Genomic DNA, 230686 nt, shown 5'->3' on the forward strand with positions numbered 1-230686 from the left:
CCTCACATCGAAGAGACTAGCGCACTTATTATAAATACTATATCATTTCGGATTCATTATGACAAACAAAGAGACAATATCTAAATCTCATTTTCTTCCAAAAATTTGATATCGAAATCACCCTTAATAAACGTAGGATGCTCCAACAATTTCTGATGAAAAGGGATCGTCGTATGAATACCTTCAATCGCAAATTCAGATAAGGCACGTTTCATTTTGGCGATCGCAATCTCGCGTGTAGGACCCCAAACAATCAGTTTGGCAATCATAGAGTCGTAATAAGGAGAGATTGTATATCCTGGATAGGCTGCGCTATCTACACGGACTCCTGGTCCACCCGGTGCAAGATAAAAACCAATTTTCCCAGGAGAAGGCATAAAGTTCCGGAAAGGATCTTCCGCGTTAATCCGACACTCAATTGACCAACCGTTGATCTGTACTTCATCTTGCGTGAATGAGAGTGGATTCCCTTCAGCTACCGAAATCATTTCCTGAATTAGATCGATTCCTGTCACCATTTCTGTAACGGGATGTTCCACCTGAATCCGTGTGTTCATCTCCATGAAGAAGAACTGACCATCTGGACTAAGCAAAAATTCAAGTGTTCCTGCGCCAGAATAATTCACGGCCAATGCTGCTCTAACAGCCGCTTCGCCCATTTCCTTACGTTTCTCAGGTGAGAGAACTGGGCAAGGTGCTTCTTCAACTAGCTTCTGCCGTCTACGCTGAACGGAACAATCGCGTTCACCCAAATAAGCAGCATTACCGTGCTTATCAGCAATAATTTGAATTTCTACATGCTTCATACCGGTCAAATATTTCTCCAGATACACGCCTGCATTACCGAAAGCCTTTTGAGCTTCTTGTTGTGCCGTTGTAATCTGTTGAATGAGCGAAGACTCGTCTTCGGCCAATCGAATTCCCTTCCCACCACCACCAGCAGTTGCCTTGATAATGACAGGATAACCAATATCTCTTGCAATAAGAATGGCTTCTTCGAGATCTTCTACCACGCCGATGGAACCTGGAATAACAGGAACCTTCGCATCTCTCATGGTTTGCTTCGCCACGGCTTTGTCGCCCATTTTTGTAATGGCTTCCGGGGAAGGACCAATAAAAGTAATGTTGCATGAACCGCAGATTTCAGCGAAATCCGCATTCTCTGCAAGAAATCCATAACCCGGATGGATGGCATCACATTCAGTCAATGTTGCCACACTAATCAGGTTTGAAATATTCAAGTAACTGTCCTTAGACAGAGTTGGACCAATGCAATATGCTTCATCCGCAAGCCTGACATGTAGCGAATCCCTGTCCGCTTCCGAGTACACAGCCACGGTAGAAATACCAAGCTCGCGGCAAGCACGAATAATCCGAACTGCAATTTCCCCGCGGTTCGCAATCAATATTTTATGAAATTTCACTGTTTCGCATCCTCCTTGGAAAGCTAGATAAGCGCCATGATTTTGTAGACGCCTTCAGACCGATCACTCCGGCTTCACCAGAAAGAGAGGCTGTCCGTATTCCACTAGTTGTCCGTTTTCTACCAAAACATCAATAATTGTACCCTTTACTTCAGCTTCGAGCTCATTCATTAGCTTCATCGCTTCGATAATGCAGACGGTTGTCTTGTCGCCGACCTTATCCCCAATATTAACAAATGGATTGGCATCCGGGGAAGAAGATCGGTAGAATGTACCGACCATCGGAGAAACAATCGTATGTAAGTTTGCATCCGGTACGCTTGGGCTTTGAGTCGTTGACTCTACAACTTGACCAACGTTGATCGAATCAGCAGATACATGTGCTGGCACACCTGGATGCGAAGCCCCAGATAGAACAGACGGTTGAACGAGTATCCCCTCACTCTTACCAAATTTACGAATACACAAACGAGCACCTTCGTTTTCAATTTCAAGTTCATGGAGAGTCGTTTTATCCATCAATTCAATCAATTCTTTAATTTCGTCTAATTTGAACATATTCTTCATTTCACTCCTTCAGCTTTATCGGAAAGCCTGGGCCATTTATACCATAACTTTATGTATTATATCACAATCATTCAAAATGGAAAGAGCCCAAGATTGCCCTGGACTCTCCCAATATACTACCGTTAATAGCTTTTCAAGTGTATATAAGTTACTCCGTTACGTACTGAACACTTACCTTGTCTTGGGAAACGCCTAGTTCTTTGATCACTAGATCCATAATTCCTACGGCTTCTTTCGCTCCAAGCTTCTCACTAACTACGACTACTTTATATTTATCGTTATCCTCTGTCACCACTGCATTAGCATATTGCTGTTGAAGGCGTTCTTCAATATCAGTGATCTTCGCTTCTTTCTCTTCTAAAGCACCTAATTGCTGCTGAGCCATGGCTGCCTCATCTAAAGTTTTCTTATCGTCGCTAATGGCTTGAAGCAATTCATCTTGTTTCTTAATATTGTTCTCATTACGTTCAAGCTGATAAGCCGTAAGTGTATCGGCACCAGTTAAACCCTCAGACTCCAATTGCTTCAGAACGTCCGCATCTGTTGTCCCTGTCTCTGTCGTTGTCGTTCCTTTTTCTGTTGTTCCCAACTCTGAATCGCTCTTAGTAGTTTCTTCAGCAGGAGTATCTACAGTTGTACCTTCAGGGGTAGCAATATCTTCGGTAACAACTTCATCCGTTGCATCCGTAGTAAGATTGTTAGCATCGTCGCCTGTCAACACTTCTGAGAGAACCACATCATCTCCATTTGAAGTACCCGAATCCATTGTTGTAACCTGAGCTCCATCCGCTGACGGTGGAGTAGTACTGCCTGAATCCTCTGTAAAAAATAAATAGTATGCGGAGAGAACAACCATCAAGCTGAGCATTGATACGAGCCATACCGTCTGTCTTTTGGATTTCATTGTAAAATTCCTCCTAAAAGTATGATAGATTTTATATAAAAATGGACCTGAACATCCGTGTTACTACGATCACTACTGCGATTGTTTCCGGGGAACGACAGAAATACGATATGCCGGAACATTTAACCCTTTTTCGATGGCATCCACAATTAAACTTTTGACTGTTTTATTCTCAGCGCCTCGTGCTACAACGAGTACACCTCGAACCTTTGGCTTTATCTTCTTCGTAATAATGGGTTGTTCATCACCAGAAACCGAATAGGTAACAATTTGCCCATCTCGTGTATATTGTGTAACATGTCGTTTTCCCCCGCCTGCATCAGTCTCTTCTGTCAGTTCTTGGGTATCCTTCACATTACGCTGCACGATGATTTCTTCTGTCGAGTCAATTGTGACAAGCACATCAACCGCGCCAACACCGACAATTTTCTCCAAAATTTCTTTCGTCTTATTTTCTAACGAGAGTTCAATTCCATCAAACGAATTGTCTTCCGTTCCATCATTTACTAATGCAGAGGTTGGTATATCTTGTGTAACCGGAGGTTCTCTTCCCGCTCCATTCGTGTCGATCTGTTTCACGTTTACAAATGAGTTAAATAACATAATGGCGAGCCCAATCAAACCCAAGATAATTAGCAGACGGAAAGTATACGCACTCTTTTTCCCATCAGTACCTTTTCCTAACCAAAGTTCAAATTTCTTCAACCAGTTTGGCAAGGTTCCTCACCCCCTTAGAATCAATTTTCTTGATTTTCTCGCTTCATAACAGTGATCGTTTCCTTTGATACGCCCCATTCTTTGTATAGTAATTCTCTGATACGCTCAACTGTAGCTTCGTCTTTCCCTTGGGTCAGGACGCTAGTCTCATCATCGATTAAAGGAGTGTCCTCTGTGCTTACCATCGCAGTTTTATCTCCTTTTTCGCCTTTATCTTTGATCATGGGTACATCTTGTTGTAAATCAACGTTTATTGTTACTTCTTCTACCGACTGAATGGTAATTTCCGAACCGCTTATTCCTTCTTTACTACTTTTCGGGTCTTGCACCGTCATCGATTGTCCAATGAAAACCTCAACAGATGAGATCAACAGCTCGGTCTGTTTGGAACCAAAATTCCCCTGCGTTTTTCCTTCATCTGTAGACTTGGTAACCAACTTCACGGCAACTCTTTCAATCGGCTGCCCGATCTCTCTTTGGATCTGTTCCTTCATTTGTCTTGCCGCTTCCTCACCAGCCCACTGCAGGGACTCAACTTCCTGTTTTTTCTTAAGTTCTTCACCTTGCTTTAAAATGAGTGCAGTACTCTCATTGGTGGAGTAACCTTCCAGGCCGTTAATATTGTCCGCTAGTGCCGTCGCAAGCTTCTGTTCCGTATCACCTGAGAACAACCGTATGATCGGCGAGAGTATCGTTAGAAGAATGAGCAAGCTGACGACGAATCTCACATATCGTTCCATGGAACGATTCGGGAGAAGAAGTTCAATAAAAACGGCGATCAAGACTACGAAAATTATTTCCTTCAGCCACTCACTAATCCAAGTCATAGGGATTCACCGCCTTATTAACGCTGCTATTCACCTCATCATTACCGTGATGTTGCCTGCTGTTAACATAATCGTGATGGCAAGGAAGAACATCAACCCCACTGCGGCAAGCGCAGCGAACACGTACAACATGCTCTTACCGATGGTAGCTAGACAGGTAACTATCGGCGAATCTCCTAGAGGTTGCATGACGGCGGCCGACAGATTAAAGATCAGCGCGAGCGTCAGTATTTTTATTGCAGGAAAAGCACAAAGGAACAACAGGATAATGACACCTACTAGACCAATTGAGTTTTTCACTAGCATGGAAGCAGAAATGACTGTATCCGTAGCATCAGCGAACATCTTACCCACAACCGGCACAAAATTCCCAGTTAAATATTTAGCAGCACGGAGGGTGACTCCATCCGCCACAGACCCCGTAAACCCTTTGACAGAAATGACACCGAGGAACACAGTGAGCAGTAAACCAAGAAGTGCCATACTTACGGTCCGCAAGAGATTAGCCAATTGAGTCAATTTGTATTTATCTGATAGTGAGCTCACGATATGCAGTACGGCTGAGAAGAACAATAAGGGGAACACCACTGTATGAACGACTGTCCCAACCGTATGGACCATGAAGACGACTAGCGGATGTGTCACCGTTACTGTTACCGCGTTCCCCATCGAAGCAAGTAGCATGAACAGTAGCGGAACCATAGCCATCATGAAGTCAATCATTCCTGTGATAGCTGATGTTGCATAGGAGATGGCGACATGAAAGCTATTAATCGCCAGAATAAGAATGACCATGTAGCAAATCGAATAGGCAACTTTACTCACTTGTTTGCGTTCGAATGCCGTCTGTAACGTCTCCAGTATCATGCTGAATATGGAGAGAATTACGATGGTCACCAAAATGTGACCGTTATACAATACTTCATGCCACATATATTTCATCAGACCAGATAAGCCCGTCTTCAAATTGAAGCCGCTATCTTCTTGAACTAGCATATCTATGAAAGAGGGCATATTCTGATCTGGAAAAAATCCTCCATAATCCTTCATTAACTGCTGCCAGTATGACTCAACCTGATCCGTTGGGAGTTCCTGTGCCTGACGCTGTACCCAACCATCGTCAGTACCCTCAGCAAACAACTTAATCGGAAAGAAGAGCAGAAATCCGAGGACAATGAGGACCAATGTTTTTTGTCTCCATGTCAGGTCAAATTGTTTCATCCCTTGTCCCCATTTCTTCTAAGCTGGCAACAGCTTCATTACCGTTTCAATGATAATGCTGATAATTGGAATGGCCAGCACCATGATCAGTACTTTTCCTGCAAGTTCGATTTTGGAAGCAATACTCTCTTGTCCAGCATCTCTGACGATTTGCGCCCCAAATTCGGCGATATAGGCAATCCCAATTATTTTGAGAATGGTCTTTAGGTAGATCATCTGTACCCCAGAAGACTCTGCTAATTGCTCAAGCACTTCGATGATTCCACCGATTTTCCCGATAAGAAACATGAAAATGATGATTCCTGTGCTTGCTGCGATCAGAAAAGCGAAGATCGGCTTTTGCTCTTTAATTACTAGAATCAATATCGTTGCTAAGAGACCAAGTCCTACAATCTGGATCATTTCCACCGTTAGTTCACCTACTGGAATAAAAAGATCGATTTAATTTCCTGAAACAGACTGTCAAGCAGCCTAATCACCATAAACAGCACGACGACGAACCCGATCAACGTCACCCAATGTGCCATGTCTTCTTTGCCCATTTGCTTCAGCACCGTGTGAATCATGGCGATAATAATTCCGATGCCTGCAATTTGAAAAATGGCGTTCACTTCTATGTTCATTGATTTGGCACCTCACTATCAATTTCACAGCGACCATCGAATGGAGAGGGGAATGCAATTAGTAGAATAAGATAACGATGAACGCTCCGCTCAGCAATCCCAAGCTCTTACACATTTTCTCGTAGCGGGACTGCTCGTCTCGCGCAGCGGCCTCTTCACTTTCCAATTGCCGAACAGCTGTGACAATATGTCCGATTTGATCCTGCCGATCGCTTGTCCCGAGCGTATAGCTAAGCTGGTTCATTACCTCTTTCTCCGGCTTCTTCATTGACGTCCTTCCCCACCCACTCTCGATCGCATGCTCTAGACTTTTCTGTGCAGTCCAGTTCCTTGGAGGGTTCATATTCTCCGCAGCAACTACAAACAGTGACTTGATGGGTTCCTTATTCTGATCCGCAATCCGCTGTAAAGCATCAGGCAAAGGGGTGAAGCCATACATAATTTCTGTTTCCAATCTCTTCAGAGCCAGGATAAGCCGGCGGATTTGGTTTGGACGGTTTGCAAATTGCTTTGCTTGGTACCATCCAACAAGCGTAGCAGCCAAGATAACTAGCGCAGCTCCTAACATTTTAAGCATGTTCAACCCCGCCTCTCCAGCCTGGCTCATGAGTCTGGATCGCTCTTCCTTTTCCGTCCCACAACCGGAAGGCAAGTCCCTTCTCCGTACGATTCAATACCGCATAAATCTGAAAGAAGGGGGGATTTGACAGTTTACTCAGTGCAGGTCTCGATGTCAGTTCATTAACATTAGAACCGTGCGCCGTGGCAATTACTCGTACTCCAGCATGCAATGCTTCAGCGAGTGCTTCAGCATCCTCAGCACGTCCAATTTCATCGACGATAATAACGTCAGGAGACATCGAACGAATCATCATCATAATGCCCTCTGCTTTGGGACAACCATCCATCACATCTGTCCGAGTTCCAACATCGAAGCTGGGTACACCCCTTTTACTCCCCGCAATTTCGGAACGTTCATCAATCACAGCCACTTTGAGTCCTGGCCACTTGGCATCTGGGTGACCCCAGGTCCCATTACTAATCTGACGAGCCAAATCACGGATCAGAGTCGTTTTTCCCTGTTGTGGTGGAGAGAGTATTAAGGTATGTTGCACACTCTGATGTTTGAAATCTAGAAGTTGAGGTATCATATGATCGGCAATCCCCTGTACTTCGCGAGCGATACGAACATTAAATCCGCTAATATCACGAAGATGCTCGACCCGCCCCCCACTAAGTACAGTCCTTCCAGCAAGTCCTATCCTATGACCACCTGCAATGGTAATAAATCCCCTTCGCAACTCCTCCTCCATCGTATAGAGGGAGTGATTCGTCATCAAATCGAGTAGCGTGTTGCTATCCTGCTTCCCCGTCTTGAAGCCAAGGTTAGGATTACTAGTTAACTCCCCACTGGAAGTCAGAAAATAATGACGACCGACCGCATTGACTTCAAGAGGGCGTCCTTCACGGATACGAATTTCCTCCAGCCCAGCAAAGATAGAGGCAGGTAACTTTAGCAATAATCCCCGGATGTTATCAGGAAATACGGATAACCAACTTGGGTTCATTAGCATCCCCCCAAGACTCTGTCTCTTATTTATCTAAATGGTTTCTGTTATATCTCATGTGTATGCTTGTACTTTGTCTTTATGACGGTAAATCTATCATTTCTTCAAAATACCAATTAAGAGACATGTTATACCGCAACCTATCCACAACATTTTTCCCCAGGAAATCTTATCCGCCATACCTACAAGTCCAATAGTCGTGGTAATGATCAGTACTGTCGGTCCCACAAAAGCAAGCGCTGAGTTGACGACTAATGCCTTATCAACCCGCCCAAGCTTAAGCATGAGTAACGCTGCAGCAATCTCAATTGTCCCAGAGACAATCCGTAACGTTGCCATACTTGTTACAAATTTATCGAGCATAGTTACCTCCTTCTTTGTAGGGTTCGTCTTAGCTCGTCTCTCTTATCGTTATGCATAAAATTCTCTTATTATTAAAAAGAAACAAAAAGACCCGCAAAAAAATCTCGCGGGCCTTCTATTTCTCATCAAGTTTGGAAGTGTTATTACTGAATGAATTATTCCTTCAAAGTATGCTGCTTTTGGCAATGACAAAAGGTTGCTGCGGCGCTCCCATGAGCGTACGATTCTGAGATACTATCACATCTTTATCCATAATTACGTTCTCGATATTTGCATTCATCTCAATGATGGACTTCTGCATTACAATTGAATTTATAATTCTGGCACCCTTTTCAATCCGAACACCTCGAAAAATAATGCTATTCTCTACCCATCCATCGATCACACAACCGTTTGCGACAAGCGAATTACTTATTTTAGCATCCGCTAGATATTTAGTTGGAGCTTCATATTTTATCTTCGTTTGTACCGCTTGTTTACCAAAGAGGCGCAAATAATGCTCCCGTTTCAGGAGATCCATACTATTCTTATAATAGCTTTGAACTGAATTAATCACGGCATGATATCCCTTATATTCATAGGCAGCAACCTTTAGATTTCCGCGACCTTTCTGAATTACGTCCCGAAAGAAGTGGCTACCTCCGTGCGCTATACACAAATCTACCATGTCTAAAAAGAGCTCTTTCTCGATGACAAACATCTCCATGTAAATATTGTGATTATCCTTCTCTTGATGAATACCCGTTACCCTGTTGGAAGAGTCTACATTAAGCCTTATGCATCCTTCATGCTCAGGTTCAAGCTGTTCGACCTGTTTATATACTACTGTAACATCAGCCTCACTCTCACAGTGCTGCTGATAAACTTCTCTAATATCAACCATATTGATATGGCGACTTCCGGAATACACAATATATTTACCTGGTGAGCGGCGAAAGAAATGGAGATTATTATGAAAATGCTGCAATTCGCCACGCGAAGTGTCTGTAGGATCATTCCAATCAGGCGGTAGAATAAATAACCCCCCACGCTTTCTGTCCAAGTCCCAAGGCTTCCCGTCGCCTAAATGATCCAGGAGGGAGCGGTATTTTCGACGAATAAAGAGACCTACGCTTACAATCTCGGCATACATCATATTTGACAGTATGAAATCAATCAGCCGATACCGCCCGGCAAAAGGCACCGATGCACCACAGCGAAAATACGTAAGTTCATTTAACTGGTCCAGTTCGTGATCAAGACTGATTACTCCGAGTAATGGCTTCATTCCGTAATCACCGTCCTCATTTAGCTTTGTTTGGTTCTTGTAAGGTACAACTCAACATCTTCTTCACTATCAATCAATAGAATGTCACCTTCATCCTCCGAACCAATGACAATATTATCTTCTATGACGATGTCCTCATTAATAATCGCTCTATGAATGCGCACATTCTTCCCGATTTTCACTTTAGGCATAATGACTGAGTCGGTAATTTCACTATCTTTCCCCACCTCTACACCATAGAAGAGGACTGAATGTTCTACCTTCCCGTGTATAATACATCCTTCATTAATGATGCAATTTTTAAGAATGGCCTGAGGCGCGATGTATTGTGCCGGCTGATTTGGATTTCGTGTATAAATCCGCCAGGATGAATCATTCAAATCTAGTGGAGGATCATCAGATAACAGGTCCATATTGGCTTCCCATAAACTGCGAACGGTACCCACATCTCTCCAATATCCTTCAAAAGGATAGGCAAACAATTTCTTGTCATTTTGGAGCATCAGCGGAATGATATCCTTACCGAAATCATACGAAGAGAACGGCTTCACAGCATCCTCCAATAGATGTGCACGTAATACGTCCCATTTGAAAATATAAACTCCCATAGACGCCAGCGTACTCTTCGGGTGCTCTGGTTTTTCCTCGAATTCATAGATCTGCAAATCGTCAGTTGTGTTCAGGATTCCAAATCGACTTGCTTCTTCCAATGGAACGTCAATAACCGAGATGGTGCAATCGGAATCCCGTTCCTTGTGATACTGCAACAACGCTTTATAATCCATCTTGTAAATATGATCTCCTGACAAAATGAGTACGTGCTCAGGATCAAACTGTTCGATAAACTTCACGTTGCGGTAAATGGCATCCGCAGTCCCCCGGTACCAGTTGCTCCCGTCCTCCCGTTCATGCGGAGGCAGCACAAACACACCACCGTATTTGCGGTCCATATCCCAATCCGTCCCTACCCCAATATAGGAATGGAGCACTAGCGGCTCGTACTGCGTCAGAACTCCCACTGTGTCGATGCCCGAGTTAGAACAGTTGCTTAGTGGAAAGTCAATTATCCTGTACGTGCCCCCAAAATACACCGCAGGCTTGGCAAGAGTTCTAGTAAGTCCCTTGAGCCGCTTGCCTTGTCCTCCAGCCAGCAGCATGGCTACGATTTCTTTTTTTCTCATGAAAGCACCTCTTTCACAGTGATGTCCCTATTAAAAATTAGTATCTGCTATAAGTTTATGGCCGGTATATCTAAACATACTTCTGTTTTATCGCTCCCATGTCTTAAAATAGCAAATTATTTAAATCTTTTTTTGTATGACGGATTGTAACCCCTCACAAACTTGGATAAACCTTCCGACGCACAAAAAAAGACCCGCAATAAAGCTGCGGATCTTCCTGTGAAAATATATATAATTACAAAATCTCCTAACGTCTATCCTCAGGACCACCAACTGATACCTGTTCTTTCGTATCAAGACCATAAGCAGTGTGGAGTGCCTTCACCACTTCATTCAATTTACTTCCATCAATAACGCAAGAACATTTAATTTCTGAAGTGCTGACCATTTTAATGTTAACATCCTGTTTCGAAATAACGTCAAACATTTGTGCGGCAACGCCTGGATGACTGACCATACCAGCACCAACAATAGATACTTTAACAAGTCCTTCTTCTGAAGTTATATCCTCGAAAGGAACCTCTCCGCGAATACCGTTGATTACGTTTATTGCGTTCTCACGATCCGAAAGGCCAACTGTAAAGGAGAAATCAGCTTTCCCATCTTGTACGCCACTTTGCACAATGATATCTACATCAATTTTGACATCGGCAAGCGAACCAAATACTTTCGCTAATACGCCAGGAATATGAGAAACTCCTAAGATGCTAATTCTGGCTACGTTCTTATCATAGGCTATACCACTGACTACTACACCTTGTTCCATATTGACTTCCTCCTTCACGACAGTACCTTCATTATGATTAAAGCTTGAACGGACAACAAGACGAACTTGATTGTGCTTCGCATATTCTACAGCACGCGGATGCAACACTGCTGCCCCTAAATTAGCCAATTCCAGCATTTCATCGTAAGATATTTCCTTCAGCTTACGTGCATTCTTGACGATCCGCGGGTCGGTGGAATAGATTCCATCAACATCTGTATAAATTTCACAATAGTCTGCAGAAATTGCTGCCGCTAAAGCTACTGCGGTTGTATCAGAACCACCACGACCAAACGTCGTAATTTCTCCATCTTCCGTCATCCCTTGGAAGCCTGCAACGATGACGATATTGTTCTCGTTTAGAGCCTGCTGGACCCGCTCTGGATGAATATCCGTAATTCGCGCTTTACCATGTACAGGTTCAGTACGGAACCCAGCCTGCCATCCCGTATATGAAATTGCGCTGCGTCCGAGCGCGTGAATTGCAATCGATAGTAAAGCAACAGATATTTGCTCACCCGTTGTCATCAACATATCCATTTCACGTAATGGCGGCTGTTCGTTGAGCAATTTCGCCTGATCAATCAAATCATCTGTCGTGTCTCCCATCGCAGAAACAACAACGACAACTTTATGTCCTTCATCTTGTTTCTCTACGACACGTTTTGCGACACGCATCATCCGTTCTGTATCCCCTACGGAGCTTCCTCCGAATTTCATAACATATAAAGCCAAATCAGACCCTCCCCAATGTGATCTTCCTTAATCTATATAAGTTTAACTATCGATTGTGATAAAGCTACGAGTACGAAATGTTCTTACAATCGCTGTTGTCCCCGAATTTCTTTATTTATTTTTTAAATGGTTGAAATTCGGGGACAAAGGCGACCGCTTCGCTTTTTCAGAATCATTTCGCTCTCTCCGCTATATCATTGTTCTTTAATTTAACTTATATAGTACTCATTTCATTCCTACTATCGGTAACGCTTTAAACCAGTATAATACGAATAAAAAAATTCCTCCACCTATTAAAGATGGAGGAGAAAGCTTTTTTGTAGAGATACTGTGACTTATTTCCCCACTACGCGCGGGAAATATATTTACCTTCACGTGTATCGATCAACAATACATCATCCTCATTAATGAATAGAGGTACTTGAACGTTGTGGCCAGTCTCAAGTTTGGCATTCTTAGTTGCACCAGTAGCCGTATTTCCTTTAATTCCTGGTTCGGTTTCTACAACGCGTAGTTCAACGCTGTTTGGCAAATTAATACCCAAGATTTCGCCTTGGTAACTGATGATCTTTACATTCATATTCTCTCTTAGGAAATTAAGTTCCCACTTCAATTGATCAGAAGTCAAAGTAAACTGATCATAAGTTTCATTATCCATGAAAGAATGTTCTTGACCGCTAGCGTACAAGTACTGTACATCGCGGTTTTCAATAATAGCTCGTCCGATGGTTTCACCGGCACGGAACGTCTTCTCAACGGTATTTCCGTTACGAAGATTTTTCAATTTGGAACGGACAAATGCTGCGCCCTTCCCTGGTTTAACGTGCTGAAAGTCAAGCACCGTATAAATATCTCCGTCTACTTCGACGGTCAAGCCTGTTTTAAAATCATTTACTGAAATCAATAAGAGAACCTCCTTGGGTAAAGTTAACACCAGTTTTTTAATTAATAAAATATATCATAACTTCTAGGCAATAACGGTAAAATCCTTTGTCGATTCAGTAAGACGGCGAATACCGTTCTCTGTAATGACAACATCATCTTCAATCCGGACGCCGCCAAATCCCGGCAGGTAAATGCCCGGCTCCACTGTCACGACCATCCCTGGTTGAAGAACCGTATCGCTAAGTTTGGATAACCTAGGTGCTTCGTGTACTTCCATGCCTAGGCCGTGACCCGTACTGTGACCAAATTGATCACCATAGCCATATCGGGTAATAACATCACGAGCTAGAGCATCAGCCTCTCTTCCTGTCATACCAGGACGAAGAAACTCAAGTGTGTGTAGTTGTGCTTCCAACACAATGTCGTAAATTTCGCGGTGCTTGTCATTTGGAGTTCCCAGAACAACCGTACGGGTAATGTCTGAACAATAGCCATTCAAGAGAGCACCGAAATCCATTTTCACAAATTCGTTACCTTTGATAACTCGTTCACTCGCCACCCCGTGAGGAAGGGCAGAGCGTTCCCCAGATGCTATAATCGTCTCAAAAGAACTTGAAGTGGCTCCATTCTTACGCATGAACACTTCCAATTCAAGCGCCATATCCAATTCCGTAACGCCAGGTCTAAGTACTCCCAACATATGATGGAACGTGCGGTCAGCAAGATCTGCCGCCTGCTTCATAATAGCTAACTCTTCCTCATCCTTAAACACTCGCAAATCTTCCACGAGTCCAGCTACAGGAATAAGCTGACAAGGACTTAATGCAGTCTCATAGCTCCGATATGTAGAGTACACAACATTCTCTTCCTCGAAACCAAGCCGACTGATTTGCCCTGCCTGTAACAGTTCCTTTAGTGTATCCGTAACGGAAGCAGCGTGCTCAACAATCTCAAAACCTACAGCCTGTTCGGACGCTTGTACCATATATCGGAAATCTGTTAACAAATAGGCTCTCTGTCCCGTAATCAGAACATATCCTGAACTCCCAGTAAACCCCGTCAAATAGCGGCGGTTAACCTCTCCAGTAATCAATATGGCCTCCAAATTTTGAAGCTCAAGAGCTTCCCGAAGCCGAATAACACGAGTGTTCGCCATTATGTGCGCCCCTTTTCAGTCCGTTCATTGCTTAGCACATCTATGATGTGAATTAACCAAAAGTAATTTTAACATAAAAAAGGGCTAATTGAGAAGCTTTTTTGTCCCTACTGATATGCCTTCTCCGGTTCTCGTTGCCGTTCGTCATTGTATTCCACAGCCACCGTATAGCCGATAAATAATCCCCATAGTAAATAAAGGCAAAACTCACTGATAAAGGTGTTAATTGATAGTTCGCGAAAAGGAATCGTCATATGTGTCATAGGACCAATAACCAGAAATATAATGATCCACCATACGATCCCATAAACGAGCCCTGGAATAGGTCCCTTCAGCTTTCGGAGAAACAACGTATACAAGGTTGTCACGATAATTGAGAACACGATAAAAGATAACCAACCAACATAGTACCCTAGCTGACTATTCAGAAAGTTATGTTTAAAAAATGGCTCCAACAAGTATCCTGGGAGCACAGTAGTAAAGCTCATATAATAAAACAAGCCCTTAATTCCTCCCCATATGAATCCCGCAAAAAAACCAATGTTCAGAGCAAATAACCAGACATTCGTGACCTTCTTTTTGTTTTGATGATGTTGATTCATATTTCGTTTCTCCTTTGGAATTGATCTATATCAAATTCGCAATTAGTATGACCATTTTTAATAAGACTAAACAAACTAGAATTTGCTACGAAAATTCGCTACAATGGATCTATTAACAGTTAGGGAAGGTGAAATTTTTGCCTCAAGAATCTAAACCAGCAATTTACGGTGGTCAAGCCGTCATCGAAGGTGTCATGTTTGGTGGCAAACATGTCAATGTAACAGCAGTCCGCCGAAAATCCGGAGAGATCACCTTTTTAGAAGTACCTAAGCAAGATAAGGCTTGGGTTAAGCGGCTTCGCAAAATTCCGTTACTTCGCGGACTCGTCAGCATTATCGATTCCAGTGCCAAAGGTTCCAAACACTTGAATTATTCCGCTGAAGCCATGGCAGATGATGAAACAGAACCAGAAGAACGCGCCAAACAAAAAGAAAAAGATGAATCGGGATTCTCACTTACGATGATTGTAGGTGTTGCTATCGCCGGTATCCTATCTTTTATTGTAGGTAAGCTTATATTCACGCTTGTCCCTGCGGTTTTGGAACAATATTTGTTCCAGCATGCATTTGATAACCGTGTCTTGCATACGTTGGTGGAAGGTATAATCAAAATTGTGCTTCTACTCGGCTATTTATGGCTTATGACACTTACGCCGGTAATCAAACGCTTGTTTCAATATCATGGTGCTGAACACAAGGTCATTACTGCCTATGAACATGGCGAAGAACTTACACCTAAGAATGTACAGAAATATAGCCGCCTCCATTATCGGTGCGGCAGTAGCTTTATCATCCTGACTGTAATAGTCGGTGTAATCATCTATTCCTTATTTAGCTGGGATAACGTATGGGAACGAATGTATATCCGCGTCCTACTGCTTCCTCTAGTCATTGGTATTTCCTTTGAAATGTTGCGGTTAACTAATGCCGTTAGAGATATTGCTGTACTGCGTTTTCTTGGATATCCAGGATTGTGGTTACAACTCCTAACAACCAAAGAACCTACGGACGACCAAGTGGAAGTGTCCATAGCATCATTTAATCGGATGCGTGAATTAGACGCTCGCTTCGAACGAGAGGGTGTAGTGGAATCACCAGTAGGCCATTCCACTTTGGATCCCGCGAAAGGATGATGGATTCATGAAGAAACAATTCATTATTTTCTGGGTTACCATCGGACTTGCGGTATTCTATCTTGTAGATTTTTTGTTCTTAGGAGGAGGCAAATTGAACCTAGGTTCTTTTCTCCCTCCAGTACTCGTTCTAGGGATCATATTCTGGCTCTATAAGTTTCCGCCTAAAAAGTATCGGAAATCAAAACATCCCAAAGTCAAACCTTCTGCCCGTACGATGGCCAAGGTAGCTGCGGAACGGCGTCAAACCACGACTACAGGCTCAGGACAGAAACGTAAGCATTATCCGTTTCAGGTCATTGAAGGCCAAAAAGGAAAGAACGACGATACACCTAAATATCACTAATTAGTTTTCCATCCCTTTAGCTTGCTGATACTTTATGAACTGCTCTTCGTAATACTGGGTATTCCAGTCCTCGAAGAAGCGATTGCCGGCCATTAACCCGGATTCATAAAGCAGCAAGCTTTCTTTTTTATCAATATCAAACTGAGTTGTACCGACTCCAAGTGTGGGAATCTTTACGGTACGATACCGATTGAATTGTTCGATGTATCTCTCATCATGGGCCGATAGCATTGTTTCCACCATAGCTTGAAGCATGCTGAATGGTCCCTTAATGACATGCGGTTGATTGCTATTTTTACCCACCATTTGAAAACCAACCGTCGGAATTATTTTCCCACCAGGGCTTCTGCAATTTTGATCAAATAACCACAATGGAAAGTTGCTTAGCATCCCCCCATCAACAATGTGTAGAAATTGACCTGCAAATGTTTTCCCTTTGGCCTGTTTAGCTGGTAATCGTAACAGAACGGGATCAAAGAAATAAGGTATACTACAACTCATCCTTACTGCCTTTGCAATCTCGAATGTTTCCGGGTTAATTCCTAGTCTTGCTAAATCATCTGGAAGAATTAAAATTCTTCCGCTAGTTATGTCAGAAGCAATGATCGTTAGCTTCCCTTTCTCCAAATCACCGAAAGTCCTCACTCCCTTGGACTTCAGAACTTTCCGTATCCATTCTTCGAGCGCCTCACCCGAGTAAAGTCCTTTTTTGAGCATTACCCGTAGTGCAGGTCCTACAATGGGAGTGTTAAAAATAGCCGCTCTCTTCAAGAAATGAGTAAAAGATGTAGACATAATAATATCTTTCATTTCTTCTGCTGTGTAACCCGCTGCAATAAGCGAGGCTACAATCGATCCCGACGAGGTTCCAGCAACCCGCTGAAACCTTACTCCATGAATTTCAGCAGCCCGCACAGCTCCAGCTAATGAAATCCCTTTTACGCCTCCACCCTCGAACACGCCATTAATCAGCATAAAGAAACAGCCCCCAATCCCATACATAAGTCTACTCTTATGTATGATGTCGAGGGCTGTCTCTATGCTATTTTTAAGATCCGTAATATGACTGTAATAACGGAATAAGTCCTAATGGATTTTTCTGCAATTCCTTCGCGCTAAAGAAAATACTACCCTTAATCTCTGGAATACCTTCGTTATATTTCAATTGATTGATAATTTCAGAAGCTGAGTTCCATCCAATCTCTTTAGTGCCTAGTTTGTATGGCGCATGGCCAATAAATAATTTCACATTCGTCCCTTTAACTTCATTGGCCCACCAATCAGCCAATATGTCATACCGAACCTCATTACGCGATAAACTCCAGTACAGTTGAGGAGCTACATAATCGATCCAACCGTTCTGTATCCATGTCCGTACATCAGCGTAGTAGTTATCATAGGCAGTTATCCCCGCCTTAGAGTCTGATCCAGTGATATCCGTCGCTTTGTTCCGCCATACTCCAAATGGGCTAATTCCATAAGAAATAGCGGGCTTTACAGCCTCGATACTTTGACCAAGGTCACGAACGAAACTATTAATGTTATCTCGACGCCAATCTCCTTTATTCGTAAATTGCATATAGTTATAGGTTTTATAAGTGCTATCATCATTAAATTTACTAGATGTTGTCTCACCAGTCGGGTAAAAGTAATCGTCTAGATGGACACCATCAATGTCATATCTCTGTACTACTTCCATAATCACGTTGATAATACTCTGCCTTGCTTCCGGAATTCCAGGGTTAATATACAAGGTAGAACCAAATTTAACGATCCATTCAGGATGCTCTTTAGCTACGTGGTTTGCTGGTAACTTGCTAGTATCACTTCCTGTACTTGCCCGGAACGGATTAAACCAAGCGTGAAACTCCATTCCCCTGCGATGAGTCTCCTCAATAAGGAATTGCAATGGATCATATCCTGGATCCTTACCTGCAGTTCCTGTCAGGAAGGAAGTCCAAGGCACCAGATTTGAAGGATAAATCGCATCCGCTGAAGGACGTACTTGAACGAACACCGCATTCATCCCCATACCCTGCAACTCATCTAGTAGTTTGATATATTCATTTTTTTGAACTTCCATTTTTCCATAGGAACCACTGCTTGGCCAATCCAAATTAAACACCGTAGAAACCCACGCTCCACGCAGTTCATCCTGACGGCCTTCAGTAATTGGTGGTTCTACAGTCACTGGCGGTGTAGTATCTGGATGTTCGAATTCCGGAGGCTCTACAACACTATCCTTTGAGGTCAGAGTAATCGTTTTTAATGTCTGATTCCAATCTACATTTAGACCCAATTGTTCGCTTACAAAGCGAAGAGGAACCATCGTGCGGCCCTTAATATTCTCCACTGACACATCCAAGCTAACAGGGCTGCCATTCACTTGCGCAGTTTTATTACCAGTGCGAAGCAATATCGTATTCTCATCTTTTATTATCGTTACACTCTTAGTAGCTTGTGACCAATCTATAGTCGCTCCTAATCCCTCGCTAATAACTCGGAGGGGAACCATCGTAACATTCTCTTTGGGTTTAATATAAGGTGCTGCATCACTAGATAAAGACACACCATCCAAATAAATAGTAATATCGCGGGGAGAAGCTGCCCCCACTTGACCGACGGTGGAAGAAAACATAATCAGAATGAGAAGAGGAATAAGCCATGTGCGTAAAGATTTCATCAGTAACCTCCGAGATTCTATTATTTGTATGGAGAAATTCTCCTACCTTCTTTTAACGTTCTCGATGGTACAAGAGTTGCGGTTAGGTGTAGAACAAATAAAAAAAGCATCTGTCTAATTAAAGACAGATGCTTTTTTTAAGATTCAGTAAGAATCTCCTGATGAACGTTGTTAAGATCTTCAATTCGAGAACTATCACGTTTGAAATATTCAACCAGCGTGGATATTCGGGTGATGGAGTCCCAGCTTAAATGATGCTCAATCCCTTCCACGTCACGATAAATGTTTTCATGTTCAACACCGATCATTCCCAGGAATTCTTCCAGCAGATGGTGACGATCAACGAGTCGTTTACCCACCTTCTTGCCTTTGCTTGTTAGTATTAACCCACGATATTTCTCATAAATCAAATATTCATCTTTATCCAATTTCTGAATCATCTTAGTTACAGAAGATGGATGAACCTCCAAACCTTCTGCAATATCTGAAACTCTAGCATATCCCTTTTCGTCGATCAGTTTATAGATACGCTCCAAATAATCCTCCATACTGGGCGTTGGCATTCGATAATAACCTCTTTTCAATGAGTTAACGGTAACTTAACCTTAATGAAACACTCTCTATTTATGATACATGTTATACTTGTCCCTTGGCAAGTGCGCATGAAGTTTGATCGTTTTTTTTAGAATTTAAGCCATTCTGGCGTTATTTGCTGTAACCAGATTGTAATCTGCGACATCCGATTAGTAAATAGTAGTACACCCATTAGCAACATAAGCGCTCCGCCAACTTTCATGATGATACCGGAATAACGGAGGATCCACTTTGTTGATCCAATAAAAAAGGCCATTGCAAAAAAAGGCAAGGCGAATCCGAGTGTATATGCGGTGATCATGCTTAACCAAACCCCTGGTTCACTTGCAGCAATGGCAATAATTGCAGCCAGGATTGGACCTACACAAGGTGACCAACCAGCAGCGAATCCAATCCCAAAAATAAAAGAGCCGACATATCCTGACGGCTTGAATTTCAAATTCATTTTACGTTCTTTAAGTAGGAACTGTGGCTGAAAAATCCCAAGCAAGAATAATCCCATCACGATAATTAGGATAGCGGAAAGTTGACGAATTAAGCTGCGATTAGCGTTGAAAAAATCACCAAACAATCCTGCTCCCAATCCTAACGTGTAAAACACGACTGAGAAACCAAGAATAAAAGCCAGCGTATGAGTCATCGTACGGAAACGAACTTCCCGCGTACTTTGCTCGTTCTTCAATGTTTGTACCGACATACCAGTAATATAAGATAAATAAGACGGATAAAGTGGCAAACAGCACGGAGAGACAAAGGAAGCAACTCCCGCACCAAAAGCCAGCCAAACATTGAGATCAGCCATAATTACCTCCAAATCTAAATTGAGATAAGCTCTGAAATGATTGCCACATAAGATATTTTTTTTATAATGCCTTGTTATGCAGAAAGCCCCTTTTTACCGAGAAGTGTCAAAATTAACATTGCAATTAATAGTAACACAATCGTCGCACCCGGCGCCAAGTTCCAAATCCCCGCAATCATTAATCCTGCTACAACGGCAATTTCAGCAATGATTACAGAGAAAACTACCGAAGATTTAAAACTTCTAGCAATAATCAGGCTGCAAGCTGCAGGAATTGTAAGAAGCGCAGACACTAGCAGTGCTCCGACAATTTTGATTGCAGTACTAACTACAAGTGCAGTCATGATAGTAATGAGCATGTTTAGTAATTTAACTGGCAATCCACTTACAGCGGCAGCATCCTCTTCAAAACTGAGAAGGAAAAATTCTTTGAAAAATACAGCGATCACAGTAACCACAATTACAGTCACTGCACCAACAACATACAAATCTGTAGTATCTAACGTATATATGCTGCCAAACAAATAACTAACAACATCCGTATTGTAACCCATTCCAAGCGTAAAGAACAACGAAGCTAGCGCTACACCACCCGACATAATGATAGCTATAGATAATTCGGCATAGCCTTTATATGCTTTACGAAGCTTCTCTATCGCGAATGAAGCTATAACAGCAAAGATTAGCCCCATACCCACTGGGTACACCCCAACAAGAAACCCTAAGGCTACACCCGCTATCGTCACATGGGCAAGCGTATCCCCAATCATCGATAGTCGTCTAAGAACTAAAAAGATGCCAATCAGGGGGGCCGTAAGCCCTATCAGCACACCACCAGTTAGCGCCCTTTGAAAGAAATCAACCGTTAATATTTCCAAGTATCACAACTCCTCCAAGTTTTGCGAAGCAAAACTACTTCGTAAGCATAAGCCAAGTTTTGCAAAGCAAAACTAACTCCGTAAGCATTAACTTAAGTTTTGCAAAGCAAAACTGACATCGAAAGCATAAGCTAAGTTTTGCGCAAAACCACTTCATGAAAATTTATATTTTTATAAAAAACTAAGTTAGCGAGTGCTGCAAGTCAGGAATGGCGCAGTCCTGCTCATGCGAATGTCTCACATATAATTTAATTGCTCCACAATGATCACGTGGCTCTTGACCCAAATACCCTTCTATGATGTCGATATCATGCGATACCATCAGGAAAGTCATATGATGATGGGCATGCATATGAAAGATAAGCTCAAAGAAATCACTCTGTGTTTGTGCGTCAATTCCGACAGTTGGCTCATCGAGTATTAATAGATCAGGCTTATTAATAAGCGCTCTTGCCAGAAATACACGTTGTTGTTGTCCACCCGACAATTGTCCAATTCGCTTATCCGCGATATCGGTGATCCGCATAACTTCAAGTGCATCATCACACTTCTGCTGTTCAGCCTTCCCTACTCGGCGAAACATCATCTTGTTACTGTATAAACCGGATAACACTACTTCTCGCACCGTCGCAGGAAACAACGGATTAAATGCGTTCTTCTGTGGCACGTATCCGATTCGATCCCAATCACGGAACCGTCTGATGGGCTGACCAAACATCGAGATCTCTCCCTTAGTAGGTTTCAAAAGTCCCACCATCATGCGTAATAACGTCGTTTTACCGGCCCCATTCGAACCAATCACTCCGACGAAATCTCGCTCCTTTACAACAAAGCTAAAATCGGAAATCACCTTTTGATCATTATAGGAGAAAGAAACATCATTAAGTTCAATAATTTTATCGTGACAATATCCCGCAGACGCGGCGCTATCTGATTTCATTTTATTCATCCTTCCAGTTCAAGCTATTGCTTATTGTAAGACTAGAATTAAATTTTGTAAATTTCTTTCCATTAACGTGAAATAATTGTCGCCTGCTTGCTCTTGTTCTTTCGTCAACCCTTCAACAGGGTTAAGAACCAATGTTTTCACTCCTGTTTCGGATGCAAGAGTTTTTGCTAATTTATCTGATACTAGCTCTTCGAAGAAGATATACTGAATCCCTTCTTCTTTTACTAGTTTAGAAAGCGATATTAAATCTTGTGCTCTCGGTTCCGCTTCTGGAGACAACCCCATAATCGCATGTTGCGTCAACCCATAGTCACGACACAAATAACCAAATGCTTGATGCGATACGACAATCTCCTTATGTGTGGTCTTAGACAGTTGCTCTGTAAATTTAGCATCCAATTCAATTAATTTTTCACTCAAAGCCGCATAGCGGGATTCATATTTATCTTTATTGGTTGGATCTACTTCTACATAACTGTTCTTGATATTCTCTACCATTACTAATGCCGATTTAGGACTAACCCAAGTATGAGGATCAAGATGATGATCAGCTGACTCGTCTTGACCATGATCATGATCGTGATCGTCTTCGCCTTCTGCCGCGATGAGAGAGATGCCTTGGCTAACTTCAATTGCCTTTACATTGGAATCACTGCCAAAACCCTTCATGAAATTAGGTACCCAACCTTCCAATCCCGCACCATTATAAAGGAAAAGCTCAGCCTTGGAAGTATTCAAAATATCTTTACTGCGTGGCGTCCATTCATGCGGTTCCACACCTGTAGGCAATAAGTTAATCACATTCGCTTCCTCTCCTCCTATTTCCTTAGCGAACTCATAGATAGGATAGAAGCTTGTCACCACATTTACTTTCCCTGATACGATTTCGCCGCCCTCACTTTTCCCACAACCTGCGAGTATCAATATCAATATCATCATCATGAACGAGTACTTCCATACTTTATTTAAAGAAGCCACTAGATCTCTCCCTTTCTTATTCGTAATAATTACTATAAGGATTATAGGGTCATTTCCAAGTCATTGTCAACTTTTTTCCCGTCTCTGTCGCTGATCTTCTTAGGATCATAGAGATATTATTCAGGAATTATATAGTTATACCGTAAGTATCTCTGCAAATTACTAAACTCATTCTTAGACTTCTTAAACTATCTCTTAAAAGTAAAAAGAGCCATTCTTAAGGTTATATAAAACCTTTAGAATAGCTCTTTCAGATGATTCTATTTCACAACTGCGCCATTTGGCATACTAACCGGAACTGTAGCTAGTGTCAGGTTATCACCTTCCGAAGCAGCGAGGATCATCCCCTGAGACAACTCACCACGTAGTTTTACAGGCTTCAGATTAGTCACACAAATGACCTTACGGCCAATCAACTCATCCGGTTTATAAAACTTTGCAATACCGGAGACTACTTGACGGCGCTCAAATCCGAGATCCAGCTGCAGTTTAAGTAGTTTGTCTGCCTTTGGTACTGGTTCACAAGCGATTACCTCAGCTACACGAAGCTCTACCTTGGCAAAATCGTCAATTCCGATTTCTTCCTTGGTCTCCGGTTTAACCACTTCAGCGGACGAAGATGGTGCAGCTTCAGCAGCTAGAACAGGCGCTCCAGCATTCATTTCACTCACAATATAAGCAACCTCCTGCTCTGCATCAAGCCGCGGGAAAATCGGTTCCCCAATACCAAGCTTCGTACCTTCAGGGATAAGGCCAAAAGTTTTAGCACTTTCCCATGTAGTTAATTCTCCCTCACTGATCCCTAATTGTTCCCAAATTCTAGCCGGAGCTTTCGTTAAGAAAGGCTGTAGCAGAACAGATGCAATACGCAATGCCTCTACAAGATGAACCATAACAGAAGCAAGTTCTTCCCATTTGGACTCGTCTTTGGCCAAGGTCCATGGCTGTGTTTCATCAATATATTTGTTGGTCCGACTAATAAATGCGCCAATGGCGGTTAGTGCTACAGAGAATTCTAGATTCTCCATGACTTCCTCCACTTTCTGAATGGTTCGTTGCGCCATTTCTTTCAACTCGTTATCAAATGCCGTCACATTTCCCTGATAGGCAGGAACTTTGCCATCAAAATATTTATTAACCATCGCTACTGTACGATTAAGTAAATTCCCCAAATCATTAGCAAGATCTGAGTTCACCCGTTCAACAAAGCTCTCCGGCGTAAATGCTCCATCCGACCCAAATGGAACCTCACGTAGAAAATAATATCTTGCCGCGTCTAGACCATAACGATCAATTAGCATGTTAGGATCTACAACATTACCTTTGGATTTGGACATTTTGCCTTCCTTCGTAAGTAACCAGCCATGTCCAAATACTTTCTTCGGCAATGGTAAATCCAAAGCCATCAACATAATCGGCCAGTAAATGGTGTGAAACCGGACGATTTCCTTACCTACCAAATGAACATCCGCCGGCCAGAATTTCTCATACTTCTCAGCATTATCCGTTCCATATCCAAGCGCAGTAATGTAGTTCGACAAAGCATCGATCCAAACGTATACAACATGTTTAGGATCTCCTTTAACCTTGACACCCCATTCAAAAGTTGTACGAGATACTGCTAAATCCTCTAGTCCAGGTTTAATGAAATTGTTAATCATCTCATTCTTACGGGACTCTGGTTGGATAAAACCTGGATTCTCTTCATAATATTTCAGTAATCGGTCAACATATTTGCTCATCTTGAAGAAATAAGATTCCTCTTTGACAAGTTCCACGGGGTGTCCACTCTCCGGACTTTTACCGCCGATGACTTCTCCCTGATCATTCTTTATCACATCCACTAATTGGGTTTCTGTGTAATAGGTTTCGTCAGGAATACTATACCATCCTTCATATTCCCCTTTATAAATATCACCTTGTTTCAACAACCGATCGAAGATTTCTTCCACGACGATCTTATGTCTAGGTTCAGTCGTACGGATAAAATCATCATATGAAATATCAAGCTTCTTCCATAGTTCTTTGATCCCACCGACAATATCATCAACGAACTGTTGCGGCGTCTTCCCGCTCTCCTCAGCCTTACGTTCGATCTTCTGTCCGTGTTCATCTGTTCCCGTCAAGTATAGTACATCATACCCCCGTAGCCGCTTATAACGTGCCATGGCGTCACCTGCCACCGTTGTGTAGGCATGTCCGATATGTAGCTTACCACTCGGATAATAAATCGGCGTTGTGATATAGAACGTTTTGTTTGCTGACATAAATTGTTCCTCCTCAATAATTATAGGCATACAAAAAACTCCCCCCCCATAATGGGACGAGAGATTACTCACGTGTTACCACCCAAATTCCCCATGTCTTCGCAGACAACGGGCTCTGTCGGTCTTTACGACCCTCCATTAACGCCGGATTCCGCGTCACTCCCTTACTATCAGCAAATGCCGCTAGCTCGAAAGCAATTCCTCCTGGACCATGTTCCAAAGCTGATTCAGACCGGTTTGCAGCTCCCCCGGCTCTCTGTTGCTGAACTCTTCCTTGTACTTCATCCATTCATCAGAAATGTATAAGTCTAATATTATGAAAAGATAGTAACCCTGTCAAGACGTCTATACCTGTTCCTGTTCCTGTTCCTTCTTGCCCCGAGTAGACTTTGGTGGAACAAGATCGATCCCCCCCGGATGAAAGGGATGACATTTTCCAATCCTTCTCGCCGCCAACCAAGAACCCTTAATTGCACCATGAACTTCAATGGCTTCCAACGCATAGGCAGAGCAAGTAGGATAGAACCGACATGTTGGAGGCTTCAAAGGTGAGATAAATTTACGATAGACATGGATAGGACCCTGAACTACTTTGCGCATGACAGCCATGTTAAGAGAGCCCATCCTGCTGTGATGGTGACTGCGACGCCTCTTGACTGACAGGACGACAGTCTTTACAGTAACCAAAAACTTCGAATTTATGTTTCACCACTTGAAACTGATCCGGTGCATCGGTCAATGGCATAGGGCAAAAATGAATCGGATATGTTCTCTCACATTGCAAACAAATCATATGATGGTGGTGTTGATCCTCATTACAACTGGCTCTAAATTTAAGACCGTCCTCGAACATCACTTGCTCCAGAACCCCAAGCTCGTCCATCACTCGCAAATTACGATATACAGTATCGAAACTGAGTCCGCTGTACTGCTTCCCCATATATTCATATACGTCCTTTGGTGTTAAATAACCATTCCGCTCTGCGAACAGTTTGGCTAGACTCTTCCGCTGATCGGTAATCCGTAATCCTCGGGCAGACATGACCCCGATAATTTGGTCTGTTGACAGCATATGACTTTCCTCCCGTCTAAACCTTCAAACATGTAGCTTATTTCTTCTAATAATGCCTTAAAAAGACGACAGCGTCAATGTTCATAGACGCCAAGAAAGATATCCCTAGCATCATATTTGAATAAAAACGAACCGAAAATTTTACTCAAAAATATAACAATAAGGACGCGGCTATGATACTCCGCGTCCTCTACTACTTTACCTAGGAGCCTATCTCCATAGGTAGCATCGATTTGATATTATAACTAATGTTTGATCTCCGGCAATGGTTGCAGAAGAAGGTTAACGGACAAGTTACTACCTGGTGCAGCAGTGAACGTGAACTCAACCGTTTGTTCCCGGTCTCCTGAACGGAACAGTACACTGTTCTCGTTAGGTGCTGACAGACTACCCGAGCTAGATAATTGGACAATCTCCCCATTAACCATCATGGATCCGTAATATCTTCCCCCACGAGGATTAAAGGTGATCAAAGTATTTGGTGCTACACGATACAACTTGATCTTGTAGACAACACCGAAGTTACCTGAGTTCATTTGATATTCGCCTTGAGGACCCGTACCTATTTGGAAAGGATCAGTGGAATTATCAGCAATCATGAGGCGGACTGGTGAATCACCAACTAATTCATTGTATTCAATATTACGATTGGCGTCCATATAGGTGCCGCGGTTATGCACATCCGCCGCCAATAGATCCAACGTAGGCAGTGTTTTAAAAGGATCCTTATTTGCATCAATCATAATAACGTCGTATTGAAGGGTATGATCGCTATACAAATCTGAGTATAGAGAAATAACTTCTCCCGGTTTCATAGGATTAGCATTCAACTCCGTCATGACAATCTTACTTTCACCTTGAGCAATCCACACATCCTTATAATCTTTTCCTGTTTGCAAGGATTCATAATAACGATTAACTGAAGCTCTACCCGCCGCTGTTGCGTAAGGAGATGGTCCACCGAATCCCATAGTGGTTTGTGTCAAACGTGTTGTTTCCGTATTCTTATTGGTAGCAATCACATACATTTTCACATTTTTACCCGTAGAATTCACATGGTGGATCATAAAACGTGTACCACCCGTTGCCGTTTCAGTGTACACACGTCCTTCGGAATATACGGTTTCCGGGCTATTGCTACGAATTAACGTAGTAGGCTCAGAGGTGAAAGAGTAATTCACTTTGGTCCAACTTGGGATCACTGTACCATCAAATGTATATTTTTCCCCTACAGGGGTAAAGATTTTATTAAATTCATCTTTTGTATACAAAACTTCATCCGTAATTGTGATTGTCTTCTCTACCGTTGAGTACAATCCGTATTTATTTACAACTTTCAAGCGAATGGTAGTTGGTCCTGGATTAAAGAAGGCAAGCTCTTTATTCTCCCATACCCGATCCTTAATCGAGTTTTCTTCATCCGTACTAAAGTCCGTATAGTTGATCAATTCACCCATTTTATAAGTATCTTTATCTGTTGTAAAGTTCGCTACAGGCGGTGTATGTGGCTTAACAACATTTAAAGTAAGGGAGAATGGATTACTCCATTGTCCATTAGAATCTTTTACGCGATAAGTAACCAAATAGCTACCCGGGGTGGTAAAGGTGTCTTCACGACCTTCCCATTGTTCTTCAACGATTTCTAAACCCGATGGAGAATAGGAATTAGTTGAGTATTGAACAACAGTCTCACCAGCAACGATCTCTTTGTTTCCTACACTAAAAGAGGCCACTGGATTAGTAGAAAGACTCAGAATAACCCGCTTCCCAGGCTGATCAACTGTATATGGGATATTCAAAGCTCCTGTAATTGCAGTCAGAGGAACCATGAAATTGTTTTTTGCTGAGTAAGACGTACCTTTCATCGGCTTAACTACGCCATTAACTTTATAAGTGCTTTTGTTAAATTGGAAACGTAATTCGTCACTGCCGCGTGTAATTATAGTTTCTTTCGTCTTATTATCAAAGCTTAGTTGTAATCCAGCGCGTTCTACAATTGCCCGGATCGCAACGTAAGATACACCTTTCTTAACCTCCATTGGGTTCCCTGCAATAAACAAACTACCGTTCTGATACATCTTATTGCTGTTCATCATCAAGATTAGTTCGCCTGTTCCGGCCGCAGTCGTCGCACCTGGATCAACTGGATTTGTAACTGGTTCTGTAACTGGTTCCGTCACAGGAGGGGTTACTTCACCTTCTGTTCCCTCTGCTCTATCTTCCACTATGTCCGATTCATTACTTAATTCGGTTCCGTTATTCTCTAGTTGATCCTGATTCTGATTTGTCGAATCAGGTGTATTGACCGATTGTTCTGCTACGTTTGTAGTACTATGGACAGCCTCTTCTGCACTTACAGGAAGGACCATCGCCACTTGCGAAGTAACTAATATCGCGGTGATGAGTATTCTTTTGAAATTCATGCCTAAACCCCTTCTGCTCACAATTTATGACTCTCTGATTATATTCACATAGTATTTAACGCTGTTAACGAGAAAAAGTTGCTATTTATTATTGCAATGTAAAAACCGCATAGAATAACCACAAATGCGGTATCCTACCCGGTTCTTATAAAAAGTTATTATTTAGGTCAATTTTGGAGAATTATTACGAGTGATACTCATTGTAAATAAGTAAATTAGAGGCCATGTCCTACGGGATACTCAGAGTTTAGACTCACTGGAAGTATACCTTTTGGAGCCAGGTTTCCCGTTAATACTTTGGCAAGTGCATCTAGTGAAAATGACCGATTCTCATATAGACACAAGTACGTGCCGATTTGTGGAAATCCTAGTATATCATATGGATTCCGTGTAGAAACAACAATTAACTCTGATCCTTTTTTTGTATGCAAAGCTTCAATCAAACGGCGCTGTCCTTCAGGGATTTCACCTTCCGAAGTATATGTCACAACGATGATTTGAGAAAATTCGCCACTTTGTTCAAGTACGGACTGTATTTCTTCTTCTGTTGGATGCGTACCGATAATACTGAGTACAATATCATCAACATAAGACTCAAGTGCATCTCCAAGACTATATACATGTACGGATGGTTCATCTACCTCTGTCCGATGCCGCAGTTCCGGCCATACGACCAGTACAGGCTGATCTTTATGTAATGGAAGATTACCCGAATTATTGACCAATGTTACACTGTGCTCAGCAACCCGACGTAGCAGTGATTCACTCTCTATAACCGGTGTCAGAGAGATCTTCTCTGGATTAAAAGTAGCTGCCAAATCAATATCGTTGATTCGCTTAGCCTTTAGGGCCAAGACTCGCTCAACTGAAGTGTTAATTTGATCCTCGGTTAAAGCACCTTGAATGACCGCTTCTCGCACTGCTTGAATCGCATTGACTTGATCCTCTAAGGTATGACTTACTAGCACAATATCCGCACCCGCCTGAATAGCTTGAACTGCGCCTGCAGCAATGCCATAATGCTTTGAAATAGCATGCATTTCGAGGCAATCGGTAACGATAACTCCCTCAAAACCCATTTCTTCTCGCAATAGATCATGAAGTACTCGACGAGACAATGTCGCCGGGATATCCTCAGGCTCAAAGGCCGGGAAAATCACGTGTGCTGTCATAATCGCATCAGTCCCTGCCTCAATAGCTTTACGGAAGGGAAGTAACTCTACACGGTTCAATCGATCCTTATCATGTGGAACTACGGCCAATCCAAGATGAGAATCTACCGCGGTATCCCCATGTCCCGGGAAATGTTTAGCTGTTGCACTGACACCTTGGCTCTGATATCCCCGAATTGCGGCAGCACCATGTTCAGCAACCCGCTCCGGGTTTTCACCGAAAGACCGAACCCCAATAACTGGATTGCCAGGATTGTTGTTAACATCAACACAAGGAGCAAAATTTAAATTAATACCTAGACCAAGCATCTCTTTAGCTGCTAAAACAGCTACCTCTTCAGTAAGAGTCAAGTCATTTGCAGCACCCAGCGCCATGTTTCCTTGAATCCGGCTTACACCGTCATGATCCAAACGCGAAACCATTCCGCCCTCTTGATCTATTGAAATAAACAACGGTATTTCAGCCTTACTGCGTGGAAGTGCTTGCAAATCCCGTGACAGCGTAGCTAGTTGTTCTATCGTTTGTACATTGCGGCGGAAATAAACTACACCACCAACATGAAGATCACTAACTAATTTTTTAATTTGATCATCTGGAACAAGACTATGAAAACCGCAAATAAATAATTGACCAATTTTCTGTTCTAATGTCCATGTAGATAAATCCATTAATGGGTCACCTTCTTTGCCTATGATTCGGTTGAATCCTTCAAACGAAACTCCGATGGAGTCATCCCGGTATATTTCTGAAAAACTTTCGTGAAATAACGTCGTTCATGATAGCCAACAGCAGAACCAATTTGAGTAATCGATTTATCGCTGCTAATAATCAAGGTTTTTGCCACTTCCATACGTTGTTTAGTAAGATACTCAACAAAAGTCTCGCCGAATTGGTTCTTAAACAAAAGACAGAAATAACTGCAACTGATTCCAAGATATTCGGAAATATCTTCAATTCCAAAGTCGTTTTCTAAATTATGCTGAATATAATTTTGCGCTGACATCATGAGTAGTTCCGAGGACTTTTTGGTTGAGAGTGAATCTCGTGATCGCTCTATCAATAAAACAATTAAAGATAGCAACTCTTTAAGACTCAACGATTCTTGAAGCCTTTGCCAAATATTCTCCTCTTGCTCCCCCGATAACATTTGCAACTCACGCATTTCACGAAGTAAATGGATCAATAGATAATGTAGCAACTTCTCCGATTGGCCCACACTATTCTCATTTAAATGGCCTACAAACGATTTAAGTTCTTGAGTGATTTGAACAAGAGATTCCTGATTTCCGTTACGAAGCCCAGCACTCAATTTCTCAATCCAGAGCCATTTCGACTCGGTAGCACTTAGTTCCGGTCCGGAATACTCCATATTCGCTGTATCCGTATCCAAAAACCATTCACTCGAAGGATTAAGGATTAATTTTTTCTGCATTCTTTGGTATGCCATCGATAACTCTTTTAATGAGAAAGGATTCTGCTCTAATGACATTCGGATAGACATTCCGGCATTCTCGTCAATAATAGTTTGCAGAATAATCAATCCTGGGTACAATTGTTCCTTTGTAATCCGAGAGTCCCTCTCCGGGGAAGGGAAAATAACACACCATTCTCCCTCCCGGATTTGCAGGACCGTTTTATCTTTAAGTATCGGACTAAAAATATCTTTCAGCATATTCTTGATTTGAAGATTCCATGCTTTCCGCTCGTAAGCGGTCCAGGATATAGACCGGTGGGCATAACCCTCCAGGTCTAATAACAAGACGGCATATCGTTTCTCATTGGCGAGCCCGTCTTCTTCATCCCACAGTACGCCTTCTTCTTCCGTTTCCTGTCCCAACAACGAATGAAGCATATAATTTTCATTGGCCAGGTAAGCAACCCTGTTCAACTTCTGCTCCTTGTTCTGCTTCTTTCTCTTCTCTCTGATCTGACCGGCAATATTCCGAACCGTCTCTTCCAGCTCAAAATAATTGATCGGCTTACAAATATAATCCTTTACACCATGCCTAATAGCCGTCTTTGCATACTCGAATTCCTGATAACCTGTTAGGAGTAGAATCTCGCAAGTTAATCCCCTATTCCGGATTTCCTGTAGCAAAGTCATCCCGTCCATTACTGGCATGCGGATATCACTTAAAATTAAATCGGGTTCATGCTGGATAGCTGCATTTAGTGCATCCACACCATTCTTGGCCAAACTAACAATTTCAATGTCCATATCCTCCCAAGGAAGTACCTTGGATAAATTGTTTAGAATGTGGACCTCATCGTCAACTAGCAAGGCTTTCAGTCTCAATTTTTATCACCCAATTCGTATTTAGGAATCACACATTGAATAATGGTACCCTGTCCCGGCTGCGAGCAAATAAATAACCCAGATTTACTACCATACTTAAATCTCAACCGATCAAACACGCTTCGTAGCCCCAATCCCCGACGCTCATGATTTGGATACGGCTCAATCAAGTCGTATTCTGGATCATCTATATCCGCGTATTGAATGGAAGATAATTGCTCGCTCGTCATACCGATGCCATTATCCTCAATTCTCAGTAAGATCCTGTCTTCTTCCATGATACCCGTAACCTTGATCTTACCTATATAGTCGATGCCTTCAAAACCATGCTGAATACTATTCTCCACTAGCGGTTGAAGCGTGAGTTTGAGAAGAAGACAGTTCATCATCTCATCAGGAATATCAATGTGATATTCAAATAATTCATCAAATCTGAACTTCTGAATTTCCAGATAACTCCGAAGATGTTCTACTTCCAGACTCAGTTTGATTTCTTCTTTGTCTTGAATACTAATACGCAGAATACTGGCAAGACGAAGCACCATCTCACTGACCTTACGTCCTTCATTCTGAACGGCCAGCACATTGATTGATTCTAACGTATTGAACAGAAAATGCGGTTTGATTTGCGCTTGCAGCACCCTCAGTTCGGCATTCGCTTTCTGAAGTTGCTCGCGCTTTACCTGATGAAACAATTCATTGATTTTGTCCATCTGATTGTTAAATCCTTTTTGCAGCAGCAGTAGCTCGTCATCGCCCTTCTCATCCACTCTCGCGTTCAGATCACCGTCCTCGACTTTACGCATAAAGCGCACGATTACGCCGATCGTCCCCGTTATCCGATTCATGAAGACTAGGTTAAAGAGCATCGCTGTCAGTACACAAATACAAATGATAGCAACAAACCATTTCGCAAACGTGGTCAGTTCTTTGGACAAGTAACTCCATGAAGTAACTGATACAAGACTCCAAGGATATTCCTTCAAATTGTAAATCGAAATAATACTTTCTTCCCCGTTAAATTTCCCTTTGAAACTTTGATAGTCAGCACTAAACTTATAATCTGGTTTCATATAAGACTGAATTGACTGCCCGTCCAGCTCGGATTGATAGTCATACAATATGAGCCCTTTGTCATTGACGAGCATAAACCGGGTATCACGCATATTACTTCCCAATTCCAAATTTTGAAATATCTTCTCGAATTCCCAGTCCTTAATCTGAACGACAAGAACTCCTACTCTGTGAAAGTTGCTAAGATCCTTAATTAGACGAATCTCCGTGAATACTTTATCTGATCCTGTCAGTTCCGGATATTCATGTGGAGCAATCCATTTCGGCATTCCTCTGAGGGACATCACCTCATTAAAGAGAGGGTGTTCCTTAAATTTCTCATAAGGTAATGTTTGAAAGTTTTCTTTATTAAAAATTGAAATGACATTTGAATCCCCAACACCACCATTAACATTGTACAAAAATGCATAATCGATGGCTGGATGGTTGTACAGCAAGGAACGGAAATTCTTCTGGTTGGCATTGAGTTCAAGCTGAGTAGTCGCCGTCAGATTTTGCGAATCAGGATCCTTTGCAACAATTGCTGCCTGAAAGACACCCTTAGCAATCCCCGTGTCGGTCAAATTATCCATTTCATGAAATACGTTCTTGATACTGTAACTGATCGCTTTAAGCGAGTATTCAGCTTGTTGACTATGTCTCGACTCGATAGAGTTGAACGTCACGAAGAAGGTAATAATCCCAAGAACAAAGAGCGGGATAATCACGAGTGCGATAAAGGCAGTAAATAATTTGATTCGCAGATTCATAGGCGCAGCTCCCTAATAGAATACTATGCGTATTCGAAAAGTAGAGACCCTATTCAATCTCTATTATCCTTTTACGCTGCCCGCCGTTACCCCTTCGATAATCTTCTCTTGCAGAATCGCATAAATGATCATTACAGGAAGCACGCTGAAAACAATACCAGCTGACATTTGGGCATAGTTGGTGTTATAAGCATCTCTAAAGCCGACCATACCTATTGGGAGTGTCTTTAATTCGTTGCTAGATATGAAATAGTTCGCTAGCAAGAATTCGTTCCAGTTCCCGAGAAAGTTTATAATGAATACGGTCACAATAGCAGGTACTGTAAGCGGTATTATAATTCTAGCAAATAACCCTGCTGGCCTCAACCCATCAATTACCGCCGCTTCCTCTATTTCCCCTGGAAGAGAACGCATAAACGCCGCAAGGATAATAACCGTGAACGGAATCGCATTTGCTATATATGGTAAGAACAGAGCCATACGCGTATCTAAAATGTTTAAGTTTCTCATAATCCCGTAAATCGGAAGGAGGAGAGAGTTATTCGGAATCAACATACCAACCAGAATTAATTGAAATATAATGGCACTCACTTTTTTGTAACGCATCCGTGTCACAGCAAATGCCAGCATCGCTGCTAATAAGATGGAAACACACGCGGCTACCACACCAATATACAAACTGTTAAAGAAATAAGTGCTAATTTTGGCATTCACCCAAGCATTCACATAGTTATCAAACATAATGGAGCTAGGAAGTCCAAACGGATTGGATGCAATGGCTTGGTTATTCGATTTTACCGAAGAGAATAGAACGAACAAGAAAGGATATAGAATAATGAGCAGATAACCCATCAGAAAGATATGCGGTATTAATTTTTTGAGTGATCTCATTAGTATTCAATCCTTTCTGTACGTTTAGCAATCAAGACTTGATATAGTACCGTGATAATCATAGTGAATACAAAGATTAGTATAGCGATTGAGTTACCAAAGCCATGTCTAAAGCTTGTGATTGCATAACGGATCATATAAGTAGCCATAACATCCGTTGAACCAGCAGGTCCACCTTTAGTCATAACGAGGATAATATCCGCCGCTTTCATTGCACCAGCTACTGACAACATGATTACTACAGAAACGATTGGCATAATGAGCGGAAGTGTAATTTTGACGGCTCTTTGGAAGCCAGTCGCACCGTCAATCGCCGCCGCTTCATCCAACTCTTTCGGAATGGCAAGGATTGCTGCAAGTACCATAATGATATAAAATCCTGTCCACTGCCAAGCATTCGTGATTAGGATCGAAATCATGGCCCACTTTTTATCAGATAACCAGTAGATCGGCTCAACTCCGAATACACCGAGCAACTCATTTAGAAGACCGAAATCCGGGTTATAGATAAAGCCCCATAATATACCGATTACTGCTGTTGACATAATGGAAGGCATAAAAACCGCTGTTTTGTAGAGGCCTTTTAGTCTCTTCACATTCGCAATAAGTAAGGAGAAGATTACGATAAGTGGAACCTGAACTAAACAAGAGAAGAAAATGAAATATACATTATTTCGTACAGACTTCCAAAAGGCAATATCATTAAATGCTGTCACATAGTTGTCTAGTCCAATATAAGTCATGGTTTTTGATATACCATTCCAACTCGTCAAACTATTATTAACCGCTGTAAAGATTGGGTAAATGAAGAACCCAAGAAATAAAATGAATGCCGGCAGTATAAATAGAATGTAGGTCAGAGGGCTTTTAAGTGCTTTATTCATGATAACCTCCGTAGTTTGTGCCTTGTAAAAAATGTAAAAGTTCTTTAATTTTAAAAAGGGCGCCCCCCACATGTTACGAGGCGGGCGACACCCTTTCATAAAATAATTTAGATGATTACTTAGTAGCGTTTGCCGCTTCTTGAGCCGCTTGCACATTTTCCAACATCTTAGCTGCATCGAACTCGCCGCCAATTACTTGTTGAATACCCATGCTTAGCGCAGTGTTAACTTCTGCTTGAACTAGAGCATCAAATGCAGGGAATGAAGTTCCGATTTCACTAACTGCTTTGAATATGTCTTGCATTAGAGCATCGTCAGAAGTAGCTTTCATTTGATCCAAGCTAATTTTCATAGCTGGTAGAACGCCGTCTTCTTTCAGACCACGAAGTTGCATTTCATCAGTCCACATGTTCTTGATGAACTCTGTTACAGCTTGCAGTTTACGAGGATCTTCAGCAACTGCACTGGAGAAACCATAACCATTGTTAGCATCTTGCATTACAATTATTGGATCGCCAGCATTTACTGGAGGCATATTGAAGTATCCGATTTTTCCAACCATGTCACCAGCTTGAGCAGGATCTCTGAATACTGAGTTCGCCCATGATCCGTCCATCATCATGATAGCTTCGCCTGTAATAACTTGGTTTCTCATGTCAGCGTACTCAAATCCAAGTTCACCTTTTTTGTAATAACCTTTTTCAACCCATTCTTCATGTTTAGCAACTGCTTTCACTACGTTCGGATCAGTCCATTTAGTAGCGCCTGTTTTGAATCCGTAAGTGATGTCAGCTCCTGCATAGTATGACCACAGGTTGTTCGTAGTCATCAAAGGAATCCAAGCATCTTTAGATGATTGTGCGAAAGGAATTTTGCCGTCCGCTTTGATTGCTTCTGCAACTTGCTCAAGTTCAGCAATTGTTGTAGGAACTTTAAGTCCTTTTTGTTCGAAATATTCTTTATTGTAGAAATATCCTTCAATCGAACCACCGATAGGAAGACCGTAAATTTTATCTTCGTAAGTAAATGGAGCCAAAGTATTGAATTTTTCCTTGATGCCCAGATCATTCAAGATCGAAGTCAGATCCAGCATCAAACCTTCTTTTGCGTATAGAGCAGCATCTGGGCTACCGAATACGTCAAACACTTCTGGTGGTTTACCCGCAGCCATTTCGCCTCTCAGCTTTTCTTTACGGTTAACTTCAGAATCTACAGCATCAAGCTTAATTTTCAGGCCAGGAACTGCTGCTTCTGTTTGCTTAACTACATCTTCTAGCATAGCTAGACGGAATTTCTTAGCTTCCCCTACTTGAGTGTGACGAATTGTGATTTCGAACGGTTCATCGTTCACCTTCACCTCGGCAGCGTTATTTGTCTTAGCTGGTTCCGTAGTGGGAGCGCTTTCTTTTTCTGTGTTATTGTTCTTTCCACAACCTGTGACTACTGCCGATGCTACGAATATCAAAGACATTAATAGCAGCAAACTTTTTTTCTTCATGTTTCTATGACCCTCCTCAAGATTGGTTTGTGTTACATCTTTATTATAGAAAGCGCCTTCAATTTTGGTAAGGAGGACATATTTCTATTATAGGGATAATATCATCTAGTATGTAAAATGAAAACGGTTAAACCCCACAACTCGTGTTAGGTTTAACCGTTTTGGTTAATTTTTTCAGTTATTTCTGTAAACTTTCATGACATGTATATTACTTCGTTGCAGCAACTACCTGCTGCCGCCCCTCTTCAATCAAGCGATTTGCCCGTTCAATTTCGTCAGAAGTAGGTGATGGAACACCCTCCAACTCATATTCCCAACCGAGCTCTTGCCATTTGAATACACCCATTTGATGATATGGAAGAATTTCAAACTTCTCCACTGCATTCAGGCCACCAATGAATCTACCCAATTTCAACAAATCTTGCTCATCGTCATGAATACCAGGGACATAAACGTGGCGGATCCACATATTACGATTATGATCAGATAACCACTTTGCCATATTCAGCATTCGTTCGTTTGATTTACCTGTCAACTTAATATGCTTCTCATCGTCAATATGCTTCAAATCAAGCATAACCAAATCAGTGACATCAAGAAGTTCGCGAATTTTATCCCCTTCATTATAACCGTTGGTATCCAAAGTCGTATGAAGGTTCCAACGTTTCTTCACTTCTCGAAATAACTCCGTAACAAACGGGGCCTGTAGTGTCGCTTCCCCGCCGGATACAGTTAACCCACCGCCTGATGAACGGTAATAGCTCAGATAAGGTTCGATTTCAGATAGAACCTCTTCCAAAGTCATCTCTTTACCGTCCGTCAGACTCCAGGTATCAGGATTATGGCAATACTGACATTTCAGCAGGCAGCCCTGCATAAAGAGCACGAAACGTATACCGGGGCCATCAACCGTTCCGAAAGTTTCCAATGAATGTATTCGACCTTTTAGCATCTTTCGTCACTCTCCATTCGGCTACTCAGTATAAATTGCTACATTTAACTGGTAAAGGAATTACATCGAACCATGGAAGGTCCGGTTAATTACATCAAGCTGTTGCTCACGTGTCAATTTGATAAAGTTAACTGCATAACCCGACACGCGAATTGTAAGCTGTGGATAGTTCTCTGGATGATCCATAGCATCCATCAATTGCTCACGATCAAACACGTTTACGTTCAAGTGATGTGCATCACTACCGAAATAACCATCCAACATTGATACGAGATTAGATTTACGTGTTTCTTCTTCTTTACCCAATGCCTTAGGTACGATTGAGAAGGTATTAGAAATACCATCCAAACTATGTTCATACGGCAGTTTAGCAACAGAACTCAAGGAAGCGAGTGCACCTTTCTTATCGCGACCATGCATCGGATTGGCACCTGGAGCAAATGGTTCGCCTGCTTTACGTCCATCCGGTGTAGTTCCTGTTTTCTTACCGTAAACGACATTAGATGTGATTGTCAACACAGATTGAGTCGGCAATGCGTTACGATATGCTTTATGTTTGCGAATCATGCCCATGAATGACTCTACCAATTCAACGGCAATTTGGTCAACCATATCGTCGTTGTTACCGTAGCAAGGGAAATCTCCTTCAATTTCAAAGTCGATTGCAATGCCATCTTCATTACGGATAGGTTTTACTTTAGCATATTTGATAGCACTTAAGGAGTCAGCCGCTACAGACAAGCCAGCGATTCCGCATGCCATCGTACGGAGAATATCGCGATCATGCAGCGCCATTTCGATCCGTTCGTAGGAATATTTATCGTGCATGTAATGGATAACGTTAAGTGTATTCATATACAGTTTAGCAAGCCATTCCATCATCGGTTTGAAACGTTTCATGACTTCATCGTATGTCAAGTATTCAGAAGTGATAGCCGGAAGTTCAGGACCAACTTGTGCACCAGACTTCTCGTCTTTACCACCGTTAATTGCATACAACAAAGCTTTAGCCAAGTTCGCACGAGCACCAAAGAATTGCATTTGTTTACCGATTTCCATCGCGGATACGCAGCAAGCAATACCGTAGTCATCGCCATAGATCGGACGCATCAAATCATCGTTCTCGTATTGGATCGAACTTGTTTCGATTGATACTTTTGCACAGTATTTCTTGAAGCCCTCAGGTAATTTTTCAGACCAGAGTACAGTCAAGTTTGGTTCCGGTGCAGGTCCCAAGTTATATAAAGTATGCAAGAAACGGAAGCTGTTCTTCGTTACACGAGTCGCGCCAGATACGGACATACCACCTAGTGATTCTGTTACCCAAGTAGGGTCACCACTGAATAGATCATTATAATCAGGAGTACGCAGGAATTTGACGATACGTAGTTTCATAACGAAATGGTCAACTAGCTCTTGAGCTTGTTCTTCTGTCATTGTGCCTTCAGCTAGATCACGTTCAATATAAGCATCAAGGAATGAAGATACGCGTCCTAGTGACATTGCCGCACCGTTTTGTTCTTTGATTGCTGCTAGGTATCCAAAATATACCCATTGGAATGCTTCTTTAGCTGTATTAGCTGGCTTGGAAATATCAAATCCATGTGCTGCTGCCATTTGTTTCAATTCGCCAAATGCGCGAATTTGCTCAGATAATTCTTCGCGAAGACGGATAACATCTTCATCGATTACATCAACCTCAAGATTGTTGAGGTCTTGTTTTTTTTGTGCGATAAGGAAATCCACACCGTAAAGTGCTAAGCGACGATAGTCACCGATAATCCGTCCACGTCCATATGCGTCTGGAAGACCTGTGATAATACCTGCTTTACGAGCGGCTCTCATTTCTGAAGTATATGCATCAAATACGCCTTGGTTATGCGTTTTGCGGATATTCGTAAACATGTCTACGATGTCTTTTGGAAGCTCAAAGCCATAAGCTTTACAAGCATCGATCATCATTTTAATGCCGCCAAATGGTTGAATTGAACGTTTGAAAGGAGCATCCGTTTGAACACCTACAACTTGTTCCTTATCTTTGTCCAAGTAACCTGGAGCATGTGAGACAATCGTTGATGGTGTGTTAACATCTACATCAAGTACCCCACCAGCATCGCGTTCTTTCTTAGTTAGATCGGAAACAATCTCCCACAAAGCTTTAGTATTCTCAGTTGCGCCTTGCAAGAAAGATTCGTCACCAGTATAAGAAGCAATGTTACCCTCGATAAAATCGTGGACATTGACTTCCTTCATCCATTTGCCTTTCTTAAAACCTCTCCAACCCGACTGTACTTCCTTTACTTCTCTTTCAATCACCGACATCTGTATTCCCTCCATTTATATAGTTTGGAGTACGCGGTTTGAAGGATATTTTTCCGCGCCTCATGATTCCTTTAATTTGTGATAAATTTCACATTTCGGACACTGATAAGATAATAATCTTTGATAATAACATCTCAAATGCCCTATCACTTTGTAAGGAATCATTTATGCTATTATCATATAACAATTACCATAAAAGCATTGTGACAAATATCACTCTTCGAGTGATATTTGTCACTTTTTTTGAACTATTTGTTCACTTATTCTTCAAATCTTCCGTAGAATGCATCGCGGTATACATCAGCCAATTCTGTAACTAGTGGCAACTTCGGATTAGCAGTAGTACATTGGTCTTCGAAAGCGCGGTCTGCTAAATAGTCTACGCGTGATTCGAAATCCTTTGCATCGAAGCCAAGTTCTTGGAATGTTTCTGGAATGCCTAGTTTCTTGTTCATTTCACGAATTGCTTTGATCAAGCTCTTAACGCCTTCTTCTGTTGTACGAGCAGGCAATCCAAGAATGCGAGCGATTTCTGCATAACGTTCGTCAGCAACGAAGTGAGTATATTTAGGGAATGCAGCAAATTTAGTTGGTTTCTTAGCATTATAGCGAATAACGTGCGGCATAAGAATCGCATTTGTACGTCCATGAGCAGTATGGTATTGACCGCCCCATTTGTGCGCCAAACTGTGGTTAATGCCTAGGAATGCGTTGGCAAAAGCCATACCAGCCAAAGTCGATGCGTTATGCATTTTTTCACGAGCAAGCTTGTCGCCAGTTAATGCCGATTTTTCTAACCATTGGAACACTAGTTGAATCGCTTTGATTGCAAGACCATCCGTATAGTCACTAGCCATAACCGACACATAAGCTTCAATAGCGTGAGTCAATACGTCCATACCTGTATCAGCAACAGCGAACTTAGGCAAACTGTATACGAATTCTGGATCGATGATAGCTACGTCTGGAGTCAACTCATAATCAGCAAGTGGATACTTCGTGTTACCATTTTCTTTATCTGTGATAACGGCGAACGATGTTACTTCCGAACCTGTACCCGAAGTTGTTGGAATCGCAACGAATTTTGCTTTTTGGCCCAAACGTGGGTATTTGTAAATCCGTTTACGGATATCCATGAATTTTTGTTTCAAGTTGTTAAAGTCTGTATCTGGATATTCATAGAACAACCACATACCTTTAGCAGCATCCATTGGCGATCCGCCACCTAGAGCGATGATACAGTCTGGTTGGAATTTCTCCATCATTTCAGTACCACGTTTAACTGTTGTAGTCGATGGATCTGGCTCTACATCCGAGAATACTTCGATAGCTACTGGCGTTTGGCGTTGACGAAGATAATGTTCTACCTTCTCTACATATCCAAGCTTAACCATCATAGGGTCAGTAACGATCAGTACGCGAGTAATGTCAGGCATTTTGGCAAGATATTGAGTGGATCCTTTTTCAAAGTAAATTTTGTTAGGAATTTTGAACCATTGCATATTCACAGTACGACGATTCACCCTTTTCACGTTGATTAGATTGATAGCAGTTACGTTCGACGAAGTCGAGTTACGTCCGTAAGATCCACATCCAAGTGTTAGCGATGGTAAGTTTGTATTATAGATATCACCGATACCACCTTGCGAAGATGGTTGGTTAACCAAGATCCGGCAAGTCGGCATACGATCGGAGTATTTTTGAATAATTTCTTCGTTATTTGAGTGAATTACCGAAGAGTGACCCATACCACCGAAATGAACAACTTCAAGGGCACGTTCGATACCTTGTTCAGGGTTCTTCACTTTGTAGCAAGCAAGGATCGGGCTTAACTTCTCTGCAGACAGTGGATATTTAGTTCCCACGCCTTCAATTTCAGCAACTAGAATTTTTGTTCCAGCTGGAACACTGATTCCGCACAATTCAGCAATCTTAGTTGCTGGCATACCAACGATAGTTGGATTCACTGCACATTTATCAGCAATAATAGCTCCTGCAGTCAATTTAGTTACTTCTTCTTTATTTACAAAGTAACATCCGTTTGCGATCATTTTCTTCTTCACTTGATCGAATATCGGCTCTTCGATGATAACTGCTTGCTCAGATGCGCAAATCATACCATTATCAAATGTTTTGGAAAGAATAAGGTCATTCACCGCTTGATCAAGATCGGCAGACTTTTCAATGAAGCAAGGTACGTTACCTGGGCCTACACCTAGTGCTGGTTTACCACAGCTATATGCTGCTTTAACCATTGCGGATCCGCCTGTTGCAAGAATACATGCTACATCTTTATGATTCATAAGTGCGTTCGTACGATCCATCGAAGGATTCTCGATCCATTGGATACAATTTTCAGGAGCACCGTGTTTTACTGCAGCTTCCAACAAAATCTTAGCTGCTTCAGTACTACACGCTTGAGCAGATGGATGGAAACCGAAGATGATCGGGTTGCGAGTTTTAATCGCGATCAAGGCTTTGAAGATTGTAGTTGAAGTTGGGTTAGTTGTTGGTGTAATACCCATGATGATTCCCACTGGTTCAGCAATCTTCTGGAAGTTGTCGTAAGGATTATCTTCAATAACGCCTACGGTCTTGTTGTTCTTAATACTGTTCCAGATGTATTCCGTAGCGAACATGTTCTTAATAATCTTGTCTTCATAAACACCACGTCCAGTTTCTTCTACAGCCAACTTTGCCAGATGCATGTGTTTGTCAAGTCCTGCCAATGCCATTGCTTGCACGATCTTGTCAATTTGTTCCTGGTCCATTCCCATAAAAGCTTCAGTTGCTTTATTCGCTTTGTCGATCAGCGATTGGATATATTCCTGTGCATCCGGTTGTGCCTTTGTCGTCACTTCGTTTTTTACGGCCATCTCTCTCGTCCTCCTAGGTATTGGTAATGGATCGAACCTTATTGGTATCGTGAAAAAATTCACTTATTAGTTCGTCCTTGCGAAGCTTTGCGCTTCTCTTTATGAATAAATCATATCACACACTTTCACTCTTGTATAGTGAATTTTTTCACATACTATAAAGAAAATGAAAATATTTCAGTTAATTGAGTGTATTTTCATGTATTGCTTACATAAAAAGTATATTCAGTAAAATGAAGCCCTTTCAAAAAATAAGACTCTTTCTTCTTCCTTCTATAGAGTGGCTAAAAAAGTCCGCAATCTGAAAACCTATTAACTCTTTAGCAAAGTTATCCATAATCAAAAATAAAGTGAAATTAGTCACAATGTTGAAATTTCGACACTTTTTTTTCATTTAACAGTAACTCAAATCACAATAAACAGTATATAATTAATTTAAATTTTCAGAAAAATTTGGAGTACAAAGGGGAACTTAATGATGAATGAAATAATGAATGCTGCCCTGCCCCGTGGGAATACGAGCTGCTTCTCCGAACAAAACTTCAATCGACTCCTCGTTACCATGAAAGAAAAAGCGTATCCCGAGGGAACACACTTATTCTGGGAAGGCGACTTTTCCGATAAACTGTTCTACCTTAAACGCGGACGCGTTAAATTAACTAAATCAACTGATGAAGGCAAAGAGCTTATTCTGTATATGTACGGCCGTGGCGATATGGTCGGTCAGGCAGATCCCTTCTTTAGTAGCAAGCACAGCTTTACAGCTGAAGTAATTGAAGACAGTGAAGTTGGTGTAATTGAGCAAAAAGATCTTGAAATCATGATCTGCCAGCACTGTGACTTTGCTATCGACTTTATGAAATGGATGGGAATTCATCACCGCCTGACACAGACAAAATTCCGTGACTTAATGATGTATGGTAAACCAGGAGCTCTCTGCTCCACGCTCATTCGTCTGAGTAACACATACGGTGAGAAACATGGTGACACCATCCTTATTAACAAAAAGATCACGCATACTGATCTGTCTAACATGATCGGAGCTACTCGCGAGAGTGTCAACCGTATGCTGAGTGATCTCCGCAAGAAGGATGCATTAGAGTATGAGAACGGGATGATCGTAATTAAAGACCTCGTTATGCTACAGGACATTTGTCACTGTGAACTGTGCCCGAACGAAATCTGCCGTATTTAATGGTACTCGTCTTCGGTCGCGCCTGGAATTCTTATTTCATACCATTTGCAAACAAAAACAAGGTTGGGGGGATTTACCCTCAACCTTGTTTATATTTTACTAAGTTATTTCTTTCGTACCGGTGATATAAACCAGTATGCCATTCCAACGAATACCGCTCCACCTAAGATGTTTCCAAGAGTAACCGGGATCATATTATGCATCCAGCCGGCGATCGTAATTGTATCCGGATGATTCGGTAGAATCAAGGACAAACTAAGCAAGGTCATATTAGCCACGCTATGCTCATATCCACTAGCAATAAACGCGTATAAACACCACCAGATCAAGACTAGTTTGGAGATATCATCCTTTGCTCGATTGGCCATCCAAAGCGCAAGGCAGACAAGCCAGTTACACAATATGCCACGGAAGAACAATTCTGAGAACGGAGCAGCCATCTTCTTTGCTGATGCGGCAAAAATGAGGTGTTCCGGTGCGGCAGTCTTGAACAGTCCACTTCCCCAGACAAGCAAGGAAAGCAGCACAGCACCTGCCAAATTCCCTAGAAAAACAATAGTCCAGTTCTTAGCCGTATCCCCCACTGTCGTTCTTTTAGCGAGCGTACTCATCGTAAAAAACATATTGTTACCCGTAAACAGTTCGGATCCCGCAAACACGACAAGTGTGAGTGCAAGTCCAAACGACATCCCCATCAACGTCGTCTGGAACGGCGATTTAACTGCTGCTAGCGGAGCACCAATACTAAATATCAAAATGATACCCAATCCTACATAGGCCCCAGCTAACATTGCCGATACGATATACCGCGGCAGACTCTCATTCATCTTCTCTTTCTTTTTTACTGCCGCTTCAATTATTGCTTCCACACTTTGCGTGAACATCCGGCCTGCCTCCCCAACACTCTTATATGAACTTGATTAATCAAAGGTTAGGTTACACCGTCAAAAACTCAGACGTGGCAACCCAGACCTGGCCATCTTCTATTTTCACTGGATATACTTGAACTTGGCCATGATCTGGGGCTTGAACATTTCCTGTCTCCAGATCGATCTTCCAATCATGCAATGGATCATACAAGTAATGTCCTGATACCATGCCTTCGGCCAGAGGCCCACCTTTCGGATGAGGGCTCTCGTTCTTTATAGCAAACACGTTACCGTCTGAAGTCTGGAATACCGCAATCTCCACCCCATTTAAATCAATAACCCGACCTACTTGTTTCATAAATTGATCCAGTGAACCAACAGGATAGAACGTTTCATTTGGTAAGCTCATATTCATGACTTCTCCCTTCTCTCACACCGCTATAATAATAAGCCTACAACTGATTACTAATCTCCAACCGATGGAACATTCTATTACGGCTCTTATCATCGTTCAGCATTTTTTTCCAAGGGTCTTCAACTTGTTGCAGTGCAAACTCGATTCGATTTACTAGTGCTTTACGTGACTCAGCATTATCCAAAACAACTGCCTTGATAGTATCTAGGCCGATTCGTTCCACCCACTCTGAGGTTCTCTCTAGATAATTTCCTGTCTCCCTGTAATGCTGGATGATAGCTGAGCAAATATCGACCAATTCTTCATCTGTCTTAACCTTACAGAGACTATCCGCGAGACGTGCTTTGATCCCACCATTGCCGCCGATAAAAATTTCCCATCCACCGTCGTTACCGACGATTCCGATATCTTTGGTACACGATTCAGCGCAATTACGCGGGCAGCCGTTAACCGCTATTTTGAATTTAGCGGGGAGATCAAGTCTCTCGAACTTGCGTTCAATCAACGCACCCATACCCATCGAATCTTGCGTACCAAAACGGCAGAACTGGGATCCTACACAGGTCTTCACTGTCCGTAGGGCTTTGGCATAACCATACCCCGACGGCATATCGAGCTCCTCCCATATCTTCGGCAAGTCCGCTTTCATTACTCCGACTAAAACTAATCGCTGACCACCTGTTACTTTCACAACTTTAATATTATATTTCAAGGACACATCAGCAATCTTCTTCAATTCTTCAGGTGTGGTAATACCGCCATACATTCTCGGGATAACAGTATACGTTCCGTCCTTCTGAATATTAGCACTCATCCGCTCATTAACGAAGCGTGATTCCTTCTCATCCTCATGACTATCCGGGTAGATCATACCTAGATAATAGTTAACCGCAGGACGGCACTTCGAGCAGCCTTCTGGTTGGCTCCATCCCAACACATTCATTACCTCTTTGGTTGTTTGAAGACCTTTCGCTTTGATCTCCGCCACAATCTCATCCCGGCTCATGGTTGTACATCCACAGATGCCCTGTTTGTCCGCGGTTTTGAACCCATCACCAAGTACATATTGCAAAATTTGCTCCACAACTGGTTTACAGCCACCGCACGAACGGGTTGCACCTGTGCAAGCTTTAATTTCATCGACTGTAGTTAATCCTTGGTTCGTAATAACATCCACGATGGTTCCTTTGGTGACACCGTTACAACCACAGACAATTTCTTCATTAGACATACTTTCTACCGAAGTGGTTTTCTTACCCCCTCCGCCACAGCACCCTGAACCCATCAGAGATTCATACAATTCATCTGTCATCTCTGTTCTCTGCTTGATGAGCTTTTGCAGTTCTGCTGAATCTGTAATATCACCAAATAGTACTGCTCCAACCATTACTTTATCTCTCAGCAGAATTTTCTTATATGTTTGTTTCCATTCATCCTTATTTGCAATGATCATATGTCCTGGTCCATCAATAAACTCACCGGTTGAGAACACATCAACACCAGATATCTTTAATTTAGTTGACACAACGGATCCTTCGTACGGTGCAGTATCTACGCCACAAATATGTTTGGCCAAAATCATTCCTTGCTCAAACAGCGGAGCTACAAGTCCATAGCAAGTTCCACGATGTTCTGTACATTCTCCAACCGAATACACACCTTCCATCGAGGTTTGCATGTAATCGTTCACGACGATTCCACGGTTCACATCGATCCCGCTCTCTTTTGCTACCACAATATTTGGCTTAATACCTACCGCCATGACAACGAATTCTGCATCCAATACCGAATCATCAGCAAATCTTAGTCCGCTTACTCTTTTATCACCAAGTAACTCAGCTGTTTGCGCACCCATCTTGAACTTAATTCCTTGACGTTCAAGTTCTGCCTGTAGCATTGACGACGCTTGATGATCAAGTTGGCGCTCCATTAAGTCGTCCATCAGATGGACGACCGTTACGTCCATACCCAATTGAACAAGTCCCTTAGCCGCTTCTAACCCAAGCAAACCGCCACCAATTACAGCAGCTTTCCGGTAAACTTGGGCTGCTTGAAGCATCTGATTACAATCCGCGATATCTCTGAATCCTACGACCCCTTCTTTGTCACTCCCAGGAACCGGAAGAATAAACGAATTGGATCCAGTGGCAATAAGTACTTTATCGTACGGAACGCGTACTCCATCCTCGGTTACAACTTCCTTCGTTTGTTCATCAATTTTGGCAACCGTTGTTCCTATGTGCAATGTAATTCCGTTATCTTGATACCAATGGAGATCATTAAGCACGATATCATCGATCGTCTTGCTGCCTTCCAAAACGTAAGAGAGCATAATTCGGTTGTAATTCGGATGTTGTTCACTTCCGAACACCGTAATGTCAAATTTAGTTGTTAGTTTTAAAATTTGTTCAACAGCGCTGATTCCCGCCATTCCGTTGCCAATCACTACAAGTTTCTCTCTATACGTTGTCATTTTGATTGCCTCCTTCAAAGTCCTACGGTTACGACATGACGATCACAACTTATATTTCAGAATCATGCTGAAAGTCTACATTAGATTGATATCAATAGGTTGTGATTAGATTCACATTAATTGTGAAATTTTGCACAATATTTGTCATACTTTTCTAATAATTGCTATTGAAAAATCCGCAAACACCTCTTATTACGAAGTGCTTGCGGCTAAATGAACTGCATTTATGCTTTCGTATACCGTGGGAACAAAATATTATTCTCTAAATGCACATGTGTAAATGTCATACCTTCCAATTCTTCTAAACGCGCATAAGTCATTCTATACGTTGTACATGCGTGTGCTGGAGGCACAAAATCCCCTGTTAACTCCCGTAGTTTCTTCAGAATATCTCCCGCAGCGTCATGCTCTGCCTCCAACTCTTCTATAGAAGAGCGAAGTTTGGATAGCACCTCATCCTCCTGCCCTAATTCCCAATTTATCATTTTAGGAAATACCTCGGCTTCTTCCTTGCCCGTATGCTCTAGCAGTTCAGACATGAGTTGACCAAACAAACGCTCTACCTCTATCAAGTGAGGCCCGGATTCACCATGAACCCGTGATACTTTCATCACACTTTTCTTCAGTTCCGGTAGCTCTTCTCGTAAATAACGATGATGTTTGTTAACAATATGCCCGATCAGATCCGCTGATTCCGCCACTGCCCAAGAGTCTCCTTCTTCCGCATCTGGATGATCAGCTACCAGTTGAGCAAGATCAACAAGAAGCTCTTCCACATCCATATTTCTCTCTGCGGCTGCTTCATGTAGAGGTCGATTCCCACCACAGCAAAAGTCGATTCTCCGGCTACGGAAATAATCCGCCGACTTCGGAAATTGAACAACAATATCCCTAACAAAATCTTCTTTATCAAAATACAGCTGTACTTTATTAGCCATATCAAATTCCTCCTTGTAAAATAAGATGTTGAAATGGTACCCTTCGGGATCATCGTACCCCAAGGATTCCGAGCTCCTTGTGATCCTGATCACTTAGTATTTGCAGAAAATAAAAACGAAAAAAAGCCCCCACCACTGAAACATCGAGTGGGGAGGCTTCTTACGTAAACTATAAAATCATCACTTATTTAATTATTTGAGGACGTCATGATCAACATAGCGTTCACCGTTCAATTCGCTAATTAGCTCAATCGCTACTTTAGCACCGTCCCCCGCCGTAATAATCGTGTGTACACTGACTCCAGCGACCGTTCCCGCAGCCCAAATACGCGGCTTGCTCGTACGACCATTTCCATCAGTAGCAATCACGGTCTTGATGCGTGGCTCTCTTCCATCCCGAAGTTCCAGTCCGATAGCGCTTGCAAGTTCAGTGATAGCACCTGTTGCTAAAATAATGTGGGAAGCTTCGTAGCTGCGACCTGATTCCGTTTTGACGGTAACCTTTTTTCCGCCGTTGGTATCCACGACAGTGACCTTTTCTTCAATAAACTTGGCACCTAATGTTTCGGCCTGTTCCCGCCCGGTTTTGAGTAAATCCGGTCCGGATACATCTTTAGCACCATAGTGGTTTCTTATCCAAGCTCGTTTCGTCATGCTGGCATTGCTATCAAGGACAAGCGTTTCCTTGCCCGCTTTTGCCAGAAATAAAGCTGCGCTAGCTCCCGCTGGCCCCGCTCCGATCACAATCACTTCAGCCACAAATACACCCACTTCCATTTTTTTCCATGCCGCACCATCACTAGTAACGGCATGTCATGTTTACTGAACCCATTGCTCTGCCCAAGATTGAACCTGCTCCATCACCGGACGTAGTGCACGTCCTTTGTCGGTTAGCTCATACTCAATTCGTACAGGGGTCTCTGGATAAACATGCCGAATAAGAATACCCTCGTTCTCTAAATCTTTCATCCGCTCAGATAGCATCTTGTCACTCATCGTAGGAATTCGGTTGGAGATATCCTTGAACCGTTTAGGTCCGCCCATTAGGGATTGAATAATCAAACCGTTCCAGCGTTTTCCCAAAAAAGAAAAAGCTGTTTCAAAGCGCGGACACATTGCACTTTGCTCCTCCATCACATTTCACCTCTTTACATTTAAAACGTAACCATCAAAAAAACTTACATTTAGTTAGTATATATCATTTTAACACATTTTTACACGGGTGCATACTGAGATGATTTTCAATATTGTTATAAATAAACGACCGCCTGAGCGGCGGCCGCTATTGATAGTATATTTCTTCTTTACTTACTTATACCCACCAAGCTTCAGTTGGAGCATCTTCTATAAGAATACTTTGCAAATTGCGAACAGCTTTGGTTAAACCTTCCTCAATAGACATCAATCCATCTTCATGTTCAATGCTGACTGCATAATCGTAACCTATCAATCGTAGAGCACTGATAATATCAGCCCAAGTCTTAAGATCATGACCATATCCAACGGTACGGAATTGCCAAGCCCGATCCAACATGGATGTATAAGGCTGCATATCCGTAATCCCATACTTATTCACATTAATCGGGTCAAGCGAAGTATCTTTGGCGTGGAAATGATGAATTGCTCCTGCCCGTCCAAGAATGTTTATTGCTTGAACAGGATCGATTCCCTGCCACCACATATGGCTTGGGTCTAAGTTGGCCCCAATAACTTCTCCCGCGGCTTCCCGAAGCCGAAGTAGTGTAGCTGGAGTGTGTACAGAAAATCCGCCATGAAGCTCCAATCCTATTTTCACACCATGATCAGCAGCGTATTTGCCCCACTCTGTCCAATAAGGAATAACTTTATTGTCCCATTGCCATGTCAATATTTCTTGGAAATCGTTAGGCCATGGCGCAACAGGCCAGTTCGGATATTTAGCATCTTCATGATCGCCGGGACAACCCGAAAATGTATTAACGACTGGAACCTCCAACAATTCAGCCAATTGAACAGTCTTCACAAAAGTATCGTGAAATTCCTTAGCAATCGCCTTTTGTGGATGTAGCGGATTACCATGGCAACTGAGCGCACTAATGATCATGCCACGTGATTCCACCGCACGCTTAAATTGATCCCGTGCAGCTTTATTCTCTAACAGTTCATCCGGATTACAATGGGCAGTTCCTGGAAATCCTCCCGTTCCAATCTCGACTGCTTTCAATCCTTGTGCAGCAGCTAGATCCAGCGCCTCTTCAAATGGACGCCCCCCAAACAATACTAAAAACACTCCGAGTTTCATGTGTATTTGCTCCTTTTAAAAGTTTTGTTAGCATTCACTTCAATGATTGATCTTCGTCAAAACTTACTTCGTAAGCGTATGCTTAGTTTTGTTAGCATTTACTTCAATGATTGATCTTCGTACGCTTTGTTTTGTTGCTATTAATCAAAATAGACCGTTTTCCCTGTCTTAGCTGACTCGTAGATAGCTTCGAGAATTTCCGTTACAACAAGCGCCTGCTCTGGTTTAACCACCGGTTCTTTATCCTCAAGGATAGCTTCAACCCATGCTCTTGCTTCTCTGTTTGAGTCTGTTTCCTCTTGTCCATCAAAGAAAGCAACTCCACCTGCTCCAAGCTCCACCTTCGTTTCATACAACCGGCTAAGCTTCTCCCCATTAATCCGAAGACCGTTAGTCATATCAGCTCCGCCTTCAGTACCACACAATAACGTTTTCGCTTCACCAGTTTCAACTACGTTCAATGCCCAACTTGCTTCCAGCATAATCGTAGCGCCATTCTTCATCGTAACAAAACCAAACGCTGAGTCTTCTACCTTAAATTGTTCTGGATCCCAAGGACCAAAAGCATTGGCAGCATTAACGCGGTTCCCTAGCTTATGATATACAGATCCTGTTACACTCTTTGGTTCGTAGTTATCCATCAACCATAACGTTAGATCCAATGCGTGCGTGCCGATATCGATTAATGGTCCCCCGCCTTGCTTCTCTTCATCCAGGAATACGCCCCATGTTGGTACCGCACGACGTCTAACCGCCAGCGCTTTCCCGAGATAAATATCTCCCAGTTCTCCATTCTCGCATAGTTCCTTTAGGTATAAACTGTCGCTACGGAATCGATTCTGATAAGCAATGCTTAGCTTCTTACCAGTACGTTTGGCAGCGTCTAGCATCAAGCGTGCTTGTGCTGTCGTCTTCGCCATCGGTTTCTCACACATTACATGTCTACCTGATTCCAAAGCTGCTACGGAAATCTCAGCATGCGAATCATTTGGTGTACAAACGTGAACCACATCAAGCTCACATTCTTCGAGCATTTTACGGAAATCTTCGTATACTTTTGCACCCTCCGTGCCATACTTAGCCGCGGCTCGCTCTGCACGATCTACAACGATATCACAAAAGGCGACTAACTCCACCTGTGGTTGTACTGAAAGACTAGGTAAGTGCTTACCAGTAGCAATACCTCCGCATCCGATAATCGCAACTCTTAACTTTTTAGACATTTAAATTTCCTCCTTGTTTAGCATATCCGTGGATCCAATCCATACTAACCTTAATACTTTCAAGTGCATCTTGTGTACAATAGTCTTGTTCTACAACCAACCACTCAACTCCTGCATCCACAGCAGCATCAGCAATTGCTTTAATAGTAATCTCACCTTTACCAAGTTCCACAGTCTCCGGAGATCCATCTTCCTTGGTAATCATATCTTTCAGATGCAAGATCGGTAGTCGATCACTATATTTAGCAATGTACTGCAACGGATCGTAACCAGCATAGGACACCCAACAAGAATCCAATTCAACTTGCAGCAGCGATGCTGGAACTTCCTCATAGATAGTATCCAGAACGGTCTTATCACCGATCAACTGTGTTAATTCAAATTCATGGTTGTGATAACATAAGACTACACCCACCTCGTGACAGCGCTTACCAATCACTTTCAAATCCTCAATTACTTCATCCCAACGATTACGATCTTCCTCACTCAAATACGGGCAAATGAGATAACGATTACCGATAGCTAGGTTAAAAGTAATTTCTTCCTCAAGTTGATCGCGTAGCTTTTCATATGGCGTATGAGCGCCTAAAGCAATTAGGCCTGTCTCATTTAAAATCTCAGTTACCTGCTGGGCCGAGCGACCGTAAAATCCTGCAAATTCAACACCCTGATAGCCAAGTTCAGCAACCTTACGCAACGTTCCTTCAAAATCATTGTCTAGTGCTTCGCGAACAGTATAGAGCTGTAATCCTACTCTTACCAAATTGATCACCTCATATCGTTAATCTTTACATCTATCATGGTATTTCAATTTGTCTAAATGTAAAATGAATAATATGATTGAAACATGAACAATCTGATCATAATTTTTGGCGAAGTAATGGAGGACGCTTATGAATGAGAATCAAAACCTGCAAATATTAACAGCGGGGTACTCGATGCACCGCAAGCCCTACATAGCGAACCAACCTGACGGATTAGACAACCATTTAATACGTCTGCAAACTACCGGCAAATGCCGTATCCGTTTGAATGGTCGTTTGGAGCTTCTAGAGCCCGGAGATCTAGTCCTATTCTCACCCAATGAACCCTATGAACTTAGAATAGAAGCAGAGTTTACCCAAGTTGGTGAAGCGGCCGTCTCAAGTGGTGATTATCATATCTTTTTGCAAGGAAAATGGATTGAAGACTGGTGGAAATTGCATCAACGCCCAAATAAGATCAAAGTCCCTCTATCCGAAGGCATTATCGGAGCATTCCGGCAGATCATGACCGAGCTACGACGGATTTCAAATCCTTGCCCCGAAATCGCGGAATATTATTTAAAAATATTGTGTATGGATATCGATCGAAATTTGCTCCAACAGCCACTACCGACCTATCGAACCTATCTTGCCCACCGGATCAAGAATTATATTGAAGAAAATGCTTCAACAACGTTTAAACTTGAAGACGTAGCTTCCCATGTTGGGATTAGTGTATCTCGCGCTGTCCACCTGTTCAAGGAAGCTTTTGCCACGAGTATTATCCAATATACGTTAGAGGTTCGGCTCAACATGGCGCGTGAACGCATTGCGTTTAGTCCCTTGTCACTGGAACATGTCGCAGAAAGCTCAGGGTTTCCGAACTACAACTATTTCCACAGAGTATTTCGTAAACGTTACGGCATGTCACCAAAACAATTTCGTCTGGATGCTCACCAGAATCAGTAGGTGTATCCACATAAAGAAGGCCGCTTGACTAGAATCGTCAAGCGGCCTTTTGTGTATGATATGAGTGCTCTCTTAGCTATGTGAGTGATCCACCGCGCTAGGTTGTTTACGGTTTTTCTTAACATAAGTTCCTAATCCCACGATTATCACAATAACAAGTAATTCGAAACCATACTTTATAAATCCATTTGCAAACCAATCATGTACTAGTGGTTCTTCTACAAGCATCTTCGCTGCTGTCCAAGCCAGTACTGCAGCACCAATTGTGATGACTATCGGATAACGTTCTGTAAGCTTCAGAATCATGGTACTGCCCCACACCATAATCGGTACAGAAATCGCCAGCCCAATGACTACTAACAAAAAGTCGCCATGTGCAGCTCCTGCTACGGCAAGAACGTTGTCCAGTCCCATCATAGTATCTGCGATAATAATCGTCCGGATGGCGGCCCACATCTGATTACCTGCTTTAATATCATGGTTCTTCTCATCCACGAGTAACTTGTATGCGATCCACATAAGCGCAAGTCCCCCAGCAAGACGAAGACCTGGGATATTAAGCAATTGAACTACCAGTACGGTCATAATGACACGGACTATTATAGCCCCCACTGTTCCCCACATAATAACTTTCTTCTGATCAGCCTTTGGTACATTCCTTGCAGCAAGCCCAATGACAATTGCATTGTCTCCCGCCAGCACAAGGTCGATCATCACAATAGATAGCAATGCCATCCAAAAATCCACCGACATAAAATCCATTCTCTCTCCCCCTTATTATCTTTTTATGATGCCCTACATTCAAAAAAAATGCGCCGTACCGCAGTACTCGGCACGACGCAAAATTTGCATCAAAAGAGACCTTCACCCAAGTACTATACGCCGGGCAAAGGTCTCGCTAACAACACTAATGTCGCAATAAAGCCGGGGATTTCTCCCGTAATGACGACTTTACTGTTATAAGCTACTCCCCTTTGGGAACCATGCATGTTTAATTAAAATTATTATAGCACGTACTCTTTCTATCCGCCAAGATATTTTCCTACATTAGATGCATGCTCCCATTTTTGATATGATAGACGAATAGATAGGAGGAAAGTAGACATTTATGAAAAGATGGATTGCCATTGCTATATACTTCGTAACATTCACTTTGGCCTTTACATATAAAGAGGATTTAGCCGCCCTAATCAACGATCAACCCTCTATTTGGAGCCTATTTGCTCTCTCGATCCTATTTGCCCTAGTTCCCATCATGCCTTATAGAATCGTAATCGCTGCTGCAGGATACATAGTCGGCACCTGGACCGGTGGAATGATCACGCTAATTGGATCTACGATAGCAGGGGCATTGTTCTATTGGGGTTCTGCATATGGATTTCGTGAACCTGCTCTACGGTGGATTGGATCACTTAAAACTCTCGAACGCGTGACTCAATTCATCAATAAACGGCCGTTTGCAGCCATTATCGTATGTCGTCTTATCCCTGTGTTACCCCAAACGGCTGTTAACATCTATGCCGGAGTTGCTGGTATTCCATTTATGACTTACTTGCTCGCCTCGATCATCGGTAAGTTCCCCAGTATTTTTCTGTATGCGTATCTAGGCAATTCCATTCTATCTGAACCTATAACAGCTTTGGGAGTAACAGCGGTGTACCTCCTATTTCTCGCCATCGTACTTTGGATATACAAACGATTCCGGAGAGATCAAAGTCAGTGATTTTGGGTTTTATCTTAAAATTGATATAATAGAGGATGAAACGGAGGGAAATACATGAATCCAGCGTCAACTACTAATACTAATAGAGAGCTCGCCACTTTTGCTGGCGGATGTTTCTGGTGTATGGTGTCACCATTTGAGGAGCTACCCGGCATCCATAGCATACTTTCGGGTTATACAGGTGGCCACACGGACAATCCAACCTATGAAGAAGTTTGCACCCATAACACCGGTCATTATGAAGCCGTACAAATCACGTTTGATCCAAATATTTTCCCATACCGTAAACTTCTTGAACTGTTCTGGCAACAGATCGATCCGACAGATGCGGGTGGACAATTTCATGATCGGGGCCAATCTTATCAGACAGCGATATTTTATCATAATGAACAGCAACAAAGAGAAGCAGAAGAGTCTAAATTGCAACTTGAACAAAGTGGTCGCTTCGACAAACCGATAGTTACACCGATTCTACCGGCTGCTCGGTTCTATGTAGCTGAGGAATACCATCAAGGTTACCACAAGAAAAACCCAGCACATTACAAGCGGTACCGCAAAGGCTCTGGCCGAGAGGACTTCATCGAGAATCATTGGTCCGGTCCTCTAGATAACGAACAACTTAAACAACGACTTACACCGGTTCAATACGAGGTTACACAGAATCAGGGTACAGAGCGACCATTCACAGGCGAATATTGGGACCATGAAGGTGAAGGTATCTATGTGGATATCGTATCAGGTGAACCTCTCTTTAGTTCCAAAGACAAATACGATGCCGGTTGTGGCTGGCCTAGCTTTACACGTCCCTTGAGAGAATACAACATCAAGGAGAAGACGGATTCAAGCCATTTCATGATCCGAACTGAGGTACGTAGTAAGGAAGCAAACTCACATCTTGGCCATGTGTTTAATGACGGACCAGAGCCAACTGGGCTGCGCTACTGTATCAACTCTGCCGCACTACGTTTTGTGCCGAAAGAGGATTTGGAGAAAGAAGGATACGGAGAATACGTTCATTTATTTAATTAAAACGCAAAAAAACGGCCTGAGCTATTAAGCTCGAGCCGTTTTCTTCTTCATGCCATATGGAACACGGACTGGTGCCAGATCTCTCTTGCCATAATTCACGATCCAAGTAATCACTTTTCCGGATATCAGTACCGCCATAATCGTAAACATTGTTTCTGCAAAAGGTAAGAAGAACAATGAAATCATCAGTACTATTGCATCCATCAGAATAAATACAGTTCCGATCTTAATACCTGACCACTGACTTACGATCAGAGATAAAATATCATCCCCGCCCGTCGCTCCTCCAGCTCTCAGCACCATACCTGCACCAATCCCAATAAGTACACCTGACAACAAAGCCACTAGCGGCAAATTGTGGTGCAAATTCAAGGTAAGTGGTGAGAACCTCTCACATAACTCGTAGAACGCAGAGAACATCATCGAAGCGAACAAACTGCTTACAATGAATTTACGCCCTTTTAGAAACAGAGCTAGAATAAAAATAGGAATATCTAGTACAATCATCGATAACGCAGGTGGCAAATCAAATAAATATTTACCTAGGAGCGCTAGCCCCACAAAACCGCCTTCCGACAGCCCATTTTGAAAATTAATATGGTAATAAGTAAAAGCTAATAAAAAAGACCCAAGCAACATCATCAATAACTGTGAACCTTCAATCTGCCATTTGTGCGCTTTCCTCATCCAGAATCCCTCTAATCGTAGTTTTGTTGACCTTACGGCAACTCCCTACGAAGAGGTTCTTGGAGGACTTTGTCCTTCGCATTGTCACACTCTTCTTTCGTAGGGTTGTTGGCCATAAACCGACACGCCACGAAAGAAGCTAAGTATAAGAGAGATCACAACGTTTCCAAATCGTCCTTTGGGGATTCGTCCTTCGGGAACACATGGTATCCTGATCCTTTCAAGTTTATTTATTTATATTTATTATAACACAGACTCAGTAATGACTAAACAGCTTGAACACAAACAAATAATTTATTTGCAATAATGTGATAAATATCATTGCGAAGCATGACTAATTCACATTTTGTTAAACTCTATTGTGACCAAAATCACTCTTTCGTCTATTACCACTGCCTATACTTGATGAGGTAGTTGATCAATTCCACTAGAAAGAGGGTACCACTATGCTCGATTCCAAAATGATTGAGATTATTAAATCCACTGTTCCTGTGCTTGAAGTTCATGGGCAGACTATAACGAAAACATTCTATCAAACGATGTTTAAAAACCATCCCGAGCTACTGAATATATTCAATCATGCTAACCAACGTCAAGGTAAACAACCTGCAGCTCTGGCCAACGCGGTCTATGCTGCGGCCGTACACATTGACCGTCTCGAAGAGATTTTACCTGTCGTTAAAGGGATCGCACAGAAACACCGGGCATTAGGTATTCAACCAGAGCATTACCCGATCGTAGGAGAAAATCTGCTCGCCGCAATCAAGACCGTACTCGGAGATGCAGCAACCGACGAAATTATAGAGGCATGGCGTCAAGCTTACGGTATTATTGCTGACGTGTTCATCAGTATTGAAGCGCAAATGTACAATGAAGCCACAGAGCAAAAGGGTGGATGGCGTGGTTTCCGTCGCTTCATAGTTGACCGCAAGGTCAAGGAGAGCGATGTTATCACTTCCTTTTATTTGAAACCGGAAGACGGCAACGAGATTGCTTCCTATCAACCGGGACAATACATCACGGTTTCTGTTAAACCCGAGAATCAGGAATTTACCCATCTCCGTCATTACAGTCTATCTACTGCTCCAGTGCATCCTTATTACCGTATCTCCGTTAAGCGGGAAGATGCCATTATGGATAAGCCCGCTGGTATCGTATCTAACTATCTGCATACCCAAGTGGAGGAGGGAGATATTCTAGAGATCAGCGCGCCAGCTGGAGACTTCACTCTGGATCAATCGAAAGACACCCCTGTTGTCCTGCTTAGCGGCGGCGTAGGTCTTACTCCGATGGTCAGCATGCTAGAAACGATTCTTCAAAATGATCCTGAGCGGGAAGTTGTATATATTCATGCTGCACGCAACGGAAGCCAACATGCGATGAACAAACATATCAAAGGCCTCACTAAGCAGCATGCGAAACTCCGTTCCTACTTGATTTATGAGTCACCTGAAATCGGTGATAGCTGTGACAAAAGTGGGTTTATCGATCTTCCTTGGTTAAAGACAGTGGCTGACTCCCAGGCGGATTTCTACTTTTGTGGACCTGTACCATTCATGCGAGCGATCAATCAGGCGCTTCAGGAATGGGGTATACCTGAGGATCGCATTCATTTCGAATTTTTTGGTCCAGCCGATAGCCTTTAGTACTTCTTCTTCAGAAAAGGTGCACCAATAACTCCATCTCTCGATACGCCAAAAGGCAACGAAATCCCAGCTAAGGATCGTTGCCTTTTAAGTTTTGAGCAGTTTTATCCGTTCCTTAAACGTTCTAGTGTCCGCGCAATAATCGGTTAACGGTCTCTCGTCTAACACCAATCAGTTGGCCTATCTCCTCCTGAGTCAAATATTCCGTTAGAGGAATGCCATTTGCATGATTCTTCAGCCATTTCTCAAGTAGCCCCAGTCTTTCGGCAGGGGTACCCACGGTCAGATGATCCAGTCGTTCCTGCATGAATCGAACTTTCTCCTGTAACAGCTTCGCCACTTCAAGCGGCTTTTTTGGATCCTCATTCAGCTCACGATACCAGTCCTGAGCCGGGATAGTCTCCACCTCACTGCGGATGAGTGCTACTGCCGTACCATGGATATCTTTAGGTGAGATAAGTGAATGATGCGGAACCATTTCACCAGGGTATAGAATGTTAAATAGAACCATATTCCCATTCTCATGTAGACGCGTCACCTTGAATAAACCACTCTTGATATGGTATATGAACGCTCCCTCATCGCCCTGCCGAAATAAAATCTCTCCCTTATGTAAAATCATTCATCCCTCTCCATTCCGATAAGCCGCTATTAAAAACTATTATATCAAAAATTAAGACAGACTTCTCTGTTATTCAGAGTCTAGCTTAATTTTTTACTATTCTATATCTTGTTGGATTATTTAGCCTTTGTATTATTGAGCATGATCTGGTATATAATAAAAGGCGAACATACTTTCGTATTTTTCATAAAATGAAGGGTCATGAGGTCAAAGATTATACTTGAATACACCCTATCCCATGATCACGAGCATTTTTAACGGAGGGTTAACCCATGACGAGACAAATTTTTTTAATCGATGGACAGTCCTTTTACGCATCCGTGGAAAAAGCGGCTCATCCCGAATATCGTGATAAGCCAGTTGCCGTCGGAGACCCCGCAAGGCTAAATGGTATTATACTGGCAGCATGTCCTATCGCTAAATCTTACGGTGTAACTACAGCGTCACGAGTCGGAGAGGCATTAGCTAAATGTCCAGAATTGATTGTCATCCGTCCCAGAATGCGGACCTATATTCAAATCTCGCTATTAATCACACAAATCTTCGAATCCTATACAGATCTTGTGGAGCCTTACAGTATCGATGAGCAATTTTTGGATGTTACAGGCTCGCTCAATTACTTTGGATCTCCTCATGAACTAGCCAGAAGAATTCAAGACCATGTACATCTATCAACAGGTGTCCTGACAAGGGTTGGGATAGGTCCTACGAAAGTTCTCGCCAAAATGGCGACCGATAATTATGCCAAAAAGATACCGGAAGGAATATTTGAACTCTCATTTGATAAATTGGAATCTACATTATGGAAGCTCCCTGTGCATCATATGTTCATGGTAGCATCCGCTATGACCCGTCACTTTACCCGGATGGGCCTAACCTGCATCGGTGATATTGCATGCATGGAATTCGGTGAATTCAAACAGCGAATGCGGCGTGAAATGGGAAAACAAAGCGATATCCAGGCGGGGTATTACTGGCAGATTGCACGGGGAATCGATCCAAGCCCCGTTGTAGCTGGAATACGACATCAGTTAAAATCGGTCAGCCATGGCAAAGCGCTTCGCTGGAGTCTATACACCGGGCTCAAAGACATTGAAATCGTCCTGCTTGAGCTAGTCATAGAGGTCTGCCGACGCACCAGGCGACATCATTATATGGGCTCAGTTGTTTCTGTCTCCGCTGCGGAAACGGATGGTAAACGATCTACTTGGTTTAGTCGACAAACGACACTACCACAACCGACTTCCCTAACCCATGAAGTTGCTGCTGCTGCACATAAGCTGTTCATAGAACACTGGAGTGGATTACCTCTCAGTAACCTAAGTGTTTCCTTATCTCAACTGACGGACGATAGCATGATTCAACTTACCCTTTTTGAAGATCGATCCCTCGCTTATCGTAAAGAACGAGCGATCGATGGAATCAAACATCGGTACGGGAGCGATGCCATTGTGCGCGCCTCTTCTCTAATGGAAGCTGGTGTGGCACGAGAAAGAGCCGAACAAATTGGAGGGCATTATAAATGAGTAAGCTTGACGATAACGAACGGTGGAAATCTAAGATGTTATTGACAGAACATGTTGAGGGTTATGAACAACGACAACATTCTCATGAGAACAAGATCATCACTACCGAGGAACGGACAATGATCCGTGACTATATTTTACTACCGTACATGGAAAAGATGGTTCAGAAGAGCCTAGCTGACATCGAATACTCAACCAATATTCTAAAACGCCTATATCTGATGGCCGGCCAAAAGATTCTGGACCAGATCGTAAAAGACTTATATAGACTACGACGTGAGCTTAAGAGACGTAATATCAAAATTTTAACTGAGGAGCAATCCGAGTTGGTTGTCTATCATCGTTATTATTGTCGGGGATATGAGGAACAGTTTGGTATGACTCGTGATGTTATGCGATCAGAGATAAGCTTGCAATTGACAAAGTATATCTCTGGGTTAGCCATGCAGCTCAAAGAATACTCCAAAGAAACAAAATGAAGAAGCACCTTACAACTAACGACAAAGTCTGTTACATTACATTTCAGATATATTCACCCAGCGGCGCTCATCAATCGAGCGTTCAACGGCTTCAAGCACAGCCTGACATTTCACTCCGTCACGGAAATTAGGCTCTGGCTGTCGCCCTTCCTCAATAGCGGAAGACAATTCTAACATTTCGTGAATGAATGTGTGCTCAAAACCAATCGTATGACCCGGCGGCCACCATGCGTCTGCATAGTCATGCGTAGGGTCTGTTGCAAGAATACGGCGAAATCCTTGCACATCCTCATCATCAGAAGTGAAATAAACTTCAAGCTCATTCATCCGTTCAAAATCAAACTTCACACTACCTAAACTTCCGTTAATTTCAAAAGAATTCGTTGAGCGGTGTCCAGCGGCAAATCGTGTTGCTTCAAAACTGCCCATGGCACCGTTTTCAAAACGGGCTAAAAACAACGTCGCGTCATCTACAGTTACCGGACCCTTAGGATCATCCTTGCTTCCTTTGGCACTTAAGCCCGTCATTTCAGTGGCAATCGGACGCTCCTTGATGAAGGTCTCACTCATCCCGATAACTTCGTGTATATCTCCAACTAGAAAATGAGCCAAATCAATGAGATGAGCACCAAGATCACCATGAGAACCGGACCCGGCGATTTCCTTCTGTAATCTCCAAACCAATGGGAATTCGGGATCAATAATCCAATCCTGCAAGAACCACGCTCTAAAGTGATAAATAGTGCCTAATCTTCCACTCTCCACAAGCTTTTTCGCCAGTCTTACCGCCGGAGAAAAACGATAGTTGAATCCGACCATATGGACGATACCCGCATCTTCAGCAGCATATAGCATTTCTCGAGCATCCTCTAATGTTAGCGCAAGCGGCTTTTCGCAGAAGATATGTTTACCCGCATGAGCTGCCGCCAGCGCAATCTCCTTATGCGCATTACTTGGCGCGTTGATATCAATAAGATCAATGTCCTCCCGGGAAATTAGTTCTCTCCAATCCGTGACACTTTCACTCCAGCCTAACTGAACTGCCGCTTGACTCACCGCGCCAGCATTTCGCCCGCAAATAACGGACATCTCCGGCTTTATTGCCTGGGGGAAGAACATCGGCAAGCTTTGATATGCATTACTGTGAGCTTTGCCCATAAATTTATAACCGATCATTCCAATGCGTAATTGCCCCATCAGCTTCGCAACCTCCTTACGAGTTGAGATATAGATCATCCTTTCCACTTATGTACACGCGTACATTCTCTCGCAAAGAATGACCTTGGTCAATCCTTATTTATAGATACCATTTAACTATGGAATAAAAAAAAGACCGTTCACCAGCTACGCTCGCGAACGATCTCCTCGATTGTCTGTCCTATGATCTTATTGGGCCGTTAAGATTTGTGGACCATCGCCCATAATAACAATGGTATGTTCATATTGTGCGGATAGCTTGCCATCAACGGTTCTCGCTGTCCATTCATCATCATCGATCGTGATCCGATACGTTCCTTCGTTGATCATCGGCTCAATAGTCATGGCCATACCTTCCTTCAACCGGATTCCTTTACCAGCAATGCCTACATGCTCATAATTCGGCTCTTCATGCAAACTTCTACCGATTCCATGTGCCAGCAAGTCACGTACGACTGAAAAACCATTGGATTCCGCATGAGCTTGAATGGCTGAAGTCACATCACCCAGACGATTCCCGGGTAACGCCTTCTCAATCCCGATATATAGGCATTCCTTCGTAACCTTCATCAGCTTCTCTGCAACCGGACTCACTTGGCCAATGGCATAAGTCCAACCCGAATCACCGAACCAGCCATTGTATTCGACCACGATATCGATTGTAACAATGTCGCCATCATCTAATTTTCTGCGTGACGGAAAACCATGGGCAACCACATCATTAACAGAAGCACATGTTTCAGCAGGAAAGCCATTATACCCTTTCGTAAACTGCTTCCCGCCTAATTTTACAATATGCCTAGCAACCATATCATTAATTTCGAGCGTGGTGATCCCAGGCTCAATAATCTTAGCAATCTCTCGGTGACAGTCTGCCACAATCTGGCTCGCCGGTTTCATTTCTTCGATTTCTCTTGGTGATTTCAATATAATCATCTTCGTTTCACTCCTTAAATTTGCACTTTCTTACGCTGAATTAGGCCCTCTAACAGAAAATCAGCGATATCTTTGGCATCCTCCTGTAAGCTCCCTACTCTAAGGGAAGGCAAGGCGCATCCAATCAAAGAGGCAAGCAACATTTGAGCCCTCTTTTTCGCATTTAGTAAGGGTAATGAGGTTTCATGTGCGATTAAGCTTGCCAAAGGTATGAACACCTTCTCTTGATAAGCTGTAACAAGTGACTCAGCCTGTTCCCCAGACAATGAACGAAAATCATCGATACTCATTTTACATAACAAATATAAGGCATGATCCTCTGCCCAGCATTCCATAAGTGAAACAACAGTGTCTTTAAACTCACATGGATTAGAGTTACCCTGTTTTGCTACACCATACATCCATTCAGCGGCCCGATCCATAGCCTGCCACAACAGATCATGGAGTAGATCGTTTTTGTTCTTGTAATAGTGATAGACCGTTCCATATCCAAGACCTGCCTCAAGGGCTACATCTCGAATTTCCATGAGCATGCCTTTATCGAGATAAACGTCGGCGGCCGACTTAACAATTTGGGTCATTCGAATTCGCCTTATTTCTTCGTTCTGCTCTCTCGTTCGCGGAGTCATTGGATGTATCAGCCCTTCTTTCTTTTGACCTACTGTCATGTCGATATAAAAAAGTATATACCAAACAAGAAATTTATAACAGCCCTAATATTACGAGCTACCTATTTTTCTCAAACTTGCAGCATTTAAGTGTGATAAAAGGAAAAGGACAGCCAGAGTAACTCTGACCATCCTTTTGGGATGATGTGCTTATAAAATAAGTATCCCTGCCCTTACCGGAACATACCCCATAATTTTATTAGATGGAGTGTATTACGCGGGTCGATTTTCTGATCGATCACAAACTGTACAATTTGCTCCTCCTGCGCCCCAGTTAACTGTTCACTTAACAGCTTTGTCGACGACTTAACAAGTCGACGTACTTTTGCGCGATCCTGCAAATCTGATTTGGTCAATCCGTCTACAAGCTTTTTGACCCGTTCCTTCACTGCTGGATTTTTCATTTTGAGTTTGATTCGCTCTACTAACTGTGGACTGATTCCATATTGTTGATAATTCGCCAAAACTACTCAACACCTCCCGTCACTTGGAGACCTTCTCTAATATATGACGGAAAGACTGTATTTAGTGCCGGGCAGAAAGAAAACTAATCGATTAACTCACCTTGTAAGATTTGCTCCCGCTTTAGAAAACTCCGTAGCGGTCCATATTGTGGTGATGTCCAGAAGGAGGGTTCTCGCACCAACCGAGCGGCATCATCTCTCGCGGTCTCTAACACAGCGAAATCACTAACCATATCCGCGATGCGAAATTCCGGTACACCGCTCTGTTTCGTACCGAAGAAGTCACCAGGACCACGCAGCTCCAGATCCCTCCTAGCCACTTCGAAGCCGTCGTCACTCTCCGTCATGACCTTCATCCTCTCACGCCCTACCTCCGACTTAGGATCGGCGATAAGCACGCAATAGGACTCATGCTCACCCCGGCCAACACGACCCCGCAACTGATGAAGCTGAGAGAGGCCGAAACGATCCGCATCCATGATAATCATCAATGTTGCATTCGGCACGTCTACTCCAACTTCTACAACCGTCGTCGAAACGAGTAACTGCACCTCATTATCGTAGAAGCCACGCATAACTTCTTCCTTCTCAGCTGAGGTCATTCTCCCATGCAGTAGCCCAACCTTGAAATCTGGGAAGGCCTGTCCCATCATCACGTACAGATCAATAGCATTCTGTACATCCAGCTTATCCGATTCTTCAATCAACGGACAGATAAGATAAGTCTGACGCCCTTGCGATACTTCACGCGAGATAAAGCCAAGCACACGATCCATCATGTCTTGCTTAACCCAATAGGTCGAGATCGGCTTGCGCCCCTTCGGACGCTCCGATAGTGTAGAGACATCCATATCACCAAATGCCGTAATCGCTAGTGTCCGTGGGATCGGAGTTGCCGTCATCGTCAGCACATCGGGATTGAAACCTTTACGCCGCAGAATACTCCGTTGGTTCACACCAAAGCGGTGCTGCTCATCTGTCACGACCATACTCAGTGAACGAAAGAATACATCCTCCTGAATCAGTGCATGCGTACCTACCACGATATCCGTCAATCCCATTTGTAGAGATCCCAGTAAATCCTTCCTTCTTCGCCCCGTAACGCTTCCTGTAAGCAGGCCTACAGAAATTCCAAATGGTTCAAAAAGTTTGGACAACGACCGGACATGCTGCTCTGCCAAAATTTCAGTAGGAACCATAAATGCACCCTGATGCCCTGATTTCACCGCAGCAAATAATGCAATTGCCGCAATTACTGTCTTACCAGAGCCTACATCTCCTTGTAACAGTCGGTTCATACAGAACGAGGAACGCATATCTTGCAGGATTTCTAGCTCTACCTTCTTCTGTGCATCCGTCAACTCAAAAGGCAAACTACGAACGAACTCACGTATCGTCGAATTTTCGAATTCATGACACACACCATCCATACGTTCATAATTCATTGCCCTGTAGGCCTGAAGCTTCAATTGGAACAGAAATAATTCCTCGTATACCATCCGCCGCCGTGCAGACTGCCCTTCCTCATTATCTTGAGGCTGATGAATACGCTGAATCGCACGTTTACGAGCCATTAGCTTGTATTCATCCAGAAGTTCCTGCGGCAGTATTTCCGGAATCATCTCTCCATATTGAAGCAAAGCTTGGCCAATACTCTTGCGCATCCAAGCCTGTGTAATATTGCCGCCAACCGAGTAGACAGGCTGAAGACTCCCACTTCTTACCGTTCCTTTATCCGGAAATTCTGATTCTGACACCGTTAATTGGCTACGCCGTTGATCCCATTTTCCTGTCAGAATGATTTCCCGACCTGCCGTTAGCTGGTCTCTCAAGAAATGACGGTTAAACCATGTGGCCGTGAACATCCAGTCCTCCGCCACCATCTTACAGCTTAATCTGGATTTGCCCCCATATCGTTGTAGTACGGGAACACCCATTATTTTTGCCTGTACCGTTATCTTATCTCCATCCTTAACCTCAACTAACGAGCGAAGTCGATAATCTTCATAACGATATGGATAATATTCAATCAAATCATTTACCGTAGAGATGCCAAAGGCGTGAAGCTCTCCGGCTTTCAGAGCGCTCACGCCATTAACTTGTTTAACTGGTATTTCTGTTAAATTCATATCGTTCCCCCGCTTAAGCCGGCCACACGAACACTGCTAACGTGCCCGGTCCGACATGTGTGCCTACAACGGCTCCGATACTCGTACGAACCACTTCGTGTAAGGTAAAGTGCTCTGCCATCAACGCTAGGAACTCTTCCGTTCCTTCCGGATTAACAGCATCACATACCGCTACATTCAGGTCCTTATGATCTCCGAAATCTTTAATAAACAATTCGATAGCACGGGCAACAGCCCGCTTACGACCTCTTGCCTTATCTACCGCATATATAACGCCTTCCCCATCCACTGAAAGAATAGGCTTAATATTAAGAAGTGTACCGACAATCGCCGCTGCTTTCCCAATGCGACCGCCCTTCTGTAGATATTCTAGCGTATCCACTAGAAAATAAAGTCTACGCTGTTTACCTAAATCAATCACCTGAGCGGCAATGTCCTTAGCTGCTAGCCCTTGCTTAGCTAATCTAGCCGCATGAACCACTTGCAAACCAAATCCGTATGTAGCGCACAAGGAATCAATCACGGTAATATCGAGTTCTTCACCCAACTCTTCTTCCAGCATATCTTTGGCCAATAAAGCCGCTTGATATGTTCCGCTCATACCAGATGAGAGATGAATTGAGATGATCGAAGCGCCGGGAGTATCCAGCAAGAACTTCCGATAAACTTCAACATATTGGGATGGAGACGTCTGAGAAGTCGTTGGTAAGTCGCGCGACTTCGTCAGCTTGTCGTAAAAATCCTCCGCAGTAATTTCTATGCCCTCCAGAAAAGATTCCTCTCCAAATGCGACTCTCATTGGAACAATATGAATACCATATTCAGAAAGCATCGCCTGCGGGACATCCGCCGTACTATCGGCTACAATAACGACCTGACTCATTGGATCTCCATCCTTTCAGTATTTCACTGATTTCAAGACCAATCAGGATTCAACAGAAAATAAATAATAATATATAGGTTGACCGCCTGTATGCGTCTCTACTTCCACTTGAGGATAATTTTCTTGAATCCAAGCTGTAAGAGATTCGGTCATCTCGTCAGTGGCTTCTTCGCCAGCCAGCACAGTAACGATCTCATCGCCATCAGCTAGCATGCTTGCGATTAGCTTTTGACTCGTTTCCAATAAACCTGACTCGGTAGCTACGATTTTGGAATCAGCAATCCCGATATAATGTCCAGCCGTAATCTCTAGATCATCAAATACCGTATCCCGAACTGCAGTAGTTACTTGTCCTGTTTTGACATTCTTAACGGCATTCAGCATGTTATCACTGTTACTCTCTACCTGCTCTTCCTCTTGGAAAGCAAATGCCGCAGCTATCCCTTGTGGAATGCTCTTACTCGGAATAACAGTTATACTCCGTTCGCCTTCAAGAAGATCCTTCGCCTGCTGGGCAGCAAGTATAATATTCGAATTGTTAGGCAATACAAATACATGCTCTGCTGAAATAGAATGAATCGCCTTAACGAAATCCTCTGTGCTTGGATTCATCGTCTGGCCTCCAGACAGAACAACATCCACACCCAAACTAGAGAAGATATCTGAAATTCCTTGTCCAGATGCAACGGCGATAAACCCATATGGTGCTAGTTCATGCGCTGGAAGCTCAGCCGATTCTGCAATACGGACTGGCTCCGCAGGGATATCCGCGAATAATTCTGGCATAGAAGCAGCGTCCATACCTGCCGATAATAGATCACGGTGTTGCTCACGCATATTCAGAATATGAATCTGAGTAATTTCTCCATAACGCAGTGCCAGATTCATAACTTCACCAGGCTGTTTAGAATGCACATGTACTTTGATGACTTCGTCATCCGCAATCACAATAATGGAATCCCCATCTTTGGATAACTCTTTACGGAATTGGTCTTCATCGAAGCGTACACCTTTAACATCACCTAGTTGGCGATTAATGAAAAACTCCATATCATATAAAAATTCAATATCCTCCGTCTCAAGGCGCGCTTGAGCCGATAGCGGAACATGTGAAACCACACGCGGCGCTGTCGAAACCGGTGAAGATACTGGAGCTGAGGCTTGTCCTTCAGCCTGTACATGTGTCGGTAGCTTACCGTTAGTCAATACTTCCATGAATCCTTCATAAATATATACAAGTCCCTGTCCACCAGAATCAACGACACCTACTTGCTTCAGTATAGGCAGTAATTCAGGTGTGCCCGCGAGAGCCTCCTGTGCTTTTGCCAACACTTCCGTCATTAGTTCTACAACATCTGTTGTCCGTCTGGCATAGTAAACAGCGTGCTTAGCAGATTCCTTGGCTACGGTAAGAATCGTACCTTCTACGGGCTTCACAACCGCCTTGTAGGCGGTGTCCACTCCACTCTGCAATGCAGCAGCAAATTGAACTGTATTTAACTCTTCGTATGGAGCAGCATATCGGCCGAAACCGCGGAATAACTGAGACAAAATAACGCCAGAGTTCCCCCTTGCGCCCATCAACAACCCTTTGGACAAAGTGCCCGAGCGGCTGCCTATGCCTCCTGATCCATTATTCTTTAGCTCGGCCACGCCAGCTGTCATTGTCAAATTCATATTTGTTCCCGTATCCCCATCAGGAACCGGGAACACATTAAGAGAATTGACATGTTCGGCATGCGCTGCAAGCCGTTCCGCTCCGGCAAGTACCATGGCGGTAAAATCTGTTCCATTTAGAGAACGCTTACTCAATTGAGAATTCCCCTTCCTAGCTTGATACACGTACGCCCTGGACTGAAATGCTAACTTTATCCACATCGAGTCCAACGACTTCATTTAATACGTACTTCACTTTTAGTTGAATGTTGTGTGCAACCTCAGAAATCTTTGTACCATAACTGACTATAATATAAAGATGAATTGATAATCGATTATTGTCTAGGTTAACTTCCACACCCCGGGTCAAATTTTCACGCCCGAGCAATTCGGCGAAACCATCTTTAAATTGCTTTCGGCTTGCCATTCCTACTAGTCCATAACATTCCATGGCGGCCGATCCAGCGATAACCGCTATTGCTTCATCCGATATATTGATTTGTCCATATTCGGTATTCAGTTTTATAGTCACGACTGCATTCACTCCTCCCTTGAAATTATTATGGACTAAACCATATTGTACTATAAGAACAAGGAGAAATAAATAAAAGAACTGCATGAGATCAAAATTAAATTTAATGATCAGTTGACGGCGCTTTTTTTACTATGATATTATATGTTAGTATTGTTTTATGAGGTTTCCTCTGCCTATTTGGCATTGATGAAGGAAATCAACTGGTAGAATGCCGGCTTGAACAATAACTATGCATGAATAAATAACTGTTATTCTCAAGACAGGTGTAATTGAACAGGAGGTGTAATGAATGTCTCGCAAATGTTATGTGACTGGTAAAACTCAAGGTACAGGTAACCATGTATCACACGCAAACAATCGCAATCGTCGCTCTTGGGGCGTGAACGTACAGAAAGTCCGTATTCTAGTAGACGGTAAACCTAAACGCGTATACGTCAGCACTCGGGCTTTGAAATCCGGTAAACTGACCCGCGTGTAATGGTGGGAATAAGCATATAGACAAAAAGCACCTTTTCTAATTAGAGGTGCTTTTTTGATGCTCCCATATCCCCACATCGCATTTCGCGGGCGAGCGCCGCAAACTGTGATGGCAGAGAAGTCCGCGCGCGCCCCTACCGCTTCACCTACCAAACGGTGGTTCTTAGTTTTTGTGAAATGTGTTCAGAACGGCTTTTACAAATCCCCCCAAAAACTTAGGCAGCTTGAATGTGTAAAATTTCATCATTTACCCTCCCCATCATTCTCATGCCTTCAGCCTATTCTATGTCACAAGCCCTATACTCGTGTATTCTCGTCGCAAAAAAAGAAGGCTACATGAGAACCTCTCATGTAACCCATTGTATGCACCGCATGCTTTCCCTATTCCACCCGGACGAGTAGAAGTACTTGTCATACATAGGAAAGCACGCGTTATTCCTGAATAAAAAAATTACCGAGGCAAAGTAACACTATCACGAATTTCAGCCATCGCAGCCCGGCGATCAACTTTACCAAACACCGCACTTCCAGCAACCAACACATCAGCCCCAGCTTCTACAACAAGTGGTGCAGTTGCAGAAGTAACGCCCCCGTCCACTTCAATGTGGAAATCGATGCCGTGCTCTTGCTTCCATTCACGCAACTCTGTGATTTTACGCAGCGTTCCCGGAATAAAAGCTTGTCCTCCAAAGCCAGGATTAACTGTCATGATCAGAACCAGATCTACATCTTCTAATACTTCACGGATTGCAGACACTGGTGTAGCTGGATTGATGGCAACTCCTGCCTTAACACCATGCTCCTTGATCAAATGCAATACACGATGCAGATGCACACAGGCTTCCGCATGAACCGTGATCATGTGCGCCCCGGCTTTAGCAAAAGCAGGAACATATAATTCCGGGTTCTCTACCATTAAATGTACATCCAGCGGCAACTTCGTATGGGGAGCGATCGACTCCATTACTAGCGCACCGAACGTCAGATTAGGTACAAAATGACCATCCATCACATCAACGTGGATCCAATCGGCTCCGCCGCGTTCTACCTCGGCAACTTCCTCGCCCAATTTAGCGAAATCTGCGGATAAAATAGAAGGTGCAATACTAATGTTCGTCATGAAGTTAATACCTCCGTTTTTTTTCTTTCATTTCTTCATGGAACTGCAAATAATGTTCATACCGGCTCGCTGCAATCTCGCCAGCTTCCAGTGCTTGTCGAACCTTACAACCTGGCTCATGTAGATGGCTGCAACCACGAAATTTACAGTTTTCAGCATATGATTGGAATTCTATGAAGCAGCTAGACAATTCATCTGCCTCAATCTCCATAAAATCCAGCTGGCTGAACCCTGGTGTATCGGCAACGTATCCGCCGTTCGTAAGTTCCATTAATTCAACATGTCTGGTTGTATGACGTCCGCGTCCAAGCTTCATACTAATTTCCGCTGTTTCCAGTGATAACTCAGGTAACATCGCATTCAGTAACGAGGATTTACCAACGCCCGATTGGCCTGAGAAGACGCTAATTTCTCCAGCTAATCGGGATTTCACTTCCTCTGTTCCCAGCCCTGTTTTGGAGCTCGTGACGATAACGTCATAACCGATACTTTTATACAAATCAGCCGTTTGTTTCGTTATATCATGGGTCAGATCATTCTCTTCCTGCTGCTTCAGAAGATCCCTCTTCGTGAGGCATATGAGCGTACGAAGTCCCGCATGCTCGATGTGAACAAGGAATTTATCAAGCAACTGAAGATTTAAATCAGGCTCCCGAAGGGAGAAGAGTAGCACTGCCAATCTCGCATTCGCGATTGGTGGACGAATTAACTCCGTAATCCGAGGCAAAACCTCATCGACCATGCCCTCCCCATTCTCCGTTAAAGAATAGCGAACCTGATCTCCTACAAGGGGAGTTACCCCGTTTTTCCGAAGTATACCGCGTCCTCGACATTGAATAGTACCATTTTCAACTGAATCAGCGGGTTTCACATAATAATATCCGCTTAATGCCTTAACTATTAAGCCCTCAGGCATATATGCCGGCCTCACTTTCATGTCTCATAAGCCGTTACCCGAATTACCTTCTTCGTTCCAGTCCATAGGATCTTCCTCCGTTGCGCTTGTAGGCATATCTGGAATAGGTACAGTACCCTGCTTGGCATCAAAATACGAGATCGAATAGGTCGCCAGTGGAATACCATCCCGTTCTACCGAAACGACTCCGTTCTTATTAGGAGCCAAAATTAAATTGATGGAGAGATACTGTTCCTTCCCAATACCTTTGGTGCCCCACTCTTGATTATCTCCCGTTGCATCACTGTATACAACACGAACTGTACTTTTCTTACCTACCTCAGCTGGAGCAACCGGAAGTTGATAAGTGTATTCTAAAGCCTCCGGCGGATAACCGGAACTAATTGTGAGATTTATTTCCGATCTTGGTGTTACTGGTTCGTTCGGAGCATATGGCCATTGAGCGGTAACTTTACCTGCCTCAATTTCAAAGCTTGGTTCATTCTTGACCCCATCTTTTGCAACTTTTAGATCCAGCTTGGCAAGTATAGCCTCAGCTTCCGCTAACGTTTTATTAACCAGATCTGGCATGACCACATCTTCCGGACCTTTGCTGACTGTCAATACAACTTCAACTATAGCAGGGTCAAAGTCAGTATTCGCTTCAGGATTTTGTACCATAACTTTCCCAGCCTCTACGTCCTTACTGAAATCCTCTTTTTTCTCGATGTTATCCCTACCTACACCAAGCGCAACCAGCTTCTCTACAGCCTCTTCAAAAGTATAATCAGTGAGCGGTGGCATTGGAGAGAGTGGCTTAGCGGTGCTGACCGTCAGTTCAATGTTTGATCCTTTTTTAACAAGGGTACCTTCAGGTTTACTTTGATCGTAAACCATACCCTCTTCTATACCTTCTTTGTATATACGATTAACCTTATCAACCTCGATACCCGTCTCGGACAGAAGAGTAGTAGCTGCTGCTTCCTGCATGTTGATTACACTCGGAACCTTAACCTCTGGAATAGTTAATGTTGCTTTGACATACCACGCTACTCCAACCAAAGCTAATAATAATAAGACCGTCAGACTCACCCATAGCACTGGCTTGCGCCACGAAGACTTATTAGGTTCTTTGCTACCACGTTCTTCGGAAAATTGCGAGTCTCGCGAGAGTTTCTGTGAGCTCGCAGAGTTCCTTACCTGAGGCTTAATAGCAGGTATAACACGAGTACTATCTTCATCCTCATCATCTATAAATGCCATTTTTGATTCCAACCGCCGCTCTGGAAGCAGACAAGTTTCTAAGTCACGTAGCATTTCCCGTGCCGATTGGTAACGTTCTTCAGGATTTTTGCGCATCGATTTTAAAATAACGTTCTCCACACTTTGTGGAATCATCGGATTCACCATGCGTGGTTCATCAAAGTGCTCTTGCAAATGTTTCAGAGCAACACTAATGGGACTCTCACCAAGGAATGGGAGGCGTCCCGTTAACATTTGATAGAGTACGATTCCAAGTGAATATAGATCAGACTTCTCCCCCGTCGCCACACCTTTAGCGTGCTCCGGTGAGAAATAATGCACTGAGCCAACCACCGATCCTGTTTGCGTAATCGTTGATGAGGTTGCCGCCCGAGCGATACCAAAATCAGTAACCTTTACTCGGCCATTACGTCCGATAAGTATGTTATGAGGCTTAATATCTCGATGAATGATTCCATTATGATGGGCATGATCCAGTGCGTCAGCAATTTGTGAGGCGATTCGCACCGCTTCTTCAATCTGCAGTGGCGCACGTTCTTTAATAATCTCGTTTAGATTCTGACCGTCAATACACTCCATAACAATATAGTGAACCTCATCTTCCTGCCCCACATCATATACACTTACAATATTAGAATGCGACAAGGAAGCCGCAGACTGTGCTTCACGGCGAAAGCGACGGATAAATTCCTCGTCGTTCACAAATTGTTGGCGCAGAACTTTAATGGCCACATTGCGATTCAGCAGAATGTCACGCGCTTTATATACAAGCGCCATTCCACCTCCACCAATCCGTTCAATAATCTGATAACGACCACCCAATTCGTGCCCGATCATGAATTCAACTCCTTTATGCTTGACCCAGCTTCTTCATGAAATTCTAATAAGGCGACCGAAATGTTATCATCGCCCCCCGCATTCAGTGCAAGCTGAAGCAGACCATTTGCACGCTCATCCAAAGATAGAAAATTCGAGCTGAGCGTCTGGGTCATTTGTACCGTTGTTACGTAATTGCTGAGGCCGTCGCTACATAACAGTAAGATATCCCCTGGCTCCATCGTGAGCGGATCCATATCAACCGTCACTTGTTCATCCGTACCGAGCGCTCTTGTAAGAACGTTTCGACGTGGATGAACACTAGCTTCCTCTTCAGTAATCTGTTTACTCTTCACGAGTTCGTTAACCAACGAGTGATCCTCAGTTAATTTGACTACTTCTCCTTGCCGGAATAAATAAGCCCGGCTATCGCCGATATGGCCAATGACTCCCGCCTGGCCCTTCAGAAGAACAGCAACGACTGTAGTTCCCATGTTGTGATATTCAACATGTTCCTGAGATTTACGGAATACGACTTCATTGGCATGCAGAATAGCCCGCTTCAATGCATTGTCGCAGTCCTCTAGGGTTATACCAACAGGTAGAGAACTTAAGTCCTGTACAATCGTCTGTACCGCAAGCTGACTGGCCGTATCTCCCGCCTGATGTCCACCCATCCCATCAGCAACGATCCCTAGCACATAACCTTGCTCCATATGAACAACCTTGGTACTATCCTCATTTACCGAGCGAACACGTCCTACATCACTTACATAAACCGTTCTAATCAAACTCCATCACCTCGCACTAGACTCGCCAGACTCCATATGCTTCGCACGTAATTGACCACAAGCAGCCGCAATATCATGCCCTTGCTCACGACGGATCGTTACATTGATGCCTTTATCCGCCAATATGCGTTGAAATTGAAAAATATCACTTCTCGAAGTCCTTACATACTTCCGCTCTGGCACATGATTTACTGGAATTAAATTGACGTGACAGAGCATATCCTTCAGCACATTAGCAAGTTCTTCTGCATGCTCTGGACGGTCATTAACACCTCCGATTAGCGCGTACTCAAAGCTAACTCTTCGCCCTGTTTTGGCGATATAATATCTGAGCGATTCCATCACATCGTCAAAAGGAAAACGACGATTAACTGGCATCAACTTGGAACGGAGCGCATCATTTGGTGCGTGAATCGAAATAGCTAGATTAATTTGTGTACCTTCATCCGCAAACTTGTAAATGTTTGGAACGATACCACTTGTAGATACAGTAATATGTCTTTGTCCAATGTTCAAGCCCTTTTCGTGAATCATAATCCGCAAAAACTTCATCGTTGCTTCATAGTTTTCAAATGGCTCGCCTGTTCCCATGATGACAATGCTGCTTACGCGTTCTCCACGGGTATCCAAAATTCTCTGGGCCTGTACAACTTGAGCAACAATCTCACCCGCAGTCAGATCCCGTTTCAAGCCTCCAAGCGTGGAAGCGCAGAAGGTACATCCAACTCTACAACCGACTTGAGTCGTTACACAAATGCTGTTGCCATAGTTATGTTTCATAACAACTGTCTCAATCGCATGATCATCATGAAGGCCGAATAGAAACTTAACCGTTCCGTCCTTCGATTCAAATTTCGTAATTTCATTCAACGTCACGAAGTCAAAATGATCTTCTAGCTTTTGACGTAACTCCTTTGAGAGGTTACTCATTTCCTCAAATGAATTCACTCTCTTAACATATAACCAATCAAAAATCTGACCCCCACGAAAAGCTGACTCTCCTTGTTGAACAGCCCACTCTTGTAGTTCCTCTAAAGTAAAATTGTATATAAAGGGTTTCATTTTCACACACCTATTCTATAGTATATCGTAAGACTTACCTCACTCATTCTACCTATTTTAGCATAAATCGCGATTACACTAAAGTCCAAGCGAAATGAGAAGGTTTTCCGGATACCCACTATAGCAAAGAATTTTATAAAGTAAAAGATAAAAGACCAAATCAACAACTCATGATGAGCGTCAAATTTGGCCTCTCCATATTATCATTCGTAAATAGCATACTCAGTTAGTGTCAGATCATACGGAAAACAGTCGGAAAATGCAATCAATGCGTCACCGTAGAACGGAAATCGTCTCGACTTGATCTATTTGCGTCATACAAGACAACATCCCCATCCATCAGGGTTAGTGTCACTCCATATGGATCCTTAACAATGCGGGAAAATCCCTCCATCTGCGTCCATTGATTCATTAGTTGAGCATCGATATACTGCAGGTACGGAGCGTTCACTTCTCCATCTCTTACAGTCTCGATGTTAAAATTCACGACAATATAACCCTCCTTCAGAAATATCGGAGATTTGTCCGACAAGCCACTATGAGTTCTTCCATATTCCGCCACGTTTACACCCGATTTAACAGCATATAAATCAGCCGGTAAGCTATATTCACCATACCACTTTTGTATAGATGCATTGACTCGGTCCGGTGCCACACTCACAGGAATTCCCTTTTTGGGGCCTATGAAAGTACGGATACTTTCCGTTAACCGCAGTAAACTCAAATTACCAACCGAAGTCTTTAATTTGGTTGTCTTGTTAATATATTTATTTACAAACTGAGGTCGTCCGATTGCCACGATCTGGCTAAACGTATAGTAATGATCGTATTTGTACAACGCCGTATCCGTCAGTTCTTCATTCGATACATTCCGCAGTCGCTCGTTCAAAATGACATATCTCTCAACCTGATCACGTGATGAACCGATCCTAACGTAACTTTTGCTGCTCGTATGATAGTAAAGATCCACACTCGTACGACTTCCATTTTTCGCATCAATGAAATAGAAGCTAGGCTTAATCGTAATCTGATCCTGCTTACCAAACATATTTCCTTTGGTTTTTAGGTCAAACTTGAAATGATAGCCCGTCTTGATCACAGCATTTTTGTAAAGTGGATGGCTGCCAGGCCGAATCGGCAATGTATACCTCTGCGTGTTACCTCGCATCGCACCGTCGATGTCCCCCAATCCAACCCAATAGGACGCCCCCGTCGGGGTCGCTAATCCCTTAGCCGTACGAAATACCGTTTCCCAGTTATAATCAGCGATATCCGTAACTCGGAAATCATATACCCGTCCGATGACATCCACTGGCACCGTATCATAAGCGATATGGTTAGTTAAATTGAGGTTGGCGTTCGTCTGTTGCGATGCCCCAGAAGGAGCATTATGCGCAATCGTCTTGAACTCAACATCATAGAATCCTTCATCCACCCACACCGGAAGGAAATACGTGAAAGTCTCTTGAGATTTCTCCACTTCAATCCAGGTATTCTTGGTATAAAAGATAGTCTTTGTTCCGTCATATACATCAAAAGGGAACCTCACATGTTTACTGCCAATGTACTGGAGATAGTTGCGATTTCCATATCCAAGATAGTTCGTATGCTGACCATTGTTAGGCATATCCACTGTAAATGGACGGTCGAGAATGATTGCGGAGCGTCCCGCGGCTGGCTTTGTCTTCTGGTTATGTGCTGTGTCATCGGACACATCTGGATAACTGACGACTGGTGTATGTACGGTAACCCAATTGATCCCATAGATAGGATAGTTCAAAGTTGAAGAACCATTCACCTGACCATAATATATCGTACCTGTGCTCTGCTGGTCTGCCTTATTCGTCTTACTGATTGGTATAACGTTGTTAGGCTTATACAGCACATTATCTCCAATAATTGAAGCGTTAGGGATGACTGAAGGCGTAGGTGCTGTGTTAGATCTATATCCTCCATCCATTAAAGTGTCATTAAAGAACGTAAATGTATCATTGTTCACGGTAACACTAACGGCATTTTCCGCGGCTTCCTGTGGGTCTTGATCAAAGGGAACTTCCAAATCTTCTGGAATTTCGTCCGGTTCGTATCCACTCGTCGATGTAATGTTATAATACGGCGTGTTGTATCCAACTGGCTGTATTCGTATTCCTCCACTGTCAAACGCATAATTCCACAGAGCAGCTTCATTGATCTTATAGACTTTTACATCTTCAATCGTCCAAAACGAATATTCTTTCTCGACTTCAACAGAGACGGTACTACCTTCAGGTTCAGTCTCCCCTTCACCTCCTGGTTCTGGAGTCGGCGTAGGAGTAGGTAAGGGAGCATTTGGATCTGGAGGTGGTGGGAGAACCAATACATTCACCGTAAATGTACACTTCCCGGTCATCTCTTGATACTCATAATTATGTAAGTAATTTTTAGTCCATACATTTCCATAGATACTGTCTGACGTAGGGATTCCCTGTAAGACATTAAACGCTTCGCTTCCCCGCCTATCCGCTTTGATAGCTGCGCTCACATTGGGGTTCATATCTTGTCCTTGCATTGTGCGTCCAGATGAAGGTTCTGTGCATTCTACCCCGCTGGGATCAGGTGGGTCTGTTTCGCCTGGTCCACCACCTGGATCATCTCCGCCGGTATAATAGACCTTAATCCGATCAGGGTAGCGATAGGTGTAGGTTTTTAGCGTGTATTCATATGACGATAAATAATACATCATTGCTGCGTTTCCAGCAGATAGTGGGTGGTAATAGCCTACGTGGTCATAGTTCTGTGAGAAGTAAATATCAGCATTGTCAACATCTTTAACGACGAGGTCCATTATTTCTGTTGAAACATCTGTTTTTCCCCTACCGAATGGATATTCGATATTGATTCTATCTGTCATTACTGACGCATTAGAGTCAGGGTTTAAAGAGTCCAATATATCGGCATCCTTTTCTAAAACTGCTGTTTTGAAGCTCCCGATGTCCGGGTATGTTTCACTTTTGTAGGGAACCGACCTAGCAAATATACCTAAATGTTTAATTTTTTTGCCTGGATAAGCATCCAAATTAGTACCAGGTGTTTTTTCAGGTGTAATAGATCCTAGAGGCCAATGCAGACTGGATGAGGTACTCATAGTCCATGCTGTATCCGAAGCACCTCGTTGAAACGCAATCGTTGCTCCTGATGGCGATTTATTTTCAAAGGAAACAACTAGTACCTTTTCGCCAACGAATTCAACCGCTTTATTGATTTTTTGCGCGCCTACTGTCTCAGTTTTAACAATCTCCGGTCCTTTCAGAAACTCAATTTTGGTGATTATTTTTCCTTCTCCTACATCTTCTGCTAATTGTGTTGTTAGCTTACTACTACCTGCAAAAACAGATTGATATCCCCTCAATATATTAGCTTCAGTTAGTCCGTAAGATATTTTTTTTTCGGGAAGCGAAAACTCTTGTTCGGCAGTTGCTGAACTAGTAAAATTTGATAAACATGATGAAACTAAAGTACAGACTACAAAAAAAGGAATAGTCTTTGTGATTATTTGCAAATTTATTCACCTCCAAGGGTGAGCCTGTTCGTTTCTATTACTCACCATATTTAGGCCCCTTCACTTCTAACAAGACATTAAGCTTATATCCAGCAGCAACTTTATTGTTAGTAAGAATTTGAATTTTCAATTTCTTTTCCCCTTGAATCCAGCCTGATTTCGGCACGATAGTCACATTTAAATCATTTTCTTTGTGATGATATACAAGAGTTGGCCTATTAAGTATTCCCTTATAAAAATCATCTTTATTGTTCCATTGCATGCCTGATAGCATTGCCGAAGGGCCTAAAATATCTGAACCATACCGATTCGGATCTTTGTTGAAGATCTCTTTTCCTTTAAAATACAGTAGATAACTGTTCATCGATTTGGTAACAGGGGCTTGGTCAATCGGTACACCATCTATAACACCAGAACCATAACTCCACTTCAATTCACTCACCGGAGGAAGCAGTTTCAAATTCGGATCATTCGGATCTTCTAAGTCAATTGCAATCAGAGCTTCTAACACACCTTTGTAATTTCCGTCCTTTGTTTCCAAAACCATGAGATCCTGACGCCACAATTCTTCAATCGTCTTTCCTGCATAATCCTTTTCATCCGTTACATAAATTTCCGGCATCACGGTAAAGATGTTCGTTCCATGCCATGCAATTTCTGCGCTTCCTACTGCGTATTTATCAACTGGTAGTGTACCGCCATCTTTCACAGACAATATGCGTTCGATGATCGTCACAGACTGGGCACGAGTCGTTGTTTTGTCTTTACCTAGTTCTCCCTTACCCAAGCCAGTAATGAGCCCGGTTTTTGTTGCAAGGTACATCCATTTATCATCTTCATTTGTACTAGCGCCTGTTGCACGAACAGCAATACGCGCCAGTTCTTGACGTGTGATGTTGGTATTCCATTCTTTATCGTTATTTGCAAAATCTGAGGTTGCATACAAGGTGTTCTCCTTAGCAACTTTCACATAAGGCTCGTACCATGCGCCTATCCCAGTTTCAATCGGTAAGCCTAACGCTGTCACGACCATTTTTATAAATTCATCCCGCTTAATAGGTTGGTCCGGTTTAAATAAACCTCCTGGATACCCGGCCACATAGCCCTTTCCTATGGCTCGTTCAATATCACCCTTAGCCCAATGATCTATTTTCACATCCGTGAATGAAGTCTGACTATCTACCGCTGCTTCTGTTGTTGTTTCCACCGCTTGTTCAGCACTAGTCCCATTTGTAAATCCAACCAACAGAATAGCAAACAATAACCAACTTACGATTCGCTTTTTCATTTAAATCACTCTCCCATATTTTTTATGAACTCTATTGTCCTATGCTCGTCTATACGCTCTCTTTTGTCGGATAATGTTGAGTGGCTCTTATGTATTCCTACTTATTTCGCTAAAACGAGGTTTGTGACCTCCTTCACAATTACTTATTTGATAAAATAAGGAAAAATAAACATAAAAAAGACACACCTCGTCAATCGAATAACAATTGTGAGGTGTGCTTCACCTGTTTTCCATTTTATAACATTATATCCCCGTTCGTAAATAGCTCGCGAGGAATAAATATTTATTTACTGCTCTCCCGTTTTAACAAGCGAGCAATATAAAAACCATCTGAATGATAATCCTGTGGCAATATTTGCAGACCGACCTTTTCTCTAGCGCCAGCCTCATTTAAACCTTGAAAAACGCTAGAATCATCTTGTGCAATTTCAAATTCAGGATGACGATTCAAAAACTGCTGCACCATTTCACTGTTCTCCTGAGGTTCAATCGTACATGTGCTGTAGACCAATATTCCCCCTGGTTTGAGCAAACCACATACCTCATCTAACAACTCCATCTGAATTCCCCTGATTTCAGAAATATCTTCTGGAGTCTTAGCCCACTTCAGATCAGGTTTGCGGCGAATAACTCCAAGTCCTGAACATGGAGCATCAAGCAGAACACGATCAAAAGATTCCGCCGGAAACCGCTCGGCCAATTTTGCTGCATCCTCCGATAATGTGTCTACATTGCCCAATCCCAGTCGCTTCGCCTGATCTTCAATCAGCTTGGCTTTGTGAGGATGAATGTCGTTCGCGATAACCTTGCCGCTACCATCTAGCTTTTCGGCAATATGACAAGTCTTCCCACCAGGAGCCGCACAACAATCCAATATGGACATACCAGGTTGTGGATTCACAGCATGAGCCACGAGCATTGAACTTTCATCCTGTACGGACAACAAACCGTCCCGGTACCAAGAACTCAAAGCCATATTCCCACCGCTATTAACGATGATACCATCTAGTGATACCCGAGACTCAGACACATTCAAACCTTGATCTTCCATTTGCTTCAGTAGTTCATCTCGGCTAATCCGTGAAGTATTCACTCTTACACTAACCGAAGGAGGCTCATTGTTTCCCTCACAGATGGCTTCAGCAGTTTCTACTCCATATTGTTCAATCCAGCGGGACACAAGCCATTCAGGATGTGAATGTTGGAGTGAAATCCGTGCCACTGGCGATAAATGATCAGGAAGCTTCAATTCATCCTTGCTTCTCAGCACACTACGAAGTACTCCATTGACCATTCCAGAAATTCCTTGATGTCCACGCTTTTTCGCTATATTAACTGCTTCATTAACCGCTGCATGCGGGGGAATCCGGTCCAAATAATACAACTGATAGAAACTTAGGCGCAATAAATTTCGCACCCAGGGTTGCAGCTTGCCAAGTCCCTTTGACACAAACGGCTCAAGCAAATAATCAATCGTATTCAGACGTGAAATCGTGCCGTATACAAGCTCCGTAGCCAGTCCAGCATCCGGACCTGATAATCCAGACTTTTGCAAAGCCCCGTTTAACAATAAGTTACTATATGCACTTTCTTGCTCAACCCCAGTTAATACTTGAAGCGCTGTATCCCGTGCTGATGGTTTCGAGTTCGCTTTTGAATTCGAGTTACCCCGGCTCTGCTGAGGTTTTACCCCGCTACGATCGCGGTTTCCGCCTCCAGAATTAACGCTTTTACCATTACTCATGACAATACCGTGCCTTTCTTCATCACACCACCGCGGATAAATTCAGTTGCTTCCATTGCTTTTTTACCTGCCGGTTGAACCCGGGTTAACAGGACACTGCCGTCCCCTGTCTTGACTTCAATCCCACGCTCCGACAAATCCAAGACCGTACCGGGAGCTTGTCCAGATGCCGCAGAAGCTAACACCTCAGAAGGATTGGCTACCGCCCAAACCTTAAATACTTCATCGTTCCACATCGTAAACCCACCAGCAAAAGGAACTAATCCTCTCACACGATTAAAAATCTCACGCGATGAGGCCGTCCAAACAATTCGCTCGTCATCGCGAGATAAGTTGGACGCATATGTAGATTCCTCATGGTTCTGCGGAATCCGATCTGCCGTTCCAGCAATAATTAATGGTAGTTGTTCCAGCAACAGTTTGGCACCAGCCACGCTTAGCTTTTCAAAAACAGAACCAGACGTGTCCTCGTCCTCAATCGGAACGACAGATTTAGCAATCATATCACCCGTATCCAGACCTTCTGCCATATACATAAGCGTAATCCCCGTTTCCTTCTCTCCATTGATAATGGAGCGTTGAATAGGGGCGCCGCCTCGGTACTTCGGAAGCAATGATCCATGAATGTTAAGGCAACCATACTGTGGCAGATCAAGCACCGCTTTAGGCAAAATCTGACCATATGCTGCCGTTACAATAAGATCCGGTTTCAGTGCAGCCAACTCCTCCACTGCTTCTGGAGAACGCATACGCTGCGGCTGTAATACGGGAAGACCATGTTTTAACGCGGCTTCCTTGACAGGTGTTGGAGTTAGCACTTTTTTACGCCCTTGCGGACGATCCGGTTGAGTCACAACGCCTACCACGTTGTAACCTTCCTTTAGCAAACTTTCTAAAGAAGGAACCGCGAATTCCGGGGTTCCCATAAATACAATATTCATCGAAGAAGTCACTCCTTCTCTTCACCTTCAGATGTAATTTCATAAACTCGTTCAGCAATGTCCGTATAGAGGACACCGTTTAGATGATCGACCTCATGCTGAAAAGCTCTTGCTAGCAATTCACTTCCTGTGTAGGTCACCTCGTTACCATTACGATCCAATCCTTTTACCGTAACTGTCAGCGCCCTGCGCACATCGCCCCGCAAATTCGGAATACTGAGACAACCCTCTGGCCCAAATTGCTCGCCTTCCATCGATACAATCTCTGGATTAACAAGCTCAATCAACCCATTCTCGTCGCCTACATCCACCACAATAACCCGTTTCAAAATACCGATCTGTGGAGCAGCCAATCCCACTCCCTCCGCATCATACATCGTATCCGCCATATCAGTCAGCAGCTTCTGTATATTCGGTGTAACCTTCTTAACTTCCTTCGCAATCTGATGCAATACTTCATCCGGTTCATTTACAATAATCCGTATCGCCATATCGGCCACCCCTTAACACATGTAATTATATAAAATATATGCCAATCCCTCGATCTTTGACTCTATACTAACACACACTCGAAAATCAGTCCCGCGCATCCCCATCCTCACGCTCCAACCTAGCCTATCCCGTAGGGACAGCGCTCTTTATCCGCAGTACCAGCGCATCCCCGAAGGGGACAGCCTTCACCCGAATGCTTAGAAGTAGCAGGAGCACCAGAGGTGGAGCGTGCCCGTCAGGGCGAAAGCGGCTCAACCAGCAATCACCTTCTCGGGTGCATCAACCGTCGAAGCATTCCGGAGCATGTTTCCCATGGTAACTCGGGTGCGCCCAAAGTAAGACGTACCCGAAGGGGAAAAGCGTGCCACACACCAACCAAAAGCGCATCCCCCAAAGGGGACAGCGATGCAGGAGCGCCTCTTACACTCCCACGTTCCTTAAGCGGGAGTCCAGAGGGCGGAGCCCTTGGGGCCCTCCCTTACGATAAGGGAGGGTTTGGGTGGGATGGGATGGGATCCCCCTACATCAACATCTGCGGATCCACATCAATACTGATTTGCAACGAAGCATCTCGTAAATTATCCACAGTGGCAGACGCTGTCTCCCTAACGAGACTAACCGCATCTATATTCCCGCGATATTTCACCATACATTGGAATCGGTAACGGTTCTTGATCCGTGGCATTGGAGATGCCACTGGACCAAGAATGTCCAGCGCCTCCGGCATAAATCTATCCAGACTACCATACCAGCCATGCTTTTGGGCCTTCCCCTTTAGTTCAACAACGAAATTTTCTGCCATCCGTAGGAGTAGAGGCAGCTTCTCATGCGACATTGTCACTAGAATCAAACGGCTGTATGGCGGATAATGTAACGCCTTCCGATGGTTAAGCTCTTCTCGCACAAAAGAATTATAATCGTGGCCACTCGCATGAACAATTGAATAGTGATCTGGTACGTAAGATTGTATAACTACTTCACCAGGAAGCTGATGGCGGCCTGCACGGCCCGCGACCTGAGTGAGGAGTTGAAAGGTTTTCTCCGCTGAACGGAAATCAGGGAAATTCAGCGCTGTATCCGCGGCGATAACACCAACCAGCGTCACATCAGGAAAATCCAAACCTTTGGCAACCATTTGCGTGCCAAGCAAGACATCCCCTTTTTTCTCACGGAAAGCTTGTAGCAATTTCTCGTGGGAACCCTTCTCGCTTGTTGTATCAACGTCCATACGAATCACACGAATACCTGGAAATAGCTTACTTAGTTCTCCTTCGACTCGCTGAGTTCCTGTCCCAAAATAACGGATATGTTCGCTACCACATTCGGGGCAAATAGAAGGAGCTGGAGCCGAATAACCACAATAGTGACAGCGTAAATTATTGGACTTCTGATGATAAGTCAATGAAATATCACATTCAGAACACCCTGCCACATACCCGCAACTCCGGCACATAACAAACGTAGAGTGACCACGGCGGTTAAGCAAAAGCACCGTTTGTTCACCGCGTTCTAGGCGTGAAGCAATACCACTATGTAAAGCTCTGCTAAACATGGAGCGGTTGCCTTCCTTCAGTTCTTCCCGCATATCCACAATATGAACCCCAGGCAGCGAACTACCGGATGCCCGTTGATTCATTTCTAATAAAATAGGCGCGAAATTATCATCCGACTTTGAACGGGCGGCATAATAGCTCTCAAGCGATGGTGTAGCCGATCCAAGAATAACAGCAGCTCCATGCTGCTGCGCACGTCGTACTGCTACATCTCGTGTATGATATTTAGGTGTTTCTTCCTGCTTATAGGATGTCTCATGCTCTTCGTCCATAACAATCAAGCCTAAATCCTTAAATGGAGCAAACACTGCAGATCTGGCACCAATCGCCACCTCTACACGTCCTTCGCGGATCTTGCGCCATTCATCATAACGTTCACCGGTTGAGAGACGACTGTGCATGACTGCAACTTTAGCACCAAAACGACCTTTAAAACGCTCCACCATTTGCGGTGTAAGTGAAATCTCAGGGACTAGAACGATGGCCTGGCGTCCCATAGAAATGCAGCGTTCGATCGTCTGCAGATATACTTCCGTCTTCCCACTCCCTGTTATCCCATGCAGTAAAAACACATCGTTAGTCCGCTTGTTCAACGTATTGATGAGTGCATTATACACATAATCTTGTTCAGGAGTCCGCTCTAGCGGCACGGTTCCTTTGAAATGCCGATCTTGATAAGGATCACGGAATACTTCCACATCCTCTATAACGGCATAACCTTTCTCAACTAGCTTCTTCACCGTACCCGCAGTGACTTGAAGTGTAGAGAGTACTTCTTGAAGCGATAGCGTAACGCCTACTTCTAACAGAAAATTCAGAACTTCCTTTTGACGACGAGCCTGAGCCCCAAAAGAGGCTAGAGCGATCTCCGCTTCCTCTCCACTAACAGTGGCTGCGACAGTTTTTATCGTCTTTTTACGAATTTTATCCTTAATACTTTGACTCTCGGACAAAATACCGTTACCTAGAAGTCCCTTGATCAGCTTAGAATGTGCGGGATAACGCAAGCTCAGATGAGACATCGTCACCGGTCCAGAGGACCTCAAGTAAGAGATAATTTCTTCTTCTTCTCTACTCAGCACTGATGGCAAAGCAAACAAGGCGCCCTCATCAAGCTCCCCTGATACTTCATTGTCTTCATTCAAATGAATATATCTTTCCGCTTTTCCTTTAAGTGCAGCCGGTATCATCAACTGTAGCGTAGAAATCATGCTGCACGCATACTTTTTACTCATCCATGCCGCAAGTTCTACTAGGTCATGCGGAAGCGGTGGAAGCAAATCTAGCAATTCCTGAATCGGCTTCATCCTAGACTTGTCCATTTCTGGCTCTTCATGTAGGGACACCACGAACCCTTGAACAGTCCTACGTCCGAAAGGAACACCTACCCGGCTTCCAACTTCGATCCATTCTGACATCGATTCCGGGATCAAATAGTCAAAAGGCCGGTCGGTTTCCCGGCTCGGCACATCAACTATAACTTTAGCCATTCTGTACATCATTCAGAACTTCCTGCGATTCGATCAACTGCACATTCCAAAATTCTCAGGCCCACTTCCTCCTTGGACAGGACAGGCAGAGATAAGGCAAGGCCGTTTGTATCATAGATGTGAACCACATTCGTATCGGAACCAAACCCAGCGCCCATAGCAGTTACATCATTACCAATCAGCAGATCGCAATTTTTACGACGAAGCTTATCCATCGCGTATTTCTCAAGATTATCCGTCTCAGCAGCAAAGCCGATTAGAAACTGAGATGACTTCTTATGGCCTAAAGTTTCAAGGATATCGATATTTTTAACAAGTTCCAATGTCATGGTATCACCGGACTTCTTCATCTTCTGTGCAGCGCGTTCCTTCGGACGATAATCAGCCACAGCAGCAGCTTTGACCAATATATCGGTATCTTCCCATAAAGCACTTACCGCTTCGAACATATCAATTGCTGATTCCACATGTGTAATCGCAATACCTGGAGGTGGTGAAGCTTGCGTATTGCCAGCAATAATAACTACATCTGCTCCAAGTTGTTGCGCTGCACGAGCAACAGCAAAACCCATCTTGCCTGAGGAATCGTTGGTAATGAATCGAACAGGATCGATGCGCTCTATTGTCCCCCCAGCAGTAACAACTACCTTTTTACCTGCAAGAGGTTTATGGGACACTTTCTCTAGACGATTAAAGTAAGCCGTAACAACCGACACGATGGTCTCAGGCTCCTCCATCCTTCCTTTTCCCGTATAACCACACGCCAGCAACCCTTCCCCCGGCTCGATCATCATCACACCGCGCGATACTAATTCTGCCAGATTCCGGGTTACTGCCGGGTGTACATACATATGTACATTCATAGCTGGAGATAGCATAATTGGTGATTGAGTAGCAAGCAAAGTTGTCGACAACATATCATCGGCTATACCCGCTGTCATTTTCCCAATGATATTAGCCGTGGCTGGGGCTACCAGAACAAGATCGGCCCAATCAGCTAAATCAATATGAGCGATAGCAGCGGGATTCTTCTCATCGAAGATGTCCGTATATACAGGGTTCTTGGATAGCGCCTGCAGCGTTAGCTCTGTAACAAACTTAGTCGCGGATTTAGTCATAATTACCCTGACTTCAGCCCCCTGTTGCACTAGTTTGCTACATAAGGACGCAGCCTTAAAGGCGGCAATCCCTCCGGTGATGCCAAGCAAAATTTTCTTGCCAGTTAACATCGGTATCCCCTCGCTTTTCTTCCAAATGGATATAACCAGAAAAAAATAACAACCTCACGGTTGTCTTGAAGCAGCCCGGAGGCCGCTGATTTATTCCTCTTCGTCTATAAGTGGCTGTCCGTGTGCATCTCTCTTGATCTTAACATGGTCGCCATAAATTTCTTCTAGTGCAATCCCAACTTGCTTATAGGATTTACCTTGTTTCAGTTCGCTCTTCTCGCCTTCTCTAAGCTGTCTTGCTCTACGGGAAGCCGCCACAACTAACGAATATTTACTACCAACTTTATCTAGCATCTTATCAATGGATGGATATAGCATTCATTACACCTCTTCTTATTGGGCTCATTCACCAACAATTATTTTCTTACCTTACAATGTTCGGCGATGATGATGGATTCTATTCTTTTGCAGGCAAGATCAATTTCATCATTCACAACGGCGTAATCATAATTCTCTATCAACCCAATCTCTTGGGCTGCAACCGACATCCGATTATCGATCGTCGCTTGACTCTCTGTTCCACGTCCTTGAATGCGGCCTTTCAACTCATCCAGTGAAGGTGGTAGAAGAAATACGAATATTCCTTCTTTGAACTTCTCTTTGACTTTAAGTGCGCCCTGAACTTCAATTTCTAGAATGATATCCTTGCCCTCTTCGAGCGTCTGCTCCACGAAATCACGAGGCGTGCCGTAATAATTCCCGACATACTCCGCATATTCCAAGAGCTGATCGTTCTCAATCATTTCAAGAAACTGTTCGCGACTCTTAAAGAAATAATTCACCCCATGTTCTTCTCCCAACCGGGGTTGACGCGATGTTGCAGATACGGAATATACGAGGTCCGGCATCCGGGTTCGCAGTTCATTACATACCGTCCCTTTGCCGACACCCGAAGGTCCCGATAGTACAATTAATAATCCTTTTGCCATAGCTCTCTCCATCTTATTCGTCGTTGTCGTCATCTTTGGTGGACAGACGATGAGCGACAGTCTCCGGCTGTACAGCCGAAAGAATGACGTGATCACTGTCTGTAATAATTACAGCACGCGTACGGCGACCGTAAGTAGCATCGATCAGCATGTGCCTGTCTCTAGCTTCCTGTATGATCCGTTTAATCGGAGCCGATTCCGGACTTACAATAGAAATGATGCGGTTGGCCGATACGATATTTCCGAATCCAATGTTAATAAGTTTAATTGCCATGTTCAGGTTGTTCCCCCTAATTTACTTGACTCACCAGCGTCAAAACATAGAAATGAACGTTATTCAATATTCGCCGCCTGCTCACGAATTTTCTCCAGTTCCGCTTTCATTTCGACGACACGGTTGACTAGAGCCAAATGATTGGCTTTAGATCCAATCGTATTGGTTTCCCGATTCATTTCTTGTATCAAAAAATCTAATTTACGTCCAACTGGCTCACGGGACTGAAGAAGTCCGCGGCACTGCTCAAAGTGACTCTTTAATCGAATAAGCTCTTCATCAATATTGGAACGATCCGCAAAAAGCGCCACTTCCATCGCGAATCTCTGCTCGTCGAGGGTAGTCCCCTCTAACAGTTCCGCAAGACGGCCTTTTAGGCGGTTGCGATAATCTTTCACAACCTCTGGGGCCAATTCCAGCAGTTCAGCATGAATTCCTTCAAGATTAGATAAGCGGTTCTCCAAATCAGCAATCAAGTGTAGACCTTCCTGCTCCCGCATTCGCAGCAATCCAGCAAGTGCCTCGTCTACCCCTTCACTCAACACATTCTCCCATTCCTCGCCAGTATCACTACTATCCGATGAAGGATCGGGAACAGACAGAACGTCCGGTAAAGCAAGTAAATCCTTAGCACTCAATTGAGTATTGGCACCATATTTTGCCCCAAGCTCTTCAGCAGCGTGTAAGTAAGCTTCCACTACGGAAGAGTTCAGCACGTATGGTGAGGAGTTCTCACTATCTCGCTCTCTGCTGATATATACATCAATCCGTCCACGTTTAACATGACGCTGAACCAGGCGCCTTAGTCCGTCTTCGTAACAGGTCCATTCCCGAGGCATCCGAAGAACAACTTCGGCGTACCGGTGGTTGACGGATTTTATTTCTATTTGAATGACGAAACCGCCGTAATGTTTGGCGGAACTACCGTATCCAGTCATACTGTGAGTCAAATACATCACATCCGTTATACTATTGTAATTGATAATTATGAGTGAGACAAGTGGGACACGCTGCGTTTTGACTTCTCAGTAATATAATTCATTAAAGCGACATTCATTTCATAGAACATAAACGGTGTCATCAGATAGATCCCATTGAAATGCTCCATTGCCGTATCAAGCAATTCTTTGGCGATTTCCACACCCATTTGACGCCCTTCAGCACCCTGTAAACCCGCTATCCGATTACGGATAACCTCTGGAAGTTGAATACCAGGCACCTCATTATGAAGATACTCCGCGTTCTTACCACTAGCGAGCGGCATGATCCCGATAAAGATCGGAATATCGAGATGAGCGGTTGCTTCTTTGACCGCAACAATTAATTCTGGATCATACACAGGTTGTGTCATAATATAATCCGCACCCGAAGCAATCTTCTTTTCTAGTCGTTCCACCGCTTTGTGTAAATACTTCACATTAGGGTTAAAAGCAGCACCCACCACAAATTTTGCCTTTTGTTTGAGTGGTTTGCCAGAGAATCCTACACCTTCATTCAACTGTTTGATCATCCGAATAATTTCAAATGAAGTCAAGTCGTATACAGAACTAGCCCCTGGTAAATCCCCAAACCGAGCCGGATCTCCCGTTACTGCAAGAACGTGATCAATGCCTAACGCATCAAATCCCATCATATGTGACTGCGTGCCAATTAAATTACGATCGCGACAAGCAATATGAATAAGTGGACGAATGCCAAGCTGGGATTGAACAAGATGCCCTAGCGCCATGTTGCTCATTCTTGTAACTGCTAGTGAATTGTCTGCTAGTGTTAATGCATCAATTCCTGCTTCTTTGAGGGCAGCAGCGCCCTTCATGAACTTAGCGATATCCAGATCCCGGGGTGGATCAAGCTCTACAATAACAGTATGCCGATCTTTTACCATCTCAACAATACTTGGAACATCTGTACTTTGATCAATAGAAGCTTCATTATTGGATATTTGCTCCCGTTCAGCAATCACAATAGATGCTTGAGTCAATGGTAACTCTCTTCCTTCAGATAGAGGACGAGGAACGTATTTCTGTAGTGCCTGTGAAATGGCTGCTATATGTTCTGGCGTCGTTCCACAGCAACCCCCAATAAGACGTGCCCCTAAATCTGCAAATGAAAGGGCACAATCGCCAAAATATTTTGGTGTCGCTCCATATATATACTCGCCATCCACATAATCAGCTAGACCTGCATTCGGAAATACCGAGAGTGGAATATTTAGTGGGCCATCCAACATATTCATCACGTTCATAATACCCTTCGGACCGGAATGACAGTTAAAACCGAAGACGTCTGCTCCTTCCTGACGAAGTGTTCCGAAAGCTTCCGTTATACTGTATCCATCCAATGTCCGACCTACTTGATCTACAGCAAATTGACAAATCGCCGGAATATCCGTTAACTTTCGTGCTTTTTGGAGTGCTATTCTCATTTCTTCAAGATCATAGAAGGTCTCAAATAAAAGCGCGTCTACTCCTTCAGTCAACAGGGCCGAAATCTGCTCTTCAAAGTATCTACTGAGCTCCTGCACAGATACATCCGCACGTTTTCCCCCGCGTATAGAACCCACTGCACCTGCCACATAAGCATTGCTTCCTGCAGCTTTTCTCGCGATTCGTACGGCAGCACGGTTTATTTCCTCAACCTTTGATTCCAGACCAAACTTAGAGAGCTTGTTAAAGTTTGCAGAAAAGGTATTCGTCTCAATAAGTTGAGCGCCAGCCTCTATATAATGGCGGTGTACGTCACCGATTACTTCCGGGCGCACCAAATTAAATTCTTCAAATGAAATGCCGACAGGAAACCCCAGTTGATATAAATAGGTGCCCATAGCTCCATCGCCGACTAGAACATTATTGTCCCATGCTTTACGTAGATCCAGCTTCATTCTAGTACCCCCATAGAGTAGATCAAATCCAACAAAAGAAATGATTACTTTATCATTGTGTTGATAATTTCATTCTAATGTATCATAAATCCCTCGGAATGATAAGAATTGTTCTTGGATTCTATTGAATCTTTGTTATAGGTAAGTGAAAAAAAGAGTAAAACAGTAGGCCTAGGATAATCCTAGGCCTACTGTTTTTAAACATGGATCAGAGATTCTCTTCACACGTTACCCTGGTATACCACTTCTGCGGGACCGGTCATGTAGACGTGGTTGTCATGTTCATCCCATTCGATAAACAAATCCCCGCCCTTCAGTCCAATCCATGCTGCACGATCCGTAAGACCATTTAGCACGGAGGAGACCAAAGTAGCGCAAGCCCCCGTTCCACATGCTAATGTTGGACCAGCTCCACGTTCCCATACACGCATTTCTACCCTATCCCGGGAAGTAACGGTTGCGAATTCAACATTAACTTTACGAGGGAAGTACGAATGTACTTCAATTTGTGGTCCCCATGTTCCCAGATCAAATTCGGGCGCATCATCTACATATATGACACAATGTGGATTTCCCATCGAAACAGCGGTAAACGAAAACTCCGCTCCCCCAGCATCAATGTGATGATTTATCACGGGATTACCTTCTAAGGTAGTCGGAATAGCTAGCCCATCTAGCACTGGCTCTCCCATATCAACCCGTGCAGTTTTTACGGTGCCTTGTTCCACCTGCAAACTTACCTGTTGAACTCCTGCACCAATTGTCTCAATCGTAATCTGCTGTTTGTTAATGTAGCCGTTGTCGTACACAAATTTGGAAACGCAACGAATGGCGTTACCACACTGCTCCGCTTCCGTTCCGTCTGAGTTGATAATCCGCATTCTGAAATCAGCTTCATCCGAAGGCAGTATAAATACCAAACCATCGGCACCAACACCGAAAAATCGGTTACAATATTTAATCGCCAGCTCCGAGACATTCTCCGGCAGCTCTAATTCACCATATATCACAAGAAAATCATTACCTAATCCATGCATTTTCGTGAATTCCATTTACCCCACTCCTTCAAGCTTTGCGAAGCAAAGCTACTTCGAAAGCATACGCTAAGCTTTGCTTATTTAAAGTTTGATGAAATAATCTCCGCTAGCTTTTCACCAAACACTTTAAACAAAGCTTAGCTCCATGAGGTAAGTCTATATTTTAGCGCCTCGAAAGGGTATTGATTTTATGCACGAAAATTTGTACTTTTCGCTGGGACCATGGGACGAGGACCGTTATATTTGCGACGACGATTGCCCGACCAGACGCTTCCTGCGCCAAGTAAGAATGTCGGAATGCCTGCAGCTACCAAGGTAATCGCCCATTCACGAGTCCCGAGTGGTACGGTCTTGAAGATCGGTTGTAGTGGTTCAATGTACATTACGCCAAGAAGCAATAGAACCGATGATAAGACTGCGACAACCAAGTAGCGATTTTGGAAAATATTACGATGAAAGATAGAACGAGAGCTACGGCAATCAAATACATGAATCAACTGCGCCATGACTAGGGTTGCAAAAGCAACCGACTGTGCCTTTATTAATTGGCCCGCATCATTAGGAGCAATTCGATAGGTGAGCCAGAAAGCACCTAGAGTACAGATTCCAATCAAAAAACCGCGACTTAATATTTTCCAGCCCATACGTCTGGCAAAGATATTCTCGTTCGCTCCGCGCGGCTTGTGTTCCATTAGATCTTTCTCCGGTTGGTCTACCCCTAGTGCCATAGCTGGGAGTCCATCAGTAACAAGGTTTACCCATAAGATTTGGATCGGAAGCAATGGCAGAGGCAGTCCGGCTAACATGGCAAAGAGCATCGTTAATATTTCACCTACATTTGAAGCAAGTAGGTATCTAATAAATTTACGAATATTCTCGTAGATATTCCGGCCCTCTTCAATCGCGGCTACAACAGATGAGAAATTATCATCGCTCAGGATGAGTGATGAGGCTTCCTTAGCTACATCCGTTCCCGTAATCCCCATTGAAATCCCTATATCCGCCGCTTTAATCGCTGGCGCATCATTTACTCCGTCACCTGTCATGGCAACGACATGTCCTCTATTCTGTAAAGCCTTGACGATCCGCAGCTTATGTTCTGGTGAGACACGAGAATATAAGTAGATCCCTTCAACCTGACGGTCCAACTCCTCATCAGATAGCACCGCCAATTGTTGCCCTGACATGGAGTGTCCACCTCGTGGCATGATGCCTAATTCGTTTGCAATAGCTTCAGCCGTTAGTCCATGATCCCCAGTGATCATCACCGTCTTGATACCTGCTCGACGACACACAGAGATCGCTTCTCTGGCTTCACGTCGAGGTGGATCAATCATTCCCGTCAATCCAACGAAGATCAATTGAGATTCGACCACATCTTCATTATCCATACTATCTTGGGGACGCAGTTCACGATAAGCCATTCCGAGAACACGCAGAGCACCTCTCGCCATCTCCTCGTTTGAAGCTAAGACCTTTTGTCGGAACGTACCCGTAAGGGGAACAACTTTCCCTCCCCATAAAATGTAGGAGCACTGTTCCAGAAGCATATCTGGTGCACCTTTAACCAATACAATTTTTCCGCCTTGATGGGAGACAACAACTGACATCCGCTTGCGCTTGGAATCGAATGGGAACTCTACCTCTCGCGTGTACATACTTCCAAGTGATGTAGGAGATAGTCCCATCTTTGAAGATAGGACAACGAGCGCTCCCTCTGTCGGATCCCCTTTCAACCTCCACTGGGATTCAGCTGCGTCTTCCTTTCCTTTACGACGTGGACGCCCTTCTTCTCCAATATCCTCTTCAAAAATTACCGCATTACCACACAATGAGCTGATTTGGAGCAAGCGACGTAAAGTTTGATCTCTTTTCAGATCAACTGGTAGCCCTTGATCGAGAATATTCCCCACAGGTTCGTAGCCTTCCCCCGTAACTTCAAGAGAACGCCCCTCGAGCCACAACTTCGTAACCGTCATTTTATTCTGAGTAAGTGTCCCAGTTTTGTCGCTACAAATTACAGAAGCACAACCAAGCGTCTCAACTGAAGGTAGCTTACGAACAATCGCCTTACGCTTGATCATCCGTTGCACACCCAGAGCTAATGCTATCGTAACGATAGCAGGAAGTCCTTCCGGAATTGCGGCAACCGCAAGGCTGACCCCCGCAAGAAACATGCTGCCCGCCGGTTGACCATTAATAATACCTACGAGAACAACAAGCACGGTTAGTGCTAGTGACAAGTAAATCAATATTTTCCCGAGCTGTGCAAGCCGCCGCTGTAATGGTGTATCTTGTGTCTCGGTATTTTGGAGCAAGTCAGCAATTTTACCCATTTCTGTGTCCATACCACTTCTAACAACAATCCCTTTACCAGAGCCACGCGTGATCATGGTACCCATAAAACCCATGTTTTTCTGATCTCCGAGGGGGACTTCCAGCTCATAGAGCGCTTTTGTGTGTTTCCCAACTGGATGTGATTCCCCGGTAAGAGCGGACTCTTCCACATCTAAACTGTTCGTTACAAGCCAACGGATATCTGCCGGAATACGGTCGCCGCTCTCCATTATTACGATATCACCCGGTACGAGTTCCCTAGCAGTCACATGCTGAATCTTTCCCTGTCTCAATACATTAGCGTGAGGCGCCGATAGTTGCTTGAGTGCTCTTAGCGAACGTTCCGCCCGGAATTCCTGCACAAATCCTAGAACCCCATTAAGAATGACGATGGCTATAATGGTAACGGCGTCCAAATACTCGCCGAGAAGTCCAGAGATCAAAGTGGCGCCCATGAGCACTAGCATCATAAAATCTTTGAATTGGTTCAAAAATAATATGAACGGTGATATCCGTGCCCCCTCCAACAGTTCGTTCCATCCACTTTCTTGACGTCTTCGCTCCGTTTCTTCCTCGGTCAGGCCCTGCTCACGCGTGACGCCGAACGATTCCAGAAGTTCATCTCCGCTTAGCTGGTGCCAGTTTTTTTGTTCCATTCTCCGTATTCCCCTTCCGTATTTATTGCGTTTATAGCGTGAAGGCTTTTCCACCTAGGGTAAATGTATTCAAGCCAGTCCCAAATTATCACAGCGAGGCTCTTAAGTTTTTGCCTAAAGTATGGCATCATAAGGATAGTGCTACTAAGTACTAGGTAATTTATAGATAGGAGAATATACGATATGGCATTAGATGGCATTGTTACGCGTTCCATCGTCCACGAACTACAAGTTTGTGTGGGCGGACGCATCAATAAAATACATCAACCTTCAACAAGCGACATCATCATTAACCTGCGCTCCCAGAGCGAGAATCGACGTCTCATACTTTCAGCGAATCCTACTTACCCACGGGTACACTTCACTGAAGAATCATTCCCTAATCCGCAGGAAGCCCCTATGTTCTGTATGCTTCTACGCAAACACTGTGAAGGCAGTGTTATTGAGTCTATCTCGCAAATCGGGATGGAGCGGATCATTCATATCGATGTTCGGCAACGTGATGAACTCGGTGATATGTCACAGAAGCGGATCATTATTGAATTAATGGGACGTCACAGTAACATTATTCTGGTTGATCCAAATACGGGAATCCAGCTTGACGGCATACATCATGTGACTCCCGCCATTAGCACTTTTCGGATCGTTATGCCTGGGTTCGCATACAGTGAGCCTCCACAGCAGCACAAGTTGAATCCTCTGGAATCCAGTAAGGAAGAATTTCTAGCCGCACTTACGGAAGCTGGCAGCAAGGAAGAGAACGTGGGTAAAGCGTGGATAGTGAACGCCTACAGCGGGCTTAGTCCTTTAATCGCCGAAGAGATCTATTTCCGAGCATATGGGGAAAGTTCGCTTGCGGGAAACGATGCAACAGGTAACTTAACAGACCTGAACAATGAGACGTTATGGACTTCCTTCAACGAATTAATGAGTGAGATCCGTGAGCAACGCTATTCCCCGCTTATCGGGAACAATTCCAAAGGAAAAAGTGTATTCTCAGCAATACCTCTGCGTCTTGTGCAAGGGGAGATTCGAACCTTCGACTCCATCAGTCAATGTATGGAAGCCTATTACGGAGATAAAGCGTTGCGCGACACTGTCAAGCAAAGAACAGGCGACCTCTTACGCTTTCTGCAGAACGAACGTAATAAGAACATCAAAAAGTTAACTAATCTGGAAAAGGATCTAGCTGAAGCGGATGACGCTGAGCGCTACCGCATTTCGGGCGAGTTACTATTATCTTCTCTGCATCTGATCAGTAAAGGTGACCGTGAGGTGAAACTTGTCAATTATTATGATGAGGAACAGAACACCTTAACGATCCCACTTGATCATCTGCTTACCCCTTCTGAGAATGCACAGCGTTATTTCAAGAAATATAACAAGTTCAAGAACAGCCTTGCGGCCATAGACGAGCAAATGAGTAAAACAAGAGAGGAAATCACCTACTTAGAAGGACTCCTCCAGCAGCTAACCTATGCCTCGATAACTGATATCGAAGAAATTCGTGAGGAATTAGTCCAGCAAGAATATTTAAGGGAACGTGGAAAAAAGAATAACAAGAAGAAGAAAAAGAAGGATGCTCGTCCGACACTACATGTCTTCACTTCCTCGGAAGGTATTGAAATCTATGTCGGTAAAAATAACCTTCAGAACGAATATGTCACGAATAAACTTGGTAACTCGAATGATACATGGCTACACACTAAAGATATTCCGGGTTCGCATGTACTTATCCGTAGCGCAACCTTCGGTGAGGCGACTTTAAACGAAGCTGCCCAATTGGCAGCATATTTCAGTCAGGCTAAAGAATCTAGTAGTGTTCCGGTAGATTGTACTTTGATTCGGCATGTTCGGAAACCAAGTGGAGCCAAACCTGGTTTTGTCATTTACGATCATCAGAAAACACTGTACGCCACGCCCGATGAGCAAATGATCAAGAAATTACCTAACTCTATCAAATGAAAATAATTGAATTTCGGCAACAATAAAACCAGTATAATGTTATTTAAAAATCAAGGCTCCCCTGCATGATTGAAACTTCCAATCGTGCAGAGGAGCCTTTGTCTTTTGTCAATTCGTGGTCTCTTTGAGTTGTGCAACTGTCTCTATCGGTACATAACGACTGCCTATATCACCATGAAATACGACGCCTTGTCGAACACCGTGATAATCCGATCCCCCCGTAGGGATCAGCCCATACTCTCTTGCTATTTCAAGATAACGCATCTCTTCCTTAGGACCATGATCAGAATGGTATACTTCAATCCCCGAGGGCTTCCCATTCTCCATAATCTTACGAACCAAGTTATCATCTCCATACAGTCCCGGATGGGCAAGTACAGGTGCACCACCTGCATCACGAATCCACATCATCGCTTCCTCTGGAGCAATCCGTGGTACTGAAGCATAAGCCAGTTGACCTTCTCCCAAAAAACGATTAAATGCATCCCGCAGATTGTCGGCATATCCTTTGCGTACCATGGCATCTGCGATATGTGGTCGACCAATACTCTCATCAGGCAAAAGGGGACGACCCAGCCCGTCCTTCACCTCTTGAAGCGTAATGGACATGCCTAGTCCACGCAACTTGGCTAGAATCATCTCGTTTCTCGACTCCCGCGTCGTACGTAATTGATCCAACCTTTCAAGTAGTAGCTGATCCGTGAAATTCAGTCCATATCCTAAAATATGAATATCCTTCCCTTCAGCACTAGTACTAATTTCAATCCCGGGTACGACAAGAATTCCAGCCTCAAGACCAGCTTCCAAGGCCTCTGCGACGCCAGCCACTGTATCGTGATCTGTGATCGCTATACCAGATAACCCTTTATCCTTAGCAAGTAATACGTTCTCAGTAGGTGAATTCATTCCGTCCGAAGCTCTTGTATGGGTATGCAAATCACATTTTCCATTACCCTCGATTGATCTCATATCTACTTCAACTCCTTATATATTACGGTAGCAGTTTGTGTTCCCGCAGAAACGTCAGGAATGTGACTGCAGACACGGGTAGTAGGGTAGATTTTAAATGAATAGAATAAAATTGTCTTTTAAACGATATATCCTTTATGTCCAGTATTTCCACCAGACCCAAAGCAACCTCATGTTTCACCGAAGAGGGAGAAATCAAGGTTAATCCAAAACCCGCTTCAACCGCCGATTTTACCGCACCCGTGCTACCTAGTTCCATCACTGTCTTCATCCGGGTTGGATCGATTCCTCTGCGTTCTAATTCTTCTTCCATCACTTGTCGAGTTCCTGACCCCTTCTCTCGAAGTACAAAAGGATACGACATGACTTCTTCGATTCCGACCTGTCTTCTCCCAGCCAATGGATGTCCAGCTGGTACTATAAGCTTCAGCTCATCTTCCATGACAGCTTCAAATACCAGATCGGGATGATGCACAGGTGCTTCAACTAGTCCGAAATTCAATTGATGATTCACAATCTCTTCGACAATTTGAGTCGTGTTCATGACTTTTAACATAATCGAAATTTGCGGATATTGGCGACCAAACGGACCCAACAAGCGAGGCAATACATATTCCCCAATCGTTAGACTTGCACCCAATTGTAATCTACCCTCTAACATAAAAGTGAAACTAGACATAGCTTGCTCTGTCTCCCGAATCAGCTCCATGCTTTGACGGGCAAAAGGGAGTAATGTTTCACCTGCTTCCGTTAATTCGATTTTTTTGGTTGATCGCACTAACAGTTTGCTGCCAAAGTAATCCTCCAACGACTGAATCTGCATTGTCACTGCTGGTTGGGTCATATGTAACGCCTGTGCTGCAACTGAGAAACTCCCCCGCTGTGCAACGGTATAAAAGATATGTAGTTGGTGATAATTTAGTGCCATTATGATCCACTTCCCTTCCCTCTCCCTACAATAGCATGGAAGAGTGCACAAAAAAAGCATGAGCAAAGGAGCGCATGCTTTATGTTTTATTATGTATCTATTTATATTTTACCTTTGTTTACGACTATTCTTCATCAAAGTCATACGACGGGAATGCCGAAGCCATGAGTAGTAAGATTTCAAATCTCGCAGCTCAATTGTTTCAGACATACGTCCAAGAAAAGTAACAACAATCATTCGGTGCATCGGTCTTCCTGCAGGATCTACTACATCAGGAATTTCAGCAAACTCGGCTACCATTACGAGATCATCGTCAACAAGATAAACGTCTTCTTCATTTCGATAATAAGGCTTAATACGACCTTGCTTCAGGCAATCCCATGCCCAAATCGCTATATTGTCGTAGTCCGTGCTGTCTCGGTTGATCCGATCGTTATACCTTACCTTGGCATGGTTGGTTATTACGATATCGGTAACCCTTTTGTCACCCAAAAGTACAGGGAAAACCTCAGTTGTTCCCCACCGTTCTTTAACCTTTTCTCTCATGCCGCACCTCTCGAACATTAATAGGACTTAATAACTAAGTATATTTACCTATTATACTACAACATTCCACAATGTTCTACAAGAAACGTATTCATTAATAGTTCCTACGTCCTTCAGTAAAACCAGATCATATCTCCACGCAAAAATAGCAGCCCGAGTTGGGCTGCTATTCACGACATCCTATTATAACCCGTAATAACGAGTTTTATCTGGAACATCTTTTGAATACTCTGTCTTGATCTCATTGCGATAAGAACGTTCGATCTTTCGAACATAAGATAGCTTACGAACATTCTTCATGATGTCTTCCGCACGATCAGCATTCACATACATAACAACATAATGCATCCGTCGGGATAAGTAGTGCACACTCCCGTATTTATCTAAATTTCTTGCAGCTTTCAAATCACTAACCCATATAATATAGCCTGTACGCTCCGGAAACATCCATTTACCTCCCGTTCTATCGCCTGTTATTTAACCCGGAATAGACAAGCTTTTTAGTTTTGTCTGCTCCCCACTTTAGCCGCAACTACATTTGCCACCGCTTCCGCATCCGCCACCAGAGGGATTGGGATCATTGCTAGGCACTTTAATACTATCTGAAACGGAATGCGCAATAGTCTCCGACAGTTGATGCAGAATATCATCAAGCTCTTTCTCTGCATTCTTGAAGTTACGAACCGCTTCGAATTGCTCAAGTTCCAGCTCTACTTCTGCCACCTTATCCTTAGCTTCGTGATAGTTGGGATGAAAATGACCAAAACGCTCGGTCTCTTCAAAAAGCTCTCTCTTAGCAGAAAGTTTCTTCACTAGTTTCTGTACTTCAATATCTTCCTCAACACGCCGTTTCCAGTACAAATAGCTGGAGACAGCGGTTGAATTGTTTATCATATCGCCTAATTCATAGGCGCTAGTTAGTAATTCGGCCATATCAACCGTGTTGATTTCCGATACGCTCATGAATTTCAACTCGATTCTGTTGTGTAATGTTCTACTCAGAGTAGACGACATTATCATACCACAATCTTACTTAGAGAAGAAGAGTTTCATTGCAGCATTTTCCGCTTTATGTCAGGAATAATCAGTCGTAAGGCTTCCCACTCTCCTGGTGCCAAGACATGTTCAACCCCTATGCTATCCTTCATAGTGAACATCACGCCTTTCATTTTCCAGCTCTCTTCCCCTATCAAAGTCAAAGGTAGATACTCTACTGTTTCACCCTGTATTTGTAATTCAATTTTTGTGTGCCAAGTTAAGGCTTGTGCAATGATCTTCCGGGCTGTAGAGACGTGATAGTCCCTCATCTCTTTGAACCATATCACAGGGATATCCTCAAGTCCGGGGAACAGTTCGGTGGTCGTGGGAATAACATCATCTCGTTCATACGACTTGTAGTCCCTACCACTAAATATCCATCCTTGCTCTACAGGCAAACCCGTCACACCAGAAATTACTCCGACAAACGTCGTATCTACGGTCTTATGATCCTTGGACCATGACCGTTGTTTCTCGGGTATTATAATTTGTTCTATCTCTCGGCTCCACTGCTCAATCGCTAATCTTACATTATTCGGAACGCCTGAAGACTGCTCATGCAACACAGCTAATATTTCCTTAGATGAAAGGCCTTGCCGAGCAGCTAGTGTCACACTGGATCGGTTGATTTGATAAACTGACATCGTATCCATTGTTATATTATCGGAGAAGGCCTCCAATACCCATCGCACTTCAAATGACACATCCGGTGGTACGAGAATTTCAAAATCCGGTTGGATATGACATCTTCCCGAACGCGGATGACGATTCATCGCTATGGATATATTTATTTCCGACATATCGACAGACAAGGCCTCAGCATCGATTAGTTGCTGCTTTGGGAATTCCATTTCCTTTGTGAATCTAGGCTTAACAAGCCACCTTAGATACAGTTGTTCTTCTTGACCATATCCAAGTTCCAACCAACCAAATCCACATAAGGCAGTTAGCCAACTTCTCATCCATAAATCCTGTTCCTTCGATATACATTCCTTCAATATTCCCTGTCTCCGAAGTGAAGTTAGCACATCTTGTAGACCGTACCACACTCCGCATGACAAATCGGAAGATGCTGTCCTAAATACGAAATGCTGCAGCACTGCGTCTGACGGGACATATCTTAGAAGAAGCTGCCGAAATATGGCGGAATTCATCTCTTGTATGTCCAGTTCCAACCAAGATCTAAGGTTAACCGTGTTTAACCTCCACTCTCTCTGCTCTTTATCAATAAGATCAAATTTCATTAACATATCAAACACAACTGCTATATGCGGAGAATAGACATCTTGATCGGTATAATATAGCGAAAGACCCACAATATCCTCCGCAGTCAAATGAATTTGGCCCTCCATTTTATTCAGTGCCTTTTGATAAGGCGTTCCCTTAACTGTAACTGGCAGACCATTAAATTCAATCCACGCCAGTATACGGAACAAATCATAGGCTAATCCACGTTTCGATTCTTTATATAGATCTATATCCACTTTGTTACTTAGTTCGATAGGATAAACGGTATACCTTTCTTGAAGTGATGAGAGTAAATCAAATGGAATATAAAACAACCGCTCCCCCCATATTTTCTTTACTGAAAACAAGAACCCTTGCTGGATCAGTAGTGGGATTGCTGCACGTAGATCAGCGCCGCTAAGTCTCCCAGTTGTCATCTCATTTAAACCGTCCAGCTTAAACGGTAATCCAGCATATCGTTGAAATATGGCGGCCAATGCTGCCGAATCTACTGGATGTAAGCATCCGATGCTCTCAATCGCTGCAGTAATGCGCTGCTGTTCGGGAAGTTTCATCATAGATGAGTTCCTTCCTGCGCCCCCACTGCAATAGGAAAGTTAGATCCATCCTCAAGATCAAACGTAACGGAATATTCATACCCTTGCTCAATCAAAAATAGTTGTCTGCGCATTGCAAAATCTTGTTCCCGTGTATCTTCAGATACCAAGGTATAAAAATACGCCTGACTTCCGTCCGATTTAGGTCGCAATATGCGTCCCAGTCTCTGTGCCTCTTCCTGACGGGATCCAAAACTACCCGAAATTTGGATTGCAACAGAGGCATCTGGTAAATCAACCGCAAAGTTTGCTACCTTGGATACCACTAGAACATGAATATCCCCCGCCCGAAATGCTGCAAACAGATCTCCACGCTCGTCCTGTGGCATGTTGCCAGTAATAAGCGGGACATTCAGCCGTGAGGCTACACTGCGCAACTGGTCCAAGTATTGTCCAATAATAAGAATTTGACGTCCGGAATGACGTTCAATCAGTGACCTTAGCCATTCAATTTTCCGCGGATTCTCTGCAGCAATTCGGAACTTCGCACGTCCTTCTGCTTTTATGTAATGTTCTCTGAGCGTCATTGGCATCGAAACTCTAACTTCACAGCACTCCACTTGAGCGATAAATCCCGTCTTCTCTAGCTCTCTCCAAGGCACCTCATATCTCTTGGGTCCGATCAAAGAGAATACATCGCATTCACAACCGTCCTCTCGAACTAACGTCGCCGTCAGACCAAGGCGGCGGGTCGCTTGAATATCGGCTGTCGCCCGAAATACGGGTGCTGGTAGTAAATGGACTTCATCATATATAATGAGTCCCCAATCCCGCTGATTAAATAAGCCCATATGTTTAAAGCCTTCTCCCTTACTTGCCCGATGTGTCAAAATTTGATAAGTGGACACGGTCACGGGTCTCACCTGTTTATGACCACCTGAATATTCGCCCACGTCCTCTCCAGACAGCGTCGTCTTCTCTAGAATTTCCGTGATCCACTGATGAACCGAAGTCACGTTCGATGTCAAGATCAAGGTCTCACATTGAAACCTCTCCATCACCGCGATCCCAATAATGGTCTTACCTGCACCGCAAGGGAGAACAAGAACACCATTCTCTCCATTCTTTTCTTGTCCTGCGAATGAAATGACTCCTTCTTTCTGATAAGGTCTTAGCAACAAAGGCTCCCCATTTCCCAAGGAAGATCGCATGTTGAATGAAAGTGGATGTCCGTTATGATATCCCACTTCGTCCGTAACGGGGTACCCTAGTCGGGCCAATTCCTGCTTCAATACCCCTCGAAAATCTGCAGACAGAACCATACGATGTGCTTCCACCCGTTGCAAATGTAACTGTGATAGCGAGGACTCACTCTGCAAGCGGTCCAGCAACTCAACATTCTCTGGTTGACACTCCAACCATAAGGTAGCTGGCTCATGCTCTGGACGCCGAAGCTTCAAAGATCCATAGCGAGAGACCCACTTTTCGATATCCGAAACTACCTTTGCAGGCATATCAAAACGAGAAATAAACCGTAACATTTCGATGATTTCCTTTGCCGTCAAACCTGAGGCAGCAGCATTCCATAATGAAAGAGGGGTAATTCGATAGGTATGGTAAGAAGCGGGACTCTTCACCAACTCAGCGAAATGAGTTAACTGCACTCTAGCTTCTCCAAACCCAGGATGTTCTTTCTCTAACAACACAGTGAAATCACGTTGGACGATACCGGCCCCTGCACCATTCATGAATTAATGCCTCCTCTCAGTCTCATATAGACTTAAAGAAGCCCGCCACAGACCGCGAACTTCTCTTTGACAAATCGTCTCACTTATCATTTGAATCAATGAATCTGCTCTGTTGATATTTGCGTCAATGCTTCTCCAGCTTCATCTGCAAAAATAGTACGGATTGCTAAGTCTCCAATCGACACAATCCCCACCAATCTGTCTCCCTCAGTCACTGGTAGGCGACGGATTTGTTGCTCTGCCATCAGTTCGGCCGCCTCCTCTACTGAGGTATCACGTGAAGCTGTCTTGATTCCTTTGGTCATTACGACCTCGACCGCCGTAGAACCAGGGTGCTTCTCCGCAATTCCGCGCACGACCAAATCACGGTCAGTAATAACGCCAAGAAGTCTGTCCCCATCAACTTCTACAACGGGAATGAACCCGGTATCGTGTTCTTTCATTTTAACAGCAACTTCATATACATTATCCCGCGGGGTAACAGTAACAACATTTGTAGTCATAATTTCACTTACTTTTCTCACTTGTAACCCCTCCTTCGGTATTTATAATTCCAAAGTTAGGTAAACTTTATGCATGTTCAAGCTGATATGATTCTGCCATCTTAATCATCAATCCAGCGGCATGGAGCATGGCATCCTCATCAATATCAAATTTGGGATGATGATGCGGGTATACTATTCCCTTATCCTCATTTCCAGCACCAACCAATATAAAACAACCAGGCACCTCCTGCAAATAATAAGCAAAATCCTCAGCAGGCATGATTTGTGCAGAGAGTTCCCCTTTTAGGTTAGGTACTTCCATCGCAGTAAGGAGAAACCTCTTAAATTCATTCTGATCGTTGATCAAACTTGGATATCCCGTCATGTACTCAACCGATGAATTTGCCCCATATGCTTGAGCCGTATGCTCAGTCAAAGTTTCAATCTTACCCCGGATTATACTTCGCGTTTCCTCGCGGAAACAACGTACCGTGCCGGCCAGACGGCAGCGTTCAGCAATTACATTCTGAGCGGCTCCTCCCTGAATGGATCCGATCGTCACAACAACGGGATCTAATGGATCAATAGAACGACTCACTACACTTTGTAACTGAAGTACTAGTGCAGCGCCAGCTACTACACTATCTACAGCCATGTGAGGCATTCCTCCATGTCCACCCTTGCCATGAACTTCGATGAAAAACTCATCGGTTGAGGCCATCAAAGGACCTGGTGCACTTGCCGCCGTACCGACGGGAATCGGTGTCCATAGATGTATGCCATAAATAACATCGACACCCTCCAGAGCCCCTCCTTCGATCATTGATACTGCACCGCCGGGACAAACCTCCTCCGCTGGTTGGAATATCAAGCGAATGGTTCCCTGCAACTTTTCCTTTTGACGACTGAAATATTCAGCCACAGCTAATAGAATCGCGGTGTGCCCATCATGACCACAAGCATGCATGACACCGGGAACTTGTGAGGCATATTCACACGACTTCTCATCCTGAAGTGGTAGCGCATCCATATCAGCTCGTAAGGCAACCGTCTTTCCTGGTAGTTCACCTATAATCGTTCCAATGACTCCGATATCACCCTTGCCCGAAGATAGTTCCACACCTAATTCTTCGAGAATACGCCTTACAAAAGCTGTAGTTTCTTTCTCCATAAAAGAAAGCTCTGGATGGCGATGCAAATGTCGCCTCCGCTCCACCATAGCTGGTAACAATTCTCTTAATAATTCTTCCTCCATAAATTCACTTCCTTTTTTATGTATAACGATTGTTCCTTATCTTCTTATCAGTATTATTATTCCATTGTATCAGAAATCAGGTTGCCACAGAGTCCGTAAACATTGAAACATCATACATTGGAAGCCTTTGCCTCTCTTGCACAAGTGATGGAAACATAATATCATGAGAGGAGAACTTTTAAGGGGGCATTCTACAAGATGATTGTTGAAAATACCGGATTAGAAGGTTTAAAAGTCGAGTTGGCCTACCTAGATGAAACATCCGAGAAGGTTGGATTTGTTCGCTGGCAATGGGAATACTACCGAGCCACATACGATTACAAGATAACATTTGACAACAACGAGTATTTCCTTCGTATGAACACACGCGCCGTGGAAGGAAAATTGGAGCGGCCAGACGCGGTTCTGGATATTGAAGCGGTCTATATGGGCCGAACCACATTCCCACACGGGCTGGATTACGAGTCAGAAATCCCTCCTCATGTCATACAATCAGCACAGGTTAAGCTGGCTGAGTTGAAGGAACTTCTTGAGGCTTAAGGCTTAAGAAGAACCACATGAGAGATAATAATGAAATGCCCAGACGCGGGGCTCCCGATTTCCAATTGCTCATCCTCACCCTATTATTAGTAGGGTTTGGTGTTGTTATGGTGTTCAGTTCTAGTTCTAGTATCACCCTCGTCAGTGAAAGATTTGAGTATGATCCGATGTATTTCACAAAACGTCAGCTAATTTTCGGAGCTCTCGGTCTATTCGGTATGCTTATCACGATGAATATCCCCTACGAAAAATACAAAAAGTTATTTATCCCTGTTTTTATTTTAGCCATTATTCTTCTAATGTTTGTTCCCTTTGTAGGTGCAATTAACGGGGCCAGCAGTTGGATCACACTAGGTAAGTTTGGTATTCAACCTACGGAACTTGCCAAAGTTACCACGATCTTATATTTATCCGCCCTCATATCTAAGAAGGGTGAACGGTTCCGTGACTTGCGGACTGGCTATATTCCCGTCATGGTTATCGTGGGTTTCGTAGCTGGGCTCATCATGCTCCAGCCCGATTTAGGCTCTTGTTTCATCCTCGTTGCCACCGCCGGATTAGTTATTTTTGCAGGTGGAGCCAACCTGAAGCATATTCTTGGTTCTATTCTCCTGTTAATCGTTGGGGCAAGTATCGTGCTGGGTGCTGGGGCGCTAATTGATAAAATTAACCCTAGCGATGTCGTTGATACTGCATCAGGAGGAACAAACTACAAAATTGGTCGCTTTCAAGCCTATATCAACCCTTGGGATGATCCACAAGGAACGGGATTCAGTCTTATTCAATCACTAACCGCCATTGGTCATGGAGGATTGACTGGAACAGGCTTTGGGCAAGGCATCCAAAAACTACACTATCTCACCAACTCTTATAACGATTTTATCTTCGCTGTCATAGGTGAAGAATTCGGTTTTATCGGTACACTAATATTTTTACTGTTCTATCTATATTTTATTTGGAGGGGGATTCTTGTCTCTCTTCGCAGTTCCACTATATTCGGTACGTTAACCGGAGTCGGTATTATGGGATTGATCGCCATTCAGGCATTCATTAATATTGGCGGTGTTACGAGAACGATCCCCGTTACTGGTGTAACGCTTCCTTTCATTAGTTACGGCGGCTCTTCACTACTCGTCATGATGGTTGCCATGGGGATTGTACTTAGTATTTCGCGTCAATCGTCACTGCCAACGAAGCAAGAGAGAACCAAATCTGTTGTGGTCAAGCAAGCCTCTTATGACTTGAACACCTCTAGACGTCGATAATGAATAAACAACAAATGGGCTGAACAAGGATAATCCCTTGCTCAGCCCATTTTCAATTTATTACCTAAATATCTATGTAACCCAATAAATTTAAATCTCGTCATCCTTAAATGCTACGTTCTCGACTTTCACATTCACTTCTACGATTTTGAGCCCAGTCATACTTTCCACTGCTTCTCGAACATTCTGTTGTAGCATACGGCACACTTCATGGATTGGAGTTTCGTACAGTACGATAATCCGTAAATCGATCGCTGCTTCCAATTGACCGACTTCCACTGTGACACCCTTTTGCACATTTTTACCACTTAAACGTTTGGCCCATCCTTCTGACAGTCCACCAGACATCGCTGCGATACCTGGTGTTTCCAAGGCCGCCATTCCAGCGATTTTGGAAACGACATCATCTGAAATCCGAATAAGCCCCATATCCAACTGCAATTGCTCGGTCATGGTAATTCCTCCTTCAACCTCATTATATTCATTGTAATTCGTAAAACCTAGTAAAGCAACTATAGACCATTTCCTACCTTATCGTTTATAATCTTCACGTTACTTGGATATATTGAAATATCGGGAGGTATACATATGAAAAAATATCTTTTTCCAGGTCTGCTTACACTCTTCTTTGTACTCAGTGCCATCGGACATTTCGCGGAATGGTCCGCCACATTGCAATTCGTCATTTCAGCTATCTCGGTTATTTTCGTAGCCGGGTTTCTAGGGAAAGCGACGGAGAGTGTATCTCACTATGCCGGACAACGTCTGGGTGGGTTCCTAAACGCGACCTTCGGTAACGCTGCAGAACTGATCATCGGTATCTTACTCGTCAAGGAAGGCCTGTTTGACATGGTTAAGGCGAGCATCACCGGTTCGATCATCGGAAACTTACTACTTGTTCTTGGCTTAAGTCTCTTTGCAGGTGGATTGAAACATAAAGTCCAGCACTATAATGTTTCACTCGCTGGAATGAATGGTTCGCTAATGATCGTAGCGATTATTGCACTATTTGTCCCCGCTATATTCTTGCAATCCCACGAGCTTCCAAAAGAGCATATAACATCTTTAAGTATTATAGTAGCTGGAATTCTGATCGTCGCTTACCTACTCTGGCTGCTCTTCTCCATGATCACTCATAAGGATTATCTAGCAGATGTGACAGAAACAAACGCTGAAGAACTCCCGCATGAACATAAGCCTGCATGGTCGAAACGTCAATCTATCCTGTATCTTATTCTGGCGACCGTTATGGTGGCCTTTGTCAGCGAATGGTTAGTAGGTACTCTTGATACCTTCACCGCCAAGTTTGGACTGAGTGAAATTTTCGTCGGCGCCTTCGTCGTGGCTATTGTCGGAAATGCTGCAGAGCATAGTGCAGCGATTCTATTAGCCATGAAGAACAAAATCGGCGCTTCTGTAGAAATTGCTGTAGGGAGTAGCTTACAGATCGCTTTGTTCGTAGCTCCAGTACTTGTCTTTGTCAGCCATCTGTTCGGTAGACCCATGGATATCGTATTTACTGCGATAGAGCTCGCTGCAATCGGTGTATCTGTGTTTATTGCCAAATCAATCACCCAGGACGGACAAACCAACTGGTATGAAGGATTACTACTCATTGCGGTTTACGCCATTCTCGGTGTATCCTTCTATCTGATATAACTGGAATTAACCTCTATGAATCTATGTATTAACATCAAAAAAAGCGTGTGTTCCGGGCAAACCCGGTACATACGCTTTCTTCATTCTGTATGTAGCCTGTTTCTCTCAAAACAGGTCAGTCTTTATTGTTCATCGCTTCGTAAAGTAAAGCCAAGTTCCGTTCGAGCTTGGTCATGATCCCTTTACCTACCGCTTCCTGGATAAGTCCAATACGGACTGCATAATCAACTTGTCTTGAGAAACCATACATTTGGGTGTCCAGCACTTCCTCATAGAGAGGGCAGTAACGTGTGGCCAGGTTCTCCATCTGCACTTCGATCAGCTTCTCTATTTTATCAGCATCTTCCTGCAGAAGATTTAACGCTTTAAGGCCCATTTGCTCCTGCAAATCAGATGAAGTCATGTTGTTTCCTCCCCATGTCCAAAATCGTTACTCATCTACTCTATCCTTAATATTAGTCGAAATTGCAGACCAATACAAGAACCTCTCTAAATAAACTAAACTGAGAGTTCGATGTCAATTAAACTACACCCTAGTATTTCCAAAAAAAAGAACACTCCTGCCTTAAAGGCAAGAGTGTCTCTTTGAAATTCTTATTCCTCGACTACTTTGATCTTCAAGTCGTATTTAGCGAAAACAGCTGTTACTGCTGCTTTTGCTTCTTCTGCATCTGAACCATGAACATGAAGTTCATAACTTTGAGTGTTCACCAAAGTAGTAAACAATCCAAGGATACTTTTTACATCAATATACTTGTTGTCAGCTTGCAATACAATCGAAGACGAAAACTTGCCTGCAGTTTGAGCAATTTCAACTACCGCTTCATTATTAGTTGCCATAGGAATCCCTCCGTATCTTACTTGCAAATATAATAATATGATACATTGAATCCGCTTTCCTAGCAAGTTGTTTTCTGTTTATTTCAGGTTTTCCGGGTTCAAGCCTTCCAGTTCAGGAAGAACAAAAATCCCATCTTTACGTATCAGCACATCGTCGAAGTAAATTTCCCCACCACCGTATTCTGGACGCTGGATCAGTACAAGATCCCAATGAATAGATGAGCGATTTCCATTATCAGCTTCTTCATAAGCTTGACCCGGTGTGAAATGCAAACTACCCGCTATTTTTTCATCAAACAGCGTATCTTTCATCGGGTGTAAAATGTAGGGGTGAAAGCCAATCGCAAATTCTCCGATATGTCTAGCTCCATCATCGCTATCAAGAATTTCGTTAATCCGCTTGGTGTCACTGCTTGTTGCTTCAACGATTTTACCATTCTCAAAACGGAAGACGATATTCTCAAAAGTAATACCATTATACAGTGTAGCTGTATTGTAACTAATTGTTCCATTTATAGAATCCCGTACAGGAGCGCTGTATACTTCCCCATCTGGGATATTTCTCTTACCTGAGCATTTAATTGCGTTGATGTCTTTAATCGAGAATGACAAATCTGTTCCTGGTCCAGTAATACGTACTTTGTCCGTAACTTGCATAAGATCGGCTAGTGCGTCCTGCGCCCGGTCCATCTTAGCATAATCCAGATTACAAACATCAAAGTAGAAATCTTCGAACGCCTCTGTACTGACATTTGCAAGTTGCGCCATGCTAGCATTTGGATAACGAAGCACTACCCACTTTGTATTCTTCACTCGCTCTTCACTATGTACAGTATGTTGATATAGCGAGTTATACAGTTTCATCTTATCTTCAGGCACGTCGGATAAATCATTAACATTTGAGCCCGCACGAATACCAATATAACAGTCCATTTGCTTCATCCGAATCAAATCATAGTCCGCCCAAGTTTTAATTCCTTCTGCCGTTGCATATTTCAACTGCGAACTTTGAACGGCTCTGTCGGTCAGCTCAACAAACGCATTGCCTCCCTTCTTACCAACTTCTTCTACAATTGCAGTTAATAAATCGCGTTCTGTCCCAATCATTTCTATCAGCACATTTTCCCCTGGTTGAACATCTACGGAAAAACCAACCAAGTTCTCGGCTAGTTTCTGTATTCTAGGGTCTCGCATAGTTATAACGCCTCCTTAAATTGCGCAAAAAAACACGCTGTAGAACCTCCCTATCACGAGGGAATTCTTAGTTGAACACTGGTTAATTCTTCTCTATTGTAGCACGGCTTTAAAGGGAAGTCAGCACTTAAGACCAGCTACTGGTATTTCACAAAACGGTTATCTGTTAGCAATAATTCACGTTGCTGCAACCCTGCATGACTTCGATAATTCAATTCCGATTCTGAAGTTAGCCGCTGAGGCAGACCGCTTCTCCGATCAATCGTTAAATGATAAATTACCCTTGCCTCGGCTTGCTCCAACATTTGTACAAGCTGTCCATTGCCGGATGACCAAAGATCCATTACTTCTTTCTCTATTGTACTACGGCGACCGGGTTCTATTTCTGCAAGCTTATTCTGGAGGCCCACCCTTACCTCCTGCATCTCATCTATAAGTTTGCCACCGATCATATCCTTAGCTTCACTAGGATCAAGTTCAATTCGTAGCACTTCTGTTCCTCTCGCCGCTCCACTCTCGGCCGTAATTTTTTTCTTATTCATTCTCCGAATATTTTCAAGTTGATCGAGCGGATTCAGCCTGGTCATCCCCAAACTCAAAGCATCTCCTTGATTCGTTGTCGGTGTCCAGGATCCTCCTTCCCATAACAAATTAGCTGCAAATTGATTTCCTTTTCCTGTTCCCGCCATTTGCCACGTACCGATTTTGTTTCCATGCGGTAGAACCGTTACCATATTCAACTCTCGATGATTCTTTAATTCTCCATAATAAGTCATGCTATCCTCCAAGAATGACTTATCACCTCGCAAAAGAGCTGCATCCCCCTGAAAGGTTAAAGCATCACGTCCTGCTAGTCCGGACCAAGTGAATTCGAACCATTGCTCTGGGGTTTTAGCTGACCTTTGTCCGCAAGCCACCATGGAACAGATACAGCATAGAATCAAAATCATCTTGAATACTCTAATTCTCATCCCATCTCGCGCCCTTCGTTTCCCAATAGAAGCTCAACGGCTATCAGGGAAATGATGTGTTATCTGTAGGTTTACCCCCATTCCAAATTCTATGCGAAAAGCAAAAGAACGCCCTGAATGAGGCGTTCTTTTGCTCTTCAATCTATATACCACCCAAACTAATTCAACCGATTTGAGTCTGATCTCTTCCGTTATTCTTAGCCCTGTATAAGGCCATATCAGCCTGATAGAATAGCGTTTCTACGCTCACCCGATCATCTTCATGCTTCCACTCGGCGATCCCACATGATACGGTAACATGTGGCTCTGTTTCCATCCCCACACGTCTACGGATATTTTCTGCAATCTGATAACCCTTATCCACATCAGCACCAGGTAAATATATGGCCAGTTCTTCGCCGCCCCAACGAGCAGGAACATCGCTTTTTCGAATTGCCCCTCTTACGATAGCGCAGACTTGCTTCAGAATTTTGTCTCCAATTTGATGACCAAATGTATCATTAACCTGCTTGAATTGGTCAATATCAACGATGATCAGCGAACCATTAACATCACTCTTCTGAAAATTCTGAATCGCATCGTCCAAATAATGACGAGCATAGAGTCCAGTAAGCATATCTCGGTTCGCCATTTTGCGGACTTCAGCATGAAGAGACGCGTTAGCGATAGCTAGTCCGATATGCGAGGCTAAGACCTGGAGCAGTTTATAATTCTCATAAGAGAAGAAACGCTGAGAACGATGGGCCAAGATGATAGCTCCATTGACCTCACCCCGTACAATGAGAGGAGCAGCTATCATTGAACGTGAATCCGTCTCATCCATTAGTCTGGACGTTACATTCCCATACGCCTTGTAATCGGATAAGATGATCGGTTCCCGCGTTGAAAAGACTAGACCCGCAAACCCATAATCCTTCGGGAATATTTCCCTAGATAAGGAGGGAACATTACACGATACAATTTCAAAAATATCACTTTCTTCGTCAATCTGTGTTATGCAGCAAAACTCAGCATTGAAGATCGATAGTAGCTCCTCGTTGGCAAACTTGAATACTTCCTTTAATTTCAAACTTTGATTCAAGCGCTTGGTCAGCTCATTTATTAATCTTAACTCACTAATCAATATGTTAGACTGCTCGTACAATTTTGCATTCTCGAAAGCAGTACCGGCAGTATCGGCCAGCATTCCGATCAACTGCAAATCTATCTCTTCAATTCCCTCTTGCAGAATGATCATATGAAACACGCCATACACACTTTGTTTGCCGATCAGTGGAACTGCGATTTCAATCAGAGTCTCACCTGTATCGCTAATATTGTCTTTACGAAGCATCCGCCCCTCCATGAATGCCCTTACACACATATAGTCCTCAGGTTCTTGCCCCTGCAATTGCAGAGACTTTACACGGGGATTTCTGCTTGGGTGGTCCTGGGACATGAGAAGCTCAAGCTTCCCCTCAGGATACATTTCCTCAATTCTCTCAAATACTTCCGTGATAACCGAATCTACATCTATTTTATCATGAAGCTTCTGCACAACTTGAAATAACATAGAACGTCTATGTTCTTCTCGTTTGGCTTGCTTCTGAATGTTTAACAGGTCAGATACAAACAGAGTCTCAAATTTCTTATAAAAGCAACTACGGAAATGTTGTGCCGCTGCCCGCACTAGCATCTGAGCGACAGAGCTAGCTTCAATTCCATTCATATAGCAACCAATCACAGCGAAAGTCTCGCTATGCTCTCGTGTCACGACAGGACTAGCAAGCCATATTCCTTGAGTAGACTTAACAATTACAGAAGATTGTAAATCAAGACATTTATTTATAGCCTCGCGAGAGAGCTGCGCCACTTCCTCCAATGCTAATTCTGGATCGAGATCACTACTCAGCACCTCACCAATGTGATTCGTAATAAACCAGCTGACTCCATCAAGCTCTGACAGATCAGTGGCATGTTTCTTCCAATCATCATAACTGACTTTAAGAAGCGGTTCTGTATACGGAAAATCGTATGCAGTGATATCGAGTTGCTCAAGCCAATTCATTTGAGCTTCGTAATCACCCCACATATGAATCGGTGGCAAAGAAAAATCTGTATGCATTTCACTCTTCAGGTCATCTCGTGATTGTTTTGCCATAGGATAGCTCCTTTTCACCGCGTCCAGCTCGCAGCGATGTTTTTCGATTCTGTCCTGAATTCCCACCAATTATTCAGCATCATTCCGCTCTATATCTGCGACTATATGTTTATATTACTATCTTCTTTCCCGTTTTGCACCAAAAATCCTCAATTTTACAACACTTTTTTAGGACAAAAGCCCTATCGACAAATTACTCCTTTTTTCGTATAAAACTATCCCCGTAATAATCTGAAATTCCACTTGACTCACTCTAGAACTTCATATATAATTTGTTGTTGATAAAGACTGGATAGAGTCTTGATTAGGGAGTAACGCATGCGGCACCCTCTGAGTTTTTTGTTACTGACACGACAGCGGCTGAACTTTCATGTCAGTTGAGCGAGTTTTATCTATCCCCCGCTCAGGCAAACAAAAACTGCGCAAGTAGAACCCTACAACTAAAATTTCATTTTAAAAGGAGTCTACCTATACAATGGCACGTTACACTGGACCTAAATTTAAACTAAGCCGCCGTCTTGGCATTTCCCTAAGCGGTACTGGCAAAGACTTGAAACGCCCGTTCCCACCAGGACAACATGGTGCGAACCAACGGAGAAAAATCAGCAACTACGGTATGCAACTTTTGGAAAAACAAAAACTTCGTCACATGTACGGTTTGGGCGAAAAACAATTCCGCACTTTGTTCAACAAAGCGCAAAAATTGCCAGGTATCGCGGGCGAGAACTTCATGATCTTGCTTGAAAGCCGCTTGGACAACCTAGTATACCGTCTTGGTTTTGCTAATTCCCGTGCAGGAGCACGTCAATTGGTATCCCATGGTCACGTAACTGTAAACGGCAAAAAAGTGGATATCGCTTCTTACCGTTTAGAACTAGGTGATGTTATCGGTCTTCGTGAAAGAAGTCGCGGTCTTTCTTCAATCAAAGAAGCTTTGGAGAACCGCAATCACGTTCCTGCTTACCTTGAGTTCAACGATACTGCTCTGGAAGGCAAATTTATTCGCCTACCTGATCGTTCTGAATTGTCTCAAGAAATCGATGAAAAACAAATCGTCGAGTTCTACAACCGTTAAGATTATTACAAACGGGCCTGGAGTCTTCATGACTTCAGGCTTGTTTTTCTTTTAGCTATAAATTTTTTTTAACAATTACATTTTGTGGATTCTAATTACCCAAGAATAACGTCTCCATCAACGACTCCTACTATCCACGTGAATTCAACCTCTATTCCGCCTTCTACTAAGTCTTTCCAAACCTTATACGTAATCCAAACTTCCAGCTCACAAAATGAAAAGGCTTAAAAAACATCCAACTTTAGCGATTATATGCTATAATGTTGCTGTTAAAAAGGAGGATACCCATGGTTGATACTAACGATAAAAACTCCGGTAAGGAAGATGGCCTGCAAGAAGACAAGCCACCTATTCGTAAGCCTAAGAGGGGGCGCTGGGTCTGGAAAACACTAGGCTGGCTTACTCTCCTCGTATTTGCCGGAGTTCTATTTGCAGGGGGCGCCGTTTTCGGCTATGTCTCCTCCATCGTCAAAGACGATCCGGTACGCTCGCGTGCCGATATTGAAGCAAAAATGAATTATAACGAGATAACCGGATTCGCTTATTTTCGTGACGGTTCGGCAATTGGTCAACTTCGTTCTGAAGAAGATCGTCGGCCCATCAGTTACGAAGAAATACCTTCAACCATCCTAGAAGCACTCATCGCAATCGAAGATAACAATTTCGAGAAACACATTGGGGTTGACTTTAAGGGAACCTTGAGAGCTGTTAAGGAAAGACTATTGAAGGAAGATGTTCAAACTGGTGGTAGCACGCTAACCCAGCAATTGGCACGGCGCGTTTTTCTTAGTTTGGATCGAACAGACAACCGAAAGGTCAAAGAGATGCTACTTGCACTTCGACTGGAGAGATTCCTATCCAAACCGGAAATCATTACCGCTTATTTGAATAAGGTTCCTTTTGGTAACGGCTCTAGTGGATATCAGGTTTACGGTATCAAAGCTGCTGCTAAAGGCATATTCAACGCCAACAATCTGGAGGATTTGAATATTGCCCAATCTGCATATCTAGCAGGTTTGCCACAACTTCCCTCTAGCTACTCAGCTTACAACGGGAAAGGTGAATTTAATCCAGATGCTTTTGATCGCGCGATCAAGCGTCAACGTTTAGTACTCCAACGTATGTTGGAGGAGAACAAAATTACGAATGAGGAATATAACGAAGCTTTAGCCTTTGATCTTCAAGGATCACTTGCCAAGACTACCAAAAAAGCATACGAAACCTTTCCATATCTCATGCTGGAGACGGAGCGTCAGGCAGCCCTGGTTATTGTCATGTTGAACAATCCCGAAATGACCAAGGAGGAAGCCGCTAAGAATCCTCAGTTGATTGAAGAAGCCCGTCAGCAGCTCCTAACTGGCGGATATCGTGTGTACACCACGATTGACAAGAAAGTGTATACTTCGATGCATACGGTATCAGAAAACGAAGCCAACTTCTCCCCATTTAGTGAAACTAAGGGACTTGAGCAAGTGGCCGCAATGATGATCAATAACAAAACCAGTGAAATCCTAGGTATGATTGAAGGTCGCGACTTCTACACGGAGCAAATGAACTACGCTACACAAATGGTGAGGCAACCAGGTTCAACAATGAAGCCGATCGCCGCTTATTTACCAGCGATGGAACTCGGTTTAATTCAACCTGCAAGCATCATTGACGATTCACCGATCATATTGCGCGATTATTCCAAGGGTTATCACATTCCAGTTAACTCTAGTGGCGGCTACAAAGGTCTAGTGACAGCCCGCACAGCACTTAATGAATCTCGCAATGTTCCAGCACTAAAAATCTTCAATCAAGTTCTTGGCATCGAAAAAGCTTGGGATTTCACCAAAAAGCTTGGTATAACTACGTTGGATGAAAAGGATTATTCAGCACAAACCGGCGTACTAGGTGGGCTCAGTTATGGGGTAACGGTCGAGGAATTGACCAATGCTTACAGTTCAATCGCTAACGGCGGAGAATTCAACGACGCTTATATGATCGCCAAGATTACCGATTCAAAAGGTAATCTTGTTTACAAGCATAATACCGATCCGCAGCGGGTATTCTCTAAGCAAACTGCATACCTGATGACCGACATGCTTCGCACTGTTATTACCAGCGGTACGGCTAAGTCGATTCAAAGTGATTTTAAGAGCTACGGAAAAATCCCGGTTGTCGGTAAAACTGGGTCTACGCAAAACTACGCAGATGTCTGGTTCATGGGCTTCACGCCGGATGTTTCACTTGGTGTTTGGGTCGGTTATAAAGAACCAGTTAATACATTATCAACTGCTGGAAAGACTAGAGCCAAATCAATTTGGTCCTTAGTTATGAATGAAGTAACGGCAAATAAACCCGATTTATTTCCGACTACAGAGTTCGTAAAACCTGACGGTATTGTCCGTAAAACCGTGTCCGGGTATAGTGGAAAGCTCCCAACTGCCTTAACTAGTCAGGGTGGTAAGCTCGTCACTGATATTTTCAATTCTAAGTTCGTGCCTACTGAATCGGATGATGTGCTGATTAGAGCAAAGTATATTACTTATGAAGGGGTCAATTACATCCCGCTTGAATCTACACCTTCTGACATGGTTCAGGAAAAGGTAGTCATGAAACGTGAGAAGCCAATCAAAGAACTTATTGACGATCTTCAAAATGCTTTTAAAGTAATGAAGACTCATAAAGACATTAGCTTCTACATGCCTAAAGATGCCGGTGAGGATGCACCTACCAAGCCCGATCCGCGTGTAGATGACGGCTTTGATCCGAGTGCGCCAGTAAACGTTAGACTTTCATCAACAGACAGCTCTGCGACGATTACGTTTAATGCGAATAAGGAAAATGACATCGTTGGGTATCGACTCTATAAATCAATCGATGGAAATTCACCACAATATACGGGAACAGCAGTACTTACCGGAGGGGCCACAACCTTTACCGACTCCATATCATCTGACCACAGCTACAGCTATTACGTAACGGCGGTTGATGTTGCAGGAAGGGAATCAGGGCCAAGCGCAACCGTGGGTTATGAGGGCTGGTTGCCTCCTGACAACTCAGAACAACCATCTGATCTCGGAGAAAGCATATGGCCGGGAGATGACTCAGGAAATGCCGGTGGAGAACTCTCTATCCCTGCCACTCCATCCCAAGTCACGATCACCAGTGGTGATAACGGATTAACAGTAAGTTGGGGAGGAAATGCCTCAAAAGACCAAGTTTCGAGCTATAACGTCTACTTATCGGCTACCTCTGATGGTGCATATTCCAAGATAGGCTCGACTCCTGAAACACAATTTACGTTCAAAACGGATTCAACCAGTGGTTGGGTTCAAGTGACGGCTATGAATAGTATGGGAGAATCCACTACGTCAACGCCTGTACAATTTAATAAATAGCCTTTTAGAAGCACAATTTGCAACATGATATTTAAAAGAGTTCCAAAGGTCAAATGACCTTTGGAACTCTTTTTGAATTTTCTAATTTGTAGTCTATTTAATCATCTATAGTAGACAGATCGCCCACCGGAAGATTCAATTCCCAAGCTTTGAGTACCCTACGCATGATTTTACCAGAACGCGTCTTTGGCAGCTTATCCTTAAATTCGATCTCTCTTGGTGCAGCATGGGCTGACAACCCTTCCTTCACAAACATAGAGATCTCCTTCTTCAGTTCTTCTGAGGGTGTGTATCCATCCATTAGCGAAATGAACGCTTTAATAATTTCACCACGCGTTGGATCCGGTTTGCCGATGACTCCCGCTTCAGCGACGGCTGGATGCTCTAATAGCTTACTCTCGACCTCAAACGGTCCGATACGTTCCCCGGATGAATTGATTACATCATCGATCCGACCTTGGAACCAAAAATACCCGTCCTCATCCATATAAGCCGTATCACCGGAAATATACCATCCTGGAATTCGGAAGTATTCTTCGTATTTTGGAGCATTGTTCCAGATCAGTCGCATCATGGACGGCCAAGGAGTCCGAATTGCTAAATTGCCCATCCGATGAGGCGCAAGCACCTTGCCGTTATCATCGATGATCGCCGCCTGAATACCTGGAACAGGCTTTCCCATCGAACCCGGCTTCAATGGCAACGACGGATAATTACAAATCAGTTGTCCTCCCGTCTCCGTCATCCACCAAGTATCATGAATCCTGTGCCCGTAAACCTTTAGCCCCCAACGCACTACCTCAGGATTTAGCGGTTCACCAACAGATAGGACATGTCTAAGGGACGATAGATCGTAGGCTTCAATAATATCTTGTCCCGCCCCCATCAACATCCGAAAAGCCGTAGGAGCGCTGTACCACACAGTTACCTTATTGTTCTGTATCGTGCTATACCAGTCGCTAGGGCTGAATCTCCCTCCCCTGATCACGTTGGTAACACCAACCAACCATGGAGCAAACATGCCGTAGGAAGTTCCCGTGACCCAACCTGGATCTGCAGTACACCAATACACATCGTCTTCTTGGAGATCTAGAACCATTTTTCCAGTATAATAATGCTGAATCATAGCGTTATGAACATGATAAACACCCTTCGGCTTGCCAGTTGATCCAGAAGTATAGTGAAGAATTAGTCCATCTTCTCGATTCAGCCATTCGATATCTGCGTTAGAAGATGCCTGTTCCATTTCAGCATGAAAATCTATCAATCCCTTATCTGTATTCACTGCATCGCCGACTACAAATATTTTCTTCAGTAAGGGTAGTTCTTCAACCTTTACTCGCCCAAGTAGCGCTGGAGTTGTAACAATTGCAACTGCTCCGCTATCCTCTAGACGGTCTTTTACCGCTGTCTCCATAAAAGCTTCAAAGAGCGGACCTACAACAGCCCCGACTTTGATCGTACCAAATATACTGATATATAACTCAGGGGAACGCGGCATGAACACAAAAACACGATCGCCCTTAGATATACCATGGCTACGAAGCACATTCGCAAAACGATTACTTTGATCCCGCATTTGTTGAAAAGTATATGTTTCCTCTCTTGCTGCATCACTATAGCTAAGAGCAATCTTCGCACCCTTGCCTTGTTCCACATGGCGGTCGATAGCTTCATGGGCCATATTAATAAGCCCTGTTTCATACCAGGAGAAATTCTTCTCCACGTCTTCCCACTTAAAATTTCCGTAGGCTTCATCATAATTGCCCAAGTTGGACACCGAAGCCCTCACCGAAAGAATATCCCCCTGCAGTTGACTCATCATTTCATCCTCCCTTGAAACTATCCCGCTAGGTAATACAAGTTCAAAACCAATGAAAACGGATACACAATAGTTGGTTGAAAGTTTAAGATAAATATCACAATGTCAACTAATAAATGTGAATATTTTATGTCGGAATTAATTATAGCACAGGTTTTAACAATACGGCTATACTTTTCAAATTTTCATTTTTCTGTTATAAGTGAGGGGAACAAGTAACGGAGGTGGCAACATGGAACACCGTAAAACCTACATTCGCCATACCCTACCCTATCAGAACAAAGAGATTGTCATCGAAGGACCTATAACATCCACTGGACTATTAGATTTGCAAATGCATCCGGATCTAGATGCTTTTCGAAGGCCTCGTGAACAACACGAAGCTTTAGTAGAAATTGCTGGACTTCCAGAGGGCCGAATCATTCTAGCCCGAGTCGAGAACATCATTATAGGTTACGTCACCTTCCACTATCCTGATGAAATGGAGCGATGGTCGCAAGCCCACATGCCCGATCTAATTGAACTAGGAGCCATAGAGGTATCGAATGAATATCGTTCTTTAGGCTTAGGCTCCCGCATGATTCAGACGGCTTTTGAAGACAATCAGATGGAACATTATATTGTATTTACAACAGAATATTACTGGCATTGGGATTTGAAAAGCAGCGGACTTAGTGTGTGGGATTACCGTAAAATGATGGAGCGACTGATGCAGACAGTCGACATGTTCTGGTATGCTACCGACGACCCCGAGATCTGCTCTCATCCGGCTAATTGCCTGATGGTCCGAATCGGTAAGAACGTTCCCCTGGAGTCTGAAGAACAGTTTGACCGTTTGCGTTTTCAACAACGATTCATGTATTAATAGTGTCCTTCGGCAGCATATCCAAGAGAAAGGGAGTGTGAGATTATGGATGAAAACGCTTTATTTATCCATCATGATAAGGTTATGAACTATCATTTTCACGACAATCACCCTTTCCATCCCATTCGGTTGCAATTAACTTTAGATCTTCTAACCGAGATTGGTGCATTAGATGACAAACAGAAACTTCAAATCATCCCAGCAACACAAGAGGATCTACTTCGGATTCATCAACCAGCATATATCGATGCAGTCAAAGGACTCAGTCAAACGCCACCCTCCCCGCTCTGGTTAAGCCGTGCAGAACAGTATGGGCTGATGGATGAGGATACCCCATTCTTCCCAGGCATGCATGAGGCGACCTCCTATGTGGCTGGTGGGACTATAACCGCCATAGAGGCTGTCTTGTCAGGCAAATGCAATCACGCCCTACACTTAGGAGGAGGACTCCATCATGCGCTCTCAGCTAAGGCTGCAGGGTTCTGTGTGTATAACGATGTTTCCGTAGCCATCGCTTATGCAAGACATCACTATGGTGCCAGGGTGCTATATGTGGACACTGATGTTCATCACGGAGACGGTGTGCAATGGAGCTTCTATTCCGACCCTGATGTGTGTACATACTCGATTCACGAGACGGGTAAGTATTTATTTCCTGGTACCGGATTTCTGCAAGAGAGAGGCGAACATCAAGGTTACGGAGCGTGTATGAATATTCCGCTGCAACCCTATACCGAAGATGAATCCTGGATGGAGTGTTTCGAACAATCCATAAGTCGACTGGCTATGCATTTCAAACCAGACCTTATTATTAGCCAACATGGTTGTGATGCCCATGCCCTAGATCCTATGTCCCATATGCAATGTAGCATGGCAATTTACAATGAAATGCCTAGCATCCTACATCAATTGGCTCATACCTATTGTGGTGGACGTTGGGTAGCTGTTGGCGGAGGTGGATATGACCTATGGCGTGTCGTCCCTCGGGCCTGGAGCCTTCTTTGGCTTGAAATGAGTGGGCATCCCCTGAAGGCTAGCTTAACCCAGAGTAACCATTCTAGGCTCCCTGAAGCATGGATCACGAAGTGGCAAAGCCAGACGTCAGTAGAACTTCCTTCTGAATGGCTCGATGATCTTTCCTTGTGGGATGGCATACCGAGAAGGAACGAGATCACAACAAAAAACCGCGAGAATCTCGCGGTCGCACTGCAGGACTATCCTTAATTCAGGATGGTATCTAGTTTTGAAACCATTTCATTAACTATTTCATACGAGCGTGTAGCAGCTTCTACTGTAAATTCAGCATAATTTATCTCAGCAGTACCATCAGCTTTATCCGACATGGAACGAATAACGAGATAAGGAGTTCCATTCATATGGCATACTTGAGCCACTGCAGAACCTTCCATCTCTACACATGCACCATCCATCGTTTCATGTAGCATCCGAACGAAATTATAATCTGAAATAAACTGATCACCTGATAGTACTCTACCCACTATAAATTTTCGATCCCTGCACAATTCACTGCAGATCTCTTCTGCCAATCGTAACAATCTAGGATCTGCTGGGAAATCTGATATATCCTGATAAGGAATATCTCCACGTTTATAACCAAGTGGTGTCACATCCATGTCATGCTGCTGGCAGGACGAAGAGATGACGATATCTCCAATATTCAGCGAAGGGTTGACTGCACCAGCCACTCCTGTAAACAAAATGATATCCACTCCAAAGCGGTGAATTAATATTTGCGTAGTCACTGCAGCATTCACTTTACCAACGCCTGATTTACAAACGACAACTTCTTTACCATGGAATATTCCTGTTACGAAGGAGATACCCGCATGGACTACGCTTTGCTGCCGTTCTAATCCTTGTAGTAATAAAACAATTTCTTCATCCATGGCTCCCATAAGCCCAATAGTTCTAGTCATAATACCTCCATTATTAGATGAATATAATCTACACGATCTTCTAAAGATCGCCATCTAATGGCCATAAACCCCAAAAAAAGCTCCTAAGCAGGAGCTTTTTCACGTTATAACCCTTTTTCATATCATTGTTCTCTGTTTATCTGTTTATCTATCTATATCTCTATATCGTGTGAATCAGCTTACACATGACTTACTGACAACCTTAGAATTGTCTCGTGAGGTAGAATCACTCGTGGATTCTCGACAGGTTCCTTCTTCATCAGTTTCGTTAACAAACGCATTGCAACAGCCCCGAGGTCATACATCGGTTGTGCCACAGTAGTTAATTGCGGACGCACCATAGATGCCATACGAATATTGTCAACACTGATAATGGAGAAATCGTCAGGTACTTTCAACCCTTCATCTTGGATACTGTGAATCGCACCAATCGCCATTTCGTCTGTAGCTGCGAATATCGCAGATGGCCGCTTCTTCAATCCCAAGAAATATTTCATTGCCTCAACGCCTGACTCGTAACGATAATTTCCGATACGAACCAAATCTTCTTTGTACTCAATTCCTGCTGTTTCCAGTGCACGTTTGTAACCTTGGAAACGAGCATAACCATTTGCAGGATCCTGCAACGTTCCACTAATCATAGCTACATCACGGTGTCCGTGACGGATCAATGTGCTTACAGCATCAAATGCTGCAGACTCATGATCGATATCCACGGAAGGAATGACACCTTGCTCATCACTTGTAGCACATAACACGATCGGTACCGAAGACGACTGGAATGCTTGTATATGTTCCTCCGTCACAGCACCACCCATGAATAAAAGCCCGTCCACTTGTTTCTCGAGCAGTGTGTTAATTACACGAATTTCCTTTTCTTTCTTCTTATCCGCATTACATAAGATAATATTATAGTGATACATATTCGCTATATCTTCGATGCCCCGAGCAATTTCTGCAAAAATAGAATTCGAAATATCAGGAATAACCACACCAACTGTGGTCGTCTTCTTGCTGGCAAGACCTCTTGCCACCGCATTTGGACGATATCCCAATTGTTCAATTGCTTCGTAAACTTTCTTCCGGGTCTGCGGTTTCACATTAGGGTTGTTATTTACTACCCGAGAAACCGTGGCCATCGAGACGCCTGCTTCACGTGCCACATCGTATATGGTAACCGTCACATTCTTCTCTCCATTGCCAATAGATTTTTATCATTTTACATTTAGATCCCATTAAATTTATGATACGACAAAATATTACTTTGCGCAATGATAACGCTTCACATTAGTTTAGAATTCCTCTCAATGCCTCACTAGTAATTGCAGAATGAGAAGTATTCCATTGTGATTGTCCGTCCTTAACCAGTATAACCTGCGGAGATGCATGCTTTACATTCAATCGCTCAGCTGCCTCGTTAGACACATTTCTATCTTCAACCACGTAAATAAGCCCGTATGTAACCTCTTCATTAGGATTATCATTTAAGTAAGCCTCAACTTCCCGATAAGCCCCTGAACTAATCGGACAACGGGTGCTATGTTTAAATAACAGTAAAGGCTTTTGCCTAGAATTATCCAAAAGACTGTGAAGTTCCTCTATGGAAGTTATTCTTGTCAATGTGAACATGATATATCCAACTCCTTTCACATAAGAGTCTACACAACTTATCTTCTACTATCTTATCAAAAAGGTAAATAAAAAAACAACTTAAACCGTCGAATTAGTAAGTAAATCGTTGATTTTCTTCTGAAAACTGACGATCTTTAACAATATTAGACATTTGAGCAAGACGATTTGAAATATCACCCATCCAACCTGAATCGTTCATCGCTTTAGCACAACCATACAAATCAAGCAGTAAATTAATACGCTCCCCCGACTTCCGTTCCAAAAGCGCTTCAAATGACAGCGATTCGCTTTGTTCCCATGTTCGGTAAATATCGAAAATTAAATGAGCTAATTCATTTACTTCCGTAAAAATAATTCGGCCATTTTTTCCTTGTTGCTTCAAAGAGGACAGTAACGCTTTTAGGTCTGCTTTGATCGCTGGAAAGACTTCATGATAACAATCCAATTCACATTCGTAAATAGGTACTCTATCAATCTCTAGAACCCCTTCAAAAATGACTAACCGAAAACTTAGGTTCATCATTCCTCCACAATGGCATTGCTTATACAAAGTATCACCTCATCTTAATCCTTATCATTATAGATCACATTCGATGAATGTTAGATGTATTCGACCCACCCTTAGTGAACTCCTTCCAGTTACTCAAAAACGCTAGAGATTCCAATGAAAGGAAGGTAAGGGATCGAGTCCGTAGGTATGAAAATTATCATCAATTTGATACAATTAAAGTATCGAAAGTGTTATTCGTCAAGAGCAGTCCAAGACAGGGGGAAACGATTTTGAGACTTACTGGTAAAAAGGTCATTGCATTGGTTGATGATGAGTTCGAGGATTTAGAGCTGTGGTATCCGATTTATCGCGTTCGCGAAGAGGGTGCTGAGGTTCATCTAGTAGGTCTTACGAAAGGCAAAAAATACATTGGAAAATATGGCGTCCCTGCAGAGGCAGAGTTCACTTTTGAGGAAATTGATACCAGTGAATATGACGGTATTCTTGTCCCAGGCGGTTGGGCTCCGGACAAGCTTCGTCGGTATGATAAAGTGCTACAATTCGTCAGAGATATGCATGAGGCTAAGAAACCGATCGGCCAGATTTGTCATGCCGGCTGGGTTCTGATTTCAGCTGGAATTCTTAAAGGAGTAACGGTAACATCGACGCCAGGAATCCGCGATGATATGACCAATGCCGGGGCAATTTGGAAAGACGAACCCGTTGTAGTGGACGGACACATTATTTCCGCCCGTCGTCCGCCAGATCTGCCTCCTTATGGCAAAGCTTTCGTAGATGCGCTTATAGCAGCCTCTAAATAGAATCGCTTTTATGGTTTGAAACCAAAACAAACGCCAGGGAGCTTTGCTTCCTGGCGTTGTTCTATATCAGGCTAAACTATCCGAGCTATAGTTGCCGCTTTCGGTAAATATAGCCAATTCAGATTCAATCTCCGCACTTGTGGAGAGACAATAACAACGAGCTCCGATTTCTTGACTTTCCTTAGCCGTTGTATTCAAGATCCGGTGTTTCACCCGCAGTAATGATTGTGGAGACATACTGAGATCTACCACCCCTAAATAGTTCCAAATAGGAATAGCTTTCTCATCTCCAGCCATCTCTCCACATACGCTAACCGGTATCCCCGCCTCCTTGGCAGCCAGCACTGTTTGCCGTAGTGCCCGTAGCACTGCTGGATGATAAGGATTATACATATGGGCTATCTTCTCGTTCATCCGGTCTACGGCCAGTACATATTGAACAAGATCATTCGTACCTATACTGAAAAAATCGGCTTCAGCGGCAAGTAAATCCGCTATGGCAGCTGCTGCAGGAACCTCGATCATGATTCCAACCTGAATATCGCTGTCATAAGCAATTCCTCGTTCATGTAACCCTCGTTTTGCTTCTTCGAGTAACTGATTCGCCTCACGCACTTCCTCTACTGAGGAAATCATCGGGTACATGATCTTAACCTTCCCATGTGCGCTTGCTCGTAGAATAGCCGTTAGTTGAGTAATAAACATTTCTTTACGATCCAGACTTATCCGAATAGCCCGATAACCCAGAAATGGATTATCTTCCTCTGGTAAAGAGAAGTACTCTAACTGCTTATCCCCACCAATATCGAGTGTACGAATGACAACGGGATGGGCTCCGGCTGTCTCTGCAACCTGCCTATATACTTTATATTGCTCCTCTTCCTCGGGGAAAGTTGAGCGGTCCATATACAAAAATTCAGTTCGGAACAAACCAACACCTTCGGCTCCGTGCTTAAGGGCTAGTTTCAAATCTTTAACCGAACTAATATTGCCCGCTAATCGAAGATGTACTCCGTCCTTCGTGACTGCTTCAACCGAAGCTAGCAGCTGGAGCTGCTCCTTCCTCCGCGAAAGTTTCACAGCCATTTCGGTGTAAGATTCAATAATATCGGGACTCGGGTCTAAATATAGCTTACCCTCATCTCCATCAATAACGAGCATATCCCCTGTTTGAAGGGGCTCAGCCAGCTTATTCTCTAACCCAGATACCAATGGAATCCCCAGCGCTCGTGCCATAATTGCAGAGTGAGAAGTTTTCCCTCCTGCTAATGTGACAATACCAAGCACATTGTTGGGATTTAGATGAACAAGTTGAGAAGGAGAAAGCTCCTTTGCGACCAAGATATAGGGCTGAGTATCCGCCGGCAATGTAATATCCGGAGTACCAAGCAAGTGCTTAAGAAGTCGATTGCCAACATCCTTGATATCGAGCGCTCGCTCTTTCATATATTCATCATCAAGTAGATCAAACATAGTAACGAAATGATCAATGGCCTCTTTCACAGCTACTTCCGCTGCTTTGTATTGCCGCTCAATAATACCCTGGATCTCACTCATAAATACAGGATCTTCCAAAATAGCGATGTGAGCGTCAAAGATACTCGATTCAGCTACTCCTACTGTTTCTTTGATCTCGTTCTTCATCACTTCAATTTCAGTTTTGGATGTTCGAATTCCTTCATACAACCGCTCGAATTCCAATGCCAGATCTACCTTTTCCATTCTTCGATCTGGTACATCCCAATCCCATGAGGGCAGCACAAAAGCCTTGCCGATAGCTACGCCTGCGGCTGCACCAATACCTTGTATCATTTATTGACCCCCTACATCTCACTCTGTTATAGGTTATCTTCTCTATATTTCATTATGGTAAGCCTAGCCTTATAATTTTGTCAAAGGGAAATACCTAGAATGACATATACACGGATGAAAAAAAAACATAAGAAGGGACCCTTTCAACAATATAAAGGGTCCCTCCAAGAGTGTTAGTTTAGCTGCGCTTACCGATTAAGATACTATCCTCTACTTTGATACAACGGTCCATAATTACGGTTAGTCCGGCCTTTGAGGCGATGTCATTCGCTTCATCGCTAGTAATACCTTGCTGTAACCATAACACATTCGCACCGATCTCCACAGCAGCTTTGGCCACCTCGGGTGTTTGTTCACTTCGACGAAACACGTTCACAATATCGACAGGTTCAGGAATGTCCTGAAGAGATGAATATACTTTTTCACCCAGAATTTCGCCTTTAACAGTAGGGTTGACCGGAATAATACGGTAACCATTATTTTGAAGTGCCTGCGCAACCATGTAAGAGGTACGATCCGTTTTGTCTGATAAGCCCACAACGGCGATATTACCGGCATTTTCTAACAATTGTTTGACTTCTTCCCTGTTTGGGTTCTGAAATGTCACATTCATTCCTCCTCTCTATTCTATTGTTATACCCATTCTACGGCTGCACCAAGCGCAGAAATGTGATCAAAAAATTGCGGATATGATTTAGCAACATGGTGTGCATCTTTAATTACCAATGGCTTCTTACAACGTAATCCAACTACAGTAAGTGCCATAATTACACGATGGTCATAATGTGCGTTAATTTCCACACCGCCCTCTAGTCCAGAGGGACGCCCATGTACAATAATTTCTGCCTGTCGTTCCTCCACATTTGCTCCAGCTTTTCGGAGCTCGTTCAAATAATCGGTGATGCGATCGCACTCTTTGTAACGCAAGTTTTCTACATTATAGAACCGTGAGGTTCCGTCCGCAAATACGGCCGCCGCCACCATCGCAAGCACCGCATCAGTTGCTGCATCCCCATCGAATTCTACGGGCCGCAAACGACCATTGCCTTGCACATGTACTGTTCCATCAGTATGCGTTAGCGGCACATCCATCATTTGGAGAACATCAACTACTGCTCGCTCACCTTGCTTACTCTTCTCTGCCAGCCGGAAGATTTTCACGTCCGATTTCGTAACTGCTGCGGCCGCTAGAATAGCCGCCGATCCAGGGTAATCACCCTGTACTGTGTATGTCTTCGCTTGATATGTCTGACCACCAGGAATGCGGAAATTCATGTAGTCATCACTTGCGTGAATAATGATACCCGCCTGCTCAAGCACCTCAAGTGTCTGGCCAACAACTACCTTGGATTTCAGATCTCCTAACACTTCTATTTCGCTATCTTCAACAAGAAGCGGCGTCAAGAAGAGCAAAGCACTCAGATACTGAGAACTAACAGCACCCGATACCTTTATCTTACCACCCTTAGGATTACCACCTCGGATCGTAATCGGCAATTTACCATCTCGATGCTCTATCTCTACTCTCATCCCTCCAAGCGCCTCAATTAAATCATCATGTGGACGCTTACCAAGCGAATCAGGATATGAGTTAACAAATGTCACTTCAGGACACAATGCTGTCACGGCCATAAGAAAACGTAATACTGCACCCGCGTTTCCTACATTCAATTCCTTCACATCTTTAGGATTTCGACCAAAACCAGTAATAACTATCTTCTCGTCATCCTCTTCAAGCACAGCACCAAGATCTTGGATACAACGGCGCATGGCATCGCTATCTTCACTATGTGCGGGATAATGCACCGTGCTCGTCCCCTCTGCCAGAGCTGCGACAAGCAAATAACGGGTCGTGTAATTTTTCGATGAGAGGGCGCCAATCTCACCCTTAAGCTCTGACGTAGGTCTAACGATAACATCCATATACAAATCCCCTTTGTACATTATTATTTGTTTTGTTGTTGGTTAACCGCGGTAATGCGTTAAATTATTTAATTAGTTCATATCATAACACAGGCTGATCCTATGCGAGACATAAAAGTACATAAATACATTCTTATATTTCAAAAAAAGATGCCGGAGTGAGCGGTAGTATACGCCCCCTCCGACATCTCTTTAAGATATTACGGAATTATCTTAGAACCATTGGTGATGGAATACGCCTTCTTTATCCACACGTTTGAATGTATGGGCACCGAAGTAATCGCGCTGCGCTTGCAGCAAATTCGCTGGAAGACGCTCAGTACGATAGCTATCGTAGTAGGAAATAGCACTTGAGAAGCCAGGAACCGGAATTCCATTTTCAACCGCAACCGCAACGACTTTACGCCATGAGTCCTGATAGTTCTCAACAATGTTCTTAAAGTACGGATCAAGCAAGAGATTCTTAAGTTCAGCATCACGATCATATGCTTCTTTTATGTTATGCAGGAACTGCGAACGGATAATGCAACCACCGCGGAATATCATCGAAATCTTACCGTAGTTGAGATCCCAACCATACTCGTCAGAAGCCGCGCGCATTTGTGCGAAACCTTGAGCATAAGAAACGATCTTACTTGCAAATAGCGCTTTGCGCACATTCTCGATAAATTCAGCTTTATCGCCGGTAAATGCTGTTTTCGCAGGACCGCTAAGGATTTTACTAGCAGCAATACGTTCTTCTTTCATTGCGGAAAGGAAACGAGAGAATACTGATTCTGTGATCATGGACAATGGAACACCTAGATCAAGTGCACTTTGGCTTGTCCACTTACCAGTACCTTTCTGTCCTGCAGCGTCAAGAATAACGTCAACCATCGGTTTGCCAGTCTCTTGATCATATTGGGAGAAAATATCCGCTGTGATCTCGATCAAGTAGCTGTCCAGTTCACCCTTATTCCACTCCGAGAAAATTTCATGTAGCTCTTTAGCATCCAAGCCAAGAACATCTTTAAGTAAATGGTAAGCCTCACCGATCAATTGCATATCTCCATATTCAATACCGTTGTGAACCATTTTCACGTAATGGCCAGCTCCGTCAGGTCCGATATATGTACAACATGGGTCCCCGTTTACTTTCGCAGAAATTGCCGTAAGAATTGGTTCTACCAATTGATAAGCACTTTCTTGGCCACCTGGCATGATCGCAGGACCATTAAGTGCGCCTTCTTCTCCGCCCGATACGCCTGTTCCGATGAAACGGAATCCTTTGGCTTCAAGTTCTTTACTACGGCGTTGCGTATCTGGGAAGTACGCGTTACCTCCATCAATAATAATGTCGCCTTGATCCAAATACGGAAGCAATTGCTCAATCGTACCGTCTGTTGCGGCACCAGCTTGTACCATGATCAAAATTTTGCGAGGTATTTCCAAGGAGTTTACAAACTCTTCGATTGTGAATGTACCTACAAGATTCTTGCCTTTAGCTTCATTTTCTAACAGGTCATGAGTTTTTTGCGGTGAGCGGTTGAAAACCGACACTGTGAAGCCCTTGCTTTCGATATTTAGGGCCAAATTTTTGCCCATAACGGCAAGGCCGATAACGCCAATTTGTTGTTTAGACATGGTCTCCATCCTTTGCACACTTTTTATTTTCAATAATATCATTTTAACTCTTTTGAGTACAGAAGTGAACCCCCATACCCCCTCATTCGCAAAACAACCCCCCAAAATAGTGGGGGTTGCAATGATTTTTGATACACACCCTACTTCCCATTTACAATTTGCCCTTTACCATTCAAGTCGAATCAACTCAATACGCAAATTTCGTAATTTCTCTTTACAAGCTTCCACTGCTTCTTCATCCCCGCATTGCAGTGCAGCTGACAGCTTCGCAAGTTCATCATCTAGCTCTTGCTCTAGGCTCTTAAGCTGGCATTCAGCCGCCTCGGAAGCAAATATTTCAGCCAACTTTCGGCGGTCTACCATGGGTCCTTTTTGAAAGATCACGCGATGTTCTACTCCAATGATTTCCACAAGCCGAATAACTTCACCGAACAAAATACTCTCAATTAATACCTGACGATCTTTAAAACGCTTGACCACAGCATGGCCACGCAAATCACCGATCTGCTTCTCTAACCAATCCGCCAGTTTGGCATCCTTTATTACGTAATCACCCACAAGCTTGTATCCTTTAGCGAGCCGTTGAAAGCGCAACTTCGTCAGTTTACGTCCAGTTCGGACGGAAATGATGAAGATATTCTCATTCTCACTCCAATATAAAGAATACCCGTCTTGGATCAAATCGCGGATTAGTTGTTGAATGTGCCGGCGGTCGAATCTGAGCTCCAGGTTGCAATATTCCACCTCGTAACTTTTATTCACGGCACTCCCTCCCCAAATTTTGGTGAACCAAAATCCCGATTATGACTTGCCTTATCTTAATACTCTATCTTATGTAGTGGAACTTGGTTTATTGATTATTTTTACCCGCATCAGACAGGTTCTGACGCAAAAGGGGCACATTTTTGTTCCCATTAATGCTCTTGCATGCTGCTGGCTTAGACAAGCCTTGAATCGAACTATGTTATACTGATAAAATTATATGAACAATATTATCTTTTGGAGGTAACAAGAAATGTCATTTTCCGGTTTTTCCGAACAAGATTTCGATTGTATGACCGTTCCGGGTCTTGAACCTCGGATGGAAGCGATTATAGATCAGGTACGCCCCAAACTAACATCACTAGGAAATATGGTGTCGCCCTACTTGTCAGCACTTTGTGGAGAAGAAATGTACCCTCATGTAGCTAAACATGCTCGGCGCAAGGTGAATCCTCCGAATGACACGTGGATCGCTTGGGCAAGCAATAAACGTGGATACAAAGCATTACCTCACTTTCAAGTGGGTATGTTCTCTACACATCTATTCATCATATTTGCTGTTATTTATGAGAGCCCAAATAAAGTGGTGTTTGCCGATTATTTAGAGAAGCATACTGCCAAAGTAAAGAAGCTAGTCCCTGATGGCTTTTATTGGTCCACAGATCATATGGATCCTAGCGGAACGCTTCACAAAGACTGTGATAACGAATCGTTGAAGACATTAGCAGATAGACTCAAGACGGTGAAGAAATCAGAGATTATGTGTGGACTTCGTCTTGAGCGAGATAACGCTATTCTCCGTGACGGTGATCAACTTCTAACTACTATTGAAGAGACTTTCACTACCCTACTGCCGTTATATAAAGGCTCTTTCTAAAAGAATTCGACTATTTATGCCTGGCTGTGCTGTTGTCTTCGCGAAAGCGCGATATGAATAAAAAACAGCACAGCCATCACAATAGCGCTCCCCAGAAAAGGTGCCGGCGGCCCTAACATATCCCACAGTTTACCCGAGACAATCGGACCGATTACCATCCCAGACCCCTGTATAGTCAGAAACAACCCCCATACTGTACCTTTCTCACCTTCTGGAAGCATATGAGCAATCATCGTATCCCAAGTAGGAAGAATACACGCATAACTAAGCCCAATTAACATAACTAGTAGCCAGATTACCGGAACCGATCGTGAAACCGCAAATAATCCTATCGCTACTGAACTGAGCAAAAAGCCTGTATGCAGAAACCACTTTGTCCCAAAACGGTCTGCCAGTTTACCAACAGGAACAAGACCCAACACTGTAATTCCACCTCCTGCCACAAGTAAAAAGCTGAAAGTCTGAGGTGACATGCCAAGCTCCGTACGAACAAAGAGTGTTATGACAGGCGTTAACAGACCAATTGCAAAGGACTGCAGGAATAATGCCGGGTATAACCATGGGCTAACATCCAGGTTCTCTCTGATATTGGACCATGTTTGACGTAAGTTATTCCAACTAGCCCGCAACCCCTTCTTCTTAATTAAAGGTGCAACTGCTGGATCTATTGTGACCACTTTTGCCTTTCTACCAGGAAGAAACAGTGCCACAATGATAACGAGTGCTAAACAACTAAGTAAAATCCAGAACACCGACTTATACGAATCATTAACAAAAAAATTTATAATGACAGGGCCCGCTCCAGTTCCGCCTAAACAGGAGATTTGGATAACTCCCATCGCTGTCGCAAAATTTTTACTCTCTTTCGTCACGGAGGAGATCCCCATCATGACACAAGGCCACAGCGGTGCCGTTCCTATTCCGAGTAATGCACAGCCTAGAACGATAAATCCCATCGTCTGCGTTAATGCAATGATACTCACAGCTCCAAAAGCAATGATGAGACCCAACATCATCGTGATTCGAAAACCAATCCGCTCAATAAGCCAACCCGCCGGACTACGAAATACATTGTCCCCTATGTACTGAAGTGAAAAGGATAGTCCTATCGCAAACGCACTTAATTTCAGAACTCCTCCCATATAGACTGGTAGAATGGCAACGATTAATGCTCCCTTTACAAACTCCACCAAAAACATGATGATCCATATACAGATGAAGGTCGGAGTTAACAGTTTTTTATTTACAAGCGGGGCAGTCAGTTCCATGAAAGTATCCTCTCCTTCTTTTTTAGATATCAGACTTCTATTAGTCTGTCCCTTTTTACCGGTCAACTTACACAGCTATTTCGTTATTTCTCATTGCACTCTATATTCTTTTCTTGCATTCCAGTCTCTTTTTGCTATACTCAACCTTGTTTGTAAATTTAACGTAGAAAGGCAGGGGACGGTCACTATGGACCATCAACGCACGCCGCTATTTACCGCCCTTAAGCAGCACGCAGCCAGTAATCCCGTTCAATTTCACATTCCCGGGCATAAAAGGGGAGTCGGCGCCGATAAGGAGTTTCAAGAATTTCTGGGTGACAACGCTCTATCTATCGATCTAATCAACATCGCTCCTTTGGATGACCTCCATCAGCCTTCTGGAGTAATTGAAGAGGCCCAAAAACTTGCAGCAGATGCATTTGGCGCTGACTACACTTACTTCTCGGTTCAAGGCACAAGCGGTGCCATCATGACCATGATACTATCCATTTGTTCTCCCGGTGATAAAATTATTATCCCGAGAAATATTCATAAATCAATTATGTCCGCAATTATCTTCGCCGGTGCTAAGCCAGTGTTCGTCTCTCCAACTCAAGATGTGAACCTCGGCATTGATCACGGTATCACAACTTCCTCCGTAAGGCGGGCACTGCAACGTCATCCTGATGCTAAGGCTGTTCTGGTCATAAACCCGACTTATTTCGGTATATGCGCCAACCTGAAAGAAATCGTCGATCTAGCACATAGCTTCCATGTTCCCGTCCTCGTAGACGAAGCCCATGGGGTGCATATCCATTTTCATGAGGATTTACCTATGTCTGCTATGGAAGCTGGCGCCGATATGGCAGCCACCAGTGTACACAAGCTAGGTGGATCTATGACTCAAAGCTCAGTACTAAACCTTAATATTAAGAACGGGTTCGTTAACCCACAACGGGTACAGACTATTATTAGTATGCTGACAACCACGTCTACTTCTTATTTATTGCTAGCTTCACTTGATACTGCACGGAGAAATCTCGCTCTGCATGGCCGAGAACTCGCAGAACAATCCATCGAGCTCGCAAATTATGCACGTCGTGAGATCAACGGAATTGAAGGCTTGGAATGCTTCGGGAGTGAGATTCTGGGTGGAGAAGCTACCTACGCTTTTGATCCCACGAAAGTAACAGTACACGTCCGGCATTTAGCAATTACCGGGTACGAAGTGGAGAATTGGCTCAGAGATCACTACAATATCGAAGTAGAACTTAGTGATATGTACAATATACTCTGTTTAATTACCCCAGGTGATTCCAAAGAAACGGTGGATGTACTTCTTACGGCTCTACGCGAATTATCAACAATCTACTATAAGGAAAATAACGCTAACGAACTCATTGTAAAAGTTCCGGAAATTCCACAACTGTCACTTATTCCACGTGATGCCTTTTATGCAGACACTGAAGTGATTCCATTTAAGCAATCCGCAGGTCGAATTATTGCCGAATTTATTTATGTATACCCACCCGGCATTCCGATTCTACTGCCCGGAGAAGTTATTTCCCAAGATAATATCGATTACATCATAGACCATGTTGAAGTTGGTCTGCCTGTTAAAGGACCAGAGGATCGCTATATTAAGCAGGTTAAGGTAATTGTCGAGACCAATCCGATTTTCTAATTCGACTATCAAGTTAAATAGTGAAACTTCACCAAGGGGCTGTCTTAAAAGTAGATTTTTCTACGAATGAGACAGCTCTTCTTTATTCTAATGAAAAAGCGATAGCGCTCGTTTGGTCTCAGACTGCTAAGCAGTTAAATCGAGAAATTTGGAGACCACAGCGATTGTAGGAACGGTCCGTTCGCGGAGCGTCCACTCAAAAACACCTACCTTACTCCCACATAAAAAGAGAGCATCCCTGGCCATTTTTATGGCTTTTGGGACACCCTCTTCCGAGTTATTCTATTATACTTCGTCTTGCTGGGAGACTAGCTCGTTATAAGCTGCCTCAACTAGACGCCACTCTTCTTCATCTTCGATGTTGTAAAGCATCATTTCTTCGTTCTCTTCTTCCATACGAAGAATAATACCATCTGCATCCGTGTTATTCCGCTCAAGCAGAAGCGCATATACTTTGTCAGCTACGTCAAACGTTTCGACAAGAACCATTTCTACGTCTTTGCCATTCTCGTCTGTTAGCGTTAATACAAATTCTTCATGCTCATGGTCATGTCCACAGCCGCAATCTTCGCCGTGTTCGTGATTGTGATCGCTCATTGAAATACCTCGCTTTGAATTGATTTGTTAAACCTGTCGGTTTACCTCGTATCGTAACACTTTTGCATAGTACAGGTCAATTTGAGAATGCACATAGAATTATTTAAGTACGTTAATACCTTTTTCAGAGACTAGCACGTAATCCCCGCCAGATGAGGCTTTCATATAAAACCCAATCGTGTATTTACCCGCAGTCTTGAAGTCATAGGAATAATCTTCGGTCCGAAACCAAAAGTTATCCCGTTGTTCCTTGATCTCCTCTGTTTGAATAACCTCAGGGATACCATTAGGTGGTGTAATCGTTACACGTACCGAGGAAATATCCGTCTTAAGGTTATCAATTTGTGAGAACACATTAAATGTTAATTTTCCCGTTTTCTTTATATCTCCAAATACCTTTTCATCCGAACTTGTGAACAAAAACATATGGACATTCGGTTTATAGTAACTCACTTTTTTGGATGATTCGTTATATTCGACAAAACCCTGAAGTTCCCGCAAAGCAACATAGGTTTTACCATCGACCATGTACCCGCCGTCCTCTATCTCACTCCCGTTCAGCAGAAACTTGACCTTCTGGGATGCTGAATCAGCGAACAATAACGAACCACCCATCAATGAGAATGCAAATACAAGCAGCCCTACTCTTCTCCATTTCATAATAATAACCCTCCATATATATCATGTTGATGTAAATTTATACTCCGGAAGGTTGTTCAAGTTGCGGTCTCACCTGCCAAAATGCTTTATTTTTTTGCTAATTTATAGAAAACTCTACGGAAAGTCGATCCCGTGATCCTTATTTACTTTTGTTATATAGGGAATTAGTGTACATTATGCTTAGAAAAAGAGGAGGGAACTTATGTCACTTCAACTTCAAATGCTCGGTACTGGCGGTGCATTTGCCAAAAAATACTACAACAATAATGGGCTACTCTACTGTGGTAACTTCACTCTGCTGATCGACTGTGGGATAACAGCCCCCTTATCACTTCATCAACTTGGCAAATCACTTGATGAAATTGATGCTATTCTTATTACACATATTCACGGAGATCATGTTGGCGGGCTAGAAGAACTCGCTTTTCGCATGAAATACGTTGTCGGACGTAAGCCTGTTCTCTATATAGCTGACAAGCTGGTAAGTCCACTCTGGGACAACACACTAAGGGGTGGAATGGAGCAGGATGAGTCCACTTCATTAGAAGATTTCTTCGAAGTTAGATTGTTGACGGAGGGTCAATCTACCCCATTGTGCAATGACCTCACCGTAGAACTAATTCAAACTCCTCACATTCCGGGAAAAGCTAGCTACTCACTATATATTAACGACGAAGTGTTCTACAGTGCGGATATGATATTCCAACCTGACTTGTTGAAACATCTGGTCTATGAACGAGGTTGCCGCAAAATAGCTCATGAAGTGCAACTTACCAGAAAAGGTGAGGTACATACAACGCTTCAAGAGCTACTCTCCTTGCCAACCGAAATCCAAGAGAAGATTTCCCTCATGCATTACGGTGATGAAATGGAAATGTACGCTCGGGAAACTGGGGAAATGAATTTTCTGCAACAACATAAAATTTATACCCTATAGGTAGATTATGTCCTTGCTCTAACGCAAAAAAAAGCAGGCCCAGATTTCAATCTGAGCGCCTGCTTACTACAATACGAGTTATATTTATTGAAAATTGGGTAACGCATCAAGATTGTTACTTGGATCTCCATCGGCGTCACCACGAATATACATTTCCCCATCTCTACCCTTAAACACATTTACACCGGCGATCGCTCCGGCATTTACTTCCTGCAAGGCTTGTTCATAATCCAAGATTCGTCCACTGGAAGTTTTGAATGATGTTAAATCACCATCTCCATTTTTCTGAACCGCGATAAATGTTTCTCTGGTGTTAGGTCCCATTCTATATCACATCTCCTCAGTTCTTGATGTCCCTGTTAGGGATGATTATAGTTTGTCCTATATTCATATTTCTATTTATTATTAAAGCGGTTTTTCCATCCGTACGTGAGGAATACCAGCGTCATCGAATGGCTCAGTAGATATTGTCTCGTAACCGAGCTTCTGGTAGAACGGCTCAGCTTGGCACTGTGCGTCGAGAACGGACTTACTTAATCCTAGTTCACGAGCAAGCTCCTCCAAGGCCAAAAGCAGTATTTTACCGATACCTTGAGAACGAAATGATTTATGAACAGCAATTCTCTGCATTTTAGCTGAATTGTCCTTATAATAGGTCAGTCTTCCTGTAGCAGCATACGTACCATCTTGCTCTATCAACACATGATGCACATCAGGACTGATCACATCATATTCGTCAATCTCCAGATCAATGGGTACCATTTGCTCCTTTACAAACACTTCCTTGCGAATATCCAGGCAATGCTCTAATTGTTCTTCATTTTTTACATGTATAATTATAGCGGCAGTCATTGATATTGATTCCTCCCATGTTGTCTTTTCGTAAGCTCGAATTGCATCATTATACAAAAAAATGGTAGTCATGTATAGTTGAATTAAATTGAATTAAACCAAGTATATTGAAACCGTAAAAAGAGGAGTTGTCCGAACAATGGTCCTTGGAATTACGATCGCTGCCGCTGTATTAATTACTGTTATATTAATCATATTAATGTACTATACAACAAAAAAAGGCTATTCTCGCAAATGGGACGAAGACTAATAAAGCTTAGAGCACGCTATTCTTTAGAGTAAATGTCATCTCTTATACTTGGGCCATATACTCCATTCGAAACCGAGGGACCGGACCACGATGATTTACTTACTTGTCGCTGCAGAGTTTCAGGGTCAGGCGATAAGTTACACCCACCTACTACTAATAGCGAAGTAATTCCTATGATTAGAACTAGTCTTCTAGGAATAGACTCCTGCGTTAACAATCGAAATTGTTTGTCGTTTCGCATCCTTATAACTCAACCCACTTTCCATTTATCGTCGTATGATTCATTGTTGTCTCGTGGGGGTCGCTTTATACGCTTCAAACTATGATAAAAACGCTTAAAATAGTTTGACATTACCCTCCCATCCTGATAATATAAATTTTACATTCGCTATATTCATGATCTGCTAGCTCAGCGGGAGAGCACTATCTTGACAGGGTAGGGGCCAGTGGTTCGATCCCACTGCAGATCATACTAAGAAACCCTTGAGGCTATTGGCTTCAGGGGTTTTTGCTTGTTTACGTGAAATTGACTTTTTTTGAGGATTTCAGAGTGGTTTGGGGACGGAATTTCCAAAGTGACATCATTTAAAAGGCCCCACCGTCCGAAGTCGATAGAGCTCTACGCAAGCCATTAATACAGTTAGTAATTACAGCAAGCAGGCTCTTGAAATGATCACAAGCAATATGAACAAAACTAAAATTACTCCGGTGGATGTCCCTATTCCACAACAAACTGGTTTTGGTCTACCACACTCTCCAAACCCTCCAACTATACCGTTCATGTGTATCCTCCTTATGTTTAACTTAGTGTTTAGCTCACATCTCATCCTATTCTAACGTCTACAATTCGATCTGGTTCATTGTACCGCTGTAGTCTTTTTCACTGCCTAAGTTATCAGCGCTTGTACTAGATTTAATACCCAAATCAAGCTAAAGAACAACGTTATTCACTAGAATCAAACCTTCATTTTTAACCCACGGATAAAAAAGTCCTGTTTAAGCAAAATAACTAAACATGTTGTGGTTCGCAATTTAAAAATGGAGGATAAAGTACTGATGCTCAAACTTAAAACTTTGTTGATAGTATCTGTAACAGTCACATTATATGCGGGTTATGCTGATGCGCATCCAGCTTCACAACTTAGAGACAGGAGCTATTATGAGGAACGCGGTGATATCGTATGGGAAGTTCCGACTGAAAAAAAGACGATCGCCTTTACATTCGATGATGGTCCTGATCAAAGGCAAACACCAAAAATTCTAGAAGTGTTAGAACAATATCAGGCCAAAGCCACCTTCTTCGTCGTTGGAGATCGAGTTGATCGTTTTCCTGAAATTGTTCGAATGGAACTAAGTAAAGGACATGAAATTGGCAACCATTCTTATCATCACCCTTCCTTCCAGAATCTAGGTAGAGACAGCATCCTGTCTGAATTGACGAAGACGCAACAAGCGATTAGCCAGGCGACTGGTCAAACAGCGTTACTATTTCGTCCACCTGGAGGATCCTACAATCAATACATTATTAATATCTCCAAGGAAAATAATCTACAGTTGATCTTATGGTCATGGCATCAGGATACAAAAGATTGGAAGGCTCCTGGGGTACAAAGGATAGTCAATAAAGTGCTAAATAATGTTCGGAATGGTGACATTATTCTTATGCATGATTATGTATACAATAGCTCACAAACCTCAGAAGCTTTAAAGATCATATTACCTGAACTGCAAAAACGGGGTTATTCATTTGTAACCGTGTCACAACTGCTATCCCAAAAAGACGATCAAGATCACCACATCAAAGTAACTCAATAATTTCCATGCCTTAAACTCAATTGCTACTCTTAAAGGTGCGAATATAAAGGGATGATCCTCCATAGTGAGGGTCATCCCTTTTTTCAGATAACATACTTACTATACTTTTATATTGACTAAGTAACAGAAATTCACTACAATTCAGTAGAATCCAATATAGACAGGTGATATATAATGAACAAAACCAAAACATCTTACCGCATATTATTATTTTATAAATTTGTACCCATTGCTGATCCGGCAATATTTACGGCAGAGCATTTGCAATATTGCAAAGATCTTGGAGTTAAAGGACGTATTCTTATCGCCTCCGAGGGGATTAACGGAACCGTATCGGGAACAGTAGAACAAACCGAACGTTACATGAACGATCTTCGCTCCAATCCACTGTTTGCAGACATTGTATTTAAGATAGATGAAGCGGAAGAACACGCATTCAAGAAAATATTTGTAAGACACAAAGAGGAACTGGTTACATTCCGTTATGAACATGAGCTTGATCCCAATAAACTGAGTGGTAAGAAATTATCCCCCAACGAATTCTATGAACAATTGCAAGAAGACGATGTCATAGTCATTGATGGACGCAACGATTATGAATATGAAATTGGCCATTTCCGTGGAGCCATTCGCCCTGATGTGGAATCTTTCCGTGAATTCCCGGATTGGATTCGGCAAAATATGAGCCAATATAAAGACAAAAAAGTATTAACTTATTGTACCGGTGGAATCCGTTGTGAGAAATTGACCGGATTTCTTATGAATGAAGGCTTTTCGGATGTCGCACAGCTTGAGGGTGGAATTGTGACTTATGGTAAAGACCCCGATACTAAGGGACGGCTATTTGACGGAAAATGTTATGTGTTCGACGAACGCATCTCCGTACCAATTAATCAAACCAATGAAGACATCGTTATTGCAAACTGTCACCATTGTGGGGTAACACATGACCGTTATATTAATTGCCCCGTGTGTAACCTTCAGTATGTTAGCTGTGAAGATTGCGAAACGCATCACCATGGCTTTTGTTCCGATGCATGCAAAGAAGCCACAATGCCCGTCTAATATTGGGTAATGATTTCGCGCTAAGTAAGTCAAGGGAGTGTCCAAAATGAACCAAAAAAGTGATTTGTCCACAAGAGACCAAATTCTTCAAATGATGAAAACGTCAGGTCCTCTTAGCGCCAAGGAAATCACGGACCGCCTCCAAATTACTGAGATGGCGGTTCGACGCCATCTTGGTACGATGGAACGTGATGGATTGATTGAATCCAAAATGGTTCGTCAAACATTAGGCCGTCCTACAGCAGTCTACGGGTTAACTGAATTTGCGGAAAATTTATTCCCTAAGAACTACCATACACTCACTCTAGACTTGCTCGGAGAATTAGCAGAAGAAACCGGTGAAGAGAGTGTCAATCGATTATTTGAACGACGTAGAGATAAATTAAAGCATCAGTATGAAGCTGATATGAAAGACAAATCATTTGCTGATAAAGTACGCAGACTCGCTGAAATTCAAAACGATAATGGTTATATGACTGAGCTTGAGTCCCATGGAGAAGATGAATTCATTCTGAAGGAACATAACTGTCCGATTTCCCAAATTGCAGGGCGTTATAATCACGCCTGTAACTGTGAATTAAATCTATTTGAATCGCTTCTAGACGCAGATGTCGAAAGAACGGAATGTCTCGCTCAGAACGATAGAAGATGTCTTTATATTATTCGTAAACACAAATAAACCTTCGAAGCCTATGGCATCGAAGGTCTTTTTTTATATTTCAAAAGCTAGTAGCTCTTCTTCTATTCGTTGTTTAATCAATTTTATGCATTCCTCAGACGTCGTGGCGAATACCCTCTTCGCATTAACCAATGCATAAGGTCTGATTTTACATAAACCACATAAACTAAGACATTCCGTACGAAGTACTGCAACTTCGGGATACTCCTCTTCCAAGTCTTCTAATTCCAGTGCGCTCATAAGGTTGCTGTCGCAGACTTCAACTACTACAATACCTAGTCCCACATCATTTCACTCCAAACCAAACTAATTCATGTACGATCACTCATTATGATGAAAGAGATAGAGTTTGTCAATGTGTATAATGCAATTAACATACTTAACATACATTTATGTTGACTAAGTGGTTAGATAGGGCTATAATAATGATTATCAAGAAAACAATCTACATATATTAGAGAGGATGAATTTAATAATGGCACATCAACTACCTGCTTTACCTTACGCTAACAACGCACTTGAACCACATATCGATGAGCAAACGATGACGATTCACCACGACCGTCACCACAACGCATATGTAACTAACTTGAACGCAGCTTTGGAGTCTGCTCCTGAGCTTCAATCCAAATCTCTTGAAGATTTGATTGCTAACTTGGACAGCGTACCTGAAGCGATTCGTACTGCAGTTCGTAACAATGGTGGCGGTCATGCCAACCACTCTTTATTCTGGGAAACAATCGGACCAAACGGCGGCGGTCAACCTTCCGGTAAATTGGCTGATGCAATTAACAATGAATTAGGTGGCTTTGATAAATTCAAAGAAGATTTCGCTAAAGCAGCAACAACTCGCTTTGGTAGCGGTTGGGCATTCCTTGCTGTTGATGCTGACGGCAAATTGTCCGTATATAGCCTTCCTAATCAAGATTCCCCAATCATGGAAGGTAAAACTCCAGTTCTAGGTCTAGATGTATGGGAGCACGCTTACTACTTGAAATATCAAAACAAACGCCCTGACTATATTGCAGCATTCTTCAACGTAATTAACTGGTCTGAAGTTGAGAAACGTTACGAAGCAGCAACTAAATAATATCGGACTACATTTTACTTTAAAGAAAAAAGACGCTCTCCATGGAGGGCGTCTTTCTTTAATTTCATTACACAAGTCCTGCCTCTTTAAGATCCTTCACCGAACTACGAATCACCAGTGTAGGAGGTACACTATACCGAATAGACTCCCGACAATTATCAGTTAGCATCAATAGCATTGAAGCTGCGGCATCACACATGTTTTCTTTCTCAACACGCATAGTTGTCATGGTTGTCATGGTCGTACCGATCTTGTCCCCGTATTCAGTATCATCATAACCCGCAATAGATACACGCTCAGGAATTATGATTCCACGCTCTTCCAGAAGCCCCGCTAGGATAAAGGCAATACGATCGTTTCCGCAAAAAAAAGCCGTCGGTAATTCCTGTAATCCATCGAGAAACTGCACGATTTCTTTTGCCGTATAATCATATCCTTCTGAGGACGTTAGACAATTCTCACTCTGAAATTCCAGTCCATGATCCTGCATTGCTTTCCAATAACCAAACCATCGCTCTTCATGGCTCGTCGTCATATTTGTTGGACCAATGAACCCTATTCTTTGATGTCCAGCAGCAATAAGAAAGGACACCACCTCATAAGCCCCTTCCATATTAGCCGATGTGACCACAGGGCATGATAAGTCTCGATAATAAGAATCAAGCATAACTAGCTTTATATCCTTCTCCCAAATAAGCCGAGCATAAGCTTTATCGATAATCCCAAACAAAATGACACCACGATAAGATATGTCTGTAAACAAACCAGGAAGCTTTAATCCTGTCTCCATCTCTCGATCAATCGGTGCAATTACGGCGTTAAATCCTTTTTTACGGATACTCTTCTCAAGTCCCCATATCATGTCATGATAAAATTGAAAATGATCGTTATCCTGGTAACTCATGATCCGTTCAGGCACAAGCACCAGTATGTTCGTATTCTCAGTCGTGTCGATCGAAGCATAGGGCCCATAGCCCATATCTCTAGCCGTCTGCAATACAAGTGAACGCATCTCATCGCTCACGCCCTTCTTGTTCATCAGAGCCAGCGATACTGCGTTCTTAGATATTTCCAATCTGTTGGCAATATCCTGCATTGACACTTTCTTTTTGCGGCCCAAACTTTTCATTCCTTTCGAAACATGATAAACTTAGGCTAAATATACTTTACAAATTTAACTTTTGTCAAGTTTGTCAAGTGATTTGACATGAATAACTGGAGGAATGCACTTTGAGTTACGCAGTTGGCATTGATATCGGCGGCACAAAGACAGCCATCGGATTGATAGACTCCGCAGGAGTCGTCCTAGCAAAGACATCCCTACCGACTGACCAATCTGTCCAACCTGATGAGATGGTAGACCGGATTGCTAAAGCGGTTAAGGAACTGATTACAGCACAAAATATGAAAGAATCCGAACTGCTCGGTATTGGCGTTGGTGCACCTGGTCCACTCAACACGAAAACAGGTCATATTGTCAAACCACCCAATTTACCGGGTTGGTGGGATTTCCCTATATTGAAATCGCTAAGCCGGCATTTCGATCTTCCGATTACTTTCGAGAATGACGCTACGGCGGCAGCACTCGCTGAGAAATGGGTAGGTGCCGCACAGGATGCCGAACATTTCGTATTCATTACGATTAGCACAGGAATCGGCGCCGGTATTTATACCCATGGCAAACTACTCACTGGAGCAACCGGCAACGCCGGAGATGTGGGACACTTCGTTATCGATCCCGCTGGAGGCAAATGTGTCTGTGGACAATCTGGATGCTGGGAATACCTTGCGTCGGGTACCGCTATTGCAAGACAAGCCTCAACACTACTAGGCCGTGAAGTATCCTCTAAGGAAGCTTTTGATCTGGCAGCTACAGGAGACGTTGCTATCAAGGAACTTGTAGATGGCGTTTTCCGCTATATCGGAATTGGGTGTGTTACACTCATTAATACTTTTGATCCAGAATTGCTTGTCATTGGAGGCGGTGTGTCCCAAGTTGGTGCGCCGTTGTTTGATGCTATAAGAGATTATGTCTCCGAGCATGCTTTGAATCCTTCAGGCCGAAATACCACTATAGTTCCTGCCGCCTTACAGCAAGATGCAGGATTAATCGGTGCAGCAGCCTTAGTCCATATGACATACTAAAATCTAATACTCAAAGGAGTCCTTAATCATGAATGAACCAATTTTTTTAGCACCTGTTTTCCAAGAACGGATTTGGGGTGGAAGAAAGCTACAGGACCTATTCGGCTACGATATTCCCAATGAACTCACTGGTGAATGCTGGGCTGTCTCCGCACATCCAAACGGACAAAGTATTGTTAAGAACGGAGCTTATCAAGGTAAGACCTTAGGCCAACTATGGAGCTCTCATCAAGAGCTATTCCATTCAGATTCTCCAGTATTCCCATTGCTCACCAAAATATTGGATGCTTCAGACAATTTGTCCGTTCAGGTTCATCCTGATGATGAATATGCCGGCAAGAACGAGAACGGTGAACTAGGCAAGACAGAATGCTGGTACATCGTTGATGCAGAACCAGGTGCAGAAATTATTTATGGACATGAGGCACAATCTAAGGAACAATTGGTACAAATGATGAACGATGCTAAATGGGATGATCTTCTAACCAAGATTAAAGTTAAACGTGGTGATTTCTTCTATGTCCCTAGCGGCACCATTCATGCGCTTGGCAAAGGTATTGTCGTACTAGAAACACAACAAAGTTCAGATACTACTTACCGTGTGTATGACTATGATCGTAAGGATAAGGATGGTAATGGTAGAGAACTTCATCTTCAAAAAGCCATTGATGTTTCTACTGTGCCACAAGCTTATGAACCCGTTTCCTACGAAACCTTTAACCAAAAAGGAATTACGATTACTCAGCTTGTATCCAATGAATTTTTTACAGTTCAGAAGTGGAACATTGACGGAACTGCTGATTTCACTGCTAATCCTAAATATACAATCTGCAGCGTAATTGATGGTAGCGGCCAACTTATTGCTGGTGACAAAGTTTACTCCCTCAGCAAAGGTGAACACTTCATTCTCCCTGTTGATTTCGGACCATATCAAATGAGCGGCACTCTCGAACTGATTATTTCCCGGGAATAGTGTCACAATGAAAAGAGCCATTTTCCCTTTTATACAAAGGAGAAACGGCTCTTTTCTCATTTAAGTATTGGATCTTTAAACGTTCAAATAGCGCTCGCGTATGATTTTCAAATGATGAAGTGTATGTCCATAAATAATATAAGCGATCGCTCGCGTTGAAATCGGCCCCTCGCTTGCTGTACCCAAACGCAGCCAATCAGCATCTTCTAATTGTCGGATCAAGGTAAGTGTAGACTCTCTAACGGCTGAGAAATCTTGAAGCAGTTCTGCAACTGTATGCCCATCAAAATGTGCATTACTTACAAATAGGGTTTCCTCGAATGACGGAAGGGGTGTAGTATCCCCTCTAGCAATCCGTAGCAGCCTATAGCTCATAATCCGCTCTGTATCCGTAATATGGCCCAAAACTTCCTTCAGAGACCATTTCCCTTCGTCATAACGGAACTTACCCTGCTCGTCAGAGATATCTGCTAACTCTAATATCACTTGCTTAGCTTGTTGCTGGAGTAAATCCAGTAAATCTCCCTCTGGCACTTTATCAATATATACTTGATAATAACTCAGAAATTCCCCATCTTGCGGTCTGGTTAACATGAATTCACTCTCCCCATAACTTATTATCAGTCTTCCCATACATCGTTCATCAACGTTTGAATCTCTTTACTTCTCTTATGCGTCATCTGCTGATTAGTTACCCACTTACTGCCGTCCCATTCCACAACGTCTCCTGCTTTTGCCGTGGACTCTACCAGATTACGGAGAATATCTCTTGTATGCCCATCAAATTCAATGATGCAATAATCTTCCTCAAATCGATCGATGATACCAAGCATAATTAGCTCACCTTTCTGTTGTCACCTGATAATCTAATCCATCTGAAGTGATCTCAACAGTTCCTTGCAGATCATTACGATACACTTCAATATTCTTCTTACGCAGACGTTCTAGTATAGTCTCCTTAGGATGACCGTATGAATTATCTCCAACCTGTATCACTGCATACTCAGGGTTAACTTGGTTCAAGAAGCTCAACGTAGTAGATGACTTAGATCCGTGATGCCCGACGAGCAGGACATCCGCCTGAAGATCTACACCCGAACCGATCATCTCCTTCTCACTGGCACTACTCGCATCTCCCGTCAGTAGAAAAGAGGTATCCCCGTAGGTAACCTTGATAACAGCACTCATATTGTTATTATCCAAGCCATTTACAACTGGTGCTATCATAGTGACGTCAACCTGTTCGTCCCAATCTAACTGCAGTCCCGCCTTAGCGGTAGTAACCTTAAGCCCCTTATTCTTTATTGATCTTAGCAACGATTCAAACGTCTTCGTATTGGCTTGGACTTTAGGCATATAAATTTTGCCTACATCTACAGTATTGATGACAGCATCAAGCCCCCCAATGTGATCCGCATCTGGGTGGGTACCGATGACGATATCCAAGCGATCCACACCATATTGTTCTAAGTACTCCACCATCTGCTCTTCCCGATCGTTATTCCCAGCATCGATCAACATCGTTTGTCCCGTTGGACTGATAAGTAGCTGTGAAGCTCCTTGACCCACATCCAGAAATATGACTCTAAGCTTACTCTCTGAATCTACGGAACCAGGAGCAATTGTCGTCTCATTCTGTGATTCCCATTCTAACGAACAACCTGAAATAATGAATGATAATAATAAGCAACCCAATAGTACGATAGACATTTTGCGTTGTCTTTTCATAGAAGCTAACCTTTTCGTGATGTCCAAACTCCCCCGTATGTAATATAATTAGAACATTTGTTCTATCCTAATTATATTTGAATCATCTTCCAGAATCAATCATAACCTACGTTGTGCTCTCGCTTTATATTGCTTAAATTGAAAATATATAGTGCATCCTACACAATATCCACAAATAGCAGCAAATGCGGCCAAACCAAGCATCCAACTGAAACCGTAGCCTAACCAGTTTACCTGGACAAGAAAACCTAATAATGATCCTGTCAGAAATATTACGGCTAGCACATTGTTGAATCGTTGCAGTTCTTTAGCTTGACGAGGTGAAGAATCCACTTTAGGAAATGGCTTAGCTAAAATAACAAATATATTCTTACCAAATATAAGACCTGTGATTTGAATCATCCATAAGAGTAATAGTACATACGGTTCTCTAAATAAAGAAGCAATAATAACGAACAATACAATACCGATTTGATTAGCTTTTACATAGGGTTCTGGAATCTCATTCAATATAACTCACCTACCCTTAAGTTTTATTTGAATATACATCTTAATTCCCTCTAAATCAATATGAATATATGTATTTGGGCATAAATAAAAACCGCCTTGCAACCAAGGCGGCTTAAAGTATGAACCTTAAAATATCATCTTAACTAACTTTTACAGTAATGCTGATTGTTTTTCCATCGAACTTTGCTTTAATTGTTGTGGTACCCTTAGTTAGTGCCTCGATTTTACCGTTAGTAACTTTGGCAACTGAAGGTTTGGAGCTTGTCCAAGCCGCACTACCAGTGACAGCAGAAGTCTTACCAGTATCATACCCAGCAGTCAGCACTACAGTTTTGACTCCGCCTGGGGCTAATACTAACTTCTTCTCATCTACGGTAAGAGTCTTCAGTTTAGGTACTACGCTAACCTTGACGCTAACCTTGATTCCTTGATAAGCACCATTTAAAGTAGCCGTACCTTCACTCACTGCTTTCACAGTAGTGGACGTTATTGAAGCAACCTCAACATTAGAAGATTCCCAGTTCACTTTACTTGCCAGATTTACTGTTTTGCCATTTGTATAATATCCAGTTACTTTGATTGCCTTAGACTTTTTGAGATTAAGCTCAATGTTCTGCGGCTCAACTACAATTTTTGTAATTTTTGGTTCAATAACAACTGGAATACTGATTACTTTGTTCGAATAAGTTCCTTTTAGCGTAGCGGAACCTTTAATCAGACCTTTAATTACTTTTCCTGAAGCCGTGTCTTTAAGAACTGCATTAGAGCCGGTTAAGGTCCATGTCATTTGATCCGTATAATTGGCAACTTCACTGCCGTCTTCCCATACGATCGAAATGGCTGGAAGCGCACTTTCTTCACCAATGATTACATTTACATTCTCAACTTCAGTAATAAGGGCTAAGACTTTCTCTTTAACTACGAGCTTAACAGTTACAGTTGTTCCTCGAACTGCACTCTGTGAAGTTATAGTAGATTCAGGAAGCTTTGCAGTTAGGATCACTTCACCAGCTGCTTTAGTTACAATCTTCCCATCTTCTATTTTTGCAATTTCATCATTTGATGATGACCAAATAACTTCTTTACTAAAATCGAGAGTTTCTTCATCCAGCTTAGTTGCATCCACCTTAGGAACGCTCAATGATTCACCTTTCAAAAGTTCTAACTCCGTCTTCTCCGTTTTCTCCAATGCTAGTTTCGTAATGGTTGGATAGACTGTGATGTTAATACTTTTACTTATACCTAAATAACTAACTTTCACTGAAGCAGTTCCAGCAGCTTTTGCTGTCACTACACCTTTATCTACAGTAAACAGTAACGGATTAGAGGAGGTCCATTCCGCTTTTTCTGTAACGTCGTCTGTATGATTAACAGCATCTCTAACACCTGCTGTCACTTCAAGCTGCTCACCAATGAACATTACTTGTTTCGTTGATGGTGTTACGATGATCGCCTCGTGTTTCGTACGCACGTAAACATCAACTTTAGCTTTCACACCAAGGTATTCTGCAGTAATCGTCGTCTTACCAGTAGTAAGAGCTTTAACTTTGCCTTCCACTACCGTTGCAACACCACTATCAGAAGAGGTCCATGTGGCTTTCACAGACGCATCACTGCTTTTTGTTTTATCAACGGCTAGAGTCGGTATGGCTTGTAAGGTAATTTCATCATCACCAACAAGCAATTCGATATCATTTTCGACAACCGAATTTTGTCCATCAACTATTTTCAACTCAGAATACGGTGAAGATACTGTCGCCTTAAAGGACGCAGTCAACCCAGAATACTTAGCTGTAACAGTTGCCGTTCCCTCACCGACCAAAGTGATTTTACCCTTCTCGATCGTCAGGACTGAAGCATTCGAAGTGCTCCACTCCGCTTTGTCAGAAACATCGGTTTTGTTGGCCTCAGACGTATCAATCGTCGCCTTGGCATAAACCCATAAATTAGTATCACCCAGTTTGAATTTACCTTCTGATCCGTAATCTAGGCTCAACTCTTTATACGTATCTACAACTTTGATTTCGATAGTTGATACAGGGCCTTTATCGTGCTTGGCCGTAATTGTCGCTTGCCCACTTTTAATGGCAGTCACATATCCGTTAGTGACTTTAACAATGGAATCGTCTGTTGAGAACCAGTCTACAAGCCCAGTCAAATCACTCTTCGAAGTTGAACCTTCGAGCGTTCCCCATACCTTCAACTGCTTTGTCTTGCCCACGTTGAGTTCTACTACAGTACCAGAACCCTCGATATCAATCGAACGAACATCTCCTGTTGCTGCAAGCACACTTGTCGGAAATACTGCAGCAAGAAGCAGTGTTAGTGCTAGAAGCCATTTCATCATTTTCTTGTTTGCAATCATCAATTTCTCTCCTTTGGGTTGTCACTTTTGCTAGAATCAGTTTCCAGCCCTATGCGTTTTATATCGACAAATAGGAGGAATTACGTAACCCCTTTACTGAAATTAATCCCTTGGTCCTAGAAAACAATCTAATAATTACCCTATATTTCCCAATCAATCGGTTCTTGGCCTTGTGATTTTAAATGCTCATTAATTTGAGAAAACGGTCGGCTTCCAAAGAACCCCCTTCTTGCGGAAAGAGGGCTAGGATGCACAGAAGTGATCACTGTATGTTTACTCGCATCAATCTTGGCACCCTTCTTCTGTGCATGATTACCCCAAAGCACAAAAACAACGGGCTCCTCCCGTTCATCGAGGGCTTCAATAACTGCATCAGTGAACAATTCCCATCCCTTCCCTTGATGAGAACCCGCTTGACCGTCACGTACAGTTAACACATTGTTAAGCAAAAGCACACCTCGTTCGGCCCATGGCGTCAAATTACCCGTAGCCGGAGGATTGATCCCAAGATCACTGAATAGCTCCTTGTATATATTCCGAAGTGAAGGCGGAATCTTTACCCCTGGTAATACGGAGAAGCTTAATCCGTGTGCTTGTCCCGGGCCGTGGTAGGGGTCTTGTCCCAAGATCACTACTTTTGTATCTCCAAAGCTTGTCAGCCTTAGCGCCTCAAATAAGAGATCCTGTGGTGGATACACAGTAAACTCACGGTATTCTGAATCCAACCATTTCATTAATTCTATAAAATATGGCTTGCTCACTTCTCTATGTAGTTGATCATCCCAATCATTACCAAACATCACTATTTTCCCCTCTCTTTTTCTTAGAGCACGAAATATACAAATCAGCTATCCTACTGTGTAAACAAAACAAAAGGAGTCCTAGGCCAGCTTCTCGCCGACTTAGAACTCCTTCTGTTATTTAAATACTTATCTAACCATTGTATGCCGAGAACCGGAATCGAACCGGTACGGTAGTCACCTACCGCAGGATTTTAAGTCCTGTGCGTCTGCCAGTTCCGCCACCCCGGCATGAAAGGGGAATAAAAGTCCCGTATAAATGATTATATACGGAATTACCTTGAGTTTCAACTTTTTTTATTAAACAATATTTATTTAGGTTATGATGTGCCTCCAATCGGGAACAATACATGTTAATCATCTACGCATTGGAGGAAGTAACTCTTGAATATTATTGCTGAAAATTACAAATTCGCCCCACTTGAGGAAACAGAACAGGCCGTAACAATTATCAAAGACGCCGAAGCAGAGATCGCCAAAATCACAGGTACCCCTATTACCTTAATTGCTTATGAAAAGACCGAGAAAGAATAAACTATAAGCAGTTCCCAACGGTCCTATTTATTAGGGCCGTTTTGGGTTAAGCTCAATCATACGAAAATTTATTATTCAACCAATACAATAATCTCTAAGAATCAACCCTCTACTTTTTACCGGATATAACAAGAAAAAATGTAGCCAATGGACCGCATAACAATGACAACAAAAACCAATTTAAACCACTTCTATTTTTCCCTTGTGCGAGTCCTGCATTAATCAAAGCGAGCGTGCCCCAACCAACGTAAAATTCGTTACCCATCTGTACCCCACCCCTTTCAAATCATATTTTATACTACGCTTCAGCAATATAGTTGTTCCGGCTATCTCTAATACGTGTTATTCTTAGCTTTTATTTATTTGCGATTTTATATCTATGGACAAACGAACAATCATTTGTTGTATACTGCCTTTGAACCCACCATTACAAAGGAGTTGAAGAAAATGCCGGAATTTTGCCCAACGTGTCCAACTCAAACTATTGTTGACCCACCGCAGACAATTTTTGAGGATTATTTCCACCCACAGGTCGTTCAAGTCATCCACCCAATTGAAGTAGTCAGACGTCATCATTGTGTACCAGTACCACAGCATATTTGTACGTATACGGAAAGAGATGAAATGTGCTTCGTCTCCAGTGTTAAGAAGAGAAAAAAAAGAAAATAAACTAGCTTAGGTGAACTACCGGCTGGCTCAACACTGCAGTTACGCAGCCAGCCGGGTGCGTTCCTTCTTGCCTGGTTCATCACCCAATACATATGAGGCAGAAAATTAAGGAAAATGCAAACCATATAATTACACGTAAAAGCGCCTCTTTATTATACATATTAAAGGCCGTCGATACTAAAATCTCTCTCGAGCAAAATCGCCGAAATAAATAGTATATACCAGCAACAACGCAAAAACCCTCCCATGCCTTAGCAAGAGAGGGTTTTGTGCATACATTATGGGCCCTGAGGGACTCGAACCCCCGACCAATCGGTTATGAGCCGACCGCTCTAACCAACTGAGCTAAGGGCCCGAAAAACTGGGTAAAATAGATTGCGGGGGCAGGATTTGAACCTGCGGCCTTCGGGTTATGAGCCCGACGAGCTACCGAGCTGCTCCACCCCGCGTCAATAACAGCGACAAGTAATAATATACCCTATTACGGGGTGGACTGTCAAGCATCGATTTTAATTAAGGAATAAACCGCACCCCAAATTTACCTCTCCGGGAACGAAAAATCTCAACTTCCCTCATTTCATCAAACCCATATATCCATCCATCCTGTTCCAATCTCTTTGCCAAACACCCTGCCTGAAACTTAGTTCTGTACAATTTGTTAAAGTATATCCATTTCATAATTCATCCAGCCCTTCTCCTGTTGTATTGTTGAACCTTCCTCACCTATCCTATAGAATACCCAAGAACGACCAAAAAAAGCCGCCAGAATTAATCTGGCGACTCACAGAACACACTAAACTTTACCCTGCTCTCGCAGCCCCACTGACTTCAGGTACAAACGGTGTACCGTCCTCTTGGAACTGAGTTTTCGGGTTGTTTTTGATCTCTTGCAGCATTTTATTACCTTTGGTTTCCCAGTCCTTAAGCGCTTCTTCAGGCGTTTTCTTATTATCGATTACTTCCTGGAAGGAGCTCCGACCACTGTTTGTTATGCTATACAAGCCTGGTTTTTCCATCATCATTTTATCATCCTTAGGATTGCTTGGCGGAAGTGGCTTCAATAAATAAAACGCTTGGATGTTATACGTCTGACCTTGCTTAGGTTGGATGAATGATTTACGAGCTACCATTTCATAACTTCCACGTGATTTAAGCTTCGCCCATTCTTCGCTATTTATAAACTTCAAGAAATCCCAAGCTGTTTCAGCATTCGGCGCGCTGCTGTTGATTGAGAATGTATTGTTCAGCCAAATGTTACCACCGATATCCGGTTTCTCTGGATGAACAGGAATAGTCACTACATCCCAATCAATCGGCGTATAATTTTTGATCTTTGCGGCGTTATCATTCGCATCGGCAATCTCATTAACATAATAGCTCTCACCAATGGTCATAGCTACTTTTCCTGACAAGAACAAGTCGCTGCTGATGGCATTCCAATTCTCACCACTATCCATTTCCAAACTAGCATTATCCGGAATAATCTTATCTTTAGATAACTTACTCATGGTCTCCCAAATTTTCACCCATTGTGGTGTATTAACTGTCATAGTCTCTGCCTTATCATCAAAAGTTTTCATTTGTAAGGCACTTACATAGGTCTGCATATCCCAATATGGATCGCTCCCTCTATAACGATTGAAGGAGAAGCCATATACACGATCCTTCCCTTCACCTTTAGTCAAACGACGTGCCAAATTGAATACTTCATCCCACGTCATTTTGTCCGTTGGGAAATCAATGTTAGCATCCGTAAACATTTTTTTGTTATAGAAAAGTGCAGAAGAACTGAAGGAAGGAGATAACGCGTATATTTGGTTATCGCCTAAATCTCTAATCCCATCAATAACAGCTGGAACGAAGTCCGTTGTTTCAAACTTATCCTCTTGCATCAAAGGATCTAACTGTTTCAATAGGTTTTCTTGAATCAATTGTTTCAGAGTACTCGTGTCAGAAACCACGATATCAACGGGGTTACTACCAGTCATGATTTTCTTCATGCTTTCTAGATAGTCCGGTTGAACGTACTCTTCTGTCCCATCATTATAACGATATTGACTCTGATCAATAGCTGGAACGATTTCTATCTTAATATTCTGATTAGTGAATTCGTAAATATCGGTATACTGTTGACGAAAATATGAATCGTCATATCCACCGGACAACACGCCGATACGAAGTACCTTCTCCTCTTTACTCGCAGGTGCCTTACCCCCATTACAACCAGCAAGCAGTCCCATCCCAAACGTTGCTATGAGAGAAACAGTCAATACTTTTTGTAACTTCCGGTTCTTTGCCATCATGATTTATCCCCCTCCAATGATTTCGGTGCGGTGATTACAATCTTCTCACCATCAAACTCCATACTGGCTCTGCCACCAATCCCTACTGCTTCCAGATACTCTTTCGGAACCTGAAGTCGGCCCACTCTATCAACAACGACGAACGCTTCATGCACTTCCTGAAGCCCGCCACCTGAGAAGCCTTGTTCCATAGCAGTTGCATTTAAGTTGGGATTTCGTTTTAAAAACTCAGTACTCGTCAAACCGTCTCGAATAGCGACTACTCGGTCTACCTTGCTCGCGAGCGCTAGATCATGGGTAACGATTACAATCGTAATACCAACCTCACGATTAACTTCGCGAAAGATATTCATAATCTGATCCGATGTCGCGGTATCAACTGAACCTGTTGGTTCATCTGCAAGAAGCATCTTCGGGCGATTTGATAATGATATGGCAATAGCTACCCGTTGTTGTTCTCCCCCTGAGAGCTGGTGTAGTTTATTGTGCATACGGTGTTTGAGACCCACCCATTCTAACAACTGTTTAGCATAATCACGGTCTACCTTACCCGTGAGCATCATTGGCATTTCAACGTTCTCCAGTGCCGTCAAATAGGGCAGTAGGTTACGAGCATTGTTCTGCCAGACGAACCCAACGGTCTTGCGTTTGTATTCAACCAATTGGTCATCTTGGATCTTTAGCAGATCCCATCCTCCGACGGACACTTGACCGGCTGTAGGCCGGTCGAGTCCACCAAGAATATTTAACAACGTAGATTTACCGCTACCGCTGTTACCAATAATGGCCATCATTTCGCCTTGCTCAACAGTCAAATTAAGTCCCTGGAGCGCAACAACTTCAATATCCTCGGATTTAAAGATTTTAACTAAACCCTCACAATGGATCATCTTAACGCTCCTCTCCCATTTTGACAGCCTGATGCACACGAAGTCTACGAATCTGCCAGAAGAGTAAGCCTGCGCCGAGCAATAACATCACAAGGACGACTACATATAACTGGAGAGTATCCTGAGAGTTAAATACAATTCGGAACGGAGGCACCTGAGTCGTAACATTATCAGCTGTTTGTAGGAATGGAAGATACAACTTCCCTACTACCTTACCTATGACAATACCAAGTGTAATGGACAGACCTGCTGTCAAGATTTGTTCCGCTAACAACATAAGGGTTAGTTGTTTGCGAGATAATCCCATAGCCCTTAAAATACCAAACTGTACAACCCTACCTGACAAATTAAAGAACCAATACAACACGTAACCGATCAGAGAAACAATGACCGATACGAGGAAGCCTAAGCTTAGAATCCCAAATACTCCACCACGGGTCGGATGCTTGCTCTGAGTCGCTAGTTCACTCCGTACATCCTTCACCGAATACAGATCCACACCCTGTTCACTCAACTTAGTCATGATTGGAGCTACTTTAGCTTCAGGCTTCATCTTCAGCCAAACTTCGTACGGGATCAAAGGACCTTGATCGTAGATATAATCCAAATTAGCAATGACAAATGGGGTTTGATCAGGATATTGACTTGGCCAGTAAGGTATAATACCGTAAACTGCTAAATCAATAGTTGTCTCACCGACTGAGACAGTAAAGATATCTCCCACTTTTAGCTTGTATTTCTCCGCGAGGTTTGATGGTACCAAAGCAGCACTTTCATTCATACCTAGCAAATTTAAGTACTGAAAAGGATGCACCGGGAACAAATCATTACGGAACCAGGCGACTTTAGAAAAATCAACATTATCAATTCCCATTAGAATACCTTGACCGGCCGAACGACCTGACACGATAATATTACTCTTGGTTTGAAGAACTCTTGCGGCAGCTTCAACACCATCTAGCTTACGGAATACTTCAAATGGAGGTTCCGAATAAATAAGCTTGGTAGGCTGCTGGTTGCCTTGACCGTTTCCCTGACCACCACCGCCCGGTTGACCGCCTGAGCCACCACCCTGACCCGAGCCACCTTGATTATTCCCATTCTTCGAAGGTTTCGACATCTCCGCTGTTGATTCCCATACCGTCTGCATTACAACGTCCGCGCCATACTTATAAAGCGTCCGCTCAGTCGAGTTTAGGTCAATCGTCCGCGCAGCTGAAGCATTATATACGCCCAAACCAAGCGTAAGAACAAGCAATATCATAAGTGGATAATATGATGATGCTGAACGTGAGAGCTGGGTTAAGCTTAAATAATAAGGAACGGGTAGCCACTTTTTGCCCAGCCAGCTGATCAATTTCAATATCCAAGGGAAAATACGTAAGAATAACAGTCCTATAGCAAATATAGCTAGTGCCGGTACAAAGAACAGAAATGGTTGAACTTGAAGCTCATCCGTCGTCATACCTGTCTGGAACGTCAGCATTTGCCGTTCAATGAATAAATAATATCCATATCCCGCAACAGCCAATAAGACGATATCAAGGTACCAACGCTGCCATCCAGGAAGACGATCAGAACGTGCTTGCTTCTGCTTCGCGTTCACAATCGATGACCTTGCATAAGAGATTGCAGGTAATAGCGTAGCCAATATTGCAATGACTACAGCTCCCACACCTAATAGAAAAGCATCCAGATTAAACCCAACAGGGATAGACTTCCGGTTAACGAACGTCAGGAAACCGTTGGCCGACCCAATGCTTTTAGACATAAACCAACCCAGTAAGGGACCAATTACCAAAGCAACCGCTCCAAGTAATAATCCTTCTAGCAGGTAAATATAAATAATTTGTTTGGTCGACGCACCACGACTACGAAGGACTGCAATATCGCCTTGTTGCTTATCCAACGATTGGCGTGAATTCATCACAATATAATAGAACACCATTGCAATCATCGGTGCAGCCAGTGTGAAGAGTAGTGTTTGCATTTGCAGACTCTGTTTACGGAAGTCATCCAGAAGGCTACCAAACGAAATATCTACCTTCGTATCTTTCAACTTTTGGTACAGTTCAATATTGAGACGATCCAGCGTACTGGATAAAGGTGATAATTGTCCGGTTTTGATCTCACGGAGATCAAATGCATAATACCAAGATGAGTTATGCAAGGGAACCTTCAATTTACTCAGCAAATGTTCATTAAATACTTTCTCGTTAATGAAGAAGGTATTCATTACTCCTTCGAAGCCCTGATACCAGTAAGAATCGGTTTCATTTTCTGCTTGGAAGGTACCTACAATCTTTACCTTCAAGGTGATATCCAGCCCGCTTGCCACTGGATATTCCATAATGTCACCCACATGCAAATCCTGCCGGTACATCGCCTCCTCCAGCATTAACGCTTCGATATTCTCGCCATCTGCGCTATCAGAGAACAATTGACCTCCTGTGATCGAAATATGATCCTTCAGTCCGCTCATCGAGATCAACGACATGGCTCTAGTTCTACTTGCATCTACTTTGGTAGGATCTTGAGGATACACCTCAGTGCCACGGATGGCCCGAGTATTAACATATGCCTCATGAGGAAAACCGATCTCTTGAGGGATTTCATCCGTGATGTACTGATTGACTGCATCTAAACCAGCAACGTCTGTCTTGGACCCACCAGGGCCTTGATAACTCATAAGCAGGGAACCTGCTGGTAGTCCTTCACTTTCAGCGATTAAGGTACTTGATACAACTCGCTTAAGCGCTCCATCGGAATACATCGGAATACTTACCGTAAACGAAACAGCGACGATAAGTCCAAGTAAAGTGCTCAGTGTCAGCCATTTCGTGTTCCACATTTTACGGAACAAGAAACGTATAAGTGGAGCTCCCATTAACGACCCACTACTTTCTGCCCCGGTGTGAGTCCTTTAAGGATTTCCATATCCGTTGGTGTTTGCATGCCAACCTCCACATCAACCTCACGCTTACTTCCATCTTCCTCAATGACCTGAACATAGGTACGAGATCCGATTGAACGTAGTGCAGAAATCGGGATTAACACTGCATTTTCCTTCCGCTCGGTAATGATTTTAACACCAAGCTGACGTCCGCGTTCCATATCAGCCGGCCATTTATCTAATTGAACAATGAGATATTGATCAATTGTATCCTTCTTCGGCTGGTTATTTCCGCCATTACCGTTATCAGTGCTGCCCGTGTTGCTCGGCATCACTTTCACTTTACCTTCAAAAACACCCGCAGCATTAATATCTACCGTCGCCTTCATCCCAACTGAAAGCTTCTCTAAGTCCTCTTTGGCGAAAGAAGCCGCAACAACGAGTGATGACGTATCTGAAATAATTCCAAGGGAATCGTAACTCTTCACAACTCCTCCCTTTTCAGCACTAAGCGAAACTATAGTTCCCGCAAAAGGAGCCTTAAGAGTTCCATCAGCTATTTTCTTCTCTAGATCAACTAATGCTTGACGTTGCTCTTCAAATACGATGGATGCCTTCTCAAATTCAATATCAGACATTTCTTCCTTAGTACGTAAAGTTTCCTTCATCGTTATTTCCTGCTGACGGAAGTCCAATTGTGCCTTCCGAAGATCTTTCTCCAAAGCTTCCACATCTAATTCAATAAGAACAGCGCCTGCTTTAACTTTATCTCCTGCTTTGACCAGTACGTTCTTGATATGTAATCCATCTTCGGTAAAGTATAATGCTTCCTCTCGCTGACTCATCAGCTTACCAACAGCAGTTACTGACTTCTCTATTGGCCCTAAACGCACCTCATATTCCGGTTTCTTGGATACTGTCGGTGGCGTAATTACCGGTAGATCCTCTTCCTGCTGTTCATTCGGAAGCAAAGAACAACCAGATGCTGTGAGCAGAACTATAGTTAATGATAACAGTCCTAGTGCCCGAGTTAGTCCCCACTTCTTATTCAACAAATTTTCCATCCACCATTTCATAAACATGGTCCGCTACCTCCAAGATTGTAGGATCGTGTGTAGTCATACAAATCGTAACTTGCTCCGTATGTATGATGTTCTTAAATACAGCCATAACTTGAGCTCCCATTTGTGAATCCAGATTGGCTGTCGGCTCATCCGCCAATAGCAGCTTGGGCCGATGTGCGATTGCCTTGGCAATTGCCACCCGCTGCTGCTCCCCACCAGACAATTCATTAGGCCTGTGAAACATCCGTTTACCTAGACCCACAATCTCCAAACAGTGGGTTACTCTTTTCTTCCATTCCTGAGGGGGTACTCCCGCCATTCTAAGTGACAACTCGACGTTCTCCCAAGCGGACAACAGTGGTAACAAAGCGTATGCCTGAAAGATAAATCCGAATTGATCTCGTCTTAGCTCCGTCCGTTTATCGTCACTGAGCTCGTGTAGAGGTTGCCCGGAAAATATTATTTCCCCCGACGTTGGCTGATCGAGCCCACCTAACATATTAAGCAGCGTCGTTTTTCCCGATCCGGATCTGCCTCTTAGCATCACCAATTGACCGGGCAGCACTTCCATATTAATCCCCTTTAATACATGAATATCGCCCCCACCAACGGGAAAAGACCGATGCACTTCTTTCACAGACAAAATAGGACCACTAATTTCCTCTTCTGTCGTGACACGGCCTATATCCAGATCGGACGATTCCACCTCGGAATCTAAATCCAGATCCGACAATTCCACTTCGGAATCAACTGATTCACCTAGCTCTACAGATTTTACAGGTTTGCGAAACCATTGCATCATCGTGTATCGGTCTCCTATGTCTCCTAATTTTTCGTTCTATAAAAAACTATCACGCCTTGCATTATAGACGAAATCACATGCCAAAAAGTTACAATGAATTTTACGATATTGATATTTTTGTTTCCATAATCTTCACCCTGACTTCTGGGAGTCACTCTGTTAATATAGCAAATATTATCATAATTGATTGAAAAGAGGTTCTATTTTGAAAAGAAATAAATTAATTTTCCTACTAACTACTCTTACTCTCTCTTCCCTAATTTCTATAAGTGCACTCTCAGCAACAGTAGAAAAGAAATCTACTGAACCATTTATCGATATACAGAGTAGCTATGCTAAGGAAGCAATTATTAATCTCCATAAGAACAATATAATGAACGGAACAACCTCTGAACTCTTCTCACCAACAAAGAAGATAACACGTGCAGAGTTTATGACTACCCTCATACGTTTACTCCGACTGGAGCCTTCTTCATCCTCAAGAGTTCCGGCATATAAAGATGTACCTACTACCGCTTGGTACTATGGCTATGTTCAAACTGCAACTGAACTTGCCCTAACCGATGGCGTGGGAGAAGGAAGATTTGAGCCCAATAAGCCGCTTACCCGTCAAGAAGCTGCAGCCTGGGTTATTCGGGCATTGAAACAATCGACTTCTTCTACCTCATCCGGATTTAAAGACGCCTCAGCTATTGCTGTTTGGGCGCGTCCCTATGTATCTACCATTTCCAACTTAGGAATAATGCAAGGGAATGAAGGGAGATTTTATCCTAACCAAGCTATAACGCGACAGGAAACTGCCGTAATATTGGACCGTCTGCTGCAAAACAAACGCTGGTCTACTACATTAGAAGCCGAGAATAAAACTACTAAAATACAACTAGGATGGCAATATGGCCAGACTACTAAGGAATATGAACAAAGTATCCAGAATTCAAATGTTAACGTTCTATCACCAAGATGGTTTTTTCTCGATAAAGATGAGACTATTGGTGATTATACCAACTCAGCCCTCTTAACTTGGGCAAAAAACAATGGGAAGAAAGTATGGCCGCTACTAGGTAATCGTTCTTCCCAGGAAATAACGCATCAGTTCCTTAGCTCTCCCCAACGTTCCGCAGCAGGCGTCCAAAAGATCAAGGAATTAGTTGTTAAATATAAACTAGAAGGGATTAACCTAGATTTTGAGAATGTGGCTCCCGCTGATCGGAAGAACTTCTCTGCCTTTGTTACAAACCTAAGTGAACAACTACATTCAATCGGTGCCGTTCTGGCAGTTGACGTTTCACCAGATTTGGGATCAGATTGGACTGAAGTGTTTGATTACCGTTTGTTAGGTCAGAAAGCAGACTATATTGTTCTAATGGGTTATGACGAGCATTGGTCAGGTAGCTCAAGTCCTGGACCTGTTGCCTCTTTGCCGTGGGTACGTAGCGGCTTAGACACCTTGTTGAAAGAAGTCCCTGCTAATAAGGTCATCTTGGCCCTACCGCATTACAATAGGGACTGGACTGTAAACCAAAAAGGAACTGCCCTGTCCTCGGAAGATATATCACTCGTAGAACAAGCAGAATTGTTAAAGCGTATCGGGATCTCTCCGGTATGGGACAGTAAGATTGGACAATATATAGTGGATTATTACAAGAGCGGAATAGCCCATAGACTCTGGTTAGAAGAAGCACGATCTCTTTCTCTCAAGTATCAGATAGCGGTTGATCGACAAATCGCTGGATTCGCATACTGGTCTATAGGTGGGGAGACCCCCGATATTTGGACAAGCCTTAGGAATGCAGAAAGGTACTCATCTTATAATTTTAAATAAAGATTTGATCACTTATTAGTATCAAACTTAAAAAGCCAGACCCCATGTTTAGGGGTCTGGCTTTTACTTTATCTACCTATAATTATTATTTACCAAAGGATGCCGGGTCTTGACGCCATGATTGCAGAAGTGCCAGGTCATCCGCCTTAATTACGCCACGCTCTACAGCCACATCGATCAAAGCCGTGTAATTGGACAGTGTTTGAAGTGGGATGCCTGCCTCAGCAAATGCATTCACCGCTTTGTCTAACTGGTAACTAAATATAGCAAGCACTGCAAGTGGCTCTGCGCCAGCTTCAGCTACTGCCAATGCTGCTTTAAGGGAGCTACCTCCAGTAGAGATCAGGTCCTCGATAACAACCACTTTTTGTCCTGGTTTGATGATCCCTTCGATCTGATTCTCTTTACCGTGGCCTTTCGCTTTATCACGGATATAAGCCATCGGTAACCCAAGCTTCTGGGCAACGAAGGCAGCATGAGGAATCCCCGCCGTTGCTGTACCTGCGATTACTTCTACATCCGGATAAGACTCTCTGATCACTGCTGCAAAAGATTCGGCAATCAAATCACGAATTTCTGGAAAAGACATTGTAAGGCGGTTATCACAATAGATCGGAGATTTAATACCGGATGTCCAAGTAAATGGCTCATGCGGACGTAATGCAACTGCTCCAATTTCTAAAAGGTTTCCTGCGATTTGTGCGGCAATTTCATTATTATTTATCATTTAAGTTTCATCTCCTCTATAATTTGTTCCGCTGCTTCACGAGGGCTTGGAGCTGCAGTAATTGGGCGACCCACAACAATATAATCTGTACCTTGCTGGATCGCTTCTCCTGGCGTCAAAGTCCGAGATTGATCTCCCACTTCGCTACCCCTTGGACGAATGCCTGGGGTAACCGTCAGAAAGTCTAGGCCGCATCTTTCCTTGATGGCACTTACTTCTAAAGGGGAAGCAACCACACCATCAAGGCCAGCCTTCTTAGAAAGCTCTGCATAAGATACGACAGCTTCCTCAACTGTGCCTGGAATACCGATTTCTCCGTTTAGCATTCCTTGATTCGTGCTTGTAAGCTGTGTCACTGCAATTATGAGTGGCATCGTGAGAGAGCTGTTTATTTCAAGTGCCTCTTTAGCCCCTTCTCTCGCCGCTGACATCATCTTTACTCCGCCTGCAGCATGAACGTTGAACATATCCACTCCAAGCTGGGTGATGCTCTTCGCACCACCTTTCACGGTGTTCGGAATATCGTGCATTTTCAAATCAAGAAATACAGAGTAACCAAGACTCTTTAGTTCACGCACAAAATCAGGACCACCCGCATAATAGAGCTGCATGCCGACCTTCATATAACAGGGGATACCTTCCAATAATGAGATTAGCTTTCTAGCTTCATCTACAGCAGGATAATCTAGTGCAACCATCAGACGACCAGCAGTTTGATTAAAAGTACCCATAATTTATTCTCCTCCTGTCATGCTTGCGGCTCCGAAGCATCTGCTTCCGGAGCCGCGCTTTTAGATTTAAATTTAAAGGGAAGGCATGGCTTGGGATGAGAAGTTGATCGTCTCAAGCATCGTCAGCAAGGCAGAAACAGTGTCCAATGAAGTCATGCAGACGATTCCGTTCTCCACCGCTTCGCGGCGAATGCGGAAACCATCACGCTCAGGTTCCTTGCCTTTTGTCAAAGTATTGATTACGAAGTGGGCTTTACCATTGCGGATCAAATCCAGAATGTTCGGCGAACCTTCGCTCAATTTGTTGATCGTGGTCACGTGAATTCCTGCCTCAACAAGCGCAGCAGCCGTTCCACCAGTCGCAACAATCTCGTAACCCATATGGTAAAAGCCTCGTAGCAATCTAACGGCTTCGTCCTTGTCTTTATCCGCTATAGTAGCAATAATGGCACCCGATGTAGGAATCTTCATACCTGCGCCGATAAGACCTTTGTACAACGCTTTTGCATACTGTTTATCGCGCCCCATAACCTCACCCGTCGATTTCATCTCAGGACCGAGTGTAGGTTCAACACGGCGAAGTTTCGCAAAGGAGAATACAGGAACTTTAACAGAGACATAATCGCTCTCTGGCCACAAACCATCTACGTATCCCAAATCTTTCAGCTTCGTACCGAGAATACACTGAGTCGCAACGTTTGCCATCGGGATGTTCGTCACTTTACTCAAGAATGGTACTGTCCGAGATGACCGTGGGTTAACCTCGATAACATAAACTTCATTCTTATAGATAACGAATTGGATGTTTACTAGACCAATCGTTTTTAATTCTTTTGCAATTTTGATCGTGATATCCACGATTTTCTCGCTAAGCTCTGCAGACAAGTGCTGTGGCGGATATACTGCGATGGAATCACCTGAGTGAACCCCAGCCCGCTCTATATGTTCCATGATACCTGGAATAATCACGGTTTCACCATCACAGATTGCATCTACTTCCACTTCTTTACCAAGCATATAACGGTCAATCAATACCGGATGCTCTGGATTGATGTTAACGGCCTCTGTCATGTATTTCAACAATTCTTCATCCGTATATACAATCTCCATTGCGCGTCCACCAAGTACGTAGGACGGTCGTACAAGAACCGGATATCCAAGTGACTGGGCTGTTCCTACTGCCTCATCCACTGAAGTTACCGTCTTCCCTTTCGGCTGGGCAATGTTAAGTTTGGATAAGAGCGCTTCGAATTTCTTGCGATCCTCTGCTTCATCAATGCTCTCCAAGGAAGTCCCCAGAATACGTACTCCTGCCGCTTGTAGTGGTGCCGCCAAATTGATGGCAGTTTGACCACCGAACTGAACAATTACACCAACTGGCTTCTCTTCTTCAATAACGTTCATTACGTCTTCGAAGAACAAAGGCTCAAAGTAAAGGCGATCCGACGTATTGAAATCCGTAGACACTGTCTCCGGGTTATTATTGATGATCACCGCTTCATAACCTGCTTTTTGAATCGCCCAAACCGCATGTACAGTAGAGTAGTCAAATTCGATACCTTGACCAATCCGAATCGGACCGGAACCGAGGACAACGATTTTCTCTTTATCTGTGCGCAAAACTTCGTTCTCTGTCTCATACGTGGAGTAGTAGTAAGGAGTAGATGCCTCAAACTCTGCGGCACAAGTATCAACCATTTTATAAACTGGACGCAGTCCATGCTCTTTACGGAAATTAGTCACGCTCACTTCAGTCAGATGACTTCCGCTTGGTTGAACCTTTGCACGAAGCTCAGCAATAGCCCGGTCTGTGAAACCTAGACGTTTTGCTTCATAAAGAGTTTCATATGACAAAGTAGCTTCAGCTGCGATATCACTCTCAAACTTCACGAGACGCTCGATCTTATCCAAGAACCACCAGTCGATTTGACTCAAATCTTGAATCTTCTGCAACGGATAGCCACGACGGAACGCTTCGGCTACTAAGAACAATCTTTCGTCGTCTGCTTGGATTAGGCGCTGGTCTAACGTTTCAGCATCCAGTTCCTCTGTGCCTTTCAAGTACAGGCGATGAGTACCAATTTCAAGTGAACGAACCGCTTTTTGAATGGATTCCTCAAATGTCCGTCCAATTGCCATTACTTCGCCAGTCGCTTTCATTTGAGTTCCGAGTTTGCGGTTTGCATGCACGAATTTATCAAATGGCCAACGTGGAATTTTGCTGACGATATAATCGAGCGTTGGTTCGAAGCAAGCGTAAGTTTGACCTGTAACTGGGTTCACGATTTCATCCAAAGTGTAGCTTAATGCGATTTTCGCTGCCATTTTGGCGATCGGATATCCCGTTGCCTTGGAAGCGAGAGCCGATGAACGGCTGACACGCGGGTTAACTTCAATTACATAGTATTGGAAGCTCTGTGGATCCAGAGCAAATTGTACGTTACATCCGCCTTCGATATTCAGTGCACGGATGATCTTAAGTGATGCAGAACGGAGCATTTGGTACTCACGGTCAGACAAAGTCTGGCTCGGTGCAACAACGATACTGTCACCAGTATGTACACCCACGGGATCAAAGTTCTCCATGTTACAAACTACGATACAGTTATCATTCGCATCGCGCATAACTTCATATTCTACTTCTTTCATACCGGCGATCGATTTTTCAATTAGACATTGACCAATCGGACTGTAACGGATACCTGAAGCGACTGTCTCCAGCAACTCTTCTTCTGTTGCGCAAATCCCACCGCCTGTACCACCAAGGGTATATGCTGGGCGCACAATGACAGGATAACCAATCTCTTCGGCGAAACGCATGGCTTCATCCACTGTAGTGATGATCGTGCTATCTGGTACAGGTTGTTCCAATTCACGCATCAAGTCACGGAACAAATCACGATCTTCCGCTTTCTCGATGGAAGTAAGCTGTGTGCCTAGGAGTTTCACATTCTCACGTTCCAATACACCGGCGCGTGCAAGTTCTACAGCCATGTTTAATCCGGTTTGTCCACCAAGAGTAGGCAATAGACCATCAGGGCGTTCTTGACGAATGATTTGTGAGACAAACTCCAGAGTAATTGGCTCGATATATACTTTATCCGCCATGTTTGTATCCGTCATAATTGTAGCGGGGTTACTATTAATGAGAACTACTTCAACGCCTTCTTCTTTTAGTGCCTGACAAGCCTGAGTTCCAGCATAGTCAAATTCGGCAGCCTGGCCGATTACAATCGGACCGGAACCAATGACTAGAATTTTTTTGAGTTCTTTATTAATCGGCATATTATAGTTCTCCTTTCGCAGCGGCCATAAGTTCAGCCTGACGAGATCTTTGCGGGTTAAGCCGCTTATGTTCTTGAATCATTTCTAGGAAGCGGTCGAACAAATAGTTGTTATCGTACGGTCCTGGCGCTGCCTCTGGATGGTATTGTACCGAGAAAGCCGGATATTCAGTATGCTTAAGGCCTTCAATCGTTTTATCGTTATTATTGATGTGGGTAACTTCTAATTTTGTACCTGCAATTGAAGAATCCGTTACTGCGTAACCATGATTCTGTGAAGTGATGTAGCAACGTCCTGATTGCAGTTCCTTCACAGGGTGATTCCCACCGCGATGACCAAATTTCAGTTTCTGTGTATCCGCACCGCAAGCCAGTGCAAACAACTGGTGACCTAAGCAAATACCGAAGATTGGATACTCACCAAGTAGCTCTGAGACCATCTTAACTGCGTAAGGCACATCCTTCGGGTCCCCAGGGCCATTGGATAATTGAATTCCATCCGGTTGCAGACGGCGAATTTCTTCAGCAGTTGTATCATGTGGTACCACAATTACATCACAATCGCGTTTATTTAATTCACGTAGAATACCGCTTTTAGCTCCAAAATCAACGAGTACGATCCGTTCTTTTGCACCCGGGCTAGTGTAAATATGTTTCGTTGAAGTTTGTGCTACTTGGTTGCGAAGTTCTTCGATGGACGTTGCCGCCATCATTCCCTTTAACTCTTGATCTGATTTAGAAGAGGTTGTAATAATCCCCTTCATTGTGCCATGTTGGCGGATGATCCGAGTAAGCATACGTGTATCTATATCATGAATCCCCGGAATGTTATATTCCTTCAGCAAATCTCCTAGATTATATTGTGCACGCCAGTTACTTGGCGTTGGTTCATAACGGCGTACAACAAATCCGTGAATGGATGGGGCGATAGATTCGAAATCATCACGGGCAATACCGTAGTTGCCAATCAGTGGATATGTCATCGTTACAATTTGTCCACAGTAAGAAGGATCAGACAATACCTCTTGATAACCTGTAATTCCTGTATTAAAAACGACTTCTCCAGTCATGTCGCCTTCGGCTCCGAATGATTTTCCGGTAAACAGCGTTCCGTCTTCCAATAACAATCTTGCTTTCATTTTTCGAAGCACTCCTTATGATCAATTTTATATTTTATGATTGTTCGGACCAAACCACATTACCGTTCACAATAGTTGCAACCGGCCAGCCTTTAAGTTTCCAGCCGATGAATGGCGTGTTACGTCCTTTAGATGCAAATGTCTCAGGATCAACGGCTTGCTCCTTACTCAAGTCTACAATGGTTAGATCAGCAGGAGCGCCTGGTTCGAGTCTCCCCGCTTGAAGACCGAATACACGAGCTGGATCCTTAGTCATCCGTTCGATCAGAAAGGAAAGACTCCAGCGACCCTTCTCGACAAACTCGCTGTATAGTAGTGGAAACGCCGTTTCGAAACCAACTATTCCGAAAGGTGCAAGTTCCATTCCTTTGGCCTTTTCTTCCTCGCTGTGTGGGGCGTGGTCGGTCACGACGATATCGATCGTACCATCTTCCAGCGCTTCGATGCAGGCTTCAACATCTCTTTTGGAGCGTAGAGGAGGATTCATTTTCCAATTGGCATCCATGCCGGGAATATCCTCTTCGGACAGAATGAGGTGATGCGGACAAACCTCAGCAGTAACATGAATACCTATTGATTTAGCTTGACGAATCAGTCTAATCGATTGTTCTGTGCTGACATGGCACACATGGTAATGAACACCCGTTGCCTCAGCAAGCAGAATGTCCCGACCGACATGAATCGCTTCAGACTCATTTGGAATACCTTTTAACCCATGCCTTCTTGCGAACTCTCCCTCAGCTACAGGGGCCCCTACTACTAATGAGTTATCCTCACAGTGAGCGATAACCGGCATATCCAGGGAGTGTGCCAGTGCCATAGCATCTTTCATCATTTGTGCGTTTTGGACTCCAACACCGTCATCGGTAAAACCGATTGCTCCAGCTTCTTTCAAAGCTGCAAAATCCGTTAACTCGCGTCCCAATTCATTCTTTGTAATTGCCGCATAGGGTAGAACATTTACTAGACCAGCAGCTTCTGCCTTCTCTTTTACCAAGTTCACAGTCTCAGGAGTATCAATTACTGGACGTGTATTTGGCATGCATGCAATCGTTGTGAATCCACCTTTCGCAGCAGATCTTGAGCCTGACTCAATCGTTTCCTTATGTTCAAAACCAGGTTCGCGCAAATGCACATGCATATCGATGAATCCTGGTGTAACTAGCTTGCCAGCAGCATCTATACTTGTAACTTCAGCATTGTCCTCAGGGAACGTAGCGTAATTCTCTTCAATAGCCTCAATTAATCCGTCTTTCAAAAGAATATGTCTTTGAACTAATTCACCATTATTATCCAAAACACTAGCGTTCCGAATGATAAGTTGCATGTATAAACCTCCGCTCTTTAATGTGCAATTGAAGTCATGCTTCAATTTAGATTCCTATTTCATCGCTCTTTCCATAACTGCCATGCGAATGGGTACTCCATTTTCCATTTGCTTGAATATTCGAGATTGCGGATGCTCTACAACTGCATCGTCAATTTCGACATTCCGGTTCACTGGAGCAGGGTGCATGATCATCACGTGTGGAGCAAGCTTCGCAGCTCTGGCCTCTGTCATCCCATATTGCAGCCTATATTCATCAGCCGATTTCAAAACCCCTACTGCATGGCGTTCCAACTGTACTCGCAACATCATCACGACATCAGCACAGAGCGCTTCTTCCATCGATACATAAGGGGCATATGCTGCCAGTTCAGGCGCCTGCATACTTTCCGGTGCAGTAAATTTCACTTCAGCGCCAAGCTTCTGCAGCGCCCAGAGGTTTGAGCGAGCTACCCGGCTGTGTTTGATGTCGCCAATAATCGACACCTTAAGACCTTTCAACTCACCAAACTGTTGTTTCATCGTAAACATATCTAGTAGTGCTTGTGTAGGATGCTCATTGTTACCATCACCCGCGTTGACAAGTGGAACCGACACCTTTGATGCAAGTTGTTCCAACACACCTGCAGGTTTAAGACGAATGACTCCTGCGTCGATCCCCATCGATTCCAACGTGCGAACCGTGTCATAAATCGATTCCCCTTTTTCGACACTAGATACAGCAGATGAGAAGTTCAATACCTCCGCACCTAATCGTTTCTGTGCCATTTCAAAAGAGAAGCGAGTACGGGTACTGTTCTCGAAAAACATATTCGCAACAAACTTGTCCTTCAGAACGGGTGTGACCTTCTCACTTTGTCCTTCCCAGTAAGCTGCTCGATCCAGTATTGAAGTGATCTCAGTCGCACTCAGATCCTTTAGGCCAAGCAAGCTCCGATCTTTCAATGTTGCAGATGTCATCGTCATCATGTCTATTGTCCCCCACGTGATTGCAAAATTCTAACCTGATCCATACCGTCAGTTTCCTGAAGAAGAACTTCAATTTCTTCCACCTTGGAGGTAGGAACATTTTTACCAATATAGTCTGGGCGGATAGGCAGCTCACGATGCCCACGATCCGCCAGTACCGCTAGTTGAATGGACTCTGGCCGTCCACAATCCATGATTGCTTCCATGGCTGCGCGAATTGTCCGGCCTGTATATAGAACATCATCAAGTAAAATCACTTTTTTGTCGTGAATCGGTATTGAGAAGGAAATTCGCTCTGTAGCCACTTCAGCACGATCATCCCGGTATGAAGTAACATCCAGCTCTCCCCAAGGTATTGCCTTTCCTTCGATCTCTTCCAACCGCTCAGCCAGCCTTTTCGCAAGGAATACCCCTCTTGTTTTGATACCAGCAAGCACACATCCCTCGATCCCTTTGTTTCTCTCTAGGATTTCATGTGCAATTCTTGTTAGAGCCCGTCGTATTGCTGTTTCATCCATAATAATGTGACTTTCGGTACTCATAGTCTTTGCCTCCTCAGGACAATGATTTTACCCGGTACCGTGATAGGCGCAAAAAAAGACTCCTTACCTATATTTAGGCAAGGAGTCTTTAGTCACAGTTTACAACCATGACTGTCATGTGGATCCAAGGCAGACCAACGCCATAAGCGCAGTCTCCCTAAGAAACCCATTCACGTTACCTTGCCAGCCTCACGGGACTGAATTAAAGGTTCATATTGATTTACATGAATTATGACAGAATGCGCTAAACCTGTCAAGACAACGAACCTGGTAAAAAATTGTAATCCCATGCAAGACAAATTGTATAATTGATTCTCTATTGTGCATAAGCAATGTCTGTTATCTTATAATTATACATTAAATATAATAATTATACAATAACGTTCTATGTTAACTTTTTCAGAAATGAAACAAAAAAAAGAGAACACGTTCTTTCTTCGTGTCCTCTCCTTGCCATCCCATTCCAGCAAATTTAAAACTGAAACTTAACTTCACCAAGACGAGCCTTGATTTCAGAAATAACTGCCTTTTCCGCTGCTTCATCGTTTGCTTCAAATGTTACCGAGAAACGGACATAATGACCTGCATCATCCCACGGTACTGTCGAAATTAACTTTTCTCGAATCAAATATTGAGCAAAGTCCTCCGCTGTCTCAAAAGTAGGCCCTCCAACAACTGCCTTTGGTGCCGCTACATATAAGAAAAACGATCCCTTTGGTTTCTTTGCCTTAAACCCAAGTTCATTTAATGCTGCAACCAACATCTCATGACGTCTGGAATATTTGGCTGCTATAGATTCAGTGATTTCTGGATGAGCTAATCCATACGCTGCTGCTTTCTGAATAGGGATAAATTGTCCAGAGTCATTGTTATCCTTTACATCACTAAATGCTTTGACGATCAGTGGATTACCAGCTACAAAGCCTATTCTCCATCCAGTCATATTATAAGACTTAGACAACGAATGAAGCTCAACACCAACATCTTTTGCCCCAGGGACAGAGAGGAAACTTAGCGGTTTTTGTCCGTCATAAGTTAATGCGGCATACGGAGCATCGTGAACTATAACAACATTGTATTTTTTAGCCCATGCAATAGCTTCCGCAAAAAATTCTCTCGTTGCACTCGCGCCTGTAGGATTGTTCGGATAGTTCAAATAAAGGAGCTTCGCTTTATAGGCCACTTCTTCTGGAATTGAGTTCAAGTCCGGCAAAAAGTTATTCTCTTCCGTTAACTCTACAGTATAAACTGTGCCACCCAAATACTTCGTGTGTGTTCCCAAAATCGGATAACCTGGAACTGTAATAATCGTAATGTCTCCCGGATTAATGAAACAGGTAGGTAGCATAGCAAGCGCTGGCTTGGAGCCGATACAATGCACGATTTCCGTAACTGGGTCCATTCCATCTACTGCAAACACGTCCTGCAAATAGCGGGCGGCGGCGGTTTTGAACTCTGGAATTCCGTTGTCTGAATATCCTCGATTCTCTAGCTTGGTAGCTTCCTCAGCCAACTTGGCAACAATCCCGGCATCTGCCATATCATCAGGTTCGCCTATTCCCATATCGATCAATTCTACGTTAGGATAATCCCTTTTTGCTGCCGCTTTAGCACGTTTAATCTTCTCAAACTTATATATGGCTGTATCCTTACCGTAATTCTCTCCACCGATACGATCCGCAAATTGCCCTTGAATATAAGTATCTTGATAACTCTCTATCGTCATAACTATCCATCTCCTTCAAGAAAATCTACTTTTATAAATATGAAGGATGGCGGGTTTTTATAGAATGGATTAATTACCACAACGTTTGTACTTTTTTATTTTTCGACTACAATTACGGCTCAATGCCAAAATCAGTGATTGACGCCTCTTAAATGAATCGCTACGGGTTCGGAGGGTTCTTGCGATCGCTGTTAAAGCCTTATTTCTTGAATAGAAAAGGATTAGTGGTTGAAATAGGGCTTTAAAGGCGAACACAGCTTATGCTTCCGATGTAGCTTTCCTAAGGAAAGCTTTTAGTTTCTTCAGAATCCCTCCGACCCTTCGCTCTGTTCGCTCGTCTAGCCAACCACTGATATCTAGATTGAGCCAAAATTACACAACTAAAAAAAACACCCTCGGGCGTCAATTCCGAAATTACACGGAACTGACACTCGGGGTGTTTCAATCAGAGCATACAGATAACAGATACTCCTATCGATTACGAAGTGCAAGAAGCACTTCCTCCATATCGTCAGGAAGCGGTGCAGTAAATTCCAAGTACTGCTCACTTGAAGGATGAACAAAACCGAGAACTGCAGCATGCAATGCTTGTCCATTCATCTTAATACCTTTACTCCGACCATATAACGGATCACCTACAATCGGGTGACCGATAAACTTCATGTGAACACGAATTTGATGTGTTCTGCCTGTCTCGAGCTTCAGTTCTAACAGTGTATAATCTCCAAATCGCTCTACAACCTGAAAATGTGTGACTGCTTCCTTGCTGTTGCGGTCAATTACTGTATACATTTTGCGATCATGTGGATCCCGGCCAATTGGGGCATCAACAGTTCCCTGATCATGACTCAAATTACCGTGAACAAGCGCAAAATACTTTCGAGTTACCGAGTGCTCTTTAAGCTGAGCAGCAAGTGACGCATGTGCTTTATCATTCTTAGCAGCCATGATCAAACCAGAAGTATCCTTATCGATGCGATGAACAATGCCAGGGCGTAATTCTCCATTAATGCCAGAGAGATCTTGACAGTGATACATCAAAGCATTCACAAGCGTGCCCGACGGATGTCCTGGAGCAGGATGGACGACCATACCGCGTTCCTTGTTGATCACAATTACATCTTTATCTTCGAAATAAACATCTAGTGGAATATGCTCAGGAACAATTTCTGTATATTCTGGTGCAGGTATAATCAATGTTACCAAATCACCTTCGGCCACTTTATGGTTCACTTTGACTTGCGCACCATTGACTGTGATATCTCCGTTTTGAATCCATAGCTGGATTTGACTACGTGACATATCTTCGCCTAGCAGCGCCTTAACATATTTATCAATCCGCTCCTTGGCTGATGCAGTCTCTACCTTCCACTCCATCATTCCACTTTCCGTATCAGCAAAGGTTTTGTTATCGTTCATACGTTCTCCTCTTGTTGTTCTTGTCCTGAAAGTGCAGCTTGTTTCTCTCTGCGCATTTCAAGCAATGAATCTAGTACAATCAACACAGCTCCTACAACAATGCCGGAGTCCGCCACGTTAAATATCGGAAACGTATAGCTCCCGAAATTAAGCTGAAGAAAATCAACTACTTCCCCAGTTACTGCGCGATCCAGAAAGTTCCCGAGTGCTCCGCCCAAAACAAGCGAAAGTGCTAAAGGGAGTATTTTGTTTGGAGTGTGCTTCACTTTTTGTAAAAACCAAATAATCCCTACTACAACAACAGTTGTTATTAAAATAAAAAACACCCGACGGCCCTCTAATATGCCAAATGCCGCGCCACTGTTGCGATGAGATGTGATGAGGAAGAAGTCGCCAATAACCGGGATTTGTTCTCCCAAAGTCATTCTAGTTGCGATCAAATACTTCGTTCCTTGGTCAATAAGAAAAACAATCAATGCGATTAGATAGTATACCACGCAGTAAGTCACCTCGTTTTTCGTCTTCCTGCCAACATCTGAGGCAGAATTAACCACATATACGCCTTGTATATTGTAGCACAGCGGGAATTAACCCGTCCATGCACGAAAGGATTTTCCTTAGGTAAAACGTCATGCTTTTGCGCAAAATATCATCATGACGAAATACCCAACATCGTTATTACGAAAGGAGCACCTCATGACCCATCTGACGAAGCAACAGTTAACTGAACTTACGTCAAAGCTCCAAGCCGATCAAGATTCCCTTATCCAGCATCTGGAACACAATGATCATTACGGAATAGGACGATCTATGCGTGACAATACAAGCGAGTTCAGCTCGCTTGACAATCATCCCGCCGATATTGGAACAGAGCTTTTTGAGCGCGAAAAAGATTTAGCACTCTGTGATCATGATGAACTACAATTGACCCGTATTGAGGACGCACTGGAGCGAATCGCCACGGGCGAATATGGAGTATGTGCAAACTGCGGCAAGCCCATTAGCTTTGATCGACTGAGCGCCATTCCAGAGACTGCATATTGTAAAGAGCACAGCCCTCAGCAATATGTCTCACACGATCGACCTGTGGAAGAGGAAGTACTCTCCCCACCTTTCGGTCGAACCAGTTTGGACGAATTCGAGAATCCAGGGTTTGACGGCGAAGATGCATGGCAAATTGTAGAGGGCTTTGGTTCTTCCGATTCGCCTGCATACGCCGAAGACTCCAATGTTGACAGCTATAGCGATATTGGAATCGAAGCAGCCAGCGAGCTGGATGGATTTGTCGAACCTTATGAAAGCTATGTTGCTACAGATATTTATGGGCAAAATGTTTTCTTTTATCGCAATGGACAATACCATGAATTAATGAGTTCTACAGAACGTCAGGACAGTGAAGATTCTTTGGGAACTGGGCCTAATACGTATTAAGATCCAACTGCCTTTGAACTATACGAACGATGTCTGCAATATAGTCACCAATTATAGGAAGATTAAGCGCCCCAAGCAACTGCAGAACATAAATGATGGTCGCCGCAAAAAAAGTAAACCCTATTGCGATCCCCACTCCCTTGGCTACTCCCGAGAGAATATTCAGCCAAATGAGGCGCCATGGACGATTGAGCAGTTCAGTATATTCCGCAATACGTGATCGCTCAAGTTTTTGGATCCATGTCAGGGTCAATTGGTATAGCGCACTCATTTGTTCTTCTGGTGTTCCGGGGATCTTGTCCTTTGCTTGTTCTGGATTGTCAGTTGGGCCCACAGTTTCAGACGTCTTTCCATTACGATGAATCATCCATTAATCCCATCCTCTTTTTATACAGAGCCTTTATACTGCCAAAATACAAACGAGCCTGGCCCCCCTTATTTCCAAGGGAATTACGCCATAGCTCGTTTGTTTTTGGTTTATTCTAGTATGACCTTTAAAAGTTATCGCCATTCAAATTTAAGCTTCGATGTAAACACCGATTTTCTTCGAACCCAGGTCGATTATCTCTCCAGCGCCTTCACATTTGCCAAAGACTAAATCCGTAACCAGAACGTTATCACGCAGAACATTTTCAAAAGCAGTAATAGCTTCTTTTAGCTCATCGTCTACATCCAAGCACAGACGTACTCTCTTTTCGATTGGTAAATCCAGTTTTTTACGTGTATCCTGAACCGCACGAACAACCTCACGAACCCAGCCTTCTTGTTCTAGTTCTGGTGTAATATCGCTGTTAAGTGCAACAGTAATACCATAACCTGAAGCCGATGCGAATCCTGGTTTAGCTTGTTTCTCGATCAAAAGTTCTTCACTCGTAACAACCAACTCTTCACCTTCAGGTGAAGTCACAGTAAACTGTCCATTTTCAACTATTTGAGCGGTTTCCTCAGCTGAGAGTCCCTTCATGTAACCTTGTAAAAAGCCGACATTCTTACCGTATTTTTTACCAGCTACTTTAAGGTTTAACTTCAGTGTGAAATCTACAAATCCACTGTCGCTAGTCTCGATATCAATAGCTTTGACGTTGATCTCATCCTTGATGATCTCTTCATATTCAGCCACGGCGAAATCACGATTCATGGATACAACTAGACTTGATAATGGTTGACGAGTCTTGATCCCAATTTCGTTACGAACGTTACGGGCAAGCTCAACAATTTGACGCGCACTTTCCATATCTCTTTCAAGTTCTAGATCAATCAGCGATTCATCCGCTTTAGGATAATCTTCAAAATGCACACTTTCTCCATTACTTAGGTTCGTATAGATCTCCTCAGACAGCAGTGGTGTATATGGAGCCATCAGCTTGGACAATGTCAGTAACACCGAAGTTAGTGTCCCATAGGCGGACAATTTATCCTCACCAAGACCACTACCCCAGAAACGGTCACGTGACCGACGGATATACCAATTACTTAACTCATCAATGAAACCTTCGATCGCTTTAGCCGCATTGAGGAAATCATTCACTTCAAGGCCTTTATTTACGTTTTGAATTAGGCTATTCAAGCGAGATAGAATCCAGCGATCTAGCTTACTATCAGACGGTTGATAAGCATGCTCTTCAGGTTTGTATCCATCAATCGATGCATACAAAGTTAGGAAAGCATGGGTATTTACAAGCGTGTCCACAACTTTAGATTTAGCCTCAGCTACAATACCTTTGGAGAAACGTTTACTGTTCCATGGTGCGCTGTCCGCTAACAAAGCCCAACGGAATGCATCTGTACCAAATTCGTTAATGATCTCCCACGGACTGATAACATTACCTTTGGATTTGGACATTTTTTGTCCACTTTCATCCAAGATATGCCCCGTAGAAATAACTGCCTTGTAAGGCGCTTTACCATTATACAGTGTGGATACAGCCAGCAAGCTGTAGAACCAGCCACGCGTCTGATCAATCCCTTCACAGATCATATCCGCCGGATACTGATCCTCGAATGCCGCTTCGTTCTCAAAAGGATAATGATGTTGAGCAAAAGGCATGGAGCCGCTGTCGAACCATACATCAATCACTTCAGGTGTCCGCGTCATCACTCCGTCTTCGCAGAATGGTGATTTCAGCTTGATAGCATCAACATATGGCTTGTGAAGTTCAATATCTTCCGGCACATTCCCAATCGCACGTTCGCGCAGATCAGCAATGCTGCTTGGAGCATATTCTTTCCCCGTCTTATCGCAAACCCAGACATTAAGCGGTGTACCCCAATAGCGGTTACGGCTGATGTTCCAATCCACTAGATCCTCAAGGAATTTACCAAAGCGACCTTCACGAATATGTCCAGGATACCAGTCAACTGAATTATTGTTAGCAATTAATTGATCCTTCACGGCTGTTGTCTTAATAAACCAACTCTCAGTTGCATAATATAGCAGTGGAGTTTTACAACGCCAGCAGAACGGATAACTATGCTCGTATTTCTCTTTGCTGTACAGTAGTCCACGGTCAGCCAGCATTTTTACGATATCTATATCACAATCTTTAACGAATTTACCAGCTAGATCACTCACGATATCCTCGTAGCGCCCTTGAAGATTAACAACATTCATAAATTCAATTCCGTTTTCGCGGCAAGTCTTATAGTCATCCTCACCATGAGCTGGTGCTATATGAACAATACCCGTACCGCTTGAATCCGTTACAAAATCAGCAGCCACAATCACAAGTCCATTCTCAGGCTTGATGTAATCAAATGGAGCTGTATAAGTTTTCCCTACTAGTTCGGATCCTTTAAGCTGCGATAGCACCTCATAATCGCCCTTAAGCACACTCTGGGCTAGATTCTCAGCGACAATATAGATGCCATCTTCCTGCTTCACCCGAACATAGGTTAGCGCGGGATTAACTGCCAAAGCACAATGTCCTGGAAGGGTCCAAGGTGTAGTTGTCCAAGCTAACACATAGTCCCCGCTATCGTGAAGCTTGAATTTAGCTGTTGCACTTAGATCCTTAACATCCTCATAGCCCTGAGCAACCTCATGAGAGCTAAGTGTCGTCTCACAACTTGGACAGTAAGGACTAACTCGATGTCCGCGGTAGAGTAAACCCTTGCCATGAATCGTTGATAACAAGTGCCACACAGTCTCAACATAGCTATTCTTCATCGTGATGTATGGATCATCCAGATCTGTCCAATAACCGATGGCTTCAGTCAGCTCTCGCCATTGCTTCTCATATTCAAATACACTAGCCTTACACTTCTCAATAAATTTCTCTACACCGTAAGTCTCAATTTCATGCTTACCCGAAATCCCAAGTTGCTTCTCTACACCCAGTTCAACTGGCAATCCATGTGTATCCCAGCCCGCTTTACGGACGACTCTGTAGCCATTCATCGTTTGATAGCGACCGATAAAGTCCTTGATTACCCGTCCCAGTACGTGTCCGATATGCGGAGCACCATTTGCAGTCGGAGGTCCCTCATAAAAAACATAATTAGGGCGACCCACACGATTTTCAATGCTACGTTTAAACGTATTCTCCGTGTTCCATTTCTCAAGTATACGCATATCGCGTTGTCTTACAGGTTCTTTAACATCGACTTTTTTCATTTCAACCAACTTCCTTCCATTTTAAAAATTTAAATAATCAAAAAACAACAAAAAAAGCCTCATCCCAAAAGGGACGAGACTTTAGCTCGCGTTACCACCCTTGTTTCATATCATCTCTGACCTCTCTTATAGATAGGCAGAGTAATATGACACTCTGATCCCATACGCTTCATATGGGGCCGGTATAACGGCCGGCAGCCGACAAAACTTACGCTTTCCAAAGGAAATTCAGCTTTGTTTCTCCGGGAGGATATTCCGTCTGCGCCTTGAACATTGGCTTTCAGCATCATGCCAACTCTCTGCGGAACAAAATCGCAACGTACTGGTTCCCATCATCAAATACATATACGTATATTTAATCTGGTATTAGTTATAACTTATTATGCATATCATGTCAACCATGAGAGAGATCTAGTAAATTTCTCTTACTTCACGATTCTGATCGGTATCATGAACACGATCACGTTCACGGTCTCTTTCACGATCCCGATCACGTTCTTCAAGCGACTCCCAGCCATCATGGCTTAGCAAATCTAATTGAGCTTCGATTAAAGTCCGGAAGCGGGCCCGATAAATAGACGCCTGTTTCTTAAGCTCTTCCATTTCTATCGAGACTTTACGCGACTTGGAGAGCGATTCATTCACGATCCGGTCAGCATTCTTCTCCGCTTCCTTCACGATCAACTGAGCTTCCTTCTTCGCATTATTCCGTACTTCATCCGCGGCCTCCTGGGCCACGATAATCGTCTTACTGAGTGTTTCCTCAATGTTAGAGAAATGATTCAACTTATCTTGCATGGACATCAACTGGTTTTGAAATTCCTTATTCTCCCGAATTACGATCTCATAATCTTTGATTATTTGATCAAGAAATTCGTTAACTTCATCTTCGTCGTATCCGCGAATACGTCTAGAAAACTCCTTATTATGTATATCCAGCGGCGTTAATGGCATTGACCCGCACCTCCTATAGATTTCGAAACATCCCTTAGGGAAGAGTATGATGTCTTCGGTACATATTTTGTAGTTAAATTCGACAGGAATCCGCGAATTCCTGCCAAACTTTCACACAAATTTACCGATGCTGACACGATGTCTTCCTTTTTTGGTTATTCCGTCTATCTCAATGACTTTGAATCTGCCGAAACCTTGTAGTGCCACGACATCGCCAGCCTTCAGAGATTTAGAAGGATCTTCCTCCGTCTTCCAGTTCACTCTGCACCGTCCTGCCTTAATCGGAACTAGCACTTTACTCCGGCTCAAACGAAATACATCACTTACAATCCCATCCAAACGTAAAGAAGCCACCGTTAAATCCAGCGGCTGGAGCGTAGACTCTGTCGTTCTCAGTGCTTCAAGTTCTAATATATCGGTCATGACACCGATTCGATGTACTTGATGCAGGTTCAAATGCAAAAACGATGTAATCTCTTCCGCCACGACAACATGGCATCCGTCCTCTCGAACATGAATATCACCGATTTTGTCCCGTTTGAGCCCTAAGCCGAGGATAGCGCCCAAATAATCTCCATGCTGAAGGGAAATAAACTTCTGATCCCCTGAAGTTATGCTAAGTACTTTCATGCCCATTGGTTCGCTAGCGATATCCCGATAATCCGGGGCAATCAAAGCACGCCGTCTCTCAGCACCTTCATACCCACCATCTAAGCGAAATACTACATCCAAATGGCGATTCGCCAACGTTTCCAAAATGTAACTTTGCCGCGGATCGAGGAAATCACTCCGCTTAACCTCGTGATATTCCCCGGCATTCCTAACCCATTCCCATGCCTTATCAGCAAATGGACGTTCTTCCGGACGAAAATGCTCATATATATCAAAATTCATACGAAATAAAGGATCAGACTCACCAGACCGTACCGGGCTAAACGAAGTACATAAAGTGCCACGATAGGAGAAATGTCAATCGTCCCCATAATAGGTGGAATAAAACGCCGGAACGGTGCTAAATATGGTTCTACTAGTTTGCCAAGTAATTCGCCAATAAAGCTCTCACGAGCATTAGGAAGCCAAGACATTAAAATATACGCTAAAATCATATAGAAATAAATATTGTACAGCAAATTAACCAAACTAATAATAGTAAATGCCAAGATGTCTTCACCTCATTCTGTTGTAATCTGGATCCTCTGTCAGTATCTCTGTGATGGCTCCTTGGATTTCTACTGTATCTGGCGTACAGAGAAAGATATTTCCACCAATTTTCGAAATACTTCCGCTTAATGCATATATCGTACCACTTAAAAAATCGATTATACGCATAGCTTGATCATTTCGCACCCGCTGTAAATTTACAACAACGGTTCGGTGGGATCGTAAGTGGTCAGCGATTTCCTGTGCTTCATCATAGGAACGTGGTTCATTCAGAATCACTTTAACATTTTTCTGCGAATGAATACTTACCACATTGTTTCCTCTCTGATTCTTACGGGATTCAAAGCTCGGGGTTTCAAAATCTAACTCTTCCTGACCGGAAAATTTCTCGCGCTCCACAATTTCTTCTTCTTCCTGTAGACCCAGAAAGTTCATAAACTTATTCATTACTCCCATTACGTCTCTTCCCCTTTCCCCACTAAAAGAGTCCCGAGGCGCACCCAGGTCGCCCCCTCTTCAATCGCCACTTCAAAATCATCAGACATTCCCATTGATAGTTCCTTCAATGGTTCCTTAGTCAAAGCCTGAGTATTTAGGTCATCCCGAAGTTCCCGTAAGGCTCGAAAAACTGGCCTTGTTAACTCCGGGTCATCTACAATTGGAGCCATAGTCATAAGTCCAATAATCTTTACATGGGATAATTCCGCTGTCTCTTTAAGGAAGGCTGCTGCTTCATGGGGTTGTATCCCTTGTTTGGAAGATTCACCTGATACATTAACTTGAAGAAACGCCAGAACCTTAGTTCCTGTAGCCGCCGCTCTCTTCTCCAGTTCTTTCGCCAGAGAGAGTCGATCAAGCGAATGAATATATTGAACTCTTCCAATGACATCTTTGACTTTGTTACTTTGCAAATGGCCTATATAATGCCATGTTCCTCTGCCGCCAAGTGCCTCCCATTTCGGGACTGCATTCTGTGGACGGTTCTCTCCGATGTGTAAGATCCCTTCATCCAAAACGGATCGCGTTGTATCTAAGGACACATACTTGGTCACAGCAACAATGTTTACCTCTTCCTCGCTGCGCCCACTCCGTTCACATGCTTCTTTGACGCGCTGTCTAATATGCTCTATCCGTTCTTTAAGCGACAAAGAAGGATCACCTCACTTTCATGCCAATCCAGCTCGCCATCCTCCCTGTTATCCCATTCTGTTCACGATATGAGAAGAACTTATCTGGATGACAGCTTGTACACCATGATGTACATTCGATATGAGTCGGCAATATTCCTGCTTCTATCATAATAATTCGATTCAATTCTTTCAAGTTCAACATCGTTCGGTCGTTATTTCGGGAAGCTGTAATCAAATTAGGATTGCTTGTAGCACCTTCAGTTAACGGTATTGCCTCCCCGACCTTGGACATTACAACTTCATCCACCTCATAACAACATTGACCGATAGAAGGACCGATGGCAGTCATAATGTCACTTCTACAACTGTCATATTCAGTTTCCATAGTCTCTATTACAGCTTCAGCTATTCGCCCTACCGTTCCTTTCCACCCAGCATGCGCCAGCCCAACGACATGATGAACCGGATCTAGAAAATAGAGCGGAACGCAATCAGCGTAAAATGAAGTCAACAGAACATCCGGTACATTCGTTACTAAAGCGTCTGTATCCTGAAAAGCACTACTCCGATCTGAGTAGCCCTTACCACGATCACTATCCTTGACAATAGCTACCCTGACACCATGAACTTGTTCTCCACATACCCAAGAATTCGATGAAAAGCCCAGTTCTTCAACAAGCTTTCGTCTGTTCTCCTTAACCATCACTGGGTCATCCCCGACATGATATGCTAAATTCAAACTGTCATAAGGTGAACGACCAATCCCACCACTTCGTCCCGTAAAACCTACGCTTAGGCCAGGCAACATGGAATTCCAAGAGTTGAGATCGAACCGCTCGGGTTGTTCTTGTCTAGGGTTCCATATAAACGGTTCCATCATCCATCTCCTCCATACAGATACTCATCCAAAACTTGTAACCTGTTCCCAGTTTACCACAACATATGCGATAACGCTTAATTTCGACGTTCTGTTCGTTCTGCTCGTTCCGCCCGTCCATCCCTGTCAATATACACGGTATTCTCATATTGCTGCTGGCCAACGCGTGATTCTCTTACCTCATCCATTTTAACTAAGACCACATCCGCACCAATCTTAACAATATTCTTCCATGGGATAATGAGATCACTCCCTCCCCCAAACAGCCCCATGAATTTAGTGTTTACCGGTACAACAATAGCCTCAATCAGACCTTGTCTGAGATCTAACTCCAAATCACTAATTTGTCCTAGTCGTTTCCCATCGACAACATTGATGACGTCTTTCGTTTGAAAATCAGAAATTTTCATACTACTCTCACCACGCTATCCATATTGACGCGCCCCCATCCTGCTAATCATATTGCCTATATACTATATGTATCGTGTCTCCAAAAAAGAAATGTCGGGGCAAACACAACACTTATTTACCCTTAAGAAAAAGGCCCCCGCAGGGACCTTTGCCTTTTCATATTTACGACTTTACATGTTTCTGCATTTGTACAATGGCGGATTTCTCAAGTCGAGAGACTTGGGCTTGGGAGATACCGATCTCATCGGCAACCTCCATCTGCGTCTTACCTTCAAAGAAGCGCATCGAAAGAATCATTTTCTCGCGGCGATTAAGTCGCTGCATCGCTTCACGAAGTGCTATTTCCTCAATCCAAGATACATCTTTGTTTCTCTCGTCACCAATCTGATCCATAACGTAGATCGGGTCGCCACCATCATGATAAATGGGTTCAAACAAGGAAACAGGATCCTGAATCGCATCTAGAGCAAATACAACATCCTCTTTAGGTATACCTAGCGCTTCAGCGATTTCAGAAACTGTTGGTTCTCGCGAATTTCGGTTCGTTAGGCTGTCCCGCATCTGCAGCGCTTTATAGGCGATGTCACGCAAACTACGAGATACCCTAATTGGGTTATTATCACGCAAATAGCGTCGAATTTCTCCAATGATCATCGGTACTGCATAAGTTGAAAATTTGACATTCTGCGATAAGTCGAAATTATCAATAGCTTTCATGAGTCCGATGCAGCCAACTTGAAACAGGTCGTCCACATACTCCCCTCGATTATTGAAGCGCTGGATGACGCTAAGCACTAATCTGAGGTTACCATTCACTAACTTCTCTCTAGCTGATCTCACGTGGTCCTGTTGCAAGGAGTGGAACAATTCCCGCATTTCCGTATTGTTTAGAACGGGTAATTTGGCGGTATCCACGCCACAAATCTCAACTTTATTTCGGGTCATCGTGTCTTACCTCCCAAGGAGAAACATTAATGATCAGTATCTCCCGGGGTTGCTTTTTTATTCCTGAATTCGAAACAAGAGGAATTCATTTAGACCATCTTATTAAATTCTTTGCGGAGGCGTTTGATAATTCTTTTCTCTAAACGTGAGATATAAGATTGAGAAATACCCAATAGATCTGCGACATCTTTCTGTGTTTTCTCATCTCCATCTACCAGTCCGAATCTGAGTTCCATAATCATCCGTTCCCGTTCACTGAGCTTATCAAGTGCTTTGTGTAGTAATTTACGATCAACTTGTTCCTCAATGTTACGATAGATCGTATCGTTCTCCGTACCAAGTACATCGGATAAAAGTAATTCATTACCGTCCCAATCAATATTCAGCGGCTCATCAAACGAAACTTCGGTACGGATTTTACTATTCCGCCGTAAATACATTAGAATCTCATTCTCTATACAACGGGATGCGTACGTGGCAAGTTTGATCTTCTTTTCTGGATCAAACGTATTCACAGCTTTGATAAGCCCGATAGCCCCGATAGATACCAAATCTTCAATATTAATACCTGTATTCTCAAATTTTCGAGCAATATAAACCACTAGACGCAGATTTCTTTCGATCAGCATTGCCCGGATAGCTGAGTCGCCGGAAGGAAGACGTAATAGTAAAACTTCCTCTTCTTCACGAGTCAATGGAGGGGGGAGCGCTTCGCTTCCACCGATATAATAAATTTCTTCGCTTTTAAGCCCAAATAAAAATAACAACCGGTAGTACTGTAACTGGAGCAACAGTTTCCATTTTACATACATCTTCTCTTTCCTCCCATTTTACGATCCTGCTTCATAAATGAAATCAGAACCCCGCTCTAATTCAGGAGCACGCTCCAAATTCATAGTAGCTGTTGGTGAAGTTATTCCACCCTCCACTCCTTCAATCATCACCGGATGGATAATGGCTTGATACGCCCCCTCGGTTGATAATGCCCCCCCGTCTAAACCAACAAGTAACCGGGTGGATTTGATAATTCGACCTTCTAAATTCACTGAGGCTTCATCCGGTTTCAAAGCAATCATAAACTGCGTACTTTTGTTGATCCCACGGTAGGGTACCAATCTTAACCGATCTCGCCATATAAAAGAGTCCTCTTCCATCCATTCCATGATAAGGTTGTCCGCATGCTCTGCATTCAGCTTGCCCTTCCATGAATCTGGGAGAAACTCTTGCCAGAGTGAGGCTTCCATTATCATCACTGGCAAACGGCTGAGCGGGTCTCGAAGTTGGTTACCCGTGTCAATCAATCCCATACAACCTATCTTTGTCTCACCAATCCGGACTTCAACTTCCGCAAGGAAAGAAGCCACCCTTTCTACGTTCCGCCTTGAACCAATTACGACTTTAAACCAAATCAATACAACAAAAAATAAGATAAACGTGAATAAGGTACCAATTTTTAATGAAAACCCCAGTCCGCCAGAAGCTGAATACCATATTCCGCTCCAAACTTGCCCTGAGTTTTGTAGCAAATAATGAACGCCCAGAATCCCTCCGGCCGCTACAAAATTAATGATGTAAAATGCCCCCATATTTCGCAAATAGTTTTGCAGACTCCCAAAACCAAATGCGATCCACAGCATAACAACAGAGAATAGAAACTTCACCAGAAAGGTAAATAGGAAGGAAAGTTCCGGCAAAAACATCATTACCACATATAATGCTCCAACTATTGCCGAAAGTGAGATTCGCCATATTACCATTCTCTGTTTCCTCATCCAGGCTGTAGCAGCCAACAGGATGGCATCGATAAGTAGATTCATTAAGAAAATCAAATCGATATAAACGATCACATGATTCACCTGCCTGCTCCCTATTAAGCTTCTTTTTACCAGGCTATAAATAATGGACATATGGCGGGGAGACTCTTATCAGTATAAATATATCTATATGTAAAGTCTGTCTAAAATTGAATGAAGAACTGCACTAATTTTGTCGAGGAATGCAAAACAACCTCCAGTCCACTAATCGTGGAAAGAAGGTTGTTTGGGAGAGAATTATTATAGTAATTATTCGTTATCGTTACGTGAACGATTGCGGAGAAACGTCGGAATATCCAACTGATCGCCACTAGTCGGACCATTTCCAAATGGCCTAAGACTAGGCGCCGCCGAACGATTATCCTGTGGTTCTGATGCACCAGCAATAGGCTTACGACTTAGCGGTGCTGAAGTCTTTTGCTCAAAGCCAGTCGCAATGACCGTAACTTTAATCTCTTCTTTCAAGCTATCATCAATAATAGCACCAAAGATCATATTAACTTCTGGATCAGATGCAGAAATTACAATCTCTGCTGCCTCATTGACTTCATAGAGTGATAAATTAGAACCACCCGTAATATTCATAATAACTCCACGTGCACCTTCAATAGAAGTTTCAAGAAGTGGGCTCATAATTGCTTTACGAGCTGCTTCAGCAGCACGATTCTCACCGGATGCTACACCAATCCCCATTAGAGCAGAACCGCGTTCAGTCATAATTGTCTTTACATCTGCAAAGTCAAGATTGATTAGACCTGGTACAGCAATCAGGTCAGAAATACCCTGAACAGCTTGTCTCAACACATTATCTGCTTCACGGAAGGCTTCCAACATCGGTGTCTTTTTGTCGACAATCTCTAAGAGCCGATCATTAGGAATAACAATTAGAGTATCAACTTTTTCCTTTAATCCTTCAATCCCTAGCTCAGCTTGAGAAGAACGCTTACGTCCTTCAAATGTAAATGGACGTGTAACAACACCTACGGTAAGTGCTCCGCACTCGCGAGCAATCTCCGCGATGACAGGAGCCGCACCTGTACCTGTTCCTCCACCCATACCCGCTGTAACAAAAACCATATCCGCACCTTTAAGTGTGCTGGCAATCAGATCGCGAGATTCTTCGGCGGCTTTCTTACCTACATCTGGGTTAGCCCCTGCACCCAGACCACGCGTCAATTTATCACCAATTTGCAGTTTGTGCTCGGATTTAGCCAAATGTAAAGCTTGGGCATCCGTGTTCACAGTAATGAACTCTACTCCCTGCACTCCGTTCTCGATCATTCGGTTTACGGCATTACTACCACCGCCACCAACACCAATCACTTTTATTTGAGCCAAACTTTCCATTTCGAAATCAAATTCCAACATACGCTTCCATCTCCCCCTCGTTATGCATGGATGGCTCGTCCATCATCTTTGAACCATTATATGAATTCACTGAATATATTCTTAAGGCGTTCCATAACACCTGATTTCCGGACGGTTTCTTTTGTCCCAGCAGGCTTATTCCGATTCGCGGGCTTCTTCGGAGCAGCGTTACGGACACGGATATTTTTGATTATTTTGTACAATATTCCTACGCCTCCCGTAAATCCGGGATCACGTACACCAATATAATCAGGCACAGCCACCCGGACAGAAGCGTCTAACTCTTGCTGTGCAATCTTCAGCAAACCTGGCATTGAAACAGTACCTCCCGTAAGGATATAACCTCCAGGGAGTTCATTATAACCAAGTCGCTTCATTTCTTGAGAGATCAACTGGAATATTTCTTGAACTCTAGGTTCAGCTATCGCAGCGAGATCCTCCTGTGTAAATTCCTTGTCCACATTGCTTCCGATTCTCGTCACTTTGAAAGTGACATCCGCGGCCGCATCTTGCATTGAAGCACAGCCATATTTAAGCTTGACCTTCTCTGCTTGCTCGGTTAAAGTACGGAGTCCGTAGGCAATGTCATTCGTTATAAATTCTCCTCCTATCGGAAGCGTTGATGTCGCTACAATAGTGCCGCTTTCAAACACTGCGATCGTTGTAGAACCTGCGCCAATATCTACTAACGCAGCTCCCATTGTCTTCTCGTCCTTGGATAATGCAAGTTGACCTGCGCCAAGCGATAGAAGAACTAGATCCGAAACCTTAAGTCCTGATTTCTCCACACAGCGGAGCAAATTATGTATCGCTGTCTTAGCTCCAGTAATAATTGTCGCTTCCACTTCCAGACGTACACCAATCATACCCCGAGGATCTTTAATCCCCTCAAGGCCATCTACCACATATTGTTTAGCTACGATGTCTATAATTTCCCGTTCTGGTGGCAGCGCAATCACTTCCGCTGCTTTTAAGACCCGATCGATATCATCTTCCCCGATCTCGCGGTCTTCGTTCTGTACGGCTACAACTCCGTGGCTCGTTAGGAGTCCAATATGATTTCCTGAAATGCCGACATATACTTCCGATATTTGAATACCCACCATACGCTCTGCATGATCCACAGCACTGCGGATTGACTGAACGGTTTGGTCAATATCTACAATCGCACCTTTGCGAATACCTTCCGAGTCGGCAGATCCAACCCCAATAATATTAAAGGTTCCATTACTAATTTCCCCAATAATAGCACGAACTTTGGATGTACCGATGTCCAAACTAACAATGATGTCATTGTTGCTCAAGCCCCTGGCACCTCCTATTTCTCAGTAAAAATATAATATCAAGCAAAATGTACTCTCTACATATTCAACGTCGTTTAACCTTTCCCTCTTTTTTCTACAAATTTTTTACCTTCCAACATTTACATTAGAGTAGATAGAACTATTACTAGAAAGTGTTGTCCTACCTATAACCTACACGCAAAAATCAAAAGAAAAAAGAGAGAGAAAAGAAACGGGTCCATAAATTGTATTTTATCATTATTTTTCACTGATTAGTAGTATCATTTTCTTCTTCATCCTCGCTTCCGGCGGGATTAAATGGCACATATGAATCAGCATCTAACATTTTGAGTGTACCCGGATCTTGTGCTTCCAAGATCATATTCATATATTCTGCTTTACTAGGTAACAATGAAACCGCTGAGATCACCACAAAACGTGACTTCGTATACATTTTGATCCGATCGGGATACGACAATGTAGGTGATGGGGTTATCTCCGATATATCAGAGATTAGTTCATCTGGAATCTGTGCAAGTGCACTGCACAGCTTGGCCAAATTAGGATCATCCCCTTTCCATCCGGTCAGAATCGGTTTATCTATCGGGATGGAACCCTTGCCCAAATCAATCTTTGTTCCATTCGCTAGCAGCCCATTAAGTTGTCCAGTTGAGGTAAGTTCATAGGCAGAAAGACTATATTCTTGTACTACTATTTCGATAGCCCCAGGAAAAGACTTGTCCACCTCTACATTTTGAATTGAAGGGAGTTCAAGTAATTTACTCTGAATTGAGTTAGCGCTGACCCCGAAGAACGCAGTTCCGACTTTCAATTGGCTAGCTTGAAGCAACTCAGCATTCGTTGTATACGAATTGCCTACAAAACTAATCTTCGTAATCTTGCTCAGAGAAGAACGGAAGAAAAGCACGCACAGCAAAGAAAGAAATAATAGGATGAGTATCCCTAGTATTTTCTTGCTACTTTTCTTTTTGGGTTTTGGCTCTTTTAGGATAGGAACATTTGCTTTTGGCATACCATTTCTCCGATACCATTTAAATATATGACAAAGCCTTTATCCCCTCACTCGGAGGGGACAATCAAGGCATTGATCAGGCTAAATCCAATTATTTCAATATGGGCACTTCCCGATGCACGATGCCACCCAGACATTGGAACATCAATTCAATCCGGTCATATCCGCGGTCAATATGATGAACCTGTTCAACAATCGTTCTTCCCTGTGCGGCCAATCCAGCAATAACAAGTGCAGCCCCTGCTCTCAGATCAGTCGCTTCCACCGTTGCCCCGTATAACCTAGGCACACCGCGAATGAACGCCGAATTCAAGTCCACAGAAATGTCAGCACCCATACGAACTAATTCGTCCACATGCTTGAATCTGCCTTCAAATACTGTCTCCTTCATCAGACTAAATCCGTCAGCCAGAGACAGGAGTACCATGACCTGAGATTGCAAATCGGTAGGAAAAGAAGGATAGGGTGAGGTCACAATAGCCTCTACCGCCTTCGGTCGTCCAACGCTACTTACAGTTATTATATCATTACATGCCCTGATTTGAACACCGACGCGCCGTAGTACATGAAGCAGCGAGATCAAATGCGAGGGATTACAATGGGATAGCGTGACTGTTCCTCTAGTAGCAGCTGCTGCGATTAACGCAGTTCCGGCCACAATTCGATCGGGAATGATTTCGTATTGACAAGAATATAATCGCTTAACTCCCCGGATCGTAATCGTGTCCGTTCCTCCACCCATGATGCTGGCACCCATAGAATTCAAAAAGTTTTGCAAGTCCTGAATTTCTGGTTCACGAGCAGCATTGGTAATTACAGTGTTCCCTTCAGCTAGTGCCGCTGCCATCATAATGTTCTCAGTGGCCCCTACACTTGGGTAATCCAAATGAATGTCGCTACCTATCAGTTTGCTAGCTCTACACCAGATTTGATCATTTCTCTCTTCAACACTCGCACCTAACGCCTGTAACCCTCTTAAATGTAGATCAATCTTTCGTTCTCCAATTGCACAGCCACCCGGTTGGTAGATGCACACCTCACCGAACTTGGCCAGTAGAGGTCCCATAAGAAAGATGGATGATCGCATTTGTTTCATCAAATCTTCCGGCACATGATAGGAATCGGTGGAGCCCGCATCAATTATCACCGTATCGCCATTGTGTGACGCTTTGCAGCCCAAGCGGCTCAGTATGCCCAGCATAACTTCAATATCCAGCAGACGTGGAACATTTCTAAGCTCCACATTGCCTTCGGACAGCAAGCTGGCTGCTAGAATCGGCAGTGCGGCATTTTTCGCTCCATGGATACGAATGGATCCTGATAGGGGTCTCCCACCTTCAATCACCAATTTGTCCAATGTATCACCTCCGAGTTTACCGTTCACCCACGAAGAAGACCTCCGGCACCAGTGCAATTTGAAACTTCGAAGCGATGGTGTCCTTGATTTGCTCCATGAGCGTAAGAACGTCCTCTGCTGTCGCTTGCCCAGTATTGACGATGAAATTAGCATGCAAATTGGAGACTTCAGCTCCGCCGATTCTATGACCTTTAAGACCGGCCGCCTCGATCAGTCTTGCTGCATGATCTCCTTGCGGATTACGGAAGACGCTTCCAGCGCAAGGTTGCTTCAAAGGCTGCGTCTTACGACGTCTATCCTTGAACGCTGCCATAGCTGCCCCAATCTCTAGTCTCTCTCCTTTGTCGAGTGAGAATGAAGCCCTTGTCACAATGCAACGCCTTTCGTGCAGGATAGAATGACGATAAGAAAAGTCCATATCCTCCGCAGTATAAGTTGCCAATTCACCGTTCTCCAGAACAATTTCAGCGGATTTGAATATACGTGACACATCGGACCCATGAGCTCCAGCATTCATATATACGGCACCACCGACGGTGCCAGGAATACCTCCGGCATACTCCAGACCAGTCAATCCTTGTTTTCCCGCCATAATACTTAACCTGACAAATGAAGCACCACCACCAGCCACGACTTCGTTATCGGAGAATCGAATTTCTTCCAATTCTCCACTCAGTCTTATCACAGCTCCGCGGACTCCCTTATCAGATACAAGCATATTTGAGCCTTTTCCGACGATCAACCAAGGAATCTGCCCTTCATAGAGCTGAGTAATAAGACACGCTAGCTGTTGGTTGTTCTCGGGAACGATCATAGCGTCAGCGGGGCCACCTATTTTCCAAGTTGTATACTTAGACATAGGCTCGTTTGGTATTACAGTCCCCACTTCTTGCTCTGATAATTTCGATATCCACTGCTGCATCGCAATATTCCTCCTTGACTAAAGTGCCGGGAAAATCTCTTTGGCATAGCACCCTCTTAATTCCAGTTATACTTGAAATTCCGCCAGGCGTCCGGGTCCACGGAGAGAGGTGTGAAGGAGCAGAACCTTCTTCTTCATCCCCGTATGGATTGTCACGATTTATAGAGTATCTTATGCCCTCCTCACGGAGAGTGTGACAGTCGCCCATTGCGCACTTCACGTTCTAGCGATGCATGAATTATTTTATTAGCCTACCTATCTCTTCAACAATCAAACGAGCCGATTCCGGCTTACCTAGCCGTTTTGAAGCAGCCGACATAGAACTATGCATCGACGGGTTCTTCATAGTTCGCTCGATGGAAGCAAATAAGGTCTTTCCTGATAAAGCTGGTTCCAGAATAACTTCGGCCGCACCAGACTTCTCCAGTGTTCTCGCATTTTTCTCCTGATGATTATTAGTCACATTCGGTGACGGTATCAGAATCGAGGGAATTCCGAGCGAGTTGATTTCAGCTAGAAAAGACGCACCGGCACGATTTACAATAAGCGAGGTACATGCCAGTACCTCCGGCATATTGTGCACATAGGGTAGCACCTGTAGATTATCAGGCAATTGTCCCAGTTCAGAAGTAATTGCCTCTAATGTAGGTTTATAATAATTGTCACCTGTTACATATACAAAACGAATATGCTCCATCGACTTCACAAACGGAGCCATCGCAATCATAGCGTCGTTAATCGCCCTCGCTCCACGGCTACCGCCAACCACCAATACTACAGAACTGCCATTGGGCAAGCCTAGAGAGGCAAAGCCTTTATTCTTATCTGCCTCATGAACCGTTGTTGCCCGAGGATTTCCGGTATAAATAACTTTCTTTGCGCCAGAGAAAGACGCACTCGAGTCCTCAAAGCTCACGGCAACCGTAGATACATATTTACTTAAGAAACGATTGGTTAACCCCGGAACTGCATTCTGCTCGTGTATAATACTCGGAATTCCAAGCTTCGCCGCTGCATAAACAACCGGTCCACATACATATCCACCTGTACCGATTACCACATCCGGCTTGAATTGACGCAGTAACTTTTTGGAAGTTGATACGCCTCTGAGGAACCTAACAACCGTTTTAATATTTTCTAATGACAGCTTCCTACGGAAGCCGGAAATGTCGATCGCTTCAAATGGAATATTTTCTTTAGGCACCAAAGTGCTCTCTAATCCTTTTTGCCCACCGATATATAAAAACTCAGCATCGGGATATTCAGCAGCACATTGACTGGCAACAGCTAGTGCGGGATAAATATGTCCTCCCGTTCCGCCGCCGCTTAGTACTACGCGCATAGTCCTCACCTCGCATAACGGGATAAATTTAATAGAATGCCAAATGCTGTAAGCATTAGCGTTAACGATGAACCACCGTAACTGATCAGCGGTAGAGTAATCCCTGTGACAGGCATCAAACCGATGACAACACCGATATTAATAACAACCTGCACAGCTACCATTCCAACGATTCCGACGGCAAGTAAACTCCCAAAAGTATCATCTATAGTCATGGCAACTCTCATACCACGCCACACCAAAATCAAAAATAATAAGAGGACAAGCATGCCTCCAATAAATCCTAGTTCTTCAGCTAAAATCGAAAAAATAAAGTCAGTCTGGGGTTCAGGTACATAGCTGTATTTTTGACGACTCATTCCAAGCCCTAAACCTGCCAGTCCCCCTGGCCCAATGGCGTATAACGATTGAATAATTTGATATCCTGCTCCTAGTGGATCTGACCAAGGATCAAGAAACGCCGTAATCCGTTGAAGTCGATATGGAGCGGCTAAAATCAAACCTATGAATCCTAAGACACCTATCGATGCAAGTCCCGCCAAATGCTTAATTTTTGCACCGGCAGTGAAAACGATCAATAATGACGCTCCCATCATGACCGTTCCTGTCCCTAAATCCGGTTGGAGCATGATCAAACCGAATGCAGACCCCATGAGAGCGAGCGGAGGTAACAGGCCCTTGTTAAAAGAGGTAATTCTATAATCCTCTTTTCCTAACCAATACGAGAGAAACAAAATCATCCCAAGCTTCATGAACTCAGATGGTTGAATACCAAAAGAACTGATCCCAATCCAACTTCTTGCACCACCACGCACAACACCGACACCTGGAATTAGCACCAGTATAAGCATGCCGAAACAGATAATGAGTATGATCTTAGCATACTTTCGCACGATTCGATAATCCAAGTTCATCATGAAGAACATAGCAACCAAACCAAGTGTAGCGAATAATAGCTGACGCTTCACAAAATAAAAGGAATCGCCATAATCGTGAAAAGCGAGTACAGAACCCGCGCTATAGACCATTACAATTCCAATGGCCAGCAGTCCTAGAATGCTGGCCAACAACCAAAAATCCGGTGCCGTACGGCTCTTTCCCATCGTGGAAGCCACCTCTTAACCAGGAAGTAGGGGCTTATCCACCCCCCTACTTAAAGGGTATGCACCACCTCTTTAAAAATGCGTCCACGCTCTTCATAAGAAGCAAACATATCCCAACTAGCACACGCCGGAGAGAGCAATACAACATCTCCAGCCTTCGCCAATCTAGCAGCTTCTATTATTGCGGAGCGCAGACTTTCGGCAGCGTTATCTCTAGTATCGACAAGCTTAATGTCGGTTAATCCGGCAAGAGTCGCGACATGCCCGATTTTCTCCTTCGTCTCGCCAATCGCTACAACAGCCTTAACTCTGTCTTTAAACACAGGCAGCAACTCCATATAATCCGATCCCCGGTCCAGTCCTCCGGCAATAAGAACAATAGGAGCGCTTATAGCGCCTAATGCCATCGTTGTTGCCTTGGAATTAGTCGCTTTGGAATTATTATAGTAAGTTACACCTTCCTTAACATCCACATATTCCAGTCGATGCTCTACACCGCGAAAACTCCGCAACGGCTCCGCTAGAGCCTCTGGGGCTGCCCCTGCGGCAAGCGACACTGCAATCGCGGCAAGAGCGTTCTCAAGGTTGAAACGGCCAGGAAGAGCGATCTCATCCACCTCTACAATGGTATGTAGTTGACCCAGTGCATTTCTATAGACTAAAGTACGCTTCAGGCCATCTTCCACATCAGGTATAAACGAAGGTTGAACAAATACCCCTTCAGACTGTAATTCCTCTGTCATAGAGAAAGGCATTAGTCTAGCTTTAATATAGGGAACCAACTGTCTACAAACAGGGTCGTCCCAGTTGATCACAGCTGTGTCACTCTCACTTTGACAAGCAAACAGCTTGGCTTTGGAGGAGATATAATCCTCCAACGTGCCGTGATAATCAAGATGTGTCTCCGCAATATTCAGCAGGCAACTGATCTTCGGTGAGAATTCCTGAGTCCCTTTTAACTGAAAGCTGCTCAGTTCAACTACCATCCAATTGTGCGGCTCGGCATGTTCGGCAGCTTCACATAATGGTGTTCCGATGTTCCCCGCTACAATAGGGTTAAGTCCCGCAGCTTCAAATATCTTTCCGACCCATGTCGTCGTTGTTGTCTTCCCATTAGAACCCGTTATACCAATGATTGGAGCACGGCACAAGTGATAAGCCACTTCAACTTCTGTCACTATTTCGATGCCAAGTTCCAATGCTTTAGCCACAGGAGGCGCACTATAAGGAATACCTGGGTTTTTGACTACAAGCTGTACTTCAGGATGAATTAGTCCCTCCGGATGACCTCCGCAAACTACAGAAATTCCCAAAGCCTCAAGTTCAGAAGCTTCGGGACATTGTTGTCTTTCTTTTCTATCATTTACCGTAACGATCGCACCATGCCGATGAAGGGTTTTGGCGACTTGCACTCCACTCTTAGCGAGACCGAGGACAACTACTTGTTGCCCCCGGTATTCTTCTGGATGATTCATCACTACAACCCCTTGTTCAAATAAAGTCCAACTACCGCTAGTATGAGACCAACGGTCCAAAAAGTAACTACAACTCTCCATTCCGACCACCCTGATAGCTCAAAGTGATGGTGGATAGGACTCATCTTAAATACTCGCTTACCTCGCGTCTTAAAGGAAACTACTTGAATCACCACGGACAACATCTCGATTACAAAGATACCACCGATCACAAGAAACAGGAGTTCACTCTTCGTAATAATGGCTATCGCTGATATAGCACCACCGATACCCAATGAGCCCGTATCACCCATAAACACTTTCGCAGGATGCGCATTAAAGACAAGAAATCCTAGCACTGCTCCAATCATCGCTGCAGCGGAGACTGCTGCTGGGATCGATGTAGCCTGCATAGCAATAACTGCGTATGCTCCAAATGCAATCGCACTAACACCGGACAACAGTCCATCTAGACCATCGGTGAAATTAACCGCATTGGTTACTGCTAACATCATTAGTACAATAAAAGGATAGTAGAACCAACCGCCCCAATCAAAGGATACCCCAGTTCCCGGAATACCGATTGCGGTGCTATGTCCTTCTGAAATTAGAAGTGCAACGATGATACCGGCAAAAAGAAGCTGTCCGAACAATTTCTGCTTGGGCGTTAGTCCCAAGGAACGTTTGAATATGATCTTGATGTAATCATCTAAGAAGCCAACAAGCCCAAATCCAAGCGTGGCCACAAGCAAAATATAAAAGTCTGTATTAACGACAGAAAATTTCAAGAAAGCCAAAGTAAACGCCAAAATAATGATAATACCACCCATTGTTGGCGTTCCCGACTTCTTCTGATGAGATTCCGGTCCCTCGCCCCGTATCTGTTGTCCAAATTTCATTCTTCGTAGCAACGGAATAACAAGTGGAGCCGCAATAACCGCCAGAATAAATGAAACGCCGATCGTTATTAGTATAAGTCCAAAATCCATGGGATTACCCCCTTTCGCCGGTATTATTGTTGTAGATTAAAGTCTTTGACTGCATCAACGACTTCCTCCAGTTTCATTCCTCGTGACGCCTTAACAAGCAAGGCATCCTTCGGATGTAACATCGATTTCAACTTATCAATAAGCTCGATTTTATCAGTATATGCATGAATGTTGTTCGTGTCCAAATTTTCAGCAGCCGCTTCCGCTATAAACCCTGCCAAAGGACCGTAAGTGAATAATTGGTCCACCTTATCCACCGTTAGAAACTTGCCTATTTCCTTATGATAATCCTGCTCCAACTCTCCTAGCTCTAGCATATCACCGAGAATCAGAAACTTCCGTCGATATCCTTTCAGCTTCTCCATCACGCTGATTGCCGCTTTCATCGAGGTAGGGCTAGCATTGTATGCATCATTAAGAATCGTAATTCCGCTGATCCCGCTGACAATCTCAATTCTCATTCCTGTAAGTTCAACATGCTGTAGGCCTTCTCGGATCGCTTCCTCTGAAACGCCATAATGCCTAGCCACCGTCAGGGCAGCCAAGCAGTTTACAACATTATGTTCTCCAAGTAGTGGGAGTTGCAATGGCGTGCCCCCCTCTTTGCTCGAAGTAAACACGGTGCTCCCCTCCAAAAACATCATTCCACTTGGATAATCATCATTGGTTGCTTGTAATCCAAAGGTAGCCGTATTGAACTCCGTTGGTTTTATTGTAGCAGGGTCTTGTAGCGTCTTCGTTATCAAAGGTTCGTCTCCATTATAGACTAAGAGACCACCAGGTTTTAGTCCCGCTAAGATTTCCAGCTTGGCCCGAGCAATTTCTAATCTCGAACCGAGCTGCAAAAGATGAGACTCACCAATATTCGTTATAATAGCAGTCTCTGGTTCTGCAAGCATCGACAGCATTTCAATCTCTCCGCGCCCACTCATTCCCATTTCTAATACTACAATATCAGTATCTTCCGGCATCGCCAGAATAGTCAGTGGTAGTCCAATATGATTGTTAAAATTACCCTTCGTTTTATGCACTTTGTAGGTTGCCCTTAACAATGAGAAAACGAGGTCTTTAGTCGTCGTCTTACCATTGCTTCCTGTAATTCCAATCACTTTCGCTTTACATTCGAGTAGGTAATTCTTCGCGAGAAGTTGTAATGCTTGGAGCGTATCATCTACAACTACTGCTGGCCCAGGCGGTTGGCCATTGCTCTTTGACCACAGTAATGCTCCAGCACCAGCCTTTAAAGTATCACCGGCAAAGACATGGCCGTCAAACCGTTCTCCCCGTATAGGGACAAACAGACATCCGGCCGAAATACTACGGGAGTCAGTAGCGACTCCCTTTATGAATATGTCGGAATCGCCGACATTTGCGACATGTCCGCCGCACAACGCGGCAATTTCCGCTAAGCTTCTATTTATCACTTTGCCAAACCCCTTATCGCTTCTTTTGCAACGACACGATCATCAAAATCGTGCACCGCAGTTCCGATCAATTGATAGGTCTCATGACCTTTCCCCGCAATCAATACTACATCTTCATGGCTTGCCATTTCAATAGCCTTTTGAATAGCTTCCCGCCGATCAATAATAAGTTCATATTGTTCTGAGCTTACATTTGCTTCTTCCAGTCCAACCTTGATGTCCTTTAGAATCAACTCTGGATCTTCAGTACGGGGGTTATCAGATGTCACAATGACATGGTCTGCATACTGAGCAGCAATTCTCCCCATAATCGGCCGCTTCGTACGATCTCGATCCCCTCCACAACCAAAGACACAAATCACGCGGCCTTTAGCAAACTCATTCACTGTCTTTAGTACATTCTCCAACCCATCAGGACTGTGTGCATAATCAACAATCACTGCGAAATCCTGACCTTCTTCTACTGCTTCTACCCGGCCTTCTACACCAGGAATGGATTCCAGACTCGCCTTGATATCTTCAAGTGCAATACCCTCAAGTAGGGTTGCTGCAATAGCTGCCAGTGCATTATATACATTAAACTTACCAACCATACGAAGAGAAATATCCGTACTTCCGTAAGGAGAATCCACATGAAAAAAGGTCCCTTTAGAGGTTACTGCAATGTTCGAAGCGGAAACATCCGCCTTATTATCCACGCCATAAGTAAAAATCTCTGCCGCTGTCTGTTTGGCATAATATGCGGAAGCTTCATCGTCCACATTTAATACCGCATAGCTTCGCGATTCAGGGTCCGCTGCATAAGTGTTGCCTAGGCGAGAAAAGAACAGACCTTTTACAGCACGATATTCATCCATCGTCTTATGATAATCCAAATGATCTTGAGTTAAGTTTGTAAATACTGCGGTACGAAAATTTGTTCCTTTTACTCGTCCTTGTTCAAGCGCATGCGAAGATACTTCCATAGCACAATACTGAGTTTGTGCCTGAACCATCTCATGTAAATAGCGCTGTAAATCAAGCGACTCTGGTGTCGTTCCAGACATAGGAAAAGTTTGTCCGTTATATCTCCGCTCGATTGTACCGATCAACCCCGTATTTTTACCCTGCTCCTGCAGAATGCGTTCAATCAAATAAGTAGTTGTCGTCTTTCCATTGGTTCCGGTCACTCCAATTACCTTCAATTGAGAGCTTGGTGTTTGGAAGAACACATTGCCTAGTACCGCCATAGCTAGCCGGCTATCTTTCACTTTAAGCTGAGGAAGCGATACATCTTCCAGCCATCTCTCCACTACTAGTGCGGAAGCACCCTGCTCAGCAGCCCGCTGTGCATAATCGTGACCATCAACTGTATGTCCCGGCAGGCAAAGAAACAAATCGCCCGGCTGAACTTTACGCGAATCAATTACGATTCCATTGCAGTTCGTCTCACCGTCTCCCTGTATTTGGGAAGCTATTAAGTAAGTTGATAAATCTTTTAGCAGCATAGATTACCCCTCCGTCAAATCCTTCAATTTCTGAAAAATACTCTTATATATATTATCACCAAAAAGCTGAAATTTCAGGATTTTTACTCACTGTGATCGTGGCCCTGTTCCGCTTCAGACTCGCTGCCCATATAAATTCGTATTGTCGAACCTTTTTCTACTCTCGCACCTGCCTTTGGTGCTTGATTAATAACCACAGTTCCTACGCCTGATTTAGCTAGATTAAAGTTCATGTTCATATCCTCATAGATCTCTTGCGCTGACTGACCAACCAAACTAGGGACTGTTACAATCGGTGTTTCTCCGTATTTATACTTCTTAACAACTTGATCCTTACGAGGTGGAACTTTCATATACTCCAGTGCATCCGCTAGAATGTTACGGACGATTGGCGCAGCGACAACGCCACCAAACTGAATCCCTTGTGGATTATCTATTGCCGTGTACACGACGATTTGCGGATCATCAGCTGGCGCAAAACCAATAAACGAGACAATGTGTTCATTTGAAGAATATCGTCCGTTTATAACCTTCTGAGCCGTACCTGTCTTCCCACCGACACGATAACCATCGATAAACGCATTCCCTCCAGTTCCATTGGCCACTACGCTTTCCAAAGCGGAACGAACTAACTTTGAAGTCTCCTCGGAAATGACCTGCCGAACTAACTGTGGTTCCACATTCTCGACGACTTCTCCCGTCTCGGTATTAGTCCAAGATTTCGCTACATATGGTTTGTATAACTTTCCACCGTTAATAGCTGCGGAGACGGCCGTGATTTGTTGAATCGGCGTCACCGATACGCCTTGACCAAATGAAGTCGTTGCTAATTCTACAGGTCCAACTTGAGGCAATTTGAACAGAATTCCATTTGACTCACCAGAAAGATCAATACCAGTTTTAGTCCCAAAACCGAAGTCTTTGATATATTTGAACAGTGTTTCCTTACCTAAACGCTGCCCGAGCGCCACAAACCCTGGGTTACAGGAGTTCTCTACGACTTGAAGAAAGGTCTGACTACCATGTCCGCCACGCTTCCAGCATCGTAGTTTGGCACCGCCAACTGAAACATATCCTGGATCAAAAAAATGATCATTGTACAGGTCAACCTTCTTCTCTTCCAATGCTGCAGCAAGTGTAATAATCTTGAAAGTTGATCCCGGTTCGTAGGTCATCCAGATCGGCAAGTTGCGATTATAAACATCAGCTGGATACTCCTGATACTGCGACGGTTCATACCCCGGTCTGGCTGCCATGCCTAATATTTCTCCCGTTTTAGGATTCATCGCAATAGAAAGTGCTGAGTTGGCCTGCAATCTGGTCATGGCATCATCAAGTTCCCGCTCCATGATACTCTGAATAGACTTGTCTATCGTTAACTGCAGACTCAGTCCATCCTTCGGTTCTACATACTTCTCCGATGTGCCAGGCATCAATCTTCCACCAGCATCAGACAAATAGGATACACTACCATTCATACCGCTGAGTTCACTATTATACTTGCTCTCAAGACCTGTTAGTCCTTGGTTATAACTCCCCGTAAACCCGAGAATATGGGCAGCAAGCCCTTCATAAGGATAATACCTTTTGTTATCTTCGGCAACAACAATACCCGGGAGACCCAAATCACGAATTTCTTGACCTTTTTCCATCGTAATTTTGCGTCCGCCGGGTTGTAACCTGACTATAGATTGTTTTTTGGTAATACTTTTCAGTACTGCTTCCTCAGTCATACCTAAGAGTGGTGCTAAACTTCGAGCCGTTAATTCAGGTGACTTAATCTGCACCGGAATAGCCATGACAGTTGGTGTAGTTATATTATAAGCTAACGTAATTCCGTTACGATCACTAATTTCTCCGCGTTTAGCAGAAAAAGGAATATTACGACGCCATAAATCCTCCGCCTGAGCTGACAACTCGGCACCTTTGCCAAATTGCACATAGGCAAGCCGTACAGCAAGTGCCGCAAACAGCAAACATAACAGCATTAGAAGCCATAACAGCCTCCGTCTGACGATAACCTTGGAATTTTTCATAGATTGCCCTCCTTGTTACTTCCTGAGACATGAGTTGTTTCATATCATGATTATTCAGGACAAGGAGGCGTTAGAACAAGCTATGGCGAGTCGCCAGTCTCATCTTCCGGAACAGTAGATGAGTTACTTCCCTCCGCGTTCTCATTCTCTGCGGGCGGTTCCAAGATGAGAGTGACCACTCTTTGGCCATTCTCCTCTGTTAAAGTTTGATCAACCACATACCCTGCTCCCTGTGCTTTAACCGATACTTGAAGTACCGATAATAGTTCCATTGCATCTCGGAGCGATTCACCTTTAAGACTCGGGATTTTCATGTTTTTCCCTTCCTCAGTGAGTAGATACATGTGCTGTCCCGATTTGAGTAGATTTCCGGCTTTAGGAAATTGAGAGACAAGGTCTGAACCTTTACCTAAAGTAACATAGGAAATTCCTTTACTAGCGAGTAGATCTTTGGATTCTCTTACGGAAAGCCCCTTTAAATCTGGTGCTTTGGAAGTATTGCTTTGAGATCCGGTTGTTTTATTTGCAGTATCATCAGCATATTTCTTAGGTACACCCATATATTGCAGCGATTGATTTACAATTTTCTTAAAGATCGGTGCCGCAATTGCCCCACCACCAAGATCTGAATTCTTAGGTTCATCGATTACAACAATTACAGCAATTTTAGGATCATCCACAGGTGCATATCCGATAAATGAAACAACCTGTTTTGTGTAATCATATACTCCCTTAACAGGCTTCACGGCGGTACCTGTCTTACCAGCAACGCGGTAACCATCGATATAAGCATGTCGCCCCGTCCCGATCTTCTGGTCCGATACGACCTGTTCCAAATAACTGCTGACTTCCTTTGCCGTTTCAGGTGTAATGACTTGGCGAACAACCGTGGGTTGTGTCTCTATCGTCTCATCCGTCTGTGGGTCGGTAATTGACTTCACAATGTGTGGCTCCATTAGGTTACCACCATTAGCCACAGCAGACACCCCAACTATTTGTTGTAGTGGTGTTACCACCAAGGTTCCATGACCGTATGACATCGCCGCAAAGTCGGCTGGTTGGACTGGCGCAACAGTACCTTTTGCCTCTCCTGGTAACTCAATCCCCGTCTTTTGTCCAAAACCAAAATTGTCGACATACCCCTTTAACCGCTCAGGGCCGAGCATTTCGTATCCCAATTTAACAAAGGAAACGTTACTTGAGCGCTTGACTCCCTCTAAATAACTAATCGGTCCCCAACCTGACCTTTTAACATCATGGATAGTCTGTCCTGGCACTCGAATACTACCTGACATATACGTAGCCTCAGGATCAAATAGCCCCTCTTGCACTGCACCAGCCAATGTCACGATCTTGAACGTGGAGCCTGGCTCGTATGTTGATTTAATCGCATGATTATAAAAGTTCTTCTGCTCGACATCTTTCCAGTATTCATTTGGATTATACGTAGGCATATTTGCCATTCCGAGAATTTCCATCGTCTTAGGATCAGCTGCAATGACCGTCATACTGATCGGATCTAACTCCTCAAACGCTTCCTTCATAGCTTCTTCAATATAATACTGAATTGTATCGTCTATCGTGAGTTGCAGATTCTTACCATTTTTCGCAGGCGTATATATTTCACTGGCTTTGGGAATTTCAATCCCTCGACCATCACTTTTATATTCAATTGAGCCATTTTGGCCCATAAGTTCCTCATTGTAATAGGCTTCTAGTCCAGACACCGCATTACCTTCACGATCTGCATAACCAAGAATATGAGCTGCAAGAGTCTCCTTAGGGTAATATCGCTTCTGTTCCTTAATCAGCGTAATGCCGACGTCTTCTAAATCATGGCTTTCCATGAGCTCAATTTTGAATTCCTCGACCTTATTTCTTAGCTCCTGATCGATCTTCCATCCTTCTTTGCGTACTTCTCGTTGGGGATAAAATTCACCGTTCTCTCGCTTCGCGTTAACTAGTACTCTTAGTTCGCTCTCTTTCTTATCCAAGATCTTACTTAGGCCCTCTACAATCTCGTCCTGAAGATTGTATTGGTTAATGACCTTCGGATTAACGGCTACGGTATATGCAGGTGCGTCAATAGCCAGCACGTCTCCATTTCTGTCCGTAATCACCCCACGTGAAGCCGGTAAGACTTTTTTCTTAGACCATAGTTCCTCAGCATGTCCCTGCCAAAAATCTGCCTGAACTACCTGAATCACAAACACTTTTCCTACCAATAAAGCAAAAAAGAGGGTGATGCACCCTCCTATCAACAGTGTTCGAAGCTTAATTCTCTTTATCATAATAGGACCTCATCAATTCTTTATTTCTGAACCGTAGTTGTACTGTCACTGTTAGCTATGGTCTGCCGTCGATGTTGGAACCGTTACGTTAAAGCCTTCAACTAGCGGCTCTACATAGCCAAGTTCTGCCGCTTTTTCAGGAATTTGCTGTTCTAATACTTCCTTCTGGATGGATAATTCATTGATTTCTGTATTCATTTTCTGAATTTCCGCATCCATGTTATACATTTGTCGTTTAATATTGTATATCCCCGAATTCTGCAATAACAGACCGCCCATTACAGCTACACAGATTAGAACCGTCAGCAAATAAAGGAGCTTCTCTCCTACCGGAAGTTGTGACCGGCGTGTTACAACTTTCGTCGTCTCGCGGTAACGCTCTGGTTGGTAGCTGCGTTCCGCAGACTTTTGTTTTACTGCCAAATTCCCCCGTGTATACGCCATATCACTTTTCCTCCGCTAAGTAATGCAATTTCTCCGCCACACGCAATTTTGCTGAGCGTGCCCGGGGATTTTGTTCCAGCTCTTCATCTGACGGAACTACTGGCTTCCGGTTGATTAATTTAAGCTGACCTTTATTACCGCATACGCACATTGGAAAATCAGATGGGCATGTACATTTTTCCACGTATCCGACAAATATTTGCTTACAGATTCGATCTTCTAACGAGTGGAACGTAATGACGGAGACTCGTCCTCCAGGTGCTAAACATTTAACCGCCGCATGCAACGCTTCTTCAAATGCGCCTAGCTCATCGTTCACAGCAATACGTAACGCTTGAAAGCTTCGTTTGGCAGGATGTCCACCCGTACGACGTGCTGCTGCAGGTATTCCTTCTTTAATCAGTTCAACAAGTTGGCCTGTCGTCTCTATCGGGCTTTCTTCACGCTTCGTTACGATGACCTTAGCAATCCGTCTAGAAAACTTCTCTTCGCCGTATTGAAACAATATTTTGGCGATATCTCGCTCTGACCATTCATTGATGATCTCTCTTGCCGTGAGTTCAGCGGTTTGGTCCATTCTCATATCAAGAGGTGCATCCGCGTTGTAACTAAACCCACGCTCTCCTTCATCAAATTGTGGAGAAGATACACCAAGGTCAAACAATATCCCATCTACTTGAGGAACGCCTTGAACCTGTGGCACTCCTTCTATCTGAGCCAACTTCTCTTCTAAGTGTCTAAAATTACTTCTAACCAAGGTTAAACGTTCACCTTCTGAGGATAGATGTTCTTTCGCGTTATCTAGCGCCCAATCATCTTGATCGAAAGCGATTAATCTGCCTTCTGCACCAAGCTTGGATAAAATAACTGCACTGTGACCGCCACCCCCAAGGGTGCAATCTACATAAATGCCATCAGGCTTAATGTGCAGCCCTTCTGTCGCTTCTTTCTTAAGCACCGTGATGTGATGAAACAAGCTGCAGCCCTCCAGACAAAAATTTATAAATCAAAATTAAAATCAACCAACTTCTCGGCAATTTCGTTAAAGGTATCTTCTGACTGTTGAAAGTATTGTTCCCATGTATCCCGGCTCCAAATCTCAACACGGTTCGACACACCTAGAACAACGCAATCCTTCTCCAGCTTTGCGTAATCCCTCAAACTCCCCGGTAAATTTACCCTTCCCTGTTTGTCCCACTCACATTCCGTTGCCCCGGAGAAAAAAAAGCGGGTAAACGCACGTGCATCGGATTTCATCAGAGGTAGAGCTTTAAGTTTCTGCTCAAGTACTTCCCATTCTTGCAGTGGGTAGACAAACAGACATTTGTCTAAACCGCGAGTGACAACAAAAGAGGAGCCCAGGAGGTCACGAAATTTAGCCGGTATAATAACCCGACCCTTATCGTCAATGCTATGTTGAAATTCTCCCATGAACATTGGATAACTCACTCCTTACCTCTTTCCCCCACTTTACACCACTTTTCACCACTTATAAATACTTATTATTCAACATCGATGTAAAAACTCCTTCTAAAGTTCACAATTTTTTTATTGGTAAATAAAGGAGATACAAAAAACCCTCTCCTAAAATGCTCGGAAAGGGCCAATTGGATTGCCGTGCTTGTTCAGAATTATGCCAATTTATTACTGTTCCTGCCAGCTGTCTAAATACACCCGTTGCTCTTCTGTGAGCACATCGATACCGAGACCAAGGCTCTCTAATTTATAACGAGCCACTTGCTCATCAAGCTCATACGGCACATTTACTACCGTATTTCCAATACTCTCATAAGATTCGTTCACGTATTTCAATGACAAAGCTTGTAGTGCAAAGGTCATATCCATAATCTCAGCCGGATGACCGTCACCAGCAGCAAGGTTAACCAAGCGACCTTCCGCAAGCACGTATATATTACGACCATCTTTCAATTGATATTCTTCAATATTACGACGTACTGTGCGAACAGAAGTTGATCTTTCCTTCAGTTCCGGTTTATTAAACTCAACATCGAAATGACCCGCGTTAGACAAAATAGCTCCGTCTCTCATCACTTCGTAGTGCTCACCACGAATAACATCACGATTACCTGTTACTGTGACGAAGAACTCACCTACTTTGGCTGCTTCAATCATCGGCATAACTTGGAATCCGTCCATGTAAGCTTCAACTGCTCTAATTGCATCAATCTCAGTTACTATAACGTTCGCACCAAGCCCTTTAGCTCGCATAGCAACGCCTTTACCACACCAGCCATATCCCACAACAACGACATTTTTACCTGCCACTACTAAGTTTGTAGTTCGATTAATTCCATCCCATACCGACTGGCCTGTACCATAACGGTTATCAAATAGATATTTGCAATACGCATCGTTTACAGCCACCATCGGGAACTTGAGGCTACCCTCTTTGTCCATAGCTTTCAAGCGTAGAATCCCCGTTGTGGTCTCTTCAGCTCCGCCGCGGACATTCTCCATCAAGTCTGGACGTTCAGAGTGCATAATAGAGACGAAATCGCCACCATCATCAATGATTAGATCTGGTTTGTTCTCAAGAGCCTTAATCATAAGTTCTTTGTATTCAGCCGGATCCGGATTATATTTCGCAAAAACGGTCACTCCATCTTCTACTAATGCAGCGCACACATCATCTTGAGTAGATAATGGGTTGCTCCCCGTAATCGTCACTTCGGCTCCACCAGCTTGCACGACTTTTGCCAAATAAGCAGTCTTGGCTTCAAGGTGAAGTGAAATAGCTACTTTTAAGCCTTTGAAAGGTTGCTCGGCTTCAAACTGCTTGCGGATTCTTCCAAGTACCGGCATATGGGCCTCTACCCAGTCGATTTTCAAATGTCCTTCAGGGGCCAGCTTCAAATCTGCAACAATACTGTTCTTAATTGATTGTGAATTCATTGTATTTCCCTCCTAAAAGTTAATGTTTAATTTACAAGTAGATAACCCTGTGACTGCCCGCTATGTCATACGGAATTTCCATCAAATCATCGATCCAATTCATCCCGTAACGGTTCAAATAATAGAAAATATTATACACTCGTTCTTGTGGTTTGTTCTGTGGAAATAGTGAGAGCTCAATCCGTTCAAAGTGACGTAAGCCCACTTCATTAACTTTCTCCAAGGCATCCTTGGAGCGACCACGTAAATATTCAATTTGATCAAATATTTTGTCCTTGTTAGCACTCCCCAATTTCAGCAGCCCATTCTGAATACTACCAAGTTGCTCAATCAACGGTTCATACATATCACCAAAGGTTGTTTTGATCTCATCAAACCTTGCATCTAAATGTACTGCATCCTGCAAAGCGAGCCAAGACTCACGTTTCTCACGGAAAACTTCTCGATCCAACACATCTTCCCAGGTCAGATCATACTTGTCCATCTGTTTGTGTAGCGTTCCTTCTATTACGGTAAAGGACATCCGTGGCAACAGTATAGGCATCTTAAGACCAAGTTGATTAAACGCCCGACGTGTTAACGCCCAGTAAGCAATCTCTCCGGCTCCAAGTACCGATCCCAGTACTGGTAGTAAGCTATCCTGCATCAGTGGACGAGTAAGTACGTTATTACTGAAACGCTCAGGATGTGACTGCAGCACAGACAGGAGTTCCTCTTCTGAAAAAGCAACCTTCCCTTTACGATCCGTAAATCTACCATCACGCTTAAATAGCAGAAGTCGATCTCCCTCGTGAATGTAGAATAGATTAGCTCCACCTTTTGCTACATCAGCCTGTGGTGTTCCCCCAAGCGAAGCTATATGATCTGCTGAAGCAAAGTATGCAGATTCTAATTCATCATTACTGGTAATGATAGTTTGGAATACAGGGACTTCAAGTCTACGAAGTGCAGTATCCGCAGAGTCCAACAGAATCAATCCATACTTACCAAACCAAGTACCTAGAAGTTTTGCGAAACTTTCGCTTAGAGTAGAAGATTCAGCGAAAGTTTGTCTCACATTCTCCATAAGTCCTGCCTTAAATTCACTACCAGGTAACAACTGTTCTAATTCATTTGCAACTCTGTCCCACTCTTCTTTACTAACCTCTGTCAAGCTTACAGGAGAACGTTTCTCGTCCTCTCTAGGTACGCGAATCCGACTAATTTGTAGATCCGATGATAACAAATACGTATGATTCACTTCGTCCCAATCATGATCTTCGCCTGCAATCCAGAAGACGGGAACGACCGGGCGGCCCAGTTCAGATGATGCATGTTCAGCGGCCTTAATAATACTTACTGCTTTATATATAACAAGTAGTGGACCTGAGAAAAGACCACTTTGTTGTCCCCCGACTATTACTGCAGTCCCAGGGTTCTCCAACTTATTCAATGATTCTGTGACAGCCTCATTAGGATTATGTAGCAAGTTATATTCCCGCAAAGAAGTTACAAGTGCCTTACGTTCGATTCTTAAATCCTCAGTCTCATCTAACCATTTAATTCGTTTAGACCAATCCCCCTCATCAAGAGGATTACTTTCATATAAATGTCCTACCGAGGCAAAGTCACTGATTAGTGCTTCCGCCAGCGGTTGAGTGGACAGTAATGGTTTATGAACAACTTCCATTTCTTGTTTACCCTCCTATTCTGCCTTAAAGCCTTCCTTGATTGTACCGAATATTCATAGCACACGTCAAAGTAAACCTCATAGAAACCCATGAAAAAAAGTACTCATAACTGAAAAACAGTTATGAGTACTTCTATCACTATAATTTAGCTTTACTTGTTACTTAGGCATTGATACCCAATGCCCTTTGGACACTTCAACAAGCTCAGAGTTGTCCAGATTGAAGTTGTTATTCGTATCATCAAGTACAATACGCTTCTTATTTGCCTCAATTGCCGGATCCGGAATTGGAATAGCCGATAAGAGTGTTTTTGTATAAGGATGAAGCGGATTAGCGTAAAGTTCTTCACTTTCCGCAAGCTCAACGATCCGACCTAAATACATTACCGCTACACGGTCACTAATATGCTTCACCATCGAAAGATCATGCGCGATGAACAAATAGGTTAATCCCAAGCGATTCTGTAAATCTTTAAGCAAGTTAACAACCTGTGCCTGAATGGACACGTCTAGCGCAGAGATCGGCTCGTCACAAATAATGAATTTAGGATTTACCGCGAGTGCCCGAGCAATCCCGATACGTTGCCGCTGACCGCCGGAAAACTCATGTGGATAACGAGTTGCATGGTCCGGATTCAGTCCAACCATATCGAGCAAATCTTCTACTCGTTTTTTCCGTTCTTTTTTGCTTCCTGCCATATTATGAATATCAAGTGCTTCACCGATAATATCCGTTACCGTGAACCGTGGATTAAGTGATGCATATGGATCCTGAAATATCATTTGCATATCACGACGCATAGCCTTCATTTTCTGAGGGGACAGTTTATAAATATCTGTTCCTTCAAAATGAACACTTCCACCTGTTGGTTCATATAGACGTAGTACAGTGCGTCCTGCTGTAGACTTACCGCAACCGGATTCGCCAACAAGACCTAGAGTCTCACCCTTGGCTATCGAGAAGCTGATATCATTTACAGCTTTGAGCATGTTTCCTGAGCCCACGTTGAAATATTTCTTAAGACCTTTTACTTCGATTAAGTTTTCACTCATGATGATTGCGCCTCCTTAGCCATCGGGTGCAAATCCCAGCAACGCGCAGTGTGCGTTTCACTAAATTTAGTAGCTGCCGGATCAATTCTTTCACAAATTGCCATTGCTTGATCACAACGAGCAGCAAATGGGCAACCGATAGGTGGCTTAATCAAATCTGGCGGAGTACCGATAATCGGAATAAGCGGCTCGCCTTTCTTCTGATCCAAACGAGGCATGGACCGTAACAACCCTTTTGTATAAGGATGCTGAGGATTATTGAAAATCTCCCATTTGTCCCCAGTTTCCACTACTTCACCTGCGTACATAACGATGACGCGATCACACATACCAGCAACAACACCCAAATCATGGGTAATCAAAATGATGGATGTACCCAGACGCTTTTGCATGTCCTTCATGACATCCATAATCTGAGCCTGAATCGTTACGTCAAGAGCTGTAGTTGGCTCATCTGCAATAAGAAGTGCAGGACTACAAGCTAGGGCAATTGCAATCATAACACGCTGACGCATACCGCCGGAGAACTCGTGAGGATATTGGTTAAAGCGGGCTTCTGCATTTTTAATGCCGACAAGCTTCAGCATTTCAATGGCCTCTTTCTTCGCCTGGCCCGCTGACATATTCTGATGTTTGATTAAGACTTCAGTAATTTGCTTACCCACTTTGATGGTAGGATTCAAAGATGTCATCGGGTCTTGGAAGATCATACCAATATCTTTACCGCGAATGGCTTCCATTTCTCTCATGCTCTTCTTCAAAATATCCTGTCCCTGGAACAGTATCTCGCCTTGACTGATTTTACAAGGAGGTGACGGAATAAGACGCATAATCGTTTGAGCGGTAACACTCTTACCGCTTCCTGATTCACCAACGATCGCCAAAGTCTCTCCTTTTCCTACTTCAAAGTTCATACCACGGACAGCTTTTACTTCTCCTCCTTGGACTTGAAAGGAAACATGTAAATCTTTGATTTGTAAAATCGGTTCCATCATTTTCACCTCCTATTTCTTCAATTTCGGATCAAGCGCGTCACGTAGACCATCGCCAAATATATTGAATGAAAGCATCGTCAAACTGATTAGTACGGCCGGGAATAACATACGCCAAGGGTAATATAACCAACCAGTAAGTGCATCATTGATCATTGAACCTAGTGAAGCAATCGGAGCTTGAACACCAAGTCCTAGGAAGCTTAAGAACGCTTCTGCAAAAATCGCATTCGGTACTGATAATGTTACTGTAACAATAATCGGTCCCATTGCATTCGGTAACAAGTGACGGAACAATAATCTTCTCCAACCTGCACCCATGGAACGTGAAGCCAGGACGAACTCACGGCTCTTCAGTTGCATGATCTCGCCTCGAACGATCCATGACATGTTAATCCAACCTGTGATGGTTAGAGCTAATATAATGGTCGGTAGGCTTGGTTCCATAACAACAAGCAACAGAATTGTTACAAGCAGATACGGAATTGCATACAAAATTTCCGAAAATTTGTTCATAATGTTATCTACACGACCACCAAAGTACCCCATAATACCGCCGTATATAACGCCGATAAAGAGATCGATCATAGCCGCAGCTAAACCAACGATCAGAGATATCCGGGCACCATACCAAGTACGAACGAACATATCTCTACCTAAATCATCCGTCCCAAACCAGTGTTCTGCGGAGGGCTTCTGATTCGTGTTGAGCAAATCATTGGAATAATAATTATATTTAGAAATCATCGGGCCGACAATGGCAGCAATAACGATTAATCCAAGTACACCAAGTGCTGTCATAGCCATCTTGTTAGCACGTAGCCGTCTCCAAGCGTCACGCCAAGCCGACAAGCTTTCACGTTGAATTACTTCAGCTTGTTTCTCGTCCGAACCAATCTTCCTGAAATCTTCAGGCTTCAAATCTACGGGTGATGACATCACTGTAATATCATTAGTATCCAAAGTTTAGTCCTCCTTTCCACCACTAAGTTTGATTCGCGGATCAACAAATACATAAGCCACGTCTGTCAAGAAACGTGCCACCATCAACAATATTCCATAAAAGATCGTAATCCCCATGATAACCGGATAATCACGAACACCTATGGCTTGTACAAATTGCTTACCGATACCACCAATACCGAATATTTGCTCGATAACGACAGAACCCGTAACAATATTTGCAGTCATTGGACCTAGATAAGTGACTATAGGTAGGATACCGTTCCGAATTACATGTTTGAACAATATCGCGTACCAACGTAAACCTTTAGCTTTTGCTGTCTTGATATAATCAGCATGCAAAACTTCCAGCATACTTGATCGTGTCAAACGAGCAATAAACGCTATAGGCTGTGCCGCTAATGCTGTAACCGGTAGGACATAATACATCGGACCCTTAAAGCCCATCGTTGGAAACATATGCAACTTAGAAGAAAACACAAATTGCAACAAGCTGGCAATTACGAAACTCGGAACCGCAATCCCCAGTACAGCAACCACCATCGCTATATTATCAATTAACCTTCGATGATATAGTGCAGCTAAGAGCCCCAGAGTAACACCTACAATAACAGAAACGACAATCGCTACCAGGCCGAGCTTCAACGAGGCAGTAAAGGTATCTCCGATAATCGTAGACACATCTTGATTAATCTTCTTCATTGAAATACCAAAATCGCCTTGTGCTATATCTCCCAGGTACTTAAAGTACTGCTGATAAACTGGCTTATTCAACCCATACTGCTCGTATAATCTCTCTTGAATTGCAACTGGTACCTTTTTCTCTGACATAAAGGGATTACCAGGTATTGCTTTCATAAGAAAGAAGGTGGCAGAAATCAAGATGAATAGTGAGACCAATGTGTAGAACAGTTTGTTCGCAATGTAACGTGCCATGCCCGTTAGCACCTCCTCTTATTAATTTTTTCGACATAAATCGATTTTAGGATAAACTTTTTCATTTGTCTATTCTATATAATTCCAACAACCAAAAGAGCTGGATCGATTTCCCACACAAAAAAAACGGGATATATATGGAATACCCAATATATATCCCGTCAAGCATTATCTGATTGAATAATTTACCAATTAATTAATGCTCCAACAGGTAAGCACGTGAGTAATCAACCGCGCCACTATAGTCAACAACTACATTTTTCAAATACGGTTTCACAAGTGAAACGTTAGTGTAGTAGTACAAAGGCAGAATAGCCATATTGTCTTTGACAAGGATTGTTTCTGCTTGACTGAACTTCTCGTCACGCACTTTAACATCGTCTGTTGCTTTTGCTTCCTGAATCAACTTATCATACTCTGGGTTCGCGAAACCAACGTCATTGTTACCACCGCCGGTAGTCCACATATCCAGGAATGTCATAGGATCACTGTAATCTGCAGTCCAACCAGCGCGAGCGATTTGGTAATTAAGGCTGTTACGATTTTGTAAGAAAACGCCCCACTCTTGGTTTTCCGTTTTCACATCAACACCAAGGTTGTTCTTCCACATATCAGCTATAGCCAGCGCAATTTTCTTGTGGCCTTCACTAGTATTATAGATCAATGTAACTTCAGGAAGCTTGGTATATCCTTCTTCTTTCATACCCTCTTCAAGGAGTTTTTTCGCTTCATCATAGTTCTCTTGGAAATACTCGGAATCAGCATGTGCAGCACGGAATTCACCCTCTGCTCCTTCGATACCCGGAGGTACGAAACCATAGGCTGGAATTTGACCACCCAAAGATACCTTTTCTACAAGATCTTGACGGCTAAGCGACATTGCAAATGCTTTACGGATTTTCTCATTATCAAAAGGCTTAGCTGTAACGTTAAATTGATAGTAATAAGTACTAGCTATACCTTTAACATGAAATTCATCTTTAAGTTCATTCTTAACAATTGGAATTTGATCCGTTGGAATTTCTCCGTTTGGATGACCCGCACGATCCAATTCACCATTTTTATAGCTGGCAAGTTCAGTAGCACCACTTTCAACCAAAGACATATTGATCGTGTTTAGCTTGATGCTTTCTGCATCCCAGTACTTGTCATTTTTAGTCAACTCAATTGTTTGACCTTTATCCCAAGTTGTTAAAGTGAATTCACCGTTCACAACCATTTTATCTTTGTTAACTGCCCATTTAGGATCTTCTTTAACCGATTGGTGAATCGGGAAAAACGTATAGAAAGAAGTTAGTCCCAAGAAATATGGTGTAGGTGTATTAAGATTAACTTCCAAAGTGTTAGCGTCGATTGCTTTAACGCCTACTTCGTTGAAGTCAGTAAGGGTACCTTCATTATATTCTTTAGCACCTTTGATGTAATACAATTGATATGCATAAGGTGGAGCTGGATCAGTCTTAGGGCTAAGGACGCGTTCCCAAGCGAAAACGAAGTTTTCTGCTGTTACTGGGTCACCATTGCTCCAAGTTGCGCCTTGACGAAGATGGAACGTATATTTAGTACCGTCAACTTCCCATTTCTCTGCTGCTGCAGGAACGGCTTGACCAGAGTCATCAATACGTGTAAGACCTTCATACATTAGATTAAGTACTGTGTTTGCTTGACTGTCTTGAGCTTGGCCTGGGTCAAAAGTAGGTGGTTCAGCAGACAAGTTAATTCTCAGCGTTTGATCTGCAGCCAATTTTTCTGTAGCTTCACCAGTGTTGCCGCCTGTGTTGGTTCCGTTGTTACCTCCGCTTGATGCATTGTCATTAGATCCACAAGCTGAGAGCAGCGTGCCGATAGCAAGAACAAATGTCAGCAGAAGCAATAAACTTTTATTCTTCTTCATCTTGCAAATTCCCCCCTAAAAAAAGTTTTTGGTATATGTTTTAAGATTATACAACCAGCGGTCAAAAAAATCCATTAAATATTCAGGACATAGGGTTGCACATTCTAAAAAAAACAAAATTATTAACAATATTGTCTATTATACATTATTGACATTTCGATATTTTTTAATTATTACCTTAAAAAATAAGGCTCAGATCCAAATCAGAGGTACAGTCCCTAAAGTGGAATGGTGCTATATTTAGGAGGATGTTACCATCACTGTTAAAGGAATAGTGCTTGAATTGAACCACATAAAGTGGAAATCCTCCTTGTAACTGTAAACACTCCGCTTGTCCACATTCCTCCAAACTCCACTGTTGTATTCATACTGTCAATCACTGATTTATAGATTGAGCCTTAAATATTCCCCACTGGAGGAAAGATATTCACTAATTATGTTTAACTATGCAGCCGCTAAATATGTAATAAAACTAATTAAAAACAAGATTATATACGCGATCCCCGTTCCCGCAAAGGCTAATCTCCAAACTGCCCGAAACAACCTCTTCGCGTCAACCTTACCTTTCAGACGATTCTGCGCCCCCCCAATTAATCCGCCAACAATCAGTAATATTAGAACTATAAGGTATAACCCAAAACCTGAATTAAATACATTGTTAAAAAGTGCTGACACCGACAAAATTAGAAATAACGTGGTTACATCCATCGCAAGCTTAATGGCTGCCTTCTTGTCTCTCTGAAAATAGAAATGAATGAAATAGACCAATAAAAAGGGGATAAACGGCACGATAGACAGAACAGCCAACAGACCCATGTTCCACCTCCTAAAAGTTTTGTGAGCAATAACTACTTGGAATTACTTCGTACAAAACTTGCATCGTATGCATACGCTTAGTTTTGTGAGCAATTCAGATCGATATGCGATTAGTGGATGGCAAGCCACGTATAAGTTGCCAAACCATTTCGTGTCCAGGTGCAGAAACTCCAGCAGAACGTCCCATTTCAACCAGATAACCATTGATAAAATCTACCTCAGTAGGAACTCCCTGAAGTACATCATTCAACATTGAAGAGATATTTCCAGCAGTAGAACGACACACTTCAGAAACTTGCTCATACAGAGCGGGATCATATGATATTCCATTTGCCTGATAAATAGCTGCCCCTTCTTGGCAAAGCTGTCTGAGCAAGTTTCTACGCTCCTCTGTCTCCAGCAACTCACCATTGGGAATTCGCCATAATGCTGTCAATGGATTAACAACTGCGTTAATCAATAGTTTCCTAAAAATTTCCCTATCGATGTCTTTCGACAAAAAGGCAGGGAATCCTGCTATATCTAGCGTATTCACCAAACTTTCTCCTCTATCATCCCCATATATTCCCTTTTCAGCTTCTCTTTGATCGGATTTCGGACTCCTTCTCTCAACTATACCTATAGTCGTCTTCCCAACCCCAGATCGAATTACACGTTCTGTTCCAATCCGCTTTCCTCCTTCGGTTGTAACCGCCGTGTAGATCTGTCTACCTTTCAAAAAAGTTAATAATTTTTCTACATGTCCCATTCCATTTTGAAAACATAATGTCCCAGTCCTCTCTCCATGCAGTGACTGAATTATGCTCAACAGCTCTCCATCTATATGTCGCTGTTTAGTCGTTATAAACACCCAATCATTTTCTCTATACTCACCGATCTTAACAGCTTCTTTAATCTGATGAGCTTGGAATTTACTTGCTTCAATCTGATGAAGCGATCCATCAGATTCTTCCAATATGTACCCTTGCTTAGTGAGTAAGTCCGCTTGATGATTAGTTCTTGTCCAAAAGGTAACTTCATGTCCCGCATTTAGCAGTTTCGCTCCAAAAAGCAAGCCTAACGCTCCCGCTCCTATGATCTCAAACTTCATTCCAATCTCTCCTTCTACTTACACATTATAGCTTCTCCGCATTTAACCTATCTTCTTTATACCAAATCCTTACCTACAAACACAAAAAAATTCCGTCAAAGTTGACGGAATTCTCTGTGGTAATTACTCTATTCAATGCGCTCAAGATTACCATTTGCATCCATTTTAAATCTCGTCTTTGACTCATCTTCCTCTTCATTCAGAAATGCAAGACGACGTGCTCGATCCATAATTTGAATCAGTGCTCTATAGTCGTCATTCACGACTCTATAGTCCGTCTGTACTTCATTCACTTGGGCAGAGAGCCTATTATTATGTTTGCGAAGGAGCTCCAGTTCTTCGTCTCTCTCGCGCAATTCCTTCTCCAAGGATTTCATATGGCGACTTGTTTCTTGTACCGTATTTTTCCATCCTCGCAAAAAGCGAATAACAGCATCGATCGAAATCGTCTCTTCCGTTACCCCTTCACTTCTATAATTTCCGTCTTCCAGTTCAACAGAAGCCAAAGAAGCTAAGGAAGCGATTGCTGAATTGCCCACAATTGAGCCTTGTTTCTTCAAATAATTACGTTTCTGTCTTTGTGCCTTAGCAATTCCAATAGCAGCATCGTATTTTTTACGAATACAACTGTTCCACCGGAAGCCACAGGCTGCCGCGGTCCTTCCGATTCTTTCACCCACTTCTTCAAATGCAGTAAGTTGTGTACTACCTTCCCGTATATGCCGCAAGGTAACTTCTGCCAATATCAAATCATCTTCTGTACTCCATGCATCTTGTCTCACAGCTGTCATACTATAAATACCTCCTAACGACATCTAATAACCGCCTTCTTAGCCATCAACCCATTGCGTTATTTCAATTGGTTGATGCTCAAAAGACCTCTTACTCCATTTCTATGCCTCTTAAAGAGTTCATAGAATCTATTTGATACTATTTTGTATGTCCAAAAAAAGTTACTGTCATACATTCATCTATAAAAGACTAATAAAAAGAAAAATATATCATTAAAAACTCCATAACACTTTTGGATAATCTCGCATATAACTATTATATAAATCACAATTCGATGCCTATATTTTGGTTTTTATTGACTTTTTGTTTACACTTTTTGGGGCTACGGGTATAATATTGGATAGAGGTTAATACTGTGTATACATATGAAGGGGGAGTTAATCGTGGCACGCATGTTCCGCGTTCTTGGCTTTTTCACACTCGTCATTGGCCTGATGGCCTTTGCAGGTGATCTAATTGAAATGGCTCTGCTATTTTTCCTGCAAACTGCTTTTTTCGTGGTCTTCGGTTACCTGAAGTTTACAGAGAGAACGTATATCCTGCTTTTCTGGGGATATATGATCGTTGCATTTACTGGATTTAGCTATTGGACGATCTTTCAAATGGGCATGCCCCTCTAATTATTTGACGAATACGATCCTCCCCAAATTTCAAATGTATTTAGAAGACGATTCCGATGTAACATCCGGGTCGTCTTCTTTTCGTACAGAAGGAATAAATCAGACATGCTGATATTTCCTTTCCTAAGATCATATATATATGTACATCAACTTAAGGAGAGGATCGCCCTTGTACAGACGTATCATATCCTTATGTGTCCTGTTCTCTCTTTTAACGTTAGTTTGCTTCCGGGCTCCTTCATTAGCAGCTGCAATAACCGAGGAAGAACAAGCCATACTAGAGAAAAGTTTATCCATAATAGAAATTGACAGGGAGATCGCACGGATCGAAACGAGACAACAAGAAACAGAAACCTCTGTCGCTATGCTAAATCAACAACTTGCTGAAAAGGATGAACAGATTATTACTAGCCGGGAACAGGCAGGTATTAGGATCAAAGCTTATTATATGGGAGAAAGAGAATCTTTACTTGGTGCTCTCTTATCGGTGGACAGCTTGAGAGATTTCTTCTCCGTCCTAGATTATTACCAGATCATCGCCGAGAGGGATCAAGATATTCTAGGCACCTATAAAACTGAATACAGTTCTTTGAAAAAAACGAAGGATACTCTAGATAAGCTTTCTAATGAACTTTCAGATATGAAAGAGAACTTACTTAAGCAACGCGAGCGAGTAGCTACTTTACAGCAAAGTGTTGATAACTCACTCAGTGCAAGTGCTGACCCAGATAAATTGCAAGCTATGATTCAGGAGTTAACCAACTATTGGGAAAGTGTTGGACTTAAAGAAGTACGCAAATATTTTCATGCACTTTCCTTGGCGATGTCAGAGTTTCCTGATTTTTTGAGTAATCATAAAGACAGTCTAATCTCTGTTAAAGGAGGATATACACTTGTCATCCGTGAAGAGGAACTAAACAACTTCCTACATGATAAACAAGATCTATTACGTAATATGTCTTTCAAGTTTGAAGAGTCAAAAATAATCGCACAAGGAAGCAGTGATGAGTTTGATCTAAAGATAGAAGGACACTATTCCGTTGAGAACGCACCTGATAATTCCATTATGTTTCACGTTGATCGTCTTATATTTAATGGTTTTGAACTTCCAGATACGACATCCCGGGAACTCGAGAAAGACTTCGATCTCGGATTCTATCCTAAACAAATAGTCCCTTTCATAGAAGCCACCGAAGCGACAATCACAAAAGGGATTTTAACTGTAAAACTGAAATTATCTATTTAATATAAAAAAGTGCTACTTTTATTTCACTTCGATAATCGTTTCATCGTTAATCTCAGATATTCGGGTCATATAGTCTTCAGCATTTATTGTCCCTCTCAGAAACTCTCTTGAAGCTCTTGAGAATTCATCCATTTGAGCAGGAAGTGTAGCCCCTACAGGCAAGCTTCCTCCTTGTTTATTCACTAATGAAGCTGGCACCCATTCCGGCAATCCATTCTTAGTGGAGTTATAATAAAGTGATTTGAGCACTGGAAGATGCCCTGTCATAGCATACCAATCACGCTGTCCTGCTTGGTTCGTCATCTCAGAAATCCACGATCCAGCAGCTTCGGCATTGTCAGTTTGTGCCGATACTACGTAACTTCGTCCATTAATCCACATCGTTCTTCCAGAATTGGTTGGCTCAGTGAACGAGATCTCCATTCTTGGATATTGGCGAACATCCGCCTCTGATGCTCGGGCCAATATAATAGCTACCTCTCCGTTATAGAACTTCTTCCAGCCGTCCTCAGCTAACTCACTAGAGCCCTCAATTAGGTTCAACAAATGAGGTCGTAGCAATTCAATTTGCCGGATTGCTACCTCCGTCTCCTCCGTAAGTGTAAATGGAGATATAGGGGATATTTCATTAGCTTCTAAGCTCTCTCCTCCCAATTGCCACAGCAATGACATACTCGCAAAAGGATCTTCATAATTTAAGCCCAGAAGATAAGGAATTTCTTGTTGGTTCATAAACTCAGAGATTAGTCCTGTCCATTCTAGGGCAGATGTCGGTAGTTTCTCCAATCCAAGCTGTTTGAGTGCTACAGGATTGTATGCTAATACGTATGGATCCACATCCAGTGGAACCCCCCAAACATAACTGTTCCATTCATTCTGCGCCAACGAAGAACTTAACACTTCCCCGGTCAACGATCCGAAATAATAATTCTCTGTAGGTAATAGATAACCTTCAGCAGCAAATCTACGAATCCAGACATTGTCGAGCAATAATACATCTGGTGATTCACCAAGTTCAAGTTGCAACTCAGTTGAGGAATATGAAGCTTCCGGAGGGATATTCACCAATTCAACTTGTATGGGATGTGTATTCATATACGATTGATTCATTTGCTGAAGAAGAGTGAAGTCTGCCTCATCCATTTGCACCAGAATTTTAAGATGCCCTTCTTCTTGAACCTTCTCCGGACTTGGAGGATGGATCATTTCCGCATTTCCAACATCCTCATTGCTGATGTTGGCCGAATTCTTGCTCGGTGACAAATTTATCAACGCCAACAGAAGGATGGCAAAAAGCAACCAATGGTTTCTACGCTTCACATCCATTCTTCCTCTCCACAAGTTCTAAGCGCTATCATTACCATTCATAATAACAAATTTCCGCACCTTTTGTCCTACTAATCTTGATAATATAATCTTCTTCAGAATCATATCACTCTCTATGCTAGTATCCTGTTATTAGTTCAACAGTTATCTGCAAAATAAAACGCCGAATGGCTACCATTCGGCGTTTTTTTATACCTAAATTTAGAACTCCAATCTCTTTATTACAATAAGTCAGCCGCCAATTGAGCGAGTTTGGATCGTTCTCCTTTTTCTAGTGTGATATGACCACTAATCCCCTGTTCTTTGAAACGCTCCACCAGATAAGTTAACCCATTACTAGCGGAGTCAAGATAAGGGTGATCAATTTGCTCTGGGTCACCCATAACAACAATTTTGCTTCCTTCTCCTACCCGTGAGACTATGGTCTTTATTTCATGACGCGACAAGTTCTGTGCTTCATCCACAATTATGAATTGTCCTGGTATTGAACGCCCACGAATATACGTTAGAGCTTCCACTTGGATACTCCCAAGTCCCATCAATATTTTATCAATATCGCCAGATTTCTTCGTATCAAATAGATACTCCAAATTATCATATATAGGCTGCATCCAAGGTCGAAGTTTCTCTTCCTTCTCACCAGGCAAATATCCTATATCCTTACCCATAGGCACAACAGGACGCGCAATCAACAGCTTTTTATATTTATGTTCGTCCTCTACCTTTAGTAACCCCGCAGCTAATGCAAGTAAAGTTTTTCCTGTTCCCGCCTTACCCGTAATGGTAACTAACGGTATATCATCATTAAGCAGCAATTCCAGTGCCATCCGTTGCTGAGCATTCCGAGCACTAACCCCCCATACCGATTCTGTACTCAAAAATAACGGCTCTAACTTTAAACCATCTTCATTGACTTTGAGTAAAGCAGATTTACCAGTGCCCATTTCATCCTTCAAGATGACAAATTCATGAGGGTATAGGGAATACGAAAGCCCCAGCGGTTTTATCGGTAAAGATCGATAGGTATAAAATTCATCAATGATTGAGGGATGGACTTTAATCGTGGAATAACCTGCATATAATTCACTTGGACCCGCAGTACGATCGGTCATATAATCCTGAGCAGTAATACCGAGTACGTCTGCTTTGATTCGTAAGAGCACATCCTTACTAACTAATACGACTGGACGTGGTACATCCTGATCGCCTTCTTCTAAATGATAATTTAATGCTACTGCCAAAATCCGGTTATCGTTAGTAATCTCACCGAACATTTCCTGAACTTTAACGAAACTTCGATGATTCAATTCCACTTTGAGGATTCCACCATTATTAAGCGGAACACCGTCATGTAAATGCCCTTGCTCACGTAGTGCATCCAATAACCTTGACACACCCCGTGCATTTCGTCCGATTTCGTCGGGATTCCTTTTCTTCGAATCAATTTCCTCAAGTACTACAGCCGGTATGACCACTTCATGTTCATCAAAGGCAAAAATCGCATTGGGATCGTGCAACAATACATTCGTATCTAATACAAATATTTTTTTCATTGATATCCCCTCCACGGTGGTCATTGCAGCCTTTTATTCAAATACATATTTTTCTCCGCCTTGGGAAATCTAAATAACAGAAAATATATCGAGATCAGATCATCTCCGAAAGGACGGATCAACATGCGAATATGGCTGTGTTTGTTATTGATGGCTTCTCTGCTTGCTGGCTGCGGTACTATGTCAAAAAAGGCATCACCCTCTCCTCAGAATCAAACGGAGAATACTCCCCGGGTACAGAGCACCAATCAAAACGGGACTAGCAAAATTACAGGATTAAGTAAAAATGAACAAATTAACAGACAAACTCATCTTGAAGAATTAGTTAAACATGTAGAAGGCGTTAAAGGGGCTCACTGTGTAGTCTTGGGCAATACTGCAGTTGTCGCCATTGATGTAGAAGGAAATTTAGAACGTGCACGTGTTGGTAGTATCAAATACACTGTTGCCGAAGCACTTCGCAAGGATCCCCAAGGTGCGAATGCGATCGTAACAGCCGATCTTGACCTATCGCACCGCATTTCAGAAATTGGTCAAAAGATTAAAGAAGGTCACCCTATATCTGGGTTTGCCACAGAGCTTGCAGATATCATGGGTCGTATCGTTCCGCAGCTTCCAAAAGACACCAAACCAAGAGCGAATACCAATCAACCAGCCAACCCAATAAATAAATTAGAACAAAAAACGACTACACCTAAGAATGATAAGACTAAAGAAATGAAAATAGCACCAGATGGAAAATCTTAAACCGCTCTAAGAGCCTGCAATACAAGAAAAAGCCCAGCGAATAATCGCTAGGCTTTTTTCATTGCGGAGAATACTTGAGCATCCAGCATGTCCGCAGCACGCTGATCATAAACTTTAGCATATTCTGGAGGTGATGCAAGCTGCGCACCATAGAAAAGAGCATTACGTACGGCTTCGATATGCACATCGAAGCAGCACATTTTAAATGGCACGTCAGCAAGCGGGTCTTGCACTACATCAGCCTTACCATTAATAGCATAAATGGTGTTCTTGCCAAACACCGTTACTGTGACACAATGATTGGCCTTAATATTATCAACAAGACGTGAACGATGATCAAGCGCAAGACGAAGCGTGGAGTGATCCACCGCATAGATCCATGAAATCGCACTGGAGGTTGGCCCCCCAGACTCAAGGTCTACTGTATTAAGCAGAACAAAAGTCTCGGACTGAAAGGTGGAAAACAATGATTCCGACAATTGAGTAACGACTTCGGACACGATATCAGCCCTCCTGTGAAGTACAATTGCTCTATCTAGTTCACCTGTATTATATCATGTTGTAAAACTTACATTCAATGCTCATTTACCGTCTAAGGAAGAACTCTCATCCTTTGCAGGTAAATTAGTACCGGCAAGCTCGTCTTTCAAAGCCTGCTTAGCCTGTTCAAATTCAGTTTCGTTCAAATATACATAGGGGCTCTTCCATTCTCCGGTCACCGGCATGAAATCAACGTTCTCCTTAGATATATTCCAGTAGGTAGTAATCATATTCTTCATTTGCGCCGACTCAAAGTCAGTTTCCACATTTTTACCTATAGCCTTAATTACATTTCCAGCACCAAGAACGCCGTTCATTGACTTGGCTTGATCCATCAAAGCATGTAATACTTCATTCTGCCGTCTGTTACGATCAAAATCATCAGAGGCTTTCGTCTTAGGGCTACAATTTGACTTACGGTAGCGAACATACCCAAGCGCCTTATCACCATCTAGATGCTGAGCGCCTTGCTGTAAATTGATGTCAGTACCATCCGCGCGATCGCGGTAACACATATTGGCATCTACATTTACATCAACACCACCAAGAGCATCTACAACATCACGAAAACCTTGAAAATTCATAACGACCACATAATCAATTGTAAGATCAAAATACTTACTCATCATCGTCTTCATTTCCTGTTTAGCAGAGATTCCAGATTTCTTCTCTTTTGCTAGGAAATTCGGATAGAATGCATTGATTTTATTGGTCTTGTAACCATCCATCTGCATACGCGTATCCCGCGGCAGTGAAACAATGGTCGCAGATTTCGTTTCGGGATTTATCGCGATAACCATCATGACATCGGTAAGATGTGTGCCCGTCTCTGGTCGATAATCTGTCCCAAGTAATAACATCGTAATCGGTTTGACCTTTGCTGAGTTCTCAGGAGCAACTGCTTCTGGCGACCCGGTCTCATCAATCACGTCATTTAGCGTAACTACCATAGAACCTAGATATATACCCACACCAATTACCAGTAAAATAATTACCGTAAGTAGCACCTTAAGAAATTTCCTAGCACCACTTGACTGTTTCTTCTTCTTTGTTGAACCCTTTGAGGATCGTCTTTGACTCCGCTCACGAGGAGGTAAGCCGCTGCGGTTAGAACTCATGAATTCAAACACCTTTTTTCATTTATAATATAGTCACATTACTAATCCATACTATTCGACTTTATCTTCAGCGATCGGTGTAGACTTCAGTTTCTTGTTCCGACGGCCTTCCACAAAATAACGTATGCGAACCATAAGCATAAGAATAACGGCAACCAGAAGACACTGAATAATAGGTAGCTTATCAATTTGAAAAATAAGCAGAAGAAAGGAACCTATTGCCATCAACAAGTAGAGCACTACTTCCTTCAAAAGCGACAGCTTTTGACCAGCACGAAACACCTTGTTGTATACGAAGAACACTAGCACCAGAATAATTAGATAAGAAATTACTGGATGGTTAGCAAACCAAGATTGCAACACGGTTCCCTCCTTCTTGGGAATCACAAGTTTATATTAGATATTAGCTTCTGCGTTTTTGCGTTGTTTCTCAAAACGTTCACGTTCGCTCTTATTAAGAATTTTCTTACGAATACGAACGGATTTTGGTGTGATTTCACAAAATTCATCATCGTTGAGGTACTCAAGAGCCTGCTCAAGCGAGAAGAGACGTGGTGTTTTCATTTTGACAGTATCCTCTTTATTGGCTGAACGAATGTTATTGACTTGCTTCTCTTTACAGATGTTAACGATAATATCGTTATCACGAGTGTGCTCACCAACAACCATACCCTCATAGATGTCTGCTCCTGGCTCTAAGAAAAGAATTCCACGATCTTCAATAGACAAGATACCATACAAAGTGGAAACGCCATTCTCACTAGATACCAATACACCTTCATGGCGTCCGCCAACTTGGCCACTTACGACTGGTCCATAGCTGTCAAAAGCATGGTTCATGATACCATATCCACGTGTCAAAGTTAGGAAATGAGTAGAATATCCGATCAATCCACGAGCTGGAATGAGGAATTCAAGACGAACATTACCAGCTCCGTTGTTGATCATGTTCACCATTTCTGCTTTACGTGATCCAAGACTCTCCATTACTGAGCCCATGCTTTCTTCTGGAACGTCGATCATCAAACGTTCAATCGGTTCCATTTTGACTCCATCAACTTCCTTGATGATAACTTCAGGTTTCGAAACTTGCAATTCGTAACCTTCACGGCGCATATTCTCGATCAAGATCCCTAAATGAAGTTCTCCACGGCCCGATACGATAAAGGCATCAGGACTATCTGTATCATCTACACGTAGCGATACATCCGTCT

The 230686-nt window shown here is 43.2% G+C and carries 212 protein-coding genes, 4 tRNA genes and 1 other annotated feature (1 of these 217 cut by a window edge); of the genes, 36 read left to right on the plus strand and 180 right to left on the minus strand.

Annotation, left to right across the window (positions count from 1 at the left end; all coding sequences use genetic code 11):
* Window positions 1–80 precede the first annotated feature (80 nt).
* The 17 genes from accC to EJP82_RS05195 all read right to left on the minus strand — a co-directional run bounded on the left by accC (window position 81) and on the right by EJP82_RS05195 (window position 14806).
* A complete protein-coding gene (gene accC / locus EJP82_RS05115; protein WP_127190960.1) occupies window positions 81–1424 on the minus strand; it encodes an acetyl-CoA carboxylase biotin carboxylase subunit in 1344 nt (447 codons plus the stop codon).
* A 63-nt stretch (window positions 1425–1487) separates the two neighbouring features.
* Window positions 1488–1982 carry an acetyl-CoA carboxylase biotin carboxyl carrier protein gene (gene accB, locus EJP82_RS05120; protein WP_127190961.1) on the minus strand — a complete coding sequence of 165 codons (495 nt, stop codon included), beginning with the start codon at window positions 1980–1982 and terminating at the stop codon, window positions 1488–1490.
* 157 nt (window positions 1983–2139) lie between these two features.
* Entirely contained in the window at window positions 2140–2895 is a 756-nt protein-coding gene (locus EJP82_RS05125; protein ID WP_127190962.1) for a SpoIIIAH-like family protein, read from the minus strand.
* 72 nt (window positions 2896–2967) lie between these two features.
* Window positions 2968–3612 (minus strand): stage III sporulation protein AG, encoded by a 645-nt coding sequence (spoIIIAG, locus tag EJP82_RS05130; RefSeq protein ID WP_127190963.1) that lies wholly within the window; start codon window positions 3610–3612, stop codon window positions 2968–2970.
* 20 nt (window positions 3613–3632) lie between these two features.
* Window positions 3633–4439: a stage III sporulation protein AF gene (gene spoIIIAF, locus EJP82_RS05135; protein WP_127190964.1), complete on the minus strand. Its 807-nt coding sequence runs from the start codon at window positions 4437–4439 to the stop codon at window positions 3633–3635.
* Window positions 4440–4469: 30 nt separating this feature from the next.
* Window positions 4470–5660, minus strand: coding sequence for a stage III sporulation protein AE (gene spoIIIAE, locus EJP82_RS05140; protein ID WP_127190965.1), 1191 nt, complete (start codon window positions 5658–5660; stop codon window positions 4470–4472).
* Window positions 5661–5678: 18 nt separating this feature from the next.
* Window positions 5679–6068: a stage III sporulation protein AD gene (gene spoIIIAD / locus EJP82_RS05145; protein WP_127190966.1), complete on the minus strand. Its 390-nt coding sequence runs from the start codon at window positions 6066–6068 to the stop codon at window positions 5679–5681.
* An 11-nt stretch (window positions 6069–6079) separates the two neighbouring features.
* Window positions 6080–6283: a stage III sporulation protein AC gene (gene spoIIIAC, locus EJP82_RS05150; RefSeq protein ID WP_009225775.1), complete on the minus strand. Its 204-nt coding sequence runs from the start codon at window positions 6281–6283 to the stop codon at window positions 6080–6082.
* A gap of 58 nt (window positions 6284–6341) precedes the next feature.
* A complete protein-coding gene (gene spoIIIAB, locus EJP82_RS05155; RefSeq protein ID WP_127190967.1) occupies window positions 6342–6860 on the minus strand; it encodes a stage III sporulation protein SpoIIIAB in 519 nt (172 codons plus the stop codon).
* Window positions 6853–7851: a stage III sporulation protein AA gene (gene spoIIIAA, locus EJP82_RS05160; protein ID WP_127190968.1), complete on the minus strand. Its 999-nt coding sequence runs from the start codon at window positions 7849–7851 to the stop codon at window positions 6853–6855. Before spoIIIAA ends, spoIIIAB begins: the two co-directional genes overlap by 8 nt.
* Before the next feature lie 96 nt (window positions 7852–7947).
* Window positions 7948–8214 carry a YqhV family protein gene (locus EJP82_RS05165; RefSeq protein WP_127190969.1) on the minus strand — a complete coding sequence of 89 codons (267 nt, stop codon included), beginning with the start codon at window positions 8212–8214 and terminating at the stop codon, window positions 7948–7950.
* 163 nt (window positions 8215–8377) lie between these two features.
* Window positions 8378–9481, minus strand: a complete 1104-nt coding sequence (gene glgD / locus EJP82_RS05170; RefSeq protein WP_127190970.1) for a glucose-1-phosphate adenylyltransferase subunit GlgD — start codon at window positions 9479–9481, stop codon at window positions 8378–8380.
* A gap of 20 nt (window positions 9482–9501) precedes the next feature.
* Window positions 9502–10662 carry a glucose-1-phosphate adenylyltransferase gene (locus tag EJP82_RS05175; RefSeq protein ID WP_127190971.1) on the minus strand — a complete coding sequence of 387 codons (1161 nt, stop codon included), beginning with the start codon at window positions 10660–10662 and terminating at the stop codon, window positions 9502–9504.
* A gap of 247 nt (window positions 10663–10909) precedes the next feature.
* Complete coding sequence (locus tag EJP82_RS05180) at window positions 10910–12163, minus strand: aspartate kinase (RefSeq protein ID WP_127190972.1); 1254 nt, start codon at window positions 12161–12163, stop codon at window positions 10910–10912.
* A gap of 346 nt (window positions 12164–12509) precedes the next feature.
* The gene (gene efp / locus EJP82_RS05185; protein ID WP_127190973.1) at window positions 12510–13067 is read right to left on the minus strand and encodes an elongation factor P; all 558 of its coding nucleotides are present in this window, start codon (window positions 13065–13067) and stop codon (window positions 12510–12512) included.
* Window positions 13068–13130: 63 nt separating this feature from the next.
* Window positions 13131–14204: a M24 family metallopeptidase gene (locus tag EJP82_RS05190; protein ID WP_127190974.1), complete on the minus strand. Its 1074-nt coding sequence runs from the start codon at window positions 14202–14204 to the stop codon at window positions 13131–13133.
* A gap of 107 nt (window positions 14205–14311) precedes the next feature.
* Window positions 14312–14806, minus strand: a complete 495-nt coding sequence (locus EJP82_RS05195) for a YqhR family membrane protein (RefSeq protein ID WP_127190975.1) — start codon at window positions 14804–14806, stop codon at window positions 14312–14314.
* Between the two features lie 137 nt (window positions 14807–14943).
* On the opposite strand from EJP82_RS05195, the gene EJP82_RS05200 reads away from it, so the two are divergent.
* Window positions 14944–15939 (plus strand): DUF1385 domain-containing protein, encoded by a 996-nt coding sequence (locus EJP82_RS05200; protein ID WP_127190976.1) that lies wholly within the window; start codon window positions 14944–14946, stop codon window positions 15937–15939.
* A gap of 7 nt (window positions 15940–15946) precedes the next feature.
* Entirely contained in the window at window positions 15947–16285 is a 339-nt protein-coding gene (locus EJP82_RS05205; RefSeq protein ID WP_127190977.1) for a hypothetical protein, read from the plus strand.
* On the opposite strand, the gene EJP82_RS05210 is transcribed toward EJP82_RS05205, so the two are convergent.
* The 21 genes from EJP82_RS05210 to adhE form a co-directional block, all read right to left on the minus strand.
* Window positions 16286–17260 carry a patatin-like phospholipase family protein gene (locus EJP82_RS05210; protein ID WP_127190978.1) on the minus strand — a complete coding sequence of 325 codons (975 nt, stop codon included), beginning with the start codon at window positions 17258–17260 and terminating at the stop codon, window positions 16286–16288.
* A 73-nt stretch (window positions 17261–17333) separates the two neighbouring features.
* Window positions 17334–18968, minus strand: coding sequence for a family 10 glycosylhydrolase (locus EJP82_RS05215; protein ID WP_127190979.1), 1635 nt, complete (start codon window positions 18966–18968; stop codon window positions 17334–17336).
* Window positions 18969–19105: 137 nt separating this feature from the next.
* Window positions 19106–19531, minus strand: a complete 426-nt coding sequence (mntR, locus tag EJP82_RS05220; protein ID WP_127190980.1) for a transcriptional regulator MntR — start codon at window positions 19529–19531, stop codon at window positions 19106–19108.
* A gap of 119 nt (window positions 19532–19650) precedes the next feature.
* On the minus strand, window positions 19651–20364 hold the full coding sequence (locus tag EJP82_RS05225) for a cytochrome c biogenesis CcdA family protein (RefSeq protein WP_127190981.1): 714 nt from the start codon (window positions 20362–20364) through the stop codon (window positions 19651–19653).
* Window positions 20365–20438: 74 nt separating this feature from the next.
* Entirely contained in the window at window positions 20439–21242 is an 804-nt protein-coding gene (locus EJP82_RS05230) for a metal ABC transporter permease (protein WP_127190982.1), read from the minus strand.
* A 181-nt stretch (window positions 21243–21423) separates the two neighbouring features.
* On the minus strand, window positions 21424–22182 hold the full coding sequence (locus tag EJP82_RS05235; RefSeq protein WP_127190983.1) for a metal ABC transporter ATP-binding protein: 759 nt from the start codon (window positions 22180–22182) through the stop codon (window positions 21424–21426).
* A 30-nt stretch (window positions 22183–22212) separates the two neighbouring features.
* Window positions 22213–23133 carry a metal ABC transporter solute-binding protein, Zn/Mn family gene (locus EJP82_RS05240; protein ID WP_211350048.1) on the minus strand — a complete coding sequence of 307 codons (921 nt, stop codon included), beginning with the start codon at window positions 23131–23133 and terminating at the stop codon, window positions 22213–22215.
* Window positions 23134–23429: 296 nt separating this feature from the next.
* Window positions 23430–25436 carry a methionine--tRNA ligase gene (gene metG, locus EJP82_RS05245; RefSeq protein ID WP_127190984.1) on the minus strand — a complete coding sequence of 669 codons (2007 nt, stop codon included), beginning with the start codon at window positions 25434–25436 and terminating at the stop codon, window positions 23430–23432.
* A gap of 64 nt (window positions 25437–25500) precedes the next feature.
* Complete coding sequence (locus EJP82_RS05250; protein WP_127190985.1) at window positions 25501–25725, minus strand: hypothetical protein; 225 nt, start codon at window positions 25723–25725, stop codon at window positions 25501–25503.
* Window positions 25726–25781: 56 nt separating this feature from the next.
* Window positions 25782–26045 carry a membrane protein insertion efficiency factor YidD gene (gene yidD, locus EJP82_RS05255; protein WP_211350044.1) on the minus strand — a complete coding sequence of 88 codons (264 nt, stop codon included), beginning with the start codon at window positions 26043–26045 and terminating at the stop codon, window positions 25782–25784.
* Window position 26046: 1 nt separating this feature from the next.
* On the minus strand, window positions 26047–26508 hold the full coding sequence (locus EJP82_RS05260; protein ID WP_127190987.1) for a Fur family transcriptional regulator: 462 nt from the start codon (window positions 26506–26508) through the stop codon (window positions 26047–26049).
* A gap of 245 nt (window positions 26509–26753) precedes the next feature.
* Window positions 26754–28931 (minus strand): stalk domain-containing protein, encoded by a 2178-nt coding sequence (locus tag EJP82_RS05265; RefSeq protein ID WP_127190988.1) that lies wholly within the window; start codon window positions 28929–28931, stop codon window positions 26754–26756.
* 215 nt (window positions 28932–29146) lie between these two features.
* Window positions 29147–30772, minus strand: coding sequence for a beta-N-acetylhexosaminidase (gene nagZ, locus EJP82_RS05270; protein WP_127190989.1), 1626 nt, complete (start codon window positions 30770–30772; stop codon window positions 29147–29149).
* A gap of 20 nt (window positions 30773–30792) precedes the next feature.
* Window positions 30793–32400: a response regulator transcription factor gene (locus EJP82_RS05275; RefSeq protein WP_127190990.1), complete on the minus strand. Its 1608-nt coding sequence runs from the start codon at window positions 32398–32400 to the stop codon at window positions 30793–30795.
* On the minus strand, window positions 32397–34223 hold the full coding sequence (locus tag EJP82_RS05280; protein WP_127190991.1) for a cache domain-containing sensor histidine kinase: 1827 nt from the start codon (window positions 34221–34223) through the stop codon (window positions 32397–32399). The genes EJP82_RS05275 and EJP82_RS05280 overlap by 4 nt, the downstream gene beginning before the upstream one ends.
* A 63-nt stretch (window positions 34224–34286) precedes the next feature.
* Window positions 34287–35114 (minus strand): carbohydrate ABC transporter permease, encoded by an 828-nt coding sequence (locus EJP82_RS05285; protein WP_127190992.1) that lies wholly within the window; start codon window positions 35112–35114, stop codon window positions 34287–34289.
* Window positions 35114–35998, minus strand: a complete 885-nt coding sequence (locus tag EJP82_RS05290; RefSeq protein WP_127190993.1) for a carbohydrate ABC transporter permease — start codon at window positions 35996–35998, stop codon at window positions 35114–35116. Before EJP82_RS05290 ends, EJP82_RS05285 begins: the two co-directional genes overlap by 1 nt.
* Window positions 35999–36113: 115 nt before the next feature.
* Entirely contained in the window at window positions 36114–37496 is a 1383-nt protein-coding gene (locus EJP82_RS05295) for an ABC transporter substrate-binding protein (protein ID WP_127190994.1), read from the minus strand.
* 208 nt (window positions 37497–37704) lie between these two features.
* On the minus strand, window positions 37705–38448 hold the full coding sequence (gene pflA, locus EJP82_RS05300) for a pyruvate formate-lyase-activating protein (RefSeq protein ID WP_127190995.1): 744 nt from the start codon (window positions 38446–38448) through the stop codon (window positions 37705–37707).
* 60 nt (window positions 38449–38508) lie between these two features.
* A complete protein-coding gene (gene pflB, locus EJP82_RS05305; protein WP_127190996.1) occupies window positions 38509–40770 on the minus strand; it encodes a formate C-acetyltransferase in 2262 nt (753 codons plus the stop codon).
* Window positions 40771–41030: 260 nt separating this feature from the next.
* Window positions 41031–43646, minus strand: coding sequence for a bifunctional acetaldehyde-CoA/alcohol dehydrogenase (gene adhE / locus EJP82_RS05310; protein WP_127190997.1), 2616 nt, complete (start codon window positions 43644–43646; stop codon window positions 41031–41033).
* A 478-nt stretch (window positions 43647–44124) separates the two neighbouring features.
* On the opposite strand from adhE, the gene EJP82_RS05315 reads away from it, so the two are divergent.
* Entirely contained in the window at window positions 44125–44841 is a 717-nt protein-coding gene (locus tag EJP82_RS05315; RefSeq protein WP_127191175.1) for a Crp/Fnr family transcriptional regulator, read from the plus strand.
* Between the two features lie 104 nt (window positions 44842–44945).
* Here EJP82_RS05315 and EJP82_RS05320 read toward each other — a convergent pair whose 3' ends face one another.
* The 9 genes from EJP82_RS05320 to EJP82_RS05360 all read right to left on the minus strand — a co-directional run bounded on the left by EJP82_RS05320 (window position 44946) and on the right by EJP82_RS05360 (window position 53803).
* Window positions 44946–45725 carry a formate/nitrite transporter family protein gene (locus EJP82_RS05320; RefSeq protein ID WP_127190998.1) on the minus strand — a complete coding sequence of 260 codons (780 nt, stop codon included), beginning with the start codon at window positions 45723–45725 and terminating at the stop codon, window positions 44946–44948.
* 52 nt (window positions 45726–45777) lie between these two features.
* The gene (nirD, locus tag EJP82_RS05325) at window positions 45778–46125 is read right to left on the minus strand and encodes a nitrite reductase small subunit NirD (protein ID WP_425464320.1); all 348 of its coding nucleotides are present in this window, start codon (window positions 46123–46125) and stop codon (window positions 45778–45780) included.
* Between the two features lie 37 nt (window positions 46126–46162).
* Window positions 46163–48598, minus strand: coding sequence for a nitrite reductase large subunit NirB (gene nirB, locus EJP82_RS05330; RefSeq protein ID WP_127190999.1), 2436 nt, complete (start codon window positions 48596–48598; stop codon window positions 46163–46165).
* 224 nt (window positions 48599–48822) lie between these two features.
* The gene (gene ric, locus EJP82_RS05335) at window positions 48823–49536 is read right to left on the minus strand and encodes an iron-sulfur cluster repair di-iron protein (RefSeq protein WP_127191000.1); all 714 of its coding nucleotides are present in this window, start codon (window positions 49534–49536) and stop codon (window positions 48823–48825) included.
* 192 nt (window positions 49537–49728) lie between these two features.
* Complete coding sequence (locus EJP82_RS05340; RefSeq protein WP_127191001.1) at window positions 49729–50295, minus strand: FAD-dependent oxidoreductase; 567 nt, start codon at window positions 50293–50295, stop codon at window positions 49729–49731.
* A 60-nt stretch (window positions 50296–50355) separates the two neighbouring features.
* Window positions 50356–50670, minus strand: coding sequence for a winged helix-turn-helix transcriptional regulator (locus EJP82_RS05345; protein WP_127191002.1), 315 nt, complete (start codon window positions 50668–50670; stop codon window positions 50356–50358).
* Window positions 50671–50848: 178 nt separating this feature from the next.
* On the minus strand, window positions 50849–51817 hold the full coding sequence (locus EJP82_RS05350) for a sugar phosphate isomerase/epimerase family protein (protein ID WP_127191003.1): 969 nt from the start codon (window positions 51815–51817) through the stop codon (window positions 50849–50851).
* 140 nt (window positions 51818–51957) lie between these two features.
* Window positions 51958–53040 (minus strand): Gfo/Idh/MocA family protein, encoded by a 1083-nt coding sequence (locus EJP82_RS05355; RefSeq protein ID WP_127191004.1) that lies wholly within the window; start codon window positions 53038–53040, stop codon window positions 51958–51960.
* Window positions 53033–53803, minus strand: a complete 771-nt coding sequence (locus EJP82_RS05360; protein WP_127191005.1) for a sugar phosphate isomerase/epimerase family protein — start codon at window positions 53801–53803, stop codon at window positions 53033–53035. The genes EJP82_RS05355 and EJP82_RS05360 overlap by 8 nt, the downstream gene beginning before the upstream one ends.
* Window positions 53804–53933: 130 nt before the next feature.
* Between EJP82_RS05360 and EJP82_RS05365 the strand changes: the two genes are divergently transcribed.
* Window positions 53934–54752 carry an AraC family transcriptional regulator gene (locus EJP82_RS05365; RefSeq protein ID WP_127191006.1) on the plus strand — a complete coding sequence of 273 codons (819 nt, stop codon included), beginning with the start codon at window positions 53934–53936 and terminating at the stop codon, window positions 54750–54752.
* 72 nt (window positions 54753–54824) lie between these two features.
* Here the strand turns inward: EJP82_RS05365 and EJP82_RS05370 are convergent, their stop codons facing one another.
* Window positions 54825–55514, minus strand: a complete 690-nt coding sequence (locus EJP82_RS05370) for a TerC family protein (RefSeq protein ID WP_127191007.1) — start codon at window positions 55512–55514, stop codon at window positions 54825–54827.
* Window positions 55515–55860: 346 nt separating this feature from the next.
* Between EJP82_RS05370 and EJP82_RS05375 the strand changes: the two genes are divergently transcribed.
* Together EJP82_RS05375 and msrB are read left to right on the plus strand one after the other, a co-directional pair.
* Window positions 55861–56475 carry a TVP38/TMEM64 family protein gene (locus EJP82_RS05375; RefSeq protein WP_127191008.1) on the plus strand — a complete coding sequence of 205 codons (615 nt, stop codon included), beginning with the start codon at window positions 55861–55863 and terminating at the stop codon, window positions 56473–56475.
* A gap of 54 nt (window positions 56476–56529) precedes the next feature.
* Entirely contained in the window at window positions 56530–57504 is a 975-nt protein-coding gene (gene msrB / locus EJP82_RS05380; RefSeq protein WP_127191009.1) for a peptide-methionine (R)-S-oxide reductase MsrB, read from the plus strand.
* Window positions 57505–57528: 24 nt separating this feature from the next.
* Here the strand turns inward: msrB and EJP82_RS05385 are convergent, their stop codons facing one another.
* Window positions 57529–58191, minus strand: a complete 663-nt coding sequence (locus tag EJP82_RS05385) for a YitT family protein (RefSeq protein WP_127191010.1) — start codon at window positions 58189–58191, stop codon at window positions 57529–57531.
* A 446-nt stretch (window positions 58192–58637) separates the two neighbouring features.
* Between EJP82_RS05385 and hmpA the strand changes: the two genes are divergently transcribed.
* Window positions 58638–59837: an NO-inducible flavohemoprotein gene (gene hmpA / locus EJP82_RS05390; protein ID WP_127191011.1), complete on the plus strand. Its 1200-nt coding sequence runs from the start codon at window positions 58638–58640 to the stop codon at window positions 59835–59837.
* A gap of 124 nt (window positions 59838–59961) precedes the next feature.
* On the opposite strand, the gene EJP82_RS05395 is transcribed toward hmpA, so the two are convergent.
* On the minus strand, window positions 59962–60459 hold the full coding sequence (locus EJP82_RS05395) for a Crp/Fnr family transcriptional regulator (protein WP_127191012.1): 498 nt from the start codon (window positions 60457–60459) through the stop codon (window positions 59962–59964).
* Window positions 60460–60731: 272 nt separating this feature from the next.
* Here EJP82_RS05395 and EJP82_RS05400 point away from each other — a divergent pair, with 272 nt between their 5' ends.
* Window positions 60732–61985, plus strand: coding sequence for a DNA polymerase IV (locus EJP82_RS05400; protein ID WP_127191013.1), 1254 nt, complete (start codon window positions 60732–60734; stop codon window positions 61983–61985).
* Window positions 61982–62464 (plus strand): YhjD family protein, encoded by a 483-nt coding sequence (locus tag EJP82_RS05405; RefSeq protein ID WP_127191014.1) that lies wholly within the window; start codon window positions 61982–61984, stop codon window positions 62462–62464. The genes EJP82_RS05400 and EJP82_RS05405 overlap by 4 nt, the downstream gene beginning before the upstream one ends.
* Before the next feature lie 36 nt (window positions 62465–62500).
* On the opposite strand, the gene EJP82_RS05410 is transcribed toward EJP82_RS05405, so the two are convergent.
* From EJP82_RS05410 to EJP82_RS05445, 8 genes are all read right to left on the minus strand, one after another.
* A complete protein-coding gene (locus EJP82_RS05410; RefSeq protein WP_127191015.1) occupies window positions 62501–63661 on the minus strand; it encodes a Gfo/Idh/MocA family protein in 1161 nt (386 codons plus the stop codon).
* A 189-nt stretch (window positions 63662–63850) separates the two neighbouring features.
* A complete protein-coding gene (gene map, locus EJP82_RS05415) occupies window positions 63851–64597 on the minus strand; it encodes a type I methionyl aminopeptidase (RefSeq protein ID WP_127191016.1) in 747 nt (248 codons plus the stop codon).
* A gap of 14 nt (window positions 64598–64611) precedes the next feature.
* Window positions 64612–65226: a TetR/AcrR family transcriptional regulator gene (locus tag EJP82_RS05420; protein WP_127191017.1), complete on the minus strand. Its 615-nt coding sequence runs from the start codon at window positions 65224–65226 to the stop codon at window positions 64612–64614.
* Between the two features lie 212 nt (window positions 65227–65438).
* Complete coding sequence (locus tag EJP82_RS05425; RefSeq protein WP_127191018.1) at window positions 65439–65729, minus strand: stage VI sporulation protein F; 291 nt, start codon at window positions 65727–65729, stop codon at window positions 65439–65441.
* Window positions 65730–65812: 83 nt separating this feature from the next.
* Window positions 65813–67858, minus strand: coding sequence for an ATP-dependent DNA helicase RecG (recG, locus tag EJP82_RS05430; protein ID WP_127191019.1), 2046 nt, complete (start codon window positions 67856–67858; stop codon window positions 65813–65815).
* Between the two features lie 13 nt (window positions 67859–67871).
* Window positions 67872–68741 (minus strand): DegV family protein, encoded by an 870-nt coding sequence (locus EJP82_RS05435; protein ID WP_127191020.1) that lies wholly within the window; start codon window positions 68739–68741, stop codon window positions 67872–67874.
* A 42-nt stretch (window positions 68742–68783) separates the two neighbouring features.
* A complete protein-coding gene (locus EJP82_RS05440) occupies window positions 68784–70553 on the minus strand; it encodes a DAK2 domain-containing protein (protein WP_127191021.1) in 1770 nt (589 codons plus the stop codon).
* A 16-nt stretch (window positions 70554–70569) separates the two neighbouring features.
* Complete coding sequence (locus EJP82_RS05445; protein WP_127191022.1) at window positions 70570–70929, minus strand: Asp23/Gls24 family envelope stress response protein; 360 nt, start codon at window positions 70927–70929, stop codon at window positions 70570–70572.
* A 292-nt stretch (window positions 70930–71221) separates the two neighbouring features.
* On the opposite strand from EJP82_RS05445, the gene rpmB reads away from it, so the two are divergent.
* Complete coding sequence (gene rpmB / locus EJP82_RS05450) at window positions 71222–71410, plus strand: 50S ribosomal protein L28 (RefSeq protein WP_127191023.1); 189 nt, start codon at window positions 71222–71224, stop codon at window positions 71408–71410.
* 162 nt (window positions 71411–71572) lie between these two features.
* On the opposite strand, the gene spoVM is transcribed toward rpmB, so the two are convergent.
* The 20 genes from spoVM to EJP82_RS05550 form a co-directional block, all read right to left on the minus strand.
* Complete coding sequence (gene spoVM, locus EJP82_RS05455; RefSeq protein ID WP_036621610.1) at window positions 71573–71653, minus strand: stage V sporulation protein SpoVM; 81 nt, start codon at window positions 71651–71653, stop codon at window positions 71573–71575.
* 207 nt (window positions 71654–71860) lie between these two features.
* Complete coding sequence (rpe, locus tag EJP82_RS05460; RefSeq protein ID WP_127191024.1) at window positions 71861–72529, minus strand: ribulose-phosphate 3-epimerase; 669 nt, start codon at window positions 72527–72529, stop codon at window positions 71861–71863.
* Between the two features lie 4 nt (window positions 72530–72533).
* A complete protein-coding gene (gene rsgA, locus EJP82_RS05465) occupies window positions 72534–73445 on the minus strand; it encodes a ribosome small subunit-dependent GTPase A (protein WP_127191025.1) in 912 nt (303 codons plus the stop codon).
* 24 nt (window positions 73446–73469) lie between these two features.
* Window positions 73470–75524, minus strand: coding sequence for a Stk1 family PASTA domain-containing Ser/Thr kinase (gene pknB / locus EJP82_RS05470; protein ID WP_127191026.1), 2055 nt, complete (start codon window positions 75522–75524; stop codon window positions 73470–73472).
* Window positions 75521–76294, minus strand: coding sequence for a Stp1/IreP family PP2C-type Ser/Thr phosphatase (locus EJP82_RS05475; protein ID WP_127191027.1), 774 nt, complete (start codon window positions 76292–76294; stop codon window positions 75521–75523). The genes pknB and EJP82_RS05475 overlap by 4 nt, the downstream gene beginning before the upstream one ends.
* A gap of 6 nt (window positions 76295–76300) precedes the next feature.
* Window positions 76301–77356, minus strand: a complete 1056-nt coding sequence (rlmN, locus tag EJP82_RS05480; protein WP_127191028.1) for a dual-specificity RNA methyltransferase RlmN — start codon at window positions 77354–77356, stop codon at window positions 76301–76303.
* Window positions 77357–77621: 265 nt separating this feature from the next.
* Window positions 77622–80894 carry a DUF5704 domain-containing protein gene (locus tag EJP82_RS05485; protein WP_127191029.1) on the minus strand — a complete coding sequence of 1091 codons (3273 nt, stop codon included), beginning with the start codon at window positions 80892–80894 and terminating at the stop codon, window positions 77622–77624.
* 37 nt (window positions 80895–80931) lie between these two features.
* Window positions 80932–82182 (minus strand): S-layer homology domain-containing protein, encoded by a 1251-nt coding sequence (locus EJP82_RS05490; RefSeq protein WP_127191030.1) that lies wholly within the window; start codon window positions 82180–82182, stop codon window positions 80932–80934.
* Between the two features lie 283 nt (window positions 82183–82465).
* Window positions 82466–83926: a 16S rRNA (cytosine(967)-C(5))-methyltransferase RsmB gene (rsmB, locus tag EJP82_RS05495; protein WP_127191031.1), complete on the minus strand. Its 1461-nt coding sequence runs from the start codon at window positions 83924–83926 to the stop codon at window positions 82466–82468.
* Window positions 83923–84867: a methionyl-tRNA formyltransferase gene (gene fmt / locus EJP82_RS05500; protein WP_211350045.1), complete on the minus strand. Its 945-nt coding sequence runs from the start codon at window positions 84865–84867 to the stop codon at window positions 83923–83925. Before fmt ends, rsmB begins: the two co-directional genes overlap by 4 nt.
* An 8-nt stretch (window positions 84868–84875) precedes the next feature.
* Window positions 84876–85358, minus strand: coding sequence for a peptide deformylase (gene def, locus EJP82_RS05505; RefSeq protein WP_127191033.1), 483 nt, complete (start codon window positions 85356–85358; stop codon window positions 84876–84878).
* A gap of 521 nt (window positions 85359–85879) precedes the next feature.
* Entirely contained in the window at window positions 85880–88414 is a 2535-nt protein-coding gene (gene priA, locus EJP82_RS05510; RefSeq protein ID WP_127191034.1) for a primosomal protein N', read from the minus strand.
* A complete protein-coding gene (gene coaBC, locus EJP82_RS05515) occupies window positions 88411–89631 on the minus strand; it encodes a bifunctional phosphopantothenoylcysteine decarboxylase/phosphopantothenate--cysteine ligase CoaBC (protein ID WP_127191035.1) in 1221 nt (406 codons plus the stop codon). The genes priA and coaBC overlap by 4 nt, the downstream gene beginning before the upstream one ends.
* 90 nt (window positions 89632–89721) lie before the next feature.
* Window positions 89722–89949 (minus strand): DNA-directed RNA polymerase subunit omega, encoded by a 228-nt coding sequence (gene rpoZ, locus EJP82_RS05520; RefSeq protein WP_127191036.1) that lies wholly within the window; start codon window positions 89947–89949, stop codon window positions 89722–89724.
* Window positions 89950–89987: 38 nt separating this feature from the next.
* Window positions 89988–90560: a guanylate kinase gene (gmk, locus tag EJP82_RS05525; RefSeq protein WP_127191037.1), complete on the minus strand. Its 573-nt coding sequence runs from the start codon at window positions 90558–90560 to the stop codon at window positions 89988–89990.
* A gap of 13 nt (window positions 90561–90573) precedes the next feature.
* On the minus strand, window positions 90574–90834 hold the full coding sequence (gene remA, locus EJP82_RS05530) for an extracellular matrix/biofilm regulator RemA (RefSeq protein ID WP_005548256.1): 261 nt from the start codon (window positions 90832–90834) through the stop codon (window positions 90574–90576).
* A gap of 59 nt (window positions 90835–90893) precedes the next feature.
* Window positions 90894–91784 carry a YicC/YloC family endoribonuclease gene (locus EJP82_RS05535; RefSeq protein WP_127191038.1) on the minus strand — a complete coding sequence of 297 codons (891 nt, stop codon included), beginning with the start codon at window positions 91782–91784 and terminating at the stop codon, window positions 90894–90896.
* A 35-nt stretch (window positions 91785–91819) separates the two neighbouring features.
* Complete coding sequence (locus EJP82_RS05540; protein WP_127191039.1) at window positions 91820–93715, minus strand: bifunctional homocysteine S-methyltransferase/methylenetetrahydrofolate reductase; 1896 nt, start codon at window positions 93713–93715, stop codon at window positions 91820–91822.
* Window positions 93716–93936: 221 nt separating this feature from the next.
* Window positions 93937–94767 (minus strand): diaminopimelate epimerase, encoded by an 831-nt coding sequence (dapF, locus tag EJP82_RS05545; RefSeq protein ID WP_127191040.1) that lies wholly within the window; start codon window positions 94765–94767, stop codon window positions 93937–93939.
* Window positions 94768–94940: 173 nt separating this feature from the next.
* On the minus strand, window positions 94941–97745 hold the full coding sequence (locus tag EJP82_RS05550; protein WP_127191041.1) for a calcium-translocating P-type ATPase, SERCA-type: 2805 nt from the start codon (window positions 97743–97745) through the stop codon (window positions 94941–94943).
* Between the two features lie 183 nt (window positions 97746–97928).
* On the opposite strand from EJP82_RS05550, the gene EJP82_RS05555 reads away from it, so the two are divergent.
* On the plus strand, window positions 97929–99710 hold the full coding sequence (locus EJP82_RS05555; protein ID WP_127191042.1) for an Rqc2 family fibronectin-binding protein: 1782 nt from the start codon (window positions 97929–97931) through the stop codon (window positions 99708–99710).
* Window positions 99711–99818: 108 nt separating this feature from the next.
* Here the strand turns inward: EJP82_RS05555 and EJP82_RS05560 are convergent, their stop codons facing one another.
* The 9 genes from EJP82_RS05560 to EJP82_RS05600 all read right to left on the minus strand — a co-directional run bounded on the left by EJP82_RS05560 (window position 99819) and on the right by EJP82_RS05600 (window position 108463).
* On the minus strand, window positions 99819–100679 hold the full coding sequence (locus tag EJP82_RS05560) for a PHP domain-containing protein (RefSeq protein WP_127191043.1): 861 nt from the start codon (window positions 100677–100679) through the stop codon (window positions 99819–99821).
* A gap of 22 nt (window positions 100680–100701) precedes the next feature.
* Window positions 100702–101607 (minus strand): selenium metabolism-associated LysR family transcriptional regulator, encoded by a 906-nt coding sequence (locus EJP82_RS05565; protein WP_127191044.1) that lies wholly within the window; start codon window positions 101605–101607, stop codon window positions 100702–100704.
* Window positions 101608–101715: 108 nt separating this feature from the next.
* Window positions 101716–102153, minus strand: coding sequence for a P-loop NTPase family protein (locus EJP82_RS05570; RefSeq protein ID WP_127191045.1), 438 nt, complete (start codon window positions 102151–102153; stop codon window positions 101716–101718).
* A 183-nt stretch (window positions 102154–102336) separates the two neighbouring features.
* Window positions 102337–102600 carry a YlbG family protein gene (locus EJP82_RS05575; RefSeq protein ID WP_127191046.1) on the minus strand — a complete coding sequence of 88 codons (264 nt, stop codon included), beginning with the start codon at window positions 102598–102600 and terminating at the stop codon, window positions 102337–102339.
* 75 nt (window positions 102601–102675) lie between these two features.
* Window positions 102676–103116 (minus strand): YlbF/YmcA family competence regulator, encoded by a 441-nt coding sequence (locus tag EJP82_RS05580; RefSeq protein WP_127191047.1) that lies wholly within the window; start codon window positions 103114–103116, stop codon window positions 102676–102678.
* A gap of 86 nt (window positions 103117–103202) precedes the next feature.
* Complete coding sequence (locus EJP82_RS05585; RefSeq protein ID WP_127191048.1) at window positions 103203–104996, minus strand: helicase-associated domain-containing protein; 1794 nt, start codon at window positions 104994–104996, stop codon at window positions 103203–103205.
* A complete protein-coding gene (locus EJP82_RS05590; protein ID WP_127191049.1) occupies window positions 104993–106723 on the minus strand; it encodes a DNA repair helicase XPB in 1731 nt (576 codons plus the stop codon). Before EJP82_RS05590 ends, EJP82_RS05585 begins: the two co-directional genes overlap by 4 nt.
* A gap of 95 nt (window positions 106724–106818) precedes the next feature.
* Window positions 106819–107247, minus strand: coding sequence for a CBS domain-containing protein (locus EJP82_RS05595; protein ID WP_127191050.1), 429 nt, complete (start codon window positions 107245–107247; stop codon window positions 106819–106821).
* 46 nt (window positions 107248–107293) lie between these two features.
* Window positions 107294–108463: an amidohydrolase gene (locus tag EJP82_RS05600; protein ID WP_127191051.1), complete on the minus strand. Its 1170-nt coding sequence runs from the start codon at window positions 108461–108463 to the stop codon at window positions 107294–107296.
* Between the two features lie 198 nt (window positions 108464–108661).
* Here EJP82_RS05600 and EJP82_RS05605 point away from each other — a divergent pair, with 198 nt between their 5' ends.
* Both EJP82_RS05605 and ftsW read left to right on the plus strand, forming a co-directional pair.
* Window positions 108662–109003 (plus strand): YugN family protein, encoded by a 342-nt coding sequence (locus EJP82_RS05605; RefSeq protein ID WP_127191052.1) that lies wholly within the window; start codon window positions 108662–108664, stop codon window positions 109001–109003.
* Window positions 109004–109020: 17 nt separating this feature from the next.
* Window positions 109021–110268: a putative lipid II flippase FtsW gene (gene ftsW, locus EJP82_RS05610; protein WP_127191053.1), complete on the plus strand. Its 1248-nt coding sequence runs from the start codon at window positions 109021–109023 to the stop codon at window positions 110266–110268.
* 90 nt (window positions 110269–110358) lie between these two features.
* On the opposite strand, the gene EJP82_RS05615 is transcribed toward ftsW, so the two are convergent.
* Window positions 110359–110721, minus strand: coding sequence for an Asp23/Gls24 family envelope stress response protein (locus tag EJP82_RS05615; protein WP_127191054.1), 363 nt, complete (start codon window positions 110719–110721; stop codon window positions 110359–110361).
* 135 nt (window positions 110722–110856) lie between these two features.
* Between EJP82_RS05615 and cax the strand changes: the two genes are divergently transcribed.
* The gene (gene cax / locus EJP82_RS05620) at window positions 110857–111927 is read left to right on the plus strand and encodes a calcium/proton exchanger (protein ID WP_127191055.1); all 1071 of its coding nucleotides are present in this window, start codon (window positions 110857–110859) and stop codon (window positions 111925–111927) included.
* Window positions 111928–112042: 115 nt separating this feature from the next.
* On the opposite strand, the gene EJP82_RS05625 is transcribed toward cax, so the two are convergent.
* The 5 genes from EJP82_RS05625 to EJP82_RS05645 form a co-directional block, all read right to left on the minus strand.
* Complete coding sequence (locus EJP82_RS05625) at window positions 112043–112330, minus strand: Fpa/YlaN family protein (RefSeq protein ID WP_127191056.1); 288 nt, start codon at window positions 112328–112330, stop codon at window positions 112043–112045.
* A gap of 191 nt (window positions 112331–112521) precedes the next feature.
* Window positions 112522–112767 carry an HPr family phosphocarrier protein gene (locus EJP82_RS05630; RefSeq protein ID WP_127191057.1) on the minus strand — a complete coding sequence of 82 codons (246 nt, stop codon included), beginning with the start codon at window positions 112765–112767 and terminating at the stop codon, window positions 112522–112524.
* A gap of 78 nt (window positions 112768–112845) precedes the next feature.
* Window positions 112846–113961, minus strand: coding sequence for an aminopeptidase (locus EJP82_RS05635; protein WP_127191058.1), 1116 nt, complete (start codon window positions 113959–113961; stop codon window positions 112846–112848).
* A gap of 137 nt (window positions 113962–114098) precedes the next feature.
* On the minus strand, window positions 114099–114932 hold the full coding sequence (locus EJP82_RS05640) for a hypothetical protein (protein WP_127191059.1): 834 nt from the start codon (window positions 114930–114932) through the stop codon (window positions 114099–114101).
* A gap of 163 nt (window positions 114933–115095) precedes the next feature.
* Window positions 115096–117072, minus strand: a complete 1977-nt coding sequence (locus EJP82_RS05645; protein WP_127191060.1) for a sensor domain-containing diguanylate cyclase — start codon at window positions 117070–117072, stop codon at window positions 115096–115098.
* A gap of 475 nt (window positions 117073–117547) precedes the next feature.
* Between EJP82_RS05645 and rpsD the strand changes: the two genes are divergently transcribed.
* The gene (gene rpsD, locus EJP82_RS05650; RefSeq protein WP_127191061.1) at window positions 117548–118147 is read left to right on the plus strand and encodes a 30S ribosomal protein S4; all 600 of its coding nucleotides are present in this window, start codon (window positions 117548–117550) and stop codon (window positions 118145–118147) included.
* 287 nt (window positions 118148–118434) lie between these two features.
* Window positions 118435–121533 carry a transglycosylase domain-containing protein gene (locus tag EJP82_RS05655; RefSeq protein ID WP_127191062.1) on the plus strand — a complete coding sequence of 1033 codons (3099 nt, stop codon included), beginning with the start codon at window positions 118435–118437 and terminating at the stop codon, window positions 121531–121533.
* A gap of 97 nt (window positions 121534–121630) precedes the next feature.
* Here EJP82_RS05655 and acsA read toward each other — a convergent pair whose 3' ends face one another.
* Entirely contained in the window at window positions 121631–123355 is a 1725-nt protein-coding gene (gene acsA, locus EJP82_RS05660) for an acetate--CoA ligase (RefSeq protein WP_127191177.1), read from the minus strand.
* Between the two features lie 232 nt (window positions 123356–123587).
* Here acsA and EJP82_RS05665 point away from each other — a divergent pair, with 232 nt between their 5' ends.
* A complete protein-coding gene (locus EJP82_RS05665; RefSeq protein ID WP_127191063.1) occupies window positions 123588–124220 on the plus strand; it encodes a GNAT family N-acetyltransferase in 633 nt (210 codons plus the stop codon).
* Window positions 124221–124265: 45 nt separating this feature from the next.
* Entirely contained in the window at window positions 124266–125444 is a 1179-nt protein-coding gene (locus EJP82_RS05670; protein WP_127191064.1) for an acetoin utilization protein AcuC, read from the plus strand.
* Here the strand turns inward: EJP82_RS05670 and EJP82_RS05675 are convergent.
* From EJP82_RS05675 to EJP82_RS05690, 4 genes are all read right to left on the minus strand, one after another.
* Window positions 125441–126157, minus strand: a complete 717-nt coding sequence (locus tag EJP82_RS05675; protein WP_127191065.1) for a 5'-methylthioadenosine/adenosylhomocysteine nucleosidase — start codon at window positions 126155–126157, stop codon at window positions 125441–125443. The genes EJP82_RS05670 and EJP82_RS05675 overlap by 4 nt on opposite strands.
* Window positions 126158–126336: 179 nt before the next feature.
* The gene (ccpA, locus tag EJP82_RS05680) at window positions 126337–127341 is read right to left on the minus strand and encodes a catabolite control protein A (RefSeq protein WP_127191066.1); all 1005 of its coding nucleotides are present in this window, start codon (window positions 127339–127341) and stop codon (window positions 126337–126339) included.
* A gap of 103 nt (window positions 127342–127444) precedes the next feature.
* Window positions 127445–127786 carry a bacillithiol system redox-active protein YtxJ gene (gene ytxJ / locus EJP82_RS05685; protein ID WP_127191067.1) on the minus strand — a complete coding sequence of 114 codons (342 nt, stop codon included), beginning with the start codon at window positions 127784–127786 and terminating at the stop codon, window positions 127445–127447.
* Window positions 127787–127880: 94 nt separating this feature from the next.
* Window positions 127881–128312: a hypothetical protein gene (locus tag EJP82_RS05690; protein WP_246053986.1), complete on the minus strand. Its 432-nt coding sequence runs from the start codon at window positions 128310–128312 to the stop codon at window positions 127881–127883.
* Window positions 128313–128566: 254 nt separating this feature from the next.
* On the opposite strand from EJP82_RS05690, the gene EJP82_RS05695 reads away from it, so the two are divergent.
* A complete protein-coding gene (locus EJP82_RS05695) occupies window positions 128567–129100 on the plus strand; it encodes a type 1 glutamine amidotransferase domain-containing protein (RefSeq protein ID WP_127191178.1) in 534 nt (177 codons plus the stop codon).
* Between the two features lie 66 nt (window positions 129101–129166).
* Here EJP82_RS05695 and ptsP read toward each other — a convergent pair whose 3' ends face one another.
* The 5 genes from ptsP to EJP82_RS05720 all read right to left on the minus strand — a co-directional run bounded on the left by ptsP (window position 129167) and on the right by EJP82_RS05720 (window position 135220).
* Entirely contained in the window at window positions 129167–130912 is a 1746-nt protein-coding gene (gene ptsP / locus EJP82_RS05700) for a phosphoenolpyruvate--protein phosphotransferase (RefSeq protein WP_127191069.1), read from the minus strand.
* A 178-nt stretch (window positions 130913–131090) separates the two neighbouring features.
* Window positions 131091–131519 carry a CoA-binding protein gene (locus EJP82_RS05705; RefSeq protein ID WP_127191070.1) on the minus strand — a complete coding sequence of 143 codons (429 nt, stop codon included), beginning with the start codon at window positions 131517–131519 and terminating at the stop codon, window positions 131091–131093.
* A 26-nt stretch (window positions 131520–131545) separates the two neighbouring features.
* The gene (gene aroA / locus EJP82_RS05710; protein ID WP_127191071.1) at window positions 131546–132835 is read right to left on the minus strand and encodes a 3-phosphoshikimate 1-carboxyvinyltransferase; all 1290 of its coding nucleotides are present in this window, start codon (window positions 132833–132835) and stop codon (window positions 131546–131548) included.
* 213 nt (window positions 132836–133048) lie between these two features.
* On the minus strand, window positions 133049–134458 hold the full coding sequence (gene gndA / locus EJP82_RS05715) for an NADP-dependent phosphogluconate dehydrogenase (protein WP_127191072.1): 1410 nt from the start codon (window positions 134456–134458) through the stop codon (window positions 133049–133051).
* Window positions 134459–134623: 165 nt separating this feature from the next.
* Window positions 134624–135220: a hypothetical protein gene (locus EJP82_RS05720; protein ID WP_127191073.1), complete on the minus strand. Its 597-nt coding sequence runs from the start codon at window positions 135218–135220 to the stop codon at window positions 134624–134626.
* 253 nt (window positions 135221–135473) lie between these two features.
* Between EJP82_RS05720 and EJP82_RS05725 the strand changes: the two genes are divergently transcribed.
* Window positions 135474–136097, plus strand: coding sequence for a YktB family protein (locus EJP82_RS05725; protein WP_127191074.1), 624 nt, complete (start codon window positions 135474–135476; stop codon window positions 136095–136097).
* Between the two features lie 14 nt (window positions 136098–136111).
* Here the strand turns inward: EJP82_RS05725 and EJP82_RS05730 are convergent, their stop codons facing one another.
* The gene (locus tag EJP82_RS05730; protein WP_127191075.1) at window positions 136112–137365 is read right to left on the minus strand and encodes an MFS transporter; all 1254 of its coding nucleotides are present in this window, start codon (window positions 137363–137365) and stop codon (window positions 136112–136114) included.
* Between the two features lie 187 nt (window positions 137366–137552).
* Between EJP82_RS05730 and EJP82_RS05735 the strand changes: the two genes are divergently transcribed.
* Window positions 137553–139028, plus strand: coding sequence for an aminotransferase class I/II-fold pyridoxal phosphate-dependent enzyme (locus EJP82_RS05735; RefSeq protein ID WP_127191076.1), 1476 nt, complete (start codon window positions 137553–137555; stop codon window positions 139026–139028).
* 285 nt (window positions 139029–139313) lie between these two features.
* Here the strand turns inward: EJP82_RS05735 and EJP82_RS05740 are convergent, their stop codons facing one another.
* Both EJP82_RS05740 and EJP82_RS05745 read right to left on the minus strand, forming a co-directional pair.
* Entirely contained in the window at window positions 139314–139625 is a 312-nt protein-coding gene (locus EJP82_RS05740) for a DUF1292 domain-containing protein (protein WP_127191077.1), read from the minus strand.
* Between the two features lie 99 nt (window positions 139626–139724).
* Window positions 139725–140285 (minus strand): copper amine oxidase, encoded by a 561-nt coding sequence (locus EJP82_RS05745; RefSeq protein ID WP_127191078.1) that lies wholly within the window; start codon window positions 140283–140285, stop codon window positions 139725–139727.
* A 202-nt stretch (window positions 140286–140487) separates the two neighbouring features.
* On the opposite strand from EJP82_RS05745, the gene EJP82_RS05750 reads away from it, so the two are divergent.
* Complete coding sequence (locus tag EJP82_RS05750) at window positions 140488–141222, plus strand: MBL fold metallo-hydrolase (RefSeq protein ID WP_127191079.1); 735 nt, start codon at window positions 140488–140490, stop codon at window positions 141220–141222.
* A gap of 84 nt (window positions 141223–141306) precedes the next feature.
* On the opposite strand, the gene EJP82_RS05755 is transcribed toward EJP82_RS05750, so the two are convergent.
* Together EJP82_RS05755 and EJP82_RS05760 are read right to left on the minus strand one after the other, a co-directional pair.
* Window positions 141307–141546, minus strand: a complete 240-nt coding sequence (locus tag EJP82_RS05755) for a DUF3892 domain-containing protein (RefSeq protein WP_127191080.1) — start codon at window positions 141544–141546, stop codon at window positions 141307–141309.
* Window positions 141547–141627: 81 nt separating this feature from the next.
* On the minus strand, window positions 141628–142074 hold the full coding sequence (locus EJP82_RS05760) for a GNAT family N-acetyltransferase (protein ID WP_127191081.1): 447 nt from the start codon (window positions 142072–142074) through the stop codon (window positions 141628–141630).
* Window positions 142075–142722: 648 nt separating this feature from the next.
* Here EJP82_RS05760 and EJP82_RS05765 point away from each other — a divergent pair.
* Window positions 142723–142794, plus strand: a tRNA-Val gene (locus EJP82_RS05765).
* A gap of 177 nt (window positions 142795–142971) precedes the next feature.
* Here the strand turns inward: EJP82_RS05765 and EJP82_RS28790 are convergent.
* The gene (locus EJP82_RS28790) at window positions 142972–143106 is read right to left on the minus strand and encodes a YjcZ family sporulation protein (protein ID WP_425464321.1); all 135 of its coding nucleotides are present in this window, start codon (window positions 143104–143106) and stop codon (window positions 142972–142974) included.
* Window positions 143107–143380: 274 nt separating this feature from the next.
* On the opposite strand from EJP82_RS28790, the gene EJP82_RS05770 reads away from it, so the two are divergent.
* From EJP82_RS05770 to EJP82_RS05780, 3 genes are all read left to right on the plus strand, one after another.
* Window positions 143381–144139: a polysaccharide deacetylase family protein gene (locus tag EJP82_RS05770; RefSeq protein WP_127191082.1), complete on the plus strand. Its 759-nt coding sequence runs from the start codon at window positions 143381–143383 to the stop codon at window positions 144137–144139.
* A 174-nt stretch (window positions 144140–144313) separates the two neighbouring features.
* Window positions 144314–145204 carry an oxygen-dependent tRNA uridine(34) hydroxylase TrhO gene (gene trhO / locus EJP82_RS05775; protein ID WP_127191083.1) on the plus strand — a complete coding sequence of 297 codons (891 nt, stop codon included), beginning with the start codon at window positions 144314–144316 and terminating at the stop codon, window positions 145202–145204.
* A gap of 46 nt (window positions 145205–145250) precedes the next feature.
* Complete coding sequence (locus EJP82_RS05780) at window positions 145251–145883, plus strand: helix-turn-helix transcriptional regulator (protein WP_127191084.1); 633 nt, start codon at window positions 145251–145253, stop codon at window positions 145881–145883.
* A 33-nt stretch (window positions 145884–145916) separates the two neighbouring features.
* Here EJP82_RS05780 and EJP82_RS05785 read toward each other — a convergent pair whose 3' ends face one another.
* Window positions 145917–146168, minus strand: a complete 252-nt coding sequence (locus tag EJP82_RS05785) for a YuzB family protein (protein ID WP_127191085.1) — start codon at window positions 146166–146168, stop codon at window positions 145917–145919.
* A gap of 190 nt (window positions 146169–146358) precedes the next feature.
* Here EJP82_RS05785 and EJP82_RS05790 point away from each other — a divergent pair, with 190 nt between their 5' ends.
* The gene (locus EJP82_RS05790) at window positions 146359–146973 is read left to right on the plus strand and encodes a superoxide dismutase (protein WP_127191086.1); all 615 of its coding nucleotides are present in this window, start codon (window positions 146359–146361) and stop codon (window positions 146971–146973) included.
* A 67-nt stretch (window positions 146974–147040) separates the two neighbouring features.
* On the opposite strand, the gene EJP82_RS05795 is transcribed toward EJP82_RS05790, so the two are convergent.
* Window positions 147041–148102, minus strand: a complete 1062-nt coding sequence (locus EJP82_RS05795) for a LacI family DNA-binding transcriptional regulator (RefSeq protein WP_246053987.1) — start codon at window positions 148100–148102, stop codon at window positions 147041–147043.
* A gap of 101 nt (window positions 148103–148203) precedes the next feature.
* Here EJP82_RS05795 and EJP82_RS05800 point away from each other — a divergent pair, with 101 nt between their 5' ends.
* Together EJP82_RS05800 and manA are read left to right on the plus strand one after the other, a co-directional pair.
* On the plus strand, window positions 148204–149118 hold the full coding sequence (locus EJP82_RS05800) for an ROK family protein (RefSeq protein ID WP_127191088.1): 915 nt from the start codon (window positions 148204–148206) through the stop codon (window positions 149116–149118).
* A 28-nt stretch (window positions 149119–149146) separates the two neighbouring features.
* A complete protein-coding gene (manA, locus tag EJP82_RS05805) occupies window positions 149147–150091 on the plus strand; it encodes a mannose-6-phosphate isomerase, class I (RefSeq protein WP_127191089.1) in 945 nt (314 codons plus the stop codon).
* Window positions 150092–150166: 75 nt separating this feature from the next.
* Here manA and EJP82_RS05810 read toward each other — a convergent pair whose 3' ends face one another.
* The 7 genes from EJP82_RS05810 to EJP82_RS05840 form a co-directional block, all read right to left on the minus strand.
* Entirely contained in the window at window positions 150167–150685 is a 519-nt protein-coding gene (locus EJP82_RS05810) for a DinB family protein (protein ID WP_127191090.1), read from the minus strand.
* A gap of 26 nt (window positions 150686–150711) precedes the next feature.
* Entirely contained in the window at window positions 150712–150924 is a 213-nt protein-coding gene (locus EJP82_RS05815; RefSeq protein WP_170220131.1) for a DUF3006 domain-containing protein, read from the minus strand.
* Between the two features lie 7 nt (window positions 150925–150931).
* Complete coding sequence (locus tag EJP82_RS05820) at window positions 150932–151819, minus strand: ComEC/Rec2 family competence protein (RefSeq protein ID WP_211350046.1); 888 nt, start codon at window positions 151817–151819, stop codon at window positions 150932–150934.
* Window positions 151820–151918: 99 nt separating this feature from the next.
* Window positions 151919–152329, minus strand: coding sequence for a DUF4395 domain-containing protein (locus tag EJP82_RS05825; RefSeq protein WP_127191092.1), 411 nt, complete (start codon window positions 152327–152329; stop codon window positions 151919–151921).
* Window positions 152330–152468: 139 nt separating this feature from the next.
* Window positions 152469–154694 carry an Ig-like domain-containing protein gene (locus tag EJP82_RS05830; protein WP_127191093.1) on the minus strand — a complete coding sequence of 742 codons (2226 nt, stop codon included), beginning with the start codon at window positions 154692–154694 and terminating at the stop codon, window positions 152469–152471.
* A gap of 140 nt (window positions 154695–154834) precedes the next feature.
* Window positions 154835–155494: a uracil-DNA glycosylase gene (locus EJP82_RS05835; protein ID WP_127191094.1), complete on the minus strand. Its 660-nt coding sequence runs from the start codon at window positions 155492–155494 to the stop codon at window positions 154835–154837.
* A 145-nt stretch (window positions 155495–155639) separates the two neighbouring features.
* Window positions 155640–155725: transfer RNA gene (locus EJP82_RS05840), tRNA-Leu, on the minus strand.
* 153 nt (window positions 155726–155878) lie between these two features.
* On the opposite strand from EJP82_RS05840, the gene EJP82_RS27905 reads away from it, so the two are divergent.
* Complete coding sequence (locus tag EJP82_RS27905) at window positions 155879–156028, plus strand: hypothetical protein (protein WP_170220132.1); 150 nt, start codon at window positions 155879–155881, stop codon at window positions 156026–156028.
* Between the two features lie 109 nt (window positions 156029–156137).
* Here EJP82_RS27905 and EJP82_RS27910 read toward each other — a convergent pair whose 3' ends face one another.
* Window positions 156138–156293, minus strand: coding sequence for a hypothetical protein (locus tag EJP82_RS27910; RefSeq protein ID WP_170220133.1), 156 nt, complete (start codon window positions 156291–156293; stop codon window positions 156138–156140).
* Window positions 156294–156475: 182 nt separating this feature from the next.
* On the opposite strand from EJP82_RS27910, the gene EJP82_RS05845 reads away from it, so the two are divergent.
* A complete protein-coding gene (locus EJP82_RS05845) occupies window positions 156476–156697 on the plus strand; it encodes a hypothetical protein (protein WP_127191095.1) in 222 nt (73 codons plus the stop codon).
* A gap of 281 nt (window positions 156698–156978) precedes the next feature.
* Here EJP82_RS05845 and EJP82_RS05850 read toward each other — a convergent pair.
* The 7 genes from EJP82_RS05850 to EJP82_RS05880 form a co-directional block, all read right to left on the minus strand.
* Window positions 156979–157052: transfer RNA gene (locus EJP82_RS05850), tRNA-Ile, on the minus strand.
* Window positions 157053–157072: 20 nt separating this feature from the next.
* Window positions 157073–157146 (minus strand) — tRNA-Met (locus EJP82_RS05855).
* Window positions 157147–157497: 351 nt separating this feature from the next.
* Window positions 157498–159000: an ABC transporter substrate-binding protein gene (locus EJP82_RS05860; RefSeq protein WP_127191096.1), complete on the minus strand. Its 1503-nt coding sequence runs from the start codon at window positions 158998–159000 to the stop codon at window positions 157498–157500.
* A complete protein-coding gene (locus tag EJP82_RS05865; RefSeq protein WP_127191097.1) occupies window positions 158997–159890 on the minus strand; it encodes an ABC transporter ATP-binding protein in 894 nt (297 codons plus the stop codon). The genes EJP82_RS05860 and EJP82_RS05865 overlap by 4 nt, the downstream gene beginning before the upstream one ends.
* Before the next feature lies 1 nt (window position 159891).
* Window positions 159892–162777 (minus strand): ABC transporter permease, encoded by a 2886-nt coding sequence (locus EJP82_RS05870; RefSeq protein WP_127191098.1) that lies wholly within the window; start codon window positions 162775–162777, stop codon window positions 159892–159894.
* Window positions 162777–163865, minus strand: a complete 1089-nt coding sequence (locus EJP82_RS05875; protein ID WP_127191099.1) for an efflux RND transporter periplasmic adaptor subunit — start codon at window positions 163863–163865, stop codon at window positions 162777–162779. Before EJP82_RS05875 ends, EJP82_RS05870 begins: the two co-directional genes overlap by 1 nt.
* On the minus strand, window positions 163828–164649 hold the full coding sequence (locus EJP82_RS05880) for an ABC transporter ATP-binding protein (protein ID WP_127191100.1): 822 nt from the start codon (window positions 164647–164649) through the stop codon (window positions 163828–163830). Before EJP82_RS05880 ends, EJP82_RS05875 begins: the two co-directional genes overlap by 38 nt.
* 205 nt (window positions 164650–164854) lie before the next feature.
* Here EJP82_RS05880 and EJP82_RS05885 point away from each other — a divergent pair, with 205 nt between their 5' ends.
* Window positions 164855–166471 carry an S-layer homology domain-containing protein gene (locus EJP82_RS05885; RefSeq protein ID WP_246053988.1) on the plus strand — a complete coding sequence of 539 codons (1617 nt, stop codon included), beginning with the start codon at window positions 164855–164857 and terminating at the stop codon, window positions 166469–166471.
* An 85-nt stretch (window positions 166472–166556) separates the two neighbouring features.
* Here EJP82_RS05885 and pyrE read toward each other — a convergent pair whose 3' ends face one another.
* From pyrE to lspA, 10 genes are all read right to left on the minus strand, one after another.
* On the minus strand, window positions 166557–167198 hold the full coding sequence (gene pyrE / locus EJP82_RS05890; protein WP_127191101.1) for an orotate phosphoribosyltransferase: 642 nt from the start codon (window positions 167196–167198) through the stop codon (window positions 166557–166559).
* The gene (pyrF, locus tag EJP82_RS05895; protein ID WP_127191102.1) at window positions 167195–167929 is read right to left on the minus strand and encodes an orotidine-5'-phosphate decarboxylase; all 735 of its coding nucleotides are present in this window, start codon (window positions 167927–167929) and stop codon (window positions 167195–167197) included. The genes pyrE and pyrF overlap by 4 nt, the downstream gene beginning before the upstream one ends.
* 72 nt (window positions 167930–168001) lie before the next feature.
* Entirely contained in the window at window positions 168002–171214 is a 3213-nt protein-coding gene (gene carB, locus EJP82_RS05900) for a carbamoyl-phosphate synthase large subunit (protein WP_127191103.1), read from the minus strand.
* Window position 171215: 1 nt separating this feature from the next.
* A complete protein-coding gene (locus EJP82_RS05905; RefSeq protein WP_127191104.1) occupies window positions 171216–172352 on the minus strand; it encodes a glutamine-hydrolyzing carbamoyl-phosphate synthase small subunit in 1137 nt (378 codons plus the stop codon).
* A gap of 34 nt (window positions 172353–172386) precedes the next feature.
* Window positions 172387–173679 (minus strand): dihydroorotase, encoded by a 1293-nt coding sequence (locus EJP82_RS05910; protein ID WP_127191105.1) that lies wholly within the window; start codon window positions 173677–173679, stop codon window positions 172387–172389.
* 54 nt (window positions 173680–173733) lie between these two features.
* Window positions 173734–174645, minus strand: coding sequence for an aspartate carbamoyltransferase catalytic subunit (locus EJP82_RS05915; RefSeq protein ID WP_127191180.1), 912 nt, complete (start codon window positions 174643–174645; stop codon window positions 173734–173736).
* Window positions 174646–174650: 5 nt separating this feature from the next.
* Window positions 174651–175190, minus strand: a complete 540-nt coding sequence (gene pyrR, locus EJP82_RS05920; protein ID WP_127191106.1) for a bifunctional pyr operon transcriptional regulator/uracil phosphoribosyltransferase PyrR — start codon at window positions 175188–175190, stop codon at window positions 174651–174653.
* Between the two features lie 472 nt (window positions 175191–175662).
* Window positions 175663–176916, minus strand: coding sequence for an LL-diaminopimelate aminotransferase (locus EJP82_RS05925; protein WP_127191107.1), 1254 nt, complete (start codon window positions 176914–176916; stop codon window positions 175663–175665).
* Between the two features lie 471 nt (window positions 176917–177387).
* Entirely contained in the window at window positions 177388–178296 is a 909-nt protein-coding gene (locus tag EJP82_RS05930) for an RluA family pseudouridine synthase (RefSeq protein WP_370877672.1), read from the minus strand.
* A gap of 35 nt (window positions 178297–178331) precedes the next feature.
* Window positions 178332–178832, minus strand: coding sequence for a signal peptidase II (lspA, locus tag EJP82_RS05935; RefSeq protein WP_127191109.1), 501 nt, complete (start codon window positions 178830–178832; stop codon window positions 178332–178334).
* 199 nt (window positions 178833–179031) lie between these two features.
* Here lspA and EJP82_RS05940 point away from each other — a divergent pair, with 199 nt between their 5' ends.
* Window positions 179032–179766: a TraR/DksA C4-type zinc finger protein gene (locus EJP82_RS05940; protein WP_127191110.1), complete on the plus strand. Its 735-nt coding sequence runs from the start codon at window positions 179032–179034 to the stop codon at window positions 179764–179766.
* On the opposite strand, the gene EJP82_RS05945 is transcribed toward EJP82_RS05940, so the two are convergent.
* The 38 genes from EJP82_RS05945 to EJP82_RS06130 all read right to left on the minus strand — a co-directional run bounded on the left by EJP82_RS05945 (window position 179753) and on the right by EJP82_RS06130 (window position 222321).
* On the minus strand, window positions 179753–180133 hold the full coding sequence (locus EJP82_RS05945; RefSeq protein ID WP_246053989.1) for a DUF5665 domain-containing protein: 381 nt from the start codon (window positions 180131–180133) through the stop codon (window positions 179753–179755). The genes EJP82_RS05940 and EJP82_RS05945 overlap by 14 nt on opposite strands.
* A 150-nt stretch (window positions 180134–180283) precedes the next feature.
* On the minus strand, window positions 180284–183379 hold the full coding sequence (ileS, locus tag EJP82_RS05950) for an isoleucine--tRNA ligase (RefSeq protein ID WP_127191111.1): 3096 nt from the start codon (window positions 183377–183379) through the stop codon (window positions 180284–180286).
* A gap of 66 nt (window positions 183380–183445) precedes the next feature.
* Window positions 183446–183724 (minus strand) — a binding site (T-box leader).
* A gap of 66 nt (window positions 183725–183790) precedes the next feature.
* On the minus strand, window positions 183791–184333 hold the full coding sequence (locus EJP82_RS05955) for a DivIVA domain-containing protein (protein ID WP_127191112.1): 543 nt from the start codon (window positions 184331–184333) through the stop codon (window positions 183791–183793).
* Between the two features lie 111 nt (window positions 184334–184444).
* Window positions 184445–185227: a YlmH family RNA-binding protein gene (locus EJP82_RS05960; protein ID WP_127191113.1), complete on the minus strand. Its 783-nt coding sequence runs from the start codon at window positions 185225–185227 to the stop codon at window positions 184445–184447.
* Window positions 185224–185493: a YggT family protein gene (locus EJP82_RS05965; protein ID WP_127191114.1), complete on the minus strand. Its 270-nt coding sequence runs from the start codon at window positions 185491–185493 to the stop codon at window positions 185224–185226. Before EJP82_RS05965 ends, EJP82_RS05960 begins: the two co-directional genes overlap by 4 nt.
* Window positions 185494–185500: 7 nt before the next feature.
* Entirely contained in the window at window positions 185501–185950 is a 450-nt protein-coding gene (locus EJP82_RS05970) for a cell division protein SepF (protein WP_127191115.1), read from the minus strand.
* The gene (locus tag EJP82_RS05975; RefSeq protein ID WP_127191116.1) at window positions 185950–186642 is read right to left on the minus strand and encodes a YggS family pyridoxal phosphate-dependent enzyme; all 693 of its coding nucleotides are present in this window, start codon (window positions 186640–186642) and stop codon (window positions 185950–185952) included. Before EJP82_RS05975 ends, EJP82_RS05970 begins: the two co-directional genes overlap by 1 nt.
* A gap of 7 nt (window positions 186643–186649) precedes the next feature.
* On the minus strand, window positions 186650–187501 hold the full coding sequence (pgeF, locus tag EJP82_RS05980) for a peptidoglycan editing factor PgeF (RefSeq protein WP_127191182.1): 852 nt from the start codon (window positions 187499–187501) through the stop codon (window positions 186650–186652).
* A 77-nt stretch (window positions 187502–187578) separates the two neighbouring features.
* A complete protein-coding gene (locus EJP82_RS05985) occupies window positions 187579–187911 on the minus strand; it encodes a YlmC/YmxH family sporulation protein (protein WP_127191117.1) in 333 nt (110 codons plus the stop codon).
* Window positions 187912–188074: 163 nt separating this feature from the next.
* Window positions 188075–188857 carry an RNA polymerase sporulation sigma factor SigG gene (sigG, locus tag EJP82_RS05990; RefSeq protein ID WP_127191118.1) on the minus strand — a complete coding sequence of 261 codons (783 nt, stop codon included), beginning with the start codon at window positions 188855–188857 and terminating at the stop codon, window positions 188075–188077.
* 89 nt (window positions 188858–188946) lie between these two features.
* A complete protein-coding gene (sigE, locus tag EJP82_RS05995) occupies window positions 188947–189669 on the minus strand; it encodes an RNA polymerase sporulation sigma factor SigE (protein ID WP_127191119.1) in 723 nt (240 codons plus the stop codon).
* Window positions 189670–189687: 18 nt separating this feature from the next.
* Window positions 189688–190704, minus strand: coding sequence for a sigma-E processing peptidase SpoIIGA (spoIIGA, locus tag EJP82_RS06000; RefSeq protein ID WP_127191183.1), 1017 nt, complete (start codon window positions 190702–190704; stop codon window positions 189688–189690).
* Window positions 190705–190920: 216 nt separating this feature from the next.
* A complete protein-coding gene (gene ftsZ, locus EJP82_RS06005) occupies window positions 190921–192039 on the minus strand; it encodes a cell division protein FtsZ (RefSeq protein ID WP_127191120.1) in 1119 nt (372 codons plus the stop codon).
* A 56-nt stretch (window positions 192040–192095) separates the two neighbouring features.
* A complete protein-coding gene (gene ftsA / locus EJP82_RS06010; RefSeq protein ID WP_127191121.1) occupies window positions 192096–193343 on the minus strand; it encodes a cell division protein FtsA in 1248 nt (415 codons plus the stop codon).
* A 244-nt stretch (window positions 193344–193587) separates the two neighbouring features.
* Entirely contained in the window at window positions 193588–194355 is a 768-nt protein-coding gene (locus EJP82_RS06015; protein WP_127191122.1) for a cell division protein FtsQ/DivIB, read from the minus strand.
* A gap of 91 nt (window positions 194356–194446) precedes the next feature.
* Window positions 194447–195712: a UDP-N-acetylglucosamine 1-carboxyvinyltransferase gene (gene murA / locus EJP82_RS06020; RefSeq protein ID WP_127191123.1), complete on the minus strand. Its 1266-nt coding sequence runs from the start codon at window positions 195710–195712 to the stop codon at window positions 194447–194449.
* Window positions 195713–195728: 16 nt separating this feature from the next.
* Window positions 195729–196634 (minus strand): UDP-N-acetylmuramate dehydrogenase, encoded by a 906-nt coding sequence (murB, locus tag EJP82_RS06025; RefSeq protein WP_127191124.1) that lies wholly within the window; start codon window positions 196632–196634, stop codon window positions 195729–195731.
* A 238-nt stretch (window positions 196635–196872) separates the two neighbouring features.
* A complete protein-coding gene (gene murG / locus EJP82_RS06030) occupies window positions 196873–197976 on the minus strand; it encodes an undecaprenyldiphospho-muramoylpentapeptide beta-N-acetylglucosaminyltransferase (protein ID WP_127191125.1) in 1104 nt (367 codons plus the stop codon).
* A 5-nt stretch (window positions 197977–197981) separates the two neighbouring features.
* Window positions 197982–199079, minus strand: a complete 1098-nt coding sequence (gene spoVE / locus EJP82_RS06035; RefSeq protein WP_127191126.1) for a stage V sporulation protein E — start codon at window positions 199077–199079, stop codon at window positions 197982–197984.
* A gap of 50 nt (window positions 199080–199129) precedes the next feature.
* Window positions 199130–200554, minus strand: coding sequence for a UDP-N-acetylmuramoyl-L-alanine--D-glutamate ligase (gene murD / locus EJP82_RS06040; RefSeq protein ID WP_127191127.1), 1425 nt, complete (start codon window positions 200552–200554; stop codon window positions 199130–199132).
* Window positions 200555–200556: 2 nt separating this feature from the next.
* The gene (gene mraY, locus EJP82_RS06045; RefSeq protein WP_127191128.1) at window positions 200557–201522 is read right to left on the minus strand and encodes a phospho-N-acetylmuramoyl-pentapeptide-transferase; all 966 of its coding nucleotides are present in this window, start codon (window positions 201520–201522) and stop codon (window positions 200557–200559) included.
* A gap of 23 nt (window positions 201523–201545) precedes the next feature.
* Window positions 201546–202946: a UDP-N-acetylmuramoyl-tripeptide--D-alanyl-D-alanine ligase gene (locus EJP82_RS06050; protein ID WP_246053990.1), complete on the minus strand. Its 1401-nt coding sequence runs from the start codon at window positions 202944–202946 to the stop codon at window positions 201546–201548.
* Complete coding sequence (locus tag EJP82_RS06055; protein WP_127191129.1) at window positions 202943–204433, minus strand: UDP-N-acetylmuramoyl-L-alanyl-D-glutamate--2,6-diaminopimelate ligase; 1491 nt, start codon at window positions 204431–204433, stop codon at window positions 202943–202945. Before EJP82_RS06055 ends, EJP82_RS06050 begins: the two co-directional genes overlap by 4 nt.
* Before the next feature lie 83 nt (window positions 204434–204516).
* Window positions 204517–206469: a stage V sporulation protein D gene (locus tag EJP82_RS06060; RefSeq protein ID WP_127191130.1), complete on the minus strand. Its 1953-nt coding sequence runs from the start codon at window positions 206467–206469 to the stop codon at window positions 204517–204519.
* Window positions 206470–206549: 80 nt separating this feature from the next.
* Entirely contained in the window at window positions 206550–208760 is a 2211-nt protein-coding gene (locus tag EJP82_RS06065) for a penicillin-binding transpeptidase domain-containing protein (RefSeq protein ID WP_127191131.1), read from the minus strand.
* A gap of 51 nt (window positions 208761–208811) precedes the next feature.
* Window positions 208812–209204, minus strand: coding sequence for a hypothetical protein (locus tag EJP82_RS06070; RefSeq protein ID WP_127191132.1), 393 nt, complete (start codon window positions 209202–209204; stop codon window positions 208812–208814).
* Between the two features lies 1 nt (window position 209205).
* Window positions 209206–210180, minus strand: a complete 975-nt coding sequence (gene rsmH, locus EJP82_RS06075; protein ID WP_127191133.1) for a 16S rRNA (cytosine(1402)-N(4))-methyltransferase RsmH — start codon at window positions 210178–210180, stop codon at window positions 209206–209208.
* A 23-nt stretch (window positions 210181–210203) separates the two neighbouring features.
* Window positions 210204–210641 (minus strand): division/cell wall cluster transcriptional repressor MraZ, encoded by a 438-nt coding sequence (gene mraZ / locus EJP82_RS06080; protein WP_127191134.1) that lies wholly within the window; start codon window positions 210639–210641, stop codon window positions 210204–210206.
* Between the two features lie 207 nt (window positions 210642–210848).
* The gene (locus EJP82_RS06085) at window positions 210849–212117 is read right to left on the minus strand and encodes an adenosylhomocysteinase (protein ID WP_127191135.1); all 1269 of its coding nucleotides are present in this window, start codon (window positions 212115–212117) and stop codon (window positions 210849–210851) included.
* Window positions 212118–212148: 31 nt separating this feature from the next.
* Complete coding sequence (bshC, locus tag EJP82_RS06090; protein WP_127191136.1) at window positions 212149–213786, minus strand: bacillithiol biosynthesis cysteine-adding enzyme BshC; 1638 nt, start codon at window positions 213784–213786, stop codon at window positions 212149–212151.
* A gap of 159 nt (window positions 213787–213945) precedes the next feature.
* Window positions 213946–214839 carry an ABC transporter ATP-binding protein gene (locus EJP82_RS06095; protein ID WP_127191137.1) on the minus strand — a complete coding sequence of 298 codons (894 nt, stop codon included), beginning with the start codon at window positions 214837–214839 and terminating at the stop codon, window positions 213946–213948.
* Window positions 214836–215831: an ABC transporter ATP-binding protein gene (locus EJP82_RS06100; RefSeq protein ID WP_127191185.1), complete on the minus strand. Its 996-nt coding sequence runs from the start codon at window positions 215829–215831 to the stop codon at window positions 214836–214838. Before EJP82_RS06100 ends, EJP82_RS06095 begins: the two co-directional genes overlap by 4 nt.
* Window positions 215832–215843: 12 nt before the next feature.
* Entirely contained in the window at window positions 215844–216770 is a 927-nt protein-coding gene (locus tag EJP82_RS06105; protein ID WP_170220135.1) for an ABC transporter permease, read from the minus strand.
* Between the two features lie 27 nt (window positions 216771–216797).
* A complete protein-coding gene (locus EJP82_RS06110) occupies window positions 216798–217730 on the minus strand; it encodes an ABC transporter permease (RefSeq protein ID WP_127191139.1) in 933 nt (310 codons plus the stop codon).
* Window positions 217731–217926: 196 nt separating this feature from the next.
* Window positions 217927–219624, minus strand: coding sequence for a peptide ABC transporter substrate-binding protein (locus EJP82_RS06115; protein ID WP_127191140.1), 1698 nt, complete (start codon window positions 219622–219624; stop codon window positions 217927–217929).
* 444 nt (window positions 219625–220068) lie between these two features.
* Window positions 220069–220440, minus strand: coding sequence for a DUF3397 domain-containing protein (locus tag EJP82_RS06120; protein ID WP_127191141.1), 372 nt, complete (start codon window positions 220438–220440; stop codon window positions 220069–220071).
* 94 nt (window positions 220441–220534) lie between these two features.
* Complete coding sequence (locus EJP82_RS06125) at window positions 220535–221530, minus strand: ketopantoate reductase family protein (protein WP_127191142.1); 996 nt, start codon at window positions 221528–221530, stop codon at window positions 220535–220537.
* Between the two features lie 128 nt (window positions 221531–221658).
* The gene (locus tag EJP82_RS06130) at window positions 221659–222321 is read right to left on the minus strand and encodes an RsfA family transcriptional regulator (RefSeq protein WP_127191143.1); all 663 of its coding nucleotides are present in this window, start codon (window positions 222319–222321) and stop codon (window positions 221659–221661) included.
* A 384-nt stretch (window positions 222322–222705) separates the two neighbouring features.
* Here EJP82_RS06130 and EJP82_RS06135 point away from each other — a divergent pair, with 384 nt between their 5' ends.
* The gene (locus EJP82_RS06135; protein ID WP_127191144.1) at window positions 222706–222942 is read left to right on the plus strand and encodes a DUF2626 family protein; all 237 of its coding nucleotides are present in this window, start codon (window positions 222706–222708) and stop codon (window positions 222940–222942) included.
* A gap of 169 nt (window positions 222943–223111) precedes the next feature.
* Window positions 223112–224188 (plus strand): coiled-coil domain-containing protein, encoded by a 1077-nt coding sequence (locus tag EJP82_RS06140; RefSeq protein ID WP_127191145.1) that lies wholly within the window; start codon window positions 223112–223114, stop codon window positions 224186–224188.
* Window positions 224189–224206: 18 nt separating this feature from the next.
* Here the strand turns inward: EJP82_RS06140 and EJP82_RS06145 are convergent, their stop codons facing one another.
* Both EJP82_RS06145 and EJP82_RS06150 read right to left on the minus strand, forming a co-directional pair.
* Window positions 224207–225508, minus strand: a complete 1302-nt coding sequence (locus EJP82_RS06145; RefSeq protein ID WP_127191146.1) for an ABC transporter substrate-binding protein — start codon at window positions 225506–225508, stop codon at window positions 224207–224209.
* A gap of 227 nt (window positions 225509–225735) precedes the next feature.
* Window positions 225736–227067, minus strand: coding sequence for a PhoH family protein (locus EJP82_RS06150; RefSeq protein WP_127191147.1), 1332 nt, complete (start codon window positions 227065–227067; stop codon window positions 225736–225738).
* Window positions 227068–227190: 123 nt separating this feature from the next.
* On the opposite strand from EJP82_RS06150, the gene EJP82_RS06155 reads away from it, so the two are divergent.
* The gene (locus EJP82_RS06155) at window positions 227191–227814 is read left to right on the plus strand and encodes a YhcN/YlaJ family sporulation lipoprotein (protein ID WP_127191148.1); all 624 of its coding nucleotides are present in this window, start codon (window positions 227191–227193) and stop codon (window positions 227812–227814) included.
* A gap of 47 nt (window positions 227815–227861) precedes the next feature.
* Here the strand turns inward: EJP82_RS06155 and EJP82_RS06160 are convergent, their stop codons facing one another.
* The 4 genes from EJP82_RS06160 to typA form a co-directional block, all read right to left on the minus strand.
* A complete protein-coding gene (locus EJP82_RS06160; RefSeq protein ID WP_127191149.1) occupies window positions 227862–228314 on the minus strand; it encodes a pyridoxamine 5'-phosphate oxidase family protein in 453 nt (150 codons plus the stop codon).
* 81 nt (window positions 228315–228395) lie between these two features.
* Complete coding sequence (locus tag EJP82_RS06165; protein ID WP_127191150.1) at window positions 228396–229472, minus strand: LCP family protein; 1077 nt, start codon at window positions 229470–229472, stop codon at window positions 228396–228398.
* A 51-nt stretch (window positions 229473–229523) separates the two neighbouring features.
* Window positions 229524–229832 carry a YlaH-like family protein gene (locus EJP82_RS06170; RefSeq protein WP_127191151.1) on the minus strand — a complete coding sequence of 103 codons (309 nt, stop codon included), beginning with the start codon at window positions 229830–229832 and terminating at the stop codon, window positions 229524–229526.
* 36 nt (window positions 229833–229868) lie between these two features.
* Window positions 229869–230686: the final stretch of a translational GTPase TypA gene (gene typA / locus EJP82_RS06175; RefSeq protein ID WP_127191152.1), read on the minus strand. It continues 1024 nt past the right edge of the window; 818 of the gene's 1842 nt are visible here — the last part of the coding sequence; its start codon lies beyond the right edge, outside the window; it ends in the stop codon at window positions 229869–229871.

It is taken from the genome of Paenibacillus anaericanus (assembly GCF_003994475.1).
GTDB lineage: Bacteria > Bacillota > Bacilli > Paenibacillales > Paenibacillaceae > Fontibacillus > Fontibacillus anaericanus.

Coding starts and splice junctions, on each gene's coding strand:
- trhO (WP_127191083.1), top strand. CDS start 144,314: ATGAACAAAACCAAAACATCTTACCGCATATTATTATTTTATAAATTT.
- nagZ (WP_127190989.1), bottom strand. CDS start 30,772: ATGGATTTATCTACATGGACATTAGAACAGAAAATTGGTCAATTATTT.
- pyrE (WP_127191101.1), bottom strand. CDS start 167,198: ATGATAAATAATAATGAAATTGCCGCACAAATCGCAGGAAACCTTTTA.
- EJP82_RS05355 (WP_127191004.1), bottom strand. CDS start 53,040: ATGTCTAAAAAGTTAAGAGTTGCGATTATCGGATGCGGAGGTATTGCT.
- EJP82_RS05260 (WP_127190987.1), bottom strand. CDS start 26,508: ATGCTGTCAACAGACCAAATTATCGGGGTCATGTCTGCCCGAGGATTA.
- manA (WP_127191089.1), top strand. CDS start 149,147: ATGAATGAACCAATTTTTTTAGCACCTGTTTTCCAAGAACGGATTTGG.
- EJP82_RS05970 (WP_127191115.1), bottom strand. CDS start 185,950: ATGGGAGTAATGAATAAGTTTATGAACTTTCTGGGTCTACAGGAAGAA.
- map (WP_127191016.1), bottom strand. CDS start 64,597: ATGATTATATTGAAATCACCAAGAGAAATCGAAGAAATGAAACCGGCG.
- pyrR (WP_127191106.1), bottom strand. CDS start 175,190: ATGAGTACCGAAAGTCACATTATTATGGATGAAACAGCAATACGACGG.
- EJP82_RS05955 (WP_127191112.1), bottom strand. CDS start 184,333: ATGCCATTAACGCCGCTGGATATACATAATAAGGAGTTTTCTAGACGT.
- bshC (WP_127191136.1), bottom strand. CDS start 213,786: ATGGAAGTTGTTCATAAACCATTACTGTCCACTCAACCGCTGGCGGAA.
- gmk (WP_127191037.1), bottom strand. CDS start 90,560: ATGGCAAAAGGATTATTAATTGTACTATCGGGACCTTCGGGTGTCGGC.
- EJP82_RS05760 (WP_127191081.1), bottom strand. CDS start 142,074: ATGACTGCCGCTATAATTATACATGTAAAAAATGAAGAACAATTAGAG.
- recG (WP_127191019.1), bottom strand. CDS start 67,858: ATGAATTTAACAGAAATACCAGTTAAACAAGTTAATGGCGTGAGCGCT.
- EJP82_RS05925 (WP_127191107.1), bottom strand. CDS start 176,916: ATGACGATAGAGAGTTATCAAGATACTTATATTCAAGGGCAATTTGCG.
- EJP82_RS06015 (WP_127191122.1), bottom strand. CDS start 194,355: ATGCCAAAAGCAAATGTTCCTATCCTAAAAGAGCCAAAACCCAAAAAG.
- EJP82_RS05670 (WP_127191064.1), top strand. CDS start 124,266: ATGGATGAAAACGCTTTATTTATCCATCATGATAAGGTTATGAACTAT.
- EJP82_RS05725 (WP_127191074.1), top strand. CDS start 135,474: ATGTCATTTTCCGGTTTTTCCGAACAAGATTTCGATTGTATGACCGTT.
- rpmB (WP_127191023.1), top strand. CDS start 71,222: ATGTCTCGCAAATGTTATGTGACTGGTAAAACTCAAGGTACAGGTAAC.
- EJP82_RS06155 (WP_127191148.1), top strand. CDS start 227,191: ATGCGAATATGGCTGTGTTTGTTATTGATGGCTTCTCTGCTTGCTGGC.
- EJP82_RS05190 (WP_127190974.1), bottom strand. CDS start 14,204: ATGGCGAACACTCGTGTTATTCGGCTTCGGGAAGCTCTTGAGCTTCAA.
- EJP82_RS06100 (WP_127191185.1), bottom strand. CDS start 215,831: ATGGAACCGATTTTACAAATCAAAGATTTACATGTTTCCTTTCAAGTC.
- EJP82_RS05960 (WP_127191113.1), bottom strand. CDS start 185,227: ATGAATTTTGATATATATGAGCATTTTCGTCCGGAAGAACGTCCATTT.
- rsmB (WP_127191031.1), bottom strand. CDS start 83,926: ATGAGTAATGGTAAAAGCGTTAATTCTGGAGGCGGAAACCGCGATCGT.
- carB (WP_127191103.1), bottom strand. CDS start 171,214: ATGCCGATTAATAAAGAACTCAAAAAAATTCTAGTCATTGGTTCCGGT.
- sigG (WP_127191118.1), bottom strand. CDS start 188,857: ATGACCCGAAATAAAGTTGAGATTTGTGGCGTGGATACCGCCAAATTA.
- EJP82_RS05345 (WP_127191002.1), bottom strand. CDS start 50,670: ATGGAGGAGCAAAGTGCAATGTGTCCGCGCTTTGAAACAGCTTTTTCT.
- EJP82_RS05625 (WP_127191056.1), bottom strand. CDS start 112,330: ATGACTTCATCTGATTTGCAGGAGCAAATGGGCCTTAAAGCGTTAAAT.
- EJP82_RS05780 (WP_127191084.1), top strand. CDS start 145,251: ATGAACCAAAAAAGTGATTTGTCCACAAGAGACCAAATTCTTCAAATG.
- EJP82_RS27910 (WP_170220133.1), bottom strand. CDS start 156,293: ATGGGTAACGAATTTTACGTTGGTTGGGGCACGCTCGCTTTGATTAAT.
- EJP82_RS05285 (WP_127190992.1), bottom strand. CDS start 35,114: ATGAGATCACTCAAAAAATTAATACCGCATATCTTTCTGATGGGTTAT.
- hmpA (WP_127191011.1), top strand. CDS start 58,638: ATGCTCGATTCCAAAATGATTGAGATTATTAAATCCACTGTTCCTGTG.
- spoIIIAB (WP_127190967.1), bottom strand. CDS start 6,860: ATGCTTAAAATGTTAGGAGCTGCGCTAGTTATCTTGGCTGCTACGCTT.
- EJP82_RS05225 (WP_127190981.1), bottom strand. CDS start 20,364: ATGGCTGATCTCAATGTTTGGCTGGCTTTTGGTGCGGGAGTTGCTTCC.
- EJP82_RS05655 (WP_127191062.1), top strand. CDS start 118,435: ATGGTTGATACTAACGATAAAAACTCCGGTAAGGAAGATGGCCTGCAA.
- EJP82_RS05915 (WP_127191180.1), bottom strand. CDS start 174,645: ATGACGATGACATCTGCAACATTGAAAGATCGGAGCTTGCTTGGCCTA.
- rpsD (WP_127191061.1), top strand. CDS start 117,548: ATGGCACGTTACACTGGACCTAAATTTAAACTAAGCCGCCGTCTTGGC.
- EJP82_RS05570 (WP_127191045.1), bottom strand. CDS start 102,153: ATGAGAGAAAAGGTTAAAGAACGGTGGGGAACAACTGAGGTTTTCCCT.
- dapF (WP_127191040.1), bottom strand. CDS start 94,767: ATGGAATTCACGAAAATGCATGGATTAGGTAATGATTTTCTTGTGATA.
- nirD (WP_425464320.1), bottom strand. CDS start 46,125: ATGAATATGAGCTTACCAAATGAAACGTTCTATCCTGTTGGTTCACTG.
- EJP82_RS05410 (WP_127191015.1), bottom strand. CDS start 63,661: ATGGGGCAATTACGCATTGGAATGATCGGTTATAAATTTATGGGCAAA.
- EJP82_RS05605 (WP_127191052.1), top strand. CDS start 108,662: ATGATTGTTGAAAATACCGGATTAGAAGGTTTAAAAGTCGAGTTGGCC.
- EJP82_RS05860 (WP_127191096.1), bottom strand. CDS start 159,000: ATGATGGCAAAGAACCGGAAGTTACAAAAAGTATTGACTGTTTCTCTC.
- EJP82_RS05240 (WP_211350048.1), bottom strand. CDS start 23,133: ATGATGATGATATTGATATTGATACTCGCAGGTTGTGGGAAAAGTGAG.
- EJP82_RS05740 (WP_127191077.1), bottom strand. CDS start 139,625: ATGAGCGATCACAATCACGAACACGGCGAAGATTGCGGCTGTGGACAT.
- EJP82_RS05295 (WP_127190994.1), bottom strand. CDS start 37,496: ATGAAGAAAAAAAGTTTGCTGCTATTAATGTCTTTGATATTCGTAGCA.
- priA (WP_127191034.1), bottom strand. CDS start 88,414: ATGATGTACAGAATGGCTAAAGTTATAGTTGATGTGCCGAGCCGGGAA.
- EJP82_RS05435 (WP_127191020.1), bottom strand. CDS start 68,741: ATGAGTCAGGTCGTTATTGTAGCCGATAGTACGGCGGATGTCCCGCAG.
- fmt (WP_211350045.1), bottom strand. CDS start 84,867: ATGAATATTGTATTTATGGGAACCCCGGAATTCGCGGTTCCTTCTTTA.
- nirB (WP_127190999.1), bottom strand. CDS start 48,598: ATGACAACGTATAGAGAGAAACTTGTAGTGATTGGCAACGGAATGGCG.
- EJP82_RS05675 (WP_127191065.1), bottom strand. CDS start 126,157: ATGACTAGAACTATTGGGCTTATGGGAGCCATGGATGAAGAAATTGTT.
- mraZ (WP_127191134.1), bottom strand. CDS start 210,641: ATGTTCATGGGAGAATTTCAACATAGCATTGACGATAAGGGTCGGGTT.
- EJP82_RS05790 (WP_127191086.1), top strand. CDS start 146,359: ATGGCACATCAACTACCTGCTTTACCTTACGCTAACAACGCACTTGAA.
- EJP82_RS05735 (WP_127191076.1), top strand. CDS start 137,553: ATGGACCATCAACGCACGCCGCTATTTACCGCCCTTAAGCAGCACGCA.
- rpe (WP_127191024.1), bottom strand. CDS start 72,529: ATGACGAACATTAGTATTGCACCTTCTATTTTATCCGCAGATTTCGCT.
- EJP82_RS05665 (WP_127191063.1), top strand. CDS start 123,588: ATGGAACACCGTAAAACCTACATTCGCCATACCCTACCCTATCAGAAC.
- EJP82_RS05795 (WP_246053987.1), bottom strand. CDS start 148,102: ATGAAAAGTTTGGGCCGCAAAAAGAAAGTGTCAATGCAGGATATTGCC.
- EJP82_RS06085 (WP_127191135.1), bottom strand. CDS start 212,117: ATGAATTCACAATCAATTAAGAACAGTATTGTTGCAGATTTGAAGCTG.
- ileS (WP_127191111.1), bottom strand. CDS start 183,379: ATGAAAAAAGTCGATGTTAAAGAACCTGTAAGACAACGCGATATGCGT.
- glgD (WP_127190970.1), bottom strand. CDS start 9,481: ATGAAGCCATTACTCGGAGTAATCAGTCTTGATCACGAACTGGACCAG.
- ptsP (WP_127191069.1), bottom strand. CDS start 130,912: ATGATACAAGGTATTGGTGCAGCCGCAGGCGTAGCTATCGGCAAGGCT.
- EJP82_RS28790 (WP_425464321.1), bottom strand. CDS start 143,106: ATGAACGGTATAGTTGGAGGGTTTGGAGAGTGTGGTAGACCAAAACCA.
- EJP82_RS06150 (WP_127191147.1), bottom strand. CDS start 227,067: ATGAAAAAAATATTTGTATTAGATACGAATGTATTGTTGCACGATCCC.
- EJP82_RS05320 (WP_127190998.1), bottom strand. CDS start 45,725: ATGTTCACGCAAAGTGTGGAAGCAATAATTGAAGCGGCAGTAAAAAAG.
- EJP82_RS05750 (WP_127191079.1), top strand. CDS start 140,488: ATGTCACTTCAACTTCAAATGCTCGGTACTGGCGGTGCATTTGCCAAA.
- sigE (WP_127191119.1), bottom strand. CDS start 189,669: ATGTATGTAAAATGGAAACTGTTGCTCCAGTTACAGTACTACCGGTTG.
- EJP82_RS05845 (WP_127191095.1), top strand. CDS start 156,476: ATGCCGGAATTTTGCCCAACGTGTCCAACTCAAACTATTGTTGACCCA.
- EJP82_RS05755 (WP_127191080.1), bottom strand. CDS start 141,546: ATGGGACCTAACACCAGAGAAACATTTATCGCGGTTCAGAAAAATGGA.
- EJP82_RS05555 (WP_127191042.1), top strand. CDS start 97,929: ATGGCATTAGATGGCATTGTTACGCGTTCCATCGTCCACGAACTACAA.
- EJP82_RS05630 (WP_127191057.1), bottom strand. CDS start 112,767: ATGGCAACTAATAATGAAGCGGTAGTTGAAATTGCTCAAACTGCAGGC.
- EJP82_RS05400 (WP_127191013.1), top strand. CDS start 60,732: ATGACGAGACAAATTTTTTTAATCGATGGACAGTCCTTTTACGCATCC.
- spoVE (WP_127191126.1), bottom strand. CDS start 199,079: ATGGGAAAGAGCCGTACGGCACCGGATTTTTGGTTGTTGGCCAGCATT.
- EJP82_RS05580 (WP_127191047.1), bottom strand. CDS start 103,116: ATGAGCGTATCGGAAATCAACACGGTTGATATGGCCGAATTACTAACT.
- EJP82_RS05560 (WP_127191043.1), bottom strand. CDS start 100,679: ATGAGATCAATCGAGGGTAATGGAAAATGTGATTTGCATACCCATACA.
- EJP82_RS05375 (WP_127191008.1), top strand. CDS start 55,861: ATGAAAAGATGGATTGCCATTGCTATATACTTCGTAACATTCACTTTG.
- pyrF (WP_127191102.1), bottom strand. CDS start 167,929: ATGGGTACTTTTAATCAAACTGCTGGTCGTCTGATGGTTGCACTAGAT.
- ytxJ (WP_127191067.1), bottom strand. CDS start 127,786: ATGTTCACATTGACAAGAATAACTTCCATAGAGGAACTTCACAGTCTT.
- EJP82_RS05210 (WP_127190978.1), bottom strand. CDS start 17,260: ATGCTGATTAATGGCGTGTTCGAGGGTGGAGGCGTAAAAGGGATTTCA.
- acsA (WP_127191177.1), bottom strand. CDS start 123,355: ATGAGTCAACTGCAGGGGGATATTCTTTCGGTGAGGGCTTCGGTGTCC.
- EJP82_RS06125 (WP_127191142.1), bottom strand. CDS start 221,530: ATGAAGTTTGAGATCATAGGAGCGGGAGCGTTAGGCTTGCTTTTTGGA.
- EJP82_RS06165 (WP_127191150.1), bottom strand. CDS start 229,472: ATGAGTTCTAACCGCAGCGGCTTACCTCCTCGTGAGCGGAGTCAAAGA.
- EJP82_RS05125 (WP_127190962.1), bottom strand. CDS start 2,895: ATGAAATCCAAAAGACAGACGGTATGGCTCGTATCAATGCTCAGCTTG.
- EJP82_RS06060 (WP_127191130.1), bottom strand. CDS start 206,469: ATGAAAAATTCCAAGGTTATCGTCAGACGGAGGCTGTTATGGCTTCTA.
- EJP82_RS05905 (WP_127191104.1), bottom strand. CDS start 172,352: ATGAAAGCAAGATTGTTATTGGAAGACGGAACGCTGTTTACCGGAAAA.
- EJP82_RS05365 (WP_127191006.1), top strand. CDS start 53,934: ATGAATGAGAATCAAAACCTGCAAATATTAACAGCGGGGTACTCGATG.
- EJP82_RS05165 (WP_127190969.1), bottom strand. CDS start 8,214: ATGCTCGATAAATTTGTAACAAGTATGGCAACGTTACGGATTGTCTCT.
- aroA (WP_127191071.1), bottom strand. CDS start 132,835: ATGGATGTTATCGTTAGACCTACGTCAGAGCTTAAGGGTGAGATTGGC.
- EJP82_RS05575 (WP_127191046.1), bottom strand. CDS start 102,600: ATGTTTCCGGAGCGTACAGGCTATATTATATGGGTTAGTGATTTGAAA.
- spoIIIAE (WP_127190965.1), bottom strand. CDS start 5,660: ATGAAACAATTTGACCTGACATGGAGACAAAAAACATTGGTCCTCATT.
- EJP82_RS06065 (WP_127191131.1), bottom strand. CDS start 208,760: ATGATAAAGAGAATTAAGCTTCGAACACTGTTGATAGGAGGGTGCATC.
- murD (WP_127191127.1), bottom strand. CDS start 200,554: ATGAATCATCCAGAAGAATACCGGGGGCAACAAGTAGTTGTCCTCGGT.
- EJP82_RS05280 (WP_127190991.1), bottom strand. CDS start 34,223: ATGAATCTGCGAATCAAATTATTTACTGCCTTTATCGCACTCGTGATT.
- EJP82_RS05205 (WP_127190977.1), top strand. CDS start 15,947: ATGAAGAAACAATTCATTATTTTCTGGGTTACCATCGGACTTGCGGTA.
- EJP82_RS06115 (WP_127191140.1), bottom strand. CDS start 219,624: ATGAAGAAGAATAAAAGTTTATTGCTTCTGCTGACATTTGTTCTTGCT.
- EJP82_RS05690 (WP_246053986.1), bottom strand. CDS start 128,312: ATGATGAACCTAAGTTTTCGGTTAGTCATTTTTGAAGGGGTTCTAGAG.
- EJP82_RS05615 (WP_127191054.1), bottom strand. CDS start 110,721: ATGACCGAGCAATTGCAGTTGGATATGGGGCTTATTCGGATTTCAGAT.
- EJP82_RS05235 (WP_127190983.1), bottom strand. CDS start 22,182: ATGAAATCAGATAGCGCCGCGTCTGCGGGATATTGTCACGATAAAATT.
- EJP82_RS05745 (WP_127191078.1), bottom strand. CDS start 140,285: ATGAAATGGAGAAGAGTAGGGCTGCTTGTATTTGCATTCTCATTGATG.
- EJP82_RS05550 (WP_127191041.1), bottom strand. CDS start 97,745: ATGGAACAAAAAAACTGGCACCAGCTAAGCGGAGATGAACTTCTGGAA.
- ftsZ (WP_127191120.1), bottom strand. CDS start 192,039: ATGTTGGAATTTGATTTCGAAATGGAAAGTTTGGCTCAAATAAAAGTG.
- EJP82_RS05875 (WP_127191099.1), bottom strand. CDS start 163,865: ATGTTTATGAAATGGTGGATGGAAAATTTGTTGAATAAGAAGTGGGGA.
- remA (WP_005548256.1), bottom strand. CDS start 90,834: ATGGCAATTAAACTTATTAACATTGGATTCGGAAATATCGTATCGGCC.
- EJP82_RS05315 (WP_127191175.1), top strand. CDS start 44,125: ATGAATGAAATAATGAATGCTGCCCTGCCCCGTGGGAATACGAGCTGC.
- gndA (WP_127191072.1), bottom strand. CDS start 134,458: ATGTCTAAACAACAAATTGGCGTTATCGGCCTTGCCGTTATGGGCAAA.
- spoIIIAF (WP_127190964.1), bottom strand. CDS start 4,439: ATGACTTGGATTAGTGAGTGGCTGAAGGAAATAATTTTCGTAGTCTTG.
- EJP82_RS05600 (WP_127191051.1), bottom strand. CDS start 108,463: ATGGAGGAAGAATTATTAAGAGAATTGTTACCAGCTATGGTGGAGCGG.
- metG (WP_127190984.1), bottom strand. CDS start 25,436: ATGTCAGCAAACAAAACGTTCTATATCACAACGCCGATTTATTATCCG.
- def (WP_127191033.1), bottom strand. CDS start 85,358: ATGGCGATACGGATTATTGTAAATGAACCGGATGAAGTATTGCATCAG.
- msrB (WP_127191009.1), top strand. CDS start 56,530: ATGAATCCAGCGTCAACTACTAATACTAATAGAGAGCTCGCCACTTTT.
- EJP82_RS05635 (WP_127191058.1), bottom strand. CDS start 113,961: ATGCGAGACCCTAGAATACAGAAACTAGCCGAGAACTTGGTTGGTTTT.
- EJP82_RS05730 (WP_127191075.1), bottom strand. CDS start 137,365: ATGGAACTGACTGCCCCGCTTGTAAATAAAAAACTGTTAACTCCGACC.
- EJP82_RS05405 (WP_127191014.1), top strand. CDS start 61,982: ATGAGTAAGCTTGACGATAACGAACGGTGGAAATCTAAGATGTTATTG.
- EJP82_RS05215 (WP_127190979.1), bottom strand. CDS start 18,968: ATGAAATCTTTACGCACATGGCTTATTCCTCTTCTCATTCTGATTATG.
- EJP82_RS05490 (WP_127191030.1), bottom strand. CDS start 82,182: ATGAAAAAGCGAATCGTAAGTTGGTTATTGTTTGCTATTCTGTTGGTT.
- rsgA (WP_127191025.1), bottom strand. CDS start 73,445: ATGCCTGAGGGCTTAATAGTTAAGGCATTAAGCGGATATTATTATGTG.
- EJP82_RS06055 (WP_127191129.1), bottom strand. CDS start 204,433: ATGCTGCTAAAAGATTTATCAACTTACTTAATAGCTTCCCAAATACAG.
- EJP82_RS05940 (WP_127191110.1), top strand. CDS start 179,032: ATGACCCATCTGACGAAGCAACAGTTAACTGAACTTACGTCAAAGCTC.
- EJP82_RS06095 (WP_127191137.1), bottom strand. CDS start 214,839: ATGAGTGAAAACTTAATCGAAGTAAAAGGTCTTAAGAAATATTTCAAC.
- EJP82_RS05870 (WP_127191098.1), bottom strand. CDS start 162,777: ATGGGAGCTCCACTTATACGTTTCTTGTTCCGTAAAATGTGGAACACG.
- EJP82_RS05420 (WP_127191017.1), bottom strand. CDS start 65,226: ATGACTCCGCGAACGAGAGAGCAGAACGAAGAAATAAGGCGAATTCGA.
- rlmN (WP_127191028.1), bottom strand. CDS start 77,356: ATGAAACCCTTTATATACAATTTTACTTTAGAGGAACTACAAGAGTGG.
- EJP82_RS06105 (WP_170220135.1), bottom strand. CDS start 216,770: ATGTCATCACCCGTAGATTTGAAGCCTGAAGATTTCAGGAAGATTGGT.
- murG (WP_127191125.1), bottom strand. CDS start 197,976: ATGCGCGTAGTACTAAGCGGCGGCGGAACGGGAGGACATATTTATCCC.
- EJP82_RS05250 (WP_127190985.1), bottom strand. CDS start 25,725: ATGGATGAAGTACAAGGAAGAGTTCAGCAACAGAGAGCCGGGGGAGCT.
- EJP82_RS05985 (WP_127191117.1), bottom strand. CDS start 187,911: ATGAAAATTTCTGATTTTCAAACGAAAGACGTCATCAATGTTGTCGAT.
- EJP82_RS05880 (WP_127191100.1), bottom strand. CDS start 164,649: ATGATGCAATGGTTTCGCAAACCTGTAAAATCTGTAGAGCTAGGTGAA.
- spoVM (WP_036621610.1), bottom strand. CDS start 71,653: ATGAAATTTTACACATTCAAGCTGCCTAAGTTTTTGGGGGGATTTGTA.
- EJP82_RS05590 (WP_127191049.1), bottom strand. CDS start 106,723: ATGAATGGTGCAGGGGCCGGTATCGTCCAACGTGATTTCACTGTGTTG.
- EJP82_RS05865 (WP_127191097.1), bottom strand. CDS start 159,890: ATGATCCATTGTGAGGGTTTAGTTAAAATCTTTAAATCCGAGGATATT.
- EJP82_RS05395 (WP_127191012.1), bottom strand. CDS start 60,459: ATGATTTTACATAAGGGAGAGATTTTATTTCGGCAGGGCGATGAGGGA.
- accB (WP_127190961.1), bottom strand. CDS start 1,982: ATGTTCAAATTAGACGAAATTAAAGAATTGATTGAATTGATGGATAAA.
- EJP82_RS05910 (WP_127191105.1), bottom strand. CDS start 173,679: ATGCAACTTATCATTCGGAACGCTAGTGTTTTGGATAATAATGGTGAA.
- spoIIIAA (WP_127190968.1), bottom strand. CDS start 7,851: ATGAACCCAAGTTGGTTATCCGTATTTCCTGATAACATCCGGGGATTA.
- mraY (WP_127191128.1), bottom strand. CDS start 201,522: ATGGATTTTGGACTTATACTAATAACGATCGGCGTTTCATTTATTCTG.
- rpoZ (WP_127191036.1), bottom strand. CDS start 89,949: ATGCTATATCCATCCATTGATAAGATGCTAGATAAAGTTGGTAGTAAA.
- EJP82_RS05645 (WP_127191060.1), bottom strand. CDS start 117,072: ATGGCAAAACAATCACGAGATGACCTGAAGAGTGAAATGCATACAGAT.
- adhE (WP_127190997.1), bottom strand. CDS start 43,646: ATGGCCGTAAAAAACGAAGTGACGACAAAGGCACAACCGGATGCACAG.
- murB (WP_127191124.1), bottom strand. CDS start 196,634: ATGCAGCAGTGGATATCGAAATTATCAGAGCAAGAAGTGGGGACTGTA.
- pflA (WP_127190995.1), bottom strand. CDS start 38,448: ATGCTAAAAGGTCGAATACATTCATTGGAAACTTTCGGAACGGTTGAT.
- EJP82_RS05540 (WP_127191039.1), bottom strand. CDS start 93,715: ATGAAGCTGGATCTACGTAAAGCATGGGACAATAATGTTCTAGTCGGC.
- EJP82_RS05565 (WP_127191044.1), bottom strand. CDS start 101,607: ATGGCACTAAATTATCACCAACTACATATCTTTTATACCGTTGCACAG.
- EJP82_RS05930 (WP_370877672.1), bottom strand. CDS start 178,296: ATGATGGAGTGGAAGGTAGAGACTGCATCAGCCAAGGAGCGGATTGAT.
- EJP82_RS05815 (WP_170220131.1), bottom strand. CDS start 150,924: ATGCTTGGTATCATCGATCGATTTGAGGAAGATTATTGCATCATTGAA.
- EJP82_RS05370 (WP_127191007.1), bottom strand. CDS start 55,514: ATGGATTTTATGTCGGTGGATTTTTGGATGGCATTGCTATCTATTGTG.
- EJP82_RS05770 (WP_127191082.1), top strand. CDS start 143,381: ATGCTCAAACTTAAAACTTTGTTGATAGTATCTGTAACAGTCACATTA.
- coaBC (WP_127191035.1), bottom strand. CDS start 89,631: ATGTTAACTGGCAAGAAAATTTTGCTTGGCATCACCGGAGGGATTGCC.
- EJP82_RS05820 (WP_211350046.1), bottom strand. CDS start 151,819: ATGAAAAGACAACGCAAAATGTCTATCGTACTATTGGGTTGCTTATTA.
- mntR (WP_127190980.1), bottom strand. CDS start 19,531: ATGCCAACGCCCAGTATGGAGGATTATTTGGAGCGTATCTATAAACTG.
- EJP82_RS05385 (WP_127191010.1), bottom strand. CDS start 58,191: ATGAGGAAAGCGCACAAATGGCAGATTGAAGGTTCACAGTTATTGATG.
- EJP82_RS05945 (WP_246053989.1), bottom strand. CDS start 180,133: ATGATTCATCGTAATGGAAAGACGTCTGAAACTGTGGGCCCAACTGAC.
- EJP82_RS05290 (WP_127190993.1), bottom strand. CDS start 35,998: ATGAATAAAGCACTTAAAAGCCCTCTGACCTACATTCTATTTATACTG.
- EJP82_RS05810 (WP_127191090.1), bottom strand. CDS start 150,685: ATGTTAACCAGACCGCAAGATGGGGAATTTCTGAGTTATTATCAAGTA.
- ftsW (WP_127191053.1), top strand. CDS start 109,021: ATGAGAGATAATAATGAAATGCCCAGACGCGGGGCTCCCGATTTCCAA.
- EJP82_RS05640 (WP_127191059.1), bottom strand. CDS start 114,932: ATGAGAATTAGAGTATTCAAGATGATTTTGATTCTATGCTGTATCTGT.
- EJP82_RS06070 (WP_127191132.1), bottom strand. CDS start 209,204: ATGGCGTATACACGGGGGAATTTGGCAGTAAAACAAAAGTCTGCGGAA.
- EJP82_RS05830 (WP_127191093.1), bottom strand. CDS start 154,694: ATGATTGCAAACAAGAAAATGATGAAATGGCTTCTAGCACTAACACTG.
- EJP82_RS06120 (WP_127191141.1), bottom strand. CDS start 220,440: ATGGGTCTGTTGGCTGTTCTGTCTATCGTGCCGTTTATCCCCTTTTTA.
- pgeF (WP_127191182.1), bottom strand. CDS start 187,501: ATGGAACCGTTTATATGGAACCCTAGACAAGAACAACCCGAGCGGTTC.
- EJP82_RS06110 (WP_127191139.1), bottom strand. CDS start 217,730: ATGGCACGTTACATTGCGAACAAACTGTTCTACACATTGGTCTCACTA.
- ric (WP_127191000.1), bottom strand. CDS start 49,536: ATGGCTAATAAAGTACAGCTGTATTTTGATAAAGAAGATTTTGTTAGG.
- pknB (WP_127191026.1), bottom strand. CDS start 75,524: ATGATCGGGCACGAATTGGGTGGTCGTTATCAGATTATTGAACGGATT.
- spoIIIAC (WP_009225775.1), bottom strand. CDS start 6,283: ATGAACATAGAAGTGAACGCCATTTTTCAAATTGCAGGCATCGGAATT.
- EJP82_RS05350 (WP_127191003.1), bottom strand. CDS start 51,817: ATGAAACTCGGAGTGTTTTTAGTATTGTTTGGGGGGCGTCCATTTGAA.
- yidD (WP_211350044.1), bottom strand. CDS start 26,045: ATGGCTGTCATGCGCAAAGTAGTTCAGGGTCCTATCCATGTCTATCGT.
- cax (WP_127191055.1), top strand. CDS start 110,857: ATGAAAAAATATCTTTTTCCAGGTCTGCTTACACTCTTCTTTGTACTC.
- EJP82_RS05265 (WP_127190988.1), bottom strand. CDS start 28,931: ATGAATTTCAAAAGAATACTCATCACCGCGATATTAGTTACTTCGCAA.
- EJP82_RS05175 (WP_127190971.1), bottom strand. CDS start 10,662: ATGAGAAAAAAAGAAATCGTAGCCATGCTGCTGGCTGGAGGACAAGGC.
- pflB (WP_127190996.1), bottom strand. CDS start 40,770: ATGTCGGTGATTGAAAGAGAAGTAAAGGAAGTACAGTCGGGTTGGAGA.
- EJP82_RS05585 (WP_127191048.1), bottom strand. CDS start 104,996: ATGATGAAACTTCCCGAACAGCAGCGCATTACTGCAGCGATTGAGAGC.
- EJP82_RS06130 (WP_127191143.1), bottom strand. CDS start 222,321: ATGACAGCTGTGAGACAAGATGCATGGAGTACAGAAGATGATTTGATA.
- EJP82_RS05835 (WP_127191094.1), bottom strand. CDS start 155,494: ATGTTTGGTAATGATTGGGATGATCAACTACATAGAGAAGTGAGCAAG.
- EJP82_RS05195 (WP_127190975.1), bottom strand. CDS start 14,806: ATGAATCAACATCATCAAAACAAAAAGAAGGTCACGAATGTCTGGTTA.